The organism is Kordiimonas lipolytica (assembly GCF_001550065.1).
Genome location: NZ_LRUB01000036.1, coordinates 115,344 through 344,618, shown reverse-complemented (window position 1 = coordinate 344,618; position 229,275 = coordinate 115,344). Strand labels below are relative to the sequence as shown.

Here is a 229,275-nt window from a genome sequence, read left to right as displayed (position 1 = left end):
CACTGCGCGCGGCCCTATCGGAAAGCAGTCTAAATGAAAAGATTTCTGTTGATCATTGGCTCCGTCATAGCCCTCAGCGCTGTCGCCTATTGGTCGCTTTATGTCATGGGGCATATCGAAGGCGTTGAATTGTCTGGCCATGGCGTCGCGGCGATGGTGGTCGGGCTTGGTTTCACCATTTTGATCGGCTTCGGCCTGATGGCGCTTATTTTCTTCTCAAACAAGCATGGGCATGACGAAGCCGTCCATAACCTGTATATGTCTACCCACTCGTCAAACGACGATAATGAGAATTCATAAACAGGCAAATGGGACATAGCGGTGACCGATAAGGATTTTAACGCAAGCTGGGAAGATTTCTGGGCCCTGGTGCAGGATGTCTGGACCAACGGGCTATATGGCGTGGACGTGGGCCAGATTGTCATCGCGACTGGCATTTTTCTTATTTTCCTGCTGTTCCGGAACCTTTTCACCCGGCTGGTTTTGAACAGGGTCTCCAAGTGGGCCGCTAAAACGAGGAACACCCTGGATGACAGTGTAATCGAGGCGGTCGAAGCCCCTGTCCGCTTCGTGCCCGTTGTGCTGGGCCTTTTCTTCGCCACAGCCTATCTGGAACTTGATCCTGATTCCTCCAATGTGGCCTCGAACCTGAACAAATCGCTGATCGCCTTCGTGATCTTCTGGTCGCTCTACCGGGCGGCAGGGCCTGTGGGCGAGTTGTTGCAGCGGGCCGACAAATATCTGACCGTGTCGATGATCCAGTGGCTTTCGAAGGCCATTCGGGCCGCTTTCGCCATCATTGGCGGCGCCACAATTCTTGAAATCTGGGGTATCCAGGTTGGGCCGCTGATCGCCGGCCTCGGCCTCTTCGGTGTGGCAGTGGCGCTTGGCGCACAGGATCTTTTCAAGAACCTGATCGCCGGGCTTTTTGTCATTGGCGAACGCCGCTTTCACCCCGGCGACTGGGTTCTGGTGAAGGGCATCGTCGAAGGCACGGTCGAGCATATCGGCTTCCGCACGACCACGATCCGCCGGTTCGACAAGGCGCCAGTTTATGTGCCCAACACGAAACTGTCCGACCACGCGGTCACAAACTTTTCCCGCATGACCTTCCGCCGAATCAAATGGGTGATCGGTCTTGAGTATGGCAGCACGTCTGCCCAGCTCAGCCAGGTGCGCGACAGCATCGAACGATACATTCTCGAGAGCCCGGACTTCGTGCAGCCTGACGAGACCGCAACATTCGTACGTATCGACCAATTCTCCGGCAGTTCCATCGATATCCTGCTGTATGCCTTTACCCGCACGACCGACTGGCTTCAGTGGCTGGCCATCAAGGAAAAGCTGTTGCTGGAAATCAAGAAAATCGTTGAAGACGCGGGTACGGGCTTTGCATTCCCCAGCCGCTCACTATATATCGAGGCCATGCCGGGCGAGTTCGAAGCCGCCCCAACCGACCAGTTGCAAGTCGCAGCCCAGTCACAAGGAACCAAAGCATGACCTTGACCGTGAAAACGCTGGACGAAGAGCGCCGCCGCGCGGCCATCCGCACCATCCCGCAGCCATCGGACCTGAATGTGAATGGCAACATCTTTGGTGGCTGGGTGCTTTCCCAGATGGACCTCGCGGGTGCAGATGCCGCCAGCCGGATCGCGGGTGGACCGGTTGCGACTGTGGCGATCGACGGCATGAAGTTTCACCAGCCGATTGAGCTTGGCGATGTGATCAGCATCTATGCCGATATTGAAAAGACCGGGCGTACATCCGTGACCGTAAAGCTGGACGTTTATGCCGAACGCGGCGTGGAACGCACGCTCCACCAGGTGACGGAAGGACGTTATATATTTGTCGCTATCGACAAAGATGGACGCCCTACCCCGCTTCGGAACGCAGAATAATAGCCTGCTGCTTATTGCGCTGCCGCATCGCCGCTGCCGACTTTCACGCCTGATTTATCAAGCTCGGCCGTACAATATTGGGCAACTGTGTCCAGAAAAGTGCGGTTTTCCGGGCTGAGTTCATTGCGCGAAAGTTGTGCCGAAAGCTCCAGATAGCGCGAAAAATCCAGCCGTTTCTTGAATTCCGTCACTGTGCATTCACACAAGGGCTTGCAGGTTTCTTCGCCAAAACCCGGCACGCATTCAGACAAGCAGCGCTGACGATCAAGATCCAGAAGCTCCTGCGGAATTTCGGTCGATTGCGCATGCACTGCACCGCCCGCCATGAAAACAAGGGCTGCTGACACCAGTCTGAGGTTGCGTTTCAAAGCCGTCTCCTACACATTCTTTTTACCGGAAAGCCTCTCGACAGTGGCTTGCGGCGATCCCATATTGCGCTTGTAACATCTCGCGCTCACATATGCGCATTAGAACTGATTAAAAGAGACAAGAAAATGGCAAAAGCGACTTTTGGTGGTGGGTGTTTCTGGGGTGTGGAAGAAATCTTCCGCACAATGGACGGCGTAACCGGCACACGTGTGGGCTATATGGGCGGCGCAAAAGACAATCCATCCTATGAGGATGTCTGCACCGACAGAACAGGCCACGCTGAAGTGGTCCAGGTCGAATTCGACCCGGCCAAGATCGACTATGGCACGCTGGTGGATGTGTTTTTCGACAATCACAACCCAACAGAGCTGAACCGTCAGGGCCCGGATGTGGGCACCCAGTACCGCTCTGCCATCTTCTATCATGACGATGACCAGAAAAAGGTCGGCGAGGAAAAGAAAGCCGCGCTGATTGCTTCAGGCCGCTTCAAGCGCCCGGTCGTGACCACGCTTGAAAAGGCAGACACCTTCTGGGAAGCGGAAGAATATCACCAGCAGTATCTGGCCAAACGCGGGCTTTCGAGCTGCCACATCTAACACTCCGCAGCACATGCTGAAATAACGGAAACGAGGGGCCATCATGGCCCCTCCTGGTATCGAGTATTCTTTCATGGAAGCCTTCTTCATTTCCACCCTGTCAGTCGCGATTGCTGAAATCGGTGACAAGACCCAGCTGCTGTCCCTTGTTCTGGCCGCGCGCTACCGGAAGGCAACGCCCATCATCATGGGCATCCTGATCGCCACGCTGGTCAATCACGGTCTTTCCGTGCTTCTAGGGGCCTGGCTCGCGGACCTAGTGCCCGCAGATACTCTCCGCTGGATCATCGGTGTTTCCTTCATCGTGCTGGGGCTATGGCTGCTGATTCCCGACAAGGCCGATGACGACGAGGCCCAGTTCAAGGGCATGGGGGCCTTCACAGCCACGCTGCTCTTGTTCTTCCTGGCCGAAATAGGCGACAAAACCCAGGTTGCGACTGTTGTATTGGCGGGAAAATACGCTTCGGGCCTGTTGGTCACCATGGGCACCACAATCGGCATGCTTGCCGCCAACGTGCCTGTGGTTCTTATGGGCAAGAAGGCAATGGCTGCCATGCCGCTCAAGACCATTCATCTGGTTGCTTGCGGCCTGTTTGTGCTTATCGGTATCGGAACGATCGCCTTCTCTGGCTAACTGCTTAGCGCGCCAGCACTTTGGGCTCGAGAAAGCGTGTGGCCCATTCGCCAATATCAAGGTCAGGGGGCGCAAGCTCCGTGGCTTTTTTATAGGCCTGCTCGACCTCATCTTCCCGGTCACCCTGGCGACTAAGGAATTCGGCCATCATGGCCCAGGGTTCGAAATTGCCAGGCTCAAGCTCAATCGCACGGTCGAACGCCTCTTCTGCAAGCGTCGTGTCACCCGCACTATAGAAAAGGAAGCAGCCATAGGCCCGCCAGGCTTGGCTGTCTTCGCTATCAAGCTCCAGCGCCCGTTCATAATGGGCAATGGCTGCGTCTTCGCGCCCGATGGCATAGCGCACCAGCCCGATATCACAGTCGGTCGTTGTGCACTCGCTTTCCTTGGTGGATGCCTGCAGAAGCGCCTCTTCAGCGGCCTCAAGGTCACCCAGGTCATACAGAAGCACTTCGCCCAAAGTGTGCCAGGCATAGTGGTCGTCCGGCGCGAGCTCCACAGCCTTTTGCAGCTCCACAAGCGCGGCTGACGGGTCATCGGACATATAGCGGAGCACCTGGCCATAAAGCACACGGCAATAGGCACTGTCCGGGTCGCGCTCCACCAGGCGTTTCGCATGCACAGCCACCAGATCCGGTCGGTACAGGCGGAAAATCCCCATCCACACGATATCCGTCAGCACATCGATGCTGCCAGGTGAAAGCTCCAGCGCGCGCGAAAGGGCCTGCCAGGTCTCACCCACATCCGATTCGGTCATCAGAAGCAGGCGGCCAAGCCGCGCCCAGGCGAAACCGTAATCGGGGCTGATGCGAATAGCCTGCCGGAAATGATATTCCGCCGCTTCCGCGTCTTCCTTATGCTCGAAATTCAGGGCGCCCAGCATGGCGTGGGCCCAGTCATAATCCGGGTCCAGCTCGATGGCCTTCTTGAACCAGGCCTCGGCCTCATCCATTTTTCCGGCGCCGTGGTAAAGCGCCTGGCCCATATGGGTTGCCACCCACGGGCTGTCGTGGGCGATCTCTGCCGCTTTGGCAAGAAAACCAATGCCTTCCTCGACCTTGTCGAGAACTTCCCAATGCAGCCACCCAAGGCGGGCCAGCACATCGAAGTCCTGCGGGTCGATCTCAAGCGCTTTCTGATACACCTCAACCGCCCGCTTGGGGTCCCCAAGTGCCGCCTGATACAGCATCCCCAGCTGGCGGTAGACGACGGGGTCATCCGGCACCAGATCCACCAGCTTCTGGTAGGCGCGCAGGGCTTTGCGTGGCCGGTTCATCTGTTCCTCGTAAAGCGTGGCCAGCGCATAAAGCGTAGGCACGTCCTGCGGCTCAAGCGCTTCGGCCCGCAACAAGGCTTCCTCTGCTTTCTTAGGACGGTCTCCCATTTCCATGCGCACAAAGCCAAGGTGGAAATGAGCCCACTGATAGTCAGGCCACAGCTTCACTGCGGCAGCAAGCTCCGCTTCCGCACCTTTGAGGTCTTCGCTCTGCCGGTACAGCGACCAGCCAAGCCAACCGCGATAATAGCATTCGCCCGGATCAAGCGCGATCGCGCGCCGGAGCATGCTCTGCCCCTCTTTCACCCGGCCCATGAAATCCGCCAGCATGATACCAAGCTTGCCCCAGGCCCAATCATCTGTCGGGTCTTCTTCAATTGCACGGCGGAAGGCTGTTTCGGCTTCCGCATACTGGTGCAGGTTCACGCTCAGGAGATGCCCATACTGGGACCAGGCCCAGGTATCCGACGGGTCGATCTGAAGCATGGTTTCCCAGGCTTCCTTGGCAGTCGCCCAGTCTTCCCGGGCCTCTGCGGCGCGGGCTTCACTGATCAGCCGCTCCTTGCCGTCTGCGGGCGCCATGTGCGGCAGGGACAGGTTGCGTTCGCGACGGGTTTTGTTGGGCGCCACAGTCGCGCGTTCGCCCAGGCTGGTCTGCGCATCCGCAGCCTGTTGATCCTCAGGGTCAAACGCCTGCGCCTTATCGTAAGCTTCCGAGGCCTCCCCGCGCCTTCCGGGCAGTACCGACAGAACATCGCCCAGCATATGCCAGCCCGCAGCCGACTTGGGCGTGATTTTCAAGACCGCGCGCGCCGTTGTTTCCGCCTGCGCGAATTCCCCCGTCGCCAGCTGGTGAGCAGCAAGCGCCAGAAATTCTTTTGCGGTCGTGTTGATGTCGAGAAGTTCTGCCATAAGACAATGGGCTTTACCGGCAGACCGCTAAAAACTCTAGCGAAATCTGCCGCCGGGATAGATGCCTGGATAGATTAGGAAAACTGAAAAGGCTTCAGGCCGCGCGGGCGTCCTTCTGGCAATCGGCGCAAACGCCGTGCAGTTCAAGGGTTTGCCTGCTGATTTTGAAGCCTGCGTCCTTGGCAGCACCTGTCACGGCCTGACCAAGCGCGTCGGACGTGACCTCACGCACATTTTCGCACTTGTCGCAAATCAGGAACTGGCTGACATGGTCATCTCCCGGATGCGGGCATCCGATATAGGCGTTCAGCGATTCGATCTTGTGCACCAGGCCCTCTTCCATCAGGAAATCAAGCGCGCGGTACACGGTCGGTGGCTTCGCAGAGCCCCCTTCAGTCGCCAGTTGGTCCAGAAGATCATAGGCTTTCACGGCCTTATGGCCCTGCCAGATCATCTTCAGGATGCGGCGGCGCAGATCGGTGAAACGCGAGCCATGCTCTGCGCAGACGCGCTCAGCCTCTGCGAGGGCATCGTCGATGCAAATGCTATGATCGTGGTGTGTATGGGCCACTGTTTTCCCCTGTTTTTTGTCTTCCTGACATCTTAACCATATCCGGGCCGGGTTTCCAGCCCGGACATGACGTTAAGGTTTGTCAATTAGCTACTCTTTTTTACCCAGAAGCGAAAGCGCCGCTGTGGTCATGGCCTCCACACCGCCCTTGATGGTGGGCTCGGCGTCTGGAGCAAAAAAGGCCGAATGCAGGCTTGGCAGCTTTTTCTCACCTTTTTCTGCTGCTTTAAAATCTGCCTCCGGCACGCCGCCCAGCCAGAAAATCAGACTCGGTATCTTTTCTTCCGTGCGGCTATAGAGCGCGAAATCCTCTGCCCCCATCACCGGCGTCAGCACATGCACCCGGTCTTCGCCCAGCGCATCCGAGAGCGTATCGAAAACCGCACCCGTCATATCCGGGTCGTTATAAGTCGCTGGCGTGCTCTCGCTGACGGTCATGGTTGGCCACATGTCTTCCGGCAGCCCCACAGACAGCGCCTGCGCGTTGGCGATCCGCTGGATACCGTCCAGAAGTCGTTTCCTGACATCATCCTTATAAGACCGCACGGTCATCTGCAGATGCGCACTGTTGGAGATAATATTATGTTTGGTGCCAGCATGGATCGACCCCACGGTCACCACAGCCGCATCAAGGGGCGAGGTTTCGCGTGACACCAGTGTCTGCAGCGCCACCACAATCTGCGCCGCCAACACCACCGGGTCCTTCGTGGTGTGCGGATAGGCGCCGTGGCCACCAACACCCTTTATGGCCAGGTCAACCGTGTCCACGTTTGCGAGCGCATAGCCCTTCGCCATGCCAACATCGCCCGCCTTCATCCCAGCGCTGACATGAAGCGCGATATTATGGTCCGGCTTCGGAAACTTGCTGAACAGGCCTTCTTCAATCATGGCTTCTGCCCCAAGCACACGCTCTTCCGCGGGCTGGCCGATCATCACAAGCGTCCCTGACCATTGGTCTTTCATGGCCGCCAAGCGTCGCGCGGTGCCGATGAGGCTGGTCATGTGTATATCATGGCCGCACGCATGCATCACAGGCACGGTCTTGCCCTTGTCGTCCACCGTTGTGACGGTACTGGCGTATGGCAGGCCGGTTTGTTCGGCAACCGGCAGGGCATCCATGTCCGCACGGATCATCAGCGTCGGTCCTTCACCGTTCCTCATAACCCCCACTACGCCAAAACCGCCGACATTTTCTGTCACATCGAAACCGGCGGCGCGAAGTTCGCCTGCAATGCGCGCCGCGGTCTTTTCTTCCTGCAACGAAATTTCAGGGTTCAGGTGAAGGTGGGTATAAAGCGCCTTCAGATAGTCATAGTCCGCGCCGATGGCATCGGTCAGGTCGCTTGCGAAAACAGGGGCGTTCAGACAGGCCGCAAGCGCGGTGCCCATGATGATTTTTTTCATTTTGTATCCTCCCAGATAGCTAGGAAGATACAATGATTTCAGGGGCTGGCAAGCCAGAAACGGGTCAGGCGAGACCACTGCCTTTCGGCGCAAGCGTCACATGGCGGTGAATGGCAACCGAAAGGATCAGCCCGTAGGCGATCATCCACGTCAGCATGGCTGACCCGCCATAGGAAATCATTGGCAGCGGCACGCCCACAACCGGCATCAGGCCCATCACCATGGCCACATTGATCATCACGTAAAGAAAGAGCGTGATCGACAGCCCGCCCGCCATAAGGCGCCCGAACTGGCTGCGACACCCAAGCCCCATCAACAGCCCGTATCCCAGAACGATGCCATACAGCACCAGGGTGATCGACGCGCCAATAAGGCCGAATTCCTCTGCCAGCACCGTAAAGATGAAATCGGTTTTCATTTCAGGCAGAAAGTTGAGCTGGCTTTGCGTGCCTTCAAGAAAGCCCTTGCCGGTCATACCGCCTGAGCCCAGCGCGATCTTCGACTGGGTAATCTGGTAGCCCGCGCCCAGTGGGTCTGCTTCCGGATTCAGGAAGGTCAGCACCCGGTCTTTCTGATAGTCCCGCATGAACTGCCACACGATCGGTATGGCCGCTGAAACCGCCACGCCTGCCGCAATGAACAGCCAGGCTGGCAGGCCCGCCAAAAACAGGATGGCCATGCCGCCCATCACAATCATCAGGGCTGTACCAAGGTCTGGCTGGCGGTACACCAGCGCCACCGGGATCAGCATCAGCATCGCAGGCACAAACAAGGACCTGAGGCTGCGGCTTTGGTCATAGTTCCGGCCGTGGAAATAGCGGGCGAGCGCCATGACGACTGCGATTTTCATCAGTTCCGACGGCTGCAGTCGCATAAAACCAATGTCCAGCCAGCGCTGGCCGCCCATTCCGGTTGAGCCTATCACTTCTACCGCCAGGAGAAGTCCGAGCCCGATGGCCCAGGCCGGATAGGCAAAGGCCATCCAGTACCGGATATCAATAACCGCGATGATCAGCATCAGCACAAGGGCGCCAGCAAAGCGGGCCGCCTGGCGCGAGGCCCATGGGTCCCAGTCGCCACCCGCGACAGAATACAGCATGGCAAAACCGATGCAGGCGATCATGCAATTGATCAACACCATGCCCCAGTTCAGGCTGAGAAGCCTCTGCAGCGGGTTCTTGTCCACCCGGCGAGGACCAAACATGCGTGCAGTACCCATCAGGCCTCTCCCTCTTCCGGTAGATTCGGCTCTTCCGGCGACTTCTGTTTCATGAGCGCAAGCGCCTTGTCCATGACGGCGCGCGCTATGGGCGCCGCCACAGAAGATCCACCACCACCGTGCTGCACCAGCATGCCAATGGCGACTTGCGGGTCGTCAACCGGCGAATACCCGATAAAGAGCGCATGGTCACGCATGGCCCATGGCAGCTCATCATTATCGCGCACGCCTTCCTGGTGTTCGCTTTCACTGATGCGGCGCACCTGTGCCGTGCCGGTTTTGCCTGCCTGTGTCGGGGCGGATTTCGAGCGTCTGTAATCGTGCGCGGTGCCGCCGACTTCCATCACCATCTCCATGCCGCGGCGGGCGATGCGCATATGAAGCGGGTTGGCGTCCATGGCCGCAAACGACGTATCCGGCGCGTCTGTCTCCAGATCCTTGCTCACGAGCGACGGCTCCAACTTGTAGCCCGATGCGAGCCGCGCCGTCATCACCGCCAGCTGCAGCGGCGTTGCCAGCAGGGCACCCTGGCCGATAGACACATTCAGCGTCTCACCGCCGTGCCAAGGCTCGTTCCTCACCGCGCGTTTCCAGGCGGGGTCCGGCACCAGGCCTTCCTTTTCACCGTCTATACCCAGGTCGAACCGTTGCCCCAGGCCAAAGCGACGCAACATATCGGCTATGGCTTCGATATTCAGTTCTTCCGCAATCTTGTAGAAATAGACGTCGCAGCTGTTGGAAATAGCGCCCTTGAGGTCCAGCTTGCCGTGGCCTCCCCGCTTCCAGCAGCGGAAGGTGCGGTTGCCGAAACGGTGTCTGCCGTTGCAGTAATGTTCTGTATCTTCCTTGACCACGCCTTGCTCAAGCGCTGCCAGCGCAATGATCGGCTTAACCGTTGAGCCCGGCGGGTAAAGGCCGGAAACAGCCTTGTTGATGAGCGGCTTCCTTGGGTCTTTCAACAGAGCCTGCCAGTTCTCGGTGCTGATGCCGCGCGTAAACTCGTTGGGGTCAAACGACGGCGTGGACGCGAGCGACAGGATCTCCCCTGTTTTGGCGTTCATCACAACAGCGCCAGCTGCTTCCTCACCCAACTGTTCCATAACGAATTTCTGCAGGTCAATATCAAGTGTCAGTTGCAGGTCATTGCCCGCTTGCGCTTCCTGCCGTGGGGGCAGTTCCCGAATTTCACGGCCCACGGCATTCACTTCAACGCGGCGAGTTCCTGCAGACCCCCGCAGGCGGCTTTCATAGCGGCGCTCAAGCCCCTGCCTGCCTACCTTGAAGCCAGGTAGCTGATAGAGAGGGTTCGCCGTGACTTCCTCTTCACCGGGGCTGGCCAGATAGCCAATCAAATGCGCGATCTCATTGCCGCTGGGGTAGAAACGCGACAGGCCCGCATCCGTCACCACGCCGGGCAGGTCAGGTACCGCCACATTGACGCGGGCGAAGGTGCGCCAGTCCAGACCCTGGGCCACGGTGATGGGCACGAATTTGCGCTGACGTTTTATCTGGCGTTCAAGGCGCGCGATACGGCGTTCGTCCAGCTTTACGACACGGCCGATTTTCTCAAGCGTGCTGGCGATCTCATCGGCCTGCTCAGGGATCATGAAAACGCGGAAGTCCGGGCGGTTGGTGGCCAGCTTGCGGCGGTTGCGATCAAAAATTTCGCCACGTTCCGGTGCGATCAAGCGAAGCGCCACCCTGTTCTTCTCGGCGCGCAGCTTGTATTTCTCGCCCTGCACAACGGACAGATAGTAAAGCCTGCCGCCAAGGGCGGTCAGCACCAGCCCCTGCGCCCCTGCAAGCAGAAGCGCGCGCCTGCTGAATACCTGGTATCTAAGGCCCTCTCTAGCCATCCTTACATCGCTGCCCGTCTAAGACGCCCAAGTACAAACCCAACGGGCGCATAGGAAAAGGCAGTGATCACCCACTGCAGCGCCAGCGGCTCGGGTGGCAGCATTGTGCCATAAACCAGCGAGATCAGCAGCCAGGACAAAAGATAGAGGCCAAACGACAGAACAGCAAAGATGACCCAATGCACAAGACGGCTGCGGCCCTTATAGTGCTTGAGCTGGTTGAGAACGAAAAGACGTGTCAGCAGCAGAAGGACCATGTTCAGCCCCATGGGCACGTCCAGCCACAGATCCAGGAAGAAGCCAAGCACTGCGCAGGCGCCATATGGCATCAGGATTGGGCGCGAAGACAACCAGTAAAAAACGCCAATCAGCACAAGGTTCGGCATAGCGATGTTGGCCGCCCCCGTCCCCAGTGGCAGCATCATCAGGATAACCATGACAAAACAGGCGATCAGCGGCACAAAGCCGGCGAAACCGAAGGATGCCATGGCGGGACGGCGTGCTGCGTTCATCAGTTACCCTCCCCTGGTGCTTCTGGTTGGGTCGCCTCTTCGGGCACTGGCTCATAGGCCATCACCCGCACATAATCGAGCTTGCCAAGAAGGCCAAGCGGCTCAAGCAATACGAAATCGTCCACCACGTCCACCACCCGCGCCACAGGCAGGTCAGGTGGGAATGCGCCGCCATGGCCGGATGTCAGCAAACGGTCACCCTCCTTCACCTGCACGCCCTGCGGCAGGAAGCGAAGCCTTAGGAGGCTTTCGTTCTGGCCCTCTGCAATCGCCAGATCACCCGTGCGCTCAAGCCGCACCGGCACCCGGCTGTTGATATCTGTCAGAAGCAGCACCCGGCTGGTCCAGCGGCCCACCTGGATCACGCGGCCCACGACGCCGGTCTCGTCCACCACCGGGCTGCCGCGCTTGACGTCGTCCGCGGACCCTGCACCGATCAAAACGCTGCGCTCGAACGCGCCACCGCCAACGCCGATCACCCTTGTGGTAGCAGCAGGTGGCACTTCGCGGCCTGGCACCTTCAGCATGCCGCGAAGGCGTTCGTTCTCGCGGCTCAACTGCATCGCGGCTTCCCGCCACTGCCTAAGCCGGTCGTTTTCATCCCGCAGGGTTTCATTTTCAAGATAGATGTCAGACACGCCGGCGATACGTTCAAGGCCCGCCTGGACGGCGCGAATGGGCTGCTCCAGCACCCGAAGCACTGGGGCCACAACATCATTGGCATAGGCACGGATCTGGTGTGGTACGCCAGAGCCCACCCATTCAAATGTCAGAAGCGCTATGGCGACCAGCATATACGGCCAAAACCCACCCTTCGCCTTGCCACCACGGCGAAAGCGAGGGGATGAAGACAGGTTAGCGGAGTGCAGTGTCGGACTCAGCGTTCAACCTCCCGGGGGTTTGGCACGGTGCCATGGCCCGCTCAGGGCCGGTTAATAGCTTTCGGTCAGGACAAGGCGCAGGGTTGGGTCCTCAAGCGCGCGGCCGGTACCCAGAGCAACACATGTCAGCGGCTCTTCCGCAATGGTCACCGGCAAGCCGGTTGCCTTGCGGATCACTGTATCCAGGTCCTTCAGCATGCCGCCACCGCCGGTCAGGACAACGCCGCGGTCAACGATATCGGCTGCAAGCTCCGGCGCCGTTTGTTCAAGCGCAACCTTTACGCCTTCCACAATCTGGCTCACTGGCTCAGACAGGGCTTCGGCAACCTGAAGCTGGTTCACCTCAAGCTCTTTCGGTACGCCGTTCATCAGGTCACGCCCCTTGATGGTCATGGTCATGCCCACACCGTCTTCCGGCACCAGCGCCGTACCGATTTCCTTCTTGATGCGCTCAGCCGTGGCCTCACCAATCAGAAGGTTATGGTTACGGCGAATATAAGCGATCAGGGCTTCGTCCATCTTGTCGCCGCCCACGCGGACGCTGGTGGCAAACACGATGCCGGACAAGGAAAGAACGGCCACCTCGGTGGTACCGCCGCCGATGTCCACAACCATGGAACCTTGTGGTTCGGTTACCGGCAGGCCTGCGCCGATTGCGGCAGCCATTGGCTCGTCGATCAGGTAAACCTTGCGAGCACCTGCTTGCTCAGCCGATTCCTGAATGGCCTTGCGCTCAACCGCTGTGGAGCCGGACGGCACGCACACAACAACCTGCGGGCTAGCGAAAGAGCGGTTATGCACTTTCTGGATAAAGTGTTTGATCATCTGTTCAGCTACGTGGAAGTCGGCGATCACACCGTCACGCAGTGGGCGAATGGCCTGAATGCCAGAAGGCGTCCGGCCCAGCATCAGCTTGGCTTCATCGCCAACAGCCAGCACACGGTCGCGCCCGTGTTCACTTTTGATCGCAACAACCGAAGGTTCGTTCAGCACGATACCCCGGCCCTTCACGTAAACAAGTGTGTTTGCGGTACCAAGATCAATCGCCATATCTGACGAAAACATGCCGAGCAGCTTTGATAGCATTTAACCCTCTTATCCTGAAAGCTTGACTGAATTTTTGACCCTACGTGAAGACACCCGTCATCACGCAGGCATAAAAGCGGTTATGGGCCAGATATGGGTAAATCACAAGAGGCTAGACGCAAGATAGTCCCATATTTTGCTTTTTTTTGGCACCAAACAGCCCAGATCCGCAAAATGTGGCCTAAGTCAGTAAAATTGTAGGCTTTTTTGCATACCTCAAGAGGGGAACCTCACACCCGGTTATGCCCAACCGGCAACCACAAAAATGCTGAAAATGACATTATTGAGCATATGCAGACCTATCGCGGCATAAATGCTGGCGGTACGTTCATAAACATATCCGAGTCCGGCACCGATTATGAAATAGAGTGGCAGCAAGATGAGGCTGCCGTGAATAGCCGCGAAAACAAGCGCAGCCACTGTGATTGCGCTCCAAGCCGGTATCCTGCGCCTCAGTGCTGACTGGAGATAGCCCCGAAAGACAACCTCTTCAATGATGGGCGCCACAAACGAAGCCAGCAAAAACATCAATATGGTCGCGGCCGCTGCGCCGGTTGCAGCCGCCTGATCGAATATCTGTTCGGCACCGCCCCTGGGCATGGACCCCGGCATGCCCCCTTCAAGCGCAGTGGCATATAGCCCGGCAAGAACCCGGGTCATGAGAAACACCCCCAGGATCAGAACCACCGTTTGCCCCCGGTCCAGCCTGCTGGGCCTGAGCCCGATCTGGGACGCGAATGTCGGCCCGAAACGGCCCATGTCCGCCCGAACCCAAAGGTAGGTCACCAAGCTGCTGAGGCCAAGGCTCATCGCCATGACCAGCGGCATGTTCTGGCTTGCCAGACTGGGAATATCGTAAGCCACGCCGACAAACTCGAACAAAACACTGACCAGGATACCGATAAAAAACTGGCTGCCAAAAAGCACAGCAAAGGCGCCGAACCCGCGCCGCACGGTCAGCTGATAGGGCATTTCACCGCTGGCACCACGGCGCTTCGGTTCTGCCCTTACGTATTCAGACATGTCTGCAGGCGTTGCATCTGCAACCGTTTCCACCTGCATTACTCGCCCCCCCTTTTTGGCCCCTTTTTCGGCTCTGCGAAAAATGATGCGAAACATTAATAACTCTAAGCCAAAGTGACAACACGAATATGCGCAACCGACGAGCGCAGAAAAAAAGGGCGCCACCTGGACGCCCTTTGCGACATTACAGATGCCTGCCCACAGGCTATTTCGCTGCGACCACCTTTGCGGCTTCGTCCGGCGCTTTCTTTTCGCGCTTGACCAGAAGCTTGTTCACCGCAGACACATAAGCCCGCGCGGCGGCTGTAACCGTATCTTCATGCGCGCCCTGCCCGTTCACCGTGCGCCCACCTTCTTCAAGGCGCACCGTACATTCCGCCTGCGCGTCCGTCCCCTGGGTGACTGCATGCACTTGGAAAAGCTGCAGGTGCGGCTCCATGCCGATCAGGTCCTTGATGGCGTTGAAGGCCGCGTCCACGGGGCCGGAGCCATAGGTGACTGTCTTGGCCTTTTCGCCGTCGATCGCCATGGTGAGGTTGGCGACAGCTTCGCCGTTCGACGAGCTATAGGTATTCAGGCTGATCACCTGCATGCGGTTGGCCCAGGTGGCAACCTCATCATCCACAAGGGCAATGATATCCTCGTCATAGATGTTCTTTTTGCGGTCCCCGAGTTCCTTGAAGCGGCGGAAACATTCCTGGAAGGCGTTGTCGCCAAGCTCGTAGCCCAGGTCCTTCAGCTTGTCGGCGAAGGCGTGGCGGCCGGAGTGCTTGCCCATCGTCAGCACAGACTTGGTCACGCCCACCGATTCCGGCGTCATGATCTCATAGGTCTCTGCAGCTTTCAGGACACCGTCCTGGTGGATACCGCTTTCGTGCGCGAACGCGTTGGCGCCCACAATGGCCTTGTTGTTCTGAACCGTAAAGCCGGTCACGGTGGAGACGAGCTTACTGGCCCGCATGATCTCTTCCGTTTTGATGCGCGTGTGGTAAGGCAGCGCATCACCGCGCACCTTCAGCGCCATCACGATCTCTTCCATCGCGGCATTCCCGGCACGTTCGCCGATGCCATTGATGGTGCACTCCACCTGGCGCGCGCCGCCCGCCACACCGGCGAGCGAGTTGGCGACCGCAAGCCCAAGGTCATTATGGCAGTGGGTGGAAAAGATCGCCTTGTCCGAATTCGGCACGCGTTCAATCACGGCCTTGAACATGTCCATATATTCCTGCGGCGTGGCGTAACCCACAGTATCCGGCAGGTTGATGGTGGTGGCCCCCGCCTTGATCGCGGTCTCGACCGCTCGGCAAAGGAAATCGATTTCAGTGCGCGTCGCATCCTCGGCCGACCATTCCACGTCGTTGGTGAAGGTGCAGGCGCGGGAAACAGAGGCATGGATCGCCTCAATCACCGCCTCTGGTTCCATCTGCAGCTTCACTTTCATATGAAGCGGGCTGGTGGCGATGAAGGTGTGGATACGGCCGGAATTGGCGGGCTTGATGGCCTCGCCGGCGCGGTCGATATCGCCAAGGGCGGCGCGGGCAAGCGAACAGACAGTGCTGTCCTTGATCTCTTTCGCAATGCGGTTCACGCATTCGAAATCGCCGTTTGATGCTATGGCGAAACCGGCCTCGATCACATCGACGCGCATATTTTCCAGCACGCGGGCGATCTGCAGTTTCTCTTCCAGGGTCATGGATGCGCCGGGCGATTGCTCGCCGTCGCGCAAAGTGGTGTCAAATATTCGCACACGGTTTGCTTCACTGTGTGACATGGCATTATTCCCGATATTTCTAGTAACGATCTGAATGAATGACTTCAGCTGGCATTACCCTTAAGCATCCGAGCACGAAAATGTGCCACAGCTTGCGATGCTCAAGGGCCGATAAGTCGACCCGCACCAAGGAGCGATAGACCAGCGAGTAGGAGGGTAATCAGGAGGCCGGAAGAAAGAATGACGCGCGTGAAATCAGCCGGCGCCGCTTTGGAAATGGCGATGGCTTTTGCCTGTCTCTTTTGTGGTGTCCGACCGTTCATCCGTCTTAGACCCCTTGCAAATCCTGTATATCCGGGCGTTTTTGCCCGAGAAATTTAGGAGTATCATATTATTTTATAATCGCAAGAGGCAAATTTGGGAAATTTTATTTCAATTGGTAACAGGCGAAACTATTCTTTGTTGCTGAGCCAACTGCCTGCCACGTCCAGTTCATAGTCTTGCTCGTCGCACCATTCACCCTTGACGAACGTGCGCTTCAGGTGCACCGGGCCGACCGGTTTGAAGCCCAAGCGCTCCAGCACCCGGCCCGAAGCCGGGTTGCGCACATCAATATCGGCAGAGAATTTGACGACCTGCAGGGGCTTCACAAGCGCGGGCAGCAAAGCCCTCAGTGCTTCGGTCATATAGCCCTTGCCCTGCCCATTGGTGCTGAGCGAATAGCCGATACGGACATGGCCTGTTCCTTCTGGCGTCACACCATTGCCCACGCCGATGTCACCGATGGCAAGGCCTGTTGCCTTCTCCTCGATCATCAGCTGGTGGTACCGGCCTTCCGGGAACGGCTCAAGCGCCGCCTGCTCGCGGCAGAATTTCTCGGCGCGGTCAATGGCAAAGGGATAGTCCCACAGCGTATAGCGCGCCACCTCCGCGTCATTGCGCCAGCCGTGGAACGCCACCGCATCATCCTCGCGAAACGAGCGGAGGATCAGACGATCGGTTGATATCGGGAGAATGTCTGTCATCCACCTAGTTAAATCTTACTCGTAATGTTTTGGGACGCAACCGCGCGTCCAGCTTTCTGCAGGCGGTTTTCTCACCTTCACATACCAAAGTGAAATCTGTCTGCAGAGGGTCCTCATGACTCTCAGCCTTCGTTATCGACGTGCAGGCTACTGCGGGATGGGCAGGGTGACCGGGAAGCGTTATATACCAACTATTTGGGCTTAACTGCTGGATGCCAGTGTCGCTTTCTTCGAAGTAAAGGAGAAATTCGTCGCTCGGCATCCGACCGCCACCGTCCAAAGCGTGTGCATATGCCATTGCCTCGCCAACAGTTGCATAGCCCTTACCGCACAGCACACTACCTTCGGCGGTATCAGCTGTAGCGGAAAACATAAGTATGAAAATCAGAATATTCAAAAGCCCCCTCCTCGTGATTTTCGAAAGCAAATCGCGGACGGGCTAAGATTGCAACAAAAAAGGCGACCGACATGCGATCGCCTTCCTCTAACCGTCGCTCACTAGCTTAGAAATTTACGAGCAGCCCTGCCTTGATGCGGTAGGTGGCCTCGCCCGCGGGCTTGGCATAGTCTGCGCCGATGCGGAACGACAAGAGGTCACTGAACTGGTGCTCAACACCCGCGCCGAAGCGCACGTCATCGGCACTGGTGGAACCCACCACCCCGATGGTCTCATAGCTCACGTTCATATAGCCGATGGAGCCATAGACCATATTCTGGTCGTCGTCGCCGAAAACGATCCCGGCAATGCCTGTGATGTCCCATTCGCCGCCGAAGTCGCCAACAGCGCCTTCAATGTCGCGCGTGCCTTCCACATGGCTGCCATAGCTGCCCTCAACGCCCACAACAACATAAGGCACCGGTTCCATACGGTAGCCGATCACGCCGCCCACCAGCACCGACTGGTCACTGACGTCGACCGAGCTTTCAATGCCGCCGTATAGACCACTAAAGTCACCGGCGAAAGCCGACGGTGCAAATGCCAGCGCTGCCGACAGGGATAGACCTGCCATCGTGAATTTATTCATGGGATGCTCCTGTTGTCCTCGAAACCGGGGGAGCCCTAGCAGCTCTGCCTGACCCAGTAAATCGATCTTTCCCTGATACGCCTGTTTCAAGGCAAAAAAAGGGCGACCCCAGGAGTGGGCCGCCCATGAACTCTACTGGAGAGCAGTCTAAGGGGATTAGTTCATCCTAGTTGAAGTAAAGTCCTTCGCTTCGCTCAGTGTACTTTCCTTCAGGGAAACTATGGCGTTAAACAGGCTTGAAGCGCTTCCGCGCCTGTTTAACCAATATGTCTGGGCAGGATTTCGTCCCTCAGATTCCGAAATCCTGCAAATCCGTCTGCAGAGCCGCCTCAAAGACGGATTTGGCAATTTGGAACCGGATCAAAGTACACCGAGCCGCAAGGCGAGGGACTTTGGTCCGACGTCTTAGTTTTTCGCCTTGTCGACCAACTGGCCCTCTTTCATCCACGGCATCATGCCACGGAGCTTGGTGCCAACTTCCTCGATCGGGTGACGCTGGGCGAGGCCACGATGGGCCTTCAGCTCAGGGTTACCGGCGGCGTTATCCAGCATAAAGTCCTTCACGAAGCGGCCTTGCTGGATGTCTTCCAGAACGCGCTTCATTTCGGCCTTCGTCTCAGCGGTGATGATGCGTGGGCCGGTTTTATAGTCGCCGTATTCGGCAGTGTTCGAGATGGAGTAACGCATGTTGGCGATACCACCCTCATAGATCAGGTCCACGATCAGTTTCACTTCATGCAGGCACTCGAAATATGCCATCTCAGGCGCATAGCCTGCTTCAGTGAGCGTCTCAAAGCCCGCCTTGATCAGCTCAGACACGCCGCCACACAGAACGGCCTGCTCGCCGAACAGATCGGTTTCGCACTCTTCGCGGAAATTGGTTTCAATGATGCCCGAGCGGCCACCACCGATGGCGGACGCGTATGAAAGGCAGAGGTCATGGGCTTTGCCCGATGCGTCCTGATGCACAGCAATCAGGCACGGCACGCCCTTGCCTGCAGCATACTGGCTACGAACCGTATGGCCTGGGCCTTTTGGCGCAACCATGATCACGTCCAGGTCTTCCCGTGGCTCGATAAGGGCAAAGTGGATATTGAGGCCGTGGGCGAACATCAGCGCCGCGCCCTGTTTCATGTTGGCATGCAGCTCGTCACGGTAGATAGCGGCCTGATGCTCGTCCGGTGCCAGAACCATCACCATATCGGCCTCTTTGGCGGCCTCTGTTGCCGTCATGCATTCAAAGCCGGCGGCTTCTGCCTTCTTGCGCGTGGACGAGCCTTCCCTGAGCGCCACGATCACACGGGATACACCGCTGTCGCGCAGGTTGCCTGCATGGGCATGGCCCTGGCTGCCGTAACCAACGATCGCAACCGTCTTGTCCTTCACCAGATTAACATCAGCATCACTATCAAAATAAACTCGCATCTCACTATCCTTTTGGTGGGCGTGCGCCCGTCAAAACATATCTCATTCTAAAAGTCGTCATTCGCCGACTTGATCGGCGAATCTATTGATTCACCTATATTTTCTGCCGCTATGGACTCGCCGGTCAAGCCGGCGAGTGACGAACATGCGGCTGCTCACAGGCCCTGCTGACCGCGCGCAAGCGCCACGGCACCCGTGCGGGCAACCTCCACAAGTCCAAGCTCACTCATCAGGTCAACGAACGCATCCAGCTTGTTCGCGGCCCCCGTAAGCTCAAAAACAAAACTGTCGCGGCTGGCATCCACCACCTGCGCACGGAAGGCTTCCGCCAGACGAAGAGCCTCAACCCGCTTTTCGCCAACGCCTGCCACTTTCACAAGCGCCAGGTCCCGGCTAACGAAATCACCCTCGATCGTCAGGTCCGCCACCTTGTGCACCGGCACCAGGCGGTCCAGCTGGGCCTTGATCTGTTCGATCACCATGCGCGTGCCGGATGTCACGATCGTGATCCGGGATGTCTCATGGCTGGTGTCCACCGTTGACACCGTCAGGCTTTCAATATTGTAGCCGCGGCCTGAAAACAGGCCGATTACGCGCGCCAGCACGCCCGCCTCGTTATCCACGATAACGCTGATGGTATGTACTGCGATTGGGCCAGTTTCTTTCATATGTGCGCCGTCCATCTTGCTGATTACTCTTCCACTTTCAGATTAGACACCAAATCACACGACCGCCAGTGCTTCGTCGTCTTTTGGTTTCGCAATCACGTCACCCGCCAGCAGCATCTCATTGTGCGCAGCGCCCGCAGGCACCATTGGGAAACAGTTTTCAATCTTGGCCACGCGGCAATCCAGCAATACTGGACCATCGTGTTCGATCATTTCCTTGATCGCATCATCCAGCTTCGCTGGGTCTTCCACGCTCATGCCCTTGATGCCGTATGCTTCCGCAAGCTTCTGGAAATCAGGCAGGCTATCGGAATAGCTGTGCGAACGGCGGCCGTCATAGGAAAGATCCTGCCACTGGCGCACCATGCCCATATATTCATTGTTCATGATGAAAATCTTCACCGGCAGCTCATACTGGGAAATTGTCCCCAGTTCCTGCAGGTTCATCTGGAAGCTTGCGTCGCCAGACACGTCGATGCACAGCCGGTCGGGATAAGCGATCTGCGCCCCGATGGTGGCTGGCAGGCCATACCCCATGGTGCCCAGGCCGCCCGACGTCAGCCAATGGTTCGGCTTGTCGAACTTCAGGAACTGGGCGGCCCACATCTGGTGTTGGCCAACCTCAGTCGCGATGATGGCTTCCTTGCCTTCGATATGATGCTGCAGGCGTTCGAGCGCCTTCTGCGGCATGATCATCTCGTCACTGTCAGCGTAAGCCAGGCAGTTTTTCATGCGCCAACGCTCGATCTGATCCCACCAGGCAACGAGCGGCGGTTGCTTTTCGCCCAGCTTTTCCTCTTTCCAGATTGCGATCAGGCGGCGGAGTGCGCTCGCCGCGTCCGCGATCACCGGAATATCCACAGCAACATTCTTGTTGATGGAACTGAGGTCAATATCCACCTGGATTTTGGTAGAGCCCGGCGAGAAACCGTCAATCTGGCCGGTTACCCGGTCATCAAAGCGCGCGCCGATGGCCAGCATCACGTCGCAGTCATGCATCGCATGGTTGGCTTCCCACGTGCCGTGCATCCCCAGCATGCCAAGGAACTGATGGTCGGAGGCCGGGAAAGCACCCAGCCCCATCAGGGTGCTGGTTACCGGCATGCCGGTCATTTTCGCGAATTCGGTCAGCAGCTCCGATGCCTCTGGCCCCGCATTAATGATGCCGCCGCCGGAATAGATGATCGGCCGCGCGCCACTGGCCAGCGCGTGCGCCGCCTTACGGAGCGCCGCCTCGTCGCCGTCAACCTGCGGGCGGTAGGTGCGGTGTTCACGGTGGCCGCTGCGCTCATAAGGTGCTTTTTCGATCTGCACGTCCTTCGGCATGTCGATCACAACAGGGCCGGGGCGACCGTTTGTCGCCACATAGAAGGCTTCATAGATCACATCTGGCACAAGACTTGTTTCCTTCACCAGATAGTTATGCTTGGTGCAGGGCCGCGTGATACCAACCGTGTCCGCTTCCTGGAAGGCATCATTGCCAATCAGGTGGCGGGCTACCTGCCCGGTGATACAGATGATCGGGATACTGTCCAGCATCGCGTCCGTCAGGCCGGTCACGGCGTTTGTGGCACCGGGCCCGGATGTCACCAGAACAACACCCGGCTTGCCTGTCGTGCGCGCATAGCCTTCCGCCGCGTGAACCGCCGCCTGCTCGTGCCGCACCAGGATGTGCTTGATCTTGTCCTGCTTGAAAATCTCGTCATAGATGGGCAGCACAGCACCACCCGGATATCCAAAGATGGTGTCGACGCCTAGCTCCACCAGCGCCCTAAGGATCATCTGTGCGCCACTCATTTCTGCGGCGGCTGCCTCATCGCTCGGTGTCCCGGCTGCTGCCGGTGCTTGTTTTGTCTTTGTCGGTGCCATCGTTCTGTTTCCGTCTACAATTTATCCAACCTCGCCTGCCCTCACAGGCTGCCCTGTCCATAGTTCCGTAACGGAAATCCACCTTGCAAACGCGGGCCAACAAGTTGCCCTTCTGATAAATTGGGGGCGCTCTAGGAGCGCCCCCGGGGTGGGTCTCGTCACAGTAGGAGCCATCTTGGGCAAAAGGCTCCCGGATATCGGCACCTGGGCTGGCGTGGTGCCGATAAGGTCGTTTTATTGTACGAAAATTACTCAGTCAACCGCTTTTGTGATCTTTTTGTTCAAAAAATCCCGGTAATCACTTTCCGAAAATTGCGCAGGAAAGCGATCCCAATGGCCAAACTGGTTCCTGAACCATGTCAGCTGGCGTTTGGCAAAGCGTCTGGTTTGCATCTTGGCGTCCTCTACTGCTTCCTCCAGCGACAGCTCACCACGGCGGTAAGCAATGAGGCTGGGAACCCCCAAAGCCCGCATCAGCGGCAGGCTTGGGTCGAGCCCCCTCGCCATCAGGGCATCCAGCTCTTCCCACGCGCCGCTTTCCAGCATCAGATCAAAGCGCCGGTTGCAGCGGTCATACAGAACGTCGCGGGGTGGATCGAGCACGATTTTGGTGAGCAAGCCCGCATCATCCACGGCCTGCATCGGCCCGGGTTTGGTATCCGCCTGCCATGCGCTGATAGGCTTGCCTGTGGCGTGATAGACCTCAAGCGCACGGCAGATGCGCTGGCTGTCGCCCGGGAACAGGCGCTCTGCTGTCACGGGATCAACTTCCGCCAGTTCCTTATGCAGCGCCTCACTGCCCTCCTTGTCACACCGGGAGCGCACCTCGGCACGGATATCATCAGGGATGTCAGGTATTTCAGCCATGCCGGTCAGCAGCGCCTTGAAATAAAGGCCCGTACCGCCAATCACGATGGGCGTCTGTTCCTGAGACCACGCCGCTTCGATCTCACGCATCGCATCATCTGCCCAGCTTGCGGCGGAGGACACTTCAGTAGCGTCCAGATAGCCATACAAGCGGTGTGGCGCCCTCGCCTCTTCTTCCTCGCTCGGGCGCGCGGTGATCACGCGCAGATCGCGGTAAACCTGCATGCTGTCAGAATTAATGATGACACCGTTAAGATCTTCTGCGAGACGGAGCGATAAAGCCGACTTGCCGCTTGCGGTTGGACCTGCAATAAAAAGGGCTCGTTTCAAGGCAACCTCGAAGCCAGTAAAAATAAGGACGTTCCTTCATGGATATCGCTTTAACCCTTGTCGTCAACCCTGACTGTTCCCTGAGCCTCGAAAAGATTGAGGACGGCGTTGAGGCCATCAAGGCAACGGGCACGCCCGAGCGCCGCACCCTGAGCGACGGCAAGGCCGTGGACCTTATCTTTGAAGGCAGCCTGAAAATCCGGGATCAGATCGAAGGCGCGCTCAATGATATTGACGGGCTGGACTGGTGCCTGCAGCCGGCCGAGGGCCGCAAGAAGAAAATGATTCTCGCGGATATGGATTCGACCATGATCACAGTTGAATGCATCGACGAGCTGGCGGACTTCATCGGCGTCAAGGGCAAGGTAGCGGCGATTACCGAAGCAGCCATGCGTGGCGAACTGGATTTCGAAGCTGCGCTGAAGGAACGGGTAGCGCTTCTGGCGGGCCTGTCCACCGATGCGCTCAAGCAGTGCTATGACGAACGGATCGAGCTGATGGCAGGCGCGCGCACGCTGGTGCAGACCATGAAGGCAAACGGCGCCTATGCTGTGCTGGTTTCGGGCGGCTTTACCTATTTCACTGAAAAGGTGGCGGCAGCCATCGGGTTTGACATGAACCGCGCCAATGTCCTGGGCATTGAAGGCAACGCGCTTACAGGCCTTGTGGAGGAGCCCATCTGCGGCGCGGCCACCAAGCTGGAAACCCTGAATGAACAGGCAGCGAAGCACGGCCTGAAGCCGGATGAGATTCTGGCGGTGGGAGACGGTGCCAACGACATCCCCATGATCGAGGCCGCAGGCCTTGGGATAGCCTATCACGCCAAACCCCGGACGCGCGAAGCAGCCGCAGCCGCAGTAACTTACGGCGACCTGACGGCGCTTCTTTATTTCCAGGGCTACACCGACGCCGATTTCGTTTCGGGTTAAGACTTCTAATCAGTCGTCACTCGCCGACTTGATCGGCGAGTCCATTTACGCTGTAGATATTTTGTGGATTCGCCGGTCAAGCCGGCGAATGACAATCGAAAAAAAGGGCCGGCAGAACCGGCCCTTTCGCGTTTCAGCGATATGTCGCTGACTATTCTTCGTCGTCGCCCTGGTCGCGCATCAGTTTCAGCGATACGTGGGCCGTGGTGCCGCGGTAGTTCACCAGGAACAATACCCGCTCACGCCCGTCTTCACGCGCTTCTTCGATGATGTCGACAATCTCGGCCGGGTTGGTGACCGACTGCTGGTTTACCCGCAGGATCACAGTGCCCGGACGAATGCCCTGGCGTGCAGCCGGTGCCCGGCGTGCCACGCGCAGCACAGCCACGCCTTCCACATCGTCAGCGATCTCATAGCGGCGACGCAGGGTCTCATTCAGCGGTGCCAGTTCCATGCCTTCAACAAGCTCACGCTCGCTGCGCTCTGGACGGTCGCTGTCCTGATCGCCTTCATTGCCACCCGGGATCATGGAGGCAGGCAGTTCACCCGTGGTTACCTCAAGGGTTTCCTTTTCGCCCTGACGGATCACTTCAACCTTCACAGGTTTGCCGATTTCCGTGCGCTTCACCAGAATGCTCAGGCGGTTGCTGTCTTCAACCGTCTTGCCGTCCCATTTGATGATGATGTCGCCTTCGCGAACACCAGCTGCATCTGCGGGGCTGTTTGGCTCGACGCGGGTCACGATAGCGCCCTCTTCCTGCTTGATGCCCAGCGATTCCGCGAATTCTTCGGTCATTGGCTGAATGCCAACACCCAGCCAGCCGCGGCGCACCTTGCCGTGCTCTTGCAGCTCAGCGGTCACGCGGGACGCGTCATTGGACGGGATCGCGAAACCGATACCAACGTTGCCGCCGGTCGGTGAGAAGATCGCCGTATTCACGCCGATTACCTCACCGTTCATGTTGAAGAGCGGGCCACCGGAGTTGCCGCGGTTAATCGATGCATCCGTCTGCAGGAACTCAACATCGTTCGAGTTGTTGATCGAACGGTTACGCGCGGAAATAATACCGGCGGTTACCGTACCGGCCTGACCGAACGGGTTACCGATCGCGATCACCCAGTCACCGATGCGTTCGTCATCGCTGTCACCCCACTTTACAAACGGGAACTTGTCACCGTTTTCGTGTTCGATCTTGAGAACAGCAATATCGGAAAGGGCATCACGACCCAGGACTTTTGCAGGGAAATCATCGCCGTCAGCTGTGGTGACGGTGATTTCATCGGCGTCCTCAACCACGTGGTTGTTGGTGATCACGATACCTTTGGCATCAATGATAAAGCCAGACCCCAGGGACCGCGCTTCGCGTGGTTCCTGGTCCTCTTCCATGCGGTCCCGGAATTGGTCCCACAGGTCACCGAACGGCACGCCTTCCGGCAGGTCCGGCACGTTGCGGCCGCCACGGCGGCGGATGGTCTGTACAGTGGAAATATTAACAACGGCGGGCGAGAGCTTCTCAACCAGGTCAGCGAAACTGTCTGGCGCACCGCGTGCAGCAACTGGCCCCATGGAGGTCATGGCTGCTGCCAAAATCAAGATGGATGCCAGCAAAACTTTCAGCGCTTTGCCTGGCATATCGGCTGTCGTCCGCGTGTTAATTGCTTTTACTAAGGTGGTGCTCAAGGCACTTACTCCTTCAATTATTATTCGTCACTCGCGTTGGCCTTACCCTCAGACTTCCAAAAAAGTCTGAACCAGCCAGACTATCGCAACACCGATTGCCGCGAGGGTCAAGCCCGTGACCCGAAGCTTTGCGGTGGGCTGTTTTGATGCTGCGACAAGCAGCTTTTTGAAGCCCTCCGGCATCAAGGCATAGGCCGCGCCTTCAATGAAGAAAGCGAGGCCCAGCCCAACGAGTAGCAGTTTCCAGTCCATGGCGTGTGCCAGGGGCCGGACTATTTATTGTCCATGAACAGCTTGAAGAACTCGCTGTCCGGGGACAGGACAAGGCGGGTATCGTCCTTGCCCAGGGATTTTCTGTAAGCCTGCATGGTACGGTAGAATTCGAAGAAATCTTCGTCCCTGCCGTATGCGTCCGCAAAAATCTTCACGGCCTGGCCATCAGCCTCACCGCGGATCGTCTGCGACTGACGCTCTGCTTCCGCAAGGATTTCGGCAACCTGCCGGTCTGCCGCCGCGCGAATTTTCACCGCGTCACGCTGGCCAGAGGCCCGCTTTTCGGCAGCTTCACGCTGGCGTTCGGTTTCCATGCGGCGGAAAATCGCTTCGCTGTTCTCCCGTGGCAGGTCCACGCGCTTCAGCCGCACATCAACCACTTCAAGGCCAAATGTCAGCGCCCGCTGGTTGGTCAGGTCGCTGATCTTTTTCATCAGTTCTGCGCGCTGGCCAGATACGATTTCGTTCATCGGCTCCTTCGCCAGAACCTGACGAACGGTTGATTCCATCGCATCTTCAAGAAGGCGCGCTGCACCCACTTCGGTCCGCGCCGCCTGATAGCGCTTGAGCGGATCGGCGATGCGGTAGCGAGCAAAGCTGTCCACCAGGATACGGCGCTGGTCGGATGCCAGCACTTCCTGTGGCGGCACATCCAGGCTGAGGATACGCTTCTCAAGGAAGATCACCTGTTCCATGACCGGGATCTTAAAATGGAGGCCCGGTGTGGTAACGGTGCGCTTTGGCTCACCGAATTTTACTACGATCGCCTGCTCGCGCTCGTCTACCACATAAACGCTGCTTACACCGGCAACCAGAATAATGAGGGAAACAACGATAGCTACAATTGATTTAACACTCATGGCTTATTCTCCCCCGCTTTTCTTGTTCAACTGCTCAAGCGGCAGATAAGGCACGACGCCAGAGCCAGCCTTGCCATCAACGACAATCTTGTCCATGCCAGCCAGAATCTGCTCCATGGTTTCAAGATAGATGCGTTTCTTGGTCACGTCTTTGGCCAGAATGTATTCGTTATAGACCGACATAAAGCGGGCAGCCTCACCCTGCGCGCGGGCAACAACCTGCGCCCGGTATGCTTCGGCCTGCTGCGTCATCTGCTCGGCCTGGCCCTGCGCCTGCGGGATCACCTCGTTGCGATATTTGGTCGCTTCGTTTTGGAAACGCTGCTGGTCTGCTTCCGCGCGCTGTACGTCAAGGAAGGCGTCTTTGACTTCTTCTGGCGCTTCAGACTCGATGATCTGCACCCGAAGCACGTCCACACCAGCCTGATACTCATCAAGCGTGGTCTGGATCAATTCCTTGACGCTTTGTTCGATCTGGCCACGGGCTGTGGTGATAATCGGCGTAATCCTGTTCTGGCCAATCATTTCACGCATGGCGCTTTCCGCCACGGATTTGATCGTGCCGTCTGGGTCCTGCAGCTTGAAAAGATAGTTGCCCAGGTCATTGATCCGCCACACCACATTGAAGCGCACGTCCACAATGTTTTCGTCCTGGGTCAGCATCAGGCTTTCATCCGGACGGGCGAAGCTCTGGCGGCCTGACCGGCGGCTTTCCGTTACACGGCTGCCGATAGACACCTGGTTTTCATCCGTGACACCACGAATTTCGACTTGCTCGAAAGGCGGAAAGTGAAAGTGTGGTCCGGGCGAAGATGAAGCAACCCATTCACCAAAGCGCAGGACAACGGCCTGTTCGTTTGTCTTCACCTGGTAAAAACCCCAGTAAAGATAAAGCAGAATCAGGGCCGCCACGATCAGCAGCGGGCCGCCTTTGCCGCCAGGCATGGCTTTCCTGAGCTGGTCCTGACCTTTACGAATATATTCATCAAAATTTGGTGGCTCGCCGCCACCGCCGCCGCGGCGTGGACCGTTGCCCCAAGGATTTGGGCGGTCACCATCACCGTTATTTTGCCAAGGCATATTTTTCTCCCCTTCGGTGCGAATGCACCAACCGAAACTGCGGCCCTTTCAACAGTAGAAAGACCGTGTCTTGTCTGCCTATATATGGTACGTGCCAAGCGGCTGCAATGATACTCGGCCAAAATGTGATGCTTTTTACCGGAAACACAGGTTTTTTATGTCAGATACGCTGAAAAAATCCGTTGAGACGGCTCTCCAGGAAATCAAAGCCCCGGGGGCGGACAAGTCCGTTATGGAAGCGGGACTGGTGAGCGCCATCGTCGTGGACGGCGGCAAGGTTGGTATTATCCTCGAGCTCTCAGGCCGCGACCAGGCGGGCGCGGAATCGCTCAGAAGCGCGATTGAAGACGCCGCGCGGGCAGTTGACGGCGTTGAAGAGGCCAACGTGATCATGACAGCAGCACGGCCGGCACAGACCGCACCGAAAGGCCAGCCCGTTGGCGGCAAGGCGCCCCCTACCCCAACGGAAATCCCTGGCGTGAAACACATTGTTGCCGTTGCCAGCGGCAAGGGCGGCGTGGGAAAATCCACCACATCGATCAACCTTGCCATCGCGCTTCGCGACCAGGGCTTGAAGGTGGGCGTTCTGGACGCGGATATTTTCGGCCCCAGCCTGCCAATGCTTCTTGGCGTTGATGACAAGCCGGAGATCAAAAACAAGATTATCCAGCCTATTGTGGCACACGGCCTGAAGGTTATGTCTGTCGGCTTCCTGATCGACGTGGACCAGCCGGTGGTATGGCGTGGCCCGCGTGTGATGGGCGCAACACAGCAGCTTCTCAAGGATGTGGCCTGGGGCCCCCTTGATGTTTTGGTCGTGGACATGCCGCCGGGCACCGGCGACGTGCAGCTGACCATGGTTCAGCAGGCACCGCTGACGGGTGCCGTGATCGTGTCCACGCCGCAGGACCTGGCGCTGATTGACGCGCGCAAGGGGCTTGCCATGTTCCGCAAGGTGGATGTGCCCATCATGGGCGTCATTGAAAACATGAGCACCTTCCACTGCCCACACTGCGGCGAGGAATCGCACATTTTCGGCCACGGCGGCGCGGCAGATACGGCGAAAGAACTGGGCTGTGACTTCCTGGGTGGCATACCGCTTCATATGAGCGTGCGCGAGCATGCCGATGGCGGCGATCCGATCGTCGCGGCAGAGCCGGACAGCCCGGTCAGCAAAGCATACCGGGCTATCGCAGCGCAGGTTTCTGAAAAACTTGGTGTCAGCGCCTAGGCGCGTTCATACACCACGAAGGCGTAGGCTGGCTTGCCGTCCTCAGCCGGGTGTTCTTCCCGGCTGACTTCCCGCCAGTCATCCTTGTTGAAGGCCGGGAACCAGGCATCGGCATCAGGGACGGTGATGTCAATTTCAGTGATATAAAGCCGGTCCGCCACATCCAGGCACTGGCCATAGATTTGCGCACCACCGATGATCATGGCCTCGCCCGCGTCTGCCACCGCTTCCTTGGCAGCCTGCAGGGACGGCACAACCTCTACCCCGTCGGCAGACCAAGCAGCATTGCGGGTGACCACAATATTGCGGCGGCCAGGCAACGGCCGACCGATGCTTTCATAAGTTTTGCGCCCCATGACAATGGGTTTACCCATGGTGGTCGCCTTGAAATACTTCAGGTCTGCGGGCAAATGCCACGGCATGTCGTTATCGCGGCCGATCGCCCGGTCCTCCGCCATGGCCACAATCACAGAAAGCGTCATTCTCTACTCCTAACCCGCATCTATCGTTGGCATCAGATCATGCCATCGTCATCAGTTTCCGGGTCTGCCTCCATCAGCGGCAGGTGAACCCGGATTGTGGTACCCACATTCTGGATACTGCGCACGCTAATGGTGCCTTCCATATGGTCCACCAGCTCGCGACAGATGGCAAGGCCAAGGCCAACGCCGCCGTGCCTGCGCGACAGAGCCGCATCTACCTGGGTAAAGCGGTCAAACAGCGTTGCCTGCTTGTCTTCCGGAATGCCGATGCCCGTGTCTTCAACTTCCAGAACCCAACCGGCCTGGCCGGTGGCAAAAGCGCGCGGATGCAAGCGGAACACCACTGTACCCTGGTTTGTGAACTTGATGGCATTTGACCCCAAATTGATCAGGATTTGCCGCAACCTGAGCTCGTCCCCCAGAATATGATCGGGCATATTGCCGGCAAATTCGGCCTTCAGCTCGATTCCCTTGTTGGACGCCTGCTGCGCCAGAAGCGCAATCACCCGGTCTACCAGTAGGTGAGTTGACAGCCGTTTCTGTTCAATCTGGATCTTGCCAGCCTCCAGCTTCGCCAGGTCAAGGATGTCATTGATGATCGCAAGCAAGTGGCTGCCGCTGGCGTTGATATCGCGGGCATAGTCTGCATAGCGCTTGTCACCCAAGGGCCCGAGCGCCTGCTCCTGCAGAATCTGTGAAAAGCCCAGAATGGCGTTCAGCGGCGTGCGAAGCTCATGGCTCATGGTGGCCAGAAATTCAGACTTCGCCCGGTTGGCTGTCTCCGCCGATTTTCTGGCTTCCTCCACATCCTTGTTGAGGTTCTGCAGCATGCGGTAGTGGTCCTCAAGCTCGTCATGCGCTTCCTTGAGCGCCCGCGTCCGGCGATTGACGATCTCGACAACCCGTTTGGCCCGCTGGGTCTGGGACCAGACGATAAAGACCACAAGGCCCGTCAGCACAAGACAGACGCTGGCCGTGATCACCGTTGCTCCATAGTCGACGGCATAGGCCTCATAGGGGGCCCATGGCTCAATGGTCCAGCTCTGGCTGCCGATTTCCACCGTGTAGGATGCGATCCATGGCCTTGCGGCCGGCGGCGGAAACGCCTCATAGCTGAAGGTGCCGTCGATGATCATCATTTCCTGCACCATTGCGCCACCCTGCCAGCTACTGGTGAACCGTGCGTTCAGACTGGAAAAGCGCTGGCTTGAGGCAACGGTGTTCAAGAGGTTCGGCATCTCCAAAATCTGCAGAATAACGCCCTCCGCGCCTGCCTGGCTGACAAACGGCGTAGCCAGGAGCACGCACGACCTGTCTGCGGTCTCAAGTGGCGGCATGGGAATGGCTGCGGGCTCGCCTTTTGCCAGTGTCTCTTCCAGGAAGGCGTTCAGCGGCATATAGGCACCGATGTCCGCACCGCGCCAGCGCTGGCTGCGCTCTTCCGAAGGCGCCCAGACGTAGAGCAGGTAAAATGCGCGCTGGTCCCGACTACCGGGCACACCGCTTTCGCTTGCCCCAACTAGGTCTTGTGCAGCCCGCAAGGAGAAGTCGCCCGGATAGCGCCCCTGTGCGTAAGCCTCGAGTTCCCCCATGGTGTCTCGCGTGGCGGCGATGGCAACCCCAACCATTTTACGGTGTTCATTGAGACTGCTGTAGGAGCTTATCAGGCGCTGGAAAGTAGCGTGGTCGATATCTTCCTTAGCGGCGTAATAGCTATAGAGATCGCTTGCGGCGTCCAGCCCATGGGTCAGTGCGCCCTTCACGCGGTCGACATAAAGATCCGCAGCAGCATTGAAGCTGGACTGCGCCTCAGCCCGCGCGGAACGGATGCTTTCGCTGGTCGCGGACCATGTCAGCCCGGCACCCAGAAGCACCACAAACAGCAGCAGAACCCACTGCCGGATATCTATGTCATTTTCGCGAGCCACACCCCCTCCTTGACCTGCCCAGGCCTATACCGCCACAGGGGCTTTGATATGGGAATGGGCTTCGTAGCCATCAATCCGGATATCATCGAAGGTGAAAGCGAACAGGTCTTTCACGTCCGGATTCAGCGACAGTGTTGGCAGCGGCAACGGCTCCCGGCTGAGCTGCAGGTCGGCCTGCTCGATATGATTGCTGTAAAGATGCGCATCACCAAAGGTGTGAACAAAATCACCAACTTCCAGATCACACACTTGGGCCATCATGTGGGTCAGGAGTGCATAGGATGCAATATTGAACGGCACGCCCAGAAACACGTCCGCGCTGCGCTGATACAGCTGGCAGGAAAGCTTGCCATCCGCCACATAGAACTGGAACAGGCAGTGACATGGCGGCAGTGCCATATGGTCCACATCTGCCACGTTCCAGGCGGACACGATCAGCCGTCGGCTGTTCGGGTTATTCTTGATCTGGTCAACCAGGTTTGTGATCTGGTCGATCGTGGTGCCGTCCGGCGCGGGCCAGCTGCGCCACTGGTGACCATAAACCGGCCCCAGGTCGCCATGTTCGTCCGCCCATTCGTCCCAGATGGAAACACCGTTATCTTTCAGATACTTGATATTTGTATCCCCAGCGATGAACCACAGCAGTTCGTGGATGATAGACCTGAGGTGCAGCTTCTTGGTTGTCACCATCGGGAAGCCGTCAGCCAGGTTGAACCGCATCTGGTGCCCGAAAACACTATAGGTTCCTGTTCCTGTTCGGTCGCCCTTGAAGGTTCCTTCACGCCGGATGCGCGCCAGAAGATCGAGATATTGCTGCATACGTCCTACCACCCAATTGATCTTGATAGAAAGCTATAGGGCGTGACGTGCCGGTAGGCAATAGGCGCACCGGATTTCAAGATGATTATCTGCGGAAAAGGGCGCCTGAACGGCGCCCTCTCGATCCTTGCTGTTGGTGGCTTAAGGCTAATGGATAGCGGGGCCGTGCAGATGCACATCCCTGCCCGCATGCCGCCTGAGGATCTCAAGCGCGCGGTCTTCCTGTGCCCGGCTGCCTGTACGCACCCACAAAAGGAGCCCACCCCGGGCCTGCTCCTCCCGGACCCGCTCACTGGCACGGCGCGCATAACGCATGGCGTAATAACCGCCACCCAGCATGCCGATAAGCCCAAGGCCCACAGTAAGCACGACGGCTTCCCATGTCGCAAGCCCGTGGCCGGCTGCAATGCCGGCGCCTGCAAGCAACAGGACATAAACAGGCACCACAATCATCACCATCATGCCGCTTGAGCGGCTGTCCTTGTCGATATAGGCCTCACGCGGGACACTGGCGTCATCTTCCAGTTCCTGTATGGAATTTACCGGATGGTGAACCGCTGCCTCGATATCCTTGATCGGCTTCGGTCTTGAAACCGCAGCGTTCGAGAACCCGTGGCATTCAAGGTCATCCACTGCGGCTTGCAAATCATCTTCTGTACTGAACAGGGCAACCGCTTCGCGCAGATTGCCGCGGGGGCCGGTTTCGGCCGTCCATTCCCAATGCTGTTGGTCAGGCATGGATCATTCTCCTCTGATGGGTTGACCCGTAAGACCCCTATTATGCCACAGCTTCGAGAAAATCCCGAATCTGTACTATTTAATAAAAACAACCGTTTATTGGACTTTAAATCCATGTCGCAATTGCTTATATCAAGGGTGTCGCTTCGGCGACTATGGCGATAAACGGTGCATTGAGTAGCTATTGCGGACCCGGGGGCAGTACCCGGCGCCTCCACCAGGAACGGCCTGCTTGCCTGGAAAGCAAGGCCATTTGGTCACCAGACCGTTGCTGATGGGGGCGAACCAGGATCGACGTGTATCGAAAGATGTTGCTCTTCGCCCGGGATGGCACCGCCGTGATGGGCCACCTAAAATAAATGCTAACGACAACAACGTCGAGTATGCTGTTGCTGCGTAAGCGGTCATAGCTACTACATTTATATAAATTCCTGATGGTTGACTCCATCAGGTGGGGGTTGGGCCACCTAGCAACAGAACGGCCCACTTACCCCTAACAGCATCAATCTGCCGGTATCAGCTGAATATATCCCTTCAGCCTTGTGCGTCGGCACTGCCTTTTGACCTGCCGATCTGTTGCGCCTTCCCCGGAAAAGTATAACCGCCGGGCGCGTCACCACACACGCACCGGCGGTTGAATGCCCCCATCCAGCGGTCCTGATTGCTGGATGAGGTCAAGAGAGCTCGTTTGGGCCGGCCTAGTGGGCCGATCCCTCTGTCTCGTAATTTGCGCCCTTCATCATCGCCAGGGTTTCTGCGTAGGTCAGCGCGAAAAGAATATCGGCATAGGTCTGCGCGGCAATCAGATAGAGAAGCTGCACAACGCCGCGCTGGGCAACATCGCCTCTGCCCATGGCCTTGGCCTCGGGCGCATCTTCCTTGGGGCGTTCCACAGGCACAGGCAACGCACGATGGACACGATTGACGATGCTTTCCACCTGCCACTCTTCCAGTTGGCCGAACATAAACAGAAGACGCCCGATGCTGTCGTCCAGAGGGGAGCTGCGATCACGAAACGGAGGATTGTCGTAAAGCGTCATACTGCCATCTCCAGCTCACGTTCATGGACGGGTGCTTGGTTGATAACACTGCCCTCAATACCGCGTGTTTCGCACACTTTTTCATAATCTGCTGCGTTCAGATCAATCTTGAACGCCAGAATTACCTCACCATCCGAAACAGACGGCAACCCAAGCGGCGTGACATTCCAGCCAGCCTTCAGGATTGTGGGGAACAGCACCATGCTGGCAACGCAGGTCACACTGTCTATCCCTGCCTTGATGCCATATTCAAACAGGCCGCATACCAGCTCGCTAACCGTGCGGTCGCGTTCCAGCATCATGTGACGACCTGTCAGGCTGTAGAAGCGCGATACTTCCCAGGTGGTTTTTGATCGGGGCACCCCATCAGCGCACAACTGTGGGAAGGCCTCGCTCATCAGATGTGGCTTCACCGTAGGCAACAGGCGCATGGCCCCCTTGAGGTTGCCTTTCGCATCTATGCACAGAAGATAAACGGTATCAGGACGGTCGAACTGGTCACGCTCCATACCTTTTGAGCAATCCAGGCTCCATCCCATCTTCTCTACAAAGACATCATAACGCTGCTGCCAAAGCTGATGTAGATAGCCGCTATAGTCGGCCCTGTTTACAGAACTCACAACATGGATCATCACTCACCTCCTTCATGCATAGTGGGTAGTGAGGCGATGATCGCTTATTATTTGCACCTGAAAAATCAGCCGAATGGACTAGGTTTTCGCAAAAGATTGTTAAATGCAATCCCTAGTGGTGTATCAGGTTGGTCAGAAAGGCCTTAACAACGGCCTGCACCCTGGTGTTCACGCCCAGCTTCGTCTTGGCGCTTTCGACATGGGTATGCACCGTTCGTTCGGCGATGGACAGGATAGAAGAGATCTCCCAGTCGGTTTTGCCGGCCGCCACCCACTGCAGACATTCCTTTTCGCGCGGAGTCAATTTTGCCACAGGCTTCAAGGGTGTCTTGCCCTCTTTTGATATCCTTAACGCCGCATCATGCAGGTACACACTCATCAGATGCACGGCATGTTCGGCTGCCGGGTCGACATCCCGGTGTTCGCCCACCACATTCACAGCACCCGGAAAGGCCCCCACAATGTGGATCGGCACTGTCACACCGTAAAGAAGGCCCGCATCTTCCGCTTCACACATCATCTCGGACTGCTCGGGCGTCATACCCTTGTGGATAATATTATTGTCCCAGTTGAAGGGCATATGTTCCTTCAGCGAAACCTGCAGAATACGGTCCGTCCGGTCATACTCGTTTTCCAGATAATATTTGGTCCAGTCTTCCGGATAGTCCGCCAGGAACACAGCGCCGTCCGGCAGGGCCCCGAATTCAACACAAGAAACACAGGCGTAATGGTCAAACCCAAGGGATTTTGTCGTGTTATGGAAGGCAACACCGAGTTCATCCAAAGTCTGAAACTTTTTGGAAGACTCGATAAAATCAAGCGCCATCTGGAAATACTGTAAGTTCATTTCGTCCTGGCTGGGCCTTGTTTGGCGCACCCCAATCATATTCGCGATTGTGTGCCCAAGGCCCCCTGTTCGTGCTTCAAATTCTACTGGTAAGCGCCAAACAATAAGACATATTGGTGACGCTGTCGTCAATTTGTCGCCCTTGTAGTTAAAATAGCTTTAACCGTCAGGTTGTTTTCTGCTCCCCTCAAACAGGCAGAACGCGAGGCGAAAAGGCGCTGAGGCGAAGAGCGAACAAGGCCTGGTGCCATCACGCTCGCCGGAGGGGCCGCACAACCAAATAATCTGCTTAGGTTGCAAAACCACTTTGGCGCAGTAAGCGGCCAGTCCTGCGAAATAGGTGAAAAAACAATCGATTTCCCCCTTCACCCTTTGAAAGGGAAGCTTTATAAGGGTGCATCTTTGTTGTCAGGGAAAGAGCTTGAGTTCCAGCATGTCAGAAACTTTTATCGATTACGACGCCAAGGTACAGGACGCGCTTCGCGGTGTGGTTCGGACCATCCTTCGTGAAACAGCCGAAGATGGCCTGCAAGGCGACCATCATTTCTACATTGCATTCAAGACACAGGCGGAGGGCGTTGATATCCCCGGCCACCTGAAAAGCCGTTTCCCTGAGGAAATGACCATTGTGCTGCAGCACAAATTCTGGGGCCTGAAGGTTGAGGAAGACTATTTTGAAGTCGGCCTCTCGTTCAACCAGACCCCTGAAATGCTTAAAATTCCTTTTTCTGCCGTCGTCGGGTTTGTGGACCCAAGCGTACAGTTTGCCCTTCAGTTCCATGACGAAAGCGAAGAGGACCTGGACGAGCAGGACCTGGAAGCGGAATTTGACGGCGCCCCCCATGAAGACGCCGACAATCAGGACGACGATAAGGCGGCAAGCGCTGTGGGCGCTGAAGTTGCGGATGAAACCGGCGGCGACAATGTCGTCACCCTGGACGCCTTCAGAAAAAAATAACCCCCTAACCCCCAATTGAAGCTCCGGCTCTCCACGGGTCGGAGAAGGTAAAAAGCCATGAGCGACTGGACATTCACGAAGCTGTTCCAACAGGGCGGCGACGACACCCCCTACCGGAAAATCACATCCGATTATGTTTCCTCCATCGAGGTGGACGGCCGTACGATCTTGAAGGTCGAGGACGAAGGCCTCGAACTTCTGGCTAAGGAAGCCATGGCCGATATCGCGCATCTCTTGCGCCCCGGTCACCTGCAGCAACTGGCGGATATCCTGAAGGATCCCGAAGCGTCCGAGAACGACCGTTTCGTCGCCAAGGAACTCTTGAAGAATGCCAATATCGCCGCAGGGCGTGTGTTACCGTCCTGCCAGGACACCGGCACAGCCATCATCGTAGGCACCAAGGGCCAGCATGTCTGGACGTCGGGCGACGACGGCGCACCGCTGACGAAAGGCGTGATGCGCACCTACACGGAGACCAACCTGCGCTACAGCCAGATGGCGCCTCTTTCCATGTACAAAGAGGTCAACACCAAGAACAACACCCCGGCGCAGATCGATATCTACGCGACTGAAGGCAATGAATATAAGTTCCTCTTTATGGCCAAGGGTGGCGGAAGTGCGAATAAGACGTTCCTGTATCAGCAGACGCCGGCAAGCCTTCGCGAAGACAAAATGCTGGCCTTCCTGGAGGAAAAGATCAAAACCCTTGGCACGGCGGCCTGCCCGCCTTACCACCTTGCCATCGTGATCGGCGGCCTGTCGGCAGAACAGAACCTGGCGACGGTGAAGAAAGCCAGCGCGCGCTACTATGACAACCTGCCAACCACAGGTGACGAAAGCGGCCGCGCTTTCCGCGACGTGGAAATGGAAAAACAGATCCACAAGATGACCCAGAACCTGGGCATTGGCGCGCAGTTCGGCGGCAAATATTTCTGTCATGACGTGCGGGTCATCCGCCTGCCGCGCCACGGCGCCAGCCTGCCTGTGGGCATCGGCGTATCCTGCTCGGCTGACCGCCAGGCCAAAGGCAAGATCACCAAGGACGGCATTTTCCTTGAGCAGCTTGAAACCGACCCGGCCAAATACCAGCCTGAGGTAACGGACGAACATCTGTCAGACGAAGTGGTGAAAATCGACCTCAACCGCCCGATGGCGGATATTCTGGCGGAACTGACGCAGTATCCGATCAAAACCCGCCTCAGCCTCACCGGCACGATTGTTGTGGCGCGCGACCTGGCGCACGCCCGCGTCCAGAAAATGATCGAGGACGGCGCAGAAATGCCTGCCTACTTCAAAGACCACATCATCTATTACGCGGGCCCTGCCAAAACGCCGGAAGGCTATGCCTCTGGCTCGTTTGGCCCAACCACCGCCGGCCGGATGGACAGCTATGTCGGCCCGTTCCAGAAGCTGGGCGGCAGCATGATCAGCCTCGCCAAGGGCAACCGGTCCAAGGACGTTACCAAGGCGTGTCATGAGAACGGCGGCTTCTATCTCGGGTCCATCGGCGGCCCGGCGGCGGCGCTCGCCAAAGACAATATCCGTAAGGTTGAGGTGCTCGATTTCGAAGACCTGGGCATGGAAGCCGTGTGGAAGATCGAAGTTGAAGACTTCCCGGCCTTCATTGTGGTCGACGACAAGGGCAACGACTTCTTCAAGGATATTTAAGACATATCGGGCGGCCAAACGGTCGCCCGATCTTTTTCTGGGGGGCACAAAGATGGCAGTCGAAATCAATCAGGCAACAACACCAGAAGACCTCGGGGGCGCTTTTGGCTTGGTCCACGCGCTGGCAGAGCATGAAGGCAGCCTTGAGTATCTGAAGATCACCAAGAAAGCTTTTATTGAGAAGGCCACTGGCGACAGCCCCGAGATTTTCGCCTTCATTGCCAAATTGGATGGGGACCTTGTTGGCGTTGCCACAGGCTTCCGGCGCCTTCACATTTGGAACGGCACACATCTGGTGGAGCTCGACGACCTTTATGTGGTGGAGGCCGCGCGCGGGCGCGGCATCGGTACAAAATTGCTGAAGGCGGTCGGTGCCCTGGGCAAGGCGGAAAATGTGCCCGTCCGCTGGATGGTCGACGAAGACAATGAAGGCGCCATCAGGCTCTATGAGCGCATTGGCGCCAAGGTGTGGATCAAAGGCGTCTGCTGGTGGACGCCGGAAAACATCCCCGGCTAGTCCCCCATAATCGCATTCTTGGCCGCAGCGATGGCGGAAAGTGAGCGCTCCACATCTTCTTCCGTCGTGCGCCACGACGAGACGCTGATCCGGATAGCTGAGCGACCTTTCCAAACGGTAGGGCCAAACCAGCATTCGCCAGACGCTTCCACCAGTGCCCGGATGTCCGCCAACTCCTCAGGCGTGCCGATCGTGGCCACCACCTGATTGAGTACCACATCATTCAGCACCTCAAAACCGATGGCCTCCAGCCCTTTTGCGAACAGCTGCGCATGGTCGCAGCAGCGCGCGATCATGCTCTTGAGGCCGGCAGGTCCTAGGCTCCTGAGCGCAGCCCAGACCTCAACCCCGCGCGCCCGGCGCGAAAATTCCGGCACCATATCCTTGGGCGCCATGCTTTCTTCCGCCTTGAAGTATGGGGCGACCGTGGCCATCGCCATATGCAGGTCATGCGGGTGCCGTGTCAGCACGATGCCGCAGTCATAGGGCGTGTTCAGCCATTTGTGGGCATCGGTGGCCAGGCTATCCGCCTTCTCAATGCCGATAAAATCATCGGCCCGGCGGGCCAGAAGCTTGCCCCACAGGCCAAAAGCGCCGTCTACATGCACCCATGCGCCCGCCCCCAAGGCCTTGCCGCAGATGGCCCCGATGGGGTCGATGGCGCCCGAATTCACGTTGCCCGCCTGCGTGCATACAAGCGTAAGCGCATCCAGGTCAGGCAGCGCGTCCGCCAGCATTGCGCCGTTGGCATCTGTCGGCACGCGGGTGACGCGCGCCTTGCCAAAGCCCAGCATCGACAGCGCTTTTTCCACCGTCACATGCACCTCTTCTGACACCACTACCTTGATCTCAGGTGCGCCATAAAGGCCCTGCTCTTCCACGTTCCAGCCCGCGCGTTCAAGCAGCGCATGCCTTGCCGCCGCAAGTCCCGTGAAGTTTGCCATGGTCGCCCCCGTCGTCATGCCGATGCCCGTGTGATCCGGCAAGCCAAGGATCTCCCTGAGCCACCGGCCCGCCACCTCCTCCAGTTTTACACCGATGGGGGAATTCATGTGGGAAGATGGGCTTTGGTCCCAGGCGGTCGCAATCCAGTTGGCCGCCACAGTAACCGGCAGTGCTCCACCAACGACAAAGCCAAAATAGCGGCTACCCATGGTGGCCACCGTTGCAGGGCTTCCGTTGCCGTGCAGCATGCTCAGGATTTCCTGGTCTGCAGAGCCGTGCGGCGGAAGGGGCTCGTCAAACGCTTCAAGGTTCCTAAGCGCATCTTCGGTGGGAAACACCGGCTGATCGGCCACCTGCTCCAGATAGTCAATCGCAAAGGCCTGCGCCGCCTGTAGCGGCCTTGTAAATTCATCTGACATGTTACATTTCCTCGCTGATTTTTTTCTTGAACGCGCTGATGAAGGCTTCATCGCGGCGGTAGAACACCCACCCCTTCTTGCGCGTGGGGATGATAAGCCCGGCATCCACCAGCACCTGCAGGTGCCGTGTCGCCGTGGGTTGGGCAACGCCCATCTTGTCCTTGAGCCAGTTGGAACAGACGCCGTCGGTAACCAGATCGCCATCCACTTGTGGCGGGAAGTTGGCCAACGGGTCCTTGAGAAGTTCCATCACCAGGAGCCGCTTGTCGTTCGCCAGCGCCTTTAGTGTTTTCTCTGTATCGAATGAATTAGCCATATAGCTAATATGCTATATAGATATAAGCCAGACAAGCCAGCTTTTTTTTAACAATCGAAAATCTCTGCTAACGATTGCCCGCTTTCCGCTTGGCAGCAAACTGACAAAGCAGACGAAACAGCTTTATCTGCCGCCTTGAAAATGGCAGCAACTCTGGGTGCCACTGCACCCCCAGAAGAAATGGCTTTTCCGAATGCTCGAGCGCCATGACCATGCCGTTCCTGTCATGGGCCACCGCCTCAAGCCCCTGCCCCATCTGGTCTACCGCCTGCCTGTGAAGGCTGTTCACCTTGATGGTCTCGCGCCCGAAAATGGCTGCAAGGCGGCTGCCGGCCACCATTTTGACAGACCTGAGCGGCAGGAGTATCCGCCCCTTCGGCGCGCCCTCATAGGCGCTTCTGATATCCTGGATCAGCGTGCCGCCGAACCGCACATTGATCAGTTGATAGCCCCGGCAGATGCCCAGAACCGGCAAACCGCGCTTCAGCGCCTTATCAAGCATTGTCCGCTCAAGTTCATCGCGTTCCGGGTCAGGTCGGATGGTCAGCGATACCTCACCACCATATAGCGTGGCGCCAATATCGTCGCCGCCGCCGATCACCAATCCATCCAACTCGTCCACGTCTGCCGGGCTCCGCGGCTGGCTTTTAACGGCAACGCCGCCCGCGCGCCAGATAGCGAAACGATTGAAAATCCAACTGGACCAACTACCGCGATTAGAGCAAGTGACACCGATCACAGGCTTTTTCGGCTTAGTCATGGCATCTCCTGTTCATTCCCGTTAGGATACACAGAAACCAGCCAACGACAAAACGCACCCAAAAGGAGCACCCGCACGCGCCCATGAACAAGTCCGCTGCACCGAACGACACAGGCGAAAAATCCTCTCGCAAGATAGGCGTGGAAATCGAGTTTGCCGGGCTGACGCCAGATCAGGCGGCCGACGTGGTTGCCAGCGCGCTGGGCGGAGAACCAAAGCAGACAGACCTCTATTTCTGGACAGTGGAAGAAACCGAACTGGGCGATATCGATGTCGAGCTGGACACGCAGTTCGTCAAGGCTGGCAACAATCCCCTGCAGGAGGCGCTGGAGGCCGCAAGCGAAGAGCTGGGCATTGAAATCAGACGCCTCATCGGCAGCGCCAGCGAAGGCCTCGTGCCCACGGAGATTGTCAGCCCGCCTATTCCCGTCAGCAGCTTGCCGGGCATGGACAAGTTGGTCGACGCCCTCAGGCAGGCAGGCGCAAAGGACAGTTCCGGCAGCCCGCTTTTTGCTTTCGGGCTGCACCTCAACCCTGAAGTGACAGGCAAGGACGTGGCAGCCATATTGCCAACCTTCAAGGCCTATATGCTGATGTCTGCATGGCTAAGGGACCAGATCGGCATAGACCTGGCCCGCAAGGCCCTGCCTTATATCGATCCGTTTCCCGTGTCCTATGTAAAGCATGCCACGCGGGCGGACTATACGCCGGACCTAAACCAGCTGATTGACGATTATCTGGATGAGAATGCCACCCGAAACCGGGAACTGGACATGCTGCCGCTTTTTGCCCACCTGGATGAAGAGCGCGTCAGGAAAAGGGTGAACGATCCCAGGATCAAACCACGCCCCACCTATCACTACAGGCTGCCCGAAGCGCGCCTGTCCTCGCCCGACTGGTCCATCGGGCAGGAATGGGACCGTTGGTTGCTTGTGGAAAAGCTGGCGGGTGATGCCGACGCCCTAACAGGGCTCGCTGAGCTTTTCACGGACACGCCGCCGCGCAAGTGGCTTGAGGCCAGCAGTAGTTTCCTGTCCGAGTGGCGAGAGGGTTAGGCAAAGCCCCGACTATTTGTCGCTTTGCACAATCTCGCCAATATCGAGGATCGGGGAGGCATCCAGGTCTTTCGCATCCATCATGGCGGCAACCCGCTGCAGCGATGATACGAGCATCGTGCGCTCCCAGTCTTCAAGCTTCCTATACTGCCGCAGGAATCCTGCCTGCAGAAGCTCCGGCGCTTCCTCCAGGCGCTTCTGGCCGTCGGCAGTCAAGCAGGCATAGACAATGCGCTTGTCGCTTTCGCTGCGCTCCCGCCGCACAAGCCCTGCTTTTTCCAGCCGGTCAAGGATCGACGTGATGGTTGCCTGGCTGAGCGCAACTTCGCGCGCCACAGTGCTGGGAGACGCCCGGCCCTCCTTGCGGATGGCCATCATCACCACCAGTTGGGGTGCCGTCAGCCCGGTCTGTTTGACCAGTTGCTTCGACTGCAAATCAATCGCCCGGGTGATCCGGCGGATGGAAACCAGGATATCGTCGTAATCGCTCATAAGCTGCTCGCGCAAATTGCTGTCAGATTGACGATGTAACGGTAATTTCCTTCCAGTGCAATCCATTGCTCCCTCCTAGTCAGTCGCCAGATCGATCACACAGTCCAGAAGAAGGTTCGCCCCACGTTCCACATCTACCCAGTGGGTCCATTCATCCGGTGCGTGAGAGACACCATTGACGCTGGGCACAAAAATCAGCCCGGCATGGGTTACACGTGCCAGAAACTGCACGTCATGCCCCGCGCCGGAAGGCATGCGCAAATGGCTGTACCCGCGCTTCTTGGCGTGCGCGTCAATCATGTCGACAATCTTTTCCGAGCAATATTGCGGCTCCAGCCAGCTCATTTGCTCATATTCAAATTTCAGGCGGTGTTTGCGCGCGATAGCGGACAATACCCTTTGGCAGGCATTTGCCAGCCCCTTCATGACATCCGCATCCAGGTCCCGGCCCACGATGGTAAAATCCACCTCCCCCGGCACAGTATGGGGAAAACCGGGCTTCAACTCCACGTGCCCGATGGTGATGCGCGACCGGTCTGTGCCCTCTTCGTCGATGATTCGCTGGATCTCATGGGCGAAGTCCGCCAGCCCCAGGAAGGCGTCAGAGCGCATGTCCATTGGGGCGGTGCCGGCATGGTCCGCCTTGCCGATCAGCCTTACCATCCATTTGAATACACCCGAGATGCCTTCAACCACGCCGATGGACTTGTCGCTCGCTTCCAATACGGGGCCCTGCTCCACATGCAATTCAATAAAGGCCTTGAGATCTGATTTATCCCGGTAGGCATGCAGCGCATCCAGATGGTTGAGCCCATGTGCGGCCATCGCGTCCTTCAGCAGAACACCGCCCGCGTCGCGCGCGCTGTCCAGCCAGTCCGGCGTCAGGCAGCCCGCCAGCGCCTGCGCACCCAGCATGCCGCCAAAGCGCCCTTCTTCTTCGCTGGTGCCGACAATCTCTACCGGATAATCGAGCTTGATATCATTTTCCTGGATAACGCGGATGCATTCAATACCGGCCATCACGCCCAGCGAACCGTCAAAAATGCCGCCCGCCGGCACGCTGTCCAGGTGCGAGCCCACCATCACAGCCGGCTTGTCAGCCGGGCCATACCGCCCGATGATATTGCCAGCCCCATCCATGCGGGTGGTCATCCCCAGGCCATCCATTTTCTTCATGACCCAGGCGCGGGCCTCCATATCGATATCGGTGAAACCCTGCCGGTAAATGCCTTTGTCTGCCTCGTTGAAGCCGAACTTGGCAAGCGCGAGCAGATCATCTTCAATTCTTTGAACTGAAATATTTGGCATTCATTATCCTTTCTGTTTCACTGAACCGGCGGCATCCGCGACCGGTTGGGCTGATCTTAAATATATTTGATTTGAATTCAAAACATTTATAAACTAGTGTCTTCACACTGAAACGCTATAAACCGATATAAAACCGTGTTTTAAAAGAAGGTCTTCAGAAAAAATCCCGACATGCTATTTCGTGCTATAATAATTCTGGCCGCTATCTTGGTCCCGAATTCATCCGCTATTGCTGCTGGACTCACCATCGCTGACGATGGCACCAACGCGGGATATGTCACACTGGCCTGGCCTGACGCGGCAGGGAACACCTTCGAACTCAAAGAAAAAACAAGCCAAGGTTGGCGCACTCTGTATACGGGTGGTGACCGGGCCACGACGCTGAGCGGGCGGCCCGACGGCACCTATGAGTTTCAGCTGACAGCGGACGGCGCCAGCGTTGGCGCCCCTGTTGTTGTAACGGTGGAGCACCATCCCCTGGCGCGCGCCTGGGCCTTTTTTGCCATTGGTGCCGCAATGTTCATCGCGCTCACTGTCCTGCTCATCAAAGGCGGGCGTGACGTAGATGCCCATGAGAATCAGACCGCAGCCTAAGGCCCGGGAATCCCAATATGCTTAATACAGATACCGTCATGCCCGCCTCTATTGCCTGGTTCATCATCGCAGCCTTCTCCCTTCTTTGGGTCTGGCTTGGTTGGTGGCTCGGGCGCAAGAACGACACGCTTGATGACTATATGCTGGCGGGCCGGAAAGTCGGGATGGGCTTTGCCGTGGCCACCGCCATGGCCACATGGGTCACGTCAAACACCACAATGACCGCGCCGCAACTGGCCTACCAGCTGGGCATCTGGGGCATGGTGGGCTACAGCCTTGGTGCCGTGGGCCTGATGCTGTTTGCACCGCTTGCCCGCCGTATCCGCACCATGATGCCGCACGGCTTCACCAGCGGTGATTTCATCCGCCTGCGCTATGGCAATACGGCCTGGCGGATTTTCCTGGTGATCAGCTTTTTCTACAGCCTGGGCTGGCTGATCAGCCTTGGCATGGCAGGCGGGCTTTTGATCAATGCGCTTGCTGGTATTCCCTATGCTTACGGCATGACCGTGATCGTGGTGGTCTGTACGCTCTATACCGTCTTCGGCGGGCTCAAGGCCGTGATCGGGACAGACTTTGTCCAGACCATCCTGATCCTTGTTGGCGTTGTGATCCTCGCGGTCCTCGTGATCAACGAAGTGGGGTTCGACGCCATCCACGCACAGCTTGAAGCCGAACGGCCAGAGCTGCTGAACCTGCTGCTGCCGGCGTCCATCATGTTCCTCTTTAACAACCTATTCTTCGGGGTAGGCGAGATTTTCCATTCGAACGTCTGGTGGTCTCGCGCCTTCGCGTTTGCGCCCGGCGTGGGCTTCCGCGCCTATGCGCTGGCGGGCCTCTTCTGGCTGCCGATCCCGGTTGTGGCGGGCTTTATCGCGCTTGCAGCCCCCGCCCTTGGCATCAATGTACCGTCACCTGACATGGTAGCGCCGCTTGTGGCCGGGAAACTGTTTGGCCTTGCCGGCGCAATCCTGGTGTTTGTGGTGGTGTTCGCCGCCCTTGCCTCCAGCCTCGACAGCGTCTTGGCAGCCACCAGCGACCTGATCGTAAAGGACATCTACAAAGGCCATATCCGCAAGAACGCAACCGACGCGGAACTCAGGAAAGCTGCCGTCTGGATCGTGCTTGGCCTTGGCGCCGTCACCTGGATCCTGAGCGTGCCAAAGATGGCAACGCTTGGCTCGCTGCTGCATTTCACCGGCGCTTTTGTCGCCAGCACCATCTGGCCCATCGCCGTGGGGCTTCTGAACCGGCGCGGCAACGGCGTGCTGGCGTCCGCTGCCATGGTTCTGGGCACGGGAAGCGGGCTGATCGCTTATTTCACAATCGGTTTCTATGTCGCGGCGCTTGTGTCCGCTGCCGTCTCGATGCTGGTGATGCTGCTTGCGATCCGCACCAAACCAACATTCGATTGGGCCCTTCTGACGGGCTCGCACTCCCCTCAATCCAACGGAGAGACATCATGATTTCCGCCGCAGGGCTTGCCGCCCTGGTCTGGCCAGCATTGGCCCTGACCACCGTGGCACCCTTTGTTCTTATTTATCTTGTCTGGCGTGACGTGAAGGAGAAGTCGCTATGGTAGGCGCAGAAAAAGCAATCTTTGAAGGCGCGGCCTCGTTCGAGCCTCAAGGCCCCGATGTATACGGCAGTGCGCACCCAAAAGGGCTTCTGCGCGCCGTGCAGGAGGAGCATGAATATTTGCTGACGCTGTCGAACAATCATGTGGCGTCGGCGGCTCAGTTCGAACGCCCCTTACTCACGCAACTTTTCCGCCTGGCGGCGAAGTATGAAGCCAACCCGGACCGCTTCGCCACGCCGATGAAGCCGCTTTCCGGCAAGCTTCTTATCAGCGCCTTCTATGAGCCATCCACGCGCACGCGGCTGTCGTTTGAAAGCGCCTGGCACCGGCTGGGCGGCGACATCATGTCGATCACCGACCGCTCAACAACCGGCATCGCAAAAGGCGAAAGCCTTTCCGACGTGGCGGAAATGTTCAACAATTATGGCGACTGCGTCGTGCTGCGCGACAATGCGGAATCGTCAGTGATGGAGATGATGAACAGCCTGCGCATTCCCATCATCAATGCGGGCAACGGCATGGATGAGCACCCGACCCAGGCGCTCGCAGACCTGTATGCCATCATGAAATGGAAGCCTGAGCTGCTGGAAGAAGAGCCTGAAAACAAGATCAGGATCGGCATTGTGGGCGTTCCGTCCCGCATGCGTACGGTCAGAAGCCTGCTGACGCTGCTGTCCCGTTTTTCCAAATCCTTTGAGGAAGTCGTGGTGATCCATGACGACAAGGACGGCGACATCTGGGCCCCCGAACAGAAGGAAAACCTGGTGCGCGAAGGCCTGCGAATTCGCGAAACCAATGACCTGAACGCCGAACTGCCAGAGCTGGACGTGGTTTACATCAACGCCATTGCCTGGGTTGAGGACGGCTTCGAGGTGATGGGCGAGAGCCTGAAGCTGGATGAAAATTCCCCGCTCAAGGAAGGCAGCATTATTTTGCACCCACTGGCGCGCGGCGAAGAACTTTCCACCTCGCTCGATAGCACGCCCCACAACTGGTATTTCGCGCAGGCGCGCGGCGCTGTGTTCATGCGCATGGCCCTTTTGACCTGCATCGTGCAGCGAACCGGCATGGTGATGGACGTGGTCTGACACCCGAATCTGAAGCCCAGAACCCGACCCAAGTTTAGAGAAAAGAGGCACCCCAATGTGTGGCATTGCTGGTATATTTTACAGAGAGAAAAACCGTCCCGTTAACGCGCAACTGCTGGCCAACATGGCCGCTATTCAACACCATCGCGGGCCTGACGGCTTCGGCGTGGAAGTCATGGAAGGACAGGGTGTTGGCTTTTCGCACGCACGCCTGTCGATCATCGACCTCAATGAGAACCGCGCCCGCCAACCGTTTCGCAGCGCAGACGAAAGCCTGCTTCTGGCGCACAATGGCGAATTTTACGACTATCAGCGCATCAGGACGGACCTGACCAGCCGCGGCGCGCGCTTTGCCACCAAAAGCGATAGCGAGATCATCCTGCACCTTTATCCACGCTTCGGCATGGAGGAGACCCTTCGGCGCCTCAGGGGTGAGTTTGCTTTCGCGCTCTATGACGCAAAAGAAGACGCGCTCCATCTGGTGCGCGACCGGTTCGGCATCAAGCCGCTTTACTATCACATGAGCGACACAGGCGTTGTGTTCGGCTCAGAAATCAAGGTGGTGATGGCACACCCGGAAGTGCCGCGCCGCTTCAACAACGAGGGCCTCTTGCACCAGCTGATGCAGGTGATGGTGCCCGGCACCACGCCGTACGAGGGCATTCACCAGGTGAAGCCCGGCCATATCGTCACCTTCCGCCGCCAGGGCCTTGGCTATCAGGTGGAGGACCGCCCCTATTGGGATTTCGAATTCCCGGAAGCCGACTTCCACAAAGGCCCCAAGGACGAAGCTGAGAGCATTGAGGCGGTTCGTGAGGGCCTGACCGAAGCCGTGCGCCTGCGCCTTGAAGCCGACGTGCCTGTTGGCTGCTACCTGTCTGGCGGGGTGGACAGCTGCTCCATCCTGGGCCTTTCGGCCGCCATGCGGCAGGACCCGGTGAAGGCCTTCACCATCGGCTTTACTGACAAAGCCTATGACGAAACGCCCATCGCGCAGGAAATGGCCGCCGCCACAGGGGCGGACCAGGATATCCTGCGGCTCGATGCCAACCAGCTTTATGGGCACTTTGAAAAGACAGTCTGGCACGCGGAGCGCACCATTTATAACACGCTTGCCGTCGCCAAATATCTGATGAGCCAGCATGTCCGCGACGCGGGCTACAAGGTGGTGGTCACCGGCGAAGGCTCAGACGAGCTGTTCGCGGGCTACCCAAGCTTCCGGCGCGACCTGTTCCTGCATGGCCTGGACGATATGGACGCGGGCGAGCGCAAGCGCTGGGAATCCATGTTGGGCGAAAGCAACGCGCTGTTCAAAGGCGCCATGCTGGCGGAAGAAGAACATGACGACCTGTATCTGACGGACCGCGTGGGCTTCACGCCAAGCTGCCTGCAGCCTTGGCTGTCGTGCGAGGACACGGCCCGCGGCGTCCTGAACCAGGACCGCGCAGCCCTGTTGGCTGACTATAAGCCCGGCTTCGCCATTGCCGAAAAGCTGGACCGCACCAAGCTGGATGGCCGCCATCCGCTCGACCGGGCGCAATATGTCTGGTCCAAAACCATGCTTGAAGGCCAGATTCTGACCTGGGGCGGCGACCGGGTGGACATGGCCAATTCCATGGAGGCCCGCCCGGCGTTCCTTGATCACCATCTGGCGGAAATGGCAACACGCATCCCGCCGCTTCACCGCATCAAGGACCGCAAGGAAAAATATGTCCTGAAGGAAGCCATGAAGGGCCTTCTGCCGAAAACCCTGTATGAGCGCGAAAAATTCGCCTTCATGGCCCCACCGGCCACCATCAACAAGGACAAATGGAATGCCATGATGGCGCTGGCGGATGAGCACCTGAGCGAAAGCGCCGTGGCTGAAAGCGGCCTGTTGGACGCCGCAGCCGTAAAAGGCCTGATCGCGGAAGCGCAAAGCGACAACACAGCCCGCGCCCGCAAGGTGCAGCTGGACGCCGTGATCAACCATATGCTGGGTGTCCAGATGCTGTATCGCCATTTCGTGTCGACGGATGTACCGGCGCTGGCGGAAGCCAAGGCGAAGGAGCTGGGCTGGACCGCAGAGGCCAACATCAAGGCTGCAGGCTAAGTTTTAAGCCTGATCAGGACAGGCTTCAGGGAAAGGCGTCCGCCACGCGGCTGGCGCCTTTTCTGTGTTCAGAACCACCCACCGCGGCGGAAATACAATAGCTGGCACAGCACAATCGCACCGCAGCCCCCGGCAACCCACCAAAAGGCAGTGCCGTCATCCGCACCGGGCATGCCGCCCACATTGATGCCCAGAAGGCCTGTCAGGAAGCCAAGCGGCAGGAAGATCGCCGCCACAATCGACAGCGTATACATATTGCGGTTCAGCTTGTCCGATGTGGCAGCCACCATTTCCTCGTGCTGGAACTGCAGCTGTTCGCGGGCGGCGTCCAGGTCTTCGATATGGCGGGCAAGGTTGTCGCCCGCATGCCTGAGCCGCCGGATAGCCTTTTCCGCCACGGCCCAGTCCTGCCCAAGCCCCTGCAGCTGCATCACAGCCTGTTTCATCGGCACCAGATAACGCCGGATATAAAGCACATGTTCGCGCAGGCTGTTAAGCCGCGCCCTCAGGTCGCCCGGCGTGCCTTCAAGCGCCTCTATCTCCAGTTCGTCAATATCATCGAGAAGCTTGCCGATAGGCCCCGCCATGTTGGCGATAACCTCGACCGCGAGGCTGATGACCACCTCAGATGCCGTCACAGGCTTGTCCGCCACCTTGAGCCGCTCAGACAGCTTTCTCACCGCCATCACAGGGCGGCGTTCGGCACTGATCACATGCTTTCCGTCGCTCCAGATCCTGAGGGACACCATGTCGTCTGGCTCTGCCCCGGGGCTTAAGTTCATGCCGCGCAGGATGATCAGATATTCCTTGCCGAAGTCCTCAACGTGCGGCCGCGTGTCCGAGGCGCAAAGGGCCTCGATCATGGCGCTGTCCAGATAAGGCGCAGCCTTGGCAAGCCGATCTGCCGCACCCTCGCCCGCCACATTCACATGCAGCCAGATGGGCTCGTCTATTTCGCCCTGCACCTCTTCCGGGGCCTTGGCCTCATGGTCCGGGTCCAGATAGCGGGCGTCGATGATGAAAGTCTCGCTCATGCCTTGCCCTCCGCCGGCAGCGCGCCGGATTTGATATGCAGGTCGCGCTGTGGGAACGGGATTTCCACGCCCGCCGCCTGGAACTTGCGCCAGATGGCAAACTGCACGTCGCTTTTCGGCTCGCGCCTGCCTTCGGTCACGTCATCGACCCAGAAATAAAGGCTGAAATTGATCGAGCTGTCGCCAAACTCATCCAGGAAACACTGGGGTTTAGGCTCGGCGGAGCAGCGCGGGTGCTCGGATGCGGCTTCAAGCAGGATTTCCTTTACCTTGTCCAAATCAGAGCCATAAGCCACGCCGACCGCGATCTCCACCCTGCCCTTGGTGTTGGTCAGCGTCCAGTTGATGACCCGGTTGGTGATGAAATCCTCATTCGGCACCATCACTTCCTTGCCGTCGAAGGTCTCCACCAGTGTGTACCGCGCCCCAGCGTGGCGCACGAAGCCCTGCGTGCCGTCAGACAGTTCAACAAGATCGTCCAGTTCCACAGACTTCTCGGCCAACAGGATGATCCCGCTGATGAAGTTCGATGTGATTTTCTGCAGGCCAAAGCCGACACCGATACCAATGGCACCGCCAATTACCGTAAGGGCCGTCAGGTCGATGCCCATGATGTCAAGCGCCACGACGGTGGCCAGGAAATAGATGATCAGCGTCACGGCCTTGGTGATCAGCTCGCGGTTGCTGGACCGAATGCTGGTGATCTTGATCATGCGTTTTTCAAACTGGTCCGAAAGCACCGATGCCAGCCACATGAACAGGATAACAACCGTCAGCGCCTTCAGGATCTTATAGGGGGAGACCGCAAAATCGATGAAACGGAAGGTCAGCTTTTCACTGTCCAGCAGCTCTTCCACGGGCGCAAGATAGCCCATGTATGACGCCGCAATCAGCGCCCCCATCAAGATAAGGACAAAGCCTTTTGCGGTGACCGACCGTGGCCGAAAAATACTTTTAAGAAACGTCATCTGCTCCCCCTCCTGAGCCTTTAGCGCTCAGGCACATTCTGTCGGGCGTGTGACATGCTTCAATGCGCCCGCTTTCGAACAGCTATTGTAAAGGCATAACAATCGCTTGAATAGGCGGTAATTCCCTCCAGCTTGCGGGGAACGACATTTGCTCTCGCCTACGCGGGCAGTTGGCTAAACCAGCCCGCGCTTGCGGTAGTCGTGCAGGGTTTCGAGCGACCGCCCATAGTGATAGCGCATCTGTTCCGGCCCATAGCGGCGCACCTGTGCCACCGGACAGGCCAGCCGGGCATGGCACGTCTGCGCACAGGCTGAACCGTCAGCCAGCCGGTGACCGAAGCAGCGCGCAGCCAGAAACGCCTCATCCGTCACGGCAGCTGCCGGACAAGCGGTGATGCAGGGCTTGTCAGTGCAAGTGTCGCACGGCGATGCATCCGCCGGGCGGGCCACCGGCGCAAAACGGCTGTCCGCCAGCACAAGCGCCCGATAGGCAAACCAGCTGCCCCAGTCGGCATTGATCCCGATTCCGAATTTTGACGCATGGTGCCAGCCTGCCAGCTCACCAAGCTGGATAAGCGGCACAGTGCTGCTGGACGGCGGATAGAGAATCTGAAACCCCGCGCACGCCGGGCTGGTTTCAAGGTAGGTGTAAACAGCAGCCTCGCTGTAGGCATCGACAGGGTCGGCACTTCTCTTCGCCAGCAGTGCCTTTTGGCCTTCCATCGCACGCCAGAGCGCCCGCCCGCCGTGCCCCAGCAGAATCAGCTGCCGGTAAGCGCCCATATCGCCGCACGCACCCGAAAGCGCCTCCCGCGTTTCTTCAGGCAACGCCGCAAGCTCGAACACCGCATGCAGGTTCAGCCCGGCTTTAGCGAGCGTGCCTGCTTCATCGAATGGATATGTCATGCCCTGCCGCCTCGAAACCGCATTTTCAGGCGGCACCCTAACCGCCATACAGTTTGCTGGCAAGCCACCCATGGGCCACACCAAACCGGCACGAAACATCTTCTTAAAAAAACCATACAAAAGGGGCTTGCACTGATTTTTTTTTGTGCTAGAAGATGCGCCCACGGACACGGCGCCACCCAGGCGCCAGTTGGAAAGTGCCGGTATAGCTCAGTTGGTAGAGCAGTTGATTTGTAATCATCAGGTCCCGAGTTCGAATCTTGGTGCCGGCACCACTTTCCCCTTCTTTCCCTGACTTTCGTACAAAATCTCATCGCTTGCTGACGCTTGTCGTCCGCGCGCCATCCCATGTCCAAACGCGTCCTACGGCTTCACAAAGCCGCTAACGAGCCGTCAAACCCCAAACGGGGTGGCCCAGCGGCCGCACGGCCTGCTGCCTGTAAATCGCCCCTTTGCCCAATTCAGCAGTGCGGAGCGAGCCATCATGCCTATCACCCCCAATGTCGTTACCCCCAGCATCAGCGGCCCCGATGAGATCTGGTTTGACCCCCGGGCGGGCCTGAACGCCCCATCGCGGCAAACAGGCACCCAGGAAGGCAACGACAATCCCCAGGAATTGACGATCAAGCTGAAACAGTCCCTCAGCCCGGTCCCTGGCGATCAGGACTATAAGGCGGGCGGCACCCTGACCCGCTCCAATGACAAAATCGACCTCTATCTGAACAAGGACCTCAGCGAGGCAAGCAAGCTGGATTTCTGCGAGAACCAGGCCCGCATCTCGAACGCAGAGTTGAAGACCGGCCTAAAGGTCTATGCCAAAGGGCTGGACACGGGCTTTGTTGACCTGGCGCTGACGCTGGACATGCTGGAAACTGCAACCCGCAAGAAAACGGATTTCAGCACCGGCGACCCACAAACATTGATCAATGTGGACAATAACGACCCCGCCGCGAAAAAGACCCTGCAGCTTCTGGCGGCGGAAGTCGTGACACCAGTGATCCTGCAGGGCAGCCCAGACCCGCAGGTGACCGCGAGCGGCACACCCCTGTCACTGAACTTCAAGTTTGCGTCCACACTTGGCCTGTCCACCTATGACGGGAAAGGCAAGGTGACGGTTACCCCCACTGATGCAAAATGCAAATTCTACAAGGACGCAAAATGCGAGCCCAGTGATGAAGTTCCGCTCTCTAACGGGCATACCATCAGCAACAGCGACCTCAAGAACGGCGCACTGACACTTTACGCTCGCGCCACCAGCGACACAGCCACAGGCGAGCTGGCTGTCCAGCTCGCACTCGATAGCAACAGCGCCCCCCTGAAAGTGGCAACAGCGGCACCCGCCAGCGCCACACTGTCGCTTCTGCCGACCAACAAGGTGACCCCCACCATTACCACCAAGATCGATGCCAGCCACGACGACACCATCTGGTATCCGACGCTTGCGAAGGGCGCGCTGCCTTATGTGACCTTTGGGCTGACGCAAACCAATGGCGATATCGCCTTCAAGGGCGAAGGTGTCCTGACCCGCAGCAACGACAAGATCGCGCTTTTCTACGACAAGGCCATGACCAAGCCACTGGCCTTCACCGACAATAAGGCCGCTTTGATGACTGCCGCGATAACAGGTGAGACACCCTTCTACATCAAGGGGAGCGCCAGCGGCGAAACCGAGCTGACATTCGAACTGGTGAACGATTGCCAGCCCGCAATCCTGGTGCAGAAGCCGGTCAGCACCAAGCTGACCATCAAAGAGATCACCGAGGTGGTCTCGCACGTGGACTGGCAATCCACCGCGATCCGCATTCTGCCGGAAAGCCAGGCAGGCGACGGCACGCCGGTGCGCGCCTATATTACCCAGAAAACCAGCGGCGGCGGCAATTTCACGGGCACCGCGACCCTAACCCGCTCAGACAAACTTCTGGGCGTCTACAAAAGTGACAAACGGCCGCTCTTTTCCGGCAATAACCTGTCCGTGACTCTTTCAAACGAGGCCATCACCAACACCAAAAATGAATATACGGTTCAATGGCTTGGCGACACGGTGCCAGAGGACACGGTATCGCTGAAGCTCACCCCCGCAGAGGCGAGTGACCCTTATATCGTCACCAACCCTTCCAGCCAGTTGGCGACTATCAATGAGGTGGGCGAACCACCCCTTGTGGTTGAGAAAACCAACACCGTAACCCCGGTGATTGAAACAGACTATGATCTGGTTCTGCAATCCCGCGGCTTCGACGACGGCGACAAGAAAAACGCCACCAGCCCGACCCTGGCGCATTTCTATTGCACCCAGTCAGACACGCAGATCGGCTATCAAGGCGACGGCACGCTGGCACGCGACAATGCGGGCATCCGTATCTTCCGCGACAAGGACTGCACAGACGAGATACAATTTGTCGGCAACAAGGCAACCATCCCGAACGCCGACCTGTTGAAAAAAGACAAGACCTACTACCTTTCCGGCGCAAAAACGGGCAAGACCAGCCTGACCCTGTCGCTGGCAAAGCCCCCTAGCGACCTGGGAACAAAGCCACCTTTCGTCGTCAAAGACCCGGTAACCAAGCAGTTGGGCGTGATAGCCCTGACGCTACAGGTCTTCCGTGACGACGGCACCCAATCGCCGATCAAGGCTGTGGCAATGACCGACAGAGCCAAATGGCAGACCGGGCGTTTCCTGCCCCTGCAGGACAGCACGCTGTTTGGCCGGGCAAAACTGGTCGTCAGCAAGGTGGCGACAGACACCTGGCCTGGTGACGCCGGGGAGCATGTCATTTCGCTGGATGTCTCAAGCGACAAGGCGTCGGTTTGGGACGCTGCAACCAACGGCAGGATTGTCAGCAAAAAAGGCCAGCCGCTGACGCTGAAAAAGTCTGACCTGGGGTCGGACAAAACCTATTGGCTGCAATCTGACGGATCAGACCCAAGCACACAGGCCCGCGACATTCACCTGTCGCTTGGCATGGACCGCAAGGACAAGGATGACGCCGCCTTCCAGGGCGCGCCTGACAGCATCAAGCCGGCTAGAAACGGGGACTGGGCAGCTGCAACAGTGGTCAAGATTGCCAGCCTCACCCCCAATATCGACAATTGGCGTCAATATACCAACCAGCCGATAGACTTCAGCCAAACGGCCAACACCAACCAGGACGAGGCCAAAACCGGTCAGAACATGCTGGTCACAGCCACCACTGAACCGGCCGTCAAAGGAATTGGAATCGATTTCATGCTGTGGGCCGACCCCGGCAACGCCAGCGATATACCCGCGGCAACCAAATCCATGAAGCTCGATACCCACCTGCCCGCCTCAACCAACAGCAGCGGCAAGGCATCAACCCGGCTGAAGATCGGCCGGTATGGTGGCCTCAAGTTCACCGGGGTTTCTTTCCTTACGGACGACGCGGCAACCGGCGCCGCAACCTTTGGGGCTGACGCCACCAAGGCCCCTGTAAGCTACAAGACCAAACCTGTCACGGCGTGGCGCAAGATCAACTATAGTGTGGCTGCCATGAAGCGCCACGATGTCCTGTCGTATCAAGACAACTATTCAGACCTGTTCAATCGCGGCAAGCTTCAGAACACCTTTGCCGAAAGCTTCCTGGAACTGGCAACCAGCCCCGATGTAACGGAAGTGGACAATGTGCCAGCGCTTTACACCAGCAAAAGCCCCCGTACCCCGCAGTATTCTGACTGGATCGACGCCCGTATCCTCGATGGATCGCTGCCGGACTATACAGACCGGGCCTTCAACCTGATGTTCATCGAGCATGTGGCATGGGCCACCACTCAGCGCGAGCAATGGTTTTCAAAGCCCGTGGTCAACGGCAACAAATTTGTTGCAAGCCTTGGCAAACGGCGCTTCGACACGTCAACCAGCAGCCGCTTCATGGTGCCCGGCTCCGCCACGCTGCAGAAATATTCCCTGGGATTCATTCACCGCTGGACCGAAAACATCCCCGACAACAAGGTGAAGCTGACGGACAATGCAGACGGCAGCTATAACCTGGAAATTGACCTGCAGAATGTGAACAAGCACGGTGAAAACATCAAAGACCTCTGGGTCAAGATCACTTTGATCGACTTGCAGATCATCTGCGGCCTGTCTGTGAACAAGGAACCGGCCGTCATGACAGCCTGCCGCTATGCGGAACAGTTGGGACCGTCCGCAGGGGATGAAGTCTATTCCACCGCGGCCCATGAAGTGGGCCACTTCCTTGGGCTGACTCCCCTCTATTTACCCACGGCTGCGCAAACCGGTAACAAATACTGGTATCAGGGCACGTCAGACAAAACCTATTACCTGGATACCGATCTCACCACGCTGAAGAATATCGCTGTGGGCATTGGCCAGGGGCCCCACTGCATGTGCGGCTTCACGAACTTCGCTGACCTGGTGGACAACCACAATGTCCGCGCCAAGGTGGACTGCCTGATGTTTGACATGACGGTAAAACCGCCAATCACCAAGGTTTGCAACACCTGCAAGAAATCCGTTTTCGGGCGCGAATATGCACTGGCGAACACCAGCGCCCTCAACAAATATTGATGTATGATGCCGCCTGGCGGCACACGCGAAGGAAAAGTCCATGACTGATAGCACCAGCAGCAAGCCAAATGCGCCTGACGAAGTGTGGTACGATTTTGTAGAAGGTTGTTCGCCAACGATCGAACCCAGCCCCACAAGCCCGCACATGCAGTTCAACTGTCAGGAAGCCACGAGCGCGGGCGGCAACACCACCGCCATGTTCGCAGGCTATAACCTGGGCTGGCCCTATATCGAACTTTATGGCGGCCAGATGCCGGCGCCGATCAACGTGATGGCCACCAACCTTCTGACGGGCCAGGTCTATTTCAGCCCGGCCAGCCACAGCGACGCCAGCCTGCGCCTGGATGTGGAACTTTATCTGAGCGATGTTGAAGTCAACGCGGGCCAGCCTGCCAACAACCAGTCTTTCACCAACAGCTGGTTCAACCTGGACCTGGCGCGGCTCTTGAACCTGCCGCCTGAGGATGGCCTATACGGCGTAACCCTGTGGATCGATGACCTGATCACCCCTGTTCAGGCGGTCCAGGTAGTGACCAACAGCACCCGACTGACCAGCCCGCCGGTGCCGACAGAAGTCACCACAAGCGGTCTTGTGACCACACAGAGCTCCAGCCATTCGCCGGCACCCCAGGACGGCGAGATCAGGATGGACGGGCCGCTGGCAGAGGCCGGGAACCGCATCTACGCTACCCTGCCGAAAAATGTGTTCACCAATCCCCCCATCCCCATCGAGGGCGGCACTCCGGTATTGATACTGGCTGGCTTTACCCAACGGTCACGCCGCCTGTTCTGGTATCGAGACAAAGACTTCTATCCGAACGCCAGCAAGAACAAGGTGTTCAATTTCGATTTCGACCCCTTCAAGCTGTTCGGCACACTCGAAGAGCCGGAAAACCTGTTTGTTGTTTCACAGTTAGGCACGCTTCGCTCGGAAGCCCTATGGATTCCAAGCGAGCAATCAATCAAGACCTGATACAGCGCTCGCCCTTAGAAAGTCACAAAGCCTGAAAGGCGGCCGGAAATGCCTGGCCGCCTTTTCCTTATGGACTTGTCCGCCCACCAACTCCATCAACCTGACCAAGCAACAGAAAAGGCGGCAGCCGGTCCGACCACCACCTTTCCCTGGCTGGAAACTAGCAAAAGGAAACGTCAGCGAATGCCCCTTTGGCGCAGGAAGTCCCTTGCCAGCTGCACGCGCTTGCGGACTGTGTCGGCACGAAGATCCAGCTCCTCCGCGATATCCGGATAGGACCATCCTTCCACGCACCGCAGCATCAGCGGTACCCGTAGATTGTTTGACAGTTGCCCCAGGCACACCTCCAGCGAGGCAATTTGTTCCTTGCTGAGCGCCGCTTCTTCAGGTGACGGCTGTGGCCCCGTGAACATGGCGTCTTCCACTTGTTCCGATGCGTCGCCTTCAAACACCTGATAATAGGTGCGCTTGCGTTGCCGGAACTGGTCGATGCACACATTATGTACCAGCTTCGACAACCAGGCCTTTTCATTCATGATGCTGTCTGAATAGCGCTGAAACTTCTGCGATGCCCGGAGCATGGCGCTGGAAAGCGCGTCCTCCGCGTCGGCCATATTACCCGACATCATATGCAGGCACTGTTTCCTGAGCTGGTCCTGGTGCTGAAGCCACAACTGCCAGAAATCTGCCTGTTTTTCCTGAGGGACCGGTTCAAGTGGATCAGCGACCGGTTCTTGGGGCAGCGGCCGGATCGGCATGCCCTCGCCGGGAACAGTGTCCCTGTCTAATGGTTTGACGGGCCAGGCATCACCTCGGGCTTTCGAGGGAGCGACGGTATCGGCAATAATCTGAACGGGGGAAGGGGCGCCGCCGGGCCCATACAGGGCCTCGAGTGCCTTGGTGATCGGGTGGTCTGCAACCGCCTGCTGCAGCGCCGGGTTGGGTTGCGGGGATCCGTTAGCCCGGGACTGCCCGGGGTCGGTTTCTTTGTCTGGAGGCTGGCGCTCAGGGCTTGGTGGTTCAGGGTCTGCTGTGTAACCAGCCTGCATTTCCTCGAACCCGTCGCTCGGGCCCTGGCGGCCTGTTCCTCCCCTGGTCATTTCCTCCCATGAGATTCTGTCTGCGGGCTCCTCCTCCGGGAAAAGCCGATAGACATTGTCTCGTCTGTTTGCGCCACCGCCCCCTTCGGTTCTTGCGCCGTTCAGTCTTTTGTCATCCTTGTTTGATGCAGCGTCTCGCTCCCGCCGACTACCGTCAGCGGGCACCTCTCCGTGCCTCCGCATGCTCCCGTCCTCCGGAATTGCTGTGTTTTATTTCAGTTATAGCACAACTAAGACGGCAGTAATTGCGTTCCGTGAAGCTAGAATTTTATCACTCTAAACATAGAACCTCTAACACCATATCCATTTAACATATTGGTTTAATTTATTTTTATATAGCTTTTTGGAACTTCAGCAGATTTTTGCCGCAAAAGAAGTTACTCAACTATTGCGATAATGCACGATTCTGAGAGTTTTTGAAGCATAGACATAAAAAAACAGCCCATAGCGGGCTGCTTTACCAGGCGTAACGATGGATCAGGCAACCCTGAGTGTCAGGATTTGGGATAGTCACTCGCTATTGTGCCAGCGTCAGACCCCACATCTGAGAAGACCGTTTCTGCCGCTGTGATAGCAGCCTGCGCCGCGGACAATACAGTTTGGTATGCGTCTATCTTTGTGGTGTCCGGAATGGCGGCTGCCTCAATCATTTTCTCAAGCGCCACGCCCTGGGCCGCGCCAGCCATGGCCATCATGTTCCGCAGATAGTCTGTGGCATCCTGAACCGAAAAAGCGGTTGCCTGCGCCACCTTCTGATACGCGATCCCGTTCGCTTCCACACTGACGGATGAGCCGATGACCGAATTGGTATAGTCCACCGCCTGGACAATCATCGGGTTCAGTGCGCTGGTATCTACCGAATCTGAATTGCCTTCCGGTGCTTCAGGTTCGCCTTCCTTTTTCTTCTTGCCTTCATTTCCCGCCATTTTCCTGCTCCCGGTTGTGATCAGTCAGCGCGACGACCCGTGATATTCTTGCCCCTTGGCTTACTTGGCCACCCCAAGGATCATGGTGATCGCCGTAGACGTCACCGCGTTGCCGATCTGCTGCAGTCCGCCTTGCGCCTGCTGGGCATTCTGCATGGACAAACTGATGGAATGCGCCATCGTCTGGTAGACAAGCCCCATGGCCTGCGCCGGCGCTTCCGCTACCACCTTCACGTTATTCTGGGTGACAGCATCTGTAATCTGTGAATTTACTGGTGTATTGTCTGCCATGGTCCTGAACCTATTTATCTAGTTATTATCGGGTTATTCTAGAGGGACCCCAACGCCTTGAGTACGACCAGCATGGTCAGTATCTCTGTCGCGGTATCCGATTGCGCTACCTTGCTTGCCGCCGCGGCGGCAGCCATTGAGTTGGCACTATAGATCTGTATCACGCCCTGGTTCGCGGCGGCCTGGGCACAGATGGCATTCTGCTGCTGTTGCATCACTGCATTCTGATAAAGAATGCTACTGGAGTGGGCGGCACTCTGGTAAATCGAACCCATCGCGATTGAAGGGGCCGCCGCAAGCGTTGCGACGTTCGACTGGGTAACAGAGTCTGTTATCTGCCCGTTAACTGATGTCGGAATAGCCATCTTTCTTCCCTCTTGCCACGTTGCCTGGGCAACGTCTCCAGCTAATGATCCTTACTTCATTCATGACGCCCTGGTCCGGCGAATGTGAACAAAGAAATTGCACCCTGTTAGCTTGCCGCCTGTTTCAAAATCATGGTCACGATTGACGACGTGCTTGCGTTGGTGATCTGCTGCATGCCGCCCTGTGTCTGGGTCGCGTTCTCAAGCGACAGGCTGATCGCATTCGACATGCTTTGGAAAGCCATGCCCAAGGCCTCGGCTGGCGCCTCGCCCAACACCTTGACGTTGGTCTGGGTGACTGCATCGGTGATCTGAGAGTTTACCGAATTGCCTGGCATTGGCTTGTTCCTCCCCTGTTATTCTTTCAGGCCCTTTGACTTCAGGTCTGCCGGATCACACCGACGCCCGCGGGTTCATTAGTAGACGACCAGGTCGCCCTTCGTATCGTCTGGATGATTTTTGAAGTATGTCAGCAGGCTCGACAGATCGACATTGATCGAGCCCTTGTCAGGCCTGCTGAGGAGCTGCGTAAGCCCCTTGCCCATAATGACGCTGTTCGTGATGGCCTGCTGGTGCTGGTTCGATACCATATTGGCAAACAACACACTGCTGGCCTGCGATAGCGACAGTCCGGATTGGGCGATCGAAAGCGCCGGCCCTGCGGTCAGCACAGCAATATTGGACTGCGCCGCGGTTGCGGCAGCCTCAAGCGTCACCATCCGTTCCGCTTTGGTGATCATCTGATCATCGCTAAGCTGTGACTTTTCGTTTTCTGAACTCATGGCACCTTATCCTTTCTATGCGAGGGGCTGGCTATCAGTCATCGGTCTTGCTGACCGTGGCTCCGCCCGTCGGCATGTGCAGCGTCTGCTCTTCAATTCCGTAGATTTCCGCCGCAAGCTTGATCATGGCGGCGTGACCTGTCGCAAATGTATGTTGCTGTTCTGTCAGCTGGTTGGCGAACAGCATCCCCTGAGCCTGGGACTGTGCAAACATCGACTGGTCCATCGCCACGATGGGTCCAAGAGCCAGGTTGTTCAAATTGAGGGCTGCAACAGCTTCTGTGACGGTCTCTGCCGTCGTAGCCTTGCTTTTCTTCGTTGTGTTTTGGTCATCGGACATTGTTTCGCTCCTGCCAAACGGGGTTTTCGTGACGCACCTCACTGAACTGACCTGGAAACCCGAAGGCCGCCAAACAGTTTTTATCCTTCTGGGGTTTGGACGCGGGCGGATCACCGATGTGAACAGAAAAGTGAAAAAAATCCGACGAGGCCAGGCAACCCCTGCAAAAAGCCCTGCCGGGCAATTGCTCGACAGGGCCTCAGGGGAACTCGGAACTTTGATATCCGGTGGCGCACCAGCCGGTTGTTTCTTCTCATGCGGGCGACAACTTCACGAAGACCCGTGCGCCACACCGGGCTTAGGAAACGCCCTGACCAGCCTTCAGCGCTGTCACAAGAGACATCATTGTGCTGGCCGTGTCGCTGTTGGCGATCTTGGAAGTGCCCACAGCGCCAGCCATCGTATCGATGCTGTAAATCTGGATAACACCCTGGTTGGTGGATGCCTGGGCCGCTACTGCCAGCTGCTGCTGGGACCCAACTGCGTTTTCATACAGGATGCCTGTGGAGTGTGCCAGGGACTGGAAGATGGAACCCATCGCCATGGCTGGTGCATCACCGAGCACCTTGACGTTCGCTTGGGTTACTGCGTCAGTAATTTGGCCGTTCACGGGGGTTGGCATAGCCATAGTTTCTCTCCTTCGAGTTGCTCTCTTTTTTCTGACTTCATTCGGTTCAGCAAGCCGCCGCCTTGCTTACCTAATGGACGCGATGGCGCCTGGTTTGTGATCCAAAAAATCGATCTCGGGACAAAAAATAAAGAAAATCAAATCCGCATAAAAATGGGGCTGCGCAGCGGCCGAAGCCCGCGCAACCCCAGTTTTCTTGGCACAACCAGATTATGCAGTCTGGCCGGCCTTCAGTGCCATCACCAGCGACATCATCGTGTCTGCCGTGTCGCTGTTGGCGATTTTGTTGGTCGCAACCGCACCAGCCATCGTGTCGATGCTGTAAATCTGGATCACGCCCTGGTTGGTCGCAGCCTGCGATGCGATCGCCAGTTGCTGCTGGGACCCAACAGCATTCTCATAAAGAATACCGGTGGAGTGAGCCAGCGACTGGAAGATCGAGCCCATCGCCATTGCTGGCGCATCACCAAGCACTTTGACGTTAGCCTGGGTAACAGCGTCAGTAATTTGACCGTTTACGGGGGTTGGCATAGCCATATCGAGTTCTCCTTGTGAGCCTATATACCAAGTGAGCTTGCGCATCTGGCTTTCATATCAGCCACGCGGCACTCGCGGTAACGACGCAAAGCCGCCGTGTTTGTGAGGTTTGAAACGAAAAAAAACAGGAAAAATCAGGTGCGCCTTACGCGACCGGAAAAGAGGAAGCGCCATGCACGGAACCACTGCTGCCTGGGGGAAAGGCTGGTTGGGTTCGGTCCGCGCATGGCGCTTGATGGGGGACGCATCCGAGTATCGAGGCAAAGTGTTGGCGCCCCCTGTGGGCAGCTTTTATGGCAGCGTGAAGCCCTATGCCGTCTGGCCGGCTTTCAGGGCCATTACCAGTGACATCATGGTGCCTGCAGTGTCGCTGTTGGCGATTTTCGAGGTTCCCACCGCACCAGCCATCGTGTCGACGCTATATATCTGGATAACACCCTGGTTCGTCGCGGCCTGCGCGGCGATTGCCAGTTGCTGCTGGCTGCCTACTGCATTTTCATAAAGGATGCCCGTTGAGTGCGCGGCCGACTGGAAAATCGAGCCCATCGCCATTGCCGGCGCGTCGCCCAGCACTTTCACATTGGACTGCGTGACTGCATCGGTAATCTGATCGTTTACGAGTGTTGGATACGCCATGACCTGTCTCCTGACCTGATCCTTGTTACGCGCCTTGGCAGCGTACCATCCGCTTGCCGACATCGCTTTCAGGCTTTAGACGCCGCACGTAAAATTTTGTGACATGGCGTGTTTGTTTTTTCTCAATGAGGGCATTAGCGGTTCGCATCGGGCCAAAACGAAAACTGGCGACGCAATGCGCCGCCAGTGGTTCTCAAGTCTCAAACCCAGTGCCTATGACCTTCCAAGATAAGAAAAGGAGCCCGCCTACCGCCAAGGCGGGGGAAGGTTAGCTGACGCTTTCGACACCTTTGAGCGCTGTCATCAGAGACATCATGGTCTCAGACGTGTCGCTGTTGGCGATCTTGGCCGCGGCGGTCGCACCGGCCATGGTATTAACGCTGTAGATCTGGATCACACCCTGGTTGGCAGCAGACTGAGCGGCGATCGCCAGTTGCTGTTGGGCGCCTACACTGTTTTCAAACAGGATTCCCGTCGAATGGCCAAGCGATTGATACATCGCCCCCATCCCCATCGCAGGCGAACTGCCCAATACTTCCACATTTGCCTGTGACACTGAATCTGTGATTTGGCTGTTCACCGCGGTTGGCATTGCCATGTCTTTTCTCCTTCAAAAACTAAATTGGGGTGAGACCAGGCACCCCGGCAGGGGCACGAATACGTCTCCCGCATACGACGACCCAACCTCAGGTTTGTGAGAAAATAAAAATGATGCCAAGCTTTTAGCTGGTGTTGCGTGCCTTTGAGGCCCGCATGCATGACCAAAAGACTATTCTATGAAAAGGGGGCCTCGTCCGCCAACCATAAACCCCCTTGCCATTACCCGCTTTTAGTGGGCTTCTGTTTTCGGAACCACGATGGGTTTAGGCTTCAGATGGACTGTTTCCATCAGCACCGCCATCGCGTTTTCGGCAGCTGTGCCACCATAGGCATAGATATCAACAATGCCCGCTTTGGTTGCTCCTTCAGCCACGCTATCGAGCTTCTTCATCAAGTGCTCGGACTGGCTGTAGACAGTTGACATATCGAGGGTGTTCCCCGCGGCCATAACCAGCTTCCATTCCGCAATCACTGTAAGGATGCGGTCAGCAAGCGTTGGTTTTTCATGCGCCTTGATGTCATTCAAAAGCGCCTGAATGAGCTCTATAACCACATAGAGCGCTTCCTGGCCAGCTTTGCCCTCCCCGTCACCGGAGGCGGACTTGACTGTACCCACAAGACTGGACAAAAGCTTGGCGATTTCCTGTGACAGGGCATCGACATGGTCTTCTGGCTGGTCTTGTGGTTCCCCGGATGGGGTTTGGTTGGCAGACTTTTTATCAACCATAGAATATTCTCCTATTGATATTGATAATACACTTATAGCACGTCTTTCAGCCCTTTTCGGCAAAAAACCGTGATTTCACTTCCCAATTCCGCCGCCGCTGCGTCTTAGGTCAAATCACCCAGCGAAAGGAGGCCACCATGGCAGACAGCGAAAGCCCAAGCCCCGAGGATATCGCGAAAATGATCGATGAAGGCCTCAAGGGCACCGCGGAAGTCGAGGCCGCCATTCAGAAAAGCATTGTCGATTTCGTCGAGGCAGCGGACGCCGAGATCCAGAAACTGCTGAAGCAGAATGTGGTGCCGCCCGATGTCACCATGGACATGAAAAAGCTGCAGCAGACCATGATCGACAAGACGATTGAGATCATCAAGAGCAACACACCGCCCACGGGATCCGACACCGGTTCGGATAGCGGCGGCAGCTAGATCTTCCAAATTTCTTTTTCACAGAGGGGCTGCTCTTCCGTCCAGACGATCGGAGAGCGGCCTTTGTTTCATGGCGGGTCAACTACGGGGCTCCGCTATTTCCGTCACTGGTCGCGACTATTTACGCAGGCAATCCCCCCGTTTGCCGTCAATCAGGAAGCAACGCCATGAATGAACGCGAGACAGTTGAAATTGAGGAAGACCTGACAGTCGTCGTCACTTCCTCGGGCAGTTCCAACACCGATGCCAACAATGACGGCTCTTCAAGTGCAGGCTGCAATTCCTATTGGGACGATCCGGGCTATTACCGGGATGCCGAAGCGGTTGAGGCGCAAGCACGTGCGGAGGAAGAGCAAGTCCTGAATTATAGCTGCTATGTGGAACGTCAGAATTTGTCGTATCTGGCTGTCCAGGCCGAAGCAGAGCGCCTTCAGGAAGAAACCCTTGCCTATCAGGCCAGCTTGATGCGGGCCGACCACGCAGACTGCGAGAGCGACAGAGCTGCCGAAGCCGTGGCCGAGGAAGCCACCCGCGAACAGGAAAATGTGCGCCGCTTTGAAGAAAATGTCCGTCGCTATGAAGAAGACGTTGAGCTCTATTCCCGTGCTCTTGAAGAACAGGAAGCCCGCGCCGCTGCGCAAGCGGAAGGAGCAGTGAAAGCGGAAGAAGAAGCCGTCCGGGAAGAAGAAAAAGAGGTCCGCAAAGAGGAAGAAGAAGTCCTGAAAGAAGCCGAAGAGACCGCCACAGCCTCTGTCCGAACGGCAGAGCTTTCGCCCCGGTCATCCACGGGCACAAGCTCAAAGGAGGGGGCAGGCAAAAAGGCCAGAGCCAGCAAAGCGGCCCCGAAGAAGAAAAGCTAACTCTGCGCCCCGGGCCATGGGGCGCAAGCGGAGGCAATCATGACCAAAGCAACCAGCAAGAAAACAGCCAAAACATCCGCGTCCGGCAAGGGCGCGGCCAGGAAAAAGAGCGCGCCAGACACGGCAGCACCGGAAGCTGCACCAGAAGCAGCAGCGGAGGTGGCGGAAGCAACCACAGCAACCACAACAACCACAGCAACCGGGGCATCACCCGCGCAGACAGCACCTGCTTCAGCGCCCCAGCAGGGCGCGCAGCCGGGAACCCAGACAGTGGCGCCCCCGCAAACGCAGGCCGCCCCGCAGCCAACAGTGAATGCGGTGCCTGAACAACCAGCGCCTCAGGCTGCTCCGCAAGCCGCGGCTCCGCAGGCAGCACCCCAAACGCCCCCGCATATGCCCCCGCAGGCTGCGCCCATCCCGGACCCAAGCATGACAGCCGCACCACCACAACATCAGGTGCCGCATGTGGAACCACCTTCCGTCACACCGGATACATCAGCCCAGACCAACGTGGTCAATCAGGCCATGGATGTCATCGCGGCGTCGGACACGCAGCAGAATTCAATCCGGCGGGCATTCGAGCTTCAACGGGCCACCATCGCCCACGGTGTGAAAGAGCGCCGCGACGCGGCCACCCAGGAAATGGCCGCCACCAAGGCCGCCTACGAACAGCAGAAAGGAAACTACCCCATGAACCAGCAGGGACAGATGGCGTATGGCGCAGCCCCACAGGGCCAGCAAGGCATGCCGGGCCAACCTGGCATGCCGGGCCAACCGAGTATGCCGGGGCAGCAGTTATCCACCAATCAGATTCTGGCGCAGGAGTTTGCCGAAACCATCCGAACCATGATTGCCCAGGAGGTTGACCGACAACTGAAGGTGCTCCTGTCCACTTATACCGCCAGCCAGAACGGCCCGGCGCAGGAACAGCAAGCGCAGGCCCAGGCACAGGCCCCGGCACAGGCGGCACCGCCTCAGCAGCAGGCGCAATAACAACCACATGGTCCGGCGGCACGGTTGCCGGACCACCGCTTTGCAGGCAAGAAAAGCGCGGTAAATTGCGGCGCTGGCGGGTATGCCGACACAATCTTGCTCATTCGTGCTTTGTTCCCCACAATCCAGCTGTAACCCGCACTTTTCCTTCAAATTTTAGGTAAATTTTCTTTAACCAAATCGTATTTTCAGGTAAACAGCAGCCAGTTTCGAGTTTTTAAAGGTTGCGCCACCATGGCTGGCATTTCAATTTTGAGGGACCTTGTGTCCGGCGGCTCCGCAGGTGCGCCGAGCGCTGGCGTTCTTTATGAGGATAACGCCGAGGCCATAATCCGCCAGTCGGAGCTGGCGGCCCTTTACCAGTTCTGGATAGATAAGAAATCAAGCCTGGGGAAACTTCCCTGCCGCGGGGACTTCAGCCCCCTTGAGCTGACCCGCCTGCTGCCTCATATCGCGTTGGTGGATGTTGACACCAAAGGCCACAGCCCTGAGTTCACGTTCCGCCTGTGCGGCACCCAGATCGCCGAAGACAGCGGCGTGGACCTGACGGGCAAAACCTGGAGCCAATTCCCCAATTCAGACGACGTGATCAAGCGGGCCGTCACGCTCACCCATAACCTGCAGCCCTATTATGCCACCAACATCCAGGCCAAATGGGCACCCAAAAACTTCCACCATTATTCCGTGCTGGCACTGCCGCTTTCCAAGGACGGCGATACGGTAGACATGATCCTGTATGGCATCATGTTCCACCCCTTTTCTTCCTGATCCTGCTTCCCGGCAATTAGCCCTCCCCCGCGCGCGGCATCCATGCCATAGTTCCCGGCACTGCAACAAACGGGGACATTCATGCGCCGGATAGCCATTTTCATTCTGACCATCAGCCTGTTCACCGCCAGCGCCTATTCTGAGGACGCCATGAAGCTTGTGATGCTGGGCACCGGTACACCGAACGCGGACCCGGCCCGGTCAGGACCTGCGCTTGCCGTCACCTTTGGGGGCAAAGCCTATCTGGTGGATGCGGGCCCGGGCGTTGTGCGCCGTGCCGCCGCAGCACAGCAAAAAGGCGTGCCGGAACTGGCGCAGCCGAACCTGGATCATGTGTTCATCACCCACCTGCATTCCGACCATACGCTTGGCCTGCCTGACCTTATGTTCACGCCCTGGGTGCTGGAGCGCGACCACGCGCTGACGCTATATGGCCCCACTGGCAGCGCAGATATGGTGGCACATCTGTCGAAAGCTTATGCGGTTGATGTGGCGATGCGGCTGAACGGGCTGGAGCCCGCCAACCCTGACGGCTTCAAGGTGACCGTGCATGAGATTGGCCAGAACAAGCTGCTTGTCGACACGCCATCGATCAAAATCAGCGCGATCCCGGTGCTACACGGCAGCTGGGATGAAGCTTACGGCTTCAAGTTCGAAGCGGGCGGAAAAACCATAGTGGTATCCGGCGATGCGCGCCCGAGCGGCCGCCTGCTGGAAGCCGCAAGGGGCGCAGACATTCTGGTGCATGAGGTCTATTCCGACGCGGGCTGGCGCCGGCGCGAGCCCGTCTGGCAGAAGTATCACAAAAGCTTCCACACATCGGCGTCTGAGCTGGCTGAACTCGCCGGCAAAGCCAAGCCCAAGCTTCTGGTGCTGACGCACCAGCTTTACTGGGGCACGTCAGACCCTGATCTGGTGCAGGAAATCCGCGACGCGGGATACAAAGGCGCGATCATTTCCGCCAGTGACCTGGACGTGTTCACGCCCTGAACCGCTCGTCATTCGCCGACTTGATCGGCGAATCCAGTGGTACACCCACGAGCGCGCAACATGGACTCACCGGTCAAGCCGGTGAGTGACGATTTGGGTCAGTCAGCCAGGTTGGGCCTGAGCCACCGGGCTGCCTGCTCGATATCCACGCCGCGGCGCTTCGCATAGTCCGCCAGTTGGTCTTCGCCAATCTTGCCCACACCGAAATAGTGCGCGTCCGGGTGCGCGAAATAATAGCCCGAAACAGCCGCTGTCGGCGTCATGGCGAAACTTTCGGTCAGTTCCACGCCGGTGGCGTTGGTTGCATCCAGCAGGCGGAACAGCTCTGGCTTTTCGCTATGGTCCGGGCACGCAGGGTAACCGGGCGCGGGGCGGATGGACGTGTAGCGCTCCTTGATGATTTCCTCATTCGTCAGGTCCTCATCAGCCGCAAAGCCCCAAAGCTCCGTGCGCACCAGCTCGTGCATCTTCTCGGCAAAGGCTTCCGCCAGCCGGTCGGCCAGCGCCTTCAGCATGATATCGCTATAGTCGTCGTGATTGGCCTGGAAGCGCGCGAGATGCGGCTCAATACCGTGGCCCGCCGTTACAACAAAGCCACCCATCCAGTCAGGCTTGGTGCCCTCGGGCGCAATGAAATCGGCCAGGCAGTCATTGGCGCGGCCTTCCCGCTTCTGGATTTGCTGACGGAGGAAATGCACGCGGCTGAGCTCTTCATTCCGGTTATCGCCGGTATAAAGCACCACGTCGTCACCATCTGCGTTCGCAGGCCAGAAACCCACCACGCCCTTCGCGGTCAGCCACTTTTCTTCAACGATGGTCTTCAGCATGGCCTCGGCGTCAGCGAGCAGGCTGCGCGCGCTTTCGCCCACCACGTCATCCTCCAGGATCGCGGGATATGTGCCCGCCAGTTCCCAGGTGCGGAAGAAGGGTGTCCAGTCGATGCGCTCGATGAGGTCCTCAAGCGGGAAATCGTCGAACACACGCGTGCCCGTAAAGCTTGGGCGCACCGGGGTGAAGGCGTCAAAATCAGGCGTTGCCTTGTTCTTGCGCGCGTCCTCAAGCCCCACCAGGCGGTCCGATTTCGGCTTCGCCAGGCGCTTGCGCACGATCTCGTCATACTCCGCCTTGGTTTTCTCGACAAAGGCCGCCTTGCCGTCTTCGCTGACCAGTTGGCTGGCCACACCCACCGCGCGGGACGCGTCCAGCACGTGGGTTACAGGGCCGTCATACTCAGGCGCGATCTTCACCGCCGTGTGTACGCGGCTGGTTGTGGCACCGCCGATCAGCAGCGGCATATCAAACTTGGCGCGCTTCATCTCGGACGCCACGGTCACCATCTCGTCAAGGCTTGGCGTGATCAGGCCGGAAAGGCCAATCATGTCGGCGTCATGATCATTCGCCGCCTTCAGGATATCCGCCCACGGCACCATCACGCCAAGGTCGATCACCTCGAAATTGTTACACTGCAGCACCACGCCGACGATATTCTTGCCAATGTCGTGCACGTCACCCTTCACGGTCGCCATCACGATGCGGCCTTTGGCCTTACTGCCCTCTTCCTTTTCGGCCTCGATAAACGGCTGAAGGTAGGCCACTGACTGTTTCATCACGCGCGCGGATTTCACCACTTGCGGCAGGAACATTTCGCCCGCACCGAAAAGGTCACCCACCACATTCATGCCGTCCATCAACGGGCCTTCAATCACCTGGATCGGGCGGTCAAACTGCTGTCGGGCTTCTTCTGTGTCTTCCTCAATATAATCGGCAATGCCCTTCACCAGCGCGTGCTCAAGCCGCTTTGCAACCGGCTGTTCGCGCCACGAAAGGTCCTCTACCCGCGCCTTGGCGCCCTGCCCTTTATAGTCGTCTGCGATTTCCAGAAGCCGCTCCGTGGCGTCCGGCCGGCGGTTGAGGATCACGTCCTCGACCCGCTCCCTGAGGTCATCCGGAATATCGGAATAAACCGTCAGCTGGCCCGCGTTCACAATACCCATGTCCATCCCCGCCTTGATGGCGTGATAGAGGAACACGCTGTGCATGGCCTCGCGCACCGGGTTATTGCCCCGGAACGAGAAGGACACGTTCGACACACCGCCGGAAACCTTGGCGTGCGGCAGGTTTTTCTTGATCAGGCGAGTGGCTTCAATGAAGTCCACGCCGTAGTTATCATGCTCTTCAATCCCGGTCGCCACCGCGAAAATGTTGGGGTCGAAGATGATGTCTTCCGGCGGGAAGCCCACTTCGTTCACCAGGATGTCGTAGGACTTTTTGCAGATCTCATACTTGCGGTCGATGCTGTCGGCCTGGCCTTTTTCGTCAAACGCCATTACAACCACGGCGGCGCCATAACGCATAATCCGTTTCGCTTGCGCAACGAATGGCTCTTTGCCTTCCTTCATGCTGATGGAATTCACCACCGCCTTACCCTGAACACACTTGAGGCCGGTCTCGATCACACTCCATTTGGAGCTGTCGATCATCACCGGCACGCGGGCGATATCAGGCTCTGCTGCAATCAGCTTCAGGAAGGTTTCCATGGCCTCTTCGGCGTCCAGCATGGCGTCATCGAAATTGATGTCGATGATCTGCGCACCGCCTTCCACCTGGTGGCGGGCGATGGAGACAGCTTCTTCATAGTTACCTTCAAAAATCAGCTTCTTGAATTTGGCGGAACCGGCGACGTTTGTGCGTTCGCCGACATTGATGAACTGGGCCGTTGGTTTACTCATGATACTTACTCAGCCGCGTTGATGATTGAAATTGGGTCGATGCCGGAAAGCCGCATGGCAGGCGCAATGGTCGGCACTTTGCGGGGCGGAATGCCCGCGACCGCGTCGGCGATGGCCCTGATATGCTCTGGCGTGGTGCCGCAGCAGCCACCCACGATATTGAGGAGGCCCTCTTCCGCCCATGATTTCAGGTGCGCGCCAGTCACGTCCGGGCTTTCGTCATATTCGCCCATCTCGTTCGGCAGGCCCGCGTTCGGGTAAATGGCGACGCGCGTATCGGCAATGGCCGAAAGCGTCACGGCGTGCGGGCGCAGGTGCTCCGCGCCGAATGCGCAGTTGAGGCCGATGGTGAACGGCTTGGCGTGCTTCACCGAATACCAGAAGGCCTCGATGGTCTGGCCCGAAAGGTTCCGGCCCGACATATCGGTAACGGTGCAGGAAAGCATGATCGGCCGCTCTGTGCCGCGTTCCTCGAACACGTCCTGCGTGGCGAAAATCGCCGCCTTGGCGTTCAGCGTGTCGAACACTGTTTCAATCAGGATGATATCCACGCCGCCGTCCATCAGGCCTTCAACTTGCGTTTTATAGGCTTTGACCACGTCGTCGAAATTCACTTCGCGGAAGCCAGGGTTGTTCACGTCCGGCGACACAGAAAGCGTCTTGTTGGTAGGGCCCACAGAGCCCGCGACAAAACGCGGCTTGTCGGGCGTCTTCTCGGTCCACTCATCCGCAACCCGGCGGGCAAGCTTGGCGCCCTCAAGGTTAATTTCATAAGCGAACTCCTGCATGTCATAGTCCGCCATGGAAATGGTGGTACCATTGAAGGTGTTGGTTTCAATGATATCCGCACCGGCCTCAAGGAAGGCAGCGTGGATGCCCGCGATCACGTCCGGGTTTGTCAGCACCAGAAGGTCATTATTGCCCTTCAGGTCCGACGGCCAGTCCTTGAAGCGTTCACCGCGATAGTCGGCTTCCTGAAGCTTGTGCTTCTGGATCATGGTGCCCATGGCACCGTCCATCACCAGGATGCGCTCGTTTGCGAGTTTCTCAAGAAGTGCTGTCCGGTCTGTCATAACCCTAACCCTCCTGTCCGGCGCGAATACCCAGCATATGGCAAATCGCGTACGTCAGTTCCGCCCGGTTGAGCGTATAGAAATGGAAATCGCGGACACCGCCCGCATAAAGCCTGCGCACCATCTCGCCGGCGACCGTCGCAGCCACCAGTTGGCGCGTCTGCGGCCGGTCATCAAGCCCATCAAACAGGTCCCCCAGCCACTTGGGCACGCTGGCGCCCGCAGTTTTGGCAAAATTCTTCAGCGTTGTATAGTTGGTCACGGGCAAAATGCCCGGCACGATCGGCACATTGATGCCGTATGAATCGCAGTGATCCAGGAAGCGGAAATACTGGTCGGGTTCGAAAAAGAACTGGGTGATGGCCCGGTTCGCGCCCGCGTCCACTTTGCGCTTCAGGTTATCAAGGTCCGCTGCCAGGCTTGGGCTGTCCGGGTGTTTTTCCGGGTATGCGCCAACAGAGATATCGAAATCGGCAATTTTCCGGATGCCTTCAACCAGCTCAGCCGCGTTTGCATAGCCGCCCGGGTGCGCCTCATAACGGCAGGTGCCCTCTGGTGGATCGCCCCGAAGCGCCACGATGGACCGCACACCGGCGTCGTAATAATCGCGCACGACTTCGTCGATCTCGGCCTTTGTCGCCCCAACGCACGTCAGGTGCGCGGCGGGCGCGAGGCTCGTTTCCTCAACCATCCGCTTCACCGTATTGTGGGTGCGCTCCCGCGTGCCGCCGCCCGCACCATAAGTGACGGAAACAAACTTCGGGTTCAGCTCTTCAAGCGTCTTGATGGAATTCCACAAGGTTTCTTCCATCTTTGGCGTCTTGGGCGGGAAGAATTCGAAAGAAACATTCACGTCACTCACCGCTTCTTCGAAAAGCGAATGCAGACCATGTGGATTATAACGCTGGGCCATTGCCCTACTCCTCAACTAACCTTCAGAAAAAGTCCTTCGGCTTCGCCTCTGGTACTTTTCCCAGTTTCTAAATTCGTCACCCTGAACTTGTTTCAGAGCCCATCATTTTAAACTTTGTCGAACCGCCAGATTGTTACTCGTAATTTACCGCCGTCCAGATGGCGGAGATCAGTTCGGCTCAGCCCTGCGCTTTCGCCCATGGCCGTGATTTCCTCGTCCGCGAAGCCAAGGCGCCTGTGCGCCTGCTCGTCGCGCAGATATTCTTCCGTGTGCGGCGCGAAATCCGCAATCAGGATGCTGCCACCTTTGCCAAGCGCCCGCGCAGCTTCGCGGATCGCCTTGGCCGGGTCATCGGCAAAGTGCAGCACCTGATGAAAAATGATCAGGTCCTGGCTGCCATCGTCTAGGCCCAGGTCATACATATCGCCCAGCCGTACCTGGCAGTTCTGCAGGCCCTTGTGGGCCAGGTTACCGCGCGCCACCGCCAGCATGTCTCGGGACACATCGATGCCCAGCGCCTGCTCAGCCTGCGCCGCAAACACATCCAGCATGCGCCCTGTACCTGTGCCGACATCCAGCAGCCGACCAACCTTGCCGCCACCCTGAACGTCCAGCAGCGCTTGCTCCACTTCCGCTTCCGCCACATAGAGCGACCGGATCTGGTCCCACTCCTCGGCGTGCGAACGAAAATAAGCCTGGGCGCGTTCGAACCGCTCAGTCCGGATGGCATCAAGTGCCTTCAGGTCCGCCTCAAGGCTGTCATCATCATCAGCCACAAGCGGCAGAAGCGCGTCATTGAGCCTTGCCCCGACACCCCGATCCGCCAGACGGTAGAACACCTGAGTGCCTTCCTGGAAGCGGTCAAGGATACCGGCCTCACCCATCAATTTCAGATGACGCGAGACACGGGGCTGGCTTTGATCTAGGATATGGACAAGCTCACCCACAGTCAGCTCGCCCCGCCCAAGAAGGGCCAGAATGCGAAGCCGGGTTGCTTCCCCGACGGCTCTAAGCGCTGCCAAAAGTTCATCCATGCCTTGCTTCCCTGTTGGAATATCCGGTGGCGTTTGCATGCAATATAAAGATTTCTTTATATTTGTAAAGGCGTGAAATTCTTACGCTTCGCGCGTCATTTTCTAAATCCGCTCCGCATTTTGTGACTGTATGCAAATGGATTTTTTAGGCTATAGACTTGAAGGACAGCCCGCGTGTTGCCACATTGCGGCGGTATTGCGCATAAAAGCGCGAAATTTTATAACAAATGGCCGCGCCAGAACGGCCCTTATGGAAACGCCTGAACGGAAACCCATATGACAGCTCGCAAGTTTATTGCCCTGGGCCTGCTGCTACTGACCGCTGCGTGTGCCTCAACGCCAGAGAACGGCCCCTCCGCCAGCGTAAGCGACCCGCTGGAGCCAATGAACCGCGCCATCTTCGCTTTCAATGAGGCAGCCGACAAAACGGTTATCAGTCCGGCGGTTGCTGTCTATAAGACCGTCGTACCCAAGCCGCCCCGCGACGGCATATCGAACGCGATGCGTAACTTGCGCGAGCCTTGGGTCTTTATCAACGATATCCTTCAGTTGAAGTTCAAGCGCGCGGGTAAGACGCTGAGCCGATTCGTCATCAACAGCACGATCGGGATCGCCGGCCTCTTTAAGGTATCAGACCGAATGGGCATTGAGTATCATAGCGAAGACTTCGGCCAGACCCTGGCGACCTGGGGCTTTGGAGACGGCCCCTATATCGTGCTGCCGTTCCTTGGCCCATCCAACCTTCGGGATACCACAGGTTTCGCCACCTATGTTTTCTATGATCCCACGGCAATGGCGCTTGATAAAAAAGGCAAGTTCTGGGACCTAAGCCTCGCACGTACCGCCGTCGACGCCTGGGACCTGCGTGTCCAGTATGACGATGTGCTGAAGGAGCTGTATCTGGAAGACGACCCCTATGTCTTTGCCCGCACTGTCTATTGGCAGAACCGCCGCTATGAAATTTATGACGGCGACCCACCGCCCCTTGAAGGCGAGGATGATTTCTTCGACGACCTTGAGGATGAGCTGGAAGAGGAAGACCCGCAGTAATCCCTTCTTGGCAACAGTCCATTCCCCAACCAACTTTCGGAAGCCCGCAGCCAAGTGGTAATACCCCCATATTTAGGGGGCTTCAAAAGTAGAAGCTTTATGCAGCCATGGGCATGCCCATGGCCAGTTTCTGTTTCGGCGTGATGCCGCCGAGCGCCATATTCGGCCGCTCGTTGTTATAAGTCCACATCCATTTTGTGGCAGCTTCCTGCACCTCCTCGATGGTTTCAAAGATATACTGGTTCAACCAATCGTACCTGACCGTCCTATTAAACCGTTCCACATAGGCATTCTGCTGTGGTTTACCTGGCTGGATAAACTGCAGGCCAATGCCATGCTTTTCAGCCCATGCTGCCAGTTGATGACCTACATATTCGGGGCCATTATCACAGCGAATGGCAAGCGGCTTGCCGCGCCATTCAATGATTTGATCAAGAGCCCTGATGACACGGCCTGCTGGCAGGGAGAAGTCGATCTCGATGCTCAGGGCTTCACGGTTGAAGTCATCAATCACATTGAAGGCCCGGAAGCTACGGCCATCACTGAGCTGATCATGCATAAAGTCCATGGACCAGATGTCATTGATCTGCTCAGGTTCCGCCAGAGGCTCAGGCTTCTCCCGGTACAGGCGCTTCTTCGGCTTGATCCGCAGATTGAGCTCCAGTTCCCTGTAAATGCGATAAACGCGCTTGTGGTTCCATTTGAAGCCCTTGACGTTACGCAGATACAGGAAACACATCTGGAAGCCCCAGTTTCGCTGGCGGCCCGTGATACCAATCAGCCAGTCCGCTATCTCGGCATTCTCGTCACAAAGCTTCGGTTCGTAGCGGTAACAGGTCTCGCTGATCGTAAAAGCACGGCAGGCTGCCCGAATACTCAGCCGCCCCTTGCAGACAGCAATTTTTGCCATCTCACGTCGGCGGGACGGCTTTACCACTTTTTTGCCATAGCTTCCTTGATGACATCATTCTGGAGCTGGACGTCAGCATACATCTTCTTCAGACGAGCGTTCTCGGCTTCCAATTCCTTCAGCCTAGCCATCATCGAGGTATCCATGCCGCCGTATTTTGCACGCCACTTGTAAAAGCTGGCGTTGCTCATGCCATGTTCCCGGCAAAGCTCAGGCACAGGCGCACCCGCCTCCGCCTGCTTCAGGATGCTGATGATCTGACTGTCGGAATAACGTGACTTCTTCATTCGTAAAATCTCCTCCGTGTTCATTACGAGAAAATTCTACTTTTGAGTACCGCTAAATATTGGGGGTATTACCAAGTGTTTGCGGGCTTTTTCGTGACTAAAGTAAAAAAATTCAAACTTTTGATGAGGTAAGTGTAATCTTTGGTTGTCCAAGTTCGTGTAGTTCCAACATTGCGAGTATCCGGGAGTTAAAACGCTTTAGAGGGGGAATAATCATGACAAAGAGACATTTTTCACGGGCTGCTGCCCTGCTTGCCGCCACACTTTCGCTCGCGCTTCCTCCCGCCCCCGCCGCAAAAGCACAAGTCACCCCGGACACAGCCATCGAAGCCTTCAAGGGCGACACGCCGGACTCGCCCATGTCGATCGACTATAAGGACCTGTCCGCGATCCTCAGCCAGACCGTTTGGGAAACCGGCCATTCTGACAGGTCAACCGCGGGCAAGACAGTGCCACGTACGGGTTCCCGTATCTCAACAGGCTCACGCGGCAGCACCAGAACCGAAGGCAACCGCATCGACTTCCATGCCTTCCTGGGTGACAACCTCGATGTGCTGGTGGCCCTCAGGCGCGACCTTGAGAAAGTCCCAAGCGCCGTACCACTCAACCAATTCAGCAGCAAGGAGCAGCTGGCTTACTGGCTCAATCTCTATAACCTCACGGTAATCAGCCAGATCGCCAAGGTCTTCCCTGAAACCAACCTGAAGAAACATTACCCGCAGCTCTGGGACGAAAAGGTGCTGACTGTCGCAGGCATTCCGCTGTCCTTGAACGACATCCACCACAAGATCCTGATCCCGAAATACCGCAATCCGCTGATCATGTATGGCCTGTTTCAGGGCTTCATTGGCGGGCCGAACATTCGCGACGAGGCCTATACCGGCGTGCGCGTATGGCATCAGCTTGAAGCCAACGCGCGCGAGTTCATCAACTCCAACCGGGGGGCGTTTGTTCGTGAACGCATCATCCGCACCTCCATGTTCTATGAGGTCAACGCCGCCCTGTTCCCTGATTTTGAAACCGATATGAAGGCCCACCTGCTGCGCTATGCGAAGCCGGTGTTCGCAGACAAACTGAAGGCGGCCTCAAGCCGCGTGGGCACCGACCAGCGCAATTGGTATATCGCCGACCTTTATGGCGGCAACCGCTCGCGCTCGTCCGCCAGCAGCAACCCGGCCGCCTTCCTGAACGCCTTCACCAACAGCGGTGCGGACTATAGCTTCGTGGGCGGCGAGTATGCTGGCGAAGCGGCGGTGGCGTCGGCCTGGGGCAACACGGCCATCACCCACAACCAGTCACTGACGCGCTTCCCGATCCATATGGTGGATATGGTCAAGAAAATTCATATGAAGAACCAGCGAAACCGAGAAGGCGAAGTCGAGGTTGAAGAAGTTTATGACGCGCCGGATGAACCAGCGCCGGATGAACCAGCGTCAGAGAACCAACCGGAACAATAAAAAAAGGGGCCGAAAGGCCCCTTTCCTGTATCTACTTGCACGCAGCGCCTAGCGCGTGAACTTGCGGTATTTGATACGGTGCGGCTGGGTGGCATCTGCCCCCAGGCGGCGCTTCTTGTCTTCTTCGTACATTTCGAAGTTGCCTTCGAACCATTCCACATGGCTGTCGCCTTCAAACGCCAGGATGTGCGTTGCGATCCGGTCAAGGAAGAAGCGGTCGTGGCTGATAACCACAGCACAGCCAGCGAAGTTCTCAAGGGCTTCTTCAAGCGCAGACAGGGTTTCGGTGTCAAGGTCGTTGGTCGGCTCATCGAGCAGCAATACGTTGCCGCCTTCCTTGAGCATCTTCGCCAGGTGCACGCGGTTCCGCTCACCACCCGACAGCAGGCCAACTTTCTTCTGTTGGTCGCCGCCCTTGAAGTTGAAGGCGCCAACATAAGCCCGGGTCGAAACTTCATGCTTGCCGAAATAGAACATGTCGTGCCCGCCGGAGATTTCCTCCCAGACGTTCTTGTTTGCGTCCAGCGCGTCGCGCGACTGATCCACATAGCCAAGCTGCACAGTGTCACCGATTTCAATGGTGCCAGCGTCAGGTTTTTCCTGACCGGTAATCAGCTTGAAGAGCGTGGTTTTACCCGCGCCGTTCGGGCCGATCACACCCACGATGCCGCCCGGTGGCAGGCTGAAGTCGAGGCCGTCAAACAGAAGCTTGTCGCCAAACGCCTTCGTGAGCCCCTTGGCTTCGATCACCTTGCCGCCCAGGCGGGCTGGTGGCTGGATCTTGATCTGCGCCGGGCCGGCCACACGCTCCTGCTGCTGCTCCAGCATTTCGTCATAGGCCTTGATCCGTGCCTTGGATTTCGCCTGACGCGCCTTTGGAGACTGCCTGATCCACTCAAGCTCATCATTCATGGCTTTCTGGCGGGCTTTATCAGCACGTTCTTCCTGCGCCATCCGCTTGGTCTTCATTTCAAGCCAGGCTGAATAGTTGCCCTCGAACGGAATGCCCTGGCCGCGGTCAAGCTCAAGCACCCAGCCCACCACGTTATCGAGGAAGTAGCGGTCGTGGGTCACGAGGATCACACAGCCCTTGTAGTTCTGCAGGAATTTTTCGAGCCAGGCGACGGTTTCGGCGTCAAGGTGGTTGGTCGGCTCATCGAGCAGCAGGATTTCAGGCTTTTCAAGCAGCAGCTTACAAAGCGCAACGCGGCGTTTCTCACCGCCCGAAAGCTTATCCACAGACCAATCGTTCGGCGGGCAGCAAAGCGCGTCCATCGCCACTTCGGCCTGAGACTGCAGGTCCCACGCGTCTGCGGCGTCGATCTGTTCCTGCAGCTCGCCCATACGGTTCAGGAGGTCCATATTCTCAGGGTCCATGCCGTAGTCGCCAGCCACCTGGTTGAACTCGTCCACCAGCGCCTGCGTGGAGGCCAGACCTTCCATCACGTTGCCCAGAACGTCCTTGTCTTCGTTCAGCTGCGGTTCCTGCGGCAGGTAACCCACACGAATGCCTTCTGCGGCCCAGGCCTCGCCACCGAATTCGGTGTCATAGCCCGCCATGATTTTCATCAGCGTCGATTTACCCGCACCGTTCTGGCCGATGATCGCGATTTTCGCGTCGGGCAGGAAGTTGAGGGAAATACCGTTCAGAACCTGCTTGCCACCAGGATACTGTTTGGTGAGCTTGTGCATCTGATAGACATATTGATAGGCAGCCATCGGGCTTTGATCCTTATTCTTATCTGAAAAAACTTTGCGCCTCAATTAACGCAGAATCGCCCGCGGGACAAGCGATGTGTGCAGCGTTGAAAACTCTACTCGTCACTCGTCGCCAATATGCCGGTTATCGGGGCGCATGATGAAGGAAAAGCCGTCGAAGCGAAATTCGGCCATGCCGTCCTCCACCGCATCGGGCGCAAGGTCCGTTGTCACCACTTTTTCAAACGCCGCCTGCACGCGGGCAAGCTCGCTTGGGTCCTCGACCGCCGTGTTGTGCGCCGGGAACAGCTTGGTCAGTGTTGGTGCGAGCGCCACAAGCCGGGCAATGGACGCACGGTAAGCCTTCAGGTCGGTCTGCGGCGCGAACAGCCAGATCGGACCATTGTAGTAAGTATCGCCAATCCACAGGTAGCCGGTCTCCCGCTCCAAAAGCGCTATGGCGTCGCTGGTGTGTCCCGGCAGTTGCAAAATCTCCAGCTTGCGCCCGCCAAGGTCAATCACGTCACCCTCTTTCACCGTGCCGGTGATGCTGTAGGGCTTGATCGCGTGGGTTTCTGCCGTTGCGCCCGATGGCGGGCTTTTGCACAAGGCCGGGCCTGAGAGCTCTTCGTGCACTGCCTCATTCGGCAGGCCATGTTCCATCTCGCGCGAGAAATCGGTGGAAACCGACAGAATGCGACCAAACTGGTGGTTGCCGCCCACATGGTCATAGTGTGAATGGCTGTTGATCACGGTAACGGGCTTGTCCGTCAGCCGGTCCACCACCGCCTTGATATCCTCAATACCATTGCCGGTATCGAAAAGGATCGCCCGGTTTTCGCCCTCGATCAGGTAGCTGATCACTTCTTGCCACTGGAAGGGTTCATAGATGGCTGTCACGCCGGGGGCGACCGTATAAAGTTCGAACCACCCGGTGCTCTCTGGTCGCTTTTCAAGCGCGCTATATGCTGGGCGCGGCAAGTCGGCACAGAAGCTCTCAATATCGGCCTGCGCATACACGCCCGACGACGCCGTTAGAGCTGACAGTATTAGCGCGGCAAAAGTATCCTTCATACCTCATCCTTTGAAAAATTGCTGAAATCCGGTAGCAACATGGCGGCCACGGCGCCAAACATCCAGAACAAGACCCCACTGATCGTGCCGAAAACAAACGCGAAGGATGATGTCGACAGTGGGAAATTGATATCAAATGACGCTGGGTCAAGTTGCAGCATCCGGCCAGCAGCCAGAGTGGCGGTAGGCACGGTCGCCCCAACCGCGCCCAGGAGAACACACCTGAGGAAAGTCAGCCGGCCACTGATGGCATACCGATAGGCGAAGGGCAGGACACAGAGACAGAATAGCGCGAAAATCGCTGCAAAGAGCTTGAGGCCAAAAGAAGCCCCAGTCACTTCAGGCTCCAAAAACCTCTCAAGGAATTGCTGCGCGCCGGTCAGGAACATCAGGAGTGGGGTACCTATTGCTAGAAGCCCCCGCACCATCAATACCGCCATCAGTCCAAACCTGATCCGGCTCACATCCTAACCCTCATCCCTAGGGAACATGCGGTAGGTGGGCAGGCCGTCGTCTGTCTTGGCCCATGGCTTGCGGCTGCGCACATAAACATGGCTTTCGGGGTGCAGGTCATCGGTTTCATTGATAAAGCCCGCATGCAAGTGGATTTCACCGGGCCATGCCTCACCCTCAAAGGAAACAGGGCTGCCACAGTCGCCGCAAAAGCGCCTTTTTACCCCAGGGCTGGATTTATAATGCTTGGCCTCGTCGCCCAGAAAATGCACCGCCGCGGCGTCAAACCCCACATAGGTGGCAAACGCCGCGCTGGTGGCCTTCTGGCAGGATGGGCAGTGACAGTGGCTGACCCACAGGGGCTTGCCCGCAATCTCTGCTTTCACTGCGCCACACAGGCAGCGCGCCGTATAGGTGGCCTCGCCCATCAATTGTCGTCCCCGCCAAAGAATTCATCATAGGAATGTTTCACCCGGTCGAACGAACGGGTCACGATATCCGTGTCTTTCACATGGTTCCAATAGGTATCCAGCTTCGGCCAGCGACCGTAGCCCTCAAGCCCAAACCGCACCTTGAGCGCCCCATACCAATAAAGATGCGAAATCAGCGCGGCGTCCGCCAGCGTCCAGCTATCGCCCACCGCGAACAGCCCTTCGCCCATATATTTCTCAAGATAGGTGAAAGCCGCCGGGATATCCTGCGTTTTGGCTTTTTCAACCTCGGCATCCGTGGCCTCGCCGCCGAAGGCCAGGCGGCCATAGGGGCGCACGGCTTCGGCATAGTAAAGGTCCAGAATGCGGGCGATCAGGCGCCCCTGCGTCGCCTGTTCGAAATCATGGGGTGTCAGGTCAGGGCCGTCGAGCACGCGGTCCAGATATTCCGCGATCACCTGGCCTTCGGTGATGCTGGTGCCGTCATCCTTGATCAGGAACGGAATCTTGCCCATGGGATGCAAGCTGAAATGCTCGTCAGACTTGAAGCCGCCGGGCACGCCCGCGAGTTCCACCTGGTCCAAAGCACCCTTCATATCAAGGGCGATCACCACCCGCTCGAAATAGGGTGAAACGCTGTGTCCACAAAGCTGCATCTTGTCCCCCTCGTACTACTTTCGGTCGTCACAAGGGGGCAAGCTTGAACCAGTTTCCGTATCTTTGCAACCGTCCTTTAGGCGCCCAGCTGATGCCGCGCCAGCATCAAAGCCACCCCCAGCATCACGGCTGTGATAACACCGTCCAGCACCCGCCATGTGATGGGCTTTTTAAAGAGTGGCGCGGCTTTCTTGGCACCATATCCGATGGCATAAAACCAGCTGGCGGACGCTACCACCGCGCCTATGAGGAACGCCAGCCGCGCAGCGTCTGTGGCGTATTTCACGCTGACACCACCGATCAGCACCATCGTGTCCACATAGGCCCAGGGGTTGAGCCAGGCAAATGCTATGGCATGCAATATGGCAACGCGCACGCCTTGCCCGGCCGCTGACCCTGCAGATGCCTCGATCCGGTCGTCGGTCACAACAACGGGCTTGATCGCGCCCTTCAGGCTTTTCACGGCAAACCACAACAGGAAGGCCACACCGCCCCAGCCAAGCCAGTAGGCGATGGTGGGATTGTCTGCAAACACGCGGCCCACGCCCATCACGCCAAGCGATATCATCGCCACATCAGAGATAAAGGTGGTGGTGGTCACAGCAAACACATGCCGGTGCCGCAAGCCTTGCCTGAGCACATAGAAATTCTGCGGCCCGATCGCGAGCAGCAGCCCGAATGAAACAAGAAATCCTTCTGCCAAGGCGGGCCACTGGTCGATCATGGGTGTATCCTCTGTCAGTAGGCAACCGTGTAGCGCCGCCCTTTATGAAGCCCTAGCTCAGCTTCATCAATCAGCGCAACGGCAAAATCCTCCATCGAAATCTGCGAGTTGCCTTCCTCGTCCGTCAGCATCTCGTCAAGGCCGCGACGGTACTGGCCTGTGCGCTCCCCCGGCACCAGCATGGCGGGCGGCGTTTGATAGGCCCAGTCATCTGCCTTCATGCTTTCAAACAGCTCATACTGCTCCTGGCACGCCTGCGCGATGGGCAGCAGGTGTTCCGGCAGGAAGCCCGGTTCCGTCAACACCGTTGTGTCCTTTCCCGGCAGCTTGAGGCTGGCCGCACCGCCCACCACCAACAGGCGCGCGCCCGCAGCCCTGGCCGCGAGGCAGATCGCCCGGGTCAATCCCGCCAGAAGCGCCTCCTGCCCCTCAGGCGGGCGCAGGGCGCTGATCACAAGGTCCTGCCCTTCCATCAGCGCAGCGGGAACACTGTCGGGGTGGATGTTCGCCACGCGGCAGGCAACCCCCAGCGGCAGCGTGGTGGACTGCCCGGCCCGCCGCACAACAGCTGTAACCGTGTGGCCGCGCGCCACGGCCTCAGAGACCGCGCGGCGACCAACGTCACCGGCAGCGCCAAATATCAAAATATTCATCATTTAAGTCCTTTTGTTTGGGGAGAGTTTGAATTGAAAGAGCATCCGCCCGGCATTTTGGCTGGCCCATACACTGACAAGTGTCAGCACCACGCCAGCCATCTGCTGGGCACCAAGGCTTTGATGCAGGAACACCCAGCCCAGAAGCACCGCCATCAGGGGACTGAGGAGCCCCAGCGACGACACGCGCGCGGGTTCAAGCCGCGCCACACCGTGGAACCAGAAAAGGAAGGTGATCGCCGCGCCCGGCACAGCAAGATAGGCAAGTGCCCAAATGCCGCCTGTGTCGATCACCGGCAGCGCGGGCGTAAAAAGAAGCGCCGCCACAAGAAGCTGAATGCCCCCAGCTGCCAGCTGCCATGCCGTGAAGGTGACGAGAGACACATCAGGCCGCCACCGCCGCGCCAGCACCGTGCCCAAGGCCATCGAAAATGCGCCACCGGCCGCCGCCAATACGCCAAGGCTGTCCCATCCGGCATCCGCCCCCAGCACCAGAAGGGCAATACCAGCAAAGCCCATCAGCGCCGCAAACACAGACACCGGCTGGATGCGTGCCCCCAAGGCCATGCGCGCAATGAAAATCACAAGAAGCGGCTGGATCGCCATGATCGTTGCCGCCACACCACCCGGCAAGCGGTAAGCAGCCAGGAACAGGAGCGCCCAGAAGGCCCCGATATTGAGCGCGCCAAGGATGAATATCCGCCCCCACCAGTCCCTGCTGGGTAGCCGCCGCACCAACAGAAGCAACAACAGCCCAGCCGGAAGGGCCCGCAAGGCAGCTGTCCACAAGGGGTTCACGCCCGCAAGGAATTCGGTGGCGACAATATAGCTGCTGCCCCAAATGAGGGGTGCCAGTGCGGTGATAGCCAGGGTTGCTCGCTCGTTCATGACTCAGCCTTGTTATTTATCTTGAAGTCAAGATAATATCAGAAATCTTGATTTCAAGATATTTCTGTGGGAAAAATTCCAGCCATGGATCATGTTGACAAAATCGTTGCCCAGTGGGCGAAGGAAAGACCCGACCTGGATACCGCGCCGATGGCGCTTCTGGGACGCCTGCTGCGCGCGTCTGCCCGCAGCTCTCAGGCAACCGGTAAAACCTTCGCGCGGTTCGGTCTGAATTCGGCGGCCTTCGATGTGCTGGCCACGCTCAGGCGCTCGGGCGCCCCCTACCGGCTGTCTCCCGGCGCGCTGATGGACATGACCATGGTGACTTCCGGCACCATGACGAACCGCATCGACCAGCTTGTGAAAGCGGGGCTGGTCGAGCGCATCAAGAACCCGGAAGACGGACGCGGCTTCCTGGTGGCGCTGACAGACAAGGGCTTCGACCTGATTGACGAGGCCGTTACCGCCCACACTGAGACGCAGGCCCGGCTGGCAAGCGCCCTGCCTGAGAAAGACCAAGTTGCCCTGACGGCGCTTCTTAAGAAGTTCCTGGCGGGCCTTGAGGAAAAGACAGACGCCGAATGAAGGCTTTGCTTGCTTTTTGGTGCGATTCGTGGTCTATAGCCCCAAACACACCGCGCGAAGATGGCGAAATCAAAAGAACAATCGCTGGCGGTCCCTGACTTGAGCAATTTTCCCTTAAAAGATCGTTGCCCTGTAAATCGGCCCGGGAAATCCCGCAGGCCCCAACTGCCCGGCAGCTGATCTTTGCAAGCTTCCCTATTTATTTTTTGACGGTGCGCCCAGCCGGGTTTGGCGCGATACCGTGGTATGTGAAAGCTTACACTTGAAAGAATTTAATACTCTCGGCCTTGCCGAGCCCATCCTTCGTGCCCTGACGGCGGAAGGTTACACCCATCCAACTCCAATCCAGGCTGGCGTTATCCCAGCCATGCTAGACGGCAAAGATATTGTCGGCATCGCACAGACAGGCACCGGTAAAACCGCCGCCTTCGTTCTGCCGCTCTTGCAGCGCGTTCATGAAATTCGCAAGATGCCGTACCCGAAAAGCTGCAAGGCACTCATCCTTGCGCCCACGCGCGAATTGGCCGCCCAGATCGAGGATGCCATCCGCACCTACAGCAAGTTCCTGAAAAGCAGCAGTGCTGTTATCGTGGGCGGCGCCAAGGCTGGCCCGCAAATCCGCGCCATGTCGCGCGGCGTGGACATTCTTGTGGCCACACCCGGCCGCCTTGAAGACCTCATGAGCACCGGCGCCGTGATGCTGGAACAGACAAGCACGGTTATCCTTGATGAAGCGGACCAGATGCTGGACCTTGGCTTCATGCCTGCCATCCGGCGGATCATGAACTCTCTGCCACGCAAGAAACAGACGGCGCTTCTGTCGGCAACCATGCCGAAGCAGATCCGCAGCCTGGCTGAAGATTTCCTCCACAATCCTGTGGAAGTATCGGTGGCGCCTGCATCAAAGCCGATCGAGCGCATTACCCAAACGCTGATCCATGTGGAAAAGGCCAACAAACGCCAGATTCTGGTGGACGTGATGAAGCGCGAGGATATCGACCGCGCGGTCGTCTTCTCCCGCACCAAGCACGGCGCCAACAAGCTGGCGCAGGTGCTGGTACAAAACGGTATCAAGGCCGACGCCATTCACGGCAACAAGAGCCAGAACCAGCGCGTACGCACACTGGACGCCTTCAAGAGCGGCGATGTGCCGATCCTTGTGGCAACCGATATTGCCGCTCGCGGCATTGACGTTGACGGCGTCTCGCACGTGTTCAACTTTGACCTGCCGAATGTGCCTGAAGTGTTCGTGCACCGTATCGGCCGCACGGCACGCGCCGGCGCAACCGGTGTCGCGATTTCCATCTGTGACGAAACCGAACGCGAGTTCCTGCGCGACATCCAGAAGCTGATTGGCTTCCAGATCGAGCTGGACGAGCTGAGCGCCGCTGAACTGGTGCCCGAGCAGGCACCAGAGAAACCGGGCGGCAGGCGCTCTGCTGGTGGACGCGGTCGCAGCAAACCGGCGGGCAACTCGGGGCGCGGTCGGTCGCGGAACAGGCGGGCAAAGCCTGAAGGCGCGAAAGCTGGCGAACAGCGCCCGCAGCAGCCGAAGCAGGCACCGGTGAAAGCTGATGCCAAACCAGCCGGTGAAAACCGCAAACGCCGCCCTCAAAAAGGCAAGGGCCGGAACGGCCAGAATGCGCAGGGCGGCAATGGCGGCAATGGCGGCCAGAGCAACCAGAACGGCCAAAACGGCAACCGCAGCAAAAGCAGCCACCGCAAGGGCGGCAATCAGGGCGGCGACAGCGCGGGCCTCAGCCGCATGCTCGGGAATATCGCGCGCTCTGAACGGTCCAGCGGTCGCCAGAGAAGCGCCTGATACAAGCACCAAATGCCAGACCAACCAGGTGGGGTTCTCCCCACCTGTGCCAAGGACAGGCGCCAATTCCGGCGGCTTCCGCAACCGGAAAGACACTCTATGACCAAATCTATCCCCATGGCGCTTTGTGCCGCCCTTGGACTTATGCTGGCGGTCGCCAGCCCAGCCACCGCGCAGGACGGCAAGGTCGACGTGCCGGAAAACGCCAGCCTGGACCGCTACGGCTCCGGCTGGTCCTGCAACAACGGTTACCAGCGCAACAAAAGCCAGTGTGACAAGCTGACAATCCCGGAAAATGCTTTCCCGACCGGCCGCAGCTATGGCTCAGGCTGGGCGTGCAAGCGCGGCTTCAGGGAACAGGACGGCGGCTGCCAAGCCATCGCCGTGCCCGAAAACGGCTTTCTGACCGCGTCCGGCAACGGCTGGGAATGCGCCCGTGGCTACCGCACCGAAGGCAACAGCTGCCGGAAAATCGCTCTGCCGGAAAACGCCTTCCTGACGGACGGGAAATATGGCAACGGCTGGTCGTGCGAGCGGGGCTTCCGCGAAGAGAACAATCGCTGTGAAGAAGTGATCATTCCGGCAAATGCCTATTTCGTGGAACAAAGCTATGGCTCGGGCTGGCGCTGCAACCGCGGCTTCGCCCTTACAGGCAACAGCTGCGTGAAAATCGCGGTCCCACAGAACGCCTATCTGGTTGAAAACGGCGACAGGTGGCGGTGCGACCGCGGCTTTTCGCAGTCAGGCAACCAGTGCCTTGCACTGACCCTGCCAGAGAACGCCCACATTGATTATTCCGGCAACGGCTGGGAATGCGACACGCCCTACAGGAAAAGCGGCCAACGCTGCGAACTGCCGGGCTAAGGGCAAGCATCAGAATTCCGGTTTGGGCAGGCGTCAGAAGTGCCTGCCCATCCAATCAAGGAGCGCCTCATTCACCTCATCCGGGCGTTCCTGCTGGCTCCAGTGGCCGCAGCCCATCAGGTCTATCTGCTCGTAGTCATCAACCATATCCGGCATCGCCACCGCGATCTCGGGCGGGCAGGCGCGGTCAAGCTCTGCGGTGATCATCAGGCAGGGCACGGTTACCTTCGGCAAATTCCCCTCCCCGTCCAGGAAGCGCTTCTGGTCCTGCCAGTTGGCGCTCATGTTGCGGTAATAATTGAGGGGCGCCGTAAAGCCGTTCTTCGCATACGCGTCCACATACACCTGGATGTCCGCGTCTGACATCAAGGGGCTGCCGCCCCAGGCGCTCTCGCCTTTTTCAAGATGCCCGATCAGGTCCAGGCTCTTTTCCGCGAAGGGAATGTCAGTCGGGCGGGCGGTATTTTCGTCAGGCTTCCTCAGGAAATAGCGGAAAGTGGCGGCCATGTCGCGTTCCAGCAGCGGCTCGCACGCGCCTTCGGTTTGAAAGCGCACAATATACATCTTGTCGCCGAAGCGGGCGCGGAACATGTCCATCGGGTCCATCGGATAGTGCGGCAGCAAAGGCACATTCAGGCCCGCAAGGCCCAGCACGCGCTCGCCCTGATAAAAGGGCAGCTGCCACATCACCAGCGCGCCCCAATCGTGGGAGACGAAGACCGCACGCTCGATACCGTAATGGTCCAGCATGCCAGCCATGGCGGCGGTCAGCTTTTCCATGGTGTAATTCTCGCGCCCCTTGGGCGCGGAGGACGCGCCAAAGCCCGGCATATCGGGCGCGAACACCGGGTATCCGGCGGCCGCGAGCGCACCCATCTGCGCGCGCCAGCTATAGGCAATCTCAGGGAAGCCGTGCATCAGCACCACGGGCGGCTTGTCGGCCTCCGCCACATCCGGCCCGGCGCGGTAAACAGCCAGGTCAAACCCGCCTGCGGTGATAATATCCGGTGTGCCCATCGCTCTCATGCGTCCCTCCCTCGTCTTTCAGACGTGACTTAGCCTTGTGGCCTGAAAGGGCAAGCCCTACCCCGCCACCGCACCGATAAAGAGCGCCGTGATGCAAATGGGCGCGACATAGCGGATCACGCCGTGCCAAAGGCGGAACATCAGCCCGTCTTCCATCGGCAGTGCCTTGCGCACCTCCTCGCGGCTAAGCGCCCAGCCCACCATCAGCGCGTAGGCGAGCCCCGAAAGCGGCAGGATGAAATTGCTGACGCCTTCGCGGATCAGGTCAAAGAAGGTCATGCCGTCAAGCCCGAGCGCAGCGAGCGGGAACACATGCTTGCCGCCCGCGAAGCTATAGGCCGTGAGAAGGCTGATGATGACCGCGAGCGATGCCATAAGCACCGCGCCCTTGCGGCGGGACCAACCGGCTTCCTCAAGCCGTGCCACGGTGGGCGAGAGGAGCGAGATGGAGCTGGTGACCGCCGCGAACGTGAGCAGCAGGAAAAAGGCGAAGGCCACCACGGCCCCGCCCGGAATGTCCGCGAATATGAGCGGCAGCGTGAGGAACACAAGGCCCGGCCCCGCCGCCGCGCTGACACCGCTTGAGAACACAAGCGGGAAGATGGCAAGGCCCGCGGCCAGCGCCACAAACAGGTCCATCGCCACAATCCACAGCGTGGCGCGCGGCAGGTTGACATTGCTGCCCATATAGCTGCCGTAGGTCATGATGCCGCCCACACCGACCCCTAGCGTGAAAAAGGCCTGCCCCACGGCCTCCAGGAACAGGCGGGGGGTGACATCCATCTTGTGGAAGCCGAACAGGAAATCCACCGCCGCGCCAAAGTCGCCCGTGTTGCCGGAATAAATGACCATGCCAAGAAGGATCATCAAAAGCGCCGGCATCATCACCTTGCCGGCTTTCTCAAGCCCCGTGTTGATGTCGAACGAGACAATCAGCGCCGTCAGCCCCATGAAGATGGCGGACCACAGCGCCATCATCGGCATGCTGGATTTGAAATCCGCGTCCAGCGCCTGCACCTCATGGTCAGACCAGCCCGCAAAGCCGCCCTTTGCCGCTTCAATGGCATAGTCCATCGCCTGCCCCGCGATCACGGCATAGAAGGAAAGCACCAGAATGGTGCCCACAAGACCGGTCCAGCCCACGAGCGGCCAATGCAGGCGGCTACCAGCCTTCGCCTGCAAACGCCCGAGCGCATTGGGCGGCGAGGCCTTGCCCATGCGCCCCAGCATCAGCTCCGCCATGAAGGCGGGCGCGGCAACGAACGCGAGCGCCAGCAGGTAAATCAGCACAAAGCCGCCACCGCCATTCTGCCCGGCCACATAGGGAAAGCCCCACACGTTCCCCAGCCCCACGGCCGACCCGGCGGTGACGATGATAAACGCGATGCGTGATGAGAATGATGGATAGGCGGAATTCCCGCCCGAACTGGCGCCAGCCATATGCCCTCCCCCGAGGTGTTAGTTGTGTGGCGGACAGGATGGGGGAACAGGGGATGCGGGGCAAGGCTTTTCAGAAGCGCCAGATTTTATCGCCACAGGCTTGGCGGCGATGGCTGCTCTGCCCACTGATACTATGCCTGCCACCCCAGCCCCAGAAGGACAGCTTTCGCCCGGGAGCGGACGTTCCAGTAGCAGGAGAATTATCTAGCGCGCAAGTCTCTTGCCTCGCCTGAAGCGGACCAGGTCTAGCGCGCCATCACTTAGGATGGCTCGCAGAAGGAGGTGAATTATTCCTTTATAAGCCTCTGAATGCGACCAATGGTGTCCTTGAGTTGGCTATGGTCGTCTACCCAGACAACATTATAAAAAATGATAGCCATGACTATGGCAACAATCGAATAAGTTCGTATCTTAGCTTTTATCGATTTTTTCTTTAAGTCTGCCTTGACCCACGAGAAGGTGTCTTGTTGGGCGCTTTTAAGGGGGCTGTTTTGTGGACCATATTTTTCTCGCCAATCATTCACTTCTTGGCAAAGTTCTTCAGCTTTTTCATCCGATAGGCCAGCCGACAATCCTTGAAGGACAATTTTGATTTCAGCGTTTTCATGGTCGGCAGGAATGTAGTTGTCTCCGCGCCTGAGCATTTCCTCAGTTTCTCTTGAGTGCGCACATAAATAGCCGATATGGACATGCTTGCTATCGAGTTTATGGGGTCTGAATGGGCCTGCGCTTTCCCAAGAATGGAACTTTTTGCCAAAAACGTTGCTAACTTCGATTCCCTTTGAGGACAGCTTTATGTGAGGAAGTTTTTTATAGAATGTCCACAAGTTTAGGCAAATGACCGCTACCATGAGAATAGCGAGACAACTGTGTAAGTTGAGGCGACCAAATTCATCATTCGTCACCATTAAAATAGCTAACGGTATGGATGCAGCTCCACATGTAAGCAGCATATACTTGAGCGCTTTGGTGGATGGTCCATAGACTTTTATTTCATCATTTTCTTTATGTAGAACCGACATGCTTATTTTTCGACTTCGAAGAAACTAGTTGCATATTGTTCAAAACATATAACCAACTCAAAAGAGAAAGATAGGGTTATCCGTTTTGGGTTAGAAAGTGTCATTCCTAGGCTGGAGTAAGTCGGCTATCACGATAGTCCGCTTCTGGCCGAGAGGCGAGATTCGCCTTAATGATATAATGATCATTGAGTCAAAAAAACGGGTCATCCTACCGTCCCGAAGCCCAATGTGATCACATTCACTTTTTAGCCTCAAAATGTCCGATTTTGGCTAGATTTTGGTGGGCACTATGGGTGTGAAAAAAGTGCCCAAAGTGACCGTTTTTGGTCCATATGGCCCAAAATGTGTGCCCTTTTTGCGGGATTTGGGCGCTATGGCGGCGGGGTGTATGCCCAAAATCTGACGCTGTGTTTTACAACCCCGGCAGATTGATTATGATCAACCACACGCCTTAGCGCACTTGCTAGGGTGGCGACTGTAAAACCAACAGCAAAGGAGCTTCACATGTCAGATGGCGGATACCATGAACCGATCAACGAGCTTTCAGACGACACGCGCGACATGCACCGCGCCATCCGGTCCCTGATGGAAGAGCTTGAAGCCGTTGACTGGTATAACCAGCGCATGGATGCCTGCAAGGACCCGGAACTGAAGGCGATTTTGAAGCATAACCGCGACGAAGAGAAGGAACACGCCGCCATGGTCATGGAATGGATCAGGCGCAAGGACCCCACGTTCGACAAGGAACTGAAGGACTATCTGTTCACCGACAAGCCGCTTTCACACGACTAGGCCAGGCACACGACTAGGTCAGCCGCACGACTAGATCGCGGGCCGCGTTTCAGCCGAAAAGCTCGTCCACCGCGCGGATGGCGGCATCCACCGCGCCGTTCACATAGGCGTAGGCCGAGCTGTCGGAATTCGCGATGGCGAGCTTGCCAACGCGCGCCCGCGCGGTAAGGTGCGGGCCGTTTTCCGGTGACCAGCCACCATCGAAAAGCTCATTATATTCATAGGCATAGCCGTGCGGCCAGCGGTTCACCGTGATGGCGGCGATGTCGCGTTCGGCGTCAAAGCCGTAGGGCCCCAGCGCGCCGGTCAGTTGGTCAATCGCTGCCTGTTCGAACTCCTCAAAACTGGTGCCATACATCTGGTAGCGCCCCGCCTTGTGCTGCTCGCGGCTCATCAGGCCCGGCGCTTTCGGGATATGCACCATATGCACCAGGATCGGTTTTTCGGGGTCGCTTGAGAAGGCGTAGCCGCCCATCGAGACCGGGAAATCGAGCGAGAAATTGCTGTAAAACGCACCCGGCGTGTAAACATAATTCACGCCCGCCTGCTTGAACGCCCGCCAGTTCCTGAGCGCCACATTGACATACGCCAGCGGCACTTTTTCGGGCCACTGCAGCGCCTCGATCTGCTCTTCGCCCAGCTCCGGCATGATGAACGGCAGGATATGGCCATAGCAGGCCATGATGCCATAGCGGGCTTCCACGCGCTCTGCCCGGCCGTCCCGAACATAAGTGATTTCAACGCCTTCGGCTGTATTCCGGGCCTCCACGGCAGTCGAGGACAAGCGGATGCGGACGCTGTTTTCCGCCAGGTCGAGCCTGTCATAATGCACGCGGGCGAGCGCCTCTTCTTCCATGGTGCTGGCTTCCACGGCGTTCGGAATCAGCTTGGCGACAGCAAGCCGCGCGACGCCTGCGTTGCCGTCCGGGAAGTGGAAGATATAGGGTTCTTCACTGTCATAGGGCTCCGGAACGTCAAGCGGGTCAAGCCCGAGCCCGAGCGTGCCGCCGATGCCGAAGCGCACAGCCTCAAGGCCCGAGAGCGCGTCCCAGCCAAGCCCCCAGGTGCCCACGACTTCATCGCGCAAAAGCTCGCGCGCCATCTCGCCAAGGCCGCCGTGCTTGATCATGCACTCTTCAAAGGAAGTCCGCGCCAGATAGTCGATCTTCTCATCCCGCGACAGGTGCGCCAACCAGTCCGGCTGGTCCACAAGCCAGTGGTGCAGCGCTTTTTTGTCAGCGTCTTCAAGGGGTAAGCCGGTAATAAGAGTGCTCAGCTCAGCCTTCTCCGCGTCCCCATAGGCGGCCAGCACATTGTGGCTGCCGCCCGTGCGGCTGCGCTTCAGAAGCCCGCTTTCGCCGAAGGTTTCCGCGCCCGGGTGGACGCCCGCCGTCAGGCCCTGGCGCTCATAGAAGCTCTGGTCGAAATAGCGGTAGAATTTTTCCGTGTCGATGCCGAGTGTCTCAAGGAAGGCCTTTGAGCCCGCGCTATAGTGCGCCGGGCTTTCCAGTGACTGGCTGCCGCCGTAGCCGACCAGCAATTCGCCGTCCACATTGAATTCGTTGCGTTTGGCGTGCCCGCCGAAATCGTCGTGGTTATCCAGGATCAGGATGCGCGCGCCTGCGCCCAGCTTTTCCTCAGCCAGCACAGCCGCTGCGAGGCCGGAGATGCCAGCGCCCACAACCACAAGGTCATACTGGCCGTCCTTGGCCTTCCGGGGGCGGTCATAGGACTTGCCTTCCCAACTGATGGCGTGGGCGACCTCGAAGCTGCCAACATGGCTGCCGCGCAGGCCAGTTTTGGCGGGTGGGTAGGTCCAGGCGCCCTTGCTGTCCACAAGGCCGTTTGCCATCGCCTTCGCCGGGCTCACGCCTAGCGCCGCCGCCCCTGCCAAAGTCACCCCTGTCAGCCCGGTCAGGGCCACGCCATTCAAGAAATCTCGCCTGTTGATGCCCTTCAGCTTGGACATGGATACTCACTCCCACAATTCACGCTCCACCCCGAGCATTTCCCGAAAACAGTAAACCAGGACAAAGCGGGCGCAAAGGAAAATGTGATCACATTAATAAGCTGCTGATTAGTATATGATTTTCAGACTATAGCAGCGCCTCAATCGCGGACCGGATCGCCTCCGGCTTCGTCTTTGGAGCGAAGCGTTTGACCACATTGCCCTCGCGGTCCACCAGGAACTTGGTGAAGTTCCATTTGATGCGCTCCGTCCCCATCACACCTGGCTTGACGGCCTTGAGGTGCTTATAGAGCGGGCTGGCATCATCGCCGTTCACATCGATTTTCGCGAACATCGGGAAGCTGACCCCATAATTGATCTGGCAGAACTCGCCGATCTCATCGTTCGACCCCGGGTCCTGCTTGCCGAACTGGTTGCAGGGGAATCCAAGGATTTCCAGGCCTTTGTCCTTGAGGTCTTTGTAGAGCACCTCAAGCCCCTCGAACTGCGGAGTGAAGCCACATTTGGAGGCGGTATTGACCACCAGAAGAACCTTGCCCTTATAGTCTGCCAGGTTCTGCGGTTTTCCGTTCAACCGCTCGCACGTGAAATCGTAAACAGACGTCATCAGGCCTCTCCCTCATTTGCTCCACCCGACCAAGGTAACGCACTGGGTACAGAAGGCAAGCCGATCCAACGCTACTCGCGCTCTCAAAGCGCAGAACCGGGAAGGTAGGACCGCATGTATATTAGCCCGCGAGCAGGAGCCTGCCCCGCATAACCTCAACCGCCTGCCCGGCTATCTTGACCCGGTCCCCCTTGACCGTCAGCCATAAGTCACCGCCACGGGCTGAGACCTGCCGTGCATAGAGGGTGTTCTTGCCCAGGCGCTCCGCCCAGTAAGGGGCCGATACACAGTGGGCAGATCCCGTTACCGGGTCTTCCGCTATGCCGTGGTTGGGAAAAAAGCATCGAGAAACAAAATCCACATCGCCTTCCCCCGGCGCCGTTGCAATAAAGCCAAAAGGTGCGAATGCCTTCAGCGCCGCGCTATCGGGTGTTAGCGCCCGCACGGTTGCGGCATCTTCGTATACAAGCATCAGGTCCCTGTCTGCGCGGTCGCTTTTGCACACGGCCATCGGCTCTGCCCCCATCGCGTCGCCCAACCCTTGGGGAATATCATACGGGTATGGGTGCAGTGACGGGAAATCCATCTCATAACGACCGCCGTGCCGGATAACGGCCAGCACCCCTGAGGCAGTGTTGAAGCGCACCATCTCCCATTCGGGGTGCAGGTGGGTGAAAACCACATGGGCGGAGGCTAGCGTGGCATGACCGCAAAGCTGTACTTCCATGGTGGGCGTGAACCACCTGAGCTCATAATCGGCATCATCACTTGCTGACGGCACGATAAAAGCGGTCTCTGACAAGTTGTTTTCAAGCGCGATCTTCTGCAACAGGGCATCGTCTGGAAAAGCAGTGAGCGGACACACCGCCGCCGGGTTACCCCTGAACGGCCGGCTGGTGAAGGCGTCAACCTGATAGAGGGCGCATTCCCGCATATTGCTAGCCTTTCGCCCAGGTCTTGATGTCGTCCTGGTCCTTGGGCGCAAAGCCAAGGCGGAACTCACTACCCTTTTTCCAAACCGGGCGCTTGATCAACGCCTCGTGTTCAAGCATCAGCTCGGCGGCTTTGCCGGCATCCACCCCTTCGCGCTCATTGTCTGGCAGTTTGCGCCATGTGGTGCCGCGGGTATTCAGGAGAGCTTCCCAACCCAGCGCAGCGATGAAGTTCGCCATCAGGGCATCATCCAGACCGTCAGCGCGGAAATCATGGAAGCTATGCTCCACACCTTCGGCTTCCAGCCATTTGCGAGCTTTCTTCACGGTATCGCAATTCTTGATGCCATAGATGGTCAGCATACTCATTCCCCAATTTTTCCAAGTTCTTTAACGGTCAGTTGGTCAGACAGCAGGCTTGGCGGGTCCACATGGATGAGGACTTCGCTATCCGGGAACGCCTCGCCAATCATGGCCTCCACCTCATCCGCCACGAAATGCGCGTCCTGCACGGTCATGTCTCCGTCTACCTCGATATGCATCTGGATAAACAGGTCCCGCCCTGACATGCGGGTCTTCAGCTCATGCAGTCCCCGCACATGCGGGTTGCCCATGGCCAGATTAAAAATCTTTTCCCGGTCCTCAAGGCCCAGTTCCTTGTCCATCAGCATGTCGACAGCAGGCAGCGCGATTTCCTTGGCGCCATACAGGATGTAAAGCGCGATCAGGATACCGAAGGCACCATCCGCATAATCGAAACCGGCGGCCGTGGCCCAGGCCGCAAAAATCACTGACAGATTGAGCAGAAGATCACCCTTATAGTGCAGATGGTCGCCCGCCACGGCCAGAGAGCCAGTATGACGCACCACATACGACTGGAAGGCCACAAGCGCGAGAGACAATAAAATCGCAACCCCGGACACCACCATCACCAAGGTAGACTGTGTCACAGGGTGTGGCACAGCCACGTGGTTGATCGATTCGAGCAACAGAAACACAGCTGAGCCCGACATGATGGCCGCTTGAAACAGCCCCGCCAGAGCCTCAGCCTTGCCGTGCCCGAAGCGGTGATCCTCGTCAGGCGGCAACAACGCCGTGCGCACGGCAAACAGCGTGACAAGCGACGCCATAAGGTCGAGGCCGCTATCGGTCATGCTGCCAAGCATGGCCACAGAATCAGATAGCCACCAGGCAACCGCCTTTGCCGCCACCAGCGTGGCCGCAACGCTTACGGAAGCGCGCGTTGCCCAGCGCATCAGATTGTTGCTCTTGTCCCGCGTCACGGTAGCCATCCTTTCCATGAAGACTTGCCTTAGGGGTATATAAGATGGCACCCCAAGCACAAGAAAAAACGCCCCGCCGGAATGGGCGGAGCGTTCTTTCAGAACCGAAATACTTCAGAACTTCTATTCTTAGTGCAGCTTGCTTTCGACGTCGGTGATTGCCTTGTCGATCAGCGCGCCGCCTTCCTTGCCCTTGAGCTTGTCGGCAAACACAGCGCCAGCCGCCTTGATGGCAACGTCAACTGCAACGGCGCGGACTTCCTTGACCGCATTGGCTTCAGCCTGTGCAATCTTTTCTTCCGCGGCGCGCGTGCGGCGCTCAGCCATGGCTTTGATGTCGGCTTTTGCCTCTTTCGCCATGATCTTTGCGTCTTCTTTCGCCTGGGCTACCATATCGGCAGCTTCCTTTTCAGCGTCGCGTTGCTTGCGCTGGTAATCGTGCAGAAGCTTCTCGGCGTCCTCACGAATGGCTTTCGCCTCATCCAGCTGGCCTTTGATTGCAGCCGTACGCTCGTCAAGCATACCGGCGATTGTCTTGTGTGCCTTGGCATACATCACACCGGCAACAAAGACGACAAAGGAACCGGCAACCCAGAAGGTTGGATCGGAGAATACAGAACCGTGTCCATCAGCCATGGTTATGCTCCCTTCACGTCTGCGAGCGCTGACTTAACAGCACCGGAAACTGCGGCGTCATCGCCTTCAATACCAGCCAGCTTGGCAACGAGGTCGGCCGCAACATCGCTTGCAACATCGCCAACGCCTGCCAGGGCCTCTTCGCGTGCCTTGGAGATCCGAGCTTCAGCTTCCGCAGCTTTCGCTGCCAGCGTTTCCTCGAGCTCGGCCTGGGCTTTCGCGATATCAGCCTGAATTTTCTCTTTGGCTTTCAGGATTGTATCCTGAGCCTGCTTGCGTGCCTTCGCGCTTGCTTCCTCGTACGCTTCACGTACGTCATCAGCGTCCTTGCGCAGCCGTTCGGCTGTATCCAGGTCGTTCGCGATCCGCTCTTCACGCTCTTCGAGGACCTTGGTCACGCGTGGCAGAACCAGGCGGGATACGATCACGAACAGCACGATGAAGGTCAGGAAAAGCCATACGACCTGCTCTTCATAGGTCGCGAAGTTCAGCTGTGGCAATCCACCTGCTTCTTCGTGTGCGACTTCTGTATGAGCTTCTGCCATCACTTGCCTCTGTGGCTAGATGTTTCTGGGATCGGGCCTCTTGGCCCACCACCTGTCAAAGCAAGCTTTGCCTGGGTGGCTTATAAGCACTTGGCGCGACCACGCTTGGCCGCGCCTGGTGCTTCATTCGGTAGCTGATCCTTAACCGAAGAGGATCAGGAACGCGATAACCAGCGCGAACAGGGCAACAGCCTCTGTCAGGGCGAAGCCCAGGAGCAGGTTACCGAATACTTTCGGTGCAGCAGACGGATTGCGCAGAGCACCAGAAAGGAAGTTACCGAAGATGTTACCAAGACCAATACCAACACCGGCGAGAGCGAGAGTGGCGATACCAGCACCAATCATCTTTGCGGCTTCGAGTTCCATGTTAAATTCCTTCTCTATTGAATGAAGCTTGATTTCTAAACTGTTAGGATTGTCCGGATCTTAGTGCGATGGATGCATTGCATCATGCAGGTAGATACAGGACAGGATGGCGAAAACGTAGGCCTGCAGGAAAGCCACCAGGATTTCCAGCCCCGTCAGGAAAATGTTGAAAGCAAACGGCAGGATTGCTGCGGCCTGGCCAACAAGACCAATAGTACCCAGCGAGATAATGAAGCCTGCGAATACCTTCATCATGATGTGGCCCGCCAGCATATTGGCAAACAGACGAACCGACAGGCTGATCGGGCGTGTGAAATAAGACATAATCTCAATCGGCACGATCAGAATATAGAGCGGTGCGGGGACGCCGGATGGCGCAAACAGCTTCAGGAAGCCGAGGCCATGTTTGGCAAAGCCAATCAGGGTCACACCCAGGAACACCACCGCTGCCAAGGCAAACGTAACAATAATGTGGCTGGTTGCTGTAAACTGGTAAGGCACCATGCCCCAAAGGTTACAGCCCAGAATGAACATGAAGAGGGTGAAGATGAAGGGGAAATATTGTTTCCCTTCACGGCCCACATTTTCTCTCACCATGTTGGCGATAAACTCGTAGGCCATCTCAACGATTGCCTGCCAACGCCCTGGAACCAGTGAGCCCTTGCGAATACCGCCGACCAGGAAGAAGGTCAGAAGCGTTACAACGATCACCATCATCAGGGAACTGTTAGTGAAGGAAACATCAACCCCGGCGATTTCCATTTCGGCGATGGGCTTGATTTCAAACTGCTGAAGAGGTCCTGCCACGGCTACCATCTCTTTTTTTGTGCAACCCGCTTTATGCGGATCGCGGTCAATCTTTATCCGCCTTGCCCGCGCCATCCTCACCAAGGTCCTGCGCCGGTGCATCCTCAGCCTCTGCCTGCATCTTGTTGGCCTCACGGATTACATTCCGGATGCCGGCGGCGAAACCAAGAAACAGAAAGCCAATCAAAAATCCGGGGGAAGTACCGAGCCATCCATCCAGGTTAATACCGATAATCAGGCCAACGCCCACACCAGCAACCAGATCGATACCCATCCTGAAGGCCCTACCCATGGGAGACGGCTTGTCATCAAGCGTTTCTCCCTGAGCCTTCTTCCGGGCTTGGCTCAATTGCTCGTCAAGTGCCTTGAGCTTTGGGTCAATCTTATTTTCACCCATCGCTTCAGCCCCTTGAACCCCGCGTTCGACCAACATTTCTGCCGGGCTGCTCCCTTAAAAAGAAGCGCCGTAAAAGGCGCCTGCAACATAGTGAAGGCCCCACCCCGTGTCAAGGTCTATCGCAAATAAGTTAACCTATTGTTTTTAAATAGCTTTTAAGAAAAAAGCCATTAACCGGCCTCACGCAATTCCTCGGCGCGCTCAAGGTCGACGGAGACAAGGGTCGAGATTCCGCGTTCCGCCATGGTCACGCCAAAGAGCCGCTTCATCCTTGCCATGGAAACCGCATTGTGCGTTACAATCAGGAACCGCGTGTCTGTTCGCTCGATCATTTCATCGAGCAAATTGCAGAATCGCTCAACGTTCGCGTCGTCCAGTGGGGCGTCCACCTCATCAAGCACGCAAATGGGTGCAGGGTTAGTGATAAACACTGCAAAAATAAGGGAAAGAGCCGTCAAGGCCTGTTCCCCGCCCGAAAGAAGCGACAGCGCCTGCAGTCTCTTGCCTGGTGGACTGGCGAAAATCTCAAGGCCCGCATCCAGCGGATCATCGGACTCCGTCAGTTCCAGATGCGCTTCACCGCCACCGAACAGGGTTTTGAAGAGTTCCCCGAAGTGGTTGTTCACTACATCAAAAGCTTTCAGAAGGCGCTCGCGCCCTTCCCTGTTGAGGCTGCCGATCGCCTGCCTGAGCCGCGCGATTGCGTTCTCAAGATCTTGCCGTTCCCCGACCAGATGAGACAACTGTTCGTCGATTTCGGTAAGCTCTTCATCCGCCCGCAGATTCACGGCACCCAGCCGGTCCCGCTCACGCTTCAGCTTTTCAAGCTTGGCTTCCAGCACCATGGCATCCGGCAGGCTGTCGCTTGCCTCAAGACCTACCTTTTCAAGAAGCTGGGTAGGAGCACACTCGAACCGCTCGCCGATCTGGCTTGCGATATCCTTGCGGCGGGAAACTGCATTTTCCACGGCGGCGTCAGCCCTGATCTGTCGCTCACGCGCTTCGGACTGTGCCTCATGTATTTCCTTGAGGGCCTTGTCTTTCCCCGCCAGCTGCGCTTCGGCTGTCACCAGCTTGTCACTGCTGTCGTGACGCTCCTTTTCGGCCTTTTCAAGCTCTGTCAACAAGGATTGACGGCGGTTCTCAAGGTCTTCAGGGCTCGCTTCTGCGTCCTTCAGCTGGCGTTCTGTCTCCTGCTGGCGGTCATCTAGCGCCTTCAATTGCTTCGCCGCACTATCCACCCGCAATTGCCACGCCCCTGATTCGGTTTGGATTGCATTCAGCCGGTCATTGCGCGTTTCCGCTTCCCGGCGCAGGCTGTCATAGGCTGCGCGGGCGCTCGAAAGTTCTGACCGCAGCGCTTCAACTTTGCTGCGAGCGTCCTGGAGCTCAGCCTCAAGCTTGGTATTTTCCGGCAGTTCCGCCAGTTTGGCATCGATGCCTGCCTGTCGCTCGTTGGTTTCAGCCTCTTCCTGGGCCAGACGCGCCAGGCTGTCTTTGAGCATATTGACTTTACTGGCCCGCTTACTGGCTTCCTGCTCGGCATTAACAAGCGCGCGGCGCGCCTCAGCCAGCGCCTTTTCGACATCCTGGCGCACCTGCCTCTGGGCCTGCTCCGCCTCGCGGGCTTTCTGGTGAGCATCAAAAGCATGCTGGGCCGCTTCCGCGGCACCTGCAGCTTTATTGCGCGCCTGTTCCTCCTCGGCCTTCAGCTTCAAAAGCCGGTTCTGGCGCTCCAGCCGGATGGCAGCCTCACTTGGGGCGCCCGCCTTCTGCACATAGCCATCCCAGCGCCAAAGCTTGCCTTCGCGGTCAACCAGCCGCTGCCCGGGTTTCAGCTGTTTCTGCAGGCTACTTCCGTCTGCGCCTTCATCAAGGATGCCTGCAAACGCGACGCGCCTCTCTAGAACCGATGGCGCTGTCAGAACGTCCTTAAGCGGGGTCACACCTGCAGGCCAGCTTGCTGCCTCCAGCGCGCCCTGGCTGCTCCAATGGCGTTTGGCCGATTCGCTCAGACCAGCTTCGGCTTCTTCGCCCAACGCCGCACCAACTGCAACCTCAAAGCCAGGCTTGGCCTTGAGCGATGCTGAAACCGGCAGGTCCTCGTCCGCGGCGGATTGCTCAAGCATGCGTTCCAGGTTGCCCACTTCCGCCAGTACAGACTTGTGCGCGCCTTCTGCTTCTGCTTTTGCGGAATCGGCTTCATTGCGGCGGTTGCGTGCTTCAAGGGTCGCCGCTTCCGCAGCCTGCAGGCTATCCGCCACCTTGCCCAGTCGCTCTTCTTCTTTTTCGACCGTCTGTTCGGCGGTCTTGAGCGCCTTCAGGATTTCATCTTCGGCCGTCATGGCATCCAGCTCGCCGTTCAGGCGCGTCTGTTCTGATCTGAGCTGATCGCCCCTGCGCACGATCGCGAGCTTGTCGCTTTCAAGACTGGACCGCCGCGCACGGGCTTGGGCTGCCTGTTCGCTGATGCCATCATATTCGGCTTCTGCAGCCGACGCAGCCTTGGTTGCTGTATCAAGCTTTTCCCGGGCCTGCAGTTCATTGTCTTTTTCGGCATCGCGCGCAGCTTCAAGCCGCTTCTTCTCCGTCGTCAGGCGATCGAGCGCAGCCTTTGCGTCCGCTGCAATCTCCGCCTCGCGCTCGCGGTCAGCACCGATTTGCTCCAGCGTCTGACGAAGCGCAAGCGCAGTTTGTTTGCGCCGCTCGCTTTCCTGCTCCAGGTTTTCCTTTTCAATCGACAGGCGCTGCAGCTTGGCTGCGGCCGCCGCATCCGCCTCTCTGAGCGGCGGCAACATGGCCGCAAATTCAGCCTGTGCCTTGGCAAGCCGCGCAACTTTCTCTTCGATCTCGGCGACGCCTTTCTCAGATTCCCTAAGCGCACGTTCAAGATTGATGACTTCTTCGGCAGCATGTGCCCAGCGCATATAGAGAAGGCTGGCCTCCGCCTGTCTGATATCGCCGGAGATGGAGCGGTAGCGCACAGCCTGTTTAGCTTGTCGTCTCAGGCTCTGGATCTGGCTTTCCATAGCCTGGATCACATCCTGCAGGCGCGTAAGGTTGCCTTCAGCACCTCGCAGACGGCTTTCGGCCTCCTTGCGCCGGGTGTGAAGACCGGAAATGCCGGCGGCTTCTTCCAAAATTGCGCGCCGGTCCTGTGGCTTGGCATTGATCAGCGTGCCGATACGCCCCTGACTTACGAGCGCAGGCGAGTGTGCGCCGGTCGCAGCATCCGCGAACAAAAGCTGCACGTCCTTTTGGCGCACATCCTTGCCATTGATGCGGTAGGCAGAACCTGATTCACGCTCAATCCGGCGTGTTACTTCAATGAAGTCTTCGTCGTTATAGTCTGCTGGGGCGGACCGGTCCTGGTTATCGATCACCAGCGTTACCTCGGCCATGTTGCGCGCCGGGCGCTTGTCCGTACCGGCGAAGATCACATCGTCCATGCCGGACCCGCGCAAGCTCTTGGCGCGGTTTTCTCCCATAACCCAGCGGATGGCTTCAAGAAGGTTGGATTTACCGCAGCCGTTCGGGCCCACAACGCCGGTCAGGCCGCGCTCAATATGAAGCTCGGTCGGATCGACGAAGGATTTGAACCCCGATAATCGCAGACGCGAAAAACGCATGGCTGCGCCCTACTCCCCCTGTTTCATCCATTAAACAGGCGGCCCCGTTCCCCAACAAGGCCGCCCTATATCAAAGCTTACCCGGCGTCGTTGACTGCCTCGACCATCTGCTCGATCGCTTCGTCGAAAGACTTGAACTCCAGAAGCTTACCATCCACCATGAAGCTTGGCGTCGAATTGATATTGTGTTTCTTCACTGCGTCCTGCGTCATGCTCATCAGATGCTTGAGCATATCGTCATCGGACACGCAGCGATCGAATTCTGTGCGACTGATACCGGCACGCCGCGCAATTGACGCCAGTTCGTCAACCGGCGACTGGGAACGGGCCCAATCACTCTGGCGCGCGAAATATACTTTCATCAGCTTCTTCGTGGTTTCTGCATCGCCACAACGGGCGGCTGCTGATGCCACGATATCGACCCGGTTCATGATAAAGTTATGATAAACAAGCTTGGCTTTGCCCGTATCCAAAAGCTGCTCTTTCAACTGGGGGAAATAGCTTTTTGCAAAGGTGGCACAGTGTGGGCAGGTTAGCGACGCAAATTCGTGAATCTCAACCGGTGCGTTCGGGTCACCATACACGATCGGCCCCCATGTGCCCTGTGTCTTGGAAGCAACGTCCACAGCTTCAGTAGCCGGCTCAGTAGACGCCTGCTGGGCATCGTCCGCCGCAGGCTTTTCGCTGCTGTCACCACAGGCTGCAAGCAAAAGCGCTGCGCCAAAGGCAGCAGCAAATTTGAACTTAGATACGTAGTCCTTGTGCATTAAATCATCCCCACTACTAGATATTGTGTTTACATCGCATGAAACAGGCTGACGAGTCTTTTCTGCGACCCGCGTGATATTTCCTGTGGATTATTTGGCTGCTTCAACAGCTTCCTTAACGTCCTCGAATGAGTGCCCAGCAAGATGCTTCCCATTCACCATGATGTACGGAATGCCATTGATCTTGTATGTCTCGATGCCATTCTGCGTCATTTCCGCCAGATGCTTTTGCGCCTCCTGATCAGAGATACAGCGCGACATTTCGTCCTGGGCGATGCCAGATTCTGTTGCGATGGCTGCAATCACTTCATACGGATTTTGCGCCCGCATCCATTCATCCTGACGGGTAAAATAGGCATCCAGAAGCTGTTTGGTAACATTCACATCTGCCGTGCAGCGGCTGATCACGGCCACGGCCATGTCATAGCGGTCGCGCACGAAATTGCGGAATACAAAGCGGATCTTGCCAGTCTCAATCAGTTCTTTCTTTACCTGCGGGAAAGTGTCGCTGGCAAAATGCCCACAATGTGGGCAAGTCATGGAGCCATACTCAATAACTTCGACAGGCGCATCAGCCGCCCCATAGACAATATCACCCATCACAAAAGGCTGACTGGGCCCATCCTGAGCCATTACCGCCGTTGCGGTAAACACCGTCGCTACTGCCGCCATAACAGCTTCTTTGAAAGACATCACGCCCCCTACTCCCAATTATTATTTCTTGTCCGGCTTCTGGCCGGCCTCTCGCGCTTCAGAAAGCACATACTCGCCAAGGCTTTTAACCGCTTCTTGAAGTGGGCTCAACCCCCCTTCACCGACAAGTGACCGCAGTTGACTTGCTTCCTTCTCCCCAAGAGCCCGTTTTTCATAGGGCATCTTGCGCGGTTGCCGCGGCAGCGGCCCCTGCTTTACCTCAAGTTTGGCCACCGCCTGATAGCCGAAGAAGCTGTTGACCATTTCAATCACCCGCCCGGCCTTGTGGCTCAGGAGCGGCGCGAAGGCAGATTCGCAGCGGACAGTCAGTGTGGCGCCCATTCGGTCACCCCTTGGGAATCGCAGCGACACAGGCAGCGTGCTTTCCGCCAATTCCGGACCGACTATATAAGCCCAGCGAGTGACCACCTCGGCCTGCGCAAAGCCTTTGGCCCTGAGGGCCGGAGTCACAAGCGCCGAAGCAACCCTTGAAGCACGTTGGGTCGACCGCCGCCGGAACGGTTTTTTTTCGTCTGCTTTCCCTTTAGCGCTCGTTTTATCTGGCTGTTTCGCCATTTGGCTTGCTCTCTCTGCCCGTCGGGCTATGGTCCTGCATTAATGCGGCACGTCCATGGCATGCCGCCAAGGCTAACACTTTTCAAGACAATAATCAGTTTTCAAGATCAAGATGACCAAGACCGCCCGACAGTTACTTGAATGGTATGACAGAAACCGCCGGCAGTTACCCTGGCGCGCTGCCGATGGAGCAGACGCGGACCCTTATCACGTCTGGCTCTCGGAAATCATGCTGCAACAAACAACTGTCGCAACCGTGAAGGGCTATTTCGAGAAATTCCTGGCCCGTTGGCCTTCTGTGGAAGCGCTTGCCGCAGCGCCGCAGGAAGATGTGCTGCAAGAATGGGCAGGCCTTGGTTATTATGCCCGGGCCCGCAATCTCCATAAATGCGCCCAAACCGTGGTGTCTGAACATGACGGGGAATTTCCGAGTACCGAAGAAGGCCTGAAAGCACTGCCGGGCATTGGCGACTATACGGGCGCCGCAATCGCCGCCATTGCCTTTGGTGAAGCAGCCACCGTGGTGGACGGCAATGTGGAGCGGGTGGTCAGCCGCCTATTCCGTGTTACTGAGGCATTGCCTGCAGCGAAAAAGGCCATCAAGGAACACACCGCAAGCATTACCCCGTCTGAACGCCCGGGCGATTTTGCCCAGGCCATGATGGATCTGGGAGCCGGTGTCTGCACGCCCAAATCTCCCAAATGCCTGTTGTGTCCGATCCGGACCGGCTGCGCGGCCCACGAAGCGGGCGATATGGAACGCTTTCCGGTCAAGGCACCGAAGAAGACAAAACCCACCCGCAGAGCTATGTCCTTCTGGCTGGAGCATGATGGCCACGTCCTACTAGAGCGCCGCCCGCAAAAAGGCCTTCTGGGCGGCATGCCGGGCTTCTTTTCAACCCCATGGGAAGAACGCGCGACCTTCCCCACCAAGGAAGAATGGCTCGACCACAGGCCGACAGAAGATTACTGGAAGCCGCTCGAAGGCTTGGCCAAGCATACCTTCACCCATTTTCACCTGGAAACAAAGCTGCTGACTGCCAAGGCAGACGCTAAACTGAATTTTGAGAACGGATTCTGGCATCCCCTGGCCCAGTTGGAAGATGTCGGCCTGCCAACCGTTTTCAAGAAAATTGCCGCCCTGAAAACCACGCCTCAAAAATAGGGGAGGCATACAAAGTGGTGTTCACAAACGAACACCGGCCTTGGAAAAACCGTTCGAAAACGAACAGAATAGACACCATCTGAATTTGCAAAATCTTTTATTTACAATGCCTTATTAAGAAAACTCGGGTTGGCCTGCGAATTGCAACCTCGGCGAAAACCAATGTCACGACCGGGGTTCTGCTCGAAATGTTCAAAAATTACCTGACCATCGCCATTCGAAATCTGACACGCCACAAGCTCTACAGCGCCATCAACATCGGTGGCCTGAGCATTGGCCTGGCCGCTTGCATCCTGATTTTCCTGTTCGTCCAGAATGAGCTTTCCTATGACAAGTGGCTGCCTGACAGTGACCGGATCGTTCGGATGGAAGGGAAATATCGTGGCGAAGCGGGAGAGCCCGATAGCCCCACGGCTTTGTCCCCCGGTGCGCTCCGTAATCCCATGCAGGCCAAGTTCGGAAGCATGATTGAAGCCAGCGCCAGGTTGATGACGGAAAATTACCTTATCACCAAGGGAACCTTGAAAAACCTGGAGCAGGTCAGCTTGGTCGACGAAGGCTTTTTCGACGTATTTGACCTTCCCATGGTGGCAGGGGACCGCAGCCAGATGTTCAAGGACTTTAAGTCCGTGATCCTGAGCGAACGAGCGGCGCAGAAATACTTCGGTGACGCCGACCCCATCGGCCAAACCCTGGATTTCGACTTTGGCACCCTTGACGCTAAAGTCGTCGCCGTGATGAAGGACCTGCCTGAAAACACCCATCTTGCCAGCGACATTTTTTTGCAATTCGACGAAACCCGCTATGACAATATGCCTTGGATCGCCAAATTCTGGGTGTCCTCAAATGTCTATACCTATTTCAAGCTTTATGACGCGTCCCAGCGCCATGCCCTGGAAGCCGCTATCCCTGCATTTGTAAACCAGAATGCAGTGTTGCACCCGTCCTCGCCCGCCGACATCGTTCCAAGCGAGGTCTACAAGATCAGACTGATGCCGCTTGAAGATATCCACCTATATTCGACAGGCCGCTTCCAGATGAAACCGTCAGGCGACATTATGGTGGTCTATAGCTTTTCGGCCATTGCACTGCTGATCCTGGTGATTGCCGTCATCAATTTCACCAATCTCTCGACCGCGCGTGCATCCCTTCGGGCACGCGAGATTGCGCTGAGGAAAGTCGTTGGCGCGTCCCGCCGCCAGATCATTACCCAGCTTTTGGGTGAAACCCTCCTGACCACGCTAATCGCACTCTTGCTTGCCTTCACGATCGTGGAAGCCGCATTGCCATGGTTTAACGAATTCGTTGCCAAAATCCTGAGCCTGAACACCTTCAGTGACCCATTCGTGCAAGCCGGCCTCGTGGCGCTTGTTGCCGTTATTGCCATAGGCGCCGGTCTCCAACCGGCCGCGAAAATGTCAAGCTTTAGGCCCGGCCTGGTGCTGCATTCGAACAGTGCGACCAAAGCCAGCACAGCCCGCCTGCGGCAGGCACTGACCACCCTTCAGTTCACCATCTCCATCGGCCTGATGATTGCGACTGCAGTTGTATATAGCCAGATCAAATATGCTCAGAACATGACCCGCGGCCTGGATGTGGACAACAAGCTTTCCCTCGCCAACATGAATTATGGCCCCATAAAAGATCTCGCCGAAACCATTCGGCAGGAGATAGAGAGATTGCCTGGTGTAAACAGCACCGCTTTTTCCGCCCGGGACATCCCGCTGGGAGGATACTGGGACTGGCCCGTGAAGGTTGACATGGGCGGCTACACGGAAGTGAAAGACACGGAAGTCCTGCCAGCTGACCACGGTTTCCTTGAGTTTTTTGGCGCGGAACTGATTGCGGGACGTTTCTTCTCCGAAGCCCATCAGGCCGATTCCTTCCAGGAACCGCTTGAGGAAGGCGGAATGGCGCGACAGACGGCGATCATCAGTGAAAAAACCGTTTCCTACTACGGCTTTGACTCCCCGGAGGCGGCCTTGGGCCAAACCGTCTTCGTTAACAATTTTCAGGGTGTCACTGTGGCCATTCAAATCGTTGGGGTCGTCAAGAACATGAACTTGCGGTCGGCCCGTGATGTTCTGGACCCACTGATGTTCCTGGTGCAGGAGGACGATTTCTGGACCATGACCGTCAACCTGAGGGCTGACCAAATCCCGGAAACACTGCGCCAGATTGACGACACATGGAACCGCATCGTGCCGCAGTTCCCGATTGAGAAGTCATTCATGGTCGATAACCTGAACGCATTCTATCAGGCGGACGAGCAGCGCGCGGAAATGTTCGCTTATTTCTCGATCTTTGCCATTTTAGTTTCCTGCCTTGGGCTATACGGCTTGGCGTCCTTTACCGCGGAGCAACGCACCAAGGAAATCGGCATCAGAAAGGTTCTGGGCGCAAAGGTAAGGGATATTGTCACGCTGCTGACGCTGCAATTCTCAAAGCCGGTGCTCGTGGCAAACCTGATTGCCTGGCCGATTGCCTGGTATTTCTCCAACCGCTGGCTGGAGGGCTTCATCTATCGCATTGATTTGGGAATCCACTATTTCCTCGCGGCGGGGATTCTGGCTTTCGGGATCGCGGCAGCAACCGTGGCTGGACACGCTTTCCGGACAGCACGCTCCAACCCGGTCACGGCCCTTCGTCACGAATAGGTGCCCTGATAAGGCGTTAGGCAAAATCAGTTGTTGATGGTGGCAGCTTCGGTTTTATCCAAGGCAAGAAGTTCCCTTACCTTCGGCTCCAAACCGGTGAGGCCTGCTGCCTTCCCTATGGCAAGGGCGTCTTGCGCGCTCTTGCCCTGAACATGGAAGGCCCTTAAGGCCATCATGGCACCGGCACGGTTACCGCTGCCGCAGTGCAGTAGTACGGGCCCTTGCGCTGCGTTCAAAAGGTCATCAAGCGTCTTGGCATTCTCTTCGGTCAGCCCCTCGCCCGATGAAATCGGCAGATGGAAGTACTTCAGCCCAAGGGAGCTCGCGAGCGCTGCTTCGTCGAAGTTATAGTTAGCCGCGTCGGCCAGGTCGTCAGTCTTTGTCACCTCGCCTTCACGGCGCAGGTTGATCACTGTCGTAAAGCCCGCATCCTTGAGGCGCTGTAGGTCGGCTTTGCTAGGTTGCCCGCCGGTCGTCAGCACATCAGAAACCTGACGCGCATTTTTCAGTTCCAGATCAGGCTGATCGCCCGCGACAGCGGTGACGCAAAACAAAATCGTGGCAATCAACAAAGCAAGAAGGCGTGGCATACTTTACCCTTTTCAATCCCAAATAACAGCGAGGCCACCATAGGACAAATGTGACAATTTAAGAAGGCAAATGTAAAAGCAAAGGCCGCGTGATGCGGCCCTGCCTTGTTACTGCATTCAGAACAGAGTGATGCCTCTAGCCAGCGAGATAGGCAGGCACCTTTTTGGTTGCCTTGCTCATCTTCTTAGCCTTCTTGTCCAGAAGCGGCTTCTTCTTCAGTTCTTTCTTGGTGTTGCGTTCTTTGCTCATCATGGTCTCCGAACAAACGCTTTGCGCGGCACTCTGGCCGCTGTTCGCCGGGGAAAACCGCCCGGTTTTCCTGATCACCCGCGACCCCATGAATCTCGCACGTCCAAACCAAAATACAAGTGACCACAGAGCGACTTAAGAAAAGATTGTGCATCCACTCGTGGCCCTGTCGCAGCCATAAAAACAGGCGCTGCCCGGGCAGGACAGCGCCTTGGGTGGAAGCACAGACGGGCATCCATGCTTCCGGAGGTAACTTGTACCCTGACTAGTTCATTTCCGCGCGAACTTGCTGGCGGAAGAAGTCGATCGGCAGCAGTTCGCCTTTCTGCTCAACATGCCAGAAGGTCCAGCCATTACATGCAGGCGCACCCTGTACGCTGGCGCCAACCTTGTGGATCGAGCCTTTATCCATATCAGTGATCAGCGTACCGTCGGTCCGCACTCGTGCCGTGTATTTGCGCTTGCAGTCATAAAGCGTGGTACCGGGTTCGATCATGCCGCGCTCAACGATGGAGCCAAACGGCACCCGTGGTTGCGCGCGCTTGCTTTGGGTGAAACCAAGCGTTTCATCATCCAGCCGCTTAACCTTGGATATCCGGTCCATCGCAACCTTGATATAGTCGTCCTCACGCTCAATACCGATAAAGTCGCGGCCCAGCTTCTTAGCCACAGCACCCGTTGTGCCCGTGCCGAAGAATGGATCCAGGACCACGTCGCCTGGTTTGGTGGAAGACATCAGCACGCGGTAAAGCAGGGATTCCGGCTTCTGGGTTGCGTGGGCTTTCTTGTCGCCATTCTTGAGGCGTTCGCCACCTGAACAAATCGGCAGCGTCCAGTCAGACCGCATCTGCGTGTCGTCGTTCATGGCCTTCATGGCGTCATAGTTGAACGTATAGCCGCCCTTGTCCGCAGACTTGGCCGCCCAGATGAGCGTCTCATGCGCATTGGTAAAGCGCGTGCCACGGAAGTTTGGCATCGGGTTCGACTTGCGCCAGATCACATCGTTCAAAACCCAGTACTCAAGGTTCTGAAGCGCCGTGCCGACACGGAAAATATTGTGGTACGAACCGATCACCCAGATGGTGCCAGTATCCTTCAGGACACGGCGAGCGGCCTGAAGCCAGCGGTAGGTAAACTCGTCATAGGCATTGAAGCTTGAGAATTTGTCCCATGCGTCATGCACGCCATCAACCTTGCTGTTGTCAGGGCGCGAAAGCGTTTCCTTGAGTTGCATATTGTATGGTGGGTCCGCGAAGATCACATCGACCGATTTCTCGGGCAGTGAGTTCATCACATCAATACAGTCACCCTGAACAATCTTGTTCAGCGGCAACGAAAGGGTCGCAGAACCCTTGCGGGTCGCGTTCTTTGCATCAGCCATCAATTTTCTCCGTCCCGGCTTCATAGCCAACCGCTGGAAACGCCCTTTTTGGGCTTAATTTTTTGGTTTTTCTCAGCGATCTGTTGACCCGATCATGAGTCGACAGCGAATCGGTGTCAAGTGATTCTTATAGATGAATCAGTGATTTATAAGCTATTCTTCACTCAAAACTTGGCGAATCGGAGCAAATGTTCGACGGTGATGCGGAGTCGCACCCACAAGCCTTAGTGCAGCCAGATGTTTGGCAACACCATATCCTGCGTTTTGCGCCCAACCGTAGTCAGGGAACTCGGAATCGAGCTTTTTCATGAGATCATCACGAAAAACTTTTGCGATAATTGATGCCGCAGCGATGGAAAGCGACCGACCATCCCCTTTAATAAGGGTGCGTGTCGGCATATCGAGGCCCGGGTCGCGGTTGCCGTCCACCAAGGCGCCAGCGGGCCTCACTTCAAGCCCCTCGACGGCCCGGCGCATGGCCAGCATGGAAGCCTGCAGGATGTTTATTTCATCAATTTCGGCCACACTGGCCTCCGCAATGGAAACTGCGAGCGCCTTTTCCTGAATGAGACCATAGAGCATCTGGCGCTTCTTATCCGACAACTTCTTGCTGTCATTCAGGCCATCAGGGATATCGTTCGGGTCCAGAATTACCGCAGCAGCAACCACAGGGCCTGCAAGAGGCCCTCGGCCCACTTCGTCCACGCCGCACACGGGACCACCCTCAGTAGCCATCATATGCGCCTCCGCCGACCAATCCGGTTTCGGCTTCATATCCATGCCGGCGGCATCAAACAGGTCTGACATTCGGATCTCCCCTTCCGCCATCAGATTTGGCGCAACAGGGCGCGCCGGTCAAGCATGGTGCAGTAGAGAGATATTCAAATACGCCGGACCATCGCGGCCGTAGGCAGAAAAGCGGCGCCCCCAAAAAGGGAGCGCCGAAGTATTGGGTAGGTTTAGGAAAGAAACGCAGAACCCCCAAAGGGGTTCGACAACTGTGTACTCGTTACAGGGAAAGTGTGGCCGGACCAGATGGGCTCTTGGGGCTAGGGTCAGGGGTATGTCCTCACCCGGTCCGACCGGAACCTGCTATTGCTCAAACGCTAGGACGCACAGAGACTTAGAGCTGGAGTGCAATAGCCGGTTCTTGTCTTGGCCGCTTATGCTGCGAGCGGCACGCGTGCCAACCGGGCGACACGGCGCTGACGGCGCCATGATCGGCTTAGGGGTTGGCTTGTCAGGGAAACGCCGACGGTCTGGGGGACCTGGTGCCGGGCGTTGTTGAGACCTGTGGTCTCTGAAATCAGGGTCGTAAACATTTTATCCTCGCTGCTTGCGCATCTGTGCCGCTTTATCTTTTTGGGGAGGCGGCTGTTGATATCACTGTCGTTTTCTGCAGCCTTTTGTTTTTTGAGTCTTTGCTCGTGGCTACACTTTTAATGTAGGTGCGCGGGCTGAAGCGTTCAATAGCACTGGGCGCATTTATTGAACGCTTCATCGCAATTCGCGCCGCATTTGCGACACAATCCCTTTTCGGTCTTGTTAGTGAACAATCGTTCAGTGACGGAGACGGGAGAAAATCTCGTCTTTGATCCACAGCCGTTCCTTGCGCAGGTCATCTATGCAGAAGGTCAACTCGCACTCGCGCCGACGTTCTGCTTCGCAAAGGCTTTGATTGAGGGTGTTATAAGCCCGGGTGAGCTTATAGAATTGATGGTCGGAACTGATCAGGCTCCAGAATCTGTCCTCCCTGCCAGGGATTTCAGAAAGTAGATCGAACGGAATATAACGCATAACTCTTCCCCTTCGTTTAACGAGAGGGATTTTATCGCGCAGGGGGCGCGACCCATTGACAAAGATCAATCATGACAACGATTTTTCGGTGAACCGGATATATGGGAAACTCGTCTCTGAGAGCATGCAGCATGCGGCCCATATGGTGTCTGCTATTCTCTCGGCAAAAAGGCGACTGCCGACATAATGCACTTCGGCCCCGGATTGAGCCGGGGCCGGACATTAGGCTGCTATGATATCAGGCTTTCAGCATGCCGTAGATTTCGTCCTTCAGGCGCATCCGCTCTTTGCGAAGGTCTTCTTCATCAAACTGAGAGACGTGCTCTTCGTCGATTTCGATCCGGTGAATCTCACGGTTAACTTCATGGTATTTGTCGGCCAGTTTACGAAAATGCGCATCACTTTCCTTCAGCGTGTGAATACGCTCCTCATACTCCGGGAAATCTTCTCTCAACTCGTGCGGTACGTGGCTCATTTGTGTCCTCCAGTTGTCCAAACTTTACCAAGACTTAAAACAGGCCTGCTCAATGTGAATTGATTGTCGTCAAGTCACTGCATTTAATCGTCGCTGTCCCCCAGAAGGGTTTGGGCGGTAGCGTTCTCGACTTCTTCAACGCTCTTGAGTGCGCGAAGCATCACATTGCGGCGAGTGCCCAGCTTCTCAATGTGCTTCTCCATCGCCTCCACATTCTTGCCCATAGCGGTGATCTGGTCACCGTAACGCTCGAACTCATTCTTGACCGCACCCAACACTTTCCAGACCTCTTGTGCTTGCGCCTGCATGGCCATTTGCTGGAAGCCCATGCGGAAGGTGTTTAGCAACACCTGGAAGTTGGTGGGGCCGGTGACCGTGACGCTAAACTCGCGCTGTAGCCCTTCCACAAACCCGGGCATACGCAGCATTTCGGCATAAAGCCCTTCTGTTGGCAGGAACAAAATGGCGGAGGGCGTTGTGTGTGGCGGGTTGATGTATTTTGATGCGATGTCTTTGGCAAAGCCCTTCACCCGGTTCGCCAGCATCTTCTGTGACGCCAGAATGCCGTCAGTGTCGCCCGCTTCCACGGCACCCAGCAGGCGCTCATAGTCTTCTGTCGGGAATTTGGCATCAACCGGCAGATAGATTTCCGTGTCAGTACCCGGCATGCGAATGCCGAACTCCACATGCGTGCCTTTCCGTCCGCAATCATAGTTGGCAACATACTGGTTCGGTGTCAGCACGTCCTCGATCAGCAGTTCAAGCTGTACCTCGCCGAAGGTGCCGCGGGATTTCACATTCGTGAGCACGCGCTTAAGGTCACCCACGCCGGTTGCCAGCGACTGCATTTCGCCCAACCCCTTGTGCACCTGTTCCAGCCGCTCGGACACCGTCTTGAAGCTTTCACTGAGGCGCTTCTCAAGGGTGGTCTGCAGCTTTTCGTCCACCGTCTTGCGCATTTCGTCCAGCTTTTGGCTGTTCTCTGTGCGCAGCTCCTTCATTTTCTCATCCAGCTTGTCGCGAAACTGCTGCTGCTGGGTCGACTGGTCAGCCCCCAGCTTGCGCACGGTTTCGCCAAGAGCTGAAATTGCCTTCGACAGTTCTTCGCGGTTACCGCGGAATTCTTCCCGGATACCTTTTTCGCGCTCGCCCGCCTGCTCGTTCATATAACGAAGGCCGGCTTCAATCTGCATCAGCTGGTTCACTGCGTCTCCACCCTCAAGCTTGGCAGAAACAGCAGAAAGCCGCCGCCAGACCAAAAGCAGCCCAACAAAGACAAAAGCAAGAAGCGCAAGAATCACCAGACTGATTGGATCCACGATATTCCCCGATACTGAAATGCAAAAACAGGCACTTATCACCCCTATCTCACCGCCCGCCAGCGCGCAAGAACAGATGGCCCCCGCAGCCACCTTGACGCCCTTTGCGGCCTATGCTCTTTTTGGCGAAAGCTCGGTCTAAATCAACTTCCGTGGGCAGGTGCCAATCGGCGGACCAGGCTTTGATGGAGTAGGATAATGCTGCCTCGTTTTGATGCACGCAAATTTGAAACTATCACCCCGGAAATGAAAACGGCTTTTGACCGCGATGGCGTGCTGGTGCTGGACGGCCTCGTGAGCCATGAAATGTGCGACCGCTTGCGTGGCCGCATGGCCGAGATGGTCGCAGAATTTGACGTGGAAGAACACAGGAGTATTTTTTCTTCAACAAGCCAAGCTCACGATCAGGATGCCTACTTCCTGGAATCCGGACACCTGACACACTTCTTTTTCGAGGAGGAGGCCTTTGACAAGAACGGCAACCTGACTTGCGAGCTGCCGCTGGCGATCAACAAGGTTGGCCATGCCATGCATGACCTTGACCCCACCTTTGACGCTTTCGCCCGGCAGAGCGCCTTCAAGGCCATCTGTGAAGGCCTGGGGCAGCAACAGCCGCTGCCGCTGCAGTCCATGTATATTTTCAAGCAACCCCATATCGGCGGCGAGGTAGTTTGCCACCAGGACGCCACCTATTTGCGCACCACGCCGGAAACCTGCCTGGGCCTGTGGGTCGCGCTTGAGGATGCCACAGAGGAAAACGGCTGCCTTTGGGGTATCCCGGGCGGCCACGAAACAGGCGGACTGAGGTCTGCGTTCCGCCGCAAGCCAGATGGCGACGGCACCTACGTGGAAGCCCTCAATGATACGCCGTTTGAGGAAGACAAAAAAGTGGCCCTGCCCGCCCCCAAGGGCACAGTGCTGGTGTTCGGCGGCCTGTTCCCGCATATGTCATCCGCCAACCGGTCTGGCAAATCACGCCATGCCTACACGCTGCATGTTATTGACGGCACAGCCGATTATCCGGCAGATAACTGGCTCAGGCGCCCAGAAAGCCTACCGCTGAGAGGATTTACCCCATGAAACTTGTCATAATTGGTGGCGGACATGCTGCCGCCCAGGTCGCCACATCGCTGCGGCAACATAAATTCGAAGGCGAGGCCACGCTGGTCACGGACGAACCAGTGGTGCCCTACCAGCGGCCGCCGCTATCGAAAATGTATCTCTCGGGCGACATTGGGGCTGAGCGCCTGCCGATCCTGCGCGAACAGGCTTATGAGGGCGCGAACATCGCCCTGAAGCTAGGTGTCCATGCCAACAGCATTGACCGCGAGGCAAAGACCATCGCGCTTGCCGACGGGGGCACCCTTCCCTACGACAAGCTGATCCTGGCCACCGGCGGGCACGCCCGCAGGCTAACCTGCAAGGGCGCAGATCTCGCGGGCATCCACTATGTGCGCACCATGGCTGACACGGACGCCATGCGCGGTGAATTTGAAAATGCGGGGCGCATCGTGATTATCGGTGGCGGTTATATCGGGCTGGAGATCGCGGCCGTTGCACGCAAGGCCGGCAAGGCCGTGACGGTGCTTGAAGCCACAGACCGCATCCTTGGCCGCGTGGTGGCGCCTGAAGTCTCGGAATTCTACACACAGCTTCACACTGAAGAAGGTGTGGAAATTCACACTGACAAACTGGTGACCTCCATCGAGGGCACAGACCGCGCCAGCGCCGTATGCACAGCAGACGGTAGTCGGTATGAAGCTGACATGGTGGTGGTGGGCATTGGCCTTGTGCCGAACACGGACCTTGCCGAGGGGGCAGATCTTGACGTGCTGCCTCAGGGTATCCAGGTGAATACCCATTGCCAAACCAGCGACCCGGACATTTATGCCGTCGGGGACGTTACCTGGTTCAGTCACCCCTTCTATGGCCGCGAGATGCGCATTGAATCGGTTCAGAACGCTGTCGACCAGGCCAAGGTGGCTGTGGACCATATGCTTGGGAATGATGTGACTTATGATGCGCTGCCCTGGTTCTGGTCAGACCAGTATGGCCTCAAGCTACAGATCGCAGGCCTGAGCCAAGGCTATGACACGCTGGTGACGCGCGGCAATCCGGCAGAGCGTTCTGTCGCCTTCTTTTACCTGAAGGACGGCAAAATAATTGCCGCAGACTGCGTGGGCCGCATCGCGGAATTCATGAATGCCAAGAAGCTGATTGCCGCGAAAACGCCCGTCACCGAAAGTCAGCTTGTGGACGAGCGGCCTTTCAAGGAAGTGGCCGCAGATTTGTTGCGATAGAAAGAAGGGGCCATACGGCCCCTTTTTTAATTACTGCAGCACCTTATCAATCGCTGCACGCAGCTCAGACGACTGTGGCGTCACCTTGCTGCGGAAATAGGCCACCGGATGCCCTTCGGGGTCGATCAGATACTTGTGGAAGTTCCACTGTGGGCGGCTGTCTTCACCAAGCACACCGGCAAGCCAGTTGTAAATCTCAGCCGTGCCTTCCTTGCCGTCCACGACCATCTTTTTGGTCATGGGGAAATCCACCTGGAAATTCACCTTGCAGAAATTCTTGATATTCTTTTCTGAACCAGGCTCCTGATCCCCGAAGTCATTTGCTGGCACGCCAACCACAACAAGCCCCTTGTCGCGGTAGTCATTCCACAAGGCCTGCAGCCCTTCATATTGCGGCGTATAGCCACAGTAAGACGCAGTGTTCACCAGAAGAACTGCCTTTCCCTTATACTGGTCAAGAGGCATCTCAGTGTAGTCGATAGACGTTACAGTAAAGTCGTAAAGGCTTTTCTCGCCGTCGGCGGTGGCCGGTAAAGCACCCAAAACGACAGCAGCACAAGCGACAATGATAGACTTCAGTTTCATAAAAAGTTCCCCGGTTTTTCTTCACCCCTGTCTATACTCCAGCCCCGCCCTTTGCGGAAGCAGCTTAACAGAAGTGTGATGGCACAGATGACCCAACATTCTTGAAATAGCAATAAGTGACGCTACCTCAGTTCAGAACCTGTTACGGGGCTGGCATCTCACTAGATCAGCCCGACTATGCGAAGGACAAAGTATGAGTGAGACTGCTGGGGCGCTTTTCAAGCCGTTCAAATCCAGGAACCTAAGCCTCGACAACCGTATTGTCATGGCGCCAATGACCCGGGGGTTTTCGCCTGGAAATGTGCCAAACGACCTGAATGTGGAATACTACCGGAAGAGGGCCGCAGGCGGCGTTGGGCTGATCATCACAGAAGGTACCTGCGTGGGCCATAAGGCTGCGAACGGTTACCCTAACATTCCTTTTATTTATGGCGATGACGCGCTTGCGGGATGGAAGAAGGTCGTGGATGCCGTCCATGCAGAAGGCGGCAAGATCATGCCGCAGCTGTGGCATGTGGGCTCTATCCGCCGCCCCGGTGTTGAGCCAGACCCGGAAGTCCCAGGCCACGGCCCATCAGGCCTTGTGATGCCAGGCAAGAAACGCTGCCATGAGATGACGGAAAATGACATCGAGGATGTGATCGCGGCTTTTGCCAAAGCAGCCGCGGACTCCAAAGCCATTGGGTTCGACGGCGTTGAGGTCCATGGTGCTCACGGCTATCTGGTGGACCAGTTCTTTTGGGGCGGCCTCAATGAACGGACGGACAAATGGGGCGGCGACTATGTCGGCCGCACCCGCTTCGCTGCTGAGATCATCAAGGCAATCCGCAAGGAGGTTGGCCCAGATTTTCCTGTGATCCTCAGGTGGTCCCAATGGAAACAGCAGGACTATTCAGTGAAGCTGGCCGGGAACCCGCTGGAGCTTCAGCAGTTCCTTGAGCCTCTGACAGACGCAGGCGTGGATATCTTCCACTGCTCTACCCGCCGCTTCTGGGAGCCGGAATTTGAAGGCAGCGACCTGAACCTCGCGGGCTGGACCAAGAAGCTGACAGGCAAACCCACCATCACAGTGGGTAGCGTGGGCCTGGACACCGCCTTCACCGAAGAAGGACAGAAAGACTTTATGGACGCAAAGCCCGCCAGCCTCAGGAACCTGCTCGACCGGCTTGAACGCGGTGAGTTTGACCTGGTCGCTGTTGGCCGGGCGTTGATTGCAAACCCTGACTGGGCGAACAGGATCAAGGCGGCTGATGATGCGGACCTAGCACCCTACAGCAAGGAAATGCTCAAAGAACTGGCGTAACCTTTGGCCTGCAGGCACACACGCGAAAGGGCGCCATGCGGGCGCCCTTTTTTCCTGCCATACTCTTGCCCGCCTTCAAGTCATCAGCTGTCAGCAGGTTCGTCCTCTTCGGGTTCCTGATCATATTCCTCGATCCCAACAGTTCCTTCCCGCAGTTCCTTGATACGCCGCATCTGTATTTTCCGAAGGTATTCGGTCATGTGGGACGGAAACCGCACACTGATCATTTGCTGTTCAATGTTGCTCGACCACGCGGTCTGCACTGAACCACCAGCGGCACCACCTGCCCCACCATCCATAGGCTGGGCATTGCCATCAAAACCTGTCGCAGGGGTCACCCCACTTTCGCCATCAGAAATACCGTTGCCAGTGCGGAACGCAAGCAACAAGGCGCCCGCGTTGGTGTTCGCCGATCCTTTGGCCCTGTTCCCGCCAAAAAGGTCCGCGATGTACCAGTTACTCTGACCGGTCCCCACTACCGTGGAACCATCCTGGATTTTGTCTGCAAAGCTGGGGCGCGCATATTTTAAAATATGGCGGCGCAGGTCACGATCAAAATCAGGAAACAGGGCTGCATTCACTTCGTAAAAATAAGAGGTCCTGAGAATACGCTCGCGCACGAACGCCCCGCGATTTGAATTGACGAATTCGTTTGCGTTAGCCTCAAGCTGCTGCCAAACGCGGTAGCCCTCATACGCCTCATCCCTTAGGTTCGGCCCACCAATCACACCCTGGAACAGACCATAAAGAATGCGAGGGTCACGGTATTTCGGAATCAGGATTTTGTGATGAATATCATTCAGCGAGAGGGGCACACCGGAAACATTGAGAACCTTGGCATCCCAGATTTCAGGATAGAACTTCTTCAGGTTGGTTTCGGGGAATATTTCAGCAACCTGTGTCACCAGCGTGACATTATAAAGATTGAGCCAGTAAGCCAGCTGTTCATTACGATTGAACAGGTTCAAGGGGGCCAGATCAGGCACCTTGGCCAAATCATCTCGAAGCTTTCGAAGAACCTCCAGGTTGGCGCCAAGAAAGGCGTGAAAATCCACCCGGTTGCCTTCGAGGCGGGTAGTACCGCCACCGCCACGCACGATGCGGGAGCCTGCGCGGGGGCGCATTTTGGATGCTTCAACACGGTCAGACATGCCTGTATCCAGAACCGTTTGCGACAGCATCGCATCCCAGTCATCATATTTGATCGAAAAATCTGGGGCCGGGCTGTCACCGCGGAATTGTGCTGGCACGGTCGCTTCCCCAGCCAGGGATGGCGGGGCCATGATCGCAGCAAAAAGGGCGAATGTACCAACCCTTATTGCCTGTGGAAGTCGCTTAAGTTTCATGGTCATGCTCCTCCTATTGACTGCCCGGAATAGCGCTTGCGCGCCATGCCTCTGGGCAGGCTTCAACTGGTCGTGATCGCTCTCATGTTTGTTTTTGTGTAATCAAACTGGCGGGTTTTTCCCGCGCCCATCACTATATCCGACGGTTTGCTGGCAGGTCGGCGTGCGGGCTTTTTGGCGAGATACCCGGGCAACCGACTGCCCGGGCTAGTGTTTTCATGACAGCTTATCTGCCGTCAGAGTCAGTTTCCTTGTCACGCCCCTGAATACGCTGGTCGTCTTCATATTCTTCAATCGTGACATCGCCCGTGCGAGACTTCTTGTTTCGGACTTCCTGTTTATTCAGGTATTCGATCACGTGGATCGGGAAACGCCCCTGATACATGTTCTTGCTGGTGAGGCTGCCAATCCAGGCGGACTCGATTGCGCCACCGGCACCACCGCCAGCATCACCTGCCGCCCCGGCACCGCTACCAGTGCGAAATGCCAAGAGAAGTGCACCTCCATTCGTGTTGGCGCTGCCCTTGGACCGATTGCCCCCATAAAGGTCGGCGATATACCAGTTGCTCTGGCCGGTCCCGACAACGCTTGAACCGTTGGTGATCTTGTCAGCGAAATGCCCTTTCGCATGCTGAAGAATATGACGTCGCACGTCCCGGTCGAAGTTGGGGAAAAGGGCCTCATTGATTTCATAGAAATAAGAGGTCCGCAGGATACGCTCTCGAACGAATGCGCCCCTGTTTGAGTTGATAAATTCGAACGCATTGTCCTTCAACTGATCCCAAACCTCACGGCCAGTATAGGCTTCGGGCCGAATATTAGGGCCACCGATAACACCCTGGAAAAGGCCATACATGATCAGCGGGTTCTTATACTTCGGGATCAGGATTTTATGGTGAATGTCATTCAGCGAAAGCGGTACGCCGGCAACCGTCAAAACCTTTTTATCCCAAAGACTTGGGTAAAATTTCTTCAGATTGGTCTCTGGAAAGATTTCTGCAATCTGGGCAATCAGGGTGATGTTGTAAAGGTTCAGCCAATAGGCCAGCTGCTCTTTGCGTGTAAGCTGGTTTAGCGGCAATACACTGGGCACTTTCGCCAAATCATCCCGCAATCCTTTCACAACTTCAAGGTTATCACCCAAGAAGGAATGGAAATCGATACGGTTACCTTCTAGCCTTGTTGTGTTGGTACTACCCCGGATGATCCGTGACCCCGCGGTGGGGCGGGCCTTTCCCGCCTCTTTTCTGTCGGACATGCCAGTGTCGAGCACCGTTTGCTCCAGAAGGGCAGACAGGTCATCATAATTGATCGACAGTTCGGAGTTTGGATCATCGCCCTTGAAAGGGCTCATTACACCGCGTTCGTCAGCCGCGAAACTTTTTGAGCCCCCTACAGCCATTGCCAACAAGGCAACCAATCCGGCCGTTTTGGCAAATGTCATGAAACGCATATTTGTTCCCCATGTCTTTAGTATTCATACGGCAGGAAACAGCTTGCAGCTTCTTTGCTGGACAGGTTCCCCGCTGTTCGCTTCTCGCGCCCCTCGTGCCGTGCGGCAATAAGGACCTTAGAGGAGATGTTGGTGACGCGCCCTATGCCTGATGATAGCAAAAGTCGGCGTCCAGAAAAACAGACAGCGCACGCACTCCCCCCTCGGCGGCGCAGCCATACTCAGAACAATCCATGCCCCGCATAAAAACAAGTCGGGCAGTATAATGGACCAAGCAACCGCAACCAGCCCATGAACCCAAGACATAGGCACAAAGGGTCAACCTCATAATCTTTTTAAGTATTTTTGATGCGATAGCGACACACTAAGGAAAACCAAGGTTTGCGCATCCTAAACCAATGACGCCCGCCGCAGGGATGATCCAGATTGGACCAACCGCGCAGCAGGCGCCGTGCTTGGGTTTTTTATCAGACCTTGACAGGGTCAGTTGTCCTGGGTGCCACTTTCGTCTGCCGGAGTTTCATATTCTTCAACCTCCACATTGCCCACCCGCGTTTTCCGGTCGCGCTTTTCCTTTTTGTGAAGATACTCCACCACATGAATTGGGAAGCGTGTACGGTTCATGTTCAGGGTGTCCATTTTCATGAACCAGGCAGATTCGATGGCGCCGCCGTCAGCACCGCCAGACCCGCCAGCCCCGCTAGCGCCTGACTTGATCGACATGAGCATGGCCGCACCATTGGTGTTGGCGCTGGAAATGGCCCGGTTCCCACCATAAAGGTCAGCCACATACCAATCATCGATATCCGCCCGCAGACTTTTCGCCTCCCGCACTTTATCGCGGAAACTTGCGTATGCGTACTTGTACAAGTGGCGCTTCAAGTCCTGCTCAAAATTGGGGAACAAAGCGGCATTGATCTCATAAAATTCCGACACGCGCAGTTTTCCCCACTTGTAGCGGGCGCCTCGGTTGGAATTGACAAATTCTCGCGCATTGCGCTCCAGCATTTCCCAGACATTGCGTCCTTCGAAGGCCCGGCGGCGGATATTCGGGCTGCCAACAACGCCTTGGAACATGCCGTACATAACAAGAGGGTTCTTGAACTTTGGAATAATGACTTTGTGCTGCATGTCATTCAGAGACATCGGGATGCCCGAAACGGTGATCACCTTTTCATCCCATAGCGTGGGATAAAACTTCCGCAAATTTGTTTCCGGAAAGATCTTTCCGATCTGCGTAATCAACGTGACATTATAAAGGTTCAGCCAATAAGCCAGTTGCTCATCCTTGTTCAAATCACCAAGCGGTAACACAGATGGCACCGCAGCTATATCGTCTCTCAGACGCTGCATCATCTTGAGATTGCCACCAAGGAATACGTGAAAGTCGACACGGTTGCCCTCAAGCCGCGTAGGCTTTGAGTTACCACGCTTGATGCGACTACCTGCCGCCGGTCGCGCAGTCGGCGCCTCACGCCGGTCTGACTGCCCCGCCCTCATAACCGTGGTTTCAAGAACAGTGGTCAAGTCATCATAGTTGATGGTCAACTTGGAACCGGGTGTGTGTCCTTGGAACTGCGTCGGCACACCGCTTTCATCAGATGCCCGAAGTGGCGGCTCCACGACGACCAAAATGACAATCAGCAACGAGACCAATCTTAAAATCATTCCTACCCCCTAAATTTACGAGTCTCATGTTCTTATTCAATTATGATATAGTATTACATATCATTTATAATCGTCAATATCCCGTTTTAAGGATATTTGTCCACCATTAGATGCAAATAAGATCAGGGAAGCGTGAAAATCCCGCTGAATCCTACTTTTCTTGAAGCAATCGGGCGCGGGATTACGAATCTACTTCCCAGCGCGTTTTTTTGGCGTTATGGGGGAGTCAAATCCAACAATCAAAATTGGATACAAAATATTATATGTAACGAAGTGTGGTAGAGGGAAACAGTTATGGCCAAGCTTCGAATTTCGCCCCCACCGGCACAAGACCGGCCAAGCGCAATGCAGTCCTTGCGCGCAGCATACCTGCGTGACGAGACAGAGGCCGTGCGCGACCTCATTGAGAACTTCCCGCTGGACGACCGAACCCGCCGCGACGCCACGGCTACGGCTGCAGCTATCGTTGCCCAGTCGCGCGCCATGAAGGAAGAACAAGGCAGCCTGGACGCTTTCCTGGCTGAGTTTGGCTTGTCCAACCAAGAGGGCGTGGCCCTGATGTGCATGGCCGAAGCCCTACTGCGCGTGCCCGATGTGGAAACGCAGGACAAACTGATCGCCGAAAAGATCATGTCGGGGGACTGGGCGTCGCACAAGGGCCGGTCTGATAGCCTGTTCGTCAATGCCTCTACCTGGGCGCTGATGCTGACAGGCGGTGTGATTAAGTTAGACAAGACCATCACCAAAAACCCAGGAAAATGGGTTCGAGGCCTTGTATCCCGCACTGGCGAACCGGTAATCCGTACAGCTGTTAACCAGGCCATGAAAATCATGGGCCGCCAGTTTGTCTTTGGCAGAAATATCAAGGAAGGCCTGTCGCGCCAGTCCAAGCAACCGCCTGAACACAAGATGATGAGCTTCGACATGCTTGGCGAAGGCGCACGCACCATGGCTGCTGCGGACCGCTACTTTAAGCTCTATATGGATTCGATCGATGCCGTGGGTACTGCGACGAAAGCAGATGGCGCCGACCCGCACGACCGCTCCAGCGTATCGATCAAGCTTTCCGCGCTTCACCCACGCTATGAGGAAACAAGCGATAGCCGGGTTATGGCCGAGATGGTCCCCCGCGTGAAGGAACTGGCACTGCGTGCGAAATCATATGATATCCAGATGACCATCGATGCCGAGGAAGCTGATCGGCTGGATATCAGCCTGCGAATTCTTGAAAAGCTGGCGTCAGACCCGGACCTCGCAGGCTGGGAAGGCCTTGGCCTTGCCGTCCAGGCATACCAGAAACGAGCACCTTATGTGATCGACTGGCTGATTCTTCTGGCACGCGAAAACAAACGAAAGTTTGCGGTTCGGCTGGTAAAAGGCGCTTACTGGGACACGGAAATCAAGCATGCTCAGGAACTTGGGCTCGACGATTACCCCGTCTTTACCCGGAAGCCGTCCACCGACATCTGCTATGTCTATACAGCTGCCCGCATGCTTGAAGCGCAGGACGCTATTTACCCGCAATTTGCCACCCACAACGCGCACACCATTGCCTGCATCGCCAAGATGGCGGAAGGCAAGCGCTATGAGTTCCAGAAGCTGCACGGCATGGGCGCGCTTCTCTATAAGGCTGCCAGCAAGGTTGTGGGGAACACCATCCGCACGCGCACCTATGCGCCCGTAGGCCTGCACGAAGACCTGCTGCCTTACCTTGTACGCCGCCTGCTTGAAAACGGCGCCAACTCAAGCTTCGTAAACCGTTTCATGGACGCGAAAGTCCCGGTCGAGGAAGTCGCCGGCGATCCGATTGAGGCAATTGCAGACGCCCCGGCGCTGCGCCACACGCTGATCCCGACGCCTGATGACATCTATGGCGATGAACGCAAAAATTCCAAAGGATGCAATCTTATGGACCGCACCCAGTATGAGCCGCTGATGGCTGCCCTTGAAGAACGCAAATCTCACAAATATGAGGCCGCGAGCATCGTTGCTGGCATGGACGTGGGCGGTGAACCGACTGATGTGATCAACCCTGCCAATACGGCACAAGTGGTCGGCACGGCCCGTGAAGCCCGCCCGGAAGACCTTGAAACCGCAGCAGTGCGCGCACAAGCTGCGCAGAAAGACTGGGATCGCCTGGGCGGTAAAGAACGCGCGAAAATTTTGCGCGCCATGGGTGACGCGATTGAGGCTGAGCGTGACACCTTCGCCGACCTGCTGGTACGCGAAGCAGGCAAAACCCTGTCTGATGTAATCGCCGAGGTTCGCGAAGCCGTTGATTTCTGTCGCTACTATGCCGCCCGCGCGGAAGAGCAGTTCGGTGAGCCAATCAACCTGCCCGGCCCAACCGGCGAGAAGAACCAGCTGCACCTTTCGGGCCGTGGTACCTTCCTGTGTATTGCGCCCTGGAACTTCCCGCTGGCCATTTTCACGGGCCAGGTTGCGGCTGCGCTCGCTGCCGGCAACGCCGTGATCGCAAAACCGGCAGAGCAAACCCCGCTCGTAGCCTGGTACGCTGTAAAACTGTTTCTTAAGGCTGGTGTTCCGGCCGATGTGCTGCATCTGGTTCTGGGTGACGGCGTCCGTGTGGGCGCGCCACTGGTAGCCGACGAGCGCATCGCAGGCGTAGCCTTCACAGGCTCCACTGAGACCGCCAAGATCATCAACCGCACGCTCGCAGACCGGGACGGCGCCATCGCACCGCTGATCGCTGAAACAGGCGGCCAGAATGCCATGATCGTGGACAGCACGGCCCTGCCAGAGCAGGTCAGCGACGATGTCATCCAATCCGCTTTCGGTTCTGCAGGTCAGCGCTGTTCGGCCCTTCGCGTTTTGTTTGTGCAGGACAGTGTCGCCGATAAGGTGATAAATATGCTCAAAGGGGCGCTGAAGGAGCGCGTGATCGGTGATCCAGCCAAACTGACAACAGACATTGGCCCAATCATCGACAAGGAAGCGCTTAAGGGGTTGCAAGACCACTGCGCCCGCATGGAAAAAGAAGCCAAACTGGTCGCCAAAGCAGAGATGGAACCGGAAGCCGAGGCGGGCACGTTCCTCGCGCCACATATTTTCGAGCTCGAAGGTCTGCACCAACTTGAACGCGAGAACTTTGGCCCGATCCTGCACGTCATCCGCTTCAAGGCGGCTGAGATGGACGATGTCCTGAAGCAGATCGGCGACACTGGCTATGGCCTGACGTTCGGTGTGCATTCGCGCCTGGAAGGCCGCTGGAAAGAACTGTTCGAGAAAACCAACATCGGCAACACCTATATCAACCGCAATATGGTTGGCGCGGTCGTAGGTGTGCAGCCGTTCGGTGGCGAAGGCCTGTCGGGTACCGGCCCCAAGGCGGGTGGCCCACATTATTTGCTTCGTTTCGCAGCAGAACACACGCTGACGATCAACACAGCTGCCGTTGGCGGCAACGCCGAACTGTTCTCGCTGAACGAGGAATAGAGGCCTGGACCTTATTCGGTAATAAACACAAAAGCCCGGCGATTCCGTCGGGCTTATTCTTTGTCAGGCGCTCCATGATCAGCGCAACGCGTCCAGCAGGTTATATTGCCCGCCCTCCAGGACTGGCTTCCTGAACTGATCGGTCGCCAGTTCAAGCTTTTCAGTATTCAGCCGCAGGCGGCGGCACAGGTTCGTAAAGCGCTGGCGCATCAGATCGGCCTCAAAGCCGCTTCCTTTCATGCGGTGCTTGAAGCGGGGATCATTCAGCTTACCGCCGCGAAGTTCCTTCAGGCGGTTCAGCACCCGGCTCTTGCGGTCGGGGTAATGTTCATCCAGCCATTCCTCGAACAGGTCCGTCAGCTCCAGTGGCAAGCGAAGGAGGATATAGCCCGCTTCTTTTGCGCCTGCGTGGGCTGCAGCCGAAAGCACAGCTTCCATTTCATGATCATTGAGCGCAGGGATCACAGGTGCGAACATCACCCCCGTTGGCACCCCAGCGTCAGAGAGCAGCCTGATGGCATCGAGCCGCCGCTGCGGCGTGCTCGCCCGCGGTTCCATGGCGCGCGCCAGTTTGCGATCAAGCGTGGTGACCGAAAGCGCCACTTTCACCAGACCTTTTTCCGCCATCGGCGCCAATAGATCCAGATCCCGCACCACAAGGCGGGATTTGGTCACAATCGTCACCGGATGATCATGTTCCATCAGAACCTTGAGAAGCTCGCGGGTGATGCGACGCTCTTTCTCAATCGGCTGGTAGGGGTCCGTGTTGGTGCCCATGGCAATGGGCTTGGCCACATAGCCCTTCCTGGAAATCTCCTGCTTCAGAAGCTCTGCTGCATTTGGCTTGGCGAACAACTTGCTTTCAAAATCCAGGCCGGGCGAAAGCCCCAGAAACGCGTGCGTTGGGCGGGCAAAACAATAGACACAACCGTGTTCGCACCCCCTGTAGGCATTGATGGAACGATCAAAAGGTATATCGGGTGAATTGTTCTTTATCAGGATATGTTTGGCATCTTCCTCTGTCACGCTGGTGCGAAGTGTCTCGGTGGGTTCTTCCCCCAGCCAGCCATCATGAGACCGCACCCGCTTCAGGCTCTCAAATCGCCCTGTCGCGTTCGATACTGCACCACGTCCCCGCTGAAGCCAGGGAGAGGCCGTTGCCATACCGGTATGTTGCGCTTTGGTCATAACATCATAATACCATGAGAACAAAACAGGAACAATAGAGAAAAATCGCCTAACAACCATCCCTCTCCGCTTTGGTTTGACACGGCAAAACAGATACTTAGTATGGGTGATCTAAGGGCACACACTTGGAAATCAAAAAAGGGCATGCATGAAAAACAAGAATGTTTCTGCTGCACGGAAGCGAGTCTTTCGGCTGACCGACAGGATCGACCTGCCGCTCGACCTTCTTGAACACCTGCCCTTCCGTATCGCGACGGTGAGTAACCTGCTGGCGCTACCCCGCGACATACACATCCGCGAAATATCCGACCTTGAGGCCCGCGAGATGCGGGTGCTGATCAACATCGGCTCCTATATGCCGATCAACGGGGCTGATATCGCCTACCAGAGCCGCATGGACAGCTATACGGTCAGCAGGGCCTCCAAAGTGCTCAGAAGCAAGGGGCTGGTTGATGTGGAAGCCGATGCCACCAACAAGCGCACTAAGAATTTTGTCCTGACAGAAAAAGGCATAGCGGTATACAGGGCCATAGCCGATGCCATCGACATGCGATCCCGTGCCATTGACGCTGCCATCACAGCGTCCGAAAAAGAGGCCCTTTTTGACATGCTCGCCCGGATCGAGAACCAGACGGAACAGCTGCTGGCCGGGCAGGCAATCAAACGGTTGGAGAAGGGTGAAGATATTCCTGCTGAGCAGCGCGAACTGATCCGCTGGTATAAAAAAGGCAGGGAGAACTGACGCCCTGCCCTGCCAAGTGAAAAGCCGCTTTCCCCGGTCACTATGCCTCCCTTAGGGCGAAGGCACGGACGCCAAACAACTCAGAGATATGAGACGATATCCTCTAGCGGCTTTTTGATGGTTGCGTGTACGGGGATCGTTGCACCTTCTGCCGGATATCCTGTGACCAGCAGGATATAGGGGCGCTCATCCGCCGGACGACCGCAAATCTCATTCAGGAAGTTCATCGGCTTCGGCGTGTGCGTCAGCGTCGCGAGCCCCGCATGATGAAGGGCGCTGATCAGGAACCCGGTGGCGATCCCAACCGATTCCGGCACATAATAATTCTTGCGGCTCATGCCTGCTTCCACACCGCCGCGACGCTGTGCAAAAATAGCGATCAGCCAGGGTGCGGTTTCCAGATAAGGCTTGTGCGCATCAGTACCAAGGGCCGACAGCGCATCGAGCCATTCATCACTAGCCCGGCCTTCGTTATAGAAGGCGCGTTCTTCTTGCTCTGCCTTCTCACGCACCTGGGCTTTCACGTCTGGGCTACCGATCAGGGCAAAATGCCACGGCTGGTGGTTAGCACCAGACGGAGCCGTGCCAGCTGCCCTGAGGCAGTTATCGATAATATCTCTCGGTACCGGCCGGTCTGAAAAATCCCTCACCGTGTGGCGGCGCTTGATCTCGTCATAAAACGCCTGTGCGCGGGCACGCATTTCATCCTGTGGATATTCGATAAAGTCGCTCAGCGGCAAACTGTCGTGTGGCTGCATTTCAATTCTCCTTGAAAATGCACTTACATCATGTTTATTGCATATGCAATACTATTTGACCGGCAAGAATGCTTTACCCAAAGACCATGGAACCCGAAAGATGGATTAGCTGCTGATGCCCGGCACCTTGAGGACGCCGTCCTTGAAATCCTCGATCCAGATCAGGAATTCACCTGCTGACATGGGCTTGCCAAACAGATATCCTTGGGCATAGTCCGCCCCCAGGTCGGCAACCATTTTCAGGTGATCTTCCGTTTCAACGCCTTCGCAGGTGCATTTGAGATCCAGCTTGTGGGCAAGATCAATCGCGCTTTCAAGAATGATGCGCGCCTTTTCATCCTCCACAGCCCGGCTGAGGAACTGACGGTCGATCACCAACTCATCAAACGGAATTTCCTTGAGCATCAGAAGCGGTGCAAAACCAGCGCCGAAGTCGTCTAGCGCCAGACCAAAGCCGTCTTTATGAAGCTGCGCCAGCACCTGAAGCGGCACTTTGGCATCGATATCCAGATCAGATTCTGTCACCTCAAGGCGCACCATGGCTGGGGCAATATCGAACTGGTCAGCAAGGCCCGCCACCACTTCGGCGAAATCGGGCTTGCGCAGATTCTCAGATGTCACATTGATCGACAGGGTCACTTCCTGACCCTCTTTGCGCCAACGGCCCTGCTGCTGCATCGCAAGCTCAAGCATACGGTATGTCAGCACATCCATGTGGCCATATTCATTAGCGGCCTTCACCACCGCCCCTGCCCCCAGGAAGCTGCCTGAGGGTGTTTTCCAGCGCGCGAACACTTCAGCCCCCATCACGGCCTTGGCCTTCAGGTCCAGCTTCGGCTGGAACGCAGGCGCGAGGCCATCTGTCATCAGGCCACGGGTAAATTCGGCTTCTTCAAGCACAGTTTCCGTGCCCATGGCCACGCCTGCGCGTGTGTTGGCAATGTCTTCAAGCGCCGCCGTCAAAAGGTCTGCATTGATTGGCTTCGAGAGGGTCGCAAGCACATTGACACTGTAGGCCATGGCCTGCTCGCGCGCTTCCTGGTTGGCGCGCGCGTCCAGATTATTCAAAAGGATCACACCCGGATCCCAGTCAAGGTCAGAGATAATGCGCAGGATGCCATAGTCCTTGATACCCGGCACATCAATCACGGTAACGATAATGTCGAAACGCTCTGTTTTCAGGATATCAAGCGCCTGATCGCCGCCCGACACACCGGAAATCATATAGTCGCTGGCTGGCAAATGCTTTGCCAGAGCCTGCTGGGTCGTGGCCGTATCATCAATAACCAGAATGCGTTTACTCACAGAACCTCCTGTCCCCGACTGCTGTCGAAGTTATCACCATTCGGTCAAACGTCAAAGAAAACTGCCCGCCGGAGGGATCATTCCCCGGCGGGCAGCTGTGTCACTCAAAGCTGAAATTCAGCTTATTCTTCAGGGCTGTAGCGCAGCACCGGATTCCGTGCAGCCTGCGTTTCATCCAGCCGCTTCCATGGTGCATGGTATGGCGCGCCACTAAAGCGGTCCACGTTGCCTGCCTTGGCTTCACCTGCAAGACCGCGCATAGATGCGATGAACTGGTCCATGTTGAACTTGCTCTCGCTCTCAGTAGGCTCGATCAGCATCGCGCCGTGCACCACAAGCGGGAAGTACATGGTCATCGGGTGGTAGCCCTCGTCGATCATCGCCTTGGCGAAATCAAGCGTGGTCACGCCCGTGTCCTTCAGGAAACGGTCATCAAACAGCGCTTCATGCATGCAAGGGCCATCAAACGAGGCCGTCATCACATCACCGAGCGACGCCAGCACATAGTTGGCATTCAGAACAGCGTCTTCCGCAGCCTGACGGATGCCGTCAGCACCGTGGCTGAGCATGTAGCTGAGCGCCCGCACGTACATGCCCATCTGACCGTGGTAAGCAACCAGACGGCCCATGGACTTGTCGTCCGCGTCCTCAACCAGGTCGAAGCCGTCATCCGTCTTCACAACAAACGGCACCGGCACGTGAGCCTTCAGCGCGTCGGAGAAGACAACCGGACCAGAACCCGGGCCGCCACCGCCGTGTGGTGTGGAGAAGGTCTTGTGCAGGTTGAAGTGCATGGCGTCCACGCCCAGGTCACCCGGGCGGGCCTTGCCCATGATGGCGTTGAAGTTTGCGCCGTCACAGTAGAAGAAGGCACCAGCTGCGTGAATGGCGTCCGCAATATCGCGAATTTCATTCTCAAAGAGACCGCAGGTGTTCGGGTTGGTCAGCATAACGGCAGCTACGGTGTCATCAAGCGCTTCCTTAAGCGCTTCAAGGTCCACGCGGCCATTATCTTTAGCCGGGATCGCCTTCACCTTGTAGCCGCAGAAAGCCGCCGTCGCCGGGTTGGTGCCGTGCGCGCTTTCAGGGCACAGGATCACCTCACGGGCGTCCCCACGTGCTTCCAGCGCTGACCGGATGGCCATCACACCGCAAAGCTCGCCGTGCGCACCAGCTTTTGGTGAAAGCGCAACAGCAGGCATGCCTGTCAGCGTGCACAGCCAATGGCTCAACTCGTCCATCAACTGCATCGCACCGCGCACGGTAGATTTCGGCTGCAGTGGGTGGATATCGCTGAAGCCCGGCAGACGCGCCATCTTTTCATTGAGGCGCGGGTTATGCTTCATGGTGCAGGACCCAAGCGGAAAGACACCCATGTCGATGCCGTAATTCCGGCGGCTCAGACGCGTATAGTGACGAACTGTATCCGGCTCCGAAAGCCCTGGGCAGCCGATTTCCGACGTACGCTCAAGGCCACCAATGGCCATCTCGAACTCGCCCACTTCCGGCACATCAACGCCTGTAGTCTCGGTCGAACCCAGCTCGAAAATCAGTGGCTCGGCAAGACGCAGGCCCTTGTGCCCGGAGAAGCTCTCAAAATCTGTATTTTCTGTTGCGGCACCCGTAGAGGTCGGCCGCCCTTGATTATTCATGGACATTAGAGGACCTCCTTCAGACCGGCCACGAGAGCCGAGATATCATCTGCAGACACGGTTTCCGTGGCCGCCAGGATCAATACATCTTCAAGGCCTTCGCCCGGATAGAGGCGCGAGGCGGGAACGCCTGCAAGGATGCCTTTGTCCGCAAGCGCGTCAACAACGCTTGCCGCGTCTTTGCTGAGCTTCACAGAGAGTTCGTTGAAGAAGGTGCTATTCAGCACTTCCACGCCGTCAACGCCTTTGAGCGCGTCGCGCAAGTCAACAGCCGCCTTGTGGTTCGCCAGCGCCACACCGCGCAGGCCTTTTTCACCCAGCAGCGTCATGTGGATGGTGAAGGCCAGCGCACAAAGGCCAGAGTTGGTGCAGATGTTCGATGTGGCTTTTTCGCGGCGGATATGCTGCTCGCGGGTCGACAGCGTCAGCACGAAGCCGCGTTTGCCGTCAGCGTCAACCGTTTCACCGCATAGGCGGCCCGGCATCTGGCGCACAAACTTCTGGTTGGTGGCAAACAGGCCAAGGTATGGGCCGCCGAAGTTGAGGCCGTTACCGATGGATTGACCTTCGCCAACCACGATATCCGCACCCATTTCGCCAGGGCTTTGGGTCAACCCAAGCGACATCACTTCGGTGACAACAACAATCAACAGCGCCTTGTGCTCATGGGCCTTTTCAGCCAGCGGACGCAGGTCCAGCACGCTGCCGAACACGCCCGGGTTCTGGAACACCACGCAGCTTGTGTCGGCGTCGATCGCGTCAATCGCAGCCTGAAGTTCCGCCTCTGGGTTCGCAGGGTTTGGCGCCAGGCGCTCGATCACGTCATCGGTGAACTGGGTGGTGGTTGCCACCACAGACGCATAATGCGCATGCAGGCTACCGGCAAGGATGGCTTTCTTCTTGCGGGTTACGCGGCGCGCCATCATCACGGCTTCCGAACAACCGGTAGAACCATCATACATGGAGGCGTTGGCCACATCCATGCCGGTCAGTTGCGCTACCTGGGTCTGGAATTCGAAGATATACTGGAGCGTGCCCTGCGCGATTTCCGGCTGGTACGGCGTGTAGGCCGTCAGGAACTCACCGCGCTGGATCATGTGGTCAACGGTCGCCGGCACATGGTGCTTGTAAGCGCCCGCGCCCACAAAGAACGGCACACTGCCGGCAGCCGTATTCTTGGCGGCCATGCGCGACAGGTAGCGCTCCACTTCCATCTCGCTTTTGTGGCGAGGCAGATCAATTTCCGGGTTCAGGACATCATTCGGGATATCCTTGAACAGTTCATCAACATGACGAACACCGATTTTATCCAGCATTGCCTGCCGGTCGGTGGCGGTCAGCGGCAAGTAGCGCATGCCACATACTCCTTGAGGTAACAAAAAAGCGCCAGCCTACGGCCAGCGCTCAGGGTGTCTTATTCCAGACCTTCGATGAATTCAGCGTAGGCTGTTTCATCCATCATGTCGTCAAGCTCACCAGCGTCGGCGATCTTGATCTTGAAGAACCAGCCAGCGTCCAGGGCCGCGCTGTTCACAAGGCCAGGCTCGCCTTCAAGCGCTTCGTTAACTTCAACGATTTCGCCAGCCAGCGGTGCGTAAACTTCAGAAGCCGCCTTCACGGATTCAACAACAGCTACTTCGTCGCCTTTTTCGTATGACGCGCCAACTTCCGGCAGTTCAACGAATACAACGTCACCAAGGGCGTTCTGGGCATAGTCGGTAATACCAACCGTTGCGATTTCGCCTTCAACTTCCAGCCACTCATGCTCTTCAGTAAATTTCAACATGCGCCTATCCTCCAAAATCCAGGCTTAAGATACTTGCTTGCGCTTGTAGCGCTGCTCAACAAATGGGGTGCTTGCGACCTTGGCCGGGTGGGCCTTGCCGCGGATCAGAAGCTGCACATCGGTGCCGACTTCCGTAAATTCTTTCGGGACATAGCCCATGGCAACCGGGCCGCCGAACGTGGGGCCAAAACCGCCAGAGGTGATCTTGCCGATCTCATTGCCATCCATGTCTGCGATGATAGTGCCTTCGCGTGCTGGGGCGCGGCCCGCAGGCAAAATGCCCACGCGGGAGCTTGCTGCGCCTTCCGCCAGTTCCTTGAGGATACGGTCAGCGCCGGCAAAGTCAGCGTCTTCGCGGCGTTTCTTGCCAATAGCAAAAGTTACATTCGCACCAACCGGCGTGACGCTCGCGTCAAAATCATGACCGGACAGACACAGCCCAACCTCAAGGCGCAGGCTGTCGCGCGCGCCAAGGCCAATCCATTCTACATCGTCGCTTGCCAAAAGGCGCTTACACAAGGCCTCAGCCTCGCTCTCAGGCACGGAAATCTCATAGCCGTCCTCGCCGGTATAGCCAGAACGAGACACCCAGCAAACCACGCCTTCAAGCGTGATGGCGGTTGCTTCCATGAAGCCAAGGCCTGCGGCCTCTGGTGCCAGCTCTGCCAGCACTTCTTCCGCCTTCGGGCCCTGCAGCGCGATCAGCGCGCGATCTTCAAGAGGCTCTACGGTGATAAGGTCACCCAGCTTTTCTTCAAGGATATCATAGTCTTTGTCTTTGCAGGCCGCATTCACGACGACATAGAGCGTACCCTCAGCATCGTGGCTGCGGGTAACCATCAGGTCATCCTCGATACCACCTTCGTCGTTCAAGAGTAGCGTGTAGCGCATCTTGCCCGGCTTCAACACCTGAAGCGCGCCCGGCATGATCTTCTCAAGCGCGGCGGCCGGGTCACTGCCATCTTTGGAATGAATGTAGCACTGGCCCATGTGAGACACATCAAACAGGCCCGCCTTCGCACGGCAGAACTCATGCTCTTTCATGATGCCGAGCGGATATTGGACAGGCATGGCATAGCCGGCGAACGGCACCATTTTGCCGCCAGCAGCCACATGCATGTCATAAAGGGGGGTCTTGAGAAGGGTCTCATCAGTCATCAGGTATGGTCTCCGCGTGCGCATGGTACCGGATAAATCCGGCAATTGCGCCCCCTCTGTCACGGAACCTGAGAGATTTGACCGGCAAAAACTGGCCGGCTTACCCCGTCGGTGAGCCCCGCTTGCGCGGATAGCTGCTTTCCAGAGCGTTACATGGCCCGTGCGGTCCTTTTGCCTGAGAGTTTCCGGGGCGGTTGCTCCTTCGGCGCCAGCCGTCAAACCCATCAGAGGTAACTGGTCTCTCCCGCACGGTTGCTGCAATATACCATAAAGCATACAGCGTAACGTGTTGGCGACGGTATGCCGGACGGCGCGCTAAGAGTCAATCACGCAATTGCTCGCCCAATCGCTTTTATCAGCGCTACCTGCCACATTTCATCCCGTCCTATTTTCATTTCGTCGCAATCCACCTTGAATAACGCTATACTATAGCATAGATATCTTTCCGATTGGTTCTACAGGCTAGGGGTTTGATAACGGTGGCATTTGCCGAATCAAATAACGTGAAAACAAGCATGAAGGGGCGCCTGATAGCGCTGCTTGCGCTGTTTTTCGTCGCGGCCCAATTCCTTGCCGCCGCCCACAACGGTGCCTATGGCGACAGTGACCACCTGCATGACGGCCACCCCTGTATTGTAGCATCCATCGTCAAGAAATCGTCAGATATGGATATGGCGGAAACGGCCGATTTCGCCTTCGACGACCGAGCAGAATGGATAGAACCAACCGCCCAGCCCCATCAGGCAGACAGCGAGACCGTCCGGTCGCGCAGCATTCGCGCCCCACCAGCACACGCATGATCCCGCGGCCCTGTGCCGTCACCAATAAGCAATCCTATACTGAACGCGCCAGCTCCCTATTTGCCGCGCGACATCTGATTGATACAGGGATGATTACCGTGTCTGAAGTTATGAAACAAAAACGATTTTCCATTCTCCTTGCCTCCAGCGCTCTTGTGGGTGGCTGGACGATGCCTGCCAACGCTGCTGCTGCACCACCACTTGGTGAGCAGCTGGAAGAAATTGTTGTCTCCGGCGCCTATGAAGGCCGCAAGCTTGGCGAAACTATCGTCGGCGCCACGGTTCTGAGGCAGGAGGAAATCCTGCGCCAGCTTGATGGCTCGCTCGGTGAAACGCTGAAGCGCCAGCCAGGCATTTCCAGTACCTTCTTCGGCCCTGGCGCAAGCCGGCCCATCATTCGCGGCCTGGGCGGTGACCGGATTCGCGTACTGGACGCCAGCCTCGGATCGATTGACGCCTCCTCAACCAGCCCAGACCACGCAGTTTCGGTGGAGCCTGCGCTTGCGGAACGTATTGAGATTCTGCGCGGCACCGCCATGCTCATGTATGGCAGCAGCGCTACTGGCGGCGTAATCAACGTGTTTGACGGCAGGATACCGAACGATCTGCCGGAAGGTGGTTTTGAAGGGGCCGTCCGCTATGGCCACAGCACTGTGAACGATGGCGACGAAGTAACGGCAGCCTTCAATGCCACCCTTGGCAAGATTGGCGACAGCACGCTTGTTGCCCACGGCGACTTCATGTTCCGCAATACGGATGACTATAACATCCCGGGCTATGCCGAATCCGAAGCCTTCCACGACGCAGAAGAGGCCGAAGAAGAAGGTCATGAAGAAGACCATGACGCAGACCACGAAGGTGAGCGTGAGGGTGAAGAATTCGGTATCGCCGAAAATTCCGCCACTGAAACATCTGGCGGCTCGGGCGGCTTGTCGCTTCTGTTCCAGGACGGTTTTATCGGCGTAAACATCAAGAAGGTGGACAGCCAGTATGGTGTGCCAGGTGGCCACGCCCACGGCGATGAAGACCACGAAGAAGACGGACATGAGGAGGACGGCCACGAGGAAGAAGGCGAAGAAGCTGTCACTATCGACCTGAACCAAATTCGCTATGACTTAAATGGTGAGCTGAGCCGCGACTTCGGTTGGTTCAAGAAAGCCAAGCTCCGCTTCGGCTATGCCGACTATAAGCACACTGAACTTGAAGGCGAGGCCATCGGCACCGTGTTCGCCAACAAGGGCTGGGAAGGCCGGCTGGATCTGATTGAAAAAGGCGGCGGCGAATGGTCTGGCGCGACGGGTATCCAGCTCCGACGGCGTGACTTTTCGGCTATCGGCGACGAGGCCTTTGTGCCTTCCACCATCACCAATCAGTTCGGCCTCTATAGCGTCAAGGAATTTGACATGGGCCATTACACACTTGAAGTGGGGGGCCGATACGAGCACACGAAATACACAGCCGATGAGTTGGGCACGAGCGAAAAGTTCGATGGCTTCAGCGCTTCCGCAGGCCTGGGGTATGACCTGACAGACGCTGCCTTTATCGGTGTGTCCCTGTTCCGTACAGAACGCGCGCCTTCTGCTGAAGAGCTATTCTCCAACGGCCCACACCTAGCCACCGGCGCTTTTGAGCTCGGTGACCAGACACTGAGGCTCGAGACGGCGCTGGGCGTTGAAGCCACATTCAGCTATTCGGAAGGCCCCTTTACCTTGGCTGTGAACGGCTTCCTGACCAACTATAACGACTTCATCTATGAAGCCGCCACAGGCGAAGAAGAAGACGGCTTGCCCGTTTTCGCATTCACTGCGAGCGATGCGCGCTTCTACGGCTTTGAAGCCAAGGCAGAATTCCACGCTGGATCGTTCAACAGCGGCGCGCTGGGCGAAGTTGATATCCATATTGACGGCCAGATGGACTATGTGCGCGCCAAGCTGACAGGCGTTGACGGCACAGCGAACCTGCCGCGCATACCGCCCCTGTCCGCGCTGATGGGTATTGAAGCATCCTCTCTTTCAGTCGACTTCCGGACGGAACTTGAATATGCCGCAAGCCAGAACCGGGTAACGGAATTTGAACTTCCTACAGAAGATTACCTGCTGTGGAACGCCTACCTGACTGTTCGCCCGTTTGATAACAAGAACCTGTCGCTTGCCCTGAAGGCCACGAACATCGGCAATGTGGAAGCACGCCAGCACACCAGCTTCCTCAAGGACATGGTGCCACTTCCAGGCCGCAACATCGGCGTGGCGTTCCGCGCCACCTTCTAAGGCAAACAGCATTATCCAGAATCAAAAACGGCGGCTCCATAAGGGCCGCCGTTTTCATTTGAACTTTATTGGAAAGCGTCTAGCGCTCCATGTTGAAAATCGCATCCTGAGCCGTTAGCTGGAAGCCCACGAGAACTTCATAATTATAGCGACGAGCCTGCTCAATCGTCGGGATATGCTGCTCCAGCACTTCACGCGAAGAAGCACGGCCATTGCTGTCGAAATTCAGCGTCACGTCATAGATTTTCTTGGTGATAATCTGGCTGTTGTCCTTCAGGACCACGACAAAGTATGGGAGGGTCACGCTGCCGCCCCGGAAAGCATCGCCTCTTGTGGCCGCAACGCTAAAGCTAACGTCGGAGGTCACATCCTCGGCCTCTTCACAAGTCAGGCGCACGTCCATGATGGAAGCAGTGAAAGCCACGTCCTCAATGTTACGGCCTTCGCCTTCAAAGCGGGTCAGTGTGCCAGCGTCCCCCACAACAGCAATGGCCGGACAGCGGGACACCGTCACCTCAAGCGGATTGCGGTTGCCGCAGGCAGCCAGCAAGAACAGAAGACCGAACAAAATCACACTACGAACGGACATAAATCGCCTTTCAAAATCAGGTATCGGCCAATGGCGCCCTTCTGTGGGTCAGCGTAAAGCCGGAATTTGGCCGCGATCATAAAAAGAAGACCGCTAAAGAGCAACCCACCTTATCGCCCGCTGGCACAATTAGCACGCAGCACCGGCTATCAGCCAAGCATGTCGAAACTGTGGCGCCAGAAAAGCAATCAGACAAGCATTCAGGCAAGCACGACATCTTATGCGCCCGCGAAGCACGTCTTGCTTGACGCTTGGGGCAGTTGGGCGGTAGCTAAGGGCTGCAATTTCTTTCCCATGGAGGCAGCCGAATGGCGGCAGAAAACAGCCTGCGAATTCTTTTGGCCAACCCGCGCGGTTTCTGCGCCGGGGTCGACCGCGCGATCAAGATCGTCGAACTGGCGATCAAGAAGTTCGGCTCGCCCGTCTATGTAAGGCACGAAATCGTGCATAACCGCTATGTAGTCGAAGGCCTTGAAGCCAAGGGCGCCGTGTTCGTGGACGAACTGGACGAAGTACCAACCGACATGCCGGTTGTCTTTTCTGCCCACGGCGTGCCCAAGTCGGTACCGGCAGAGGCTGAACGCCGAAACATGGTGTATGTAGACGCCACCTGCCCGCTTGTGTCGAAAGTGCACAGGCAGGTTGAGCGTCACCTGATGCATGGCCGCGAGATTTTGATGATCGGCCACGCAGGGCACCCGGAAGTCATCGGCACCATGGGCCAGGTGCCCGACGGCACAGTGACACTGATCGAAACAGTAGAGGATGTGGCGAAGTTCGAGCCCAAGAACCCGGAAAAGCTGGCCTTCGTGACACAGACCACTTTGTCGGTTGATGATACTTCCGAAATTGTCGCAGCCCTTCTGGACCGCTTCCCGTCTTTGGACCAGCCCAACAAGGAAGACATTTGCTACGCCACCACCAACCGCCAGATCGCGGTGAAAGAAGTGGCCAAGCAGGCCGACCGCATGATCGTGATCGGCGCCTACAATAGCTCTAACAGCATGCGTCTTGTGGAAGTCAGCGAAAAGGCAGGCTGCCCGGCAAAGCTGGTGCGCCGTGCGGTTGAACTGGACTGGGACTGGCTGGACGGAGCCACCGCCGTGGGTATTTCCGCAGGTGCGAGCGCCCCGGAAGTGCTGGTCGAAGAAGTGATCGAAGCCCTCAAGGGGCATTATGACGCCAAACTGGAACTGGTGACCACCGCAGAAGAAAATGTGGTGTTCAAGGTGCCGCCCATTCTGAAGGACGTTGCCTGATGGCGGTCTACACTAAGGTTGACGACCAGACGCTAAGCGCCTTCCTGAGCCGTTACGATGTCGGCAAAGCCACAAGCTTCAAAGGCATTGCCGAAGGCGTGGAGAACTCCAACTATCTGCTGGAGACCACCAAGGCGCGCTATATCCTGACGCTTTATGAGAAGCGCGCAAACCCGGACGAACTGCCCTATTTCCTGAACATGATGGAACATTTGGCGGAAGGCGGCATCCCAACCCCGCTGCCGATTCATGATAAAGCGGGCAAGGCGCTGCAGATACTGGCTGGCCGCCCGGCCTGTCTGATCAGCTTTCTCTCCGGGGTAAGCGTCCATCATCCATCCGAGAATCAATGCGCGGCTCTAGGTGGCATGCTCGCGGACATGCACAAAGTGGGACAAAGCTTCGACGAATCCCGCCCCAATGACCTGTCGCTAGCGGGCTGGAAAGACCTGGCAGCCAAGACCGAAGCCCGTGCTGATGAAGTAAAGGCCGGGCTGGCGGATGAAATCAGGGCCGAGATCGCAGCACTGGACGCCGCCTGGCCAACTGGCCTGCCAACTGGCACCATCCACGCGGACCTGTTTCCGGACAATGTGCTGTTCACTGGTGACACCATCACCGGGGTGATTGATTTCTATTTCGGCTGCACCGACATGCTCGCTTATGACATCGCGGTGTGCATCAACAGTTGGTGCTTTGATGAAAATCACCAGTTCCTGCCCGGCCATGCCAAACGACTGATGGAAATGTATGACGCCCACAGGCCGCTGACGCCCGTCGAAGTTGATGCTCTTCCGCTTCTGTGCCGGGGGGCTGCGCTACGGTTTCTGCTGACCCGCCTTTACGACTGGCAGAACCCGGTTGAAGGTGCGGTTGTGACCCCAAAAAATCCGCTTGATTACCTGAAGCGGCTGAAGTTTCACCAGCAGATCAGGGATGCGGCCGGTTATGTCGTCTAAAAAGAAGGTCGTTGAAATCTATACCGACGGCGCCTGTTCCGGGAATCCGGGGCCGGGCGGTTGGGGCGCGCTGCTCCTTTATGGCGAACACGAAAAGGAAATCACCGGCGGCGAGCTGGAGACCACGAACAACCGCATGGAGCTGACGGCGGCGATAGAGGCACTGAAGCTTCTCAAGCGCCCGTGCATCGTGCATCTGCACACAGACAGCACCTATGTGCGCGACGGCATCACCAAATGGATTCACGCCTGGAAAAACAAGGGCTGGAAAAACGCCGCCAAAAAGCCGGTGAAGAATGCCGACCTGTGGCAGGCGCTGGATAAAGCCATTAAGCCCCACGAGATTGACTGGATCTGGGTAAAGGGCCATGCGGGCGACCCAGGCAATGAACGCGCAGACGCACTGGCAAACCAGGGCATGGCCCCCTACAAGCCATAAAAAAAGCGCGGACAATTGCCCGCGCTTTTCTTTGTTTTATGCTTAATCGCAGGCCGATTAACGCGCCTCTGAAGCGTCCACTCCAAGACCGCCGAAGGTACGACCAAAGAAGTCACCGGCGTTCCAGCGTGGGCGCTCATCCGCATTCGCCACTTCATTCAGGATCAACCAGTTCACATAGGCGAACTTGGCGCCGGCCTGATAATTGATCTCCTGATCGAGCGAGTCATGCGGACGGTGGTAGGTCTTGCCCAGGAACTCGCGGAAGATGGCACCGCCATCCTTGCCGTCCACCGATGGGCCCCAACCTGTTACCAGAAACACGGAAGGGATGCCCTGCTGCACGAACCGGTAATGGTCGGACCTTGTGAAGATGCCCTCTTCCGGCATTGGGTCCGGGCTCAGGGCCACGCCAATGCTGCCCACTGCTTCGGCCGTTACCGGACCAAGCGATGAGCGGTCCGCACCAAAGGCAACTACATCGGCGAAATCATACAGCAGAATCGGCATATCCACATTGACGTTGGCAACCATCTGTTCCTTTGCCACCGTCGGGAATTTGGCGAAATACTCAGCGCCCAGAAGGCCTTTTTCTTCTGCCACAACAGCGGCAAACAGAATGGACCGGCGGGGACGCTCGCCCGAGCGCACATAAGCCCGCGCCACTTCCATCATCACAGCAACGCCCGACGCGTTATCAAGCGCGCCGTTGTTGATCTTGTCATCACCCTTTGCATGCTCGGAAACACCGATATGATCCAGATGCGCAGACATCACAACATACTCGTTTTTCAGTTCCGGGTCAGACCCTTCAAGCACAGCCAGGACATTGGGGCTATGGAAGGTGTCGGACAGGATACTGTCTCGCTTGATGGATGCGCTGGTCATAAGCGGCATCGCCTTTGGCGTGCCCTCTTCTGCTTCGGCCAAAACATCGTCAAAGGACATGTCGGCCCCCTCAAAGAGCATCCGGGCCACGTCGTGGCTGATCGCAGCAGAGGCAGTTATGCGCGGGGTGCCATCGTCAGTGCCCTCAGGGGCCACCCAATCAAAAGATTCGCTGCCCAGATATTTCTTGAGCCGGGAAAATGGACGGCGCTTTTCACCAGCGAGAGTGCTGACAACAAGCGTTCCAACGACGCCACGGCGAGCCAGTTCCTTTTTCTTGGTCGTACTTGAGCCGTGGTGCGCACGAATTTCGCTGTTGAAGCTTGTCGGTGCGCCACCGATAAGAACTGCAATCTTGCCTTCAAGGTCAACGCCCGTGAGGTCATCATGACCAAGATCTGGCGCGTGGATGCCATAGCCAACAAACACAAGATCGCCCGAGACATCGCCCGACGGCACATTCACATCACCGCTCATGTAGAAGTCATCGCCGGCAGTCAGCGTCTTTTCTTCGCCGTTCACAGTTACGCTCATCGCAGCTGATTCAACATCCAGCTTGGCCGTCTTGAACGGAACTTCCTGGAAGTACCCACCATTTTCGCCCGCCGGTTTCAAGCCAAGCTGGGCAAATTCAGCCGCCACATAATTAGCTGAGATGCGGTAGCCTTCGCTACCTGTATCGCGGCCCTTGAGTGTATCATCTGCCAGGAAACGAACATCGGCTTCGATCCGACTGGCGCTGAAGCTTTCCGCCCGGTCGGCTGCCGTTTTCTCCACACTACCGGTATCGGCACACGCTGCCACTGCCAGAAATGACAGCGCGGAAAAGCCGACACGCATTTTATTATTGCTAAACACTGTAACCAGTCCCCTTAGTTATTAACTTTGCGGGCTCCCAAACCCACAACATGCCGCAGTTTGCCAGGCTGCGACCGAATAAATGACAATACGCAGCTTTTACACCCAGTCAATCCAAGCGAAAGCTTACTGCGACAAAGCGTTTTACTGTTGCTTTAAAGCGTCGACAACGGCCCACAGCCGGTCTTGTCCCCACAAGGTCTCATTGCCCACCCGGAAGGTGGGCACGCCCCATGCACCCGCCATCAAAAGTGCCTGACGGTTTCTTTCCGCCACAGGCCCCCAGACTTCTTCCGGCAGGGCGGCCGAAAGTTTGGCGCCGCCAATGCCGGCCCGGTCCAGGATTTTCCTGAGCCCCGCGTCTGTGGTGCCGTCGATCCCCTCAGCCCATACGCCTCTGGTGAAGGCCTTGAAGAAAGCCAGGTCCTGGTCTGTGTCCGCAAAGGCAAAACCAAGCCCCATCGCCCGTTTGGTCGCCAGCCCAAGGGGGTCAACGATACGCCCGAACGGAATACCCTCCGCCCGCGCCTCGCGCGCTGTATCCATCAGGATATAGCGGCCTTTGGCAGGTGGCACCTTCATGCCGCGCATCATCATTGGCAGCACCGGCTTCAACTTGAGCCGGATACCGGATTTTTCCGCCAGTTCTGACGCCAGTTGCAGCCCAAGATAGCTATAGGGGCTACGAACAGAGAAAAAGAGCTCCACACTACGCCCGGATACCGATTTTTCCATATTCTGAAGACCGTATCGCCATAGGCGGGTGAGCTCGAAATGCACTTCACCATCCCCCACACCTGCCTTATTCAGGCGGTGCTCCAGATGGTCCAACCGGTCCAGCCCAAGATAAAACTCGCCACCATAATAGACGGTGGCACTGGCATAGTGGCCAAGCTGCCTCAGCAGTTTTTCATTTTTCTCAAGCGCCAACTCGTCAATGTCTGCTGCAACACACTGGCTGCGCACCAGCTTGTGGTCGTTACGCCAAAGCGCCTCACCGACTTCTTCTGCCGCAGTGAAAAAAGCAGGATCATCCTGCAAGCTGACCAGATAGCGGTTGGCCATGCCCACATTCAGCCGATCCGGCACCATGGCGGTTGAAGGAAAGCCAAGCCCGTAAAGCCGGGCGAGCCGCGTGGCATCAAGAATGCTGTAGGCTTCGAAGCGCTGAGGATCGGGATACATGTTGGCGGGCAGCCGTTCGATCACCAAAGGCTTTATCTTTACGTCAAAGCGGCTGGCAAGGTCAGGCAACGCCTGCACCATCAATTGGCAATAGGGGTCATCCGTGCGGTGAAAATACAGAATCTCTCGCCCCCGGCGCCCAAAGCGCCGCGACACTTCCTCTCTCGCACGGGCCAGATTCAATCTGGTCTCGCTTGTCAGCCAGGCCGCTATACCCGACTTCAATACTGTTTCGAAACTCATTGAGCGGCAGTCTTGTTTGTTGATCCCTAGATCGCTTCTAGCACTATTGATCTGGCTTCAACAGCCCTTACCTGCCTGTGCTGCAAACAGGCACAAAAAAGGGCCGCAGAAGCCGCCCTTTCAGTCTCTTTCGTTGGCCCGGCTTAAAGCTGGGTCAGCGCGTGCTCAGCGGAAGATACCTGAAACGCGCCTGGCTCCTCGATATTCAGCTGGGTCACAGTGCCGTCTTCCACAATCATGGAAAACCGCTTTGACCTGGTGCCCATGCCAAACCCGGATGCATCCATTTCAAGGCCCAGCGCCTTGGCGAATTCGGCGTTGCCGTCTGCCAGCATTACAACCTTGTCCTCGACGCCCGCGCTTTTGCCCCAGGCGTTCATGACAAACACATCGTTCACCGACACGCAGGCGATGGCATCCACGCCTTTAGCGAGGATTTCATCAGCATGCTCGACAAAGCCCGGCAGGTGTTTGGCCGAACAGGTCGGCGTGAAAGCCCCTGGTACGGAGAAAAGCACGACCTTGCGCCCCTCAAAAAACTCCTGTGTGGACACTGGCCCCGGACCGTCCGCTGTCATGGTAGTCAGCGTCGCGGCGGGAATTTTATCACCAAGCTGGATGGTCATCGTTTGCTCCTGTGGTTTGCCCGATCGGGCAATTGATCTGGTATTTACTCTAGCCGTTATTTGGCAGGCAGGTCCAGCATGCGCTCAATGGCATTGCCCTGCCCATCAATGAAGGTCAGTCGGATCTGCTTACCCCGCAGGTCCATCGGCTTTTTCCCGGTCATGGCGGAGAGCACAAAACGCGCCGAGCGCCCGTCCCCCGTAATCTTAATCCTGGGTGCGCCGAAATGGACCATATCGTTCACCTCAGCCAGCATATCAGGCGCAGTAAGCATGGCATCCGCGCGGGCATCCACCACCACATGTTGGCGGCCCACAGGCCCGGTGACGCGAACGGAATCAATCACAAGGCCTGCGCCCGCATCGCCCTCACGCTCAGGCACTTTTTTCATCCAGGCATCGACACGAATATCATGCGGTGAAAAATCAGCCCCCAATGCCGAGGCAGGGAGGTTATAGGTGGCATCAAATGGCACGCAGATATCCTTGCACACCATGAAGCTGGCACTCACGGTTATGCCCGCTTCATTGGTGCTGTGCGGCCGAAACGGCAACAACACCGTGTGGCTGTAGCCATATGTCTCCAGACCGAAAAGCTCGAACCGTTCAGGAACGGGAAAAAGAATATCAATCTCTGCAGCGTCCTGGCTCAGACGCACTGGCAGCCCGGCTTCGCCGGGAGACCGCCAATAGGTCTTCCACCCCGGCGCCAGCTTGGCCTCCCAGGCCAACAGCGGCTTACCATCTGAATTCGTCATGTCGGCAGATGTTGTAACAAGGCGGGTTTGAAGCATATCAAGATGCTCCTGCCACGGCGTCTCTCCCGCCTGTACGGGTAATGTCAGGCCAAAAAGGCCACTCAAAACTATTAAAATCGAACGCATGCCGGTCTCCAGCTGATTTCCTGTCATGATTAGCAACCGCCTTGATGAATTGCCAGTCGCGATTGATCACATTGCCGTCAATCCGGCCAGACCGGCGACCCACATATAGGTTTACAACCGCTGGCCGATTGCACAATCCTGCTATACGCGCTAAGCTTGAAGGCGCTATATAGAGAGGCCACATGACATCATCCACTTACCTGGACAGCAAGCTACTGCTGGCAATGCCCAGCATGACCGACCCACGGTTTGACCGGAGCGTCGTTTATGTTTGTTCCCACGATGAATCGGGCGCTATGGGTCTGGTGATCAACCAACCCTTTCCCAACCTGACGTTTGAAAGCCTTCTCGAGCAACTGGATATCGAAACCGAAGGCCCAGTGCCGCCGCTTCCTATCCACACAGGTGGGCCAGTGGAACCCGGGCGGGGCTTTGTACTGCATTCAGCAGATTTCGTGCAGGAATCAACCCTGGTGGTCAGCGAAACGCTGGCGCTGACAGCAACGGTAGATATCCTGACCGCGCTTGCACACGGGCGCGGGCCGATACATCATCTTCTGGCGCTTGGCTATGCCGGATGGGGTGCGGGCCAACTGGAACAGGAAATCCAGGAAAACGCCTGGCTGACGGCAGAAGCCGACGACGAGATCATTTTCAATACGGAACTCGAACAAAAATGGCCACGCGCCATGGCTAAACTGGGCATCAATATTTCGATGCTGTCATCGGATGCAGGGCACGCCTGACCCACCATCCCCAATTCAGTTAAGGGTATGTCCCTGCTGGCCTGACAGACGGTCGAGATCAAAGGAAGGTATCTCCTGCCCCGGCAACTTGTTTGCGCCGCTGCGATAGAGAGCCAGAACCTTGGGCACATCAAGGGCGCGCAATTCAACGCCGATCAACTCAAGCATCGCATTAACCCGGTCAGACAACTGCTCTCTCGAGAGCACGCGCGGCGAAGGCACAACCATCAGCGTTGTCAGATCATGCTGAAAACGTCCCCAGTGGTCCGAAAATTCTTGATTCAGCATATCAAAGGGCCGCACGACACCGACAAGCACGGTCCCTGCCATCGCCCGTGTATCGGAAAAGGGCAATGCCAATACTTCCAGGTCGAAGGTCTCATCCTGTTCAAGCGAGAATGAACCCGTGCGCACAAGACCACTGCCCTGCACGAGAGAGGTGGCATACAGTTCTTCCATTACCGAGGCTTGCTCGTGGTCACTGAAGATATCGGCATATGTCTTGCCAGCCATGCCGCACCCGACACCTTCTTCAAGGCTGGAACCTGCAAGGCGATACCGAAGCGAGCCATCTGCCCCCATTTCCAGGATGAACATCCAGGGCAATATTGTCGTAAGCCGACGAAGATCAAGCTGCGAGCGTTCAGGCAACGCATCCGCGCCGCCTAAATCATGCCAGTAAGCCAGTAATTGACACAACTCCGGGCTCAACAAGAGTCCCCCCTGAATATTTTATGGCTGGCATGGTATCACTATACCTGCCTGCCAGCAATACTTAGAGGAGTATGAATTAATCTTATAATTTAGTAACGGATTTCACTAAAACACGATCAGGAGAAAGTAATCCGGTCCAAATCACCGCCACCGACTATTGCCGTAGCAAGATCGGGTTTCACCAATAACTGCTCTGCGGTACGCGCAACGTCATCTGGCGTGACTGCCTCGACATTGCTGATCATTTCCTCGATTGGGATCAGGCGATCGAACACAAGCATCTGGCGACCCATCTGCTCCATCCGCGACGTTGTCGCCTCAAGCGCCATAACAAGACCGGATTTCAGCTGGGCGACAGCGATTTTGAATTCTTCGTCTGTCGGGCCTTTCGTCAGCGCTTCCATTTCGCCTTTGATCACCGGCATCATGCCTTCGGCCATTTCCGGGCCGGTACCAGCATAGATGCCCAACAAGCCAACGTCCTGATGGCTGCTGGTGAAGCTGTAGACCGAATAAGCCAAGCCCCGGTTTTCCCGCACCTCCTGGAACAGACGCGAAGACATGCCGCCACCCAAAATCGTGGAGTAGACCTGCATGGCGTAATAATTGTCGTCCGTAAAGGACACGCCCGGCCACGCCGCCGTCACATGTACCTGTTCAAGGTCGCGTTTCTCGCGGATATCCCCACCAGTAAAGCGCGCGGGTGTTGTGCTGCTGGCCACGCCTGCCTTAAGCCCTGCCAACTTCTCTTCCGCCAAAGCCACTAGGTCCTTGTGCTCAAGATTGCCTACAGCAGAGACCACAATATTTGATGCGGTATAATTACTGGTCAGGTAGCTACGCAGATCAGCGCTTGAGAAACTACGCACGCTGTCTGCTGTACCCAGGATTGACCGGCCGATGGCCTGGTCGCGGAAGGCCGCGTCCTGAAGGTGGTCGAACACGATATCGTCTGGCGTATCAAGCGCCTGCCCGATTTCCTGCAGGATCACCTCTTTTTCACGCACAAGTTCACTGTCATCACACTGGCTGTTTAGGATGATGTCCGCCAGAACATCGAATGCAAGCGGCAGGTCATCTTTCATCACACGGGCGTAATAGGTGGTGTTGTCGCGACTGGTATAGGCGTTCATCTGGCCGCCAACGGCTTCAATCTCGCTGGCGATATCGCGCGCGGTCCTACGCTTCGTGCCTTTGAACAGCATATGTTCCAGGCAGTGCGTGATGCCGTTGAGCTTCAGAGGTTCGTGGCGTGCGCCGATATCCACCCACATGCCGACGGCCACAGTTTGAAGCTGGGGCCGGCTTTCACTGACAATACGGAGGCCTGATGGCAGGCGGGTAACCTCTACACTCAATCTATAGTCCTTGCTCTATTCGCGCCTGAAGCGCTGTCACGTCGTTGGCGAGCGTGATAAGCCTTTCTTCGCGCGAAAGCAAGTCTGCCATATGGGCGGGGAGTGCTGGGTCAACGCCAGTGGCCTCTGTAACCGCCGCACCAAACTTGGCCGGATGGGCGGTCGAGAGCGTCACCATAGGTACACTTGGGTCAGTGTTGCACACGGCAGCAGACGCCAGCCCCACGGCAGTATGCGGGTCCGCCACATAGCCGCTGGCCTTGTAAAGATCAGCCATCACCTTGGCCGTCAGGGCGTCATCTGCCTGGCTTGCGGCGAAAGACGCCCGCAGTGCCTCAAGGTGCGCCTGTTTGAGGTCAAAGCCCTTCTCAGCCGTCAGCGTATCCATATAGGCCCGGATTTCCGCAGCGTCGCGACCGGCCAGATCAAACATCAGGCGTTCGAAGTTGCTGGACACCTGGATATCCATGCTGGGCGACAGCGTTGCCTCCACCCCGTCTGCACGGTAAGCGCCCGACTGCAGCGCGCGGGCCAGGATGTCATTCTTGTTCGTGGCGATCACCAGTTGGCGGACCGGCAGGCCCATGCCCTTGGCAATATAGCCCGCGAAAATATCCCCGAAGTTGCCGGTAGGCACAGTGTAGGACACTTCGCGGTCAGGTGCACCAAGTGCGACCGCGGAGGTGAAATAATAGACAATCTGCGCCATCACCCGCGCCCAGTTGATGCTGTTCACAGCCGTCAGGCCCACACGGTCGCGGAACTCAAGGTCATTGAAGCAGGCTTTCACCAGCGCCTGGCAGTCGTCGAAATTGCCCTCTACGGCGATATTGACTACATTGTCCTCAAGGACCGTCGTCATCTGGCGGCGCTGCACTTCAGACACACGGTCTTTGGGGTGCAGCATATAGATGGTGACATTGTCGCGCCCGCGGCAGCCCTCAATGGCGGCAGAACCGGTGTCGCCAGACGTTGCGCCCAGAATTGTCAGCTTCTGCCCGCGCTTGGCCGTGAAATGGTCGAAGAAACGGCCGAGCAGTTGGAGTGCGAAATCCTTGAACGCCAGCGTCGGGCCATGGAACAGCTCCAAGAGCCAGTCGTTTGCGCCAAGCTGCACCAAGGGCGCCACAGCCGGGTGGCGGAAGGCCTTGCCATAGGTGGCGTCCAGCATGGCTTTGAGGTCTGCGTCCGACAGGCTTCCGGCAACGAAAGGCTGGATCACTTCGAACGCCACGTCTGCATAGGGCTTGCCGCGGAAGCTGCGGATCTTGCCTGCGCTGAATTTTGGCAGTTCCTCAGGCACATAGAGACCACCGTCCCGGGCCAGGCCAGTCAGCGTTACCCCTTCAAAATCCAGTTTTTCGGCTTCGCCGCGCGTAGATATATATTTCACGATCAGTGCACTCAACTTTACGAATCTTGCGAAGGCTAGTAGTAGGCGCAGACCGACCGGGATGCAAGAGTAAGCGCGCCGGATTGCGGCATAATTGCTTTAGCCTTCGTGAAGACCGACTTTTTCGAAAGTCTACTCTTCCCGGCCACGCTTGAAGCCGAAAGCGATATAAACACCAAGGAGCGTCATGGCGAGGCCATACCATGTAAGGGCATACTGAAGGTGATCGTTGGGGATATCCACCCGCACCTGCCCGCCCTGCGGCAGTGCACCTGGCTGCCCCACATGATCACTGAAAATGCGGAAGTGATAATATTCCTTGGTCCTGAGGCCCCAATAGGCTGCCATCTCATGCACGTCAGCGGTAAACCAGTTGCCGCCGGCCGCATCGTTCGGCGGGGTCATGGAACCCGGCGTAGCGCTGGTGCGCAGCACGCCGGTTACCGTGATGTCACCTGACGGCAGCGCCGGGATTTCTTTCTGGTGGAATGGTATCCAGCCGAAATTCACGACTACGACCATGCCGTGGCGCTTCTGCACCGGCGCATAAACGTGATAACCAGCCTTGCCAGACATGCTCGTGGCCGACACCTTGATCGGCGCGCGATCCAGCACTGTCCCGGTAAAAGACACGCGGTGATATTCCAAGCTAAGCGGATCATCAAGATGCACAGGCAGCGGCATGGGTGCTGCCGCGAGCCCGGCCTCTATCCGCGCCAAGAGGTCGGTCTTGGGGCCAACCTTGCTGGCCTGCCAAGTACCAAGGCCGATCAACACGATCATGCCCAATAGAGCACAGACTGTCAGCGCCACACCAGGTTTGAAGCCCTTAGGCATCTTTGTCCTCGCCATCTGTCAGGCGGCCCTCGGCGGCGTCATGATGGAACTGCAGCGCTACCAGTGTGGCTTTGAACACCCGCAACATCCAGATGCTGCCAAACAGGATCAGGGCGAAGATGATGGTCATGGCGAGCCACGGCGGCATATGCATACCGCCGATCAGGATAAAGCCGACAAGGGCCGCAATCGCCCCCATGATCAGGATCACGAACACCTGCGCGCCATCGCCCGGGTCTGCCGCCCTTAGGTCGAAACCGCAGACATCGCACGTATCGCGGATATCCAGGCTCATGGGCTTGAAGAAAGCGCCTTCGCCGCACTTGGGGCAGCGGCCAAGGAAACCGGCCCTATAAGGCGAAACCGACCGGGATTGCTCCCGGCCGGCTTCTTTTTCTTTATTCTGCATGTCTGCAGGCATGCCTTATGCACCGCCCCAGATGTAGATGCAGAAGAACAGGAAGATCCAAACAACGTCCACGAAATGCCAGTACCAGGCAGCAGCCTCGAAGCCGAAGTGGTGGTCTGGCGTGAAGTGGCCCTTGTAAGAACGGCCCAAGCAAACAGCCAGGAAGATGGTGCCGACAAGTACGTGGAAACCGTGGAATCCGGTTGCCATGAAGAATGTCGCGCCATAGATGTTACCGGAAAACTCGAATGCCGCGTGCATATACTCATACACCTGAACGCAGGTGAAGATCGCACCCAGGATCACGGTCAGCCACAGGCCCTTTTTCAGGCTGTCGCGGTCACCTTCAACCACAGCGTGGTGTGCCCAGGTCACGGTCGTACCGCTAAGCAGCAGGATCAGCGTGTTCATGAATGGCAGGTGCCAAGGATCGAACGTCTCGATACCGGCTGGTGGCCACATAGCGTCGTTATTCAGCGTTTCCCAGAAAGCGCCAATCTCAGGCAGTGGGATCTTTGGGTACAGGGCAGCATTGAAGAATGCCCAGAACCAAGCCACGAAGAACATCACTTCAGAGGCGATGAACAGGATCATGCCGTACTTGAGGCCAATACGAACAACCGGCTTATGGTCGCCGCCTTCGGCTTCGTCGATCACATCCGACCACCACGCAAACATGGTGTAGAGGAGGCCAAGAAGGCCTGCGCCAAACAGCCAGTTGCCAAAACCGGACATGCCAAACAGCGTTGCATCCGGCTTCATGGCGAAAACTGCTCCGACCATCATGATCAGAACAGCAAATGAGCCAAATGCCGGCCATGGGCTTGGGTTTACCAGGTGATAATCATGTTTCACATCGCCCGCCATAAAATCTCTCCTAACAAGCACCGGCACATTTGCCGACGTTCCCTTATTGTTACCCTAGCTTTAGCGACTCTGTTCCGCTTGCACACGCGCCGTCTCGTCTTCCATGACGAAGAAGGTGTATGAAAGCGTCACTTCGCTAACGTCATCCAAATTTGGATCCTCAGCAATCAGAGGATCAATGAAATAGACGACAGGCATATCTACCCGTTCGCCTGGTTCCAGCACCTGCTCCGTAAAGCAGAAGCAATCAATCTTCGCAAAATATTCACCTGCCTTGTGCGGCGTAACATTATAGGTGGCCGTACCCACGATCGGCTTGTTCGTTGGGTTATAAGCCTCATAGTGCGCAATGGCCTGCTCGCCGATCTTCAGCTTCTGATGCACCTGCACAGGCTTGAAGTCCCACGGCATATCGCGGTGAACGCTGGCATTGAAACGCACGTCCATTTCACGGTCCAGCACAGCACCTGATGCCACTTCGGCAACCTGCGTGGTGCCGCCATAGCCAGTCACTTTGCAGAACAGGTTATAAAGCGGCACTGCAGCATAGGCGAGACCGATCATGCCGGCCACCACAAGGCCGACAAGCATCGCCACACGCGTATTCTTATTTGCAGCCACGGCCGTCAAGGTGTCAGCCCCTTGATCTTGAAATAGCTGAACACCGCAACAAGCAGTACAAAGGCGCCAAGCGACAAGCCCAGCACGCGGTTGCGCTTTTTCATGCGTTTGTGCATTTCGCTATGGTCGTCACTCATGCCAGCCACCCCGTTATCAGGCGCTCAAAAGCGAGCGTCGCAAAAAGAACGAAAAGATAAAGGATCGAAAATGCGAAAAGCTTTCGCTCGGCTTTTTCAACACCCTTGAATACCAACGCAGCCAGCATCAGGAACCAGGCACCGAAAAGCGTGGATACCACGCCGTAAACGGGCCCGGCAAAGTCCAGGAAATACGGTGCGATGCCGCACGGCACCACAAGCAGGCTGTATAGAAGAATCTGCTTCCGGGTCTCACGCTCACCGGCCACGACCGGCAGCATAGGCACACCCACTTTTTCATAGTCCTTGGAAATGAAAAGGCTGAGTGCCCAGAAGTGCGGCGGAGTCCACAGGAAGATAATACCGAAGAGCACCATGCTCTCAATCGTAACGCTGTCGGTAACTGCGGCCCAGCCGATCATCGGCGGGAAAGCGCCAGCTGCACCACCGATAACAATATTATGCGGTGTGCGGCGCTTGAGCCACATGGAATAAATGACAACATAAAAGAAAATCGTAAGCGCCAGAAGCGCTGCTGCCGTCATATTGACGATCAGGCCCAGAAGCACCACCGAAGCGACGCTTAGCGTCAGGCCAAAGCCGAGTGCATCACCCGGTGTAACCTTACCCGCAGGGATCGGCCGCTTGGCCGTGCGGTCCATGATGGCGTCGATATCGGCATCATACCACATATTGAGGGCGCCAGACGCCCCTGCCCCCACAGCGATCAAGAGGATCGCAGCGAAAGCCAGTACCGGGTTCATGGTGCCGGGTGCAGCCACAAGGCCCACAAAGCCCGTGAAGATAACAAGCGACATGACCCGTGGCTTCAGAAGTGCCACGAAGTCACGCGCTTCAGCCTCCCGGGTACCGGAAGGCTGAATGGTTTGATCATAAGATGTCAGGCTATCGGCCAAAACGTCTGTCCTTTTCCCAAAGGAGTAAGCCCGGTGGGCTTACTTAATCTTTGGCAGTTCGTTGAACTGGTGGAATGGTGGAGGCGAAGAAAGCGTCCACTCAAGCGTCGTGGCACCTTCACCCCATGGGTTGTCGGCACAGTCTTTCTTCTTCTTGAATAGAGTCATAGCCATCACAACGATGAAGAGAAGCACACCAACAGCCGTGATCTTGTAGCCGAGCGTAGATACCCAGTTCCAGTATTCATAGGCATCAGGATAGTCCACATAGCGGCGTGGCATCCCCTGCAGCCCCAGGAAGTGCTGCGGGAAGAAGATCAGGTTTACGCCAACGAATGTGATCCAGAACTGAATGTTCGCCAGAATGTTCGGGTATTGCTTGCCCGACATTTTGCCAATCCAGTAGTAGAGACCCGCGAAGATAGCGAACACCGCACCCAGCGACAGTACATAGTGGAAGTGAGCAACCACATAATAGGTGTCGTGCAGGACGATATCAGCACCAGCGTTCGACAGAACCACGCCCGTTACACCACCAACGGTGAACAACAGGATAAAGGCAATCGCGTACATCATCGGCACTTCAAAGGTGATGGAGCCACCCCACATGGTCGCAATCCAGGAGAAGATCTTCACACCAGTCGGTACTGCAATCACCATGGTTGCTGCCACGAAGTAAGCCTTCGTGTCCACATCCAGACCAACGGTGTACATGTGGTGTGCCCACACGACGAAGCCGATGAAGCCGATTGCCGCCATGGCGTACGCCATCCCCAGATAGCCGAAGACCGGCTTACGGGAGAAGGTCGACACAATGTGGCTGATGATGCCGAATGCCGGCAGGATCATGATGTACACCTCAGGGTGACCGAAGAACCAGAACAGGTGCTGGAACAGGATTGGGTCCCCACCGCCTGCTGGATCGAAGAAGGTCGTGCCGAAGTTACGGTCTGTCAGCAGCATGGTGATGGCGCCAGCCAGAACAGGCAGCGACAGAACCAGCAGGAAGGCCGTGATCAAGATGGACCAGCTAAACAGAGGCATCTTGTGCAGGGTCATGCCCGGCGCACGCATGTTGAAGATGGTCGTGATATAGTTGATCGCACCCATGATGGACGAAGCACCAGCCACGTGCAGCGAGAAGATCGCCAGATCCATGGAAGGACCAGGGTGACCGCTCGTCGACAGCGGAGCATAAGCCGTCCAGCCACCGCCGAAACCGTTCATGCCAGGTGCGCCTTCCACAACAGTGGACAGCAGCAGCAGAATGAAGGCCGGAGGCATCAGCCAGAAGCTGACGTTGTTCATGCGCGGGAACGCCATGTCAGGCGCACCGATCATGAGCGGCACGAAATAGTTACCAAAACCACCGATCAGCGCAGGCATTACCATGAAGAATACCATGATCAGGCCGTGGCCGGTGGTCAGTACGTTAAACATGTGACGGGCGTGATCTTCGGTGATGCCGAGGAATTCTGGCAGGAATTGAACACCAGGTTCAGCCAGTTCCATACGCATCAGACCGGACATTGCAAAGCCGATCATACCGGCAAAGAATGAGAACCAAAGATACATCACACCGATGTCTTTGTGGTTGGTGGAATAGACCCAGCGTCTCCAACCAGTTGGGTTATCGTGAGCCATTGCTCTTCTCTCCCTAACTTGTCTTAGCGACCAAGGGCCGTGGTACCCGCGTCAGCATATTCTGCTTTCGCACGTTCCACCCACTTGGCAAATTCATCTTTGGACACAACTTGTACCGCAATCGGCATGAAAGCGTGGTCCTTACCGCACAACTCCGAGCATTGACCGTAGAAAATGCCAGTTTTGTCTGCTTCGAACCAAGTTTCATTGAGGCGACCAGGCACAGCATCCAGCTTCACACCAAACTCAGGCACAGCCCAGGAGTGAATAACGTCAGAAGCCGTGAGCATCACCTTGATCTTGGTGTCAACTGGCACCACCAGTCGGTAGTCCGTATCCAGAAGCCGAGCGTTCAGTTTTGCGTCCTTACCCAAGAAAGCCGATAGGTTGGCTTCAGCCTTGGCTTTCTCCGCAGCGTCCTTGAACGTGGCGTCCGGAATAACCATCGCCGTAAACTCGATACCGTCGTGATCCGGATAGTTATAGGTCCAGTTCCACTGGTTACCCGTTACACGGATCGCAAACTCTGTCTCCGGCACTGTATCTTGGAAATACAGGAGCGGGATCGACCAGAAGCCAATAACCACAAGTACGCCAATCGGAACCACCGTCCAGATGATCTCAATCAGGGTGTTGTGACTTGTTTTGGATGGCTCTGGGTTCGCTTTGGCACGGTAACGCACCATCACGTAGAACATGAGGATGAATACAAATGCCGTGATTACAGTGATGATCCAGAGAAGGAGCTCGTTAAACTCTACTACCCGGCTGGCTTGGTCGTTTGCGGCTTCACGAAGCCACAGACCCTTGTCCTGAGGAACGCCGAGACGGTCCTCTGCCAGCGCGCTAACCGAGAAACCGAACAGGGTCGTCAGTGCGACCATAATTCCGGCGGTAAGCCTTTTGACGTTCATAGTTCTGCTTTCCTTTTGTTCCTACCCCTTTGCGGGGGACCGGCGCCATTCTTGTCTGTGGCGTCCAGTAATCAGCCTCGAAAAAGTATAACCTGCTCCCCGTGGCCGATATGAATGCGGGCCCGTTTATACCAGACGTTCCCAAAGGCTCAAGTCCGAGTGAGCACCTGATGCCGTTTTTTTGCCTTTTTTTACCCAAAGCCACCATAATTTATTGAAGATGGCTTGTCATTCCCACATCTCCATACCATGGTAGCGCCAGCGATTGCCTCAAAAATGCGACATTGTGCCGCACTTTCGGTGTAATCTGCCTTTCTGGCCCATAAATCATAGAATCATTCTCGCATAGCGATAGAAAGGGACGTTCCATGACCGATGCAGCCGCGTCGCTGAATTTTTTCTTCCAAGAGTCGGACCTTGATGAGAAGCGCACAGAAGCGCTGGTCTCCGATACCCTCTCGGATATGGAAGACGGCGAACTGTATCTTGAGGCTACGAGTTCCGAGTCATTCAGCTTCGATGACGGGCGCCTGAAGGGGGCGAGCTATGACAGCAGCCAGGGGTTTGGCCTTCGTGCTGTGATAGGCGAAAGCACAGGCTTTGCGCATTCGAATGAACTGTCGGAAGACGCAATCCGGCGCGCTGGCGAGACTGTGCGCGCGGTGAAAACCGGGAACGCAGGCATCATGGCCCCGGCGCCCGTGCGCACCAACAAGCAGCTTTACACCGACGCAAACCCGCTCATGGGCATCGAGTTCGGTCGCAAGATCAAGCTTCTTGAAGAAATTGACGCCTACACCCGCGCCAAAGACCCGCGCGTGGCACAGGTCAGCGCAAGCCTTCTTGGCAGTTGGCAGGCAGTGGAGATCATCCGCGCTGACGGCCACCGGGTGCGCGACATCCGCCCGCTTGTACGCCTGAATGTGCAGGTGGTGATGCGCGACGGCGACCGGCAGGAAATGGGCTATGAGGGCTCAGGCGGACGCCAGGCCTATGACTTCCTGTTTGATGAGGCCCATTGGCAGGCACAGGCAGACGAGGCGATTCGCCAGGCCGCCGTGAATATGGAAAGCGTGGATGCCCCCGCGGGTGAAATGACTGTGGTCTTGGGCCCAGGCTGGCCCGGCGTGCTGCTGCATGAAGCCATCGGCCACGGGCTGGAGGGTGACTTCAACCGCAAAAAAACCTCTGCCTTCGCCGGCCTTTTGGGCGAGCGCGTGGCGGCACCGGGTGTGACCGTGGTGGACGACGGCACGCTTTCTGACCTGCGTGGCAGCCTGACGGTGGATGACGAAGGCACACCGACCGAGCGCACTGTGCTGATCGAGGACGGAATCTTGAAGGGCTACATGCAGGACCGGCTGAACGCCCGCCTGATGGGCATGCAGGCCACCGGCAACGGCAGGCGTCAGAGCTTTGCCCACTCCCCGATGCCGCGCATGACAAACACTTTCATGCTGGCGGGCGACAAGGACCCAGCGGAGATTTTGGCAAGTGTCGATGACGGCCTTTATGCCGTGAACTTCGGCGGCGGCCAGGTGGACATCACCTCCGGCAAGTTCGTCTTTAGCTGTACCGAAGCCTACCGCGTGCGCGGCGGCAAGATCATGGAACCGGTCAAGGGCGCGACGCTCATAGGCAACGGACCGGATGTACTCACGCGCGTGTCGATGATCGGCAACGATCTGAAGCTGGATAACGGTGTGGGCACCTGCGGCAAGGGCGGTCAGAGCGTCCCCGCGGGCGTTGGCCAGCCAACCCTCCGGATTGACGGCCTCACGGTCGGGGGCACTGCAGGTTAGGCCTCCACACCCGTATCCGGTTTGCCGGCGCCAATGTCGATGTAGCGGAAATTGTCGGACAGATAGACTGTCTCGCGTTCATATTCGCGTGCCGCCACCTTGGCCTCATGGACTTCCTTCGACAGCACGGTCAACTGCATGATCTTGCGCGGGTGCCCCTCTTCATCTGGAAGGATGGGAACACTTGCGCCTATGAAATCCACATTGCCGACGGGAGGCGTGGTCCAAACCGCTGCTGCGGGCTGGGCAACCACGCCCCAGAGACGTTTGGCCCTGAGCGCGCGATTTTCCTGCGGCGTGATATCCATATAATTCAGCCCAGTAAAATCGAACTTATACATGTCCTGATACTGAGACCCGGCATAGCGAAAGACCATTTTCTCAGGCGCAAAGGCATCCATCAGCATCACGCCGCGCATAAGCCCGGGAATATCGCCCGGCCTGATATCGCTGCGTTTGGGCGCAACGGCTTGCCCCCGCCAACGGTTCCACGCCGCAAGAAAAGCCCTTATCGAAGGATCCTGCGCAAATGCCGGAATTTCAAAGTTAAATTCTTGTACAGCGGACAAAACATTCCCCAGCGATGATCTGTTTGTTGAATTCTGCGACACTTTCGCGGGCAGCACAATAAATTGGTGACAAGCCCCTAGCTGAACGATTTGTTAAGGCGACAACACTATACTGCAAAGTCTATAGGAGGCCCGGCTGAGAGATTGAAACCGCTTATAATATATAGCCTTATCGTCTTTCTGACGACCGCAGTGGCGGCTGACGACCGGCCAGCCATCACGATCACCTATTATCATTATCCGCCCGACATCAGGGTCGTGAACGGCAAACCCACGGGTAAATATATCGATCAGTTGACCGCAGTGGCCGATACCGCAGGCTATGATGTGCGCTGGATGGCTTCTACAATTGACGAAGAAGCCGACATGTTGAATGAAGGCCGTCGGGCCATCTGCACAACGGGCCGCATGCCCACGCCAGAGCGGGTAAAGAAATGGGCCTTTCTGCCCTACCTGTTTGACTTGGTGCCCGGTGATATTGTCCTCACATTGCCTAAATACCGCGACCGACTGAAGGCCCACGGCAACATTGTCTCGCTGGCGCAGGACAGCAGCATGATCGGTACGCTCCTTGAAAGCGGCATATATGGCGAGGAAGTAGATTCGATCGTGCGCGCAAACCCAAGCTGGATCCTCCGCACCGGTAAAACAGACTTTCAACTGATGAACATGGTCCTGGCAGGCCGCGCCCACTATACCATCGTGCCGCTGGACCAGTGGGACGAAGCCAGGCGGGTTATGCCACAAACCAATACACTGGTGACCCTCCCCAATTATGGCACCCACCCGGACTATCCTATAGCCATTGCCTGTAGCAAGGGGGTGCCCTCAGCGACCCTGAAAGCGCTTGGTGAAGCCATGGCCGAACATGGTTTCAAGCCATATGATCTGCCGCACTAACAAGGCGCGACAGCTGAGAAGAGGTCCCAGGCTCGAAGCAGCGTCAAGATGTTCCGCCTCCAGGAAGCTGTAAAAAGACTTTATTTACCCTTTCAGCACAATACTATGTACCTAACGTACGGGGTCGTATCACTGGAGAAAAATCATCGATCGCCTTCGTCAGACACTGCTTGACCAGATGCAAATCAGCGACTTCGAAATCTCGAACCGGATGAAGTTGCTTGGCCTGAGACAATCTGATTTGAAGCAGCTTGCATCCTTGCAGGACAAAATCTCCGCTGTTCTCGGCGCCATCGTCGATGAATTTTACCAGAAACAGACACAGATTGATGAAGTGATCCTGCTGATCGGTGACGCTGAGACGCTCGCCCGGCTGCGGCGGTCTCAGTATGACTATGTGCTGGAGCTTTTCTCTGGCAGATATGACGCGGAATATGCCAACAGCCGCCTGCGCATCGGCATGGTTCACAAACGCATCGGCGTTGATCCCAAGCTATACCTTGCCGCCATACGGTCATTGAAAGAAATCCTCTCGCGGGTCATTTCCTCGCTGGTTGAAGATGCTGAGAAGGCCTTCAGCCTCATAGATACACTGGATAAGCTGATTTATTTCGACACCACACTGGTCTTTGACGCCTATATCCTCAGCCTTGTTAGTGAGATTGACGCCGCCCGTAGTCGTACCGAAAAATATGCGCTGGACCTGGAACGAAAAGTGGAGCAGCGAACAAAAGAGCTGGAACGTATCGCCCGCACCGATCCGCTTACAGGCCTCTACAACAGGCGCTCGATGGCTGACCTGTTCGAGCGGGAGCTTGCCCACGCACGCCGTAAAAGGGGCACGCTATGCTGCGCTTATTTCGACGTCGACAAATTCAAATCCATTAATGATGAAAAAGGCCACGTGTATGGCGACCAGGTCCTGATTGCCGTGGGCAAGGCTATCCTGTCCAGTATTAGGGAAGTGGATATTGGCTGCCGGTATGGCGGCGACGAATTCTGCCTGATCCTGCCGGACTGTTCCCAGGATGATGCCCGGATCATTTGCGGCCGCATCATCGCGGCCTTCAATGAAAAATTCCCGAACCATACCCTCAGCATTGGTGTGGCACAGAAAGGGATAGAAGACACGCCGACAACGCAGGACCTGATAAGCGCAGCCGACAAAAAAATGTATGAGTCCAAAAAGGCCGAGGGCTCTTGTATTTCCTGCTAGCCGACTTGCGGCAGTGAGAAAAAAAGGGGCTTCCGCCCCTTTTTCCTTAGCCCACGATGGTGGCTTCTGTTTTGGCGCGAACCTCGTCCATGGTGACGTCGGGCGCAAGCTCGACAACCTTCAGGCCGCCTTCCGTCACGTCGAACACGCCAAGGCCGGTGACGATGCGGTCCACCACCTGTGTGCCGGTCAGCGGCAGCGTGCAGGATTTCAGAAGCTTCGGTTCGCCCGCCTTGTTGGTGTGATCCATGATCACCACCACCCGCTGAACGCCAGCCACAAGGTCCATCGCACCGCCCATGCCCTTGACCATCTTGCCCGGGATCATCCAGTTGGCCAGATCGCCATTCTCCGCCACTTCCATGGCGCCAAGAATGGAGAGGTTGATATGCCCGCCCCGGATCATGCCGAAGCTGTCAGCCGAGGAGAAATAGCTGCTGGTCGGCAGTTCGGTGATCGTCTGCTTGCCGGCGTTAATCAGGTCAGCGTCCACCTCGTCCTCATAAGGGAATGGGCCCATCCCCAGCATGCCGTTCTCGCTCTGCAGCGTGACATGCATGCCTTCGGGGATATAGTTGGCCACCAGCGTCGGAATGCCGATCCCCAGGTTCACATAGAAGCCGTCCTGAAGCTCAAGGGCAGCACGCGCCGCCATCTGGTTCCTGTCCCAAGCCATTAGCCAGCCTCCCTTTCACGAACGGTACGTTGTTCAATCCGCTTTTCAAACGTGCCCTTGACGATCCGCTGAACAAAAATACCCGGCGTGTGGATGTGATCCGGGTCAATCTCGCCCGGCTCCACCAGTTCCTCAACCTCAACAACCGTCACCTTGCCGGCAGTTGCCATCATCGGGTTGAAGTTGCGGGCTGTCTTCCGGAACACCAGGTTGCCTTCGGTGTCCGCCTTCCAGGCTTTCACGATGGACACATCAGCCACAAGGCCGGTTTCCATGATGTATGTCTGGCCGTCAAAATCCTTGTGTTCCTTGCCTTCGGCGATCAGCGTGCCAACGCCTGTCTTGGTATAGAAACCCGGAATGCCAGCGCCGCCTGCGCGGATGCGTTCCGCCAGCGTGCCCTGCGGGTTGAACTCAAGCTCAAGCTCGCCGTCCAGATACTGGCGTTCGAACTCCTTGTTCTCGCCAACATAGGAGCTGATCATCTTCTTGATCTGCTTGGCGTCGAGCAAGATGCCAAGGCCAAAGCCGTCCACACCGCAGTTGTTGGAAATAACCGTCAGATCTTTCACGCCTGCCTTGTGTGTGGCAGCGATCAGATTTTCAGGAATACCGCACAGCCCGAAACCGCCAGCCATCATGGTCATGCCGTCAAACAGCAAGCCATCAAGCGCAGCTTCGGCACTATCAAAAACTTTTTTCATCGCTGACTCCCGCCTGAAAAGTTAGGGATAACAGAGCACCGGCATAGCCAGTGACGCAGCCCAAAGTGGCCGCCCGCCTCAGATACCGCCAATTAGTTTCACTTGCAACAAATTCTTGCAGCGTCAAACCGCAGATTTCCTTGCATCAAGGAATATATTTCCTTGTATCGGTTACCTTGAAGCCATTGTTAAGCCACATTATATTGATCCTATAAATAGACAAAACTTATGGTGCGGCAAATGCCGCCCGACAGACAGCGAAACGGAGACACCTTGTGGGACGCATTTTGTGCCAAATCATTGGCGGCGCCTTCTGCTTTTTTGGCATTCTGGGCGTATTGACGCCCATTCCTTTCGGGCTGATCTTTTTCGCGATCGGGCTCCTGTTCCTGATTCCGACAACCCCATGGGTGACACGGACGGTTCGCCGGGCGCGCGGTCGGTTTGCGACGTTTGACCGCGCCATGGATGCCATGACCCGCCGGGCACCAGCCCCATACCGCCGCGTGTTGCGGCGCACCGAAATCGGCAATTTCGACTGGTAAAGAAAAAGCCCGGCAGGACTTGTCCAACCGGGCTTGCCAAAACTGATCCTTCAGGGCGCTAGTTTGCTTTGAACTTGCGCACCAGCAAGACACTTGCTCCAATCAGAACCACCACGCAAACGATGCTGGCTTCAGGGCCGACTTCTCCGCCTGTAAGCCACAGCGGCCCCGACGCCTTCATTTCAGCGACCAGCGCCGGAACGGTGGACTGCTGCCCTGTTACCGGAATGGTAAAGCCAACGCCCTGAAACCAGTTCCATCCTGCATGCCAGCCGATGATGCCCCAAATACTGCCCGCCTTGATTGCCCAGTAGCATGCGAACAGGCTGAACAATACGGACGTCGCAGCGTCAACCAGCATGTTTGGATTGTCCGGGTCAAAGTGTAGCAGGGTGAACAGAAGCGCGCTGGTAGAGGAAGCTGCAATCACACCCACCTTGCGCGACATGGCAGACAACAGCCATCCCCGCATCACCACTTCCTCGACGCCGGCCTGCACGCTGTAGCCCACAGCAAGCATGAGCATGGCACCCAAGGCTGCAGGAGAGGTAAAAGCGGGCGCGATAGCCCCGATTTCATAGCCGCCCAGTGCCAAAATCCCAATAACGGTTACAGCGATCATCGCGCTGCCAACAAGAAAACCAACGGAAAACCTGCTGACCTTGGCTTCGCCACCAAGGCCTATGGAAGCCAATGACCGCTTTTCCACAAACCGAAGCCACAACAGCAAAAGAGCAAACATGATGGCGAACGGCACAATCAGGGATGCTGTCAGGTCTGTCGGCAGGATCGGTGCACCGCTTTCGGGAAGCAAGCTAAGGGCACGCATCAGCTTAACGCCGGTTACAAGTGGAATGATGGTAAACAGAATGGCAACAACAGGGACAAGAAGCGCCCAAGGCTTCCAGCCCTTCGGTTCCTCAGAACCAAAAAGTACGGTTGGATTAAACATTTTTCTCTCTCGCTATCTTTGCGGTTTCCCCGCTTTTTTATCCGAACCACGGCCCCCTCGCCCCAATCCGGCGGGTCACGTTTTCTGGCGCGACACCGCAACCATAAAAACGGCTAATAAAATGAAAATCCACAGAAAAATCTAATGCCCAGCATTACATTCTAAAAAGTCAAAGAAACCCGCGAAATTGACATCTAAAATTTCTGAACTTCTCCTGACAATAATTGTCACTAGCCAGGTGTATACGCTTCTCCACGACCCAAGTCACAAGAGCGAGGAGCAAAAAGATGACATCCCTGACCCTATACGCATTCCCCACAGCACCGGGCTATTTCAACGCAAGCCCCTATTGCGGCAAGGTTGATATCTTGCTTAAGGAAGCTGGCCTTGAGTTCACAACAGTGATGCCCGAAGACCCCAAAGGCTTTTCAAAAGGCAAGCTGCCCGTACTGAAGGATGGCGACCAGATTATCGAAGACAGTGAATTCATCCGCCTTCACCTGATCGAGAAGTATCGTGCCACGCTTGACCAGGGCCTTTCGCTTGAGGCCAAAGCTGTAGGCCACGCTGTATGCCGCATGCTGGAGGAACGAACCATCTATGGCTTGGCCTGGTCCCGCTGGGTAGAAGATGAAGGCTGGGCTCAGGCAAAAGAAATCTTCATGGAGGGCGACCCACACGGGTTCGGCGAGACCATGCGCCGTGAGATTCGTGAAGGCTACACTTATGCGGGATACGGGCGGCATTCAGCCGACGAGCAGCGGCAGTTTATCAAAACGGATATCGATTGCCTGGCCAACCTTCTTGGAGAGCAGGACTGGTTCCTCGCGAACCAGCCCACGTATCTGGACGCTACAGTCTTCAGCTTCGTTGCCAATTTTTACGCCAGTCCTATCAAGACATGGCTAATCCCGATCACGGCACAGCATGACAACCTCATTGCCTATTTTGAACGCGGGATGGAACGCTGGTACCCTGACGGCATGTACATGCTCGAACGCGAGGCTGCTGAATAGCTGGCGCTGTTCCGGCCACTCGGGGCCGCCAAACGGACAGAAAGAGGGGACAAACCATGTTTATCGTTTTCCTGAAACTTAAGGGCGACAAAAGCCGCATCCCGGACTTCATGGCCGATCATAAGGCGTGGATCGGAAAGGGGTTTGACGCAGGAACCTTCCTGGCCGTCGGGACGCTTGAACCGGGCTTGGGCGGCGCAATCCTGGCACACGGCGTTGGCCGCACCGACCTTGAAGCCTTCCTGAATGAAGACCCGTTCGTTGTGGAAGGCATTGCTGCGCCGGAAATCCACGAAGTCACCCCCGCACGGACGGAAGAGCGGCTGGCTTTCCTTATGCCATCCTGTGACTGAAGGAAAACTCATGCGCAAGATATTTGAAGGCCCGGACGGGCAACCACGCTGCCACTGGTGCGCCGCCACGGAAGGCTATATCCACTATCACGACCATGAGTGGGGCTTCCCGGTGGATAACGACATCCGCCTGTTTGAAAAAATCTGCCTGGAAGGGTTCCAGTCCGGCCTTAGCTGGCTGACGATCCTGAACAAGCGGGATAACTTCCGCGTCGCCTTTGAGGGGTTCGACTTTAACAAGGTCGCAAACTTCGGCGAAGCGGATGTGGAGCGCCTGCTCACGGACGCAGGTATCGTGCGCCACCGGGGCAAAATCGAAGCGGTGATCAACAATGCCGCCCGCGCGCAGGAAATGGTCGCGACCGAAGGTTCGCTTGCAGCCTTTTTCTGGCGCTATGAAGCCGATGACGCACAAGCAGTAAAGCACAAGCTGCCGTCAACCACTAACCAGTCAGTTGCCCTTTCGAAAGAACTCAAAAAACGCGGCTGGAAGTTTGTTGGCCCCACAACGGTCTATGCCTTCATGCAGGCTATGGGGCTGGTGAACGACCACGCCGAGGCCTGCAAAAGCCGCCTTGAGGTGATACGTGCGCGCAACGCCTTCACCAAACCATAACACCACGACACGATCAGCAGAGGAGACAAAAGATGATCGGATACACTACCGTTGGCACCAACGACATGGAAAAGGCTGCCGCCTTTTATGATGCGCTGTTTGCGGAAATGGGTGCCAAGCGCACCATGGACTATGACATGTTCAAGGTCTGGTCCACCGGTGACGGCGCTGGCTTTTCCATCACCTTGCCGTTCAATCAGGAAGCCGCCACTGTTGGCAATGGCGTGATGATCGCACTGACGGCAGACAGCCCCGAAACAGTAGACCGCCTGCATGCCAAAGCAATGGAACTGGGAGCTACAGACGAAGGCGCACCAGGTCCACGCGGAGACGGAGCCTTCTATGCTGGCTATTTCCGCGACCTTGATGGCAACAAGCTGAATTTCTTCCACTATAACCCGGCAGCGTAACAGCGGGCACAGCTTTACCCCTGAGGTGTCCCAGCACCTCTCCCTACCTTGTGGCCCGGGAATCCCGGGCCTTTCTTTTTCTTGCTGTCGTACCGCGGGGTTAGCGATTCAGAACCGCGTCCCTGAGCCCGGCGGCGGCGCCCATGATCTGGCCAATCAGGTCTTCCGGCACCTGCAGGTCAACGAGTGTGGCGTTCAGGTGTCCTGCAACCGCATCGAAATGCGCGTCACTCAGCCCTTTCTCCGCCACCAGGCCTGCGTGGGCCTTACGCATATAGGCATCGGCGCCCTTGGTCTCGCCCTTGAAAATGGTTGTGAAAAAGGCTTTCTGCTTGCGGTTCTGCGCACCCATTTCCACGCCTTCAAAGAAGGGTACCAACAATGGGTCCGCCATTACCTTGTCGTAAAACAGGTCCACCGCCGCATTCACGGCCGCTTCGCCGCCTACTGCTTGATAAAGTGTCATCTTTTGTTCTGTTTCCTCTTCCCAAAGTCACCTGCCAATGCAGGAGAGCGCAATCTAAGCATGGTCCTAGTTAACAAACTGTGATGTACATCACAGACACAAAAAAGCCCGACCAGAGTATCTCTGAGCCGGGCTTTCATTATCTGGTTAAGCTGTGGCGCCTACTTGTTCGCAGCTGCTTCCGCCGCGATGCCTTCTTCGATCAGGCTGGCAGCTTTTTCAGCGCCTTCCCAACCAACGATCTTCACCCATTTGCCGCTTTCCAGGTCTTTATAGTGCTGGAAGAAGTGAGCGATCTGGTCGAGGAAAATCTTCGGCAGCTCGTCATAGCTTTGTACGTCTTTGTAGAAGGGGTGCAGCTTGTCCACTGGCACCATCAGAAGCTTTTCGTCCATGCCAGCTTCATCTTCCATGATCAGCACGCCAAGTGGGCGGCAGCGCACTACAGCGCCCGGCATGATCGGTGTGCGGTTTGCCAGAAGCACGTCTACAGGGTCACCGTCATCCGCCAGCGTGTGCGGGATGAAGCCATAATTGCATGGATAGCGCATGCTGGTGTGCATGATGCGGTCCACAAACAGGGCGCCTGATTCTTTGTCCAGCTCGTATTTAACGGGTTCGGTGCCGGCTGGCACTTCGATGATAACGTTCACGTCCCAAGGGGCGTTTTCGCCAACGGAGATCTTCTTGATATCCATGGATATGCGTCCTTCAATTTGCCCCGAAATAGAATGGGGCTACTCAAAAATCGCACAAACACCAGAGTGGACGCCGGGGAGGCTACTGGACCGCTTGCCCCAGAAGGAGGGCCGCAAACACGATCCAGCCAAACGCGATGTTCGAGCGGAAAACTTCCAAACAGACAGCAGCATCATCGATATTGACGCGCCTTATCTGTGCGGCGAGGTGGAGCCCCGCAAGCGCGAGCACGGGATAATAGATTATGCCCAGATTTGCAAGGATTCCTGCGCCTAAAAGGGCAAAAATAAATAAACCGTAGAATAAGCTGATTGCAGGCCGGGTTTTCGCCCCCAAGGCAAGCGCCGTGGACTTGACGCCGATCAGCGCGTCGTCTTCCTTGTCCTGGTGGGCATAGATGGTGTCATACCCCAGCGTCCAGAAGAGCCCGCCTGCGTACAAAATGATCGCCGGCCAATCCAGGCTGCCGCGCACAGCGGCCCAGCCGACAAGCGCACCCCAGTTGAACGTCAGCCCCAGCCACGCCTGCGGCCAGTAGGTGATACGCTTCATGAAGGGGTAGATCGCCACCATCGCTAGCGAGCCAAGCCCCACCATGATGGCAAAAGGGTTGAGCTGGATCAGGACCAGAAACCCGATCAAGCACTGCAGCACAAGGAAGGCCCAGGCGCCCTTCAGGCTCACCTCACCCGCCGGGATGGGCCGGCTTTTGGTGCGTTCCACAGCGCCGTCGAAATTGCGGTCGATAATATCATTATAGGTGCAACCGGCACCACGCATCACCAGTGCGCCAATCGCAAACAACAGCATCAGGTAGCCGTGATGAAACGTAAGCGCGCCGTCCGCCGCCAATGCCGTTGACCACAGGCAGGGCCACAGAAGGAGCCAGGTGCCAACAGGTCGGTCCATCCGCGCGAGCTTCAGGTATGGCCTGAGGGCCGCAGGCGCGTGCCGGTAGACAAAGCTACCTTCCACCGCATCGGCCGTTTTCACCACGTCTTTTTTGTTGCGCCAAAACATGCATAGCGGCGTACGCGGCGGCGGCGATGATGTCAAGCAGATGCGCATGCGCCTTCACAGAATGACAGGCCGAAGAGTCTCTCAACAATAAAGGACAGGTCTTTGGACCGAAAATCTCATAAACGGAGGAAACACAATGGCGTGCAAAAACAGGAATGCATTTAAAGGGGCTACCGCGACCCTCGCGGCCGCACTGATGACAGCCCAGGTTTCAGCAGCAGACCCCGCCTTGCTGCTCGGGGACAGCATCTGCGACAATCAGGCAGATTCGTTCGACTTCGCCTGGGTCAACGCCAACAACCAGAATGTGCAACCATTTTTCCTCTCGGGCAATGATGCCAGCAATGGCACTATTACAGCGCTCGGGCACGCCAACCCCTTCAACGATTCAGATGATGTTTTCATCGCCCTTCATGGCTGGACGGATCTGGTCGGTGATTTCTCAGGCGCGGACTTTGCGACCGTGTTTCTAGCCAACCATGCAAGCACACCGCAAAACGTGACCTTCTATGTGTGCCAATCCGGCACGGTACCAAACGGCGGCGTCAGCAGCATGGCTGCCGTGGCGCGCAAATACCCCGGTCAGGCTGCCAACTCAACGCTGATTGGTGCTGTCAACGCTCCATCCCCGGGCACATGTCCGGCACTTGCGGTCAATGCCGCATCGGAACCCTTCAATACCATCACAACCATCCAGCCTGCGGTCTACCGCACAGGCATCAGCATGACCGCCGGTCACAACGCAGCAGAAAATACGCTCACAACCGCATGGACAGATGCAACCAACACGCCCTACCCCAACACGACGCAAAGCTTCAAAGACTATTGCACAGGCAAGCTGGCACAGGACCCAACGGGCGCATCGTGGGTCTTGAGTTTCCTGAACAATGTTGAAACCCAGTTTGCCAATGACTATCTGGGGCTGATCAACACCAATTATGGCGGCAATGCGCTCGCGACCTGCGGGCCGAACGTGCAGTGCGACTAGCGCTCAAGCGGCCTGGCAAATCGCCCGGGCCGCTAGACCACCTTTTCGGCAAGCGCCTTGCTCTCAGCCTTTGAAATCGTGATGGGTTTCCTGATTGGGCGCAGAGTATCCTTGTCAAAGAAAGGCTTCCAGCTTTTTCCGCCGCGAATGCGCCACCACAATAGAAGGCGCATGAGATGCGCGAGCATGCCCCAAACCTTCAGCTTCTCAGCGAGCGTCTGCGGGCGTTTCTCATTCGCCACCGCGCGCACGGGGCCAACCATTTCCACCACCGCCTGGTCAGTGCCCTTGTACCCTGTGCAGATGGGCAGCACGCCAAGGAAGGGCACGCCGCCCTTCGGCAATGTGTTGCCAAGCGGGGTCTTGCAGCAATCTGTATACCACCTGAGCGGCCCTTTGGGCGTCATGCGCACGCAGGCCAGATGCTCCAGCCCTTCCTTGATCTCGAAGGTCACCGGGTCAATCTGGAAAATGTTCGAGTATCCAGCTTCGTCCAGCATGTCGGCGGCGCGGCCCAGATAATGGGCGTAGGACTGGCAGCCCTTGCACGGGCACTGGACATGGTTGCTACTGGCGGCGGACAGACCATGGATCACGCCCTTCACCTTGCCGCATGTGCAACTAACCGAAACGTCTTTCGTCATGATCCCCCTCCTGTGCCTCACTCGTGAAACAGACGGTAAAAGGCTTTGCCGGCTGTTGCAATCCATCAGTGGCGTTCAGCTACCACCCTAGCCATCATCCGGCCCTGGATACTGGAACACCTTTTCCAGCGGCACGCCGAACACATGGGCGATCTGGAACGCGGCTTCGAGCGAAGGGGAATAGCGCCCCTGCTCAATCGCGATCACTGTCTGGCGCGTGACACCGATGCGGCGGGCCAGCTCTGCCTGCGTCATCTCATCCGCCATGAAGCGAAGCGTGCGGATATCGTTGGTGATGCGGGTTTTCTTCGCCATCGTCACACCCCGCGGCGATAATAATAAAGCTGGAACACACCCTTCACGATGCTTGATAGCACCATCGCGCCCAGCAGCGCGTTGGCCGTCCAGAACATGCTGAAGCCTGTCAGCATCATCACAAGCACGCCAAGCGCGCCTACGCTCAGCACGAAGCTGCCGCGATATTCGGCCTTCAGGTCCACCAACTTGTCGCGCTCGTCTTCAGTGTCTTCCACGTCGCCATGCCGCGTGACATCCACAATGGCGATCACGATATGCGCAATGATGGCAATCGCCACAAGCGCGGCAATGGTGATCGCCAGAACCGGTGCGATGGATGCAATGGCCACCGCGCCTTCTTCCACTGGCGCAGTTTCGGCGATGGCCAGCATCTGATTGAAATACCAACCGTAAACGAGGACCGTGCCCCCAAGCATCGCCGCCGTGCTTTTTTCATAAAAACCCATGTCTGGTTTCCTTTTCTTTATGTAAAATATTATTTACGTCATCAGATAGGGGCGTGCGGCGCATATGTCAATTATTTTTTACAATTAGTAGAAAATATTAAACAGGGTCATATGTCTCTGGGCAGAAATATTCTCATACCAATTCAAATCAGAACGGGACCTCTTCATCCCCATCTTTATCTTGAGGCTTAGGCAGTGCCTTTTTGGGGGGCTCTATTTGCTGGCGGTCATTCCATGGCGGCAAGCTATCACTCCATTTCTTTGCTTTGTCTAGCCAATCTAAAACACGGTCGATTCTCTCCCAAATTGGTTCGATTTCTTTTGACGCATTTCCAACTGCCCTAAACAGATCTACAACAAAGTTATTAAACGCTTCTGTTCTGGTCAGGCTGCGGTCCAACTCCGCAACAAAAGCGTTTAGTTTGCCAAACATTGCATCTCTTTTTTCCGGAGAAATATCCAGGTCATTCAGACTGCCCTTGATGGCATCGACCAAACTTCGAATTTTTGCTCTAGACGCCTCATCTAACAGCAAGATATTCTCAGCTCCTACTTTGATGCGTCGCGCTCTTTCCAGCTTAAATTTTAATGTCGTTCGATCCAGTTCACGGATTAATCGTTCGTATGTTACGCCTATCGCCGCTGTCCCTATTGAGTCTGAATCACCATCTAGGCGGACAAATTGTACGTCATAAACTTGCTGAAAAACCCAAACAGCATCTATCAATGATCGTTCTGGCCCCCAATCGCTTCTCCTCCCCCTTTCTTCTTCAGAAATTCTACGCTGTTCTTCGCAGTAAATAAGAAAAGCTTCTTCTGGATCGTCTGGAAGGCCGACAAAATCTTCGATCGATTGCATGAACACCCCTTTCATAACCGCATAGAGCACAAAACCATTGGTAGATAACTTTACTATCAAAATCCACCCTTCCCATCCCTCCCCTCTGCCCTAAATTGGGTGTAGGGTATTTGTGAAGGGGGATATGTGATGGAAAATCAGTTCGACACGCACGAGGTGTTCAACCAGCCGCCGGTGTATGACCATGTGAACCTCTATGAAACGGATGCGCCCTTAAAGGCTGCGCTCGCGGCGGAGGACGCAGGCTGGGCAGGTGCATCGCTTTCCGCTTTCGGCGCACAGCTGGGGACGGCCGAGGCCTTCCATCAGGCGCACTTGGCCAACACCCGCCTGCCAGAACTGAACACGTTCGACACGCAAGGGCACCGTCAGGACACGGTTGAGTTTCACCCCGCCTACCATCATTTCATGGACCTTTCGAAGCGCGCGGGCATCCACTGCGGCGCGTTTGACGGGCTGGCCACAGACGGGCGCGAAAAGGGCCTTGGCGTGGGCGCGGCCCGCGCGGCCAAGCATTATATGATGAGCCAGGTTGAGGCCGGGCACATCTGCCCTATCACCATGACCCACGCGGCAATCCCAGCGCTTCAGAACCAGCCGGATCTGTTCCGGGCGCTGTTGCCGAAGCTCTTGTCCCACACTTATGACCCCACTTTCCGCCCGATTGCCGATAAATCCGGCATCACCATTGGCATGGGCATGACCGAAAAACAGGGCGGCACGGACGTGCGCGCCAACACCACAGTCGCGGAGCCAATCGACGCAGGCGGGCCGGGCCAGCTTTACCGCATCACCGGGCATAAATGGTTCATGTCCGCCCCCATGTGCGACGCCTTCCTGGTATTGGCGCAAACCGGGAATGCGCTATCCGTTTTCTTCGTGCCGCGATTCACGGGCGACGGCACCATCAACGGGCTTCGCTTCCAGCGGCTGAAGAACAAGCTGGGCAATAAATCGAACGCCTCAAGTGAAGTGGAATTTGTTGGCGCCGAAGGCATGCTGATCGGCGATGAAGGCCGCGGCATCGCCAACATCATGACCATGGCCAACTATACGCGGCTGGATTGCGCGCTGGGGTCAGCGGGACTGATGCGGCAGGCGCTTTCGCGCGCAGTGCACCATGCGCAGTACCGCACTGTGTTCCAAAAGAAGCTGATCGACCAACCGATGATGACAGCGCTTCTGGCGGACATGAGCCTGGAGGTGGCCGCTGCCACACACCTGAGCATTCGCCTTGCGGGCGCCTATGAACGCATGGATGACCCCATGAACACTGCCTACGCCCGCCTGATGACGCCGGTGACCAAATATTGGGTCACCAAGCGCGGCCCCACACTGGGGTACGAGGCCATGGAATGCCTGGGCGGCAACGGCTATGTGGAAGACGGCGTTCTGGCCCGCATCTACCGTGAACTTCCAGTCAACAGCATCTGGGAGGGTTCCGGCTCCGTCATGTGCCTGGACCTCTTGCGCGTGGCAAGCCGCGAACGCGAAAGCCTTGAAGCGGTTATTGGATGGCTGAGCGAAGTCAAAGGCCGCTCAAGCCATTATGACGACGCGCTGGCGGAGCTCACGGACAATATCGCGGGCGGCCTGAATGAAGCGCTTGGGCGCTGGCTGACAGAAAGATTGGCCACGCTTGCCGCCGCGAAGCTCCTGATGGAACGAGCGCCTGAAAATGTGGCGGACGCCTATATCGGCACCCGACTTGACCCGTTTGGCCGGCATGGCGCCTACGGCAGCCTGCCCAAAGGCGTGGACGCCCGCGCAGTCATTGATGCAGTGGTGGCCTTTTAGGGGTGGAAAAATCGTCACTCGCCGGCTCGACCGGCGAGTCCACTGATTTAATGGATTCGCCGATCAAGTCGGCGAATGACACCGCACTTCAGGCGTAAAAGGCGAGGATGCCGAGATCCTTCTGGTGCCCAAGTTTCAACCCGCGCCCGTAGGAGGCGTGGCCATCCTTAGCGTGCCCGAGCTTAAGTCCCTGGCCCCTTTCCTTTTCCTCATCCTCGGGGATCGGGTTAAGGGGCTCGTTGGTCGCAAGCTTCGCAGCAACCTTTAGGCTAAGCACCTGTTTGTCCGTAAATTTCGATTTGTCGAACCGGTCGTCATGGATGTTCAATACGCCCACATCAGGCGTGGGCAAAAGATTAAAGGCCTTCAGGTCATCCAGCGTGATATCGCCTGCGCGCTTCTTCTGTTTCCCGGGAACCTCATCCGGCTTGGCCGCGATCTCGTCACGCTTCCTCAGGAATTCACTGACCTTGTCTTTCAGGTCACCCAGCTTGATTTCTGCACCGTTCAGGAAAATCGTGCCCTTGATATTGTTCGGGTTCGATGATCCGTTCCCGCCGTCAAGGCCCACCAGACGATATTTGGCGCCAGGATGATCCGAAAGGCTGAAGGCATAGCTGCCGCCTTCCTCGAAATGGATCACGCCCTTGCCGCCGGTACCGCCTTCGCCTGTAATGGTGACATTGATATTGAAGCTGCCATCCTTCGTGACCGCCACAGCGTTGGTGTCTGCCCCTGTTGTTGCTGTCGTGGCTGCCTCTGTGGCTGACAGGACTGGGGCAGTCGTGCTCGCAACATCATCGCCATTGGACGCGGTCAGCACGCCTGCACCACCAGCGCCCGGACCATAGGTCACGGCTGCTGTGGTCTCTGTCTGCTTTTTGATTTCATCGACAACATGGTCGTGCTTGCGCCTGCCAAAGGCAAAGCCTCGCTCGCGCGCCCCATTAAAGCGGAGCGCGTCACGATCTGCGTCCTGTCCATTTGATGCCGCAAACCGCGGCTGTTGCGCATATGCGCCCGCTACATTCTGTATCATGGTTCTTCCAACCAATTGCCGCTCCCCTTTTGGGAGCCTCATTGCTCGGCCAGAGTGTACGACAACCCGCATACGCTGTCACTGAACGCATAAAATTTGAATTAATGGTGGCACCAAAGTTCATATCTGCGCTATTCTGCATACGTGATCAAAGGAGTTTTTATGGTTGATATTCAACCCCTTAGCAGGCTGAAGGAACAGGACATACTGGCGCTGAACGAAGCCCATGTGCGCGAAACCTCGCACCTTGAGCCTGCAGAGTATCAGGCCATGGTTGCTGGCGCCTTTTACGCGTGCGGCGTTGCACCTGCACAGGCCTTTCTGATCGCCTTTGACGAAACGGCAGACTACAAAAGCCCCAATTTCCTTTGGTTCCGCGATAGGTACCAAAGCTTTGCCTATATTGACCGGGTGATCACCGCAGAAAGCGCTCGCGGCCAGGGCCTTGCCCGCGCCCTATATAACGACCTGTTCGCCAAAGCGCGGGCTTTGGGCAAACCCTGTGTGACCTGCGAGGTTAATATCGACCCGCCCAACCCGGGCTCAGACGCGTTCCATGCCCGCATGGGCTTCTCGGAAGTAGGCACCGGCGTGCTCAAGAGCGGCAAGCTGGTGCGCTATATGGTCAAGCAGCTGGCTTAATCCCCTTCGGCAGGCGTACAGCGTGGGTCTGCCGCCTGTATCTGGGCGATCTGCTTCCTGGTGATCGGGATCGGCAGGCAACCATGTCCCTGTTCACAGATCATGTCCCACTGCGGGCGCGCACGTTCATGGCATTCCAGGCAATTGCCACCAAATTTATTCACGGCCTGATCCGTGCCGCGCACTTTGATCAGGCTGCCGTCGGCCGACACGTCCAGCTCGAAAAACTCCCAGTCTTTGGTGCGTGGGCTCCAGCCCTTCTCGCGCTTGACCATCACTTCTGTTGGTACCAATTGCACGACTGAGCCGGGTGGGTAAACACCACCTTTTTTGCTGTTGGCCACTTCAAGCGTGGCTTCAAGGTCCCCCAAAAGGTTATCGACAAAAAAGTGCCGTACCTTCTGCATGTCGTTCAGGCATTTGAAGCTGTCGCTCGTGATATCAACCTGTTCGGCCCATGCCGCTGTGGTTGCCATAAGGCCTGCAAGCGCGTATGCGCCCAGTTTCCTGATCATGATGCTTCCCCTTCCTTTGTATTCCCCTTTCTACGTGAAATAGGCCCGCGCAGATGGGCGGCAAGAAAATTTCCTTGCGGCGAGGCGCGCATCAAGGCATCACCAACAGGAAGCCATCAACAACGCCGGGATATCCGCCCATGAGCAAGAAAATCCAGCACCGCCTGTATGTGGAAGCCGCCCTCCCGGGCGACGGCATGCTGACGCTGGGGCCTGACCAATCCCACTATCTGGCGAATGTGATGCGGGCACGGGTTGGTGACGCGGTAGCTCTGTTCAATGGCAGCGACGGTGAATGGGCGTCTGAAATCGCGAGCGTCCAGAAAAAGGCCGTGACGCTCAGCCTGGGCGCCAAGCTCAAGGACCAGCGCAAGGAGCCGGACCTATGGCTTGCCTTCGCCCCCATCAAAAAAGCCCGGTTGGACTTCATGGCGCAAAAGGCCACCGAACTGGGTGTAAGCCATATGATCCCCATGCTGACGCGGCGCACCATTGTTGACCGGGTGAAAACAGACCGGTTACACGCCAATGCCGTTGAGGCGGCCGAACAGTGTGAAAGGCTGAATGTGCCCACGGTGGGCGAACCCATCAAGCTCGACAAACTGATCGCCGACTGGCCGATGGACCGCAAGATCATGTTCTGCGACGAAGACCTTTCCGGTACGCCCGCCCATGTGGCGCTTCAGGCAGCCCATGATAAATCAGACCCGGCACCCTGGGGCATTCTGATTGGGCCCGAAGGCGGGTTTGACGACCACGAGCGGGCGCTCATTCGCGCACACCCCAACACGGTAGTGGTTGCCCTGGGTCCGCGCGTATTGCGCGCCGACACAGCGGCTATGTCAGCTATCAGCCTGTGGCAATCTGCTCTAGGTGATTGGTGACCCAAAATCACGTGGTGGAAGAAAAATTTTTCACAGCACCCCATAACAAATCAGAAAATAGCAAACAATTTCTGACAATATATTGGTATATTGTACCTCATCAACAGCGCCATGCAGGTTACAGAGGTTATAACAATGCCAAAAGATGGAATTCCATCCCTTCAGTCACCGGTTGACATTGCCAGCCTGGTCAAGGAAGCCTGCACGGCTGTCACCTGCGCCGCAGCTAACTGCCATAAAGATGAAATTACCCGCCTGATGGAACGCGTGCTGCCACACATCAAGCTGGACGACTTTTCAGACACCCCGGTAAATGCCCGCGGCTACCGCCGCAAGGTCCTCTATTCCCATCCGTCCGGCTTTTTTTCGGTACTGCAGGTGGAGTGGCATCCTGGCGCAGAAACCCCTGTTCATGGTCACAACGCTTGGGGCTGTGTAGGCGTGGTATCCGGCGAAATCGGGTGTGAGACTTACGCGCAGTGCGACAAGGGCGAGAACGGCGTGCGGTCGACAGGGAAAATCACCGCCGGCAAGGGTGCCATCGCAACGGTTAATCCAAACCCTGAAGGTATTCACCGCCTGTTTAACCCAACCGACAAGGTGACAACAACCATCCATGTTTACGGCATGGACCTGTCGGACAATCCGTGCGCCATCAATGTACCATATGGCCCATCTGCTCACAGGAATTAGATTTTTTCACTTGAACGCATTCATCGGTGAAAAGCCTGTCATTCCCTGACTTTTTCGACCAACCGGTCAGCGATCCCAGCCCGCCAAATCTGTAACTAACGCGTGACCGGGGTTTACTTTTCTTGATTGCTGCTTATCTAGGCCCTACTTTTTCTAAGTACAAAAGTTCGGTCGAGGAACACCCCTTTTATGTCAAGCGCCATCATCGAGTCCAAAGCACAGCTTGTGTCATACCTGGAACAGGGCTCGAAGCCTGACAGGTCGAACTGGCGCATCGGGTCCGAACACGAGAAATTCGTTTTTCATCGCGACACTAAAGCCCCCCTTGCTTGGGAAGGCGAAAACGGTCGCCCCGGCATCAAGGATGTTTTGCAGGCGTTCGTCGACAACGGCTGGGAAGCTGTGGAAGAAGGCGGCAAACTGATTGCCGCGAAAAAGAACGGCGCATCCGTGACACTGGAGCCCGGCGGGCAGTTTGAGCTGTCCGGCGCACCGCTTGAAAATATCCACCAGACCTGCGACGAAACATCCAGCCACCTGCGCTGTACCCGCGAAATTGGCGAACGGCTGAACATCGGCTTCCTGGGCCTTGGCTTCCACCCAACCCTCAAGCGCGAAGAAGTGCCGATCATGCCGAAGGCGCGCTATGACATCATGCGCGCCTATATGCCCAAGAAGGGTAACCTGGGTCTGGACATGATGCTGCGCACCTGCACCGTACAGGTGAATCTGGATTTCGCCGATGAGGCCGACATGGTGGAAAAATTCCGCATCAGCCTCGCGCTGCAGCCGCTGGCGACCGCGCTGTTCGCCAACTCGCCCCTCACCGAAGGCAAGCCAAACGGCTTCAAAAGCTATCGCAGCCACATCTGGACCGACACAGACCCGGACCGCTGCGGCACCTTGCCATTCGTGTTCGAAGACGGCATGGGGTTCGAGCGCTGGGTCGATCATGTTCTGGACGTGCCGATGTATTTCGTGCGCCGCGGCGGCAAATATATTGACGCCTCAGGCCAAAGCTTCCGGGACTTCATGAAAGGCGAACTGCCTGCCCTCCCCGGCGAGCTGCCAACCATGACCGACTGGGAAGACCATATGACCACGCTTTTCCCGGAAGTGCGCCTAAAGACATTCCTTGAAATGCGCGGGGCAGACGGTGGCCCCTGGAACCGCCTGTGCGCCCTGCCCGCACTGTGGGTTGGCCTTCTGTATGACACTGAGGCACAAGCCGCCGCGCATGATCTGATCAAGCGCTGGAGCGCCGAAGATGTCGCCAAAATGCGCGCCGATGTGCCGCGTCGCGGCCTTGAAGCCCAAGATCCCAAAGGCGGCTGCTTCCGCGATTTGGGCGAAGAGGTTCTCAAGATCGCTGATCTGGGGCTCAAAAACCGGGCCCGCCTGTCCTCCAGCGGCGATACCGAACAGGGTTTCCTGAACTCACTGTGGGAAAGTGTCGAGACCGGCATGACCCCAGCTGACCAGATCCTGCACAAATACCATGGCACCTGGGGCGGTGTTGAGCCGCTGTTTGACCAGCTAAGCTATTGATACAAGGCTTGCGGTAAGCGCTTGCGCACCATGGTAACTGCAGAGAATCTCTTGGGCCTTAAAGCCAGCGCAGGAATTCGATCAGCCAGATGATCAAGAGAGTAATTCCGGCCAGCACCCCGCCCCACATCAGGGCGAGCGGGAAGCTGGCAGTACGCGACAAGCTGTTCTTGAAATAGCTGTCGCACTGCAGGCAGTGATACCAGCGCTCACCCCTGCTGGCCTTCAGCTTGATCCCCGGGATGATGGTGGGCACCGCGCCTTCAAAGGGGTGCACCCGCTCCGAACCGCAGTGACGACAGGCGAGTTCCTCGCCGTCTTCATCCATCCGCGTCGGCAGCTGGCAACGCGGCATGGTGGCCACTTTGTTGAGGACAGCGTCCACCCGCACCTTGTCGATTGCCCGCACCATCACGTCCGTGCGCAGGCCGATATTCATCGCGCTCATATTCTCGTTGGTGAGAAACACGTCAACGCCGTTGGCATTCAGCACCGACTTCAAAAGCTGGGCATCAGACGCCGACAGCCCGGTCCGGACCGGGATCAAACGGTTATGGTCCTCAAATACCTGCGTCATGGCATCAATCATTCAACCCGGTGTCGAACCCGTCGATCGACACCAGATTTTTCTCTTGCTGATAGGCGCGGATACCGTCTTCGCCCTTTCTTTCAGCGGATTTAACCAAAGTCTGACGTTCGGCCACCAGCTCCATTTCAGGCACGGCATAGCCACAGCTTGTCTGTGTGCTTTCCACATCCACCAGAATGATCTGGCGGGCGCCAGGCTGGTCTGGGAAGTTTGCCTTCAGGGCGCCGAACCCGTCATGGTGCGGCCTTACCACCCTGCCCCGGCCGTATATGCGGTAGATGAGCGCATTACGCGTGAAGCTGTTAAACATCAGCGTAATGCGGCCATCGTTTTTGATGTGGGCGGCTGTCTCATTGCCGCTTCCGGTCATATCCAGATAGCCACAAAGCTTTGGCGAGAGCACACGAAAACAATCCATGCCCTTGGGGCTCAGGTTGATCCGCCCCTCAGCGCAGGCCGACGCCGTGAAAAACATCGGCTGTGCCTCCACAAACGCTTTGTGCTTGTCAGTGATATGATCGAAAAAGTCCGCCATCAGATGCTCCAGTATTTGAGCGCAATCTGACCGAACATGACAAGAAGCACAAGGCCGCTAAGCGTGAAAGCCGTGAAACGGTGCATCACATTGTTGTAACTGGAATGAATGAGGGTGTGAACAAGGCGCAGAGCCACATAAGCCCAAGCCAGTTTCGCCGTCAGCCCATCGCCAAGACCGGTGATCATCGCGCCTAGGCACAGCACATAAAAAAGCACCGGCATTTCAAACAGGTGATTGTAGTTTTCCGCAGCATAACGGGCCTTCGGCGGCAGTTTTGCCAAATTCGCCTTGTCCTGCATCTGTTCCTTGGTTGGCTTCGCTGCCGCCATGGCAGGCAGACGCCGCCAATACAGGATAAGCCAAGCCACGAATGTAAGCGCCACCTGCGCAAGCACAGGCCCCAAAAGTGCATTGTCCATAATTCTCTCCCTCGATCTTTGTTGGTCTGCATCCAATAGGCCACAATTTGCGGAAAAATACCACGCCGCGGCCCGTGGTCATAAATATGAGATAATTCATCGGCATGAACAGTGCCAATCTGTGTATAGGGCCGGTGCCAATAATGAATTCATCTGAAAGAAACAAAGCGCGCATCAGACTACGTCTGCTCAAGTGGGTAGCATTACCCTTGGCTATTATCCTGCTGGTGCTCGGTTTCCTGACTCTGCCCTTGCCGCTTCCCACTGGCATTGTGCTGATTGCTCTTGGCTTCTCATTGGCCGCCTTCCACCCTGGCATGCGCCGCTGGATCAGGCGCACGCGCGGGCGCTATCCGGTCGCCAACAGCAAGATCCGCCTTATCACACCACGCCTTCCGGGCTTCATCCGCCGCGCCCTGCAGCGAACGGACAGCCGCGCACCCTGACTTCATTCATGAGGCCAGATCATCGATTTATGGCAAGTTGCGACTTGCCCAAGGAACAATTTCAGCTGTAGGTTTTCAGCTGCAAGGAGCGCCCGAGGATGATCACAACCCGCGACTATAGCCCCACTGACTGGCCCGATGTGGACCGCATCTACCGCGAAGGCATCAAGACAGGTCTCGCCACCTTCGAGACCAAGCCGAAGGCGCAGGCCGATTTTGAAGGCAAAAGCATCAAAAACAGCACGCTGGTTGCCACCGAAGACGACCATGTTCTGGGCTGGGCCGTCATGTGGCCGGTATCCGACCGCTGCGTCTATGGTGGCGTCGCGGAGGTCAGCGTTTATGTGGGAGAAGACGCGCGGGGCAAAGGCGTGGGAAAATTGTTGCTGAATGCGTTGATCACACGTTCCGAAGAACTGGGCTTTTGGACATTGCAGGCTGGCATTTTCCCTGAAAATGAAGCCTCAAGAGCGATCCACGAAGCCTGCGGATTCCGTGTTTTCGGCGTACGGGAACGTATCGGCCAGCTGCATGGTGTGTGGAAAGACAATATGCAGCTTGAGCGCCGCAGCAGCATCAATGGCATTGACTAAATCAAAAATTGCAGAGATGCAATTTCCTTGTGTTCTTGTTTTGTTCCTGTTATCATCTCCCAAATCCAGGATGGGGGATGACCATGAAACAACTGCTTGTACTCATACTTGTCTTTAGCCTTTTGTCGGGCTCGGCGCTGGCGGACGCGCCCTCAAAATCTTATGAAGACATGACAGTCGCAGAACTGAAGGCTGTCGATACAAAAACACTCAGCCGCGATGAAAGAAAACACCTGAAGAAGGTGCTTAAGGCCAAGAAAAAGGCAGAAAAGGCTCGCATCAAGGCTGAGAAAAGGCGCTTAAAGGCTGAGAGAAAGGCCGAAAAGGCCCGTATCAAGGCCGAGAAAAAGCGTGCGAAGGCTGAGGCCAAGCGGCTCAGGAAAGCCCGCAAGGCAGCGACAAAACAGCTGGCCCTCATTGAAACCGTTTATAAAAATTCCGGCATCTACCGCGACCCGGGCTACAGCAACCTGCGCATTCGCGGCGCCGACGCAAAAATCAGCACATCGGAAGCGATTTTCGCACTCAGCAGCAATGGCGGCCATGTGGGCTATTTCATCCGCACCTACTTCAACCCCCTTACAGGTGGCCTGAGCCCGCAGATTTATATGACCGTTAGTTTCTCTGACGTTGTAGACCAGGACATGCTGTACGAAAAAGGCATGACCGCCGAAGCTATGGCAAATCGGAACGGATGGTGGAAAAATTACCGCTGGGCAGCGCTCCGCAATGGTGCGGGCCGCAGGCTCACCCCGGTTGATCGATACAGCAATAATTCGCCCTATTATGCTTCCTTTTTTGAGGAATATATCATCCAACTGGCATTTGAAGACATCACAGCCGCCGTGAAGGCTGGCACGGCACTCCGTGTTGAAGTGAGTTCGCCCTCGCGCGGGGCTTACCCCTTCACCATTGCCGTGTCCTATGATTATCTGCTGGGGTACCTTATGCGCCTGTCGGAAGCTGATCAGCGTCTTGCCCATATGAAAGGCTGGGCAAACCCGCGCATCATGGCGCTTAAAGAAACGCTCGCCGAAGCCACGACAAGCACCACCCCCTAGACACTGTCTGGCTTTTCAACCACCAGAATGCGCGCCTCGCCCAAGGGGTGCGCAACGTGGGCGTCGCCCACGCCCGCGTGATAGATTTCGCCCACCTCCATCCGGGTGACCGTCACCTCGCCTGCAGCGTCTTTGGTGTGCATATCCACCACGCCGTCCAGCACCACGAAGACCTCTTCGCCTTCATTGACATGCCACTTGTAAGGCTGGTCGGTCCAGTGCAGGCGTACACTTGCGCCCTCCACAGTTGCCACATCCATGGCACCCCAGGCGCGGTCGGCAGTGAAATCTTTTGCTTTGATAAATGTCATGCTGTCGCCTCCATACTTTACGGCGACTATATCACCCCGGCGGCAGGCATGCCTGCCAGTTTGTTTACCAAACCTGCCAATCAGGCGGTCGATAGGCCGAGGTCCCGTTGCTGCTTTTTGGTCAGCTTGGCGGCGATGATGGCGTGGGCGTCAGCGATATAGGATTTTACATCATCGTCACTGAGCGTCTCGTCCGTTTGCACCTGCACCCATTTGGCGCGCGCCAGATAGGGCGCCGGCACCACGCCCGGCAATTCGCACAGCACCTGATAGCTGTGGTCAGCGCATTTGAAGCTGATGCAATCACGGTCCACCGGGCCCCAATGCGAGCAGATGGCGAAGATTTTCCCGCCCACCTTCCAGACACTTGAGTTGCCCCACTGCACCACGCTTGAGGTGGCTGTTAGAGACTTGCAGTAAGCGTCGAATTCATCGCGGTTCATTCAATCACCCGTTTTTCTCATTTAAAAGTGAGAAACTCCGATCAACAAAGCGCAGAAGCTTGACATACTCTGGGCCAAAAGCTCTCATAGATTTGTCATCCAAGACTTTGCTGATCTTCAATTCTTTTCTAATCGGCTGCAACACGGATGTGATCCGCCCTAGCTCCCAGACAATCGTCACAATCATGTTTAGTGTAGCAATTGAGATAGTAGATGGTTGTCCACGCAATCCAATTCCATAACTTTTAGACCGTCCCAAATTTGGGTAAAGCGAGATTACCCCTACCGTATGGTTTGGATGTTCAGCGATAGATAAAATGTCATCTGTGTCTTTTCGGAAATCATTCCAATATTGTTCCAAAAGATTGTCATCCGATCCCGTCAATTCATTGAATGCCAGAACTGCTAACTTCCTCAACTTTCCTTTTGCCATCCGAAGAAAATACAGTTCCTTTGATTCTTCAACGGAATCACAATTCACAAATTCAGCTGCAAATTTAGGAAACGCTGCAACCGCCCATGCGACATCTGTCTTCTCTCGAGCGGCTCTAATCAAGTTTCGAGCCTGCACATCGAAACCCATTGCCACCAATTCCGCGGCAGCTGTTAGATCTGTTGCAATGTTGGCACGAACACTAAGGCCCGCAGCTATATTAGGCGGGATAGGTTCCTTTTTCACTTCAGTATATACCTGCCCCCATAGGTGGTGCTCATAGCAAACGAACCCCAAACAATCTATGAAGTACGGAACGGCCTTTAAGTAAGCATAAAGATGCCTTGGGTAATCCGAACGCTTCAAGCCGCAAGCAAATTGAAAATCGGAGTCCCCCAACTCCATTTCAAGCAACACGTCTTGGAGGTCACCTACCCTCAAATACATGATCGCCCCCTAATATATCTTCTTGTGGCTTTTGGCCTTCTTGGTGCGGGTGCCGGGGCGGCCACCAGTGGCGCGGCCCTTGGGCTTGACGCGCGGATCGGATATCCCGAGCTCGCCCGCCTCCAGCTTGCGAATTTCATCGCGCAACCTGGCGGCCTCCTCAAACTCCAGGTTTTCGGCCGCTGTGCGCATCTTCGCCGTGAGGTCCTCCAGATGCTTCTTAAGGTTGGAGCCCACCAGATGGCCAGCATCGTCGCCGATATCCACGGTGACATAATCACCGGCTGAAACATCCGCCATCAGGTCGCCGATGTTTTTCTTCACTGTCTGCGGCGTGATGCCGTGCGCCTCGTTATAGGCCAGCTGTTTGGCGCGACGGCGGTCGGTCTCATCAATCGCGGCCTTCATCGACCGGGTAATCTTGTCAGCATACAGGATCACGCGGCCTTCCACGTTCCGGGCCGCCCGCCCGATGGTCTGCACCAAGGACCGCTCAGACCGCAGGAAACCTTCCTTGTCCGCGTCCAGGATGGCCACCAGCCCACATTCCGGGATATCTAGCCCCTCACGCAGCAGGTTAATGCCCACCAGCACGTCAAATGCCCCAAGCCGGAGGTCGCGGATAATCTCAATCCGCTCCAATGTGTCGATGTCCGAGTGCATGTAGCGTACCTTCACGCCGTTCTCGTGCAGATATTCCGTCAGGTCCTCGGCCATGCGCTTCGTGAGCGTGGTCACCAGCACGCGCATGCCCTTTTCGGCCTGCCTGCGGGCCTCATGCATCAGATCGTCAACTTGCGTTTCCACCGGGCGGATGTCGATTTCGGGGTCAATGAGGCCCGTGGGGCGAATGACCTGTTCGGTGAACACGCCGCCCGTGCGCTCCATCTCCCAGTCGCCTGGCGTTGCGGACACATAAACCGTCTGCGGGCGCATGGCGTCCCATTCCTCGAACTTCAGCGGGCGGTTGTCCATGCAGGAAGGCAGGCGGAAGCCATAATCCGCCAGCGTGGCCTTGCGCTTGGCGTCGCCCCGGCTCATGCCGCCAATCTGGCTGACGCTCACGTGACTTTCGTCCACGAACAGAAGCGCGTTTTCGGGGATATATTCAAACAGGGTCGGTGGCGGATCACCTGGACGGCGGCCCGTCAGGTACCGGCTGTAGTTTTCAATGCCCGCGCAGGCGCCCGTGGCCTCCATCATCTCAAGGTCGAAGCGCGTTCGCTGCTCCAGCCGCTGGCTTTCCAGAATCCGGCCCCGGTCTTCATACCACTTCAGCCTTTCCGTCAGCTCCGCCTTGATGTGCTTGATCGCCTGGTCCAGCGTCGGGCGCGGCGTCACATAGTGGCTGTTGGCGTATATCTTGACCATATCGAGCGCGCGGACTTTCTCGCCCGTCAGTGGGTCGAACTCCACGATCTCCTCAATCTCGTCACCGAACATCATCAGGCGCCAGGCCCGGTCTTCATAGTGGCTGGGGAAAATATCGATCACGTCGCCGCGCACGCGGAAGGTGCCGCGCTGAAAGGCAGTGTCGTTCCGCGTGTACTGCATGGCCACCAGGCGGCGCAGCAGCTCCCGCTGGTCCACTTCCGTGCCAGCCTTCAGCGCGAAAGTCATGGCTGTGTATGTCTCCACGCTGCCGATGCCGTAGATGCAGCTGACCGAGGCCACGATGATCACATCGTCGCGCTCCAGGATCGCCCGCGTGGCCGAATGGCGCATGCGGTCGATCTGCTCGTTAATGGTGGCTTCCTTCTCGACGAACGTGTCGGTGCGCGGAACGTAAGCTTCCGGCTGATAATAATCATAGTAGGAAACGAAATATTCCACTGCGTTATTGGGGAAGAAGCTCTTGAACTCGCCATACAGCTGGGCCGCCAGCGTCTTGTTGGGCGCAAGGATCAGCGCCGGACGCTGCGTTTCCTCAATGATTTTGGCCATGGTGTATGTCTTGCCCGAGCCAGTCACCCCCAGAAGCACCTGGTCACGCTCCTTGTCACCAATACCCGCCACCAATTCCTTGATGGCCGTCGGCTGGTCGCCGGAAGGCGTGAATTCGCTCACCAGTTCAAACGCGATCCCTGCCTCGGATTTCTCCGGGCGGTCGGGCCGGTGGGGAACGAAAGGCACATTGGCGCCGTCAGGAATCATGCATGGGCTCCGCATCAAAAGACTCAGGTCCAGGCAGACTGCCTTGTTCACGGTTTGTTTTCAAGCCCGCAGCTGCACAATTTCGTGACGACCGAATGTCTAATTTTTAACCATTGAGTATATTTTAATCATTATGCAAAGCATTCGATTGCAAATGAAACAGAAAATATCCCAGATTCCGGCGGTTTTATAAGATTATTTCAATTTGGCACAGGCTTTGCTGTTTAGGGGGGTGGATAGGAACAAAACACAGATTTTTTTATGGAGGAAACCATGCCCACCAAAACTTTAAAGCCTTCCAAAAAAGCCCTTCTTCTTGGAGCCTCACTGCTTGCAGGCGCGGCCATGGCCCCTGCAGCTTCCGCACAGGATAGCGCATCAGCCTTTTCGCTTTCCGCAAACGCCGCGCTCGTAACCGACTACCGCTTCCGCGGCCTGTCGCTTTCCGACAAGGACATGGCGTTTCAGGGCGGCTTTGACGTAAGCCACGAAAGCGGCTTCTACGTTGGCACCTGGGGCAGCTCGATCGAAAGCTATGCCGGGTCTGAGCTTGAGCTCGACATCTACGCCGGTTACGCATCGCAAATTGGTGACCTTTCCACCGACATTGGTGTCCTTGCCTATACTTACCCAGGTTCCAGCGACACATACTATGTAGAGCTTTACGGCTCCATCGGCGGCACCATTCAGGAAACAGTCAGCTGGACGGCGGGCGCAGCCTATGTCTGGGACCAGGACAATGTTGGCGGCACAGACAACATCTACCTTTATCTTGATGGCAGCATGCCGCTGGGTGAAACGCCATTCTCGCTTGCCGGCCACGTAGCCTATGAAGACGGCGCCTTCGGCAATGATAAGTGGGACTGGAACCTGGGTGTATCCTATGCCTTCGAACAGTATTCACTGTCTGTTTCATACGTTGACACCAACGTATCCGGCATCGGCAGCGCAGGCGTTGTCGCCATGCTGAGCGCAAGCTTCTAAGGAAACAAGGATCTTACCTTGTCCCTCGGAGGGCGGCTGGGCCCTACCAAACCACCCGGCCGTCTTCCACCTTCGACCCGGACCCTTCCCTCTCTCCCAAGTCCTTGTCCGGGTCAAATGGGCCAGACCATGTCGCTATGGCTTGCCTTCTCTGAGGACGATGGCGCGTCAGCCCCGGCCATGAAATTGCCAGACGCCGGCGCGCCATCCGCCTTCCTCCCCATTCTCTAAAGCTGGCAACCTGTCGCCTGATCAGCAACAAACCGTTGCGGGTACAGTGGCTTCAACCTAAGGTATTCGGGAACCTTTCCGGCTGCTATCAGGCACCAGCTAAACAGAGAAAACCCATGGCCTTTTTGTCCGACACACTTTCCCGCATCAACCCATCCCCCACCATTGCCGTATCCACAAAAGCGCGCGAACTGAAGGCCGCAGGCAGGGATGTGATTGGCCTTGGCGCGGGCGAGCCGGATTTCGACACGCCGGATCATATCAAGGAAGCGGCGATCAAGGCCATCTGGGAAGGCCAGACCAAATATACCGCCGTGGACGGCACACCTGAATGCAAGGCCGCGGTGATCGAGAAATTCCGGCGCGAGAATGACCTGCATTTCACCCCCGACCAGATCACAGTGAACGCAGGCGGCAAGCATACGGTCTATAACGCCATGATGGCGACCCTGAACCCGGGCGACGAGGTGGTGATCCCGACACCCTACTGGGTCAGCTACCCCGATATCGTGCAACTGGCGGGCGGCACACCTGTGTTCGTGCACGCATCAATCGACACCAATTTCAAAATGACGCCGGAGATGCTGGAGGCCGCGATCACGCCAAAGACCAAATGGCTGATCTTCAACTCGCCATCGAACCCGTCGGGCGCGGCCTATACGGAAGCTGAACTCAGGGCGCTGGGCGGCGTTCTGGACCGGCACGAGCATGTCTGGGTATTCGCGGACGACATCTATGAGCATATCATCTATGACGACTTCGCCTTCAGGACCATCGCGCAGGCTGTACCGACCATTGCCCACCGCACGCTAACCATGAACGGCGTTGCCAAGGCCTATGCCATGACCGGCTGGCGCATCGGCTTTGCGGGTGGGGATCCGGCGCTGATCAAGGCCATGGCCAAGGTCCAGAGCCAAAGCACCTCGAACCCCTGCTCGATCAGCCAGGCGGCGACAGTAGCGGCGCTAACGGGCGACCAAAGCCTGCTGCCGATCCGCGCTGCCAAGTTCCAGGAGCGGCGTGATCTTGTGGTCAAGATGCTGAACGCGGCAGACGGCATCAGCTGCCCAACGCCCGAAGGCGCTTTTTATGTTTATCCAAGTGTGGCGGGATGCATGGGCAAGACCACACCGTCCGGCAAGCTTTTGGAAACAGACGAAGACTTCGTCACCTATATTCTGGAAGACTACGGCATCGCGGCAGTGCACGGCGCAGCCTTCGGCCTCAGCCCGCATTTCCGTGTGTCTTACGCCACATCAAACGAAGCCCTAATTGAGGCCTGCAGCCGTATCCAGGACGCCTGCAGCAAGCTAAAGTAAACAGGCGCTCCTGTGCCCGACAATACGCTGGCCACCATTCTGATCCTTGTTTCGGCATGCATGCATGCGGTTTGGAACGCGATCCTGAAGCGCACGGACGATAAGTTCGCCGCCATGATGTGCCTCTCGGGCTTCGGGGGCATTCTGTACCTGCCCTTCCTTTGGCTTGCACCTTTCCCGCCTGCTGACCTGTGGCCATGGCTCGCGGCATCCTTTGCCATCCACTTTGTCTACCAACTCGCGCTCACCAAAGCGCTGGAGATGGGGGCACTAACCTTCATCTACCCGATCGCGCGTGGGCTGGGCCCCACCCTTGTGGCGCTCTTCAGCTATTTTTTCCTGACCGGGGAAATGTCGCTCGCGGAAGTCGCGGCGGTGCTGGTTCTGGCTGTTGGCATTTTCCTGAGCACTTCCACAAAGGGCGCAGCAGGCGGCTCCGCACGGGAAAACGGCATCCTGTTCGCGCTTTTGACCGGCGCCATGATAGCAGCCTACACAGTGATTGACGGCCTGGCCGTCAGGCGCGCACCCACAGAACTCACTTATATCCTGTGGTCCGGCATCGGCTTTTCGCCGATTTTCATATCTTACGGCCTCTACAGGCGCGGCACGAAAATCTTCAGGGACGCTGTGGCTGTCTGGCGCCCAGGCATGCTGGCCGCTGGCATTGCGCACAGCGGATATGGCATCGCACTCTATGCTTACAGCATCGGATCGCTGGGCGAAGTTGCCGCCATCCGCGAAACCAGCATTCTCTTTGCTCTTGCCATTGGCGTCTTCTGGTTGAAGGAAACCGTCAGCCGCCGCCGGCTTCTGGCGGTGCCGCTGATCGCAGCCGGTGCCATCCTTCTGAAGTTTTATTGACCCCAGCGCTTGACTTTTCGTCTTTTCATCAGTATTTCGTTATTTAGCGAAATACTGAAATAGGAACCAAAAATGGCAGATGTATTTCATGCATTGTCGTCGCCCGTCAGGAGACAGATTTTGGCAATGCTGAAAGCCCGGGACATGACAGCGGGTGAAATTTCGGACCAGTTAGACGTGGGGAAATCAACGCTTTCCGGACACTTTAACGTACTCAAGGCTGCGGACCTGGTAACCGCGGAACGCAATGGCACAACAATAACATACAGCCTGAACACAAGTGTGGTTGAAGACATGCTGGCGCTAATGGCTGGCATTTTCGGCAAAGAAGAAAAGGGAGCTAGGAACAATGATGGCGAAGTTTAGATTTGCATGGGCCTTGTTTGCTTTAACGCTAGCCTCCGGAATTGTGGCGTTTTTCATGGTAGCGCCCGATGCGCTGATCCCCGTTCACTGGAACGCGCACGGCGAAGTGGACGATTGGGCCAGCCCCATTTTTGGCCTGTTCCTGATACCCGGCTTTCAACTTTTGATGCTATTGATCTTCGCAGCCCTCCCTATTCTTGAGCCGCGAAAGGAAAACATCGGCAAATCGCAAAAAGCGGTACATGCCGTGGTTTTTGGAACAGTGGGTGTGCTGGCCGTTGCGCAGACCGCCATTATAACCGGGACGTTTGGTTATGAACCCTTGGGCCCGAAAACCATCATTGCAGCTGTCGGCATCCTGCTAGCCATCATCGGCAATTATATGGGCAAGCTACAGTCTAATTTCTTCATCGGCATTCGCACGCCTTGGACGCTTTCAAGCGACACTGTGTGGAAGAAAACCCACCGCCTTGGGGGCAAGCTGTTTATCCTGGCAGGCGCGTTGGTCGTCATGGGAAGTTTCCTCATCGAAGCACCCTATCTGGTTGGGCTTGTGCTAGGCGTGATATTGCCGATAACCTTATATATTATCTTCTATAGTTGGCGACTGTGGCGGCAGGAAACTGCGCGGAAGAATGATTGATCGGCAAAATCGATTACAGCGTCAGTTTTAATCAATTTTACTGCTTAAAGCAGCATTGTTATAAAAGCCTCATCAAAGCAACGGAGGATTTTATGACTAGCTTTGCACAGACTGACCAACAGAAAATGGCCGTAGCCCTGAAGCCTGTTTTGGCTGAAACGGTGCAGCTTTATGTGCTGACACAGAACGTCCACTGGAACGTGACCGGCCCCCTGTTCCAGCCAGTGCATACGCTGACCGAAGAACAGTATCTGGAACTGGCTGCCGCGATTGACGATATCGCCGAGCGCATCCGGACACTGGGCGAAAAAGCACCAGGCCGCATGTCCGCTTACATGGAACTGGGCAGCATTGGCGAAGGTGACGAAAACGCCAGCGCCGAAGACATGGTGCGCGCCCTTGTTGACGCCAACCAGACAGTAGCAAACCGCATTCGCCCACTGATCAGCGAAGCTGCAGACATGGGTGACGAGGTAACTGCAGGCCAGTTGACCGACCGCCTGACAGTGCATGAGAAAGCAGGCTGGATGCTCCGCGCCATGTTGGGCTAACGCCTAGAGCCTGTCTTTCAGCCAGTAGTAAAATACGGCGAGAGAGACCGCCTGCTGGCCCAGCCAGCGCGCACAGGACAAATGCCCGAACGGCACCCGCCGCTTGGGCATTTTTGCGAACAGGTCAAAGTGCGCGGTATTCAAGCCCGCGATGGCCTGCCCCAACATATCCCCCGCCAGGTTGCCCATATTCACGCCGTGCCCCGTATAGCCCGCGCCGTACCAAATGTTGTCGCCCACACGGCCGATCAGCGGCACCTGCCCATAAGGCACACCCAACCGACCGCCCCATTCATGGGTGATCTTCACGCCTTCGAGCTGCGGCCAGATTTTAAGAAGGCGCGGCAACAACTTGGCCTGAACCGACTTTGGCTTGCGGCCCGAATAATTCACCCGCCCGCCAAACAGTACGCGCCCGTCCGATGACGTACGAAAATAATCACAAACCTTCTTGGTGTCGCAGATGGCATAGCCCTTGGGATTGAGCTCCGCAAGTAGTGCAGCATCAAGCGGTTCGGTGGCCATCATATAGCTGGCGGCCGCACTTGATGTGCCCGTCAGTTCCCTGACCGGCAGTTGGTGGTGCACATTGGCCGCGAGCAATAGATGATCCGCCACCACGTCGCCGTCTGCAGTAGTGACACGCACTTGGGCGCCAGGTTCAATGCCTATGACCGGGCTGTGCTCGTATATTTCCGCGCCTTTGGATGCGGCGCCACGCGCCAAACCAAGGCATAGTTTCAGTGGATGCAAGTGCCCATCCGACAGGCTCAACAACCCACCCAGGAAATGGTCGCCGCCCATGGTGGCCCGCAGCTCTTCCACGCCCATGAAATGCCAGCCGCGGTCGGGGAATTTAGTCTCCATCTCATTATAGTGGTGATAAAGTGCTGCCAACTGCCGGGGCGTTGACGCCACCTCAAGCCAGCCGGGCGTCAAATCGCAAGCGATACTATAATCATCAATGCGGCGACGGATCAGGTCGTGCCCTGCCCACATCATCTCGTCCACCGCCTTGGTGCCTTCAACTCCCCAGCGTTTCGCCAGCTTTTCCTGCCCAACGAAGCCCCGGATCATCTGTCCGCCGTTGCGCCCGGACGCGCCCCAGCCCACCTGGTGGGCCTCAAGCAGAATCACGCTCTTGCCCGCCTCCACGAGCGTGCATGCGGCGGAGAGGCCGGTGAACCCGCCACCGATGATACATACATCCGCGCGCTTGCTGCCTGAAAGCGCCGGATAGCCGTCGTGATCGCCCACAGAGTGCGCGTACCAGCTCGTTGGATAGCCTGCCTGCATAAATTCTCCCTTTCGCCCACCATACTGCGTCAAATTGCCAGTCCCAAGAGTTTCGTTCATGCTTGTTCACTCTTGACTTCCGTGCTAAGAGCCACCCAATATTAAGAACCATTCTCATTTTAATGTCTTCAAGGTGCGTGCGGTCCATGAATCAGGAACAGCAACTAGATGGCGAAGCGACCGGCGCAGAGAAAGCGCTCGTGGCGCTTGGAACCATGAAACCCGGCATGTTCGGGCATGTAATTGCCTTTGATGCCAGTGGTATTCCTGATGTCAGCCCCGATATGACCGACCGCCTGCGCGAGATGGGATTTGCGGAAGACCTGGAGGTTGAGGTACTGCACCAAAGCCTTTTCGGGCGTGATCCAATCGCCGTCCGCATCGGCCGCATGACCGTTGCCCTGCGCCGCCGTGAAGCCAATATTATCAAGGTCCAGCTTGTATGAGTGCCCCATCGCTTGTCGCAGTTGTCGGCAACCCAAACTGTGGTAAATCCGCCCTTTTCAATGCCCTTACGGGACTGAGGCAGAAGGTTGCCAACTATCCTGGCGCAACCGTTGAGCGGCGGACAGGCCCCCTTCTGGGTAATGACCATATTGAGCTTGTAGACCTGCCTGGCACTTATTCCATGACACCCCGAAGCCCGGACGAAGCCGTCACCACAGACGTGCTCCTGGGCAAGTTCAAGGCCGAAAGGCGCCCGGATGCCATCCTGTGCGTGGTGGACGCCACCAACCTGGCCCAGCATCTCAGGTTCGTGATTGAGCTTCGCGCCCTTGGCGTGCCCATGGTCATTGCCTTGAACATGACAGACTTGGCTGCGCGCGAACGCATCAACATCGACGCGGGCGCCCTGTCCCACAAACTTGGTGTTCCCGTTGTGGAAACTGTGGCTGTGCGCAAGAAGGGGCTTGAAGAACTTAAAGACAAAGCCATTGAGGCCCTGCAGATGGGCACGCTGAGCACGCTTTATTTCGGTTCCACGGTGCGCGACTATCAGCGCGCCGCGCGCAAGATCGCCAAGGACGTGACGCTTAGCGAAGGCATCGGCCACAAGACCACGCGCCTTCTGGATAACGTGCTGCTGCACCCTGTTGCCGGGCCGTTTATCCTTCTGGCTATCCTGTTCCTGATGTTCCAGGCGGTCTTTTCCTGGGCCGAAGCGCCAATGACCTGGATTGAGGACGGCATCGCCTATCTTCAGGCGGGCGTGCACAACCTGTTGCCGGAAGGCTGGCTTTTGAGTTTCCTTTCTGATGGCATTCTCGCAGGCGTCGGGGCCGTTATCGTGTTCCTGCCGCAAATCCTGGTGCTGTTTGCCTTCATCCTGGTGCTTGAAAGCACCGGCTATATGGCGCGGGCAGCTTTCCTGATGGACCGGCTTATGGCGGCTGTCGGCCTCAATGGCCGGGCCTTCATTCCGCTTCTTTCCAGCTTTGCCTGCGCGATCCCCGGCATCATGGCGGCGCGGACGATCGCTGACCCGAAAGACAGGCTGACCACCATCCTGATCGCACCATTGATGACCTGTTCTGCGCGCATTCCTGTCTATACCGTCCTGATCGGGGCTGTCATTCCGAACACGACCCTGTTCGGTGACTGGATTGGCCTGCAAGGCGTGGTCATGTTCTCGCTCTATCTGGCAGGCATTGTGGCAGCACTGGTTGTTGCCGCAGTATTGAAGCGTACGGTCGCCAAAGGCAAGACCCACACTTTCATGCTGGAACTGCCGAAGTATCAGACCCCGCGGCTGCCTTATGTGCTAACCGGCCTTTATGAGCGCGCGCGCCTGTTCCTGCGCCGTGCGGGTACCATGATCCTCAGCGTCACGATCATCCTGTGGTTCCTGGCAAGCTTCCCGGCAGCACCGGAAGGCGCTGCATCCCCCATTTCCTATAGCCTTGTTGGCATTATCGGCGGCTGGCTTGAAGTGATCTTTGCACCCATCGGCTTCAACTGGGAAATCTCGGCAGCACTCGTGCCCGGCATGGCCGCCCGCGAAGTCGCGATCTCTGCACTTGGTACCGTCTATTCCATCGGCGGCAGCGAAGAAATGGTAGAGGCCGGTGTCCGTGCCGCCATCGCCGCGAACTGGAGCCTGCCGACCGCCTTTTCCTTCCTGGCCTGGTTCATTTTCGCCCCGCAATGCGTATCCACCATTGCCGTAGCCCGGCGTGAAACCGGTGGCTGGAAATGGCCGCTTTTCATGCTGGCTTACCTGTTCGGCCTGGCTTACATCGCGTCCTTCATTACCTTTCAGGTGGCCAGTGCGCTCATTGGCTGACGCCTGATCTGATCAATTTCACATGGCGGCCTTGCCGTCGCCATGAATCTGAGGTAGCCACGTTAGCAAGTCATTTTCAAAAAGACGTAATAGTGGGGAGCTAACACGTGAGAGCCTTATTTGCAGCCGCATCCATGCTGGCCATTGCCGCCTGTTCCGAAAGCGCAGAAAACCAAAAAGATTTTAGCGCAGACGCGAACCGCATCGCGCAGGAAACGCTGATCGTCGATACGCATATTGATGTGCCTTACCGCCTTGACACAGGCTGGGAAGACGTCTCGAAAGCCACACAGAGCGGCGATTTTGACTATCCTCGCGCCGTGAAGGGCGGCCTTAATGTGCCTTTCATGTCCATCTATACGCCGGCAAGCTATGACGGCACACCGCGCGCCAAAGAGCACGCAGAAGAAATGATCGGCATTGTCGAGCGCATGGTGGCAACCGCGCCTACCAAATTCCGCATCGCCAGAACGGTTGCCGATGTTGAAAAGGCCATGAAAGACGGCGTGATCGCCCTGCCGCTTGGCATGGAAAACGGCTCGCCAATCTCTGGCGATCTCGCGAACCTTGATTATTTCTATGCTCGCGGCATCCGCTATGTGACGCTCGCGCATTCGAAAGCCAACCATATCTCAGATTCGTCCTATGACACCGAGCGCAAGTGGAACGGCCTTTCCGATTTCGGCAAAGAGGCCGTGAAGCGCATGAACGAGCTGGGTATCATGGTGGACGTCAGCCACGTTTCCGATGAAGCCTTCTATGACGTGATGGAAATTGCCGCTGTGCCTCCGATCGCCAGCCACAGCTCTGCGCGCCACTTCACGCCAGGGTTTGAGCGCAATATGTCAGATGAAATGATCAAAGCGCTCGGCGACAAGGGCGGCGTGATCATGATCAACTATGGCTCTGCCTTCCTGACCGAAGAAGCCAACGGCTATAATGTTGGTCGCGACGAAGCCTATCTTGAGTATCTGGCAGACGAAGAGCTTGAAGACTCGACAGACCTCAAGGACCAATTCACCGAACAGTACCGGTCAGAAAACCCATACCCATATGCAAGCCTTGACGATGTGCTCGACCATATCGACCATGTAGTCGGGATCGCCGGCGTGGACGCTGTGGGCATCGGGTCTGACTATGACGGTGTGGGAGACAGCCTGCCAACCGGCCTCAAGGACGTGGCAAGTTACCCGAACCTGATTGAGGGCCTTCTGAAACGCGGCTATTCGGAAGCTGACATCAAGAAGATCCTGAGCGGCAACATCCTGCGCGTATGGCGGGAAGTTGAAGCCTACGCTGCTGCCAACTAAACCAAAGACATATCACAGGAAAGCCGCTCAACTTTGGGCGGCTTTTTTGTGCGTTTCCTGTGGCATTAGTTACATCTGACACTGGACGCGCGCGCTTTTTTCGCTACAGTTTTGCCCCATAAAACAACTGCGTTTCATAAGGGGGAAACACATGATCAAAAAACACACGACAGCACTTGTGCTGGGCCTTCTTGCTGGCACCAGCCTTTCAGCCACCGCAGCACCAAATGGTGACTGGTTCACCGACGCCGCCATCTCGCCGGACGGCAAGACCGTTCTGGTCGCCTACAAGGGCGATATCTACAGCGTATCATCGAAGGGTGGCACCGCCGTTCCGCTGACGGTTAACGCGGCTTGGGACGGCCACCCCGTCTGGTCAAAAGACGGTAAACAGATCGCCTTCGCAAGCGACAGGAACGGCAACCTGGATATTTATGTGATGCCTGCCGAAGGCGGCGAAGCCACACGGCTGACGCACCACAGCGCCGACGACATCCCGCACGACTTCACACCGGACGGCAAGGCCGTGACCTTTAGCTCCACCCGCACAGACAGCGCCGCCAGCAGCGGCTTCCCGCGTGGTGCCTTGTCTGAGCTCTATAGCGTTTCCACATCCGGCGGCACGCCAAAAATGGAACTGACAACCCCCGCCTTTGAAGCCCAGTGGAACAAGGACGGCAGCAAGCTATTGTACCGCGAGGAAAAGGCGCTCGAAAGTGACCTCAGGAAGCATGACAACAGCGCTTTTGCCCGCGATATCTGGCTGTATGACAGCGAGGCAGGCACTCACAAACAGCTGACCAACCATGTGGGCGGCGACCATAACCCTGTCTGGGGCAAGGGTGACACCATCTTCTATACGTCGGACGAAGCAGACGACACGTTCAATGTCTGGAAGCTGGACCTGGGAAGCCTTGAGCAGAACCAGATCACCAAGTTCACCAAACACCCGGTACGCGAGCTGACACGCGCCAAGGACGGGACGCTTGCCTTCCTGCATCACGGCACGGTTTATACCACTGGTGAAAAGGGCAAGCCAAAGGCGCTCGATATCAACATTAATGTGGACGGCCACGGTGTAGACGCCAAGACCATCCCGGTTTCAAGCAATGTCAGTGAATTCACAGTATCGCCGAACGGCAAGGAAATCGCCTTCGTCGCGCGCGGCGAAGTGTTCGTGACTTCGACTGAATTCAAGACAACCAAACGCATCACCGATACGCCAACCCAGGAACGCAGCGTCGACTTCCACCCGGATGGCGACCGCCTAGTGTATGCGGCGGAACGCGACGGTAAATGGACGCTTGTGGAAGCCAAGCTCCGTAACGCGGACGAAAAATATTTCTTCGCCAGCACGCTGATCGACGAAAAAGTCCTGTTCGACGCAGACAACGAAGCCTTCCAGCCGAAATATTCGCCGGACGGCAAGAAGGTGGCCTTCCTGTCTGGCCGCGACAGCCTGAAGGTGCTGGATATCGAATCTGGCGAGGCGGTCAAGGTGCTTGGGCCAGAGCATAACTATAGCTATGCGGACGGCGATATCACCTTTGACTGGTCACCTGACAGCAAGTGGCTGACGATCGATTTCATTGCCCGCAAGCGCATCTTCATCACCAATGTGGCGATTGTGCCAGCTGATGGTTCTGCCGCCCCTGTGGACATCAGCCTCTCGGGCTATCAGGATGGCGGGCCCAAGTGGCACGCCGGCGGCGAGGCTGTACTCTGGTTCTCCAGCCGCTACGGCCAGCGCGACCACGGCAGCTGGGGCCGTGAATTTGACGTGATGGCAAGTTTCCTCAATCAGGACGCCTATGACCGCTTCCGTATGTCGAAGGAAGAATACCAGCTGATGAAAGAGCTGGAAGAAGACGCCAAGAAGAAGAAAGAGGAAGAAGAGAAAAAAGCCAAAGAGGCTGCCAACGAGACTGACGGCGAAGAAGGCGAAAAGGCTGAGGGCGAAAAAGCCGACGCCAAGGAAGCCGATAAAAAGGACGAAAAGAAAGACGATACCAAGCCGGTTGAGATTGAATGGGACGGCATGCAGGACCGCACAGTGCGCCTGACCGTGCATTCTTCGAATCTCGCAGACGCAGTGCTGACCAAGGACGCGGACAAGCTTTACTACCTGTCCCAGTTTGAAGGCGGCTATGACCTGTGGATGCAGGACCTGCGCGAAAACGAGACCAAGCTTCTCTCAAAACTGAACGCCGACAACGCCACCATTGAACTGTCGAAAGACGAGAAGGCGCTGTTCGTGCTGGCGGGCGGCCAGATCTCCAAGTTCGAGCTGAACGGTGGCGGCGCAAACCGGAAGGGCGTCAGCCTTTCTGCCAGCATGGAACTGAACGGCAAAGCCGAGCGCGACTATTTCTTCGAACATATCTGGCGTCAGGTGAAGGATAAATTCTACACCGCTGACATGCACGGCGTGGACTGGGCCGACATGAAGCTTGAATATGGTACCAAACTTGAAAATGTGGGTAACAACCGCGACTTCGCCCGCATGATGGAAGAAATGCTGGGTGAGCTGAACGCCTCCCACACCGGTGCCTACTATATCGGCGGCCGAGGCGGCGACGCCACTGCCTCTCTTGGCCTGTTGTTCGACCTTTCCGCCCCTTCGGGCGCGCTAGTGGTTGAGGAAGTGCTGGAAAAGGGCCCGTTCGATAAAGCCAAAAGCGATGTCGAAGCCGGCATGAAGCTGGTGGCAGTGGACGGCACCGACCTTGGCGAGAGCGTGAACCTCTATGCGCTTCTGAATCACAAGGCCGGAGAGCGCACGCGTGTGACATTCGAGAAGGCTGACGGCACCCGCTTTGATGAAGTCATCAAGCCGATCAGCGGTGGAGCTGAGAACCAGCTGATGTACGAACGCTGGGTGAAACGTAGCCGTGCGCTGGTGGAAAGCCTGTCTGACGGCAAGGTGGGCTATGTGCACGTGCGCGGCATGAATGACTCCAGCTACCGTGAGGTCTATTCCGACCTGATGGGTCGCAACTTCGACAAGGACAGTGTTGTGGTCGATACCCGCTGGAACGGCGGCGGCTGGCTGCACAATGACCTGGCCAAGCTTCTGTCGGGCGAACAATATCTGAAGATGGAAGTGCGCGGCCGCGAATTTGAAGGCGACCCTCTTGACCAGTGGTACAAGCCATCCATCGTGGTGATGGGCGAAGGCAACTATTCTGATGCCCATGCCTTCCCATACACCTACAAGGCGCTGGATATCGGCGAAACTGTCGGTATGCCGGTGCCGGGCACCATGACCGCCGTGTGGTGGGAAGTGCTGCATTCGGGCGATATCGTGTTCGGCATCCCGCAGGTGGGCCAGCGCGACATGGACGGCAACTATCTGGAAAACCAGCAGCTTGAGCCGGATCACCGGGTGAAGAACATGCCTGAAGAGGTGGCCAAGGGCCTCGACAAGCAGCTTGAAAAAGCCGTTGAAGTGCTGCTGGAGGGCGAGCAGGAATAAGCCTGCCCGGTCAATTTAAAGCTTCGGAAATGGCGCCCTTTCGGCGCCATTTTATTTGTGCTAGAGGCATCATCACCGCACAGACCTGAAGGAATTTTCCATCCATGACCACCAAAGACATGCCTAACATCGATCCAGAGTGCTGGCGTCCGATCAATGAAGAAAAACTGACTCAGTTCGACAAACCGGACAGAAAGCCCCGCATCCTGTTGCTCTATGGCTCCTTGAGGGAGCGGTCCTTCAGCCGTCTCGCCACAGAGGAGGCCGCCCGCATCCTTGAGGCCTTCAGCGCCGAAACCAAAATCTTCGACCCTTCGGGCCTGCCGCTGCCGGATGGCGCGGAAGACACCCACCCGAAGGTGCAGGAGCTCAGGGACCTGGCGACATGGTCTGAAGGTATGGTCTGGTGCAGCCCTGAACGGCACGGGTCGATGACCGGCATCATGAAAGCCCAGATCGACTGGATTCCGCTCGCGCTTCAGGGCGTGCGGCCAACCCAGGGCAAGACGCTGGCGATCATGCAGGTGTGCGGCGGGTCTCAGTCCTTCAATGCCGTCAACCAGATGCGGGTTATTGGCCGCTGGATGCGCATGATTACCATTCCAAACCAGTCATCGGTGCCAAAAGCCTGGCTGGAATTCGGTGACGACGACCGTATGAAGCCATCGTCCTTCTACGACCGGATTGTTGATGTGATGGAAGAGCTGGTAAAATTTACGCTGCTGCTGCGTGCCAACAAAGACTATATGGTCGACCGCTATTCCGAGCGGAAGGAAAGCGCCGAAGAATTCCGCAAACGCATAGACCAGCGCGCCATGTAGAAACGGAAAGGACGCTGATACCCGGCCTTAAGCAGAAGAGTTCAAAAGCCGTTCTATCACCGTTTCATAGTCTGCTACCGTGTTGCACACGCCGTCCGCTTCCCGGGCGCAATAGCTGGCTGACAGGTTAAAGGCAGCGGGCGGATGCTTGTGGCCTGCGAGCGTCATTTCAAGTGCCTTGCCCCCGCCTTCAAGGGCATCCCGGAGCGCAAGCGGGCTGAGCATTCCAATACGTTCCTCGACAAAAAGCCCCGTCATATTGTGAAGGGCGGTCAGGAACTTCGGCCCGATAAACTGGGGCACAAGCGGCGGCTTGGCGCGCGCGAGCATGCTTTCAGCGGCGTCCGCATAGAACGGCAGGAAACTGTCCTCCCGCGAGGTCATCAGGAAGGCATTATGGACCTTCCTATACGCCTTGAGATCACCATGCGAGCCCTGCACCCACACCTCACGCCCCACAGCGTGAGGGCCATCCGGCAACGGTAACTGCCCAGGGGCAAACACAATTACATCAGCATCCAGCCAGACGGCGCGGTCATACCCTTCCTGCAGGGCATTCTGCATCAGGCGCAGGCGCGCCAGGTCCGTTGCGATCACAATCTGGGGGGCGACCTTTTCCCTAATCCAGGCCGGGATATGGTCAAACAATTCATCGTGCATAAACCGGTAATCCGCCCCAATCTGCGTGGCCCAATCCTTGACCGACGCAAGGCAGCGGCGCACCCACGGCCGAAGCGCTTCCTCGGCATGCGACTGCAGAATAACGGTTTTCATATATTGACCGCCCTTCCTCAAGATTTCCGTAACGTTCCGCCCTTGCCGGACAGCAAAAGCAGCCTAGCTTGTTCTGTATGCGTTTGGGAAGGCGCAAGCTGCCAGCCATGTCAACCGGGCAGCGAGGGGAGATGTATGAAAGAGACTGTAGAGACGCCGCCGGTCAGCGGCCTGTCGAACAAAGCCCGTACCTATGCGCTTATTGTTCTGACAATAGTATATGCGTTCAACTTTATTGACCGGCAGATCCTGGTGATCCTGCAGGAAGCCATCAAGAAAGACCTTGGGCTGTCAGATACCCAACTGGGCCTTTTGTCCGGCTTTTCCTTTGCCATCTTCTATACCGTTCTTGGCCTGCCGATCGCCCGTCTGGCAGACCGCATGAACCGCAGGAATATCATTTCCATTGCGCTGGCGGTCTGGAGCGGCATGACCGCCCTTTCCGGCATGGCGCAGAACTTCACTCAGCTCTTGCTGGCCCGCATGGGTGTGGGCGTGGGTGAAGCCGGTGGGAGCCCGCCAGCACACTCAATGATTTCTGACATGTTCACTGCCAAGCGCCGGTCCACAGCGCTGGCCGTTTATTCTGCGGGGCTCTATCTTGGTATTTTCCTTGGATACACGTCTGGTGGCTATCTGCAGGAAGCCTATGACTGGCGGACCACGTTTATGATTGTGGGTATCCCGGGTGTTCTGCTGGCCATCATTCTGCGCATGACGGTTCAGGAGCCCCCGCGCGGGCTGCATGACAAGCCTGGTAGCGACACACGGTATTCACTCGCTGAGACCTTCAAAATCCTGTTCCGGCTGAAATCCTTCCCATTCATTGCTTTCGGCTGCGCCATGTCAGCGTTCGTCAGCTATGGCACCAGTAATTTCATGCCCAGCTTCATGGTCCGCTATCACGGCATTTCCCCCAGCGAAATCGGCCTGACACTGGGGCTGGTGACCGGCATCGGCGGCATGATCGGGACATTCCTTGGCGGCGCGCTGACCGACAGGTTCGGCGAAAAGGACGCCCGCTGGTACCTTTGGCTGCCAGGTCTTACGGCTGTCACAGCCATCCCTCTCGCGCTGGTTACCTACCATACAAGCAGCAAAGAGCTGATGCTGGGCACCTATTTTATCGTGGTTATTCTTTCCACCCTGTACCTAGCGCCTTCCATTGCCGTAACGCACCGGTTGGTGCCGCCAAGCATGCGCGCGCTTTCCTCGGCAGTGTTGTTCCTTGTGCTGAACCTGATCGGTATGGGTCTCGGGCCTGTGCTTGTGGGCGCCATCAGTGACTTCGAAGCTGCGCGAACGGGGGCAGATGGCCTTAGAACTGCCTTGACGGTCGGCACCTGTATCGCCATCGTGAAAGGGTATCTGTTTTGGGCTGGCGGACGTAAACTGCCAGAGGACCTTGCCAAAGACTAATCAGGCATCGGCTTGCTGAATCTGTGCAAAGGCTATAGGTCAACCCGGAATGCGATGAAGGCTAAGCCGACGATCATTCGCTAGGTGGGGAACAAATTGCACGAGGCAAAGCTGGCAGCAAATCGCTTTGAGGCGGTGACAATATTTCTTTTGCTGGCCATATCGCTATGGCCGGCAATGTCCTTCAAGGCTGCAGTCCTCGTACCCATGGCACACGGCCTCTTCCTGTTTGGCATCTTCCTGCTGATACGGCATTATCTGGCGCGCGTGCGCCCACTGGTGGCCCATCTGTTTTTCACAGCCTGCGTATCCGTCCTTGCGATTGAGATCGTGGTCCATCACTTCACCAGCCTGCACCTGAACCGGTTTGTCCTGTCGCTTGCCTTCCAGCCGCAGGCGAAGGAACAGATTGGCCTGTCGAACACACTATTCTATCTGCTGGCGTTTGTGGCAGGACTTGCGTATCTCACCGCCCGGCTCATGCGCTGGCATGTACAGTTGTCAGTCCGTGTGGTGTGGACCGTCACATTTGTCGCCCTTGCCCTCTCTCAGGGACTATATGGCTTCCTGCTGTATCAGCGTGATGCTGGGCTCCTGAACAGCCAACGGCATCTCGTCTTTTTCACCGGCCTGCACCACTATTACGCTGAGAAAATATTCACACCTATTTTCGGCCCCCGTCCACCGAACCCATTCGCCCAAGCCTACGACGGGACAGCAAGGCCCAGAGCAGTCAGTGACACCTGGGAAGTAACCAGCCCTAGAAACCTGTTGCTGATCGTCATCGACAGCATGCGCGCCATGGACATGAAGGCTGATCCAACAGTCGCGCCCAACCTGCTACAACTAGGGCAGAAGGGCTATCTGTCCCTTGACCACAGCAGCGTCGCCAACTGCACCCACTTTGGCATGCACACGCTGTTCTCAGGCGATCTGGCCACCACATTCAGGCAAGCAAGGCACAGCGGCAAGGCCCAGGGCATCTTTGCCGCCCTTTCTGGTGCCGGATACAGGTTAAGCTCGGCTGAGGCGCAGTCACTGGACTGGTATGACCTGGCAGCCACCTATCTGCCCGGCACCGCGCGGGATATCGCGCCGGAAGGAACCAATGCCGCGCGGGACGATTTTGTGTCACGTTCAACGGTCGCGCGGCTTCAGGGTGATACCAGCATCCCATGGGCCCATCTGGCCTATTTCAGTGGGCCGCATTTCTCCTATGACGAAAACAAGAATATCACCACAGAGGTCTACCGCGAAATGATCCGCAAAACGGATCAGCGCATCGCCCGAATGGTTCAGGGCCTTGCGGCCAGCGGCTTGCTCCGTGATACGCTGGTGATCATCACTTCCGACCACGGCGAAGAAGTTTTCGAAAATGATACAGTCGGCCACGGTAGCACCCTCAATGACGCGCAGACGAAGGTACCGCTTTTGGTTCTCGGCGCCACGATGCCGACCGGCTGGATCAGAAGCCACCGGGACATCCTGCCGTTTGTCCGGGCGGAACTGGGGGCTGCACCCCTGAGGGCCTTCCCGAACCAGTTGGAAGTCCTGACAGGCTGCGACTATGAGTTCCCCAAAAGCTTCGCGGTTATCGACGAAGATGGCCGTGTGGATTTCCGGCTTCAGGACGGCCTTCTGGCACCAGCCCCATCACCGGGCAGCAGGCAGCCAAGCGATGACCAGATAAGGCGCGCCGGGCTCCGGCTCATCAGATTGTTGAATGAAAATAAATAAGGCGGCTGAATGGCCGCCTTTATTGGTCATGCTGGACGCGTCTGCCGTCAAAGGCCGATGCTTTTCAGAACAAGGGATGTCACGGTTTCCTTGGCGTCCTTGAACTGGCTATCGCTTAATGGCTCACCTTCATTCATCACATTGATCTGCGCCTCGAAATCCGCATAGTGCTGGGTCGTCGCCCAGATCATATAGAAAAGGTAGCGCGCTTTCACAGGCGCCAACTTGCCTTCCGCGATCCAGCGTTCCAGCACGGCCTCCCGACTTTCAAGCCACGGCTTCACCGTGCCGACCAGATAGTCCTGCAGGAATGGTGCGCCAGACGCCATTTCAATCGCCCACAGGCGCGAGCCGTGCGGCCTGTTGCGGGCCAGATCCATCTTGGAGGACACATAGGTGCGGATGGCCTCTGCCGGGTCTTCCGTCTCGTCGAAGGTGTCGGCGGCATGCAGCCAGATCGAACAAACTCCTTCGATTACCCGCTTGTAGAGGTCTTCCTTGGCACCGAAATAATAATAGACGTTCGGCTTTGGCACGCCCGCGCGCTCAGCAATCAGCCCGACGCTTGCGCCCTTGAAGCCCTTCTCCGCAAAAACCGTTTCGGCAGCTACCAGAATTTTGGCAACATTTTCTCTGCGGATGCCCGATTTGTGGCCGTTTTCTTCTTTTTTCGTCATTTTAACAGAGTCCCCCTTCGGCGCTCCCGTTTAAACCACAGCGATGAAAAAAGGTCTATGGGTAAAAAGGTTTAAAAAACAAACGCCCGGGGAGAGGCCCCCCGGGCGTAAAATTTGAGAGCAATCGCCCTTAGAACTTGTACTTAACGCCGAACTGAACGGTCCAGACAGAGTCTACGTCACGGAACGTCAGGAACGGTGCGTCTTCAACATTGGTGTACAGGAACTGGCCAGTGGACTGGTTAACCAGTGCATCAACCATTGCCTGTTGTGCGAAGTTTGATTCGTATACTTCACCCCAACCGTTGTTGATGAAGTTCAGCACGTTCTGCATATCCATCCACAGTTCGATCTTACCGTAGCGACCCACAGGAACTTCCTGGGAGATACGCAGGTCAAGGTCGTTGGTCCATGGAGCACGTTCGCCTTGCAGATCAACAGACTGGCCACGCTTCAGACCGAAGTTGTTCACGAGGTTGTTGAAGTCTGCCTGAACGTCAGAGTTCGCAAATACCACTTTCGCAGTATCAGCACCGGCAGTGCCAAGAACCGCTGTTTCGGTTTCAAGCGGAACGTAAACCAGGTGACCATCACCGCTGTCGATATTGCGATCACCGCCGAACTGCATGAATTCATCCAGGGTGATGCTGTATGGACGGCCGGAGCGGCCAGTATAGAACAGGCTCACAGTTGTGAAGTTGTCTTCCCAGAAGTCTTTACGCATGGTTGCGCCAAGCTTGATCTGGTGTGGGCGCTCGAACGGAGACGTGCCAACTGCACGGTTGTTCCGGTCAAGGTGAGCCGCGAAGTTAAAGTTGGACTGAGCCGTGGAGCTCGTGCCTTCGTTTGCAATGAACGCATCAGTGTAGGTGTAAGAACCCCAAACGCTGAAACCGTTATCCCAGGACTTGTCGAAGGAAACAGCATACACGTTCGAACCGCCACCAGTGTTGTTGGTCAGCATCAGGTCAAACCCGCCTGGTTGGTCGTAGATTGGTGAACCATCCGCGGCAGTGAGAGCTACGGAACGTCGCAGTTCTTTCCAGTCTACAGGGTTCTTGTTGCGGGACCAGATGGCTTCAGCCGTGAAGTGCCAGTCTTCGCCCAGGGCACCCAGGTCAAAGTAGCGCTCAACAGCAAGGTTCATCTTCCAGATCGATGGAATCTTGTAGTCAGGGTCGATAACAGACGTGTTACCGTTACCTGGCTCAAGCGCATCCTGGATCACCTGTGGAATGGAACGGAAGTCCAGGCCGTTAATGATGTCCGGGTCAGTTACGAACTCAGAGTCGATCGTCACGCCGTCCAGCGAGTAGGAGTTGGAAACCCAAACAAGTGGGTCACCACCACCGAAGCGACCTACACCACCACGAACAAGGGTCTTGTCGTCGATGTCATAAGTGAAGCTCAGACGTGGCTGGATCAGGGTTTTGTGGTTCAGCGAAGTCGCGTTTGAGAAACCGTGACGTGCGATGAAGTTCGGGTTCTCGTTTGGCGATTTTTGCTGCGAGTAAACGTCTGCACGCAGGCCATAGGTCAGCGTCAGCTTGTCGTTCACGTCCCAACGGTCCTGCAGATACATGGTGTGCGTCGTCAGGTTGAACTCAGCTGCGCCATCATCCGGATTGTTGGTGATTGCGTTCTGGTAGATCAGGAAGTCAGGCGTGCCGGCTTCGAACTCATCGATCGAACCAAAGCGCCACTCGCCGCGAGTTTCCTGGATAAACAGGTTGAACACGTCAACGCTGTCCAGCTCGTAACCGAAGGTCATAGTGTGGTCGCCAGCCAGCAACTCAGCTTTGAACTTGCCCTGCCACGTAGTGTTGTTCAGGGCGTTTGAGTGACGGCTGTCATCGATACCCAGGTACACGCGGCCACCGCCTTCAGTGTTGATCTGGATCTCACCGATGCCTTGGTCAAGCGCAAGGCCAACCTGGCCAGTTTCGTTCCGCTTGCGGCTGATTTTAACTTCTGTGGAGAAGTTGTCGGTCCAGTCGGAGAAGAGCTGGAAGTTATAAGCCTCAAGCTTTTCAGAGCGGTTATACCAGTGAGACTTGTAGGAGAAGCGGTTGCCGCCGTGGTCGGTCTGGCTCAGGCTGTTGCCGTCAGTCTTCTGGTAGGAAGCGAACGCACGGTGGTTATCGTTGATGTTCCAGTCGAGCTTGAGGAAGATCTTCTCGTCAGTCTCTGGAATACCGCCAGTGTCGCTGAACTGGTTGTCGATGCCGTAAACGCTGCTTGCGATCTGGTCGATACGCTCAACATCGGCTTGGGTTACACCCTGTACTTCAGAAGCGAAACCGGAACCTTCAGCACCAATTGTATTAGGTGTGGAGCCTTCGAACTTCTCGTAAGCTGCGAAGAAGAACAGCTTGTCCTTGATGATCGGGCCGCCAAGGGTCGCGCCGTAGAATTTGTTGGTGAAATCACCCAGATCTACGTCAAAGTCTTCACCTTCAAGGGTTACAGACTTGTCGCCAGCCGTGCTGTCGTTGCGGTACTGGTAGAAAGCGGTGCCATGGAATTCGTTGGTACCGGACTTGGTCACGACGTTGATCTGACCGCCGGTGAACTTACCGAATTCTACGTTGAAAGGCGCTGGAGATACACCAACCTGCTCAACAGTGTCGAGGGAGATTGGCGAACGCTGGGTTGGGTAACCGTTGCCGTTCAGGCCGAAATCGTCGTCCTGGCGAACACCGTCAACAGTCAGGCTGTTGAAACGGTTGTTGCCGCCACCGATGGAGATCGCAGCACCGGAACCAGTGCCGATATCAACAAACGGGTTCTGACGGATGGTGTCTTTAATGTCGCGGCCAATGGACGGCAGCTCAGCAATACGCTCTGAACCGTAGGAGGACGCACCACCTGCACGCATTGCCTGAATGCGGGCAGCCGTTACTTCGATTTCTTCGACGCCAGCGCCTGCACCAGCAACATAAAGCGTCAGTGGCAGAGGCTCACTCACATTCAGGATCAGGCCTTCATATTGAACGGTCTCGTTGCCGTTCACGATAGTAGCCACAGTGTAAGGACCACCTGGACGCAGACCGCGTGCCACGAAGGCGCCGGATGCGTTGGTAGAAAAAGTCGAGCGCGAACCGGTAGGTACGTGGATTACAACAACCTCAACACCAGACTGGGCGTTACCGGATGTATCAACCACCGAACCACGGATCGAAGACGTAATTTCCTGTGCAATAACAGGTACACTTGCTGCCATCGCGGCAAGTGCGACGCTGCTACAAAGAGCAGCTCTCATTTGGCGTTTCATTCCCTAAGCTCCATTTTGCATCCGCACTCCCTGCCGAGAGGCCCCTTTGAGGCGAATGCCTGAACAACTATTTCGCTGTTTAAAAGTTCCCACACAAAACTGCGCGACAGTAAACTTAATCCTGACCAAAAGGTCAACACCAGTCACAAAGCCGCGCAAACCGTGCGTCACGGGACCTTTTATGGGACGTTCATTTCAGTTTTTTGACGAAAGTGTCAAGAATCGCCGAAAGCTTAAAAAGGCATTAACTTTTTTAAATTTCAAAGCGTGGTTCAAAAGGCACAGGTGGTTCGAAAAACCCTTGATTTTCCTTGTGACAAAAAATGCAGGCCCCGGCACCTAGAACAAAGAAAGGAGGCAAAATTGCCTCCTTTCCAATCGATCCGATTATCCGATTCGTTTAGCTTATTCGCTGGCGAACATCTGGTTCAGGTATCCCGCCAGGCGAATCCCGCCCTTTGAAAGCTGCTGCTTGATCACCGGCGTATACTTATAGACATAGTCATAGCTCAGGATGCCGCTACCCACATTATAGACCTCGCCACGCATGGCGATCAGTTCACGCACCCAGTCAAGCGGTTCGCTGTCTTGCCACGTGGCTATATCGTCGGGCTTGATCTTCGGCTCAAGGAACCGCACCCATTCTGAGAATGAAAGAAGCTTGTAGTTGATCAGGTCCTCATCCCATACCTTGTGCAGGTTGCTCATTTCCTCGAACCAGACCACGTCAATCCGGTTACCACCCCAGTCTTCCGCACGGCCTGCATGCAGCGGCTGGTGCAAATCCCCCACAATATGAATGATGAAGCGCAGAGCTTTCTGGCGCTCAGCCAGCGGGGCGTCTTTGTCTTTGACAGTCGCTGTGAAGGCCGCCAGCGCGGTGACCGCATCACCCGCCGGGTTCTTCACGCTTTCCTCATAGGTCTCGCCGTCCGGCAGGTTGATATAATGAAAGGGTGAAGCCGTACGGCGCCAAAACTCGTCCGGGTTAGAGCGCATCTCATCCGGCCAGTTGGCAGCTTCCGCCATGAACTCGTCACCCAGCAGCTCCTTAACAGCCGCTGCCGCCTCCGGGCTCAAGTGCCGGGACGCCAGTTCGGCAATCACACGGTGGCCGGTCGGGCCGTATGCCTGGGCTGCCTGCCCCATCATCACAACAAGCGCGAAAAGCGCCACTAGAACTCGTACCATCATACTCCCCCTTAGAGCGTGTTGATCAGATCGCGCTGGTGCCTGCATCCAGCGGCGCGATCCCAAGATGTGAGGCCACAGTCTGGCCGATGTCTGCGAAACTTTTACGAACGCCCGCGCTGCCCGGTTTCAAGCTTGGGCCATAGGCCACAAAGGGCACATGTTCGCGCGTGTGGTCCGTGCCCGGCCAGGTCGGGTCGCAGCCATGGTCGGCCGTCAGCACCACCATGTCGCCCTCGCGCATACCTTTCAGGAACTCAGGCAGGCGCCTGTCGAAATACTCAAGCGCATTCGCATATCCCGCAACATTGCGGCGGTGCCCGAAGCTCTGGTCGAAATCCACAAAATTTACGAAGGTCAGCGACCCGTCAGGCGCGTTTTCAAGCTTTTCAAGTGACGCTTTGAAAAGTGCGTCAAGGCCGTTAGCCTTTACCTTCTGCGTCAGCCCCTTGTGGGCAAAGATGTCGGCAATCTTGCCAACGGAAATCACTTCGCGCCCGGCCTCTTCCAGTTTTTCCAGAAGCGTCGGCTTTGGCGGCGGAGTTGCCAGGTCTTTCCTGTTGCCCGTGCGCTCAAACTTGCCGTCCTTACCCACGAATGGGCGGGCGATTACCCGGCCGATGTTATACTCATCCACGAGCTCCCGCGCGACTTCACACACTTCATAAAGGCGCTCAAGGCCGAAGGTTTCCTCATGCGCCGCAATCTGAAGCACACTGTCGGCTGAGGTGTAAACGATCGGCTTGCCGCTCGCCATATGCTCGCCCCCGAGCTCATCCAAAATCACCGTGCCAGATGCCGCCTTGTTGCCCAGCACGCCAGGCAGGCCACAGCGTTCCACCAGATTGGCGATCAACTCGTCTGGGAAGCTTGGGAATTCAGGTGGGAAATAGCCCCAGTCGAACTTCACCGGCACACCCGCCATTTCCCAGTGGCCCGAAGGCGTGTCCTTGCCAAAGCTTTCTTCGGCGCAGGCCGCATACATGCCGGTGATCTCACCCGCATATTCCATGCCTTTGGGCTCGCGCCCGGTCGCCAGCTCCGCAGCCTTGCCGAGGCCCAGTTTGGTCATTGTGGGCAGCTTTATCGGCCCGGCGGTCGGGCGCTCCGGCGCCACGTTTCCTGCCGCGCACCAGTCAGCGATATGCCCGAGCGTGTCGGCATCCGCCTCGCCCCACCGGTCCGCGTCAGGGGCGGCGCCGATGCCAAAACTGTCCAGAACCAGAATGAAGGCTCGAGCCATGGTCTTACCCTCCAATTATTTTCGCGACAATCGGGGCCGTTTCAGGTGCCGTGTCACTCAGTGATACGGCGGCGCGCACTGCCTGGATTGCGGCGTCCGCCGCATCATCGCTTTGAGCATACACCACCGCTGCTGGCTGGTCTGCTTCCAGCCGGTCCCCAAGCTGGCAGATGCCCGTGAGGCCCACGCTGTGGTCCACGTCATGAGCCGGGTTGGTGCGCCCGCCCCCAAGCGCTACAACGGCCATGCCGATGGCACGCGTATCCATGCCGCAAACATAGCCTGCCTGCCCGAGCGTGACCGGTTTCACCACACTTGCTAACGGCATATGGTCAGCAGCGCGCTCGATAAAGTCTACCGGGCCGCCCTGCGCGATAACCATCTGGGCGAATATCTCTGCTGCTTCACCGTCTGTCAGCGCGACCTCGGCTTTCTTGCGGGCGGTCTTGAGGTCCGGCTGGGCGCCCGACAGGGCCAGCATGTGCGCCGCCAGCGCCAGCGTGATTTCCTTCAACCGGGCGTCTGCCTGACCCGGGTTCTTCAGGAATTCGATGGTCTCGAACACTTCAACCGCATTCCCGGCTGTTGTTCCCAACACCTGATTCATGTCCGTCAGAAGCGCAGTCGTGGGCGTACCTGCCGCCGATGCCACGCGCACGATACTGCCCGCTAGCTCTTCGGCCTTTTCCATGGAATCCATGAAGGCACCGTTACCGCATTTCACGTCCATCACCAGCGCGTTCAGCCCCGCCGACAGTTTCTTCGACAGGATCGAGGCGGTAATCAGCGGCACGCTTTCAACCGTCGCAGTCACATCGCGGATGCCATAAAAGCGCTTGTCCGCCGGAGCCAGATTGCCGGTCTGCCCGATGATGGAACAGCCAACATCGCGCACGATGCCCGCGAACAACTCGTTGTCCGGATACGGGTTATAGCCGGGGATGCTTTCCAGCTTGTCCAGCGTGCCGCCCGTGTGGCCAAGGCCGCGGCCGGAGATCATCGGCACAAAGCCGCCACAAGCCGCCACAATAGGCGCCAGCATCAGGCTGACCTTGTCGCCCACACCGCCGGTGGAATGCTTATCCACAATGGGCGCATCGGCGTCAAAGCCAAAGCTTTGCCAGTCCATCACGTCGCCGCTGTCGCGCATTGCCAATGTCAGTGCCGCGCCCTCTTCCGGGCTCATACCGTTGAAGAACACAGCCATCGCGAAGGCAGACACCTGCGCGTCAGTGACACTGCCGTCAGTGATGCCCGCAACGAACTTTTCAATGTCCGCGCTGGATATTGTTCCACCATCGCGCTTCTGGCGAATAACTTCCTGGGGAATGAAAACACTCATGACCGTCTACCCTTTGGCCTCGTCAATATTTTCGGGACCGAACGCGTGGGGCAATAGCTCGGCGCTTGTTGTCTCTATAAGGATGTTACCGTCCTTATCGCAAATCGTGATGGGCTTGCCGGATGGGCCGGCGAACTCTCGTATCTTCTGGCGGCAGCCACCGCAGGGCGTGCAAGCCACTTCGCCCGGACCCACAACAACCACATGAGCAATCTCGCGCTCACCCGCCAGCACCATGGCTGCAATCGCGCCCGCTTCGGCGCAAATGCCCAGCGGATAGGCCGCGTTCTCGACATTCGCGCCAGCGAATACATGGCCGTCAGCCGTCAGCACCGCAGCACCCACCGGATGGTTGGAATAAGGCGCATAGGCCGCGTCTCGCGCGCGCATGGCAGCGTCAATCAGCACTTTCAGGTCTGTCGCCATTCTAGTGATCCTTCTCATATGGGACGCCGCTCGCCTTCGGGGCGTCCATGCGGCCTGCGAAGCCCGCCAGGATTATAACAGTCAGAACGTATGGCAGCATCATGGTGAACTGCACTGGGATTTCGCCCAAAAGCGGCAGGTCGACACCCTGAAGGCGGCCCTGCAGCGCATCAACAAAGCCAAACAGCAGGCACGCCAGCAGCGTTGGCACCGGCTTCCAGCGGCCAAAGATCATCGCCGCCAGCGCCAGATAGCCCTTGCCCGCCGACATGTCGCGAATGAAGCCCCCGCCCAGGCCGGTAGACAGCACGCTGCCCGAAAGCCCGCACAGCACGCCTGCAATCACCATGGCCTGATAGCGAAGAAGTGTGACAGAAATACCGGCGGTATCCACCGCTTCGGGGTTTTCGCCCACAGCCCGCAGGCGAAGGCCAAAGCGCGTCTTATAGAGCATCCAGGCCACAGCCGGGATCAGCGCAGCCGCAAGATAGGTAATGAGATTATGGCCTGAGATCAGCTCCGAATACAGTCCCCCGATCACCGGGACGTCCGCGAGCATGTCCGCAAACGGCAGCGTGATGGTGCTGAAGCGCGCGTCATCGCCCAGAAGCGGCGTCTGGCCACCCTTCTGAAACCAGAAGTTCGCAAGCGTGGGCGCGAGCCCCGCCACGGCAATATTGATGGCCATACCGGAGACGATCTGGTTGCCACGCTGCGCGATGGATACCCAGCCATGAAGAAGCGCCAGGAAAACCGAAGCCCCAACGCCAGCCAGCATGCCCATCCACGGCGAGCCTGTAACAGCCGCAGCGGCCGCTGCCGCAAAGGCAGCCGCCAGCATCTTGCCCTCAAGGCCGATATCCACGATACCCGAGCGTTCAGCAACCAGCCCCGCAAGGGCCGCCAGCACCAGCGGTGTCGCGGTTCTGATTGTGCTGTCAGAAAGAAGGATCAGGTCAGCGAAGAATTCCATCACGCGGCCCTCCTTTCCCATACCATTCGGAAGGCGCGTTCCACAGGGTCACGGAACAGATGCTCCATTGCGCCCGCAAACAGGATCACCAAACCCTGGATAAGCACCACTGCGTCTTTTGTGATGGTCGAAATTTCGAACCCGATTTCGGCACCACCTTGATACAAAGCGCCAAACACGATTGAGGCGATGATGATACCCACAGGATGGTTGCGGCCCATGAAGGCCACAGCAATACCGACGAAGCCGTAGCCCAGCGTGAAGTTACCCAGAAGGCGGAGCTGTTCGCCCAGCAGTTCATTCAGCCCCATCATACCTGCGAGCGCGCCAGAGATCATCATCGCTATCACGGTCATGCGGGTCACGGAAATACCTGCAAAGCGCGCGGCATTCTGGTTCTGGCCGACAACGCGAAGCTCATACCCGAAGCGGGTGCGCCACAGCATAAACCACACACCAACCGCACATAGGACCGCGATCAAGGCGGAAAGGTTCAGTGGCCCGCTTTCATAAGTGAAGCCCATCATGGCGAACAGGTCCTGCAGGTGCATCAGCGACACGCCTTCTGGAAAATCAGAGCTTTCCGGCATCTGCCCGCCCGGACGCTGCAGCGGCCCGACCAGCAGGTAGGCGAGCAGCGCCGACGCGATGAAGTTGAACATGATGGTGGTGATCACAACATGGCTGCCGCGCTTGGCCTGCAGGTAGGCCGGGATAAACGCCCAGGCCCCGCCAAAGGCCGCCGCACCAAGAATGGCAAGGAAAACCGCCAGCACGGGCGACAAGTCCCCCACCAGGAACACCGCCAGCGTCAGCCCAAGGCCACCCAGCATCGCTTGCCCTTCCCCGCCAATATTAAAGAGCCCGGCGTGATAGGCGACCGATACCGCGAGGCCGGTGAACACAAAGTTGGTGGCATAATAGAAGGTGTAGCCCACGCCTTCTTCAAACCCGAAGGCGCCATCGATAAGGAGGCTGAGCACCTCCAGTGGGCTTTCGCCCAGTGCCCAAATCACCAAACCAGACACAAACAGTGCCGCCAGAAGATTCAAGCCCGGCAACAGGATGGCATCAGCCCAATAGGGAAGCTTCCTATGCGCAGCCATCAGCTTGCCTCCCGCTTGTCGCCGGCCATCATCAGGCCGAGCTTGGTTTCCGTGGCGTCTTCCACCTTCAAGGTGCCCACGATTTCACCTTCACACATCACGGCGATACGGTCAGAAATCGACAAGAGCTCATCAAGGTCTGCAGACACAACGAGGATCGCCTTCCCGGCGTTCCTGAGCTCTGTGACCTGGTCATGAATTTTGGTAACGGCGCCAATGTCCACGCCGCGCGTGGGTTGGCCGATCACCATCAGCGCTGGGTCGTGCGCCAGCTCGCGCACGATCACCAGTTTCTGTTGGTTCCCACCCGAGAATGACGCAATGGGCAGGTCCGGGTTGCGGGGCCGCACGTCCTGGCTTTCGAAATAGGCAGCCGCTTTCGCTGCAATTGCCTTCAGCTTCAGGATGCCGTGTGATGAAAATTCCGTTTCGCGCTGATAGCCAAGAATGGCGTTGTCGCGTGCGGACATGCTTTCCACCACACCGGTCTTAAGCCGGTCTTCAGCCACATGCGCCATGCCCATGCGCCTGAGCGCGATCGGGTTGGTGACAAGGCGGTCATCCGCGATGATCTCACCGCCCATATGGATCACACCGCTTTGGACTGGCCTGAGACCTGTGATGATCTCCAGCAGTTCCGTCTGGCCATTTCCGGCCACGCCCGCGATGCCCAATACTTCGCCGTCAAAGACTTCGAGATTGATATCTTTCAGCTCAAGCCCGTGGTCCCCCACCGCAGACACGCCGGTAAGCCTTAGGCGTGCGACCTCTGTCTCATGCTGCTTTCGGGCAGTCTTGCGCACCACTTTTGCGCCGACCATCAGTTCCGCAAGTTCCTCGGGGTTGGTGTCAGCCGTTTTGCATTCCGCCACTGTCTTGCCCGCGCGGATCACGGTGACATCGTCGGTGACGGTCATGATTTCATGCAGCTTGTGGGTAACGAACAGGATGGTCTTGCCCTGCTCCTTGAGTTGCCGCACCAGCGCGAAAAGCTGTTCGCATTCCTGCGGTGTCAGCACGGCTGTCGGCTCATCCAAAATCAGGATTTCCGCGCCGCGGTAGAGCGCCTTCAGGATTTCCGCGCGCTGGCGTACACCAACCGAAAGCTTCTCCACCGGGGTATCAAGCGGCAAGTTGAAGCCAAACTGCTCCTCCAGCATCAACAGCTTGGCGCGCGCCGCGTCCTTCGCCGCATCGAGGTTCGCGCTGCCTTCGGCCCCCAGGATAATATTTTCAAGAACCGTGAAGGGCTCCACCAGCATGAAGTGCTGGTGCACCATGCCGATGCCCGCGGCCATGGCGTCTGAAGGGTCGGTGAAATGCTGGATTTGCCCTGAAACAAAAATATCGCCGCTGTCCGCACGATAGAGGCCGAACAGCATTTTCAGAAGTGTCGATTTGCCGGCACCGTTTTCGCCAACGATGCCATGCACAGTGCCGGAAGGCACCTTGAGCGCAATCTGGTCATTGGCCTTCACGTCGCCGAAACTTTTCGACAGCGCCCTGGCCTCAATCGCGAATGCGTTGGTCATAGTTTCCAGCCCCAGTGCTATTCAGCCCCAGCGGGCGTCCCTCAAGAGAACCGGCCTAGTGGCCGCTATTGCTGCCTTCGACGTCAGCCACGACAATTTCGCCGCTGATGATTTTGGCGCGGGCTTCCTCAAGCTTTGCCTTCATTTCGTCGGTGAACAGGTCGGCGTTATGCTCATCCAGCGCGAAATCCACGCCGCCTTCGGCAAGCCCCATCACCGTATGGCCTGGCGCCCACTCGCCAGCTTCAGCCGCCGACATGGCGCCATATACCGCAAGGTCTACGCGCTTGAGCATGCTGGTAAGCACAAAGCCGGGAGCAACATGGTTCTGGTTGCTGTCCACACCGATGGCCAGGTTGCCCGTGTCCTTTGCTGCCTGGATTGAACCAAGGCCGCTTGGACCCGCGGCAGAGAAAATAATATCCGCGCCGCGGGCATATTGCGACCGCGCCATTTCAGATGCCTTGATCGGGTCATTCCATGCGCTTGGGGTCGTGCCCACGTAATTCTCAATGAAGGTCAGGTCACCCTTCACATATTCGGCACCCTGCCTGTACCCACGCTCGAAGCGTCGAATCAGCGGGATGTCCATGCCGCCCAGGAAACCGATGGTGTTTGATTCGGTTTTCATGGCAGCAACCATGCCCACCAGGAACGATCCTTCGTTTTCCTTGAAGGTGATGCTTTGCACGTTTGGCAGGTCAATGATGGCGTCAATCACGGTGAATTTCACATCGGGATATTTCGAGGCCACGTTTTTCACTGCCACCGAATAACCCACGCCCACGGCGATGATCAGGTCTGCCTTGCGGCGGGCGAAACGCCTAAGCGCTTGCTCATACTGGGTTTCGCTGTTGGGCTCGAAATCCTTGTAGCCATGGCCAGTCTCGTCCTTGAAGCGTTCGGCGCCCACATAGGCTGCCTCATTGAAGGACTTATCGAACTTGCCGCCGATGTCATAAAGAAGCACAGGCGTGAAATCAGCCGCCACTGCGGATGAAGCAATTGCAACACCAAGCGCGATCGTTGCGCCAATTTTCCTCAGAAATCCAGTCATGCCCGTTTTGCTCCCCGGCAACATAAATGTTCAATTCTTTTATGCCTTGTTTATGCTGAACGGCGCAAGGGAACCAGAGCGAAGGGACGTGGTCAACCATTTTTGACGATATGGTCAAGATTCGTTCGACATTTGCTTTCAGGTTCCCTATGAAATGGTCAGTTTCAGAAGATCTATGGAGTCAAAGATGGCCCAAAATGTAACCGTGGTCGACCACCCGCTGGTACAGCACAAGCTTACCCTGATGCGCCGGAAAGAAGCCAGCACAGCGGAATTCCGGAAGCTTCTGCGCGAAATCGGCCTTTTCCTTGGCTATGAGGCGCTGCGCGACCTGCCGCTTGGCAAGATCGATATAGAGACGCCCGTGTGCCCCATGGAAGCACCGGTACTGGCGGGCAAAAAACTGACCTTCATTTCGGTCTTACGCGCAGGCGACGGCCTTCTGGGCCCGATGCTGGATCTGGTTCCTTCGGCCCGCGTCGGCCAGATTGGCCTTGCGCGCGATGAAGAAACGCTTCAACCGACAAAATATTTCTTTAAAGTACCTCTCGATACGGCAAGCCGGTTGAACGTGGTTCTTGACCCTATGCTGGCAACGGGGCATTCAGCCGTCCGCGCCGTCCAGGAGATAAAGGACGTCGGTGCGAACGATCTTCGGTTTGTCTGCCTGCTGGCTGCACCCGAAGGTATCAAGACCTTCACCGAAGCCCATCCGGATGTGCCTTTGGTGACGGCCTCGATCGATGAAAAGCTGAACGAGAAAGCCTATATCGTTCCGGGGCTTGGCGACGCCGGCGACAGATTATTTGGAACCAAGGGGGCCTGAACTTAATGAGTGTTACCAAGAGATATGTAACTGCCCAGGAACTCCTCGACGATTCGTTCGAGCTGGGCCTCAAGATTCTTAAAAGCGACTTCCGCCCGAAATTCATCGTGGGGGTTTGGCGGGGCGGCACCCCGACCGGCATCGCCGTACAGGAAATCATGGATTATTATGGCGTTCACACAGACCACATCGCGATCCGCACCTCTTCCTACATCGGCATGCAGCAGCAGAAAGAAGTGAAGGTGCATGGCCTTGAATATATCGTGGCCAACATCAACGCCGAAGACAGCCTGCTGATCGTTGACGATGTGTTCGACAGCGGCCGTTCCATCGACGCCATCATTACCACGCTTAGGGAAAAATGCCGCCGTAACACGCCGGAAGTGATCAAGATCGCGACCGTTTTCTATAAGCCTGAGCGCAATGTGACCAAGCTGACGCCTGATTTTTACTGTCATGAGACCGATGACTGGCTGGTCTTCCCGCATGAACTATCGGACATGACCAAAGAAGAGATCAAGGAACACAAGGGCCTGGTCCTTCCTGAGATCGACGTTTAACCCAGAGCATCGGAGAAGCCGTCATGAGCTTTGAGGAAGTCCAGGAATGCGCGGCGTTTATCCGCAGCAAACACGCGGGCGACATGCCCAAGATCGCCATGGTGCTAGGAAGCGGGCTCAACAGCCTTGCTGATGCGCTTGAGGGCGCGACCGTCCTGTCATACGAAGACCTGCCCGGCTTTCCAGAGCCAACGGTTGAAGGCCATGCGGGCCGGATGCTGATTGGCACGCTGGGCGGCAAGCCGGTGATCTGCATGCAGGGCCGCGCGCACGCTTATGAAGGCCACCCGGCTGAAAAGCTGGCCTTTTCCACACGCGTTCTGTGGGCGCTTGGTGTTGAACTGCTTGTGCTTACAAACGCGGCCGGCAGCCTGCGCGAAGAAGCTGGACCGGGATCGCTGATGGCGATCACAGATCACATCAATTTCTCAGGCATCAACCCGCTGGTGGGTGTCAATGACGACCGGTTTGGCCCGCGCTTCCCGGATGTTTCCGAAGCCTGGGACCGCAAGCTGACAGCAGTGATGCATGCAGCAGCCGAAGAGCTCGGAATCACACTGCATAGCGGTGTCTATATCATGGCTAAGGGGCCGAACTTTGAGACGCCCGCTGAAATCCGGGCGTTCCGCACTATGGGCGCGGATGCTGTTGGCATGTCCACGGTGCCGGAATGCCTGGTGGCGCGCCACTGCGGTATGAAGGTTGTTGGCGTAAGCTCCATCACCAATCTGGCGGCCGGCATGCAAGGCGAGCTGACACACCATGAGACAATGGAATACGGTGCCATTGCCGCGGTTCATTTGGAGAAACTGTTGCGGGCGTTTCTTGCCAAAGCGTCCTAGGAAACAAGCCTCGACCTCTTCACAAAAAAGGCACCGCAATTTGCGGTGCCTTTTTCATTGGATGAACCTGGACCTTAATCCGGCAAGGTGCCCGCGTTAGTAGCTCGCGGTTGCGATAGACCGGATCATGCGCAGGAAATCCATACGGATATCTTCAGGCATATCGTCAAAGTGCTTCACCAGCGCTTTGATCTCATCAGGCTGTTCATTGTCCGTGACACCTTCACATCCCTCGAAGAAGGCGCCGACAGGAACCCTCAGCGCCTCTGCAAGCATTACCAGTTTGCTCGCGGAAATGCGATTGGTGCCCCGTTCGTATTTCTGGATCTGCTGGAACGTCAGTCCCAATGCTTCCCCAAGTTCAGTCTGAGTCATCCCGCGCTGACGGCGATAGGTTCTAACGCTTGCACCGACAGTCACGTCAATCGGATGAGGCATGATTTCCTCCCCACAAACTATCATTGGTAAAGAGATAGCGTAAAAGTTGCGATATCGCAATTAATCCTTAACGCTGCCCTACCTCAAGGTTGTGGGGAAGATGGTTCACCTGCTTTATTGCATGGTTAGCGAATAGCTTGTTGGCGCGACGACTTTTGAAAACGGCGCCTGGAAGCCTGCCATAGCCTCCTCCTGCGCAATTCCGTCGAACACATCAATGATCGCAGCGCGCCTTTCGCTTGGTGAGTCGATAATCATGCTGGACATCGCTGCGATTGTATTGGCGTGCTCTGGATGGTTCTCAAGGAAGTCGAGATACCGGAAGCAAACCTCTGGCGTGCAAGCGACTTGACGGGCAGGCCCCATGTCGCCAATTGGCAATGCCAAATAGGGTTTCTTTATACCCTTCAGGCGCTTGGTGATACGCAGCATCCGTTCGTTGACACCCACATGAACGGCTGCTCCTTTTCCTTTAGGTTCACCATTAATGCCGCCATAGGTCACCAAATTACCCAAGTATTCGACATCCCAAGGCAATGCGTTCAATCGTGGCAACGTGATTGCTTCCAGAAAGCCTGTAAGACTGGAGATACCCCGATCAACTGCATATTCCAGAATTGAGAAGAATAGCTCATAATGAACCGGGTACCCAGCTGGGCTACGGTACTTTTTATCCGCAATAAAATAGCGGGACCATTCGTGGGCATGCTTCCCTACCGGCGCGGGTTTGAAATCGCACCAATCTTTGAAGATTGTACCAAGTTGAGTGTCCACTGTTGTCGGAACAAGCCTCATCCCTCCCAGAATGTTGCTGTTCTCATCCAGTTTCAGGAAATAGGTCGTATCGTCTGTATCGAATTGATCTCTTTCGAGGCCATCGTCTTGAGCCAATTTATTCCAGCCTTTTTGCTCCACGAAAATTTTGTGTCGCAGCTGAAACATATTGTGCAACACATCGCTATAAAACTGTCGATTGTACTTGTTGATAATGTGGATCATGGGGAAGCTCCTCTTGCTCGCTAAGTCTATGCAAGAAGAATATCCACCGAAGAGACTGTTGGTCATTCCTCATAAAGAATGAGAGATACAATCATTGGTTTATATAAACACTTTATGGCGGTGAAGTGCCGTAATCATTTCAGTGGTGCTACCAAACCCGTACCGACGCTTAATGTTGCGCAGATGTGTAACCACTGTCGTACGCTTGATATCCAAGATATCAGCAACTTCGCTTGGCTGCTTTCCCTCAATGATCCATGCGAGGATTTCTCGCTCCCTTGCTGTGAGGGTCGAAAAGTCCATATTTGGGCCAACCTGAACGATATCCCGTGCAAAACCACCTTTTGCATCCTTGAGGTAAATCCGACGAGCAGTACGGTGTGCAGCGACAGACAATAGCCGAATAACATTTTCCAGTTCATCTGACCTATGTAGCTCTCCACCTGCGCTTACGTAGGCATACTCCAGCACTTCGTCTGTTTCGTCGTTCACGCGAACCGGCAGTGGAATGACCACGCCTTCCTTGAGGCCATACCGAAATGCTTCCTCAAATATCTTGCGCTGGGTTTTGGTAAGGTCCTGCGTTGCAACAAATTCAGACCACCAAAAGGGTTCACCCCAATCCTTGAGTTTCAAGGCGTGGTTTGGCAATGCGTCGTCCACATAATAGTGATTTTTCGCGTAATGCGTGATCCAGTCGTTGTGGAGAAACCCGAACATCAGCTTCCGGTCCTGGAGCGCAGGCATTCCGAAAGCTGAAATACAGAGCAAGTGCTTGACGCCCAGCAAGCTCAGCGGCTTTTTCAAGCTATCGCTGAGAACATTTATCGACGTTATTTTATCGACCTGGCCCATAAAAGCCGCAATGGCCCTATAAGCTTCTGGCGAAAAAGACATAGCTGACCCCGATCATACTGCTGACTGCATATAAATAGCTCTGGAGTAGCACTCTACAACCATTTATCTACAATTACTTAGTAAATAACAATATAGCTTCCGCTACATTCGGTGCATAGCCAGCCCAACAAATCTAAATGATAGATAAGTTGTAGTCGAAGGCCTTTCTGGGCACTATCAAAGCAAGCCCGCACCAAAAAGAGCGGACTTGCTTTTATTTGGAAATGCAAATGTATCAGTAAGACTTGCCGCCCTCGTTGGCGTCGCCGTATGGGACCCAGATGTTTTTCACTTCCGTGGCGCGTTCCATTAGGCCGCGGGCGCTCATCTGCTCTCGGCTCGTGAAGTCATAGGCCTTGCCATAGTTCAGCCAGACGCGCTTCATGTTGTCGGCCGCCGCTTGCTCGATTTCGGCGCAGCCCTCGCGGGAGCCAAAATACCAGATACCGTCAACGCCATAATGCTTGGCCATTGGCATGGCCATGGCATCGCGCGCGCCAGTGACGATATTGACCACACCCGCCGGCATGTCGGAGGTTTCCAGCACCTGATAGAAATCAGTCGCCAAAAGCGGATAGCGCTCACTTGGGATCATCACAGCCGTGTTGCCTGCCGCGACCGCATAGGCCATCAGCGTCACAAACGCCAGCAGCGGATGCTCATCCGGGCATACGATGCCCAGCACACCCACAGGTTCATTCATCGCCAGCGCCACACCGCGGATCGGTGGTGTATGAACACTGCCGTCATGCTTGTCAGCCATGGCAGCTGCACTAAAGAGCCGCTTGACCGAAAGCTCCACCTCGGCTTCCGCCGCCTTCTGGCTCGCGCCCGTCAGGTTTTTCAGCCGGTCGGTGAACTCTTCCGCGCGCGCACTCAGATTTTCGGCCACATAGTAAAGGATCTGTGCCCGAAGGTGCGGCGTGGACTTGCCCCAGCCTGCAGCCTTCGCAGCCGCCTCAACCGCGTTCCGGATGTCCTTATAGTTGCCCTCGCCCACAAGGCCCGCGAACGCGCCTTTTTTGTCGGCAATCGCCACACTGTCGCCGCCGTCTGGCCGGGCCTGCTTGCCGCCGATATACATTTTTGCGGTGCGGTCGATATGGTCGAGGCCGGAGCCTGCTTTCGGCATGGCCACCTCGGCTGGTGCCGGAATTGGCGCCCAATCCTTGAGCGCAGCCTCATACCGGGGCCGCATGTAGGCTAGCATGCCCTCGCGGCCGCCTTCGCGCCCGAACCCGCTTTCACGCCTGCCGCCGAAACCGGCGGCTGCATCGAACATGTTGGTGCCGTTGATCCACACAACACCCGCCACAAGGGCCGGTGCCACCTCAAGCGCGCGGCTCAGGCTTTCGGACCAGACAGTCGCGGCAAGGCCATAGCGCGTGTTGTTCGCCAGCGCCACGGCTTCAGATTGCGTGCGGAAGGTGATAGCCGTCAGCACAGGGCCGAAGATTTCCTCGCGGTACAGCGTATTGTCCGTGCCCACGCCGGTCACCAGTGTTGGCGGGAAGAAGACGCCCTCTTCCGGCATCTCGCACGGTGCTTTCCAGACCACGGCGCCCTGGCTTTCGCCGTCCGCCAGCAGGCGTTCGATGGTGTCTTTTTGGCTCTCATCAACCACGGCACCGATGTCGATGCATTTATCAAGGCTGGTACCCACACGCAGGGTTGCCATGCGCGCTTTCAGCTTCTCAAGGAACTTGTCGGCGATGCCTTCCTGCACGAGGAGGCGGGAGCCCGCGCAGCAAACCTGCCCCTGGTTGAACCAGATGGCGTCCACAAGGCCCTCAATCGCGCCGTCAATGTCGGCGTCCTCGAACACGATGTAGGGCGACTTGCCGCCGAGCTCGAGTGTCAGCTTCTTGCCTGAGCCCGCGATGGAGCGGCGGATGATCTTGCCAACTTCCGTAGAGCCAGTGAAAGCCACCTTATCCACGTCCGCGTTCACAACGGCAGCACCGGTTTCGCCCGCGCCAGTCACGATGTTCACGACACCCTTCGGCAGGCCTGCTTCAACGCACAGTTCCGCGAATTTCAGGGCTGTCAGCGACGTAAATTCGGCGGGTTTCAGCACCACTGTGTTCCCGGCCGCCAAGGCTGGCGCCACTTTCCACGCCAGCATCAGCATCGGGAAGTTCCACGGGATCACCTGCCCCGCAACACCCAGCGCTTCATGGTCGGGGAATTCCTCGTCCATCAGCTCTGCCCAACCGGCATGGTGATAGAAGTGCCGTGCCACGAGCGGGATGTCGATGTCCCGGCTTTCGCGGATCGGCTTGCCGTTATCCAGGCTCTCTAGCACCGCCAGCACGCGGCTGTGTTTCTGCACCAGCCGCGCCAGCGCGTATAGGTATTTCGCCCTGCCGTGGCCACCGATCAGCGCCCACTTGCCTTGCGCCTTACGCGCGGCGGCAACGGCTGCGTCCACATCATCCTCTGATGCTTCCGTGATGTCAGCCAGCTTTTCGCCCGTTGACGGCGCATAGGTCGCGAACTGTTTCGCGCCCTTCGGCTTCACCCACTCGCCATCAATGAACAGGCCGAAGGACCGGCCATTGGCATCCAGCCACTTGTCGGCGTTGGTACGGCTTTCAAGGGCTGGGCTATAATCCATGCTTTCAAACTTTTCTTTTACAGTCATGTCACACTCCCCTTAGCCCATCGCGTGGCGATAAGACGCCGAATAGCCACCAAAGGCATGATACTCGAGCTGGCGCTCAAGATCACCCAGAAGGCTTGAAGCCCCGAAGCGGAACAGCTCTGGCGAAAGCCAGTCGCGGCCCAACTCTTCCTTCAGGAGCGTCAGGTACGCTACAGCGTCCTTGGCCGTCTTGATGCCGCCCGCAGGCTTGTAGCCAACCTTCATGCCCGTCTCGCGGTAGAAATCGCGGATTTGCCGGATCATCACCAGGCTCACGGGAAGGGTCGCATTCACACCTTCCATGCCGGTGGAGGTTTTGATGAAATCGGAGCCCGCCATCATGGCGGTCATCGATGCCTTGGCAACTTGCGTCAGGTTACCATGTTCGCCAGTTGCCAGAATGGTTTTCATCAGCGCCGGCCCGCAAGCAGCCTTGAAGGCTTTAACTTCATCATAAAGCGCCTGCCAGTTGCCCGTCAGCACGTGGGCGCGGGTGACGACGATATCGATCTCGTTGGCGCCAGCCGCGACAGACCTTTGGATTTCCTCAAGCCGGGTTTCCATAGGCGCGAGGCCCGCGGGGAAACCGGTTGAAACCGCCGCGATCGGCACACGGCCTTTCAGGGTTTCAGCCGCCTCCGGCACCATGGAATGATACACGCACACAGCGCCGGTGGTCAGGCCCATGTCTTCCATACCGAACTGGGCCAGGATGTCCCTACGTACCGGATTCATGGCCTTCTGGCACAGCCGCCGCACACGGCCAGGCGTGTCGTCGCCCGCCAGCGTCGTCAGGTCAATGCAGCTAACGGCTTTAAGCATGAAAGCGATTTGGCTGTCTTTCTTTACAGCCCGGCGTCCGCCCAGAGAGGCGGTACGGCGCTCCACCGCACTTTTGTTGACACGAATACCGTCCAGCCAGTCGGCGTGGAAGCTCGTGCCCTGATTAACAAGTGGCTCAGGTGTCATTGCTCATTCCGAATTTAAAATAGTCCCGCCCTTAAAGCCAAATCCTGACCTTGCGGTCAAGATTTCTTTTCAGGAGGCAGGCTTATTTTTGATGAAGCCTGCCAGATACAACATGATTGCTGCCACCACATAACCGACAGCCAGGCGGTGAGGCAAGACCTCAAGGCCGCCCATTTCAGGGATGGCCCAAGGCAGATACATCTCAGATGTTGGCATTACCGAATGGATCACACCGAATTCTGTGAAGATGGCCGCAGCAAGCGCCGCCATGGCGGCCCGCACCATCTTGCGGTCGATAATCCAGACAATCAGCGCGCCCCAGATCAGGCTTGTCAGGATATAGCCGCGCGCCATGGCCCCAAGAAGCAGATAGCCCTGCATCCAATCGGAACTGATGGCGTCACCCGCCGTAGTGGCCACCCTGCCATAAAGGTCAGACACCTTCGTGTGGGCGTAATTCAGGATCGCAGGAACCGTGGCGAACAGAAGCGCGGGCGCGTGCCGAACGTCGCCACCAGAAAAAGCCAGGCGGAGGATATCACACGCCACGACAACAAGGATCGGTTTCAGGACCGCTTCCGGGATCATCTGTGACGCCAGCGCGATCACGCCCAGGAAACCGCCAACGGTGATCACACCCGCCGCGCCCAGGGCATAGCCCGTACGCGCGCCCATCCGCTTGTAGGTGGCGTGGCCGAAGTATGGCGTGGTTTGCACCACACCGCCAAAGAGCGCACTAATGGCCGTGGCGGCGGCGTCCAGGCGCACCACCTTGCCCGCGTCAAACTCATCGCCTGTGATGCGCGCACCTGCGGTTACGTTCACAGCACTCGCAGCAATCAAAAGCGCGAAGGGGAAGATAATCCCCAGGTAATTGGTCGCATCTCCAAAGATCGCCATGGCGCCGCCAAATGTCGGCACTGGAAGCGCTGGCACAAGGTCAGGCATCTCCTTGACCACATAGCCGTCGCCTGCGCCGCCAAACGCCAGGATATAATAAAGCACCGTGGCTGCCACGATGGCCAGAATAGCGCCAGGCATATTGAATGGCAGCCGGTGACCTGCGATCAGGGAGAAGCCCATGATCACAAGCGAGACGATACCCACTTCCGGCAGGGCAAACACGCCCAGGAGCGCTTCCGCGCCCAGCCAGACGGTAGCAATACCGGCCATGGCGCCCACAAGTGCCATCTGCGGCAACTGGTGCTGCATCGCGCGGCCAAAGAAGGACAGGCAGAATTTGATGGCCGCCATCCAGAAGGTGCAGGCCATGCCCAGAACCCACGCCTTGTCAGCGGCGGCATCCACGCCCATGGTGTCCACATTGGCCGCGTACGTCGGGCCGATGATAAAGAAACACATGCCGAACACCGACGGCAGGTCGAGCCCCAGCGGAATACTGGTAAGCCCTTCGTTACCCGTAGCCTCACGTGTCTTTTTCGTCAGCCAGAAGAAGGCCAGGTTACCCACCAATATGCCCGTAATGGCACCCGGGATGATCTTGCCGAACATATATTCCGCCGGATAGCCAAACGCGCCCATCAGCACGCCTGCCAGCACGAACATATTCACCACAACATCAAGGAAAAACGCCACACCCGCGTTCGTATCTGCCGCCAGTTGCGACGACGGCGCCGCAACACCGGCCAGCATCTTGTTGGTTTCAGCCATAGCCCCCCACACTTCCCTTCTAAATTACTTACTGCCGCCCTTTCGGACATTTCCCCTTCCCGGGGCTTATTTGAACGAAGTCCGCTTCCGCTCAGGGATTCGCCGCTCGTCCTCAAAAACGCGAAGCCGTTCCTCCAGTTCCCACTGCAGCTGCGCTTTTTCACTTGTCTTTAGAAACGCAGCGCATTCTGCCCCGGCTTCAGCCCCCGTTTCCACATCTTTTTTACATGCCTCAGATTCCCACAGGCTTCCGCCCGGCAGGAAGCTGTATGTTAGCGAATTGCGCGCGCTGTGCCGCAGCTCGAAATAAGGCACGCGGTGCTCCGTATAAAGTCGCATATACTCGTGTGTCAGGTCGATGCGCGAAACGCCTTCATCATCGGTCGAAAGCGCATAAGGCACCTGCATGTCACGGTACATAACCAGTGGATGGTCTTTGCCCTTCACACCCAGGATCGTGTCGTTGGAGGTCAGGTTGATCTCAACCATGATGCCCTCATCGGCCATCTTCTCCAGAAGGCCCTCGGAGTCGCGCTCATGCGCGATGGCGATGCCGTGGCCGATACGTTTGGCATGCCCAACCTCAATCGCCTCCCGGATATGGAAGGTCAATTGCTTAGGACGCACGAGGCCCATCGTCAGTTCGCCCGCATGCAGCGACACATTGCGTGGGCCCAGATTGTTATAAAGATGGTCGATCATGCGCATGTGCAAGCGGTAGTCCCTCAGCGCCACATGGCCGTCCTCTGGCGCCACAAGGTTCATGCCCAGAACCTTGGGCTCGTCCTTCATCAGCGCCCAGCCCAGAATGAATTGGCCATATACCATGGCCGGTTCAAACTCGCGGATCACCTGATGCAGGAAGCGGATCTTCACATCGCACCCCACATCCGCCCGGTCCGTGCCGCACCGAAGCAGCTGGTCCTTGCGTGCCATGGCCGCTGAAATCTGGGTGCGCGCAGACGCCACCAGTGTGGGCATCGCCTGCCCGAACGGGCCTGACATCAGCATCTGGTAATCAGCCGCCAGATCGCCTGAAAGCTGCACGCCCGAGAGGAGCGGAAACAATTCGGGCAGGATGATGGTTTCCATCAGTTCCAGATACTGGATATTCTGCCGCCCGGCGCGGGAGGCCACATTCGCCAGTTGGTCCCCCAATCGCTTAGGCGAAACATTGATGCGCGCGAATGTCGCAAAGAAATCATTATGGCCGGACCAGTTGAGCG

Annotated in this window: 224 protein-coding genes, 1 tRNA gene, 1 other RNA gene and 1 riboswitch (1 of these 227 cut by a window edge); of the genes, 76 read left to right on the top strand and 150 right to left on the bottom strand. The window is 57.0% G+C overall.

Annotated elements, in window-relative coordinates; all coding sequences use genetic code 11:
- Window positions 1-33: 33 nt before the first annotated feature.
- Genes KORM41_RS21390 through KORM41_RS21380 form a run of 3 tightly spaced genes read left to right on the top strand, consistent with a single transcriptional unit; the run spans window position 34 to window position 1,898 of the window.
- Entirely contained in the window at window positions 34-300 is a 267-nt protein-coding gene (locus tag KORM41_RS21390) for a hypothetical protein (protein ID WP_068153437.1), read from the top strand.
- A 21-nt stretch (window positions 301-321) separates the two neighbouring features.
- Entirely contained in the window at window positions 322-1,500 is a 1,179-nt protein-coding gene (locus tag KORM41_RS21385; protein WP_068153435.1) for a mechanosensitive ion channel family protein, read from the top strand.
- Window positions 1,497-1,898 (top strand): acyl-CoA thioesterase, encoded by a 402-nt coding sequence (locus KORM41_RS21380; RefSeq protein ID WP_068153432.1) that lies wholly within the window; start codon window positions 1,497-1,499, stop codon window positions 1,896-1,898. Before KORM41_RS21385 ends, KORM41_RS21380 begins: the two co-directional genes overlap by 4 nt.
- An 11-nt stretch (window positions 1,899-1,909) precedes the next feature.
- Here the strand turns inward: KORM41_RS21380 and KORM41_RS21375 are convergent, their stop codons facing one another.
- On the bottom strand, window positions 1,910-2,266 hold the full coding sequence (locus tag KORM41_RS21375) for a hypothetical protein (protein ID WP_068153429.1): 357 nt from the start codon (window positions 2,264-2,266) through the stop codon (window positions 1,910-1,912).
- 126 nt (window positions 2,267-2,392) lie between these two features.
- Here KORM41_RS21375 and msrA point away from each other — a divergent pair, with 126 nt between their 5' ends.
- Together msrA and KORM41_RS21365 are read left to right on the top strand one after the other, a co-directional pair.
- Window positions 2,393-2,863 carry a peptide-methionine (S)-S-oxide reductase MsrA gene (gene msrA / locus KORM41_RS21370; protein ID WP_068153425.1) on the top strand — a complete coding sequence of 157 codons (471 nt, stop codon included), beginning with the start codon at window positions 2,393-2,395 and terminating at the stop codon, window positions 2,861-2,863.
- Between the two features lie 43 nt (window positions 2,864-2,906).
- Entirely contained in the window at window positions 2,907-3,497 is a 591-nt protein-coding gene (locus tag KORM41_RS21365) for a TMEM165/GDT1 family protein (protein WP_231727365.1), read from the top strand.
- Between the two features lie 4 nt (window positions 3,498-3,501).
- Here KORM41_RS21365 and KORM41_RS21360 read toward each other — a convergent pair whose 3' ends face one another.
- From KORM41_RS21360 to miaA, 17 genes are all read right to left on the bottom strand, one after another.
- Window positions 3,502-5,685: a tetratricopeptide repeat protein gene (locus KORM41_RS21360; protein ID WP_068153423.1), complete on the bottom strand. Its 2,184-nt coding sequence runs from the start codon at window positions 5,683-5,685 to the stop codon at window positions 3,502-3,504.
- A gap of 94 nt (window positions 5,686-5,779) precedes the next feature.
- On the bottom strand, window positions 5,780-6,256 hold the full coding sequence (locus KORM41_RS21355) for a transcriptional repressor (RefSeq protein ID WP_068153420.1): 477 nt from the start codon (window positions 6,254-6,256) through the stop codon (window positions 5,780-5,782).
- A 90-nt stretch (window positions 6,257-6,346) separates the two neighbouring features.
- Window positions 6,347-7,660, bottom strand: a complete 1,314-nt coding sequence (locus KORM41_RS21350) for an amidohydrolase (protein ID WP_068153419.1) — start codon at window positions 7,658-7,660, stop codon at window positions 6,347-6,349.
- Window positions 7,661-7,724: 64 nt separating this feature from the next.
- Window positions 7,725-8,879 (bottom strand): rod shape-determining protein RodA, encoded by a 1,155-nt coding sequence (rodA, locus tag KORM41_RS21345; protein ID WP_082720124.1) that lies wholly within the window; start codon window positions 8,877-8,879, stop codon window positions 7,725-7,727.
- Window positions 8,879-10,735, bottom strand: coding sequence for a penicillin-binding protein 2 (gene mrdA / locus KORM41_RS21340; protein ID WP_068153417.1), 1,857 nt, complete (start codon window positions 10,733-10,735; stop codon window positions 8,879-8,881). Before mrdA ends, rodA begins: the two co-directional genes overlap by 1 nt.
- A gap of 2 nt (window positions 10,736-10,737) precedes the next feature.
- Window positions 10,738-11,247 (bottom strand): hypothetical protein, encoded by a 510-nt coding sequence (locus tag KORM41_RS21335; protein ID WP_068153413.1) that lies wholly within the window; start codon window positions 11,245-11,247, stop codon window positions 10,738-10,740.
- Entirely contained in the window at window positions 11,247-12,041 is a 795-nt protein-coding gene (mreC, locus tag KORM41_RS21330; protein WP_068153408.1) for a rod shape-determining protein MreC, read from the bottom strand. The genes KORM41_RS21335 and mreC overlap by 1 nt, the downstream gene beginning before the upstream one ends.
- Window positions 12,042-12,179: 138 nt before the next feature.
- Window positions 12,180-13,214, bottom strand: coding sequence for a rod shape-determining protein (locus KORM41_RS21325; RefSeq protein WP_068153403.1), 1,035 nt, complete (start codon window positions 13,212-13,214; stop codon window positions 12,180-12,182).
- A 240-nt stretch (window positions 13,215-13,454) separates the two neighbouring features.
- On the bottom strand, window positions 13,455-14,276 hold the full coding sequence (locus tag KORM41_RS21320) for a CPBP family intramembrane glutamic endopeptidase (RefSeq protein WP_068153401.1): 822 nt from the start codon (window positions 14,274-14,276) through the stop codon (window positions 13,455-13,457).
- Window positions 14,277-14,442: 166 nt separating this feature from the next.
- The gene (locus KORM41_RS21315; RefSeq protein WP_068153399.1) at window positions 14,443-16,008 is read right to left on the bottom strand and encodes a 2-isopropylmalate synthase; all 1,566 of its coding nucleotides are present in this window, start codon (window positions 16,006-16,008) and stop codon (window positions 14,443-14,445) included.
- Window positions 16,009-16,400: 392 nt separating this feature from the next.
- Complete coding sequence (locus KORM41_RS21310) at window positions 16,401-16,973, bottom strand: GNAT family N-acetyltransferase (protein WP_068153397.1); 573 nt, start codon at window positions 16,971-16,973, stop codon at window positions 16,401-16,403.
- A gap of 4 nt (window positions 16,974-16,977) precedes the next feature.
- Complete coding sequence (locus KORM41_RS21305; RefSeq protein ID WP_068153394.1) at window positions 16,978-17,370, bottom strand: hypothetical protein; 393 nt, start codon at window positions 17,368-17,370, stop codon at window positions 16,978-16,980.
- 106 nt (window positions 17,371-17,476) lie between these two features.
- Window positions 17,477-17,998 (bottom strand): outer membrane beta-barrel protein, encoded by a 522-nt coding sequence (locus KORM41_RS21300; RefSeq protein ID WP_068153391.1) that lies wholly within the window; start codon window positions 17,996-17,998, stop codon window positions 17,477-17,479.
- 405 nt (window positions 17,999-18,403) lie between these two features.
- The gene (ilvC, locus tag KORM41_RS21290) at window positions 18,404-19,423 is read right to left on the bottom strand and encodes a ketol-acid reductoisomerase (protein ID WP_068153386.1); all 1,020 of its coding nucleotides are present in this window, start codon (window positions 19,421-19,423) and stop codon (window positions 18,404-18,406) included.
- Window positions 19,424-19,578: 155 nt separating this feature from the next.
- Window positions 19,579-20,106: an acetolactate synthase small subunit gene (gene ilvN / locus KORM41_RS21285; RefSeq protein ID WP_068153382.1), complete on the bottom strand. Its 528-nt coding sequence runs from the start codon at window positions 20,104-20,106 to the stop codon at window positions 19,579-19,581.
- Window positions 20,107-20,145: 39 nt separating this feature from the next.
- Window positions 20,146-21,960: an acetolactate synthase 3 large subunit gene (locus tag KORM41_RS21280; protein ID WP_082720122.1), complete on the bottom strand. Its 1,815-nt coding sequence runs from the start codon at window positions 21,958-21,960 to the stop codon at window positions 20,146-20,148.
- Between the two features lie 252 nt (window positions 21,961-22,212).
- On the bottom strand, window positions 22,213-23,157 hold the full coding sequence (gene miaA, locus KORM41_RS21275; protein ID WP_068153380.1) for a tRNA (adenosine(37)-N6)-dimethylallyltransferase MiaA: 945 nt from the start codon (window positions 23,155-23,157) through the stop codon (window positions 22,213-22,215).
- Window positions 23,158-23,195: 38 nt separating this feature from the next.
- Here miaA and serB point away from each other — a divergent pair, with 38 nt between their 5' ends.
- Window positions 23,196-24,086: a phosphoserine phosphatase SerB gene (gene serB, locus KORM41_RS21270; RefSeq protein WP_068153377.1), complete on the top strand. Its 891-nt coding sequence runs from the start codon at window positions 23,196-23,198 to the stop codon at window positions 24,084-24,086.
- Between the two features lie 151 nt (window positions 24,087-24,237).
- Here serB and KORM41_RS21265 read toward each other — a convergent pair whose 3' ends face one another.
- The 4 genes from KORM41_RS21265 to hflK are packed head-to-tail and all read right to left on the bottom strand — an operon-like array spanning window position 24,238 to window position 27,980.
- Window positions 24,238-25,767, bottom strand: coding sequence for a Do family serine endopeptidase (locus tag KORM41_RS21265; RefSeq protein WP_197421362.1), 1,530 nt, complete (start codon window positions 25,765-25,767; stop codon window positions 24,238-24,240).
- 48 nt (window positions 25,768-25,815) lie between these two features.
- Complete coding sequence (locus tag KORM41_RS21260; RefSeq protein ID WP_068153374.1) at window positions 25,816-26,019, bottom strand: DUF2065 domain-containing protein; 204 nt, start codon at window positions 26,017-26,019, stop codon at window positions 25,816-25,818.
- A 20-nt stretch (window positions 26,020-26,039) separates the two neighbouring features.
- Window positions 26,040-26,900, bottom strand: coding sequence for a protease modulator HflC (gene hflC / locus KORM41_RS21255; RefSeq protein ID WP_068153372.1), 861 nt, complete (start codon window positions 26,898-26,900; stop codon window positions 26,040-26,042).
- 3 nt (window positions 26,901-26,903) lie between these two features.
- Window positions 26,904-27,980 carry an FtsH protease activity modulator HflK gene (gene hflK / locus KORM41_RS21250; protein WP_068153370.1) on the bottom strand — a complete coding sequence of 359 codons (1,077 nt, stop codon included), beginning with the start codon at window positions 27,978-27,980 and terminating at the stop codon, window positions 26,904-26,906.
- A gap of 157 nt (window positions 27,981-28,137) precedes the next feature.
- Here hflK and KORM41_RS21245 point away from each other — a divergent pair, with 157 nt between their 5' ends.
- Complete coding sequence (locus KORM41_RS21245) at window positions 28,138-29,211, top strand: Mrp/NBP35 family ATP-binding protein (RefSeq protein ID WP_068153368.1); 1,074 nt, start codon at window positions 28,138-28,140, stop codon at window positions 29,209-29,211.
- Here KORM41_RS21245 and folA read toward each other — a convergent pair.
- From folA to KORM41_RS21225, 4 genes are all read right to left on the bottom strand, one after another.
- Window positions 29,208-29,693, bottom strand: a complete 486-nt coding sequence (gene folA, locus KORM41_RS21240) for a type 3 dihydrofolate reductase (RefSeq protein WP_068153366.1) — start codon at window positions 29,691-29,693, stop codon at window positions 29,208-29,210. The two genes, KORM41_RS21245 and folA, sit on opposite strands and share 4 nt — an antisense overlap.
- A 32-nt stretch (window positions 29,694-29,725) precedes the next feature.
- Entirely contained in the window at window positions 29,726-31,621 is a 1,896-nt protein-coding gene (locus KORM41_RS21235) for an ATP-binding protein (protein ID WP_068153363.1), read from the bottom strand.
- Window positions 31,622-31,645: 24 nt separating this feature from the next.
- Window positions 31,646-32,440 carry a thymidylate synthase gene (locus tag KORM41_RS21230; RefSeq protein WP_068153362.1) on the bottom strand — a complete coding sequence of 265 codons (795 nt, stop codon included), beginning with the start codon at window positions 32,438-32,440 and terminating at the stop codon, window positions 31,646-31,648.
- Window positions 32,441-32,587: 147 nt separating this feature from the next.
- A complete protein-coding gene (locus KORM41_RS21225; protein ID WP_068153359.1) occupies window positions 32,588-33,178 on the bottom strand; it encodes a hypothetical protein in 591 nt (196 codons plus the stop codon).
- Window positions 33,179-33,279: 101 nt separating this feature from the next.
- Between KORM41_RS21225 and ssrA the strand changes: the two genes are divergently transcribed.
- Window positions 33,280-33,666: a transfer-messenger RNA gene (gene ssrA, locus KORM41_RS21220) on the top strand.
- Window positions 33,667-33,876: 210 nt separating this feature from the next.
- Here the strand turns inward: ssrA and KORM41_RS21215 are convergent.
- From KORM41_RS21215 to KORM41_RS22420, 3 genes are all read right to left on the bottom strand, one after another.
- On the bottom strand, window positions 33,877-34,218 hold the full coding sequence (locus KORM41_RS21215) for a hypothetical protein (protein WP_068153357.1): 342 nt from the start codon (window positions 34,216-34,218) through the stop codon (window positions 33,877-33,879).
- Entirely contained in the window at window positions 34,215-34,850 is a 636-nt protein-coding gene (locus tag KORM41_RS21210; protein WP_068153355.1) for an acyl-homoserine-lactone synthase, read from the bottom strand. Before KORM41_RS21210 ends, KORM41_RS21215 begins: the two co-directional genes overlap by 4 nt.
- A 112-nt stretch (window positions 34,851-34,962) precedes the next feature.
- Window positions 34,963-35,697, bottom strand: a complete 735-nt coding sequence (locus KORM41_RS22420) for a helix-turn-helix transcriptional regulator (protein WP_197421359.1) — start codon at window positions 35,695-35,697, stop codon at window positions 34,963-34,965.
- A 433-nt stretch (window positions 35,698-36,130) separates the two neighbouring features.
- Here KORM41_RS22420 and KORM41_RS21200 point away from each other — a divergent pair, with 433 nt between their 5' ends.
- Genes KORM41_RS21200 through KORM41_RS21190 form a run of 3 tightly spaced genes read left to right on the top strand, consistent with a single transcriptional unit; the run spans window position 36,131 to window position 38,840 of the window.
- Window positions 36,131-36,655, top strand: coding sequence for an SspB family protein (locus KORM41_RS21200; RefSeq protein ID WP_082720119.1), 525 nt, complete (start codon window positions 36,131-36,133; stop codon window positions 36,653-36,655).
- Between the two features lie 57 nt (window positions 36,656-36,712).
- Entirely contained in the window at window positions 36,713-38,323 is a 1,611-nt protein-coding gene (locus KORM41_RS21195) for a fumarate hydratase (protein ID WP_068153344.1), read from the top strand.
- 52 nt (window positions 38,324-38,375) lie between these two features.
- Window positions 38,376-38,840 (top strand): GNAT family N-acetyltransferase, encoded by a 465-nt coding sequence (locus tag KORM41_RS21190; protein WP_068153342.1) that lies wholly within the window; start codon window positions 38,376-38,378, stop codon window positions 38,838-38,840.
- Here the strand turns inward: KORM41_RS21190 and KORM41_RS21185 are convergent.
- The 3 genes from KORM41_RS21185 to KORM41_RS21175 form a co-directional block, all read right to left on the bottom strand.
- Entirely contained in the window at window positions 38,837-40,204 is a 1,368-nt protein-coding gene (locus tag KORM41_RS21185; protein ID WP_068153339.1) for a pyridoxal phosphate-dependent decarboxylase family protein, read from the bottom strand. The two genes, KORM41_RS21190 and KORM41_RS21185, sit on opposite strands and share 4 nt — an antisense overlap.
- A 1-nt stretch (window position 40,205) precedes the next feature.
- Window positions 40,206-40,520 (bottom strand): ArsR/SmtB family transcription factor, encoded by a 315-nt coding sequence (locus KORM41_RS21180; RefSeq protein WP_068153337.1) that lies wholly within the window; start codon window positions 40,518-40,520, stop codon window positions 40,206-40,208.
- A 67-nt stretch (window positions 40,521-40,587) separates the two neighbouring features.
- Window positions 40,588-41,280 (bottom strand): gamma-glutamyl-gamma-aminobutyrate hydrolase family protein, encoded by a 693-nt coding sequence (locus KORM41_RS21175; protein WP_068153335.1) that lies wholly within the window; start codon window positions 41,278-41,280, stop codon window positions 40,588-40,590.
- A gap of 83 nt (window positions 41,281-41,363) precedes the next feature.
- On the opposite strand from KORM41_RS21175, the gene KORM41_RS21170 reads away from it, so the two are divergent.
- Window positions 41,364-42,335 (top strand): amidoligase family protein, encoded by a 972-nt coding sequence (locus tag KORM41_RS21170; protein WP_068153332.1) that lies wholly within the window; start codon window positions 41,364-41,366, stop codon window positions 42,333-42,335.
- Window positions 42,336-42,347: 12 nt separating this feature from the next.
- On the opposite strand, the gene KORM41_RS21165 is transcribed toward KORM41_RS21170, so the two are convergent.
- Entirely contained in the window at window positions 42,348-42,827 is a 480-nt protein-coding gene (locus KORM41_RS21165) for a MarR family winged helix-turn-helix transcriptional regulator (RefSeq protein ID WP_068153521.1), read from the bottom strand.
- Window positions 42,828-42,902: 75 nt separating this feature from the next.
- Window positions 42,903-44,135 (bottom strand): Zn-dependent hydrolase, encoded by a 1,233-nt coding sequence (locus KORM41_RS21160; protein WP_068153329.1) that lies wholly within the window; start codon window positions 44,133-44,135, stop codon window positions 42,903-42,905.
- A gap of 171 nt (window positions 44,136-44,306) precedes the next feature.
- Between KORM41_RS21160 and KORM41_RS21155 the strand changes: the two genes are divergently transcribed.
- From KORM41_RS21155 to asnB, 4 genes are all read left to right on the top strand, one after another.
- Entirely contained in the window at window positions 44,307-44,729 is a 423-nt protein-coding gene (locus KORM41_RS21155) for a hypothetical protein (RefSeq protein ID WP_068153326.1), read from the top strand.
- A 17-nt stretch (window positions 44,730-44,746) separates the two neighbouring features.
- Complete coding sequence (locus tag KORM41_RS21150) at window positions 44,747-46,195, top strand: sodium:solute symporter family protein (RefSeq protein WP_068153324.1); 1,449 nt, start codon at window positions 44,747-44,749, stop codon at window positions 46,193-46,195.
- 109 nt (window positions 46,196-46,304) lie between these two features.
- Window positions 46,305-47,396: an aspartate/ornithine carbamoyltransferase family protein gene (locus KORM41_RS21145; RefSeq protein WP_068153321.1), complete on the top strand. Its 1,092-nt coding sequence runs from the start codon at window positions 46,305-46,307 to the stop codon at window positions 47,394-47,396.
- Between the two features lie 55 nt (window positions 47,397-47,451).
- Window positions 47,452-49,488 (top strand): asparagine synthase (glutamine-hydrolyzing), encoded by a 2,037-nt coding sequence (asnB, locus tag KORM41_RS21140; protein WP_068153316.1) that lies wholly within the window; start codon window positions 47,452-47,454, stop codon window positions 49,486-49,488.
- Between the two features lie 68 nt (window positions 49,489-49,556).
- Here asnB and KORM41_RS21135 read toward each other — a convergent pair whose 3' ends face one another.
- The 3 genes from KORM41_RS21135 to KORM41_RS21125 form a co-directional block, all read right to left on the bottom strand.
- Window positions 49,557-50,522 (bottom strand): CorA family divalent cation transporter, encoded by a 966-nt coding sequence (locus tag KORM41_RS21135; protein WP_068153313.1) that lies wholly within the window; start codon window positions 50,520-50,522, stop codon window positions 49,557-49,559.
- Window positions 50,519-51,490, bottom strand: coding sequence for a mechanosensitive ion channel family protein (locus KORM41_RS21130; RefSeq protein WP_068153310.1), 972 nt, complete (start codon window positions 51,488-51,490; stop codon window positions 50,519-50,521). Before KORM41_RS21130 ends, KORM41_RS21135 begins: the two co-directional genes overlap by 4 nt.
- Window positions 51,491-51,664: 174 nt before the next feature.
- Window positions 51,665-52,396 carry a hypothetical protein gene (locus KORM41_RS21125; protein ID WP_068153307.1) on the bottom strand — a complete coding sequence of 244 codons (732 nt, stop codon included), beginning with the start codon at window positions 52,394-52,396 and terminating at the stop codon, window positions 51,665-51,667.
- 199 nt (window positions 52,397-52,595) lie between these two features.
- Between KORM41_RS21125 and KORM41_RS21120 the strand changes: the two genes are divergently transcribed.
- The 3 genes from KORM41_RS21120 (at window position 52,596) to KORM41_RS21110 (ending at window position 57,912) form a co-directional block, all read left to right on the top strand.
- Window positions 52,596-52,671, top strand: a tRNA-Thr gene (locus tag KORM41_RS21120).
- 209 nt (window positions 52,672-52,880) lie between these two features.
- Window positions 52,881-56,939, top strand: coding sequence for a hypothetical protein (locus KORM41_RS21115; protein WP_068153304.1), 4,059 nt, complete (start codon window positions 52,881-52,883; stop codon window positions 56,937-56,939).
- 40 nt (window positions 56,940-56,979) lie between these two features.
- Complete coding sequence (locus tag KORM41_RS21110) at window positions 56,980-57,912, top strand: hypothetical protein (RefSeq protein WP_068153302.1); 933 nt, start codon at window positions 56,980-56,982, stop codon at window positions 57,910-57,912.
- A 176-nt stretch (window positions 57,913-58,088) separates the two neighbouring features.
- Here KORM41_RS21110 and KORM41_RS21105 read toward each other — a convergent pair whose 3' ends face one another.
- From KORM41_RS21105 to KORM41_RS21050, 12 genes are all read right to left on the bottom strand, one after another.
- On the bottom strand, window positions 58,089-59,195 hold the full coding sequence (locus KORM41_RS21105) for an RNA polymerase sigma factor (protein ID WP_082720118.1): 1,107 nt from the start codon (window positions 59,193-59,195) through the stop codon (window positions 58,089-58,091).
- 311 nt (window positions 59,196-59,506) lie between these two features.
- Complete coding sequence (locus KORM41_RS21100; RefSeq protein WP_068153296.1) at window positions 59,507-59,938, bottom strand: hypothetical protein; 432 nt, start codon at window positions 59,936-59,938, stop codon at window positions 59,507-59,509.
- A gap of 60 nt (window positions 59,939-59,998) precedes the next feature.
- Window positions 59,999-60,229: a RebB family R body protein gene (locus KORM41_RS21095; RefSeq protein ID WP_068153294.1), complete on the bottom strand. Its 231-nt coding sequence runs from the start codon at window positions 60,227-60,229 to the stop codon at window positions 59,999-60,001.
- A 38-nt stretch (window positions 60,230-60,267) separates the two neighbouring features.
- Window positions 60,268-60,594 (bottom strand): RebB family R body protein, encoded by a 327-nt coding sequence (locus tag KORM41_RS21090; RefSeq protein ID WP_068153288.1) that lies wholly within the window; start codon window positions 60,592-60,594, stop codon window positions 60,268-60,270.
- 107 nt (window positions 60,595-60,701) lie between these two features.
- On the bottom strand, window positions 60,702-60,932 hold the full coding sequence (locus tag KORM41_RS21085) for a RebB family R body protein (RefSeq protein WP_068153284.1): 231 nt from the start codon (window positions 60,930-60,932) through the stop codon (window positions 60,702-60,704).
- A 78-nt stretch (window positions 60,933-61,010) separates the two neighbouring features.
- Window positions 61,011-61,376 carry a RebB family R body protein gene (locus KORM41_RS21080; protein WP_068153280.1) on the bottom strand — a complete coding sequence of 122 codons (366 nt, stop codon included), beginning with the start codon at window positions 61,374-61,376 and terminating at the stop codon, window positions 61,011-61,013.
- A 34-nt stretch (window positions 61,377-61,410) separates the two neighbouring features.
- Window positions 61,411-61,716, bottom strand: a complete 306-nt coding sequence (locus tag KORM41_RS21075) for a RebB family R body protein (protein ID WP_068153278.1) — start codon at window positions 61,714-61,716, stop codon at window positions 61,411-61,413.
- Window positions 61,717-62,014: 298 nt separating this feature from the next.
- On the bottom strand, window positions 62,015-62,344 hold the full coding sequence (locus tag KORM41_RS21070) for a RebB family R body protein (RefSeq protein WP_068153275.1): 330 nt from the start codon (window positions 62,342-62,344) through the stop codon (window positions 62,015-62,017).
- A gap of 210 nt (window positions 62,345-62,554) precedes the next feature.
- Window positions 62,555-62,881 (bottom strand): RebB family R body protein, encoded by a 327-nt coding sequence (locus KORM41_RS21065; protein ID WP_068153272.1) that lies wholly within the window; start codon window positions 62,879-62,881, stop codon window positions 62,555-62,557.
- Between the two features lie 309 nt (window positions 62,882-63,190).
- Window positions 63,191-63,517 (bottom strand): RebB family R body protein, encoded by a 327-nt coding sequence (locus tag KORM41_RS21060; RefSeq protein WP_068153269.1) that lies wholly within the window; start codon window positions 63,515-63,517, stop codon window positions 63,191-63,193.
- 268 nt (window positions 63,518-63,785) lie between these two features.
- Window positions 63,786-64,115: a RebB family R body protein gene (locus KORM41_RS21055; protein ID WP_068153267.1), complete on the bottom strand. Its 330-nt coding sequence runs from the start codon at window positions 64,113-64,115 to the stop codon at window positions 63,786-63,788.
- 231 nt (window positions 64,116-64,346) lie between these two features.
- A complete protein-coding gene (locus KORM41_RS21050; protein WP_068153265.1) occupies window positions 64,347-64,844 on the bottom strand; it encodes a hypothetical protein in 498 nt (165 codons plus the stop codon).
- A 137-nt stretch (window positions 64,845-64,981) separates the two neighbouring features.
- Here KORM41_RS21050 and KORM41_RS21045 point away from each other — a divergent pair, with 137 nt between their 5' ends.
- The 5 genes from KORM41_RS21045 to KORM41_RS21025 all read left to right on the top strand — a co-directional run bounded on the left by KORM41_RS21045 (window position 64,982) and on the right by KORM41_RS21025 (window position 68,880).
- Window positions 64,982-65,269 carry a hypothetical protein gene (locus KORM41_RS21045; protein ID WP_068153262.1) on the top strand — a complete coding sequence of 96 codons (288 nt, stop codon included), beginning with the start codon at window positions 64,982-64,984 and terminating at the stop codon, window positions 65,267-65,269.
- Window positions 65,270-65,436: 167 nt separating this feature from the next.
- Complete coding sequence (locus KORM41_RS21040) at window positions 65,437-66,129, top strand: hypothetical protein (protein ID WP_068153259.1); 693 nt, start codon at window positions 65,437-65,439, stop codon at window positions 66,127-66,129.
- Between the two features lie 39 nt (window positions 66,130-66,168).
- Window positions 66,169-67,122, top strand: coding sequence for a hypothetical protein (locus KORM41_RS21035; protein WP_068153257.1), 954 nt, complete (start codon window positions 66,169-66,171; stop codon window positions 67,120-67,122).
- A 234-nt stretch (window positions 67,123-67,356) separates the two neighbouring features.
- A complete protein-coding gene (locus tag KORM41_RS21030; RefSeq protein ID WP_068153253.1) occupies window positions 67,357-67,890 on the top strand; it encodes a PAS domain-containing protein in 534 nt (177 codons plus the stop codon).
- A gap of 81 nt (window positions 67,891-67,971) precedes the next feature.
- Window positions 67,972-68,880: an MBL fold metallo-hydrolase gene (locus KORM41_RS21025; protein ID WP_068153252.1), complete on the top strand. Its 909-nt coding sequence runs from the start codon at window positions 67,972-67,974 to the stop codon at window positions 68,878-68,880.
- 98 nt (window positions 68,881-68,978) lie between these two features.
- On the opposite strand, the gene metH is transcribed toward KORM41_RS21025, so the two are convergent.
- The 4 genes from metH to KORM41_RS21005 form a co-directional block, all read right to left on the bottom strand.
- Entirely contained in the window at window positions 68,979-71,609 is a 2,631-nt protein-coding gene (gene metH / locus KORM41_RS21020) for a methionine synthase (RefSeq protein WP_068153250.1), read from the bottom strand.
- 5 nt (window positions 71,610-71,614) lie between these two features.
- Window positions 71,615-72,682, bottom strand: a complete 1,068-nt coding sequence (locus KORM41_RS22310) for a homocysteine S-methyltransferase family protein (protein ID WP_068153249.1) — start codon at window positions 72,680-72,682, stop codon at window positions 71,615-71,617.
- Between the two features lie 4 nt (window positions 72,683-72,686).
- Complete coding sequence (metF, locus tag KORM41_RS21010; RefSeq protein ID WP_068153248.1) at window positions 72,687-73,595, bottom strand: methylenetetrahydrofolate reductase; 909 nt, start codon at window positions 73,593-73,595, stop codon at window positions 72,687-72,689.
- A 107-nt stretch (window positions 73,596-73,702) separates the two neighbouring features.
- Window positions 73,703-74,629, bottom strand: coding sequence for an ArsR/SmtB family transcription factor (locus KORM41_RS21005; RefSeq protein WP_068153247.1), 927 nt, complete (start codon window positions 74,627-74,629; stop codon window positions 73,703-73,705).
- 276 nt (window positions 74,630-74,905) lie between these two features.
- On the opposite strand from KORM41_RS21005, the gene KORM41_RS21000 reads away from it, so the two are divergent.
- Window positions 74,906-75,679 (top strand): MlaA family lipoprotein, encoded by a 774-nt coding sequence (locus KORM41_RS21000; RefSeq protein WP_068153245.1) that lies wholly within the window; start codon window positions 74,906-74,908, stop codon window positions 75,677-75,679.
- A gap of 97 nt (window positions 75,680-75,776) precedes the next feature.
- On the opposite strand, the gene KORM41_RS20995 is transcribed toward KORM41_RS21000, so the two are convergent.
- Window positions 75,777-76,876, bottom strand: a protein-coding gene (locus KORM41_RS20995; RefSeq protein WP_231727364.1) for an IS3 family transposase whose coding sequence is annotated in 2 segments (ribosomal slippage) — window positions 75,777-76,615 and window positions 76,615-76,876 — 1,101 coding nt in all. Because the reading frame shifts where the segments join, the coding sequence is not laid out codon by codon here.
- 215 nt (window positions 76,877-77,091) lie between these two features.
- Between KORM41_RS20995 and KORM41_RS20985 the strand changes: the two genes are divergently transcribed.
- Entirely contained in the window at window positions 77,092-78,333 is a 1,242-nt protein-coding gene (locus tag KORM41_RS20985) for a DUF547 domain-containing protein (protein ID WP_068153241.1), read from the top strand.
- Window positions 78,334-78,381: 48 nt separating this feature from the next.
- Here the strand turns inward: KORM41_RS20985 and ettA are convergent, their stop codons facing one another.
- From ettA to KORM41_RS20945, 8 genes are all read right to left on the bottom strand, one after another.
- On the bottom strand, window positions 78,382-80,052 hold the full coding sequence (gene ettA / locus KORM41_RS20980) for an energy-dependent translational throttle protein EttA (RefSeq protein ID WP_068153237.1): 1,671 nt from the start codon (window positions 80,050-80,052) through the stop codon (window positions 78,382-78,384).
- A gap of 102 nt (window positions 80,053-80,154) precedes the next feature.
- Window positions 80,155-81,105, bottom strand: a complete 951-nt coding sequence (locus KORM41_RS20975; RefSeq protein ID WP_068153235.1) for an MBL fold metallo-hydrolase — start codon at window positions 81,103-81,105, stop codon at window positions 80,155-80,157.
- A complete protein-coding gene (locus KORM41_RS20970) occupies window positions 81,102-81,569 on the bottom strand; it encodes a hypothetical protein (RefSeq protein WP_156432085.1) in 468 nt (155 codons plus the stop codon). Before KORM41_RS20970 ends, KORM41_RS20975 begins: the two co-directional genes overlap by 4 nt.
- A 3-nt stretch (window positions 81,570-81,572) precedes the next feature.
- Entirely contained in the window at window positions 81,573-81,986 is a 414-nt protein-coding gene (locus tag KORM41_RS20965; protein WP_068153230.1) for a GFA family protein, read from the bottom strand.
- Window positions 81,986-82,645, bottom strand: a complete 660-nt coding sequence (locus KORM41_RS20960) for a glutathione S-transferase family protein (protein ID WP_068153228.1) — start codon at window positions 82,643-82,645, stop codon at window positions 81,986-81,988. Before KORM41_RS20960 ends, KORM41_RS20965 begins: the two co-directional genes overlap by 1 nt.
- 77 nt (window positions 82,646-82,722) lie before the next feature.
- Window positions 82,723-83,370 (bottom strand): LysE/ArgO family amino acid transporter, encoded by a 648-nt coding sequence (locus KORM41_RS20955; protein WP_068153226.1) that lies wholly within the window; start codon window positions 83,368-83,370, stop codon window positions 82,723-82,725.
- A gap of 14 nt (window positions 83,371-83,384) precedes the next feature.
- Complete coding sequence (locus KORM41_RS20950; protein ID WP_068153518.1) at window positions 83,385-84,023, bottom strand: NAD(P)-dependent oxidoreductase; 639 nt, start codon at window positions 84,021-84,023, stop codon at window positions 83,385-83,387.
- A 3-nt stretch (window positions 84,024-84,026) separates the two neighbouring features.
- The gene (locus KORM41_RS20945) at window positions 84,027-84,911 is read right to left on the bottom strand and encodes an EamA family transporter (RefSeq protein ID WP_068153224.1); all 885 of its coding nucleotides are present in this window, start codon (window positions 84,909-84,911) and stop codon (window positions 84,027-84,029) included.
- A gap of 84 nt (window positions 84,912-84,995) precedes the next feature.
- Here KORM41_RS20945 and KORM41_RS20940 point away from each other — a divergent pair, with 84 nt between their 5' ends.
- The 3 genes from KORM41_RS20940 (at window position 84,996) to KORM41_RS20930 (ending at window position 88,182) form a co-directional block, all read left to right on the top strand.
- On the top strand, window positions 84,996-85,496 hold the full coding sequence (locus tag KORM41_RS20940; RefSeq protein WP_068153220.1) for a MarR family winged helix-turn-helix transcriptional regulator: 501 nt from the start codon (window positions 84,996-84,998) through the stop codon (window positions 85,494-85,496).
- 262 nt (window positions 85,497-85,758) lie between these two features.
- Window positions 85,759-87,318: a DEAD/DEAH box helicase gene (locus KORM41_RS20935; RefSeq protein WP_068153216.1), complete on the top strand. Its 1,560-nt coding sequence runs from the start codon at window positions 85,759-85,761 to the stop codon at window positions 87,316-87,318.
- Window positions 87,319-87,417: 99 nt separating this feature from the next.
- A complete protein-coding gene (locus KORM41_RS20930; RefSeq protein ID WP_068153213.1) occupies window positions 87,418-88,182 on the top strand; it encodes a hypothetical protein in 765 nt (254 codons plus the stop codon).
- Window positions 88,183-88,215: 33 nt separating this feature from the next.
- On the opposite strand, the gene KORM41_RS20925 is transcribed toward KORM41_RS20930, so the two are convergent.
- From KORM41_RS20925 to KORM41_RS20915, 3 genes are all read right to left on the bottom strand, one after another.
- On the bottom strand, window positions 88,216-89,208 hold the full coding sequence (locus KORM41_RS20925; RefSeq protein WP_068153210.1) for an alpha/beta fold hydrolase: 993 nt from the start codon (window positions 89,206-89,208) through the stop codon (window positions 88,216-88,218).
- Between the two features lie 57 nt (window positions 89,209-89,265).
- Window positions 89,266-90,648 (bottom strand): sodium-dependent transporter, encoded by a 1,383-nt coding sequence (locus tag KORM41_RS20920; RefSeq protein ID WP_068153208.1) that lies wholly within the window; start codon window positions 90,646-90,648, stop codon window positions 89,266-89,268.
- A gap of 287 nt (window positions 90,649-90,935) precedes the next feature.
- A complete protein-coding gene (locus KORM41_RS20915; protein WP_068153203.1) occupies window positions 90,936-91,670 on the bottom strand; it encodes a hypothetical protein in 735 nt (244 codons plus the stop codon).
- 504 nt (window positions 91,671-92,174) lie between these two features.
- Here KORM41_RS20915 and KORM41_RS20910 point away from each other — a divergent pair.
- Complete coding sequence (locus KORM41_RS20910; RefSeq protein ID WP_068153201.1) at window positions 92,175-92,462, top strand: encapsulin-associated ferritin-like protein; 288 nt, start codon at window positions 92,175-92,177, stop codon at window positions 92,460-92,462.
- 49 nt (window positions 92,463-92,511) lie between these two features.
- Here KORM41_RS20910 and KORM41_RS20905 read toward each other — a convergent pair whose 3' ends face one another.
- The 14 genes from KORM41_RS20905 to KORM41_RS20840 form a co-directional block, all read right to left on the bottom strand.
- Window positions 92,512-94,431, bottom strand: a complete 1,920-nt coding sequence (locus KORM41_RS20905) for an NAD(P)-binding protein (RefSeq protein WP_068153198.1) — start codon at window positions 94,429-94,431, stop codon at window positions 92,512-92,514.
- Between the two features lie 127 nt (window positions 94,432-94,558).
- Complete coding sequence (locus tag KORM41_RS20900) at window positions 94,559-95,038, bottom strand: glutathione peroxidase (RefSeq protein WP_068153195.1); 480 nt, start codon at window positions 95,036-95,038, stop codon at window positions 94,559-94,561.
- 121 nt (window positions 95,039-95,159) lie between these two features.
- Window positions 95,160-95,972: a PhzF family phenazine biosynthesis protein gene (locus KORM41_RS20895; protein ID WP_068153193.1), complete on the bottom strand. Its 813-nt coding sequence runs from the start codon at window positions 95,970-95,972 to the stop codon at window positions 95,160-95,162.
- A 4-nt stretch (window positions 95,973-95,976) separates the two neighbouring features.
- Window positions 95,977-96,333, bottom strand: a complete 357-nt coding sequence (locus KORM41_RS20890; RefSeq protein WP_068153190.1) for an ArsC family reductase — start codon at window positions 96,331-96,333, stop codon at window positions 95,977-95,979.
- Window positions 96,334-96,335: 2 nt separating this feature from the next.
- On the bottom strand, window positions 96,336-97,271 hold the full coding sequence (locus KORM41_RS20885; protein ID WP_197421355.1) for a cation diffusion facilitator family transporter: 936 nt from the start codon (window positions 97,269-97,271) through the stop codon (window positions 96,336-96,338).
- 111 nt (window positions 97,272-97,382) lie between these two features.
- Entirely contained in the window at window positions 97,383-97,889 is a 507-nt protein-coding gene (locus tag KORM41_RS20880) for a F0F1 ATP synthase subunit B family protein (RefSeq protein WP_068153187.1), read from the bottom strand.
- A gap of 2 nt (window positions 97,890-97,891) precedes the next feature.
- On the bottom strand, window positions 97,892-98,434 hold the full coding sequence (locus KORM41_RS20875; RefSeq protein WP_068153184.1) for a F0F1 ATP synthase subunit B family protein: 543 nt from the start codon (window positions 98,432-98,434) through the stop codon (window positions 97,892-97,894).
- A gap of 141 nt (window positions 98,435-98,575) precedes the next feature.
- Window positions 98,576-98,800, bottom strand: coding sequence for a F0F1 ATP synthase subunit C (locus tag KORM41_RS20870; protein WP_068153181.1), 225 nt, complete (start codon window positions 98,798-98,800; stop codon window positions 98,576-98,578).
- Between the two features lie 60 nt (window positions 98,801-98,860).
- The gene (locus KORM41_RS20865; RefSeq protein WP_068153512.1) at window positions 98,861-99,616 is read right to left on the bottom strand and encodes a F0F1 ATP synthase subunit A; all 756 of its coding nucleotides are present in this window, start codon (window positions 99,614-99,616) and stop codon (window positions 98,861-98,863) included.
- Between the two features lie 37 nt (window positions 99,617-99,653).
- Window positions 99,654-100,004 (bottom strand): AtpZ/AtpI family protein, encoded by a 351-nt coding sequence (locus KORM41_RS20860; protein ID WP_197421354.1) that lies wholly within the window; start codon window positions 100,002-100,004, stop codon window positions 99,654-99,656.
- Between the two features lie 170 nt (window positions 100,005-100,174).
- Window positions 100,175-103,633 carry a chromosome segregation protein SMC gene (gene smc, locus KORM41_RS20855; RefSeq protein ID WP_068153177.1) on the bottom strand — a complete coding sequence of 1,153 codons (3,459 nt, stop codon included), beginning with the start codon at window positions 103,631-103,633 and terminating at the stop codon, window positions 100,175-100,177.
- A gap of 77 nt (window positions 103,634-103,710) precedes the next feature.
- Window positions 103,711-104,400 carry a thioredoxin domain-containing protein gene (locus KORM41_RS20850; protein WP_068153174.1) on the bottom strand — a complete coding sequence of 230 codons (690 nt, stop codon included), beginning with the start codon at window positions 104,398-104,400 and terminating at the stop codon, window positions 103,711-103,713.
- 90 nt (window positions 104,401-104,490) lie between these two features.
- A complete protein-coding gene (locus KORM41_RS20845) occupies window positions 104,491-105,093 on the bottom strand; it encodes a DsbA family protein (RefSeq protein WP_068153171.1) in 603 nt (200 codons plus the stop codon).
- 21 nt (window positions 105,094-105,114) lie between these two features.
- Window positions 105,115-105,669, bottom strand: a complete 555-nt coding sequence (locus KORM41_RS20840; RefSeq protein WP_068153169.1) for a DUF721 domain-containing protein — start codon at window positions 105,667-105,669, stop codon at window positions 105,115-105,117.
- Window positions 105,670-105,781: 112 nt separating this feature from the next.
- On the opposite strand from KORM41_RS20840, the gene mutY reads away from it, so the two are divergent.
- A complete protein-coding gene (gene mutY, locus KORM41_RS20835) occupies window positions 105,782-106,834 on the top strand; it encodes an A/G-specific adenine glycosylase (protein WP_068153167.1) in 1,053 nt (350 codons plus the stop codon).
- A gap of 188 nt (window positions 106,835-107,022) precedes the next feature.
- On the top strand, window positions 107,023-109,491 hold the full coding sequence (locus KORM41_RS20830) for an ABC transporter permease (RefSeq protein ID WP_068153164.1): 2,469 nt from the start codon (window positions 107,023-107,025) through the stop codon (window positions 109,489-109,491).
- A 26-nt stretch (window positions 109,492-109,517) separates the two neighbouring features.
- Here the strand turns inward: KORM41_RS20830 and KORM41_RS20825 are convergent, their stop codons facing one another.
- From KORM41_RS20825 to rmuC, 6 genes are all read right to left on the bottom strand, one after another.
- Complete coding sequence (locus KORM41_RS20825) at window positions 109,518-110,081, bottom strand: beta-lactamase hydrolase domain-containing protein (RefSeq protein ID WP_068153160.1); 564 nt, start codon at window positions 110,079-110,081, stop codon at window positions 109,518-109,520.
- A gap of 515 nt (window positions 110,082-110,596) precedes the next feature.
- Complete coding sequence (locus tag KORM41_RS20815; protein WP_068153154.1) at window positions 110,597-111,712, bottom strand: site-specific DNA-methyltransferase; 1,116 nt, start codon at window positions 111,710-111,712, stop codon at window positions 110,597-110,599.
- 153 nt (window positions 111,713-111,865) lie between these two features.
- Complete coding sequence (gene rnhB, locus KORM41_RS20810) at window positions 111,866-112,519, bottom strand: ribonuclease HII (protein WP_156432084.1); 654 nt, start codon at window positions 112,517-112,519, stop codon at window positions 111,866-111,868.
- A 753-nt stretch (window positions 112,520-113,272) separates the two neighbouring features.
- Complete coding sequence (locus KORM41_RS20805; RefSeq protein ID WP_068153152.1) at window positions 113,273-113,509, bottom strand: YdcH family protein; 237 nt, start codon at window positions 113,507-113,509, stop codon at window positions 113,273-113,275.
- Window positions 113,510-113,747: 238 nt separating this feature from the next.
- On the bottom strand, window positions 113,748-113,984 hold the full coding sequence (locus KORM41_RS20800; RefSeq protein ID WP_068153149.1) for a YdcH family protein: 237 nt from the start codon (window positions 113,982-113,984) through the stop codon (window positions 113,748-113,750).
- 83 nt (window positions 113,985-114,067) lie between these two features.
- Entirely contained in the window at window positions 114,068-115,303 is a 1,236-nt protein-coding gene (rmuC, locus tag KORM41_RS20795; protein ID WP_068153146.1) for a DNA recombination protein RmuC, read from the bottom strand.
- A 198-nt stretch (window positions 115,304-115,501) separates the two neighbouring features.
- On the opposite strand from rmuC, the gene KORM41_RS20790 reads away from it, so the two are divergent.
- Together KORM41_RS20790 and KORM41_RS20785 are read left to right on the top strand one after the other, a co-directional pair.
- The gene (locus tag KORM41_RS20790) at window positions 115,502-116,383 is read left to right on the top strand and encodes a phytanoyl-CoA dioxygenase family protein (protein ID WP_197421353.1); all 882 of its coding nucleotides are present in this window, start codon (window positions 115,502-115,504) and stop codon (window positions 116,381-116,383) included.
- Window positions 116,380-117,603: an NAD(P)/FAD-dependent oxidoreductase gene (locus KORM41_RS20785; protein ID WP_068153144.1), complete on the top strand. Its 1,224-nt coding sequence runs from the start codon at window positions 116,380-116,382 to the stop codon at window positions 117,601-117,603. The genes KORM41_RS20790 and KORM41_RS20785 overlap by 4 nt, the downstream gene beginning before the upstream one ends.
- 30 nt (window positions 117,604-117,633) lie before the next feature.
- Here the strand turns inward: KORM41_RS20785 and KORM41_RS20780 are convergent, their stop codons facing one another.
- Window positions 117,634-118,188: a glutathione peroxidase gene (locus tag KORM41_RS20780; RefSeq protein ID WP_068153142.1), complete on the bottom strand. Its 555-nt coding sequence runs from the start codon at window positions 118,186-118,188 to the stop codon at window positions 117,634-117,636.
- A gap of 193 nt (window positions 118,189-118,381) precedes the next feature.
- Here KORM41_RS20780 and KORM41_RS20775 point away from each other — a divergent pair, with 193 nt between their 5' ends.
- Window positions 118,382-119,491 (top strand): NADH:flavin oxidoreductase, encoded by a 1,110-nt coding sequence (locus KORM41_RS20775; protein WP_068153139.1) that lies wholly within the window; start codon window positions 118,382-118,384, stop codon window positions 119,489-119,491.
- An 83-nt stretch (window positions 119,492-119,574) separates the two neighbouring features.
- Here KORM41_RS20775 and KORM41_RS20770 read toward each other — a convergent pair whose 3' ends face one another.
- The 3 genes from KORM41_RS20770 to KORM41_RS20760 all read right to left on the bottom strand — a co-directional run bounded on the left by KORM41_RS20770 (window position 119,575) and on the right by KORM41_RS20760 (window position 123,958).
- On the bottom strand, window positions 119,575-120,837 hold the full coding sequence (locus KORM41_RS20770; protein WP_197421352.1) for a DUF547 domain-containing protein: 1,263 nt from the start codon (window positions 120,835-120,837) through the stop codon (window positions 119,575-119,577).
- Between the two features lie 226 nt (window positions 120,838-121,063).
- Window positions 121,064-122,290 carry a DUF547 domain-containing protein gene (locus tag KORM41_RS20765; RefSeq protein WP_068153134.1) on the bottom strand — a complete coding sequence of 409 codons (1,227 nt, stop codon included), beginning with the start codon at window positions 122,288-122,290 and terminating at the stop codon, window positions 121,064-121,066.
- A gap of 483 nt (window positions 122,291-122,773) precedes the next feature.
- Window positions 122,774-123,958: a DUF547 domain-containing protein gene (locus tag KORM41_RS20760; protein ID WP_082720117.1), complete on the bottom strand. Its 1,185-nt coding sequence runs from the start codon at window positions 123,956-123,958 to the stop codon at window positions 122,774-122,776.
- Window positions 123,959-124,252: 294 nt separating this feature from the next.
- Here KORM41_RS20760 and putA point away from each other — a divergent pair, with 294 nt between their 5' ends.
- On the top strand, window positions 124,253-127,414 hold the full coding sequence (gene putA / locus KORM41_RS20755; RefSeq protein ID WP_068153129.1) for a bifunctional proline dehydrogenase/L-glutamate gamma-semialdehyde dehydrogenase PutA: 3,162 nt from the start codon (window positions 124,253-124,255) through the stop codon (window positions 127,412-127,414).
- Between the two features lie 78 nt (window positions 127,415-127,492).
- Here the strand turns inward: putA and KORM41_RS20750 are convergent, their stop codons facing one another.
- Window positions 127,493-128,602: a PA0069 family radical SAM protein gene (locus KORM41_RS20750; protein ID WP_197421350.1), complete on the bottom strand. Its 1,110-nt coding sequence runs from the start codon at window positions 128,600-128,602 to the stop codon at window positions 127,493-127,495.
- A gap of 148 nt (window positions 128,603-128,750) precedes the next feature.
- On the opposite strand from KORM41_RS20750, the gene KORM41_RS20745 reads away from it, so the two are divergent.
- Complete coding sequence (locus KORM41_RS20745) at window positions 128,751-129,344, top strand: MarR family winged helix-turn-helix transcriptional regulator (RefSeq protein WP_068153127.1); 594 nt, start codon at window positions 128,751-128,753, stop codon at window positions 129,342-129,344.
- A gap of 80 nt (window positions 129,345-129,424) precedes the next feature.
- On the opposite strand, the gene KORM41_RS20740 is transcribed toward KORM41_RS20745, so the two are convergent.
- From KORM41_RS20740 to gcvT, 6 genes are all read right to left on the bottom strand, one after another.
- Window positions 129,425-130,102 (bottom strand): nitroreductase family protein, encoded by a 678-nt coding sequence (locus tag KORM41_RS20740; protein ID WP_068153124.1) that lies wholly within the window; start codon window positions 130,100-130,102, stop codon window positions 129,425-129,427.
- 105 nt (window positions 130,103-130,207) lie between these two features.
- A complete protein-coding gene (locus tag KORM41_RS20735) occupies window positions 130,208-131,407 on the bottom strand; it encodes an EAL domain-containing response regulator (RefSeq protein ID WP_068153120.1) in 1,200 nt (399 codons plus the stop codon).
- A 122-nt stretch (window positions 131,408-131,529) separates the two neighbouring features.
- A complete protein-coding gene (gcvPB, locus tag KORM41_RS20730; RefSeq protein ID WP_068153117.1) occupies window positions 131,530-133,065 on the bottom strand; it encodes an aminomethyl-transferring glycine dehydrogenase subunit GcvPB in 1,536 nt (511 codons plus the stop codon).
- Window positions 133,065-134,414 (bottom strand): aminomethyl-transferring glycine dehydrogenase subunit GcvPA, encoded by a 1,350-nt coding sequence (gene gcvPA / locus KORM41_RS20725; RefSeq protein ID WP_068153114.1) that lies wholly within the window; start codon window positions 134,412-134,414, stop codon window positions 133,065-133,067. The genes gcvPB and gcvPA overlap by 1 nt, the downstream gene beginning before the upstream one ends.
- Before the next feature lie 59 nt (window positions 134,415-134,473).
- A complete protein-coding gene (gcvH, locus tag KORM41_RS20720) occupies window positions 134,474-134,845 on the bottom strand; it encodes a glycine cleavage system protein GcvH (protein WP_068153111.1) in 372 nt (123 codons plus the stop codon).
- Window positions 134,846-134,869: 24 nt separating this feature from the next.
- The gene (gene gcvT, locus KORM41_RS20715; RefSeq protein WP_068153109.1) at window positions 134,870-136,003 is read right to left on the bottom strand and encodes a glycine cleavage system aminomethyltransferase GcvT; all 1,134 of its coding nucleotides are present in this window, start codon (window positions 136,001-136,003) and stop codon (window positions 134,870-134,872) included.
- Between the two features lie 153 nt (window positions 136,004-136,156).
- Window positions 136,157-136,260, bottom strand: a riboswitch (glycine riboswitch).
- Window positions 136,261-136,518: 258 nt separating this feature from the next.
- Between gcvT and KORM41_RS21960 the strand changes: the two genes are divergently transcribed.
- Window positions 136,519-136,803 carry a hypothetical protein gene (locus KORM41_RS21960; RefSeq protein WP_231727362.1) on the top strand — a complete coding sequence of 95 codons (285 nt, stop codon included), beginning with the start codon at window positions 136,519-136,521 and terminating at the stop codon, window positions 136,801-136,803.
- 98 nt (window positions 136,804-136,901) lie between these two features.
- Entirely contained in the window at window positions 136,902-139,070 is a 2,169-nt protein-coding gene (locus KORM41_RS20705) for a TonB-dependent receptor (RefSeq protein ID WP_197421349.1), read from the top strand.
- Between the two features lie 79 nt (window positions 139,071-139,149).
- On the opposite strand, the gene KORM41_RS20700 is transcribed toward KORM41_RS20705, so the two are convergent.
- On the bottom strand, window positions 139,150-139,659 hold the full coding sequence (locus KORM41_RS20700) for a hypothetical protein (RefSeq protein WP_068153098.1): 510 nt from the start codon (window positions 139,657-139,659) through the stop codon (window positions 139,150-139,152).
- 308 nt (window positions 139,660-139,967) lie between these two features.
- Here KORM41_RS20700 and ispH point away from each other — a divergent pair, with 308 nt between their 5' ends.
- From ispH to rnhA, 3 genes are read left to right on the top strand one after another with little or no spacing between them, the layout of a single operon-like run.
- Entirely contained in the window at window positions 139,968-140,918 is a 951-nt protein-coding gene (ispH, locus tag KORM41_RS20695) for a 4-hydroxy-3-methylbut-2-enyl diphosphate reductase (RefSeq protein WP_068153095.1), read from the top strand.
- Window positions 140,918-141,877 (top strand): homoserine kinase, encoded by a 960-nt coding sequence (gene thrB / locus KORM41_RS20690; RefSeq protein ID WP_068153091.1) that lies wholly within the window; start codon window positions 140,918-140,920, stop codon window positions 141,875-141,877. Before ispH ends, thrB begins: the two co-directional genes overlap by 1 nt.
- Window positions 141,867-142,316, top strand: a complete 450-nt coding sequence (gene rnhA, locus KORM41_RS20685) for a ribonuclease HI (protein ID WP_068153502.1) — start codon at window positions 141,867-141,869, stop codon at window positions 142,314-142,316. Before thrB ends, rnhA begins: the two co-directional genes overlap by 11 nt.
- A 57-nt stretch (window positions 142,317-142,373) precedes the next feature.
- Here rnhA and KORM41_RS20680 read toward each other — a convergent pair whose 3' ends face one another.
- The 4 genes from KORM41_RS20680 to KORM41_RS20665 form a co-directional block, all read right to left on the bottom strand.
- Window positions 142,374-144,044 (bottom strand): M28 family metallopeptidase, encoded by a 1,671-nt coding sequence (locus tag KORM41_RS20680; protein WP_068153089.1) that lies wholly within the window; start codon window positions 144,042-144,044, stop codon window positions 142,374-142,376.
- A gap of 162 nt (window positions 144,045-144,206) precedes the next feature.
- Window positions 144,207-145,490 (bottom strand): DsbA family protein, encoded by a 1,284-nt coding sequence (locus tag KORM41_RS20675; protein ID WP_068153087.1) that lies wholly within the window; start codon window positions 145,488-145,490, stop codon window positions 144,207-144,209.
- 143 nt (window positions 145,491-145,633) lie between these two features.
- The gene (locus tag KORM41_RS20670; protein ID WP_068153085.1) at window positions 145,634-146,116 is read right to left on the bottom strand and encodes a peroxiredoxin; all 483 of its coding nucleotides are present in this window, start codon (window positions 146,114-146,116) and stop codon (window positions 145,634-145,636) included.
- 56 nt (window positions 146,117-146,172) lie between these two features.
- Window positions 146,173-147,027 (bottom strand): protein-disulfide reductase DsbD domain-containing protein, encoded by an 855-nt coding sequence (locus KORM41_RS20665; protein ID WP_082720115.1) that lies wholly within the window; start codon window positions 147,025-147,027, stop codon window positions 146,173-146,175.
- A 155-nt stretch (window positions 147,028-147,182) separates the two neighbouring features.
- Here KORM41_RS20665 and KORM41_RS20660 point away from each other — a divergent pair, with 155 nt between their 5' ends.
- Window positions 147,183-147,746 (top strand): YqgE/AlgH family protein, encoded by a 564-nt coding sequence (locus KORM41_RS20660; protein ID WP_068153079.1) that lies wholly within the window; start codon window positions 147,183-147,185, stop codon window positions 147,744-147,746.
- Window positions 147,747-147,761: 15 nt separating this feature from the next.
- Here KORM41_RS20660 and KORM41_RS20655 read toward each other — a convergent pair whose 3' ends face one another.
- The 11 genes from KORM41_RS20655 to coxB form a co-directional block, all read right to left on the bottom strand.
- On the bottom strand, window positions 147,762-148,457 hold the full coding sequence (locus KORM41_RS20655) for a PAS domain-containing protein (protein WP_197421345.1): 696 nt from the start codon (window positions 148,455-148,457) through the stop codon (window positions 147,762-147,764).
- 119 nt (window positions 148,458-148,576) lie between these two features.
- The gene (locus KORM41_RS20650; RefSeq protein WP_068153073.1) at window positions 148,577-149,818 is read right to left on the bottom strand and encodes a M16 family metallopeptidase; all 1,242 of its coding nucleotides are present in this window, start codon (window positions 149,816-149,818) and stop codon (window positions 148,577-148,579) included.
- A gap of 1 nt (window position 149,819) precedes the next feature.
- Window positions 149,820-151,211, bottom strand: a complete 1,392-nt coding sequence (gene thrC, locus KORM41_RS20645) for a threonine synthase (RefSeq protein WP_068153499.1) — start codon at window positions 151,209-151,211, stop codon at window positions 149,820-149,822.
- Window positions 151,212-151,343: 132 nt separating this feature from the next.
- Window positions 151,344-152,048, bottom strand: coding sequence for an SURF1 family protein (locus KORM41_RS20640; RefSeq protein ID WP_068153070.1), 705 nt, complete (start codon window positions 152,046-152,048; stop codon window positions 151,344-151,346).
- The gene (locus KORM41_RS20635) at window positions 152,041-152,457 is read right to left on the bottom strand and encodes a DUF983 domain-containing protein (RefSeq protein ID WP_197421343.1); all 417 of its coding nucleotides are present in this window, start codon (window positions 152,455-152,457) and stop codon (window positions 152,041-152,043) included. Before KORM41_RS20635 ends, KORM41_RS20640 begins: the two co-directional genes overlap by 8 nt.
- A gap of 15 nt (window positions 152,458-152,472) precedes the next feature.
- Complete coding sequence (locus tag KORM41_RS20630) at window positions 152,473-153,324, bottom strand: cytochrome c oxidase subunit 3 (protein ID WP_068153064.1); 852 nt, start codon at window positions 153,322-153,324, stop codon at window positions 152,473-152,475.
- A 60-nt stretch (window positions 153,325-153,384) separates the two neighbouring features.
- Window positions 153,385-153,945, bottom strand: a complete 561-nt coding sequence (locus KORM41_RS20625) for a cytochrome c oxidase assembly protein (protein ID WP_231727361.1) — start codon at window positions 153,943-153,945, stop codon at window positions 153,385-153,387.
- A 5-nt stretch (window positions 153,946-153,950) separates the two neighbouring features.
- Complete coding sequence (locus tag KORM41_RS22415) at window positions 153,951-154,082, bottom strand: hypothetical protein (RefSeq protein ID WP_269448995.1); 132 nt, start codon at window positions 154,080-154,082, stop codon at window positions 153,951-153,953.
- Window positions 154,079-154,999 carry a heme o synthase gene (locus KORM41_RS20620; protein WP_068153059.1) on the bottom strand — a complete coding sequence of 307 codons (921 nt, stop codon included), beginning with the start codon at window positions 154,997-154,999 and terminating at the stop codon, window positions 154,079-154,081. The genes KORM41_RS22415 and KORM41_RS20620 overlap by 4 nt, the downstream gene beginning before the upstream one ends.
- Window positions 155,000-155,038: 39 nt before the next feature.
- Complete coding sequence (ctaD, locus tag KORM41_RS20615) at window positions 155,039-156,643, bottom strand: cytochrome c oxidase subunit I (RefSeq protein WP_068153057.1); 1,605 nt, start codon at window positions 156,641-156,643, stop codon at window positions 155,039-155,041.
- Window positions 156,644-156,666: 23 nt separating this feature from the next.
- On the bottom strand, window positions 156,667-157,557 hold the full coding sequence (gene coxB / locus KORM41_RS20610; protein ID WP_068153055.1) for a cytochrome c oxidase subunit II: 891 nt from the start codon (window positions 157,555-157,557) through the stop codon (window positions 156,667-156,669).
- Window positions 157,558-157,925: 368 nt separating this feature from the next.
- Between coxB and tldD the strand changes: the two genes are divergently transcribed.
- Window positions 157,926-159,359, top strand: coding sequence for a metalloprotease TldD (gene tldD, locus KORM41_RS20605; RefSeq protein ID WP_068153052.1), 1,434 nt, complete (start codon window positions 157,926-157,928; stop codon window positions 159,357-159,359).
- On the opposite strand, the gene KORM41_RS20600 is transcribed toward tldD, so the two are convergent.
- Window positions 159,356-159,928 carry a PAS domain-containing protein gene (locus tag KORM41_RS20600; RefSeq protein WP_068153049.1) on the bottom strand — a complete coding sequence of 191 codons (573 nt, stop codon included), beginning with the start codon at window positions 159,926-159,928 and terminating at the stop codon, window positions 159,356-159,358. The genes tldD and KORM41_RS20600 overlap by 4 nt on opposite strands.
- A 144-nt stretch (window positions 159,929-160,072) precedes the next feature.
- Between KORM41_RS20600 and KORM41_RS20595 the strand changes: the two genes are divergently transcribed.
- Both KORM41_RS20595 and KORM41_RS20590 read left to right on the top strand, forming a co-directional pair.
- Window positions 160,073-160,828 (top strand): transporter substrate-binding domain-containing protein, encoded by a 756-nt coding sequence (locus KORM41_RS20595; protein ID WP_068153045.1) that lies wholly within the window; start codon window positions 160,073-160,075, stop codon window positions 160,826-160,828.
- Window positions 160,829-161,006: 178 nt separating this feature from the next.
- Window positions 161,007-162,044 carry a GGDEF domain-containing protein gene (locus KORM41_RS20590; RefSeq protein ID WP_197421341.1) on the top strand — a complete coding sequence of 346 codons (1,038 nt, stop codon included), beginning with the start codon at window positions 161,007-161,009 and terminating at the stop codon, window positions 162,042-162,044.
- Window positions 162,045-162,090: 46 nt separating this feature from the next.
- On the opposite strand, the gene KORM41_RS20585 is transcribed toward KORM41_RS20590, so the two are convergent.
- Together KORM41_RS20585 and KORM41_RS20580 are read right to left on the bottom strand one after the other, a co-directional pair.
- Entirely contained in the window at window positions 162,091-162,720 is a 630-nt protein-coding gene (locus tag KORM41_RS20585) for a CoA transferase subunit B (protein ID WP_068152467.1), read from the bottom strand.
- Window positions 162,720-163,424, bottom strand: coding sequence for a CoA transferase subunit A (locus KORM41_RS20580; protein ID WP_068153038.1), 705 nt, complete (start codon window positions 163,422-163,424; stop codon window positions 162,720-162,722). The genes KORM41_RS20585 and KORM41_RS20580 overlap by 1 nt, the downstream gene beginning before the upstream one ends.
- 275 nt (window positions 163,425-163,699) lie before the next feature.
- On the opposite strand from KORM41_RS20580, the gene KORM41_RS20575 reads away from it, so the two are divergent.
- On the top strand, window positions 163,700-163,969 hold the full coding sequence (locus tag KORM41_RS20575) for a hypothetical protein (protein ID WP_156432081.1): 270 nt from the start codon (window positions 163,700-163,702) through the stop codon (window positions 163,967-163,969).
- 58 nt (window positions 163,970-164,027) lie between these two features.
- On the opposite strand, the gene KORM41_RS20570 is transcribed toward KORM41_RS20575, so the two are convergent.
- Window positions 164,028-164,921, bottom strand: coding sequence for a CPBP family intramembrane glutamic endopeptidase (locus KORM41_RS20570; protein WP_068153033.1), 894 nt, complete (start codon window positions 164,919-164,921; stop codon window positions 164,028-164,030).
- A 287-nt stretch (window positions 164,922-165,208) separates the two neighbouring features.
- On the opposite strand from KORM41_RS20570, the gene KORM41_RS20565 reads away from it, so the two are divergent.
- From KORM41_RS20565 to KORM41_RS20550, 4 genes are read left to right on the top strand one after another with little or no spacing between them, the layout of a single operon-like run.
- Window positions 165,209-165,937, top strand: a complete 729-nt coding sequence (locus KORM41_RS20565; RefSeq protein ID WP_068153030.1) for a glutathione S-transferase family protein — start codon at window positions 165,209-165,211, stop codon at window positions 165,935-165,937.
- A gap of 56 nt (window positions 165,938-165,993) precedes the next feature.
- On the top strand, window positions 165,994-166,290 hold the full coding sequence (locus KORM41_RS20560) for a YciI family protein (RefSeq protein ID WP_068153027.1): 297 nt from the start codon (window positions 165,994-165,996) through the stop codon (window positions 166,288-166,290).
- 10 nt (window positions 166,291-166,300) lie between these two features.
- Window positions 166,301-166,906 (top strand): DNA-3-methyladenine glycosylase I, encoded by a 606-nt coding sequence (locus KORM41_RS20555; protein WP_068153024.1) that lies wholly within the window; start codon window positions 166,301-166,303, stop codon window positions 166,904-166,906.
- Window positions 166,907-166,938: 32 nt separating this feature from the next.
- On the top strand, window positions 166,939-167,316 hold the full coding sequence (locus KORM41_RS20550) for a VOC family protein (protein WP_068153021.1): 378 nt from the start codon (window positions 166,939-166,941) through the stop codon (window positions 167,314-167,316).
- 100 nt (window positions 167,317-167,416) lie between these two features.
- Here KORM41_RS20550 and KORM41_RS20545 read toward each other — a convergent pair whose 3' ends face one another.
- From KORM41_RS20545 to ubiA, 3 genes are all read right to left on the bottom strand, one after another.
- Complete coding sequence (locus KORM41_RS20545) at window positions 167,417-167,782, bottom strand: group I truncated hemoglobin (RefSeq protein WP_068153017.1); 366 nt, start codon at window positions 167,780-167,782, stop codon at window positions 167,417-167,419.
- A gap of 161 nt (window positions 167,783-167,943) precedes the next feature.
- A complete protein-coding gene (gene ppa, locus KORM41_RS20540; RefSeq protein ID WP_068153014.1) occupies window positions 167,944-168,480 on the bottom strand; it encodes an inorganic diphosphatase in 537 nt (178 codons plus the stop codon).
- Between the two features lie 82 nt (window positions 168,481-168,562).
- A complete protein-coding gene (gene ubiA, locus KORM41_RS20535; protein WP_068153496.1) occupies window positions 168,563-169,501 on the bottom strand; it encodes a 4-hydroxybenzoate octaprenyltransferase in 939 nt (312 codons plus the stop codon).
- Between the two features lie 136 nt (window positions 169,502-169,637).
- Between ubiA and KORM41_RS20530 the strand changes: the two genes are divergently transcribed.
- On the top strand, window positions 169,638-170,489 hold the full coding sequence (locus tag KORM41_RS20530; RefSeq protein WP_068153009.1) for a hypothetical protein: 852 nt from the start codon (window positions 169,638-169,640) through the stop codon (window positions 170,487-170,489).
- 32 nt (window positions 170,490-170,521) lie between these two features.
- Here the strand turns inward: KORM41_RS20530 and KORM41_RS20525 are convergent, their stop codons facing one another.
- The 3 genes from KORM41_RS20525 to KORM41_RS20510 all read right to left on the bottom strand — a co-directional run bounded on the left by KORM41_RS20525 (window position 170,522) and on the right by KORM41_RS20510 (window position 172,756).
- Window positions 170,522-171,133: a DUF6151 family protein gene (locus KORM41_RS20525; protein ID WP_068153004.1), complete on the bottom strand. Its 612-nt coding sequence runs from the start codon at window positions 171,131-171,133 to the stop codon at window positions 170,522-170,524.
- Between the two features lie 87 nt (window positions 171,134-171,220).
- A complete protein-coding gene (locus KORM41_RS21620) occupies window positions 171,221-171,616 on the bottom strand; it encodes a helix-turn-helix transcriptional regulator (protein WP_082720110.1) in 396 nt (131 codons plus the stop codon).
- A 429-nt stretch (window positions 171,617-172,045) separates the two neighbouring features.
- On the bottom strand, window positions 172,046-172,756 hold the full coding sequence (locus KORM41_RS20510) for a hypothetical protein (RefSeq protein WP_156432080.1): 711 nt from the start codon (window positions 172,754-172,756) through the stop codon (window positions 172,046-172,048).
- A 129-nt stretch (window positions 172,757-172,885) separates the two neighbouring features.
- Between KORM41_RS20510 and KORM41_RS20505 the strand changes: the two genes are divergently transcribed.
- Window positions 172,886-174,553 carry an isovaleryl-CoA dehydrogenase gene (locus KORM41_RS20505; RefSeq protein ID WP_068152991.1) on the top strand — a complete coding sequence of 556 codons (1,668 nt, stop codon included), beginning with the start codon at window positions 172,886-172,888 and terminating at the stop codon, window positions 174,551-174,553.
- Window positions 174,554-174,641: 88 nt separating this feature from the next.
- Here KORM41_RS20505 and KORM41_RS20500 read toward each other — a convergent pair whose 3' ends face one another.
- Window positions 174,642-175,592 carry a hypothetical protein gene (locus KORM41_RS20500; RefSeq protein ID WP_068152987.1) on the bottom strand — a complete coding sequence of 317 codons (951 nt, stop codon included), beginning with the start codon at window positions 175,590-175,592 and terminating at the stop codon, window positions 174,642-174,644.
- Window positions 175,593-175,754: 162 nt separating this feature from the next.
- On the opposite strand from KORM41_RS20500, the gene KORM41_RS20495 reads away from it, so the two are divergent.
- Entirely contained in the window at window positions 175,755-176,234 is a 480-nt protein-coding gene (locus tag KORM41_RS20495) for a GNAT family N-acetyltransferase (RefSeq protein WP_068152984.1), read from the top strand.
- On the opposite strand, the gene KORM41_RS20490 is transcribed toward KORM41_RS20495, so the two are convergent.
- Complete coding sequence (locus KORM41_RS20490) at window positions 176,231-176,749, bottom strand: hypothetical protein (RefSeq protein WP_082720108.1); 519 nt, start codon at window positions 176,747-176,749, stop codon at window positions 176,231-176,233. The genes KORM41_RS20495 and KORM41_RS20490 overlap by 4 nt on opposite strands.
- Before the next feature lie 140 nt (window positions 176,750-176,889).
- Between KORM41_RS20490 and KORM41_RS20485 the strand changes: the two genes are divergently transcribed.
- The 3 genes from KORM41_RS20485 (at window position 176,890) to KORM41_RS20475 (ending at window position 179,874) form a co-directional block, all read left to right on the top strand.
- A complete protein-coding gene (locus KORM41_RS20485) occupies window positions 176,890-177,633 on the top strand; it encodes a 16S rRNA (uracil(1498)-N(3))-methyltransferase (protein ID WP_068153493.1) in 744 nt (247 codons plus the stop codon).
- Between the two features lie 135 nt (window positions 177,634-177,768).
- Entirely contained in the window at window positions 177,769-178,326 is a 558-nt protein-coding gene (locus KORM41_RS20480) for a cysteine dioxygenase (RefSeq protein ID WP_197421339.1), read from the top strand.
- 189 nt (window positions 178,327-178,515) lie between these two features.
- On the top strand, window positions 178,516-179,874 hold the full coding sequence (locus KORM41_RS20475) for a glutamate--cysteine ligase (protein ID WP_068152978.1): 1,359 nt from the start codon (window positions 178,516-178,518) through the stop codon (window positions 179,872-179,874).
- A gap of 58 nt (window positions 179,875-179,932) precedes the next feature.
- On the opposite strand, the gene KORM41_RS20470 is transcribed toward KORM41_RS20475, so the two are convergent.
- From KORM41_RS20470 to KORM41_RS20460, 3 genes are read right to left on the bottom strand one after another with little or no spacing between them, the layout of a single operon-like run.
- Complete coding sequence (locus tag KORM41_RS20470) at window positions 179,933-180,451, bottom strand: hypothetical protein (RefSeq protein WP_156432078.1); 519 nt, start codon at window positions 180,449-180,451, stop codon at window positions 179,933-179,935.
- Window positions 180,452-180,455: 4 nt separating this feature from the next.
- Window positions 180,456-180,998 carry a pyridoxamine 5'-phosphate oxidase family protein gene (locus KORM41_RS20465; protein WP_068152974.1) on the bottom strand — a complete coding sequence of 181 codons (543 nt, stop codon included), beginning with the start codon at window positions 180,996-180,998 and terminating at the stop codon, window positions 180,456-180,458.
- Window positions 180,998-181,420 carry an MAPEG family protein gene (locus tag KORM41_RS20460; RefSeq protein ID WP_068152972.1) on the bottom strand — a complete coding sequence of 141 codons (423 nt, stop codon included), beginning with the start codon at window positions 181,418-181,420 and terminating at the stop codon, window positions 180,998-181,000. The genes KORM41_RS20465 and KORM41_RS20460 overlap by 1 nt, the downstream gene beginning before the upstream one ends.
- 209 nt (window positions 181,421-181,629) lie before the next feature.
- Here KORM41_RS20460 and KORM41_RS20455 point away from each other — a divergent pair, with 209 nt between their 5' ends.
- The 3 genes from KORM41_RS20455 (at window position 181,630) to KORM41_RS20445 (ending at window position 183,520) form a co-directional block, all read left to right on the top strand.
- Window positions 181,630-181,866 (top strand): hypothetical protein, encoded by a 237-nt coding sequence (locus KORM41_RS20455; protein WP_068152969.1) that lies wholly within the window; start codon window positions 181,630-181,632, stop codon window positions 181,864-181,866.
- Between the two features lie 98 nt (window positions 181,867-181,964).
- Complete coding sequence (locus KORM41_RS20450) at window positions 181,965-182,459, top strand: GNAT family N-acetyltransferase (RefSeq protein WP_068152967.1); 495 nt, start codon at window positions 181,965-181,967, stop codon at window positions 182,457-182,459.
- An 83-nt stretch (window positions 182,460-182,542) separates the two neighbouring features.
- Window positions 182,543-183,520, top strand: a complete 978-nt coding sequence (locus tag KORM41_RS20445) for a hypothetical protein (protein WP_068152963.1) — start codon at window positions 182,543-182,545, stop codon at window positions 183,518-183,520.
- Here KORM41_RS20445 and KORM41_RS20440 read toward each other — a convergent pair.
- From KORM41_RS20440 to uvrB, 4 genes are all read right to left on the bottom strand, one after another.
- Window positions 183,517-183,831, bottom strand: coding sequence for a cupin domain-containing protein (locus KORM41_RS20440; protein WP_068152962.1), 315 nt, complete (start codon window positions 183,829-183,831; stop codon window positions 183,517-183,519). The two genes, KORM41_RS20445 and KORM41_RS20440, sit on opposite strands and share 4 nt — an antisense overlap.
- 80 nt (window positions 183,832-183,911) lie before the next feature.
- Entirely contained in the window at window positions 183,912-184,274 is a 363-nt protein-coding gene (locus KORM41_RS20435) for an MmcQ/YjbR family DNA-binding protein (protein WP_068152959.1), read from the bottom strand.
- 4 nt (window positions 184,275-184,278) lie between these two features.
- Window positions 184,279-185,154 carry a hypothetical protein gene (locus tag KORM41_RS20430; protein ID WP_068152956.1) on the bottom strand — a complete coding sequence of 292 codons (876 nt, stop codon included), beginning with the start codon at window positions 185,152-185,154 and terminating at the stop codon, window positions 184,279-184,281.
- Window positions 185,155-185,163: 9 nt separating this feature from the next.
- Window positions 185,164-187,323: an excinuclease ABC subunit UvrB gene (gene uvrB, locus KORM41_RS20425; RefSeq protein ID WP_156432089.1), complete on the bottom strand. Its 2,160-nt coding sequence runs from the start codon at window positions 187,321-187,323 to the stop codon at window positions 185,164-185,166.
- A 258-nt stretch (window positions 187,324-187,581) separates the two neighbouring features.
- Here uvrB and KORM41_RS20420 point away from each other — a divergent pair, with 258 nt between their 5' ends.
- The 6 genes from KORM41_RS20420 (at window position 187,582) to KORM41_RS20395 (ending at window position 192,266) form a co-directional block, all read left to right on the top strand.
- Window positions 187,582-188,292, top strand: coding sequence for a TorF family putative porin (locus KORM41_RS20420; RefSeq protein WP_082720128.1), 711 nt, complete (start codon window positions 187,582-187,584; stop codon window positions 188,290-188,292).
- Between the two features lie 347 nt (window positions 188,293-188,639).
- A complete protein-coding gene (locus KORM41_RS20415) occupies window positions 188,640-189,842 on the top strand; it encodes a pyridoxal phosphate-dependent aminotransferase (protein ID WP_068152950.1) in 1,203 nt (400 codons plus the stop codon).
- A gap of 12 nt (window positions 189,843-189,854) precedes the next feature.
- Window positions 189,855-190,706: an EamA family transporter gene (locus tag KORM41_RS20410; RefSeq protein ID WP_068152948.1), complete on the top strand. Its 852-nt coding sequence runs from the start codon at window positions 189,855-189,857 to the stop codon at window positions 190,704-190,706.
- Between the two features lie 72 nt (window positions 190,707-190,778).
- Complete coding sequence (locus tag KORM41_RS20405; protein ID WP_068152945.1) at window positions 190,779-191,072, top strand: autorepressor SdpR family transcription factor; 294 nt, start codon at window positions 190,779-190,781, stop codon at window positions 191,070-191,072.
- On the top strand, window positions 191,056-191,715 hold the full coding sequence (locus tag KORM41_RS20400) for an SdpI family protein (RefSeq protein WP_068152942.1): 660 nt from the start codon (window positions 191,056-191,058) through the stop codon (window positions 191,713-191,715). Before KORM41_RS20405 ends, KORM41_RS20400 begins: the two co-directional genes overlap by 17 nt.
- 92 nt (window positions 191,716-191,807) lie before the next feature.
- A complete protein-coding gene (locus KORM41_RS20395) occupies window positions 191,808-192,266 on the top strand; it encodes a Dps family protein (protein WP_068153488.1) in 459 nt (152 codons plus the stop codon).
- A 3-nt stretch (window positions 192,267-192,269) separates the two neighbouring features.
- On the opposite strand, the gene KORM41_RS20390 is transcribed toward KORM41_RS20395, so the two are convergent.
- On the bottom strand, window positions 192,270-193,562 hold the full coding sequence (locus KORM41_RS20390; protein ID WP_068152938.1) for an NAD(P)/FAD-dependent oxidoreductase: 1,293 nt from the start codon (window positions 193,560-193,562) through the stop codon (window positions 192,270-192,272).
- Window positions 193,563-193,708: 146 nt separating this feature from the next.
- On the opposite strand from KORM41_RS20390, the gene KORM41_RS20385 reads away from it, so the two are divergent.
- From KORM41_RS20385 to arsH, 5 genes are all read left to right on the top strand, one after another.
- Window positions 193,709-194,008 (top strand): FeoA family protein, encoded by a 300-nt coding sequence (locus KORM41_RS20385; RefSeq protein WP_197421332.1) that lies wholly within the window; start codon window positions 193,709-193,711, stop codon window positions 194,006-194,008.
- Window positions 194,005-195,846, top strand: a complete 1,842-nt coding sequence (feoB, locus tag KORM41_RS20380) for a ferrous iron transporter B (protein WP_068152933.1) — start codon at window positions 194,005-194,007, stop codon at window positions 195,844-195,846. The genes KORM41_RS20385 and feoB overlap by 4 nt, the downstream gene beginning before the upstream one ends.
- 134 nt (window positions 195,847-195,980) lie before the next feature.
- The gene (locus KORM41_RS20375; RefSeq protein ID WP_082720106.1) at window positions 195,981-197,156 is read left to right on the top strand and encodes a dipeptidase; all 1,176 of its coding nucleotides are present in this window, start codon (window positions 195,981-195,983) and stop codon (window positions 197,154-197,156) included.
- 151 nt (window positions 197,157-197,307) lie between these two features.
- Window positions 197,308-200,631: a S41 family peptidase gene (locus tag KORM41_RS20370; RefSeq protein ID WP_068152925.1), complete on the top strand. Its 3,324-nt coding sequence runs from the start codon at window positions 197,308-197,310 to the stop codon at window positions 200,629-200,631.
- Between the two features lie 104 nt (window positions 200,632-200,735).
- Window positions 200,736-201,452, top strand: a complete 717-nt coding sequence (gene arsH, locus KORM41_RS20365; RefSeq protein WP_068152919.1) for an arsenical resistance protein ArsH — start codon at window positions 200,736-200,738, stop codon at window positions 201,450-201,452.
- 27 nt (window positions 201,453-201,479) lie between these two features.
- On the opposite strand, the gene KORM41_RS20360 is transcribed toward arsH, so the two are convergent.
- On the bottom strand, window positions 201,480-202,226 hold the full coding sequence (locus KORM41_RS20360; RefSeq protein WP_082720105.1) for a hypothetical protein: 747 nt from the start codon (window positions 202,224-202,226) through the stop codon (window positions 201,480-201,482).
- Window positions 202,227-202,361: 135 nt separating this feature from the next.
- Between KORM41_RS20360 and KORM41_RS20355 the strand changes: the two genes are divergently transcribed.
- Both KORM41_RS20355 and KORM41_RS20350 read left to right on the top strand, forming a co-directional pair.
- Entirely contained in the window at window positions 202,362-203,645 is a 1,284-nt protein-coding gene (locus tag KORM41_RS20355) for a spinster family MFS transporter (RefSeq protein ID WP_068152916.1), read from the top strand.
- A gap of 135 nt (window positions 203,646-203,780) precedes the next feature.
- Window positions 203,781-205,382 (top strand): sulfatase-like hydrolase/transferase, encoded by a 1,602-nt coding sequence (locus tag KORM41_RS20350; protein WP_231727359.1) that lies wholly within the window; start codon window positions 203,781-203,783, stop codon window positions 205,380-205,382.
- Window positions 205,383-205,429: 47 nt separating this feature from the next.
- Here the strand turns inward: KORM41_RS20350 and KORM41_RS20345 are convergent, their stop codons facing one another.
- From KORM41_RS20345 to KORM41_RS20300, 10 genes are all read right to left on the bottom strand, one after another.
- Window positions 205,430-206,059 (bottom strand): TetR family transcriptional regulator C-terminal domain-containing protein, encoded by a 630-nt coding sequence (locus tag KORM41_RS20345; protein WP_068152908.1) that lies wholly within the window; start codon window positions 206,057-206,059, stop codon window positions 205,430-205,432.
- Between the two features lie 130 nt (window positions 206,060-206,189).
- Window positions 206,190-209,333 (bottom strand): TonB-dependent receptor, encoded by a 3,144-nt coding sequence (locus tag KORM41_RS20340; protein WP_082720104.1) that lies wholly within the window; start codon window positions 209,331-209,333, stop codon window positions 206,190-206,192.
- 405 nt (window positions 209,334-209,738) lie between these two features.
- Window positions 209,739-210,524: a S1/P1 nuclease gene (locus KORM41_RS20335; protein ID WP_197421328.1), complete on the bottom strand. Its 786-nt coding sequence runs from the start codon at window positions 210,522-210,524 to the stop codon at window positions 209,739-209,741.
- A 25-nt stretch (window positions 210,525-210,549) separates the two neighbouring features.
- A complete protein-coding gene (locus tag KORM41_RS20330; RefSeq protein ID WP_068152899.1) occupies window positions 210,550-211,767 on the bottom strand; it encodes a phosphopentomutase in 1,218 nt (405 codons plus the stop codon).
- Window positions 211,768-211,771: 4 nt separating this feature from the next.
- Window positions 211,772-213,109, bottom strand: a complete 1,338-nt coding sequence (deoA, locus tag KORM41_RS20325) for a thymidine phosphorylase (protein WP_068152894.1) — start codon at window positions 213,107-213,109, stop codon at window positions 211,772-211,774.
- Between the two features lie 6 nt (window positions 213,110-213,115).
- The gene (locus KORM41_RS20320) at window positions 213,116-213,535 is read right to left on the bottom strand and encodes a cytidine deaminase (protein WP_068152889.1); all 420 of its coding nucleotides are present in this window, start codon (window positions 213,533-213,535) and stop codon (window positions 213,116-213,118) included.
- A gap of 1 nt (window position 213,536) precedes the next feature.
- Entirely contained in the window at window positions 213,537-214,508 is a 972-nt protein-coding gene (locus KORM41_RS20315; protein WP_068152886.1) for an ABC transporter permease, read from the bottom strand.
- Window positions 214,508-215,614: an ABC transporter permease gene (locus KORM41_RS20310; RefSeq protein ID WP_068152882.1), complete on the bottom strand. Its 1,107-nt coding sequence runs from the start codon at window positions 215,612-215,614 to the stop codon at window positions 214,508-214,510. The genes KORM41_RS20315 and KORM41_RS20310 overlap by 1 nt, the downstream gene beginning before the upstream one ends.
- A complete protein-coding gene (locus KORM41_RS20305) occupies window positions 215,614-217,146 on the bottom strand; it encodes an ABC transporter ATP-binding protein (RefSeq protein WP_068152878.1) in 1,533 nt (510 codons plus the stop codon). The genes KORM41_RS20310 and KORM41_RS20305 overlap by 1 nt, the downstream gene beginning before the upstream one ends.
- 55 nt (window positions 217,147-217,201) lie before the next feature.
- On the bottom strand, window positions 217,202-218,203 hold the full coding sequence (locus KORM41_RS20300) for a BMP family lipoprotein (protein ID WP_068152873.1): 1,002 nt from the start codon (window positions 218,201-218,203) through the stop codon (window positions 217,202-217,204).
- A gap of 187 nt (window positions 218,204-218,390) precedes the next feature.
- Between KORM41_RS20300 and upp the strand changes: the two genes are divergently transcribed.
- From upp to KORM41_RS20285, 3 genes are read left to right on the top strand one after another with little or no spacing between them, the layout of a single operon-like run.
- On the top strand, window positions 218,391-219,029 hold the full coding sequence (gene upp / locus KORM41_RS20295) for a uracil phosphoribosyltransferase (protein WP_068153479.1): 639 nt from the start codon (window positions 218,391-218,393) through the stop codon (window positions 219,027-219,029).
- Window positions 219,030-219,034: 5 nt separating this feature from the next.
- Window positions 219,035-219,589: a phosphoribosyltransferase gene (locus KORM41_RS20290; protein WP_068152872.1), complete on the top strand. Its 555-nt coding sequence runs from the start codon at window positions 219,035-219,037 to the stop codon at window positions 219,587-219,589.
- Window positions 219,590-219,612: 23 nt separating this feature from the next.
- Window positions 219,613-220,431 carry a purine-nucleoside phosphorylase gene (locus KORM41_RS20285; RefSeq protein ID WP_068152869.1) on the top strand — a complete coding sequence of 273 codons (819 nt, stop codon included), beginning with the start codon at window positions 219,613-219,615 and terminating at the stop codon, window positions 220,429-220,431.
- A 96-nt stretch (window positions 220,432-220,527) separates the two neighbouring features.
- On the opposite strand, the gene KORM41_RS20280 is transcribed toward KORM41_RS20285, so the two are convergent.
- The 7 genes from KORM41_RS20280 to KORM41_RS20250 all read right to left on the bottom strand — a co-directional run.
- Window positions 220,528-220,869: a helix-turn-helix domain-containing protein gene (locus tag KORM41_RS20280; protein WP_068152866.1), complete on the bottom strand. Its 342-nt coding sequence runs from the start codon at window positions 220,867-220,869 to the stop codon at window positions 220,528-220,530.
- 114 nt (window positions 220,870-220,983) lie between these two features.
- Entirely contained in the window at window positions 220,984-221,868 is an 885-nt protein-coding gene (locus tag KORM41_RS20275; RefSeq protein WP_068152863.1) for an acyl-homoserine-lactone synthase, read from the bottom strand.
- A 99-nt stretch (window positions 221,869-221,967) separates the two neighbouring features.
- Window positions 221,968-222,765 carry a helix-turn-helix transcriptional regulator gene (locus KORM41_RS20270; protein ID WP_068152860.1) on the bottom strand — a complete coding sequence of 266 codons (798 nt, stop codon included), beginning with the start codon at window positions 222,763-222,765 and terminating at the stop codon, window positions 221,968-221,970.
- A 235-nt stretch (window positions 222,766-223,000) separates the two neighbouring features.
- Entirely contained in the window at window positions 223,001-225,409 is a 2,409-nt protein-coding gene (locus tag KORM41_RS20265) for an aldehyde dehydrogenase family protein (RefSeq protein WP_068152858.1), read from the bottom strand.
- A gap of 12 nt (window positions 225,410-225,421) precedes the next feature.
- Window positions 225,422-226,378, bottom strand: coding sequence for a deoxyribose-phosphate aldolase (deoC, locus tag KORM41_RS20260; RefSeq protein ID WP_082720101.1), 957 nt, complete (start codon window positions 226,376-226,378; stop codon window positions 225,422-225,424).
- 69 nt (window positions 226,379-226,447) lie between these two features.
- Window positions 226,448-228,049 carry a SulP family inorganic anion transporter gene (locus KORM41_RS20255; protein WP_068152856.1) on the bottom strand — a complete coding sequence of 534 codons (1,602 nt, stop codon included), beginning with the start codon at window positions 228,047-228,049 and terminating at the stop codon, window positions 226,448-226,450.
- Between the two features lie 66 nt (window positions 228,050-228,115).
- Window positions 228,116-229,275, bottom strand: partial view of an amidohydrolase family protein gene (locus KORM41_RS20250; RefSeq protein ID WP_068152851.1) — the 3' portion only. It continues 433 nt past the right edge of the window; the window shows 1,160 of its 1,593 coding nt (coding positions 434-1,593); its start codon lies beyond the right edge, outside the window; its stop codon occupies window positions 228,116-228,118.

Coding starts and splice junctions, on each gene's coding strand:
- KORM41_RS20665 (WP_082720115.1), bottom strand. CDS start 147,027: ATGACAGGAAATCAGCTGGAGACCGGCATGCGTTCGATTTTAATAGTT.
- folA (WP_068153366.1), bottom strand. CDS start 29,693: ATGACGCTTTCTGTGATTGTGGCCATGGCGGAGGACCGGGCGATCGGC.
- coxB (WP_068153055.1), bottom strand. CDS start 157,557: ATGAACGTCAAAAGGCTTACCGCCGGAATTATGGTCGCACTGACGACC.
- KORM41_RS20505 (WP_068152991.1), top strand. CDS start 172,886: ATGGAAAATCAGTTCGACACGCACGAGGTGTTCAACCAGCCGCCGGTG.
- KORM41_RS21960 (WP_231727362.1), top strand. CDS start 136,519: ATGAAGGGGCGCCTGATAGCGCTGCTTGCGCTGTTTTTCGTCGCGGCC.
- KORM41_RS21180 (WP_068153337.1), bottom strand. CDS start 40,520: ATGGCTAATTCATTCGATACAGAGAAAACACTAAAGGCGCTGGCGAAC.
- KORM41_RS20445 (WP_068152963.1), top strand. CDS start 182,543: ATGAAACAACTGCTTGTACTCATACTTGTCTTTAGCCTTTTGTCGGGC.
- KORM41_RS20585 (WP_068152467.1), bottom strand. CDS start 162,720: ATGGCTTGGGACAGGAACCAGATGGCGGCGCGTGCTGCCCTTGAGCTT.
- ubiA (WP_068153496.1), bottom strand. CDS start 169,501: ATGTTTTGGCGCAACAAAAAAGACGTGGTGAAAACGGCCGATGCGGTG.
- KORM41_RS20875 (WP_068153184.1), bottom strand. CDS start 98,434: ATGGCAGAAGCTCATACAGAAGTCGCACACGAAGAAGCAGGTGGATTG.
- KORM41_RS21025 (WP_068153252.1), top strand. CDS start 67,972: ATGCGCCGGATAGCCATTTTCATTCTGACCATCAGCCTGTTCACCGCC.
- KORM41_RS20635 (WP_197421343.1), bottom strand. CDS start 152,457: ATGCAGAATAAAGAAAAAGAAGCCGGCCGGGAGCAATCCCGGTCGGTT.
- KORM41_RS22415 (WP_269448995.1), bottom strand. CDS start 154,082: ATGAGTGACGACCATAGCGAAATGCACAAACGCATGAAAAAGCGCAAC.
- KORM41_RS20815 (WP_068153154.1), bottom strand. CDS start 111,712: ATGGCTGATGCAAAGAACGCGACCCGCAAGGGTTCTGCGACCCTTTCG.
- mreC (WP_068153408.1), bottom strand. CDS start 12,041: ATGCTGGTCGCCATAGCGCTTCTGACATTTGAATGGGTGGGCTCTGGC.
- KORM41_RS20845 (WP_068153171.1), bottom strand. CDS start 105,093: ATGTCTTTCAAAGAAGCTGTTATGGCGGCAGTAGCGACGGTGTTTACC.
- KORM41_RS20780 (WP_068153142.1), bottom strand. CDS start 118,188: ATGAAACTGAAGTCTATCATTGTCGCTTGTGCTGCTGTCGTTTTGGGT.
- KORM41_RS20745 (WP_068153127.1), top strand. CDS start 128,751: ATGAAAAACAAGAATGTTTCTGCTGCACGGAAGCGAGTCTTTCGGCTG.
- KORM41_RS20280 (WP_068152866.1), bottom strand. CDS start 220,869: ATGCCTCATCCGATTGACGTGACTGTCGGTGCAAGCGTTAGAACCTAT.
- msrA (WP_068153425.1), top strand. CDS start 2,393: ATGGCAAAAGCGACTTTTGGTGGTGGGTGTTTCTGGGGTGTGGAAGAA.
- KORM41_RS21135 (WP_068153313.1), bottom strand. CDS start 50,522: ATGAGCGAGACTTTCATCATCGACGCCCGCTATCTGGACCCGGACCAT.
- KORM41_RS21110 (WP_068153302.1), top strand. CDS start 56,980: ATGACTGATAGCACCAGCAGCAAGCCAAATGCGCCTGACGAAGTGTGG.
- KORM41_RS20770 (WP_197421352.1), bottom strand. CDS start 120,837: ATGAAACTTAAGCGACTTCCACAGGCAATAAGGGTTGGTACATTCGCC.
- KORM41_RS20750 (WP_197421350.1), bottom strand. CDS start 128,602: ATGACCAAAGCGCAACATACCGGTATGGCAACGGCCTCTCCCTGGCTT.
- KORM41_RS21185 (WP_068153339.1), bottom strand. CDS start 40,204: ATGTCAGATGAATTTACAAGGCCGCTACAGGCGGCGCAGGCCTTTGCG.
- KORM41_RS20630 (WP_068153064.1), bottom strand. CDS start 153,324: ATGGCGGGCGATGTGAAACATGATTATCACCTGGTAAACCCAAGCCCA.
- KORM41_RS20830 (WP_068153164.1), top strand. CDS start 107,023: ATGTTCAAAAATTACCTGACCATCGCCATTCGAAATCTGACACGCCAC.
- KORM41_RS21190 (WP_068153342.1), top strand. CDS start 38,376: ATGGCAGTCGAAATCAATCAGGCAACAACACCAGAAGACCTCGGGGGC.
- KORM41_RS21000 (WP_068153245.1), top strand. CDS start 74,906: ATGACAGCTCGCAAGTTTATTGCCCTGGGCCTGCTGCTACTGACCGCT.
- KORM41_RS20825 (WP_068153160.1), bottom strand. CDS start 110,081: ATGCCACGCCTTCTTGCTTTGTTGATTGCCACGATTTTGTTTTGCGTC.
- KORM41_RS21055 (WP_068153267.1), bottom strand. CDS start 64,115: ATGGCAATGCCAACCGCGGTGAACAGCCAAATCACAGATTCAGTGTCA.
- KORM41_RS21390 (WP_068153437.1), top strand. CDS start 34: ATGAAAAGATTTCTGTTGATCATTGGCTCCGTCATAGCCCTCAGCGCT.
- KORM41_RS20660 (WP_068153079.1), top strand. CDS start 147,183: ATGACATCATCCACTTACCTGGACAGCAAGCTACTGCTGGCAATGCCC.
- arsH (WP_068152919.1), top strand. CDS start 200,736: ATGACCACCAAAGACATGCCTAACATCGATCCAGAGTGCTGGCGTCCG.
- uvrB (WP_156432089.1), bottom strand. CDS start 187,323: ATGCGGAGCCCATGCATGATTCCTGACGGCGCCAATGTGCCTTTCGTT.
- KORM41_RS21315 (WP_068153399.1), bottom strand. CDS start 16,008: ATGTCACACAGTGAAGCAAACCGTGTGCGAATATTTGACACCACTTTG.
- KORM41_RS20290 (WP_068152872.1), top strand. CDS start 219,035: ATGAGTGTTACCAAGAGATATGTAACTGCCCAGGAACTCCTCGACGAT.
- metF (WP_068153248.1), bottom strand. CDS start 73,595: ATGGCCCAGCGTTATAATCCACATGGTCTGCATTCGCTTTTCGAAGAA.
- KORM41_RS20925 (WP_068153210.1), bottom strand. CDS start 89,208: ATGAGAGCGATGGGCACACCGGATATTATCACCGCAGGCGGGTTTGAC.
- KORM41_RS20450 (WP_068152967.1), top strand. CDS start 181,965: ATGATCACAACCCGCGACTATAGCCCCACTGACTGGCCCGATGTGGAC.
- ilvN (WP_068153382.1), bottom strand. CDS start 20,106: ATGGACGGCGCACATATGAAAGAAACTGGCCCAATCGCAGTACATACC.
- rodA (WP_082720124.1), bottom strand. CDS start 8,879: ATGGGTACTGCACGCATGTTTGGTCCTCGCCGGGTGGACAAGAACCCG.
- KORM41_RS20975 (WP_068153235.1), bottom strand. CDS start 81,105: ATGAAGGATACTTTTGCCGCGCTAATACTGTCAGCTCTAACGGCGTCG.
- KORM41_RS21035 (WP_068153257.1), top strand. CDS start 66,169: ATGACCAAAGCAACCAGCAAGAAAACAGCCAAAACATCCGCGTCCGGC.
- KORM41_RS22310 (WP_068153249.1), bottom strand. CDS start 72,682: ATGACAGACCGGACAGCACTTCTTGAGAAACTCGCAAACGAGCGCATC.
- KORM41_RS21365 (WP_231727365.1), top strand. CDS start 2,907: ATGGCCCCTCCTGGTATCGAGTATTCTTTCATGGAAGCCTTCTTCATT.
- KORM41_RS20435 (WP_068152959.1), bottom strand. CDS start 184,274: ATGAACCGCGATGAATTCGACGCTTACTGCAAGTCTCTAACAGCCACC.
- KORM41_RS20390 (WP_068152938.1), bottom strand. CDS start 193,562: ATGCAGGCAGGCTATCCAACGAGCTGGTACGCGCACTCTGTGGGCGAT.
- KORM41_RS21225 (WP_068153359.1), bottom strand. CDS start 33,178: ATGCCTGACCAACAGCATTGGGAATGGACGGCCGAAACCGGCCCCCGC.
- KORM41_RS20405 (WP_068152945.1), top strand. CDS start 190,779: ATGGCAGATGTATTTCATGCATTGTCGTCGCCCGTCAGGAGACAGATT.
- KORM41_RS21070 (WP_068153275.1), bottom strand. CDS start 62,344: ATGGCTATGCCAACCCCCGTGAACGGCCAAATTACTGACGCAGTAACC.
- KORM41_RS20560 (WP_068153027.1), top strand. CDS start 165,994: ATGTTTATCGTTTTCCTGAAACTTAAGGGCGACAAAAGCCGCATCCCG.
- KORM41_RS21160 (WP_068153329.1), bottom strand. CDS start 44,135: ATGCCAAATATTTCAGTTCAAAGAATTGAAGATGATCTGCTCGCGCTT.
- KORM41_RS21150 (WP_068153324.1), top strand. CDS start 44,747: ATGCTTAATACAGATACCGTCATGCCCGCCTCTATTGCCTGGTTCATC.
- KORM41_RS20470 (WP_156432078.1), bottom strand. CDS start 180,451: ATGACGCAGGTATTTGAGGACCATAACCGTTTGATCCCGGTCCGGACC.
- KORM41_RS20785 (WP_068153144.1), top strand. CDS start 116,380: ATGAAACTTGTCATAATTGGTGGCGGACATGCTGCCGCCCAGGTCGCC.
- KORM41_RS20465 (WP_068152974.1), bottom strand. CDS start 180,998: ATGGCGGACTTTTTCGATCATATCACTGACAAGCACAAAGCGTTTGTG.
- asnB (WP_068153316.1), top strand. CDS start 47,452: ATGTGTGGCATTGCTGGTATATTTTACAGAGAGAAAAACCGTCCCGTT.
- KORM41_RS21030 (WP_068153253.1), top strand. CDS start 67,357: ATGGCTGGCATTTCAATTTTGAGGGACCTTGTGTCCGGCGGCTCCGCA.
- KORM41_RS21065 (WP_068153272.1), bottom strand. CDS start 62,881: ATGGCTATGCCAACCCCCGTAAACGGTCAAATTACTGACGCTGTTACC.
- KORM41_RS21215 (WP_068153357.1), bottom strand. CDS start 34,218: ATGACGCTTTACGACAATCCTCCGTTTCGTGATCGCAGCTCCCCTCTG.
- KORM41_RS20430 (WP_068152956.1), bottom strand. CDS start 185,154: ATGTATTTGAGGGTAGGTGACCTCCAAGACGTGTTGCTTGAAATGGAG.
- upp (WP_068153479.1), top strand. CDS start 218,391: ATGGCCCAAAATGTAACCGTGGTCGACCACCCGCTGGTACAGCACAAG.
- KORM41_RS20805 (WP_068153152.1), bottom strand. CDS start 113,509: ATGCGTTATATTCCGTTCGATCTACTTTCTGAAATCCCTGGCAGGGAG.
- KORM41_RS21075 (WP_068153278.1), bottom strand. CDS start 61,716: ATGTCCGATGACCAAAACACAACGAAGAAAAGCAAGGCTACGACGGCA.
- KORM41_RS20270 (WP_068152860.1), bottom strand. CDS start 222,765: ATGTCTTTTTCGCCAGAAGCTTATAGGGCCATTGCGGCTTTTATGGGC.
- KORM41_RS21165 (WP_068153521.1), bottom strand. CDS start 42,827: ATGAGCGATTACGACGATATCCTGGTTTCCATCCGCCGGATCACCCGG.
- KORM41_RS20360 (WP_082720105.1), bottom strand. CDS start 202,226: ATGAAAACCGTTATTCTGCAGTCGCATGCCGAGGAAGCGCTTCGGCCG.
- KORM41_RS20490 (WP_082720108.1), bottom strand. CDS start 176,749: ATGATCAGGAAACTGGGCGCATACGCGCTTGCAGGCCTTATGGCAACC.
- KORM41_RS20880 (WP_068153187.1), bottom strand. CDS start 97,889: ATGGCTGATGGACACGGTTCTGTATTCTCCGATCCAACCTTCTGGGTT.
- KORM41_RS21090 (WP_068153288.1), bottom strand. CDS start 60,594: ATGGCTATTCCGACATCAGTTAACGGGCAGATAACAGACTCTGTTACC.
- KORM41_RS21045 (WP_068153262.1), top strand. CDS start 64,982: ATGGCAGACAGCGAAAGCCCAAGCCCCGAGGATATCGCGAAAATGATC.
- KORM41_RS20480 (WP_197421339.1), top strand. CDS start 177,769: ATGCCAAAAGATGGAATTCCATCCCTTCAGTCACCGGTTGACATTGCC.
- hflK (WP_068153370.1), bottom strand. CDS start 27,980: ATGCCTTGGCAAAATAACGGTGATGGTGACCGCCCAAATCCTTGGGGC.
- KORM41_RS20545 (WP_068153017.1), bottom strand. CDS start 167,782: ATGACACTTTATCAAGCAGTAGGCGGCGAAGCGGCCGTGAATGCGGCG.
- KORM41_RS21320 (WP_068153401.1), bottom strand. CDS start 14,276: ATGCAGGTGGAAACGGTTGCAGATGCAACGCCTGCAGACATGTCTGAA.
- mrdA (WP_068153417.1), bottom strand. CDS start 10,735: ATGGCTAGAGAGGGCCTTAGATACCAGGTATTCAGCAGGCGCGCGCTT.
- KORM41_RS20885 (WP_197421355.1), bottom strand. CDS start 97,271: ATGGAAAGGATGGCTACCGTGACGCGGGACAAGAGCAACAATCTGATG.
- KORM41_RS20440 (WP_068152962.1), bottom strand. CDS start 183,831: ATGACATTTATCAAAGCAAAAGATTTCACTGCCGACCGCGCCTGGGGT.
- KORM41_RS21130 (WP_068153310.1), bottom strand. CDS start 51,490: ATGACGTTTCTTAAAAGTATTTTTCGGCCACGGTCGGTCACCGCAAAA.
- KORM41_RS21210 (WP_068153355.1), bottom strand. CDS start 34,850: ATGATCCATGTTGTGAGTTCTGTAAACAGGGCCGACTATAGCGGCTAT.
- KORM41_RS20930 (WP_068153213.1), top strand. CDS start 87,418: ATGACCAAATCTATCCCCATGGCGCTTTGTGCCGCCCTTGGACTTATG.
- KORM41_RS20510 (WP_156432080.1), bottom strand. CDS start 172,756: ATGCAATCGATCGAAGATTTTGTCGGCCTTCCAGACGATCCAGAAGAA.
- KORM41_RS20415 (WP_068152950.1), top strand. CDS start 188,640: ATGGCCTTTTTGTCCGACACACTTTCCCGCATCAACCCATCCCCCACC.
- KORM41_RS20265 (WP_068152858.1), bottom strand. CDS start 225,409: ATGACTGTAAAAGAAAAGTTTGAAAGCATGGATTATAGCCCAGCCCTT.
- tldD (WP_068153052.1), top strand. CDS start 157,926: ATGACCGATGCAGCCGCGTCGCTGAATTTTTTCTTCCAAGAGTCGGAC.
- KORM41_RS20335 (WP_197421328.1), bottom strand. CDS start 210,524: ATGGTACGAGTTCTAGTGGCGCTTTTCGCGCTTGTTGTGATGATGGGG.
- KORM41_RS20775 (WP_068153139.1), top strand. CDS start 118,382: ATGAGTGAGACTGCTGGGGCGCTTTTCAAGCCGTTCAAATCCAGGAAC.
- KORM41_RS20670 (WP_068153085.1), bottom strand. CDS start 146,116: ATGACCATCCAGCTTGGTGATAAAATTCCCGCCGCGACGCTGACTACC.
- gcvT (WP_068153109.1), bottom strand. CDS start 136,003: ATGACTGATGAGACCCTTCTCAAGACCCCCCTTTATGACATGCATGTG.
- KORM41_RS20555 (WP_068153024.1), top strand. CDS start 166,301: ATGCGCAAGATATTTGAAGGCCCGGACGGGCAACCACGCTGCCACTGG.
- KORM41_RS21155 (WP_068153326.1), top strand. CDS start 44,307: ATGCTATTTCGTGCTATAATAATTCTGGCCGCTATCTTGGTCCCGAAT.
- KORM41_RS20955 (WP_068153226.1), bottom strand. CDS start 83,370: ATGATCGACCAGTGGCCCGCCTTGGCAGAAGGATTTCTTGTTTCATTC.
- KORM41_RS21380 (WP_068153432.1), top strand. CDS start 1,497: ATGACCTTGACCGTGAAAACGCTGGACGAAGAGCGCCGCCGCGCGGCC.
- KORM41_RS20525 (WP_068153004.1), bottom strand. CDS start 171,133: ATGACGAAAGACGTTTCGGTTAGTTGCACATGCGGCAAGGTGAAGGGC.
- KORM41_RS20890 (WP_068153190.1), bottom strand. CDS start 96,333: ATGCTGACCATCTATGGCATCAAGAATTGCGATACCGTGAAGAAAGCT.
- KORM41_RS20485 (WP_068153493.1), top strand. CDS start 176,890: ATGAGCAAGAAAATCCAGCACCGCCTGTATGTGGAAGCCGCCCTCCCG.
- KORM41_RS20500 (WP_068152987.1), bottom strand. CDS start 175,592: ATGATACAGAATGTAGCGGGCGCATATGCGCAACAGCCGCGGTTTGCG.
- KORM41_RS20680 (WP_068153089.1), bottom strand. CDS start 144,044: ATGCGTGTCGGCTTTTCCGCGCTGTCATTTCTGGCAGTGGCAGCGTGT.
- KORM41_RS20870 (WP_068153181.1), bottom strand. CDS start 98,800: ATGGAACTCGAAGCCGCAAAGATGATTGGTGCTGGTATCGCCACTCTC.
- KORM41_RS20965 (WP_068153230.1), bottom strand. CDS start 81,986: ATGGGCGAGGCCACCTATACGGCGCGCTGCCTGTGTGGCGCAGTGAAA.
- KORM41_RS21335 (WP_068153413.1), bottom strand. CDS start 11,247: ATGAACGCAGCACGCCGTCCCGCCATGGCATCCTTCGGTTTCGCCGGC.
- KORM41_RS21040 (WP_068153259.1), top strand. CDS start 65,437: ATGAATGAACGCGAGACAGTTGAAATTGAGGAAGACCTGACAGTCGTC.
- KORM41_RS20915 (WP_068153203.1), bottom strand. CDS start 91,670: ATGTCGGTTCTACATAAAGAAAATGATGAAATAAAAGTCTATGGACCA.
- gcvPA (WP_068153114.1), bottom strand. CDS start 134,414: ATGCGCTACTTGCCGCTGACCGCCACCGACCGGCAGGCAATGCTGGAT.
- KORM41_RS21085 (WP_068153284.1), bottom strand. CDS start 60,932: ATGCCAGGCAATTCGGTAAACTCTCAGATCACCGATGCAGTCACCCAG.
- KORM41_RS21260 (WP_068153374.1), bottom strand. CDS start 26,019: ATGGACTGGAAACTGCTACTCGTTGGGCTGGGCCTCGCTTTCTTCATT.
- hflC (WP_068153372.1), bottom strand. CDS start 26,900: ATGAGTGTTAAATCAATTGTAGCTATCGTTGTTTCCCTCATTATTCTG.
- KORM41_RS20840 (WP_068153169.1), bottom strand. CDS start 105,669: ATGGCGAAACAGCCAGATAAAACGAGCGCTAAAGGGAAAGCAGACGAA.
- KORM41_RS20580 (WP_068153038.1), bottom strand. CDS start 163,424: ATGAAAAAAGTTTTTGATAGTGCCGAAGCTGCGCTTGATGGCTTGCTG.
- KORM41_RS21080 (WP_068153280.1), bottom strand. CDS start 61,376: ATGAGTTCAGAAAACGAAAAGTCACAGCTTAGCGATGATCAGATGATC.
- KORM41_RS20400 (WP_068152942.1), top strand. CDS start 191,056: ATGATGGCGAAGTTTAGATTTGCATGGGCCTTGTTTGCTTTAACGCTA.
- deoC (WP_082720101.1), bottom strand. CDS start 226,378: ATGACACCTGAGCCACTTGTTAATCAGGGCACGAGCTTCCACGCCGAC.
- KORM41_RS20310 (WP_068152882.1), bottom strand. CDS start 215,614: ATGGCTGCGCATAGGAAGCTTCCCTATTGGGCTGATGCCATCCTGTTG.
- KORM41_RS20565 (WP_068153030.1), top strand. CDS start 165,209: ATGACATCCCTGACCCTATACGCATTCCCCACAGCACCGGGCTATTTC.
- KORM41_RS20945 (WP_068153224.1), bottom strand. CDS start 84,911: ATGAACGAGCGAGCAACCCTGGCTATCACCGCACTGGCACCCCTCATT.
- KORM41_RS20255 (WP_068152856.1), bottom strand. CDS start 228,049: ATGGCTGAAACCAACAAGATGCTGGCCGGTGTTGCGGCGCCGTCGTCG.
- KORM41_RS20495 (WP_068152984.1), top strand. CDS start 175,755: ATGGTTGATATTCAACCCCTTAGCAGGCTGAAGGAACAGGACATACTG.
- KORM41_RS20460 (WP_068152972.1), bottom strand. CDS start 181,420: ATGGACAATGCACTTTTGGGGCCTGTGCTTGCGCAGGTGGCGCTTACA.
- KORM41_RS20860 (WP_197421354.1), bottom strand. CDS start 100,004: ATGGGTGAAAATAAGATTGACCCAAAGCTCAAGGCACTTGACGAGCAA.
- KORM41_RS20340 (WP_082720104.1), bottom strand. CDS start 209,333: ATGAAACGCCAAATGAGAGCTGCTCTTTGTAGCAGCGTCGCACTTGCC.
- ispH (WP_068153095.1), top strand. CDS start 139,968: ATGGCGGCAGAAAACAGCCTGCGAATTCTTTTGGCCAACCCGCGCGGT.
- KORM41_RS21350 (WP_068153419.1), bottom strand. CDS start 7,660: ATGAAAAAAATCATCATGGGCACCGCGCTTGCGGCCTGTCTGAACGCC.
- KORM41_RS21175 (WP_068153335.1), bottom strand. CDS start 41,280: ATGACTAAGCCGAAAAAGCCTGTGATCGGTGTCACTTGCTCTAATCGC.
- putA (WP_068153129.1), top strand. CDS start 124,253: ATGGCCAAGCTTCGAATTTCGCCCCCACCGGCACAAGACCGGCCAAGC.
- metH (WP_068153250.1), bottom strand. CDS start 71,609: ATGAGTAAACCAACGGCCCAGTTCATCAATGTCGGCGAACGCACAAAC.
- KORM41_RS21050 (WP_068153265.1), bottom strand. CDS start 64,844: ATGGTTGATAAAAAGTCTGCCAACCAAACCCCATCCGGGGAACCACAA.
- KORM41_RS21060 (WP_068153269.1), bottom strand. CDS start 63,517: ATGGCGTATCCAACACTCGTAAACGATCAGATTACCGATGCAGTCACG.
- KORM41_RS20345 (WP_068152908.1), bottom strand. CDS start 206,059: ATGACGAAAAAAGAAGAAAACGGCCACAAATCGGGCATCCGCAGAGAA.
- KORM41_RS21280 (WP_082720122.1), bottom strand. CDS start 21,960: ATGGCACCGACAAAGACAAAACAAGCACCGGCAGCAGCCGGGACACCG.
- KORM41_RS21300 (WP_068153391.1), bottom strand. CDS start 17,998: ATGAATAAATTCACGATGGCAGGTCTATCCCTGTCGGCAGCGCTGGCA.
- ilvC (WP_068153386.1), bottom strand. CDS start 19,423: ATGCGAGTTTATTTTGATAGTGATGCTGATGTTAATCTGGTGAAGGAC.
- gcvH (WP_068153111.1), bottom strand. CDS start 134,845: ATGTTGAAATTTACTGAAGAGCATGAGTGGCTGGAAGTTGAAGGCGAA.
- KORM41_RS20905 (WP_068153198.1), bottom strand. CDS start 94,431: ATGTCCAAGCTGAAGGGCATCAACAGGCGAGATTTCTTGAATGGCGTG.
- KORM41_RS20940 (WP_068153220.1), top strand. CDS start 84,996: ATGGATCATGTTGACAAAATCGTTGCCCAGTGGGCGAAGGAAAGACCC.
- KORM41_RS20475 (WP_068152978.1), top strand. CDS start 178,516: ATGTCAAGCGCCATCATCGAGTCCAAAGCACAGCTTGTGTCATACCTG.
- KORM41_RS20920 (WP_068153208.1), bottom strand. CDS start 90,648: ATGGCTGGCGCCAGTTCGGGCGGGAATTCCGCCTATCCATCATTCTCA.
- KORM41_RS20395 (WP_068153488.1), top strand. CDS start 191,808: ATGACTAGCTTTGCACAGACTGACCAACAGAAAATGGCCGTAGCCCTG.
- KORM41_RS20950 (WP_068153518.1), bottom strand. CDS start 84,023: ATGAATATTTTGATATTTGGCGCTGCCGGTGACGTTGGTCGCCGCGCG.
- KORM41_RS21125 (WP_068153307.1), bottom strand. CDS start 52,396: ATGACATATCCATTCGATGAAGCAGGCACGCTCGCTAAAGCCGGGCTG.
- KORM41_RS21360 (WP_068153423.1), bottom strand. CDS start 5,685: ATGGCAGAACTTCTCGACATCAACACGACCGCAAAAGAATTTCTGGCG.
- KORM41_RS20850 (WP_068153174.1), bottom strand. CDS start 104,400: ATGCACAAGGACTACGTATCTAAGTTCAAATTTGCTGCTGCCTTTGGC.
- KORM41_RS21115 (WP_068153304.1), top strand. CDS start 52,881: ATGCCTATCACCCCCAATGTCGTTACCCCCAGCATCAGCGGCCCCGAT.
- KORM41_RS20675 (WP_068153087.1), bottom strand. CDS start 145,490: ATGAGTTTCGAAACAGTATTGAAGTCGGGTATAGCGGCCTGGCTGACA.
- KORM41_RS21005 (WP_068153247.1), bottom strand. CDS start 74,629: ATGGATGAACTTTTGGCAGCGCTTAGAGCCGTCGGGGAAGCAACCCGG.
- KORM41_RS21195 (WP_068153344.1), top strand. CDS start 36,713: ATGAGCGACTGGACATTCACGAAGCTGTTCCAACAGGGCGGCGACGAC.
- KORM41_RS20910 (WP_068153201.1), top strand. CDS start 92,175: ATGTCAGATGGCGGATACCATGAACCGATCAACGAGCTTTCAGACGAC.
- feoB (WP_068152933.1), top strand. CDS start 194,005: ATGAGTGCCCCATCGCTTGTCGCAGTTGTCGGCAACCCAAACTGTGGT.
- KORM41_RS20330 (WP_068152899.1), bottom strand. CDS start 211,767: ATGGCTCGAGCCTTCATTCTGGTTCTGGACAGTTTTGGCATCGGCGCC.
- serB (WP_068153377.1), top strand. CDS start 23,196: ATGGATATCGCTTTAACCCTTGTCGTCAACCCTGACTGTTCCCTGAGC.
- gcvPB (WP_068153117.1), bottom strand. CDS start 133,065: ATGTCCATGAATAATCAAGGGCGGCCGACCTCTACGGGTGCCGCAACA.
- KORM41_RS21095 (WP_068153294.1), bottom strand. CDS start 60,229: ATGGCAGACAATACACCAGTAAATTCACAGATTACAGATGCTGTCACC.
- KORM41_RS20740 (WP_068153124.1), bottom strand. CDS start 130,102: ATGCAGCCACACGACAGTTTGCCGCTGAGCGACTTTATCGAATATCCA.
- mutY (WP_068153167.1), top strand. CDS start 105,782: ATGACCAAGACCGCCCGACAGTTACTTGAATGGTATGACAGAAACCGC.
- KORM41_RS20355 (WP_068152916.1), top strand. CDS start 202,362: ATGAAAGAGACTGTAGAGACGCCGCCGGTCAGCGGCCTGTCGAACAAA.
- KORM41_RS22420 (WP_197421359.1), bottom strand. CDS start 35,697: ATGAACTTACAGTATTTCCAGATGGCGCTTGATTTTATCGAGTCTTCC.
- KORM41_RS20420 (WP_082720128.1), top strand. CDS start 187,582: ATGCCCACCAAAACTTTAAAGCCTTCCAAAAAAGCCCTTCTTCTTGGA.
- KORM41_RS20895 (WP_068153193.1), bottom strand. CDS start 95,972: ATGCGGGAATGCGCCCTCTATCAGGTTGACGCCTTCACCAGCCGGCCG.
- KORM41_RS21100 (WP_068153296.1), bottom strand. CDS start 59,938: ATGGCGGGAAATGAAGGCAAGAAGAAAAAGGAAGGCGAACCTGAAGCA.
- KORM41_RS21145 (WP_068153321.1), top strand. CDS start 46,305: ATGGTAGGCGCAGAAAAAGCAATCTTTGAAGGCGCGGCCTCGTTCGAG.
- KORM41_RS20985 (WP_068153241.1), top strand. CDS start 77,092: ATGACAAAGAGACATTTTTCACGGGCTGCTGCCCTGCTTGCCGCCACA.
- ettA (WP_068153237.1), bottom strand. CDS start 80,052: ATGGCTGCCTATCAATATGTCTATCAGATGCACAAGCTCACCAAACAG.
- KORM41_RS20570 (WP_068153033.1), bottom strand. CDS start 164,921: ATGTTTAATCCAACCGTACTTTTTGGTTCTGAGGAACCGAAGGGCTGG.
- KORM41_RS20790 (WP_197421353.1), top strand. CDS start 115,502: ATGCTGCCTCGTTTTGATGCACGCAAATTTGAAACTATCACCCCGGAA.
- KORM41_RS20800 (WP_068153149.1), bottom strand. CDS start 113,984: ATGAGCCACGTACCGCACGAGTTGAGAGAAGATTTCCCGGAGTATGAG.
- KORM41_RS20760 (WP_082720117.1), bottom strand. CDS start 123,958: ATGATTTTAAGATTGGTCTCGTTGCTGATTGTCATTTTGGTCGTCGTG.
- KORM41_RS20385 (WP_197421332.1), top strand. CDS start 193,709: ATGAATCAGGAACAGCAACTAGATGGCGAAGCGACCGGCGCAGAGAAA.
- KORM41_RS20375 (WP_082720106.1), top strand. CDS start 195,981: ATGCTGGCCATTGCCGCCTGTTCCGAAAGCGCAGAAAACCAAAAAGAT.
- KORM41_RS20550 (WP_068153021.1), top strand. CDS start 166,939: ATGATCGGATACACTACCGTTGGCACCAACGACATGGAAAAGGCTGCC.
- KORM41_RS20315 (WP_068152886.1), bottom strand. CDS start 214,508: ATGGAATTCTTCGCTGACCTGATCCTTCTTTCTGACAGCACAATCAGA.
- smc (WP_068153177.1), bottom strand. CDS start 103,633: ATGCGTTTTTCGCGTCTGCGATTATCGGGGTTCAAATCCTTCGTCGAT.
- KORM41_RS20285 (WP_068152869.1), top strand. CDS start 219,613: ATGAGCTTTGAGGAAGTCCAGGAATGCGCGGCGTTTATCCGCAGCAAA.
- KORM41_RS20300 (WP_068152873.1), bottom strand. CDS start 218,203: ATGACTGGATTTCTGAGGAAAATTGGCGCAACGATCGCGCTTGGTGTT.
- ppa (WP_068153014.1), bottom strand. CDS start 168,480: ATGGATATCAAGAAGATCTCCGTTGGCGAAAACGCCCCTTGGGACGTG.
- KORM41_RS20960 (WP_068153228.1), bottom strand. CDS start 82,645: ATGCAGCTTTGTGGACACAGCGTTTCACCCTATTTCGAGCGGGTGGTG.
- KORM41_RS21245 (WP_068153368.1), top strand. CDS start 28,138: ATGTCAGATACGCTGAAAAAATCCGTTGAGACGGCTCTCCAGGAAATC.
- ctaD (WP_068153057.1), bottom strand. CDS start 156,643: ATGGCTCACGATAACCCAACTGGTTGGAGACGCTGGGTCTATTCCACC.
- thrB (WP_068153091.1), top strand. CDS start 140,918: ATGGCGGTCTACACTAAGGTTGACGACCAGACGCTAAGCGCCTTCCTG.
- KORM41_RS21200 (WP_082720119.1), top strand. CDS start 36,131: ATGTCAGAAACTTTTATCGATTACGACGCCAAGGTACAGGACGCGCTT.
- KORM41_RS21230 (WP_068153362.1), bottom strand. CDS start 32,440: ATGCAGCAATATCTCGATCTTCTGGCGCGCATCCGGCGTGAAGGAACC.
- KORM41_RS20320 (WP_068152889.1), bottom strand. CDS start 213,535: ATGGCGACAGACCTGAAAGTGCTGATTGACGCTGCCATGCGCGCGCGA.
- KORM41_RS20590 (WP_197421341.1), top strand. CDS start 161,007: ATGCAAATCAGCGACTTCGAAATCTCGAACCGGATGAAGTTGCTTGGC.
- KORM41_RS20765 (WP_068153134.1), bottom strand. CDS start 122,290: ATGCGTTTCATGACATTTGCCAAAACGGCCGGATTGGTTGCCTTGTTG.
- KORM41_RS20700 (WP_068153098.1), bottom strand. CDS start 139,659: ATGTCCGTTCGTAGTGTGATTTTGTTCGGTCTTCTGTTCTTGCTGGCT.
- rnhB (WP_156432084.1), bottom strand. CDS start 112,519: ATGTCAGACCTGTTTGATGCCGCCGGCATGGATATGAAGCCGAAACCG.
- KORM41_RS20305 (WP_068152878.1), bottom strand. CDS start 217,146: ATGACCAACGCATTCGCGATTGAGGCCAGGGCGCTGTCGAAAAGTTTC.
- KORM41_RS20275 (WP_068152863.1), bottom strand. CDS start 221,868: ATGATCCACATTATCAACAAGTACAATCGACAGTTTTATAGCGATGTG.
- KORM41_RS20900 (WP_068153195.1), bottom strand. CDS start 95,038: ATGACGTCTGTTTACGATTTCACGTGCGAGCGGTTGAACGGAAAACCG.
- deoA (WP_068152894.1), bottom strand. CDS start 213,109: ATGAGTGTTTTCATTCCCCAGGAAGTTATTCGCCAGAAGCGCGATGGT.
- rnhA (WP_068153502.1), top strand. CDS start 141,867: ATGTCGTCTAAAAAGAAGGTCGTTGAAATCTATACCGACGGCGCCTGT.
- KORM41_RS21325 (WP_068153403.1), bottom strand. CDS start 13,214: ATGCTATCAAAGCTGCTCGGCATGTTTTCGTCAGATATGGCGATTGAT.
- KORM41_RS21170 (WP_068153332.1), top strand. CDS start 41,364: ATGAACAAGTCCGCTGCACCGAACGACACAGGCGAAAAATCCTCTCGC.
- KORM41_RS21105 (WP_082720118.1), bottom strand. CDS start 59,195: ATGCGGAGGCACGGAGAGGTGCCCGCTGACGGTAGTCGGCGGGAGCGA.
- KORM41_RS21310 (WP_068153397.1), bottom strand. CDS start 16,973: ATGACAGACATTCTCCCGATATCAACCGATCGTCTGATCCTCCGCTCG.
- KORM41_RS20530 (WP_068153009.1), top strand. CDS start 169,638: ATGGCGTGCAAAAACAGGAATGCATTTAAAGGGGCTACCGCGACCCTC.
- KORM41_RS20640 (WP_068153070.1), bottom strand. CDS start 152,048: ATGCCTAAGGGCTTCAAACCTGGTGTGGCGCTGACAGTCTGTGCTCTA.
- KORM41_RS20370 (WP_068152925.1), top strand. CDS start 197,308: ATGATCAAAAAACACACGACAGCACTTGTGCTGGGCCTTCTTGCTGGC.
- KORM41_RS20865 (WP_068153512.1), bottom strand. CDS start 99,616: ATGGTAGCCGTGGCAGGACCTCTTCAGCAGTTTGAAATCAAGCCCATC.